This window comes from Pseudomonas sp. NPDC089428, from assembly GCF_044749325.1.
In the GTDB taxonomy this organism is placed as follows: Bacteria; Pseudomonadota; Gammaproteobacteria; order Pseudomonadales; family Pseudomonadaceae; genus Aquipseudomonas.
Window position 1 is genome coordinate 402,051 of record NZ_JBIVHT010000001.1, and the last position, 223,068, is coordinate 625,118.

209 protein-coding genes, 2 pseudogenes and 2 riboswitches (2 of these 213 running past the window's edge) are annotated in these 223,068 nt (G+C 63.8%); of the genes and pseudogenes, 91 read left to right on the forward strand and 120 right to left on the reverse strand.

The features are described 5' to 3' along the window. The 5 genes from ACIPZ5_RS02180 to ACIPZ5_RS02200 form a co-directional block, all read right to left on the reverse strand. On the reverse strand, positions 1–617 hold the 5' portion of the coding sequence (locus tag ACIPZ5_RS02180) for an ABC transporter substrate-binding protein (protein WP_400806359.1). Its footprint begins 448 nt before the window's first position; 617 of the gene's 1,065 nt are visible here — the first part of the coding sequence; the start codon lies at positions 615–617; its stop codon lies off the left edge, out of view. A gap of 19 nt (positions 618–636) precedes the next feature. Next, positions 637–1,785: an LLM class flavin-dependent oxidoreductase gene (locus ACIPZ5_RS02185; RefSeq protein ID WP_261940709.1), complete on the reverse strand. Its 1,149-nt coding sequence runs from the start codon at positions 1,783–1,785 to the stop codon at positions 637–639. Positions 1,786–1,998: 213 nt separating this feature from the next. After that, positions 1,999–3,849: an ABC transporter ATP-binding protein gene (locus ACIPZ5_RS02190; protein WP_400806361.1), complete on the reverse strand. Its 1,851-nt coding sequence runs from the start codon at positions 3,847–3,849 to the stop codon at positions 1,999–2,001. Beyond that, positions 3,842–5,617, reverse strand: a complete 1,776-nt coding sequence (locus tag ACIPZ5_RS02195; protein ID WP_400806364.1) for an ABC transporter ATP-binding protein — start codon at positions 5,615–5,617, stop codon at positions 3,842–3,844. Before ACIPZ5_RS02195 ends, ACIPZ5_RS02190 begins: the two co-directional genes overlap by 8 nt. 93 nt (positions 5,618–5,710) lie before the next feature. Further along, complete coding sequence (locus ACIPZ5_RS02200; RefSeq protein ID WP_400806366.1) at positions 5,711–6,943, reverse strand: acyl-CoA dehydrogenase family protein; 1,233 nt, start codon at positions 6,941–6,943, stop codon at positions 5,711–5,713. 379 nt (positions 6,944–7,322) lie between these two features. Between ACIPZ5_RS02200 and ACIPZ5_RS02205 the strand changes: the two genes are divergently transcribed. Genes ACIPZ5_RS02205 through ACIPZ5_RS02235 form a run of 7 tightly spaced genes read left to right on the forward strand, consistent with a single transcriptional unit; the run spans position 7,323 to position 15,652 of the window. After that, positions 7,323–8,384 carry an ABC transporter substrate-binding protein gene (locus ACIPZ5_RS02205; RefSeq protein ID WP_400806368.1) on the forward strand — a complete coding sequence of 354 codons (1,062 nt, stop codon included), beginning with the start codon at positions 7,323–7,325 and terminating at the stop codon, positions 8,382–8,384. Between the two features lie 18 nt (positions 8,385–8,402). Beyond that, positions 8,403–9,134, forward strand: a complete 732-nt coding sequence (locus ACIPZ5_RS02210; RefSeq protein WP_343594919.1) for a class II aldolase/adducin family protein — start codon at positions 8,403–8,405, stop codon at positions 9,132–9,134. A 51-nt stretch (positions 9,135–9,185) separates the two neighbouring features. Continuing rightward, positions 9,186–10,373, forward strand: coding sequence for an LLM class flavin-dependent oxidoreductase (locus ACIPZ5_RS02215; protein ID WP_400806371.1), 1,188 nt, complete (start codon positions 9,186–9,188; stop codon positions 10,371–10,373). 10 nt (positions 10,374–10,383) lie between these two features. After that, positions 10,384–11,958 carry an ABC transporter substrate-binding protein gene (locus tag ACIPZ5_RS02220; protein ID WP_343594923.1) on the forward strand — a complete coding sequence of 525 codons (1,575 nt, stop codon included), beginning with the start codon at positions 10,384–10,386 and terminating at the stop codon, positions 11,956–11,958. Continuing rightward, positions 11,951–13,027 carry an ABC transporter permease gene (locus tag ACIPZ5_RS02225; protein ID WP_261940703.1) on the forward strand — a complete coding sequence of 359 codons (1,077 nt, stop codon included), beginning with the start codon at positions 11,951–11,953 and terminating at the stop codon, positions 13,025–13,027. Before ACIPZ5_RS02220 ends, ACIPZ5_RS02225 begins: the two co-directional genes overlap by 8 nt. Next, entirely contained in the window at positions 13,020–13,847 is an 828-nt protein-coding gene (locus tag ACIPZ5_RS02230) for an ABC transporter permease (protein ID WP_400806375.1), read from the forward strand. Before ACIPZ5_RS02225 ends, ACIPZ5_RS02230 begins: the two co-directional genes overlap by 8 nt. After that, complete coding sequence (locus ACIPZ5_RS02235) at positions 13,844–15,652, forward strand: dipeptide ABC transporter ATP-binding protein (RefSeq protein ID WP_400806377.1); 1,809 nt, start codon at positions 13,844–13,846, stop codon at positions 15,650–15,652. Before ACIPZ5_RS02230 ends, ACIPZ5_RS02235 begins: the two co-directional genes overlap by 4 nt. 21 nt (positions 15,653–15,673) lie before the next feature. On the opposite strand, the gene ACIPZ5_RS02240 is transcribed toward ACIPZ5_RS02235, so the two are convergent. From ACIPZ5_RS02240 to ACIPZ5_RS02265, 6 genes are all read right to left on the reverse strand, one after another. Then, positions 15,674–16,762, reverse strand: a complete 1,089-nt coding sequence (locus ACIPZ5_RS02240) for an LLM class flavin-dependent oxidoreductase (protein ID WP_261940700.1) — start codon at positions 16,760–16,762, stop codon at positions 15,674–15,676. Positions 16,763–16,789: 27 nt separating this feature from the next. Next, on the reverse strand, positions 16,790–19,366 hold the full coding sequence (locus tag ACIPZ5_RS02245) for a TonB-dependent receptor plug domain-containing protein (protein WP_400806380.1): 2,577 nt from the start codon (positions 19,364–19,366) through the stop codon (positions 16,790–16,792). Between the two features lie 143 nt (positions 19,367–19,509). After that, positions 19,510–21,063, reverse strand: coding sequence for an ABC transporter substrate-binding protein (locus tag ACIPZ5_RS02250; RefSeq protein WP_400806383.1), 1,554 nt, complete (start codon positions 21,061–21,063; stop codon positions 19,510–19,512). Positions 21,064–21,067: 4 nt separating this feature from the next. Then, positions 21,068–22,267, reverse strand: coding sequence for an LLM class flavin-dependent oxidoreductase (locus ACIPZ5_RS02255; protein WP_400806385.1), 1,200 nt, complete (start codon positions 22,265–22,267; stop codon positions 21,068–21,070). 12 nt (positions 22,268–22,279) lie between these two features. Then, positions 22,280–23,503, reverse strand: coding sequence for a lipase family protein (locus tag ACIPZ5_RS02260; RefSeq protein ID WP_400806388.1), 1,224 nt, complete (start codon positions 23,501–23,503; stop codon positions 22,280–22,282). An 11-nt stretch (positions 23,504–23,514) separates the two neighbouring features. After that, entirely contained in the window at positions 23,515–24,588 is a 1,074-nt protein-coding gene (locus ACIPZ5_RS02265) for an ABC transporter substrate-binding protein (protein ID WP_343594937.1), read from the reverse strand. A gap of 293 nt (positions 24,589–24,881) precedes the next feature. Here ACIPZ5_RS02265 and ACIPZ5_RS02270 point away from each other — a divergent pair, with 293 nt between their 5' ends. The 3 genes from ACIPZ5_RS02270 (at position 24,882) to ACIPZ5_RS02280 (ending at position 28,425) form a co-directional block, all read left to right on the forward strand. Then, entirely contained in the window at positions 24,882–25,940 is a 1,059-nt protein-coding gene (locus ACIPZ5_RS02270) for a sigma-54-dependent Fis family transcriptional regulator (RefSeq protein ID WP_261940694.1), read from the forward strand. A gap of 315 nt (positions 25,941–26,255) precedes the next feature. Next, positions 26,256–27,818, forward strand: a complete 1,563-nt coding sequence (locus tag ACIPZ5_RS02275) for a glycosyltransferase family 39 protein (RefSeq protein WP_400806391.1) — start codon at positions 26,256–26,258, stop codon at positions 27,816–27,818. Between the two features lie 97 nt (positions 27,819–27,915). Then, entirely contained in the window at positions 27,916–28,425 is a 510-nt protein-coding gene (locus ACIPZ5_RS02280; protein ID WP_343594942.1) for a hypothetical protein, read from the forward strand. A gap of 18 nt (positions 28,426–28,443) precedes the next feature. Here the strand turns inward: ACIPZ5_RS02280 and ACIPZ5_RS02285 are convergent, their stop codons facing one another. Continuing rightward, on the reverse strand, positions 28,444–28,623 hold the full coding sequence (locus ACIPZ5_RS02285) for a hypothetical protein (protein WP_343594944.1): 180 nt from the start codon (positions 28,621–28,623) through the stop codon (positions 28,444–28,446). Positions 28,624–28,766: 143 nt separating this feature from the next. On the opposite strand from ACIPZ5_RS02285, the gene ACIPZ5_RS02290 reads away from it, so the two are divergent. Further along, positions 28,767–29,645 (forward strand): LysR substrate-binding domain-containing protein, encoded by an 879-nt coding sequence (locus ACIPZ5_RS02290; protein ID WP_261940690.1) that lies wholly within the window; start codon positions 28,767–28,769, stop codon positions 29,643–29,645. 87 nt (positions 29,646–29,732) lie between these two features. Here the strand turns inward: ACIPZ5_RS02290 and ACIPZ5_RS02295 are convergent, their stop codons facing one another. Together ACIPZ5_RS02295 and ACIPZ5_RS02300 are read right to left on the reverse strand one after the other, a co-directional pair. After that, positions 29,733–30,188, reverse strand: coding sequence for an REP-associated tyrosine transposase (locus ACIPZ5_RS02295; RefSeq protein WP_400806395.1), 456 nt, complete (start codon positions 30,186–30,188; stop codon positions 29,733–29,735). A 227-nt stretch (positions 30,189–30,415) separates the two neighbouring features. Next, positions 30,416–31,633: an amidohydrolase family protein gene (locus ACIPZ5_RS02300; protein ID WP_400806396.1), complete on the reverse strand. Its 1,218-nt coding sequence runs from the start codon at positions 31,631–31,633 to the stop codon at positions 30,416–30,418. 280 nt (positions 31,634–31,913) lie between these two features. On the opposite strand from ACIPZ5_RS02300, the gene ACIPZ5_RS02305 reads away from it, so the two are divergent. Beyond that, on the forward strand, positions 31,914–33,068 hold the full coding sequence (locus tag ACIPZ5_RS02305; protein ID WP_400806398.1) for an MFS transporter: 1,155 nt from the start codon (positions 31,914–31,916) through the stop codon (positions 33,066–33,068). 66 nt (positions 33,069–33,134) lie between these two features. On the opposite strand, the gene ACIPZ5_RS02310 is transcribed toward ACIPZ5_RS02305, so the two are convergent. The 3 genes from ACIPZ5_RS02310 to ACIPZ5_RS02320 all read right to left on the reverse strand — a co-directional run bounded on the left by ACIPZ5_RS02310 (position 33,135) and on the right by ACIPZ5_RS02320 (position 35,663). Then, positions 33,135–33,320: a hypothetical protein gene (locus ACIPZ5_RS02310; protein WP_400806400.1), complete on the reverse strand. Its 186-nt coding sequence runs from the start codon at positions 33,318–33,320 to the stop codon at positions 33,135–33,137. A gap of 300 nt (positions 33,321–33,620) precedes the next feature. Continuing rightward, a complete protein-coding gene (locus ACIPZ5_RS02315; protein ID WP_343594962.1) occupies positions 33,621–34,394 on the reverse strand; it encodes a helix-turn-helix transcriptional regulator in 774 nt (257 codons plus the stop codon). A 33-nt stretch (positions 34,395–34,427) separates the two neighbouring features. Further along, complete coding sequence (locus ACIPZ5_RS02320; protein WP_400806402.1) at positions 34,428–35,663, reverse strand: MFS transporter; 1,236 nt, start codon at positions 35,661–35,663, stop codon at positions 34,428–34,430. A gap of 358 nt (positions 35,664–36,021) precedes the next feature. On the opposite strand from ACIPZ5_RS02320, the gene ACIPZ5_RS02325 reads away from it, so the two are divergent. Then, positions 36,022–36,309: a DUF3303 domain-containing protein gene (locus ACIPZ5_RS02325; protein ID WP_085674329.1), complete on the forward strand. Its 288-nt coding sequence runs from the start codon at positions 36,022–36,024 to the stop codon at positions 36,307–36,309. Between the two features lie 9 nt (positions 36,310–36,318). On the opposite strand, the gene ACIPZ5_RS02330 is transcribed toward ACIPZ5_RS02325, so the two are convergent. After that, the gene (locus ACIPZ5_RS02330; RefSeq protein WP_343594969.1) at positions 36,319–36,555 is read right to left on the reverse strand and encodes a hypothetical protein; all 237 of its coding nucleotides are present in this window, start codon (positions 36,553–36,555) and stop codon (positions 36,319–36,321) included. Continuing rightward, entirely contained in the window at positions 36,548–37,327 is a 780-nt protein-coding gene (locus ACIPZ5_RS02335) for a VacJ family lipoprotein (RefSeq protein WP_400806404.1), read from the reverse strand. The genes ACIPZ5_RS02330 and ACIPZ5_RS02335 overlap by 8 nt, the downstream gene beginning before the upstream one ends. Positions 37,328–37,495: 168 nt before the next feature. Here ACIPZ5_RS02335 and ACIPZ5_RS02340 point away from each other — a divergent pair, with 168 nt between their 5' ends. Together ACIPZ5_RS02340 and ACIPZ5_RS02345 are read left to right on the forward strand one after the other, a co-directional pair. Continuing rightward, complete coding sequence (locus ACIPZ5_RS02340; RefSeq protein WP_400806406.1) at positions 37,496–38,206, forward strand: response regulator; 711 nt, start codon at positions 37,496–37,498, stop codon at positions 38,204–38,206. Next, positions 38,203–39,558: an ATP-binding protein gene (locus ACIPZ5_RS02345; RefSeq protein WP_400806408.1), complete on the forward strand. Its 1,356-nt coding sequence runs from the start codon at positions 38,203–38,205 to the stop codon at positions 39,556–39,558. The genes ACIPZ5_RS02340 and ACIPZ5_RS02345 overlap by 4 nt, the downstream gene beginning before the upstream one ends. On the opposite strand, the gene ACIPZ5_RS02350 is transcribed toward ACIPZ5_RS02345, so the two are convergent. The 4 genes from ACIPZ5_RS02350 to ACIPZ5_RS02365 all read right to left on the reverse strand — a co-directional run bounded on the left by ACIPZ5_RS02350 (position 39,559) and on the right by ACIPZ5_RS02365 (position 42,814). Continuing rightward, positions 39,559–40,023 (reverse strand): DUF1348 family protein, encoded by a 465-nt coding sequence (locus ACIPZ5_RS02350; protein WP_400806410.1) that lies wholly within the window; start codon positions 40,021–40,023, stop codon positions 39,559–39,561. A gap of 137 nt (positions 40,024–40,160) precedes the next feature. After that, entirely contained in the window at positions 40,161–40,892 is a 732-nt protein-coding gene (locus tag ACIPZ5_RS02355) for a zeta toxin family protein (RefSeq protein WP_343594976.1), read from the reverse strand. Beyond that, positions 40,889–41,248, reverse strand: coding sequence for a hypothetical protein (locus ACIPZ5_RS02360; RefSeq protein ID WP_400806412.1), 360 nt, complete (start codon positions 41,246–41,248; stop codon positions 40,889–40,891). Before ACIPZ5_RS02360 ends, ACIPZ5_RS02355 begins: the two co-directional genes overlap by 4 nt. 114 nt (positions 41,249–41,362) lie before the next feature. Continuing rightward, positions 41,363–42,814, reverse strand: a complete 1,452-nt coding sequence (locus tag ACIPZ5_RS02365; RefSeq protein ID WP_400806414.1) for an alpha/beta hydrolase — start codon at positions 42,812–42,814, stop codon at positions 41,363–41,365. Between the two features lie 79 nt (positions 42,815–42,893). Between ACIPZ5_RS02365 and ACIPZ5_RS02370 the strand changes: the two genes are divergently transcribed. Next, positions 42,894–43,367, forward strand: a complete 474-nt coding sequence (locus tag ACIPZ5_RS02370) for a sn-glycerol-3-phosphate transporter (RefSeq protein ID WP_400806416.1) — start codon at positions 42,894–42,896, stop codon at positions 43,365–43,367. A 79-nt stretch (positions 43,368–43,446) separates the two neighbouring features. Here the strand turns inward: ACIPZ5_RS02370 and ACIPZ5_RS02375 are convergent, their stop codons facing one another. From ACIPZ5_RS02375 to ACIPZ5_RS02400, 6 genes are all read right to left on the reverse strand, one after another. Then, entirely contained in the window at positions 43,447–44,616 is a 1,170-nt protein-coding gene (locus tag ACIPZ5_RS02375; protein ID WP_261940674.1) for an MFS transporter, read from the reverse strand. Further along, on the reverse strand, positions 44,613–44,957 hold the full coding sequence (locus tag ACIPZ5_RS02380; RefSeq protein ID WP_261940673.1) for a MoaF-related domain-containing protein: 345 nt from the start codon (positions 44,955–44,957) through the stop codon (positions 44,613–44,615). Before ACIPZ5_RS02380 ends, ACIPZ5_RS02375 begins: the two co-directional genes overlap by 4 nt. Further along, on the reverse strand, positions 44,954–45,901 hold the full coding sequence (locus tag ACIPZ5_RS02385) for a TIGR03571 family LLM class oxidoreductase (protein WP_400806418.1): 948 nt from the start codon (positions 45,899–45,901) through the stop codon (positions 44,954–44,956). The genes ACIPZ5_RS02380 and ACIPZ5_RS02385 overlap by 4 nt, the downstream gene beginning before the upstream one ends. 4 nt (positions 45,902–45,905) lie before the next feature. Next, complete coding sequence (gene dkgB, locus ACIPZ5_RS02390; RefSeq protein WP_343594989.1) at positions 45,906–46,709, reverse strand: 2,5-didehydrogluconate reductase DkgB; 804 nt, start codon at positions 46,707–46,709, stop codon at positions 45,906–45,908. 238 nt (positions 46,710–46,947) lie between these two features. Further along, positions 46,948–47,442 (reverse strand): DUF934 domain-containing protein, encoded by a 495-nt coding sequence (locus ACIPZ5_RS02395; protein ID WP_261940670.1) that lies wholly within the window; start codon positions 47,440–47,442, stop codon positions 46,948–46,950. After that, positions 47,426–49,078 carry a nitrite/sulfite reductase gene (locus tag ACIPZ5_RS02400; protein WP_400806422.1) on the reverse strand — a complete coding sequence of 551 codons (1,653 nt, stop codon included), beginning with the start codon at positions 49,076–49,078 and terminating at the stop codon, positions 47,426–47,428. Before ACIPZ5_RS02400 ends, ACIPZ5_RS02395 begins: the two co-directional genes overlap by 17 nt. A 214-nt stretch (positions 49,079–49,292) precedes the next feature. Here ACIPZ5_RS02400 and ACIPZ5_RS02405 point away from each other — a divergent pair, with 214 nt between their 5' ends. Continuing rightward, on the forward strand, positions 49,293–50,369 hold the full coding sequence (locus tag ACIPZ5_RS02405; RefSeq protein ID WP_343594993.1) for an ABC transporter substrate-binding protein: 1,077 nt from the start codon (positions 49,293–49,295) through the stop codon (positions 50,367–50,369). Between the two features lie 276 nt (positions 50,370–50,645). Here the strand turns inward: ACIPZ5_RS02405 and ACIPZ5_RS02410 are convergent, their stop codons facing one another. Then, the gene (locus ACIPZ5_RS02410) at positions 50,646–50,864 is read right to left on the reverse strand and encodes a DUF2970 domain-containing protein (protein WP_343594995.1); all 219 of its coding nucleotides are present in this window, start codon (positions 50,862–50,864) and stop codon (positions 50,646–50,648) included. A 152-nt stretch (positions 50,865–51,016) separates the two neighbouring features. Beyond that, entirely contained in the window at positions 51,017–54,724 is a 3,708-nt protein-coding gene (metH, locus tag ACIPZ5_RS02415; RefSeq protein ID WP_343594997.1) for a methionine synthase, read from the reverse strand. A 181-nt stretch (positions 54,725–54,905) separates the two neighbouring features. Between metH and ACIPZ5_RS02420 the strand changes: the two genes are divergently transcribed. The 5 genes from ACIPZ5_RS02420 (at position 54,906) to ACIPZ5_RS02440 (ending at position 60,411) form a co-directional block, all read left to right on the forward strand. Beyond that, a complete protein-coding gene (locus tag ACIPZ5_RS02420) occupies positions 54,906–57,206 on the forward strand; it encodes a fatty acid cis/trans isomerase (protein WP_400806692.1) in 2,301 nt (766 codons plus the stop codon). A gap of 233 nt (positions 57,207–57,439) precedes the next feature. Next, the gene (locus tag ACIPZ5_RS02425; RefSeq protein ID WP_400806426.1) at positions 57,440–58,474 is read left to right on the forward strand and encodes an acyltransferase family protein; all 1,035 of its coding nucleotides are present in this window, start codon (positions 57,440–57,442) and stop codon (positions 58,472–58,474) included. Positions 58,475–58,532: 58 nt separating this feature from the next. After that, positions 58,533–59,117 carry a Fe-S biogenesis protein NfuA gene (nfuA, locus tag ACIPZ5_RS02430; protein ID WP_016393607.1) on the forward strand — a complete coding sequence of 195 codons (585 nt, stop codon included), beginning with the start codon at positions 58,533–58,535 and terminating at the stop codon, positions 59,115–59,117. Positions 59,118–59,314: 197 nt separating this feature from the next. Further along, positions 59,315–59,923, forward strand: a complete 609-nt coding sequence (locus tag ACIPZ5_RS02435; protein ID WP_060511040.1) for an SCO family protein — start codon at positions 59,315–59,317, stop codon at positions 59,921–59,923. Beyond that, positions 59,923–60,411, forward strand: a complete 489-nt coding sequence (locus ACIPZ5_RS02440; RefSeq protein ID WP_400806428.1) for a copper chaperone PCu(A)C — start codon at positions 59,923–59,925, stop codon at positions 60,409–60,411. Before ACIPZ5_RS02435 ends, ACIPZ5_RS02440 begins: the two co-directional genes overlap by 1 nt. A 48-nt stretch (positions 60,412–60,459) precedes the next feature. Here the strand turns inward: ACIPZ5_RS02440 and ACIPZ5_RS02445 are convergent, their stop codons facing one another. Further along, positions 60,460–60,687 carry a hypothetical protein gene (locus ACIPZ5_RS02445; protein ID WP_400806431.1) on the reverse strand — a complete coding sequence of 76 codons (228 nt, stop codon included), beginning with the start codon at positions 60,685–60,687 and terminating at the stop codon, positions 60,460–60,462. Positions 60,688–61,201: 514 nt separating this feature from the next. Here ACIPZ5_RS02445 and speD point away from each other — a divergent pair. From speD to dinB, 5 genes are read left to right on the forward strand one after another with little or no spacing between them, the layout of a single operon-like run. Continuing rightward, complete coding sequence (gene speD, locus ACIPZ5_RS02450; RefSeq protein WP_400806434.1) at positions 61,202–61,591, forward strand: adenosylmethionine decarboxylase; 390 nt, start codon at positions 61,202–61,204, stop codon at positions 61,589–61,591. After that, positions 61,575–63,014: a coproporphyrinogen-III oxidase family protein gene (locus ACIPZ5_RS02455; protein ID WP_400806437.1), complete on the forward strand. Its 1,440-nt coding sequence runs from the start codon at positions 61,575–61,577 to the stop codon at positions 63,012–63,014. Before speD ends, ACIPZ5_RS02455 begins: the two co-directional genes overlap by 17 nt. Then, positions 62,995–64,212 carry an MFS transporter gene (locus tag ACIPZ5_RS02460; protein WP_400806440.1) on the forward strand — a complete coding sequence of 406 codons (1,218 nt, stop codon included), beginning with the start codon at positions 62,995–62,997 and terminating at the stop codon, positions 64,210–64,212. The genes ACIPZ5_RS02455 and ACIPZ5_RS02460 overlap by 20 nt, the downstream gene beginning before the upstream one ends. Further along, positions 64,190–66,235: an ornithine decarboxylase gene (locus tag ACIPZ5_RS02465; protein ID WP_400806444.1), complete on the forward strand. Its 2,046-nt coding sequence runs from the start codon at positions 64,190–64,192 to the stop codon at positions 66,233–66,235. Before ACIPZ5_RS02460 ends, ACIPZ5_RS02465 begins: the two co-directional genes overlap by 23 nt. After that, on the forward strand, positions 66,228–67,337 hold the full coding sequence (gene dinB / locus ACIPZ5_RS02470) for a DNA polymerase IV (protein ID WP_400806447.1): 1,110 nt from the start codon (positions 66,228–66,230) through the stop codon (positions 67,335–67,337). Before ACIPZ5_RS02465 ends, dinB begins: the two co-directional genes overlap by 8 nt. 12 nt (positions 67,338–67,349) lie before the next feature. Here dinB and ACIPZ5_RS02475 read toward each other — a convergent pair whose 3' ends face one another. From ACIPZ5_RS02475 to ACIPZ5_RS02505, 7 genes and pseudogenes are all read right to left on the reverse strand, one after another. Then, positions 67,350–68,186, reverse strand: coding sequence for an AraC family ligand binding domain-containing protein (locus ACIPZ5_RS02475; protein WP_400806450.1), 837 nt, complete (start codon positions 68,184–68,186; stop codon positions 67,350–67,352). Continuing rightward, entirely contained in the window at positions 68,183–68,497 is a 315-nt protein-coding gene (locus ACIPZ5_RS02480) for an AzlD domain-containing protein (RefSeq protein WP_343595017.1), read from the reverse strand. Before ACIPZ5_RS02480 ends, ACIPZ5_RS02475 begins: the two co-directional genes overlap by 4 nt. Beyond that, complete coding sequence (locus ACIPZ5_RS02485) at positions 68,494–69,195, reverse strand: AzlC family ABC transporter permease (protein WP_400806453.1); 702 nt, start codon at positions 69,193–69,195, stop codon at positions 68,494–68,496. The genes ACIPZ5_RS02480 and ACIPZ5_RS02485 overlap by 4 nt, the downstream gene beginning before the upstream one ends. Positions 69,196–69,370: 175 nt before the next feature. After that, a pseudogene (locus ACIPZ5_RS02490) lies at positions 69,371–70,060 on the reverse strand (sel1 repeat family protein). A 156-nt stretch (positions 70,061–70,216) separates the two neighbouring features. Beyond that, a complete protein-coding gene (locus ACIPZ5_RS02495) occupies positions 70,217–71,311 on the reverse strand; it encodes a hypothetical protein (protein WP_343595023.1) in 1,095 nt (364 codons plus the stop codon). 41 nt (positions 71,312–71,352) lie between these two features. Further along, entirely contained in the window at positions 71,353–71,982 is a 630-nt protein-coding gene (locus ACIPZ5_RS02500; protein ID WP_261940659.1) for a LysE family translocator, read from the reverse strand. Between the two features lie 2 nt (positions 71,983–71,984). Then, positions 71,985–72,767, reverse strand: a complete 783-nt coding sequence (locus ACIPZ5_RS02505) for a YqcI/YcgG family protein (RefSeq protein ID WP_261940658.1) — start codon at positions 72,765–72,767, stop codon at positions 71,985–71,987. Between the two features lie 161 nt (positions 72,768–72,928). Here ACIPZ5_RS02505 and ACIPZ5_RS02510 point away from each other — a divergent pair, with 161 nt between their 5' ends. From ACIPZ5_RS02510 to ACIPZ5_RS02530, 5 genes are all read left to right on the forward strand, one after another. After that, positions 72,929–73,849, forward strand: a complete 921-nt coding sequence (locus ACIPZ5_RS02510; protein WP_261940657.1) for a LysR substrate-binding domain-containing protein — start codon at positions 72,929–72,931, stop codon at positions 73,847–73,849. A 90-nt stretch (positions 73,850–73,939) separates the two neighbouring features. Then, complete coding sequence (locus ACIPZ5_RS02515) at positions 73,940–76,300, forward strand: DNA polymerase II (protein ID WP_400806458.1); 2,361 nt, start codon at positions 73,940–73,942, stop codon at positions 76,298–76,300. A 78-nt stretch (positions 76,301–76,378) separates the two neighbouring features. Further along, on the forward strand, positions 76,379–80,866 hold the full coding sequence (locus tag ACIPZ5_RS02520) for an NEL-type E3 ubiquitin ligase domain-containing protein (protein ID WP_400806459.1): 4,488 nt from the start codon (positions 76,379–76,381) through the stop codon (positions 80,864–80,866). 68 nt (positions 80,867–80,934) lie between these two features. After that, positions 80,935–85,377: an NEL-type E3 ubiquitin ligase domain-containing protein gene (locus ACIPZ5_RS02525; protein WP_400806461.1), complete on the forward strand. Its 4,443-nt coding sequence runs from the start codon at positions 80,935–80,937 to the stop codon at positions 85,375–85,377. Between the two features lie 215 nt (positions 85,378–85,592). Continuing rightward, the gene (locus ACIPZ5_RS02530; RefSeq protein ID WP_343595035.1) at positions 85,593–86,153 is read left to right on the forward strand and encodes a DUF4174 domain-containing protein; all 561 of its coding nucleotides are present in this window, start codon (positions 85,593–85,595) and stop codon (positions 86,151–86,153) included. 58 nt (positions 86,154–86,211) lie between these two features. Here the strand turns inward: ACIPZ5_RS02530 and ACIPZ5_RS02535 are convergent, their stop codons facing one another. The 4 genes from ACIPZ5_RS02535 to ACIPZ5_RS02550 form a co-directional block, all read right to left on the reverse strand. Beyond that, positions 86,212–86,697, reverse strand: coding sequence for a DoxX family protein (locus ACIPZ5_RS02535; RefSeq protein WP_343595037.1), 486 nt, complete (start codon positions 86,695–86,697; stop codon positions 86,212–86,214). A gap of 14 nt (positions 86,698–86,711) precedes the next feature. Continuing rightward, entirely contained in the window at positions 86,712–87,326 is a 615-nt protein-coding gene (locus tag ACIPZ5_RS02540) for a ferric reductase-like transmembrane domain-containing protein (RefSeq protein ID WP_343595039.1), read from the reverse strand. A 131-nt stretch (positions 87,327–87,457) separates the two neighbouring features. Further along, a complete protein-coding gene (locus ACIPZ5_RS02545; RefSeq protein WP_400806465.1) occupies positions 87,458–88,741 on the reverse strand; it encodes a sensor histidine kinase in 1,284 nt (427 codons plus the stop codon). Next, complete coding sequence (locus ACIPZ5_RS02550; protein ID WP_261940647.1) at positions 88,738–89,478, reverse strand: response regulator; 741 nt, start codon at positions 89,476–89,478, stop codon at positions 88,738–88,740. Before ACIPZ5_RS02550 ends, ACIPZ5_RS02545 begins: the two co-directional genes overlap by 4 nt. A 221-nt stretch (positions 89,479–89,699) precedes the next feature. Here ACIPZ5_RS02550 and ACIPZ5_RS02555 point away from each other — a divergent pair, with 221 nt between their 5' ends. Then, positions 89,700–89,975 carry a DUF2790 domain-containing protein gene (locus tag ACIPZ5_RS02555; protein ID WP_400806467.1) on the forward strand — a complete coding sequence of 92 codons (276 nt, stop codon included), beginning with the start codon at positions 89,700–89,702 and terminating at the stop codon, positions 89,973–89,975. Next, complete coding sequence (locus tag ACIPZ5_RS02560; protein WP_343595046.1) at positions 89,965–90,504, forward strand: thioredoxin family protein; 540 nt, start codon at positions 89,965–89,967, stop codon at positions 90,502–90,504. The genes ACIPZ5_RS02555 and ACIPZ5_RS02560 overlap by 11 nt, the downstream gene beginning before the upstream one ends. A gap of 51 nt (positions 90,505–90,555) precedes the next feature. Here the strand turns inward: ACIPZ5_RS02560 and ACIPZ5_RS02565 are convergent, their stop codons facing one another. Then, positions 90,556–91,404, reverse strand: a complete 849-nt coding sequence (locus ACIPZ5_RS02565) for a shikimate dehydrogenase (RefSeq protein WP_261940574.1) — start codon at positions 91,402–91,404, stop codon at positions 90,556–90,558. Further along, positions 91,401–91,850, reverse strand: a complete 450-nt coding sequence (gene aroQ / locus ACIPZ5_RS02570; RefSeq protein WP_343595049.1) for a type II 3-dehydroquinate dehydratase — start codon at positions 91,848–91,850, stop codon at positions 91,401–91,403. Before aroQ ends, ACIPZ5_RS02565 begins: the two co-directional genes overlap by 4 nt. Positions 91,851–92,068: 218 nt before the next feature. Here aroQ and ACIPZ5_RS02575 point away from each other — a divergent pair, with 218 nt between their 5' ends. From ACIPZ5_RS02575 to ACIPZ5_RS02585, 3 genes are read left to right on the forward strand one after another with little or no spacing between them, the layout of a single operon-like run. After that, complete coding sequence (locus ACIPZ5_RS02575) at positions 92,069–93,322, forward strand: TolC family protein (protein ID WP_343595052.1); 1,254 nt, start codon at positions 92,069–92,071, stop codon at positions 93,320–93,322. After that, entirely contained in the window at positions 93,315–94,511 is a 1,197-nt protein-coding gene (locus ACIPZ5_RS02580; protein ID WP_343595054.1) for an efflux RND transporter periplasmic adaptor subunit, read from the forward strand. The genes ACIPZ5_RS02575 and ACIPZ5_RS02580 overlap by 8 nt, the downstream gene beginning before the upstream one ends. A 16-nt stretch (positions 94,512–94,527) precedes the next feature. After that, complete coding sequence (locus tag ACIPZ5_RS02585; RefSeq protein ID WP_400806471.1) at positions 94,528–97,665, forward strand: efflux RND transporter permease subunit; 3,138 nt, start codon at positions 94,528–94,530, stop codon at positions 97,663–97,665. 132 nt (positions 97,666–97,797) lie between these two features. On the opposite strand, the gene ACIPZ5_RS02590 is transcribed toward ACIPZ5_RS02585, so the two are convergent. Further along, a complete protein-coding gene (locus ACIPZ5_RS02590; RefSeq protein WP_261940569.1) occupies positions 97,798–99,132 on the reverse strand; it encodes an MFS transporter in 1,335 nt (444 codons plus the stop codon). A gap of 155 nt (positions 99,133–99,287) precedes the next feature. Then, complete coding sequence (locus ACIPZ5_RS02595) at positions 99,288–99,977, reverse strand: FadR/GntR family transcriptional regulator (protein ID WP_400806474.1); 690 nt, start codon at positions 99,975–99,977, stop codon at positions 99,288–99,290. A 277-nt stretch (positions 99,978–100,254) separates the two neighbouring features. Between ACIPZ5_RS02595 and ACIPZ5_RS02600 the strand changes: the two genes are divergently transcribed. The 4 genes from ACIPZ5_RS02600 to ACIPZ5_RS02615 are packed head-to-tail and all read left to right on the forward strand — an operon-like array spanning position 100,255 to position 103,105. Then, positions 100,255–101,040: a transporter substrate-binding domain-containing protein gene (locus tag ACIPZ5_RS02600; RefSeq protein ID WP_261940567.1), complete on the forward strand. Its 786-nt coding sequence runs from the start codon at positions 100,255–100,257 to the stop codon at positions 101,038–101,040. 22 nt (positions 101,041–101,062) lie between these two features. Next, on the forward strand, positions 101,063–101,728 hold the full coding sequence (locus ACIPZ5_RS02605) for an amino acid ABC transporter permease (RefSeq protein WP_313711840.1): 666 nt from the start codon (positions 101,063–101,065) through the stop codon (positions 101,726–101,728). Beyond that, positions 101,725–102,375, forward strand: a complete 651-nt coding sequence (locus ACIPZ5_RS02610) for an amino acid ABC transporter permease (protein ID WP_261944329.1) — start codon at positions 101,725–101,727, stop codon at positions 102,373–102,375. Before ACIPZ5_RS02605 ends, ACIPZ5_RS02610 begins: the two co-directional genes overlap by 4 nt. Further along, entirely contained in the window at positions 102,362–103,105 is a 744-nt protein-coding gene (locus ACIPZ5_RS02615) for an amino acid ABC transporter ATP-binding protein (RefSeq protein WP_261940565.1), read from the forward strand. Before ACIPZ5_RS02610 ends, ACIPZ5_RS02615 begins: the two co-directional genes overlap by 14 nt. Positions 103,106–103,171: 66 nt before the next feature. Here the strand turns inward: ACIPZ5_RS02615 and ACIPZ5_RS02620 are convergent, their stop codons facing one another. The 4 genes from ACIPZ5_RS02620 to ACIPZ5_RS02635 all read right to left on the reverse strand — a co-directional run bounded on the left by ACIPZ5_RS02620 (position 103,172) and on the right by ACIPZ5_RS02635 (position 107,381). After that, positions 103,172–105,322 carry a TonB-dependent receptor gene (locus tag ACIPZ5_RS02620; RefSeq protein WP_400806478.1) on the reverse strand — a complete coding sequence of 717 codons (2,151 nt, stop codon included), beginning with the start codon at positions 105,320–105,322 and terminating at the stop codon, positions 103,172–103,174. A gap of 67 nt (positions 105,323–105,389) precedes the next feature. After that, on the reverse strand, positions 105,390–105,800 hold the full coding sequence (locus ACIPZ5_RS02625) for a DUF2946 domain-containing protein (protein ID WP_261940563.1): 411 nt from the start codon (positions 105,798–105,800) through the stop codon (positions 105,390–105,392). Between the two features lie 64 nt (positions 105,801–105,864). Further along, on the reverse strand, positions 105,865–106,641 hold the full coding sequence (locus ACIPZ5_RS02630; protein WP_400806481.1) for a ParA family protein: 777 nt from the start codon (positions 106,639–106,641) through the stop codon (positions 105,865–105,867). Between the two features lie 260 nt (positions 106,642–106,901). Then, positions 106,902–107,381, reverse strand: a complete 480-nt coding sequence (locus ACIPZ5_RS02635; RefSeq protein WP_261940561.1) for a hypothetical protein — start codon at positions 107,379–107,381, stop codon at positions 106,902–106,904. A gap of 110 nt (positions 107,382–107,491) precedes the next feature. On the opposite strand from ACIPZ5_RS02635, the gene ACIPZ5_RS02640 reads away from it, so the two are divergent. Then, complete coding sequence (locus ACIPZ5_RS02640) at positions 107,492–108,019, forward strand: GNAT family N-acetyltransferase (RefSeq protein ID WP_400806483.1); 528 nt, start codon at positions 107,492–107,494, stop codon at positions 108,017–108,019. On the opposite strand, the gene ACIPZ5_RS02645 is transcribed toward ACIPZ5_RS02640, so the two are convergent. From ACIPZ5_RS02645 to ACIPZ5_RS02690, 10 genes are all read right to left on the reverse strand, one after another. Beyond that, positions 108,005–109,354: an OprD family porin gene (locus tag ACIPZ5_RS02645; RefSeq protein ID WP_400806486.1), complete on the reverse strand. Its 1,350-nt coding sequence runs from the start codon at positions 109,352–109,354 to the stop codon at positions 108,005–108,007. The two genes, ACIPZ5_RS02640 and ACIPZ5_RS02645, sit on opposite strands and share 15 nt — an antisense overlap. A 17-nt stretch (positions 109,355–109,371) precedes the next feature. Then, positions 109,372–110,160, reverse strand: coding sequence for an ABC transporter ATP-binding protein (locus ACIPZ5_RS02650; RefSeq protein WP_400806489.1), 789 nt, complete (start codon positions 110,158–110,160; stop codon positions 109,372–109,374). Further along, positions 110,157–111,170: a FecCD family ABC transporter permease gene (locus tag ACIPZ5_RS02655; RefSeq protein ID WP_400806491.1), complete on the reverse strand. Its 1,014-nt coding sequence runs from the start codon at positions 111,168–111,170 to the stop codon at positions 110,157–110,159. Before ACIPZ5_RS02655 ends, ACIPZ5_RS02650 begins: the two co-directional genes overlap by 4 nt. After that, positions 111,170–112,180: an ABC transporter substrate-binding protein gene (locus ACIPZ5_RS02660; RefSeq protein WP_400806494.1), complete on the reverse strand. Its 1,011-nt coding sequence runs from the start codon at positions 112,178–112,180 to the stop codon at positions 111,170–111,172. Before ACIPZ5_RS02660 ends, ACIPZ5_RS02655 begins: the two co-directional genes overlap by 1 nt. Before the next feature lie 108 nt (positions 112,181–112,288). Continuing rightward, positions 112,289–112,493, reverse strand: a riboswitch (cobalamin riboswitch). A 28-nt stretch (positions 112,494–112,521) separates the two neighbouring features. Continuing rightward, complete coding sequence (locus ACIPZ5_RS02665; RefSeq protein ID WP_400806496.1) at positions 112,522–113,688, reverse strand: DUF1624 domain-containing protein; 1,167 nt, start codon at positions 113,686–113,688, stop codon at positions 112,522–112,524. Between the two features lie 209 nt (positions 113,689–113,897). Further along, entirely contained in the window at positions 113,898–116,015 is a 2,118-nt protein-coding gene (locus tag ACIPZ5_RS02670) for a TonB-dependent receptor (protein ID WP_400806499.1), read from the reverse strand. A 106-nt stretch (positions 116,016–116,121) separates the two neighbouring features. Then, positions 116,122–116,328, reverse strand: a riboswitch (cobalamin riboswitch). A 34-nt stretch (positions 116,329–116,362) separates the two neighbouring features. Then, entirely contained in the window at positions 116,363–116,932 is a 570-nt protein-coding gene (locus ACIPZ5_RS02675) for an N-acetyltransferase (protein WP_343595086.1), read from the reverse strand. A gap of 78 nt (positions 116,933–117,010) precedes the next feature. Beyond that, on the reverse strand, positions 117,011–117,355 hold the full coding sequence (locus tag ACIPZ5_RS02680; protein ID WP_027919898.1) for a carboxymuconolactone decarboxylase family protein: 345 nt from the start codon (positions 117,353–117,355) through the stop codon (positions 117,011–117,013). Between the two features lie 92 nt (positions 117,356–117,447). Next, positions 117,448–118,347: a lipid A hydroxylase LpxO gene (lpxO, locus tag ACIPZ5_RS02685; protein WP_085674219.1), complete on the reverse strand. Its 900-nt coding sequence runs from the start codon at positions 118,345–118,347 to the stop codon at positions 117,448–117,450. A 155-nt stretch (positions 118,348–118,502) separates the two neighbouring features. After that, a complete protein-coding gene (locus tag ACIPZ5_RS02690) occupies positions 118,503–119,273 on the reverse strand; it encodes a hypothetical protein (protein WP_400806503.1) in 771 nt (256 codons plus the stop codon). A 132-nt stretch (positions 119,274–119,405) separates the two neighbouring features. Between ACIPZ5_RS02690 and thpR the strand changes: the two genes are divergently transcribed. Further along, positions 119,406–119,951 (forward strand): RNA 2',3'-cyclic phosphodiesterase, encoded by a 546-nt coding sequence (gene thpR, locus ACIPZ5_RS02695; RefSeq protein WP_400806504.1) that lies wholly within the window; start codon positions 119,406–119,408, stop codon positions 119,949–119,951. A 147-nt stretch (positions 119,952–120,098) separates the two neighbouring features. On the opposite strand, the gene ACIPZ5_RS02700 is transcribed toward thpR, so the two are convergent. Continuing rightward, a complete protein-coding gene (locus ACIPZ5_RS02700; RefSeq protein WP_400806505.1) occupies positions 120,099–121,004 on the reverse strand; it encodes an AraC family transcriptional regulator N-terminal domain-containing protein in 906 nt (301 codons plus the stop codon). Positions 121,005–121,184: 180 nt separating this feature from the next. Between ACIPZ5_RS02700 and calA the strand changes: the two genes are divergently transcribed. Both calA and ACIPZ5_RS02710 read left to right on the forward strand, forming a co-directional pair. Then, positions 121,185–122,237 carry a vanillin reductase gene (gene calA / locus ACIPZ5_RS02705; RefSeq protein WP_261940542.1) on the forward strand — a complete coding sequence of 351 codons (1,053 nt, stop codon included), beginning with the start codon at positions 121,185–121,187 and terminating at the stop codon, positions 122,235–122,237. A gap of 187 nt (positions 122,238–122,424) precedes the next feature. Next, positions 122,425–123,624: a sugar transporter gene (locus ACIPZ5_RS02710; protein ID WP_343595099.1), complete on the forward strand. Its 1,200-nt coding sequence runs from the start codon at positions 122,425–122,427 to the stop codon at positions 123,622–123,624. A gap of 63 nt (positions 123,625–123,687) precedes the next feature. On the opposite strand, the gene ACIPZ5_RS02715 is transcribed toward ACIPZ5_RS02710, so the two are convergent. Genes ACIPZ5_RS02715 through ACIPZ5_RS02725 form a run of 3 tightly spaced genes read right to left on the reverse strand, consistent with a single transcriptional unit; the run spans position 123,688 to position 126,111 of the window. Further along, a complete protein-coding gene (locus tag ACIPZ5_RS02715) occupies positions 123,688–124,272 on the reverse strand; it encodes a LysE family translocator (protein ID WP_343595101.1) in 585 nt (194 codons plus the stop codon). A gap of 50 nt (positions 124,273–124,322) precedes the next feature. Continuing rightward, a complete protein-coding gene (locus ACIPZ5_RS02720; RefSeq protein ID WP_343595103.1) occupies positions 124,323–125,153 on the reverse strand; it encodes an AraC family transcriptional regulator in 831 nt (276 codons plus the stop codon). Between the two features lie 58 nt (positions 125,154–125,211). After that, on the reverse strand, positions 125,212–126,111 hold the full coding sequence (locus ACIPZ5_RS02725) for a LysR family transcriptional regulator (protein ID WP_343595105.1): 900 nt from the start codon (positions 126,109–126,111) through the stop codon (positions 125,212–125,214). Between the two features lie 94 nt (positions 126,112–126,205). Here ACIPZ5_RS02725 and nfsB point away from each other — a divergent pair, with 94 nt between their 5' ends. Beyond that, a complete protein-coding gene (gene nfsB / locus ACIPZ5_RS02730) occupies positions 126,206–126,859 on the forward strand; it encodes an oxygen-insensitive NAD(P)H nitroreductase (protein ID WP_261940537.1) in 654 nt (217 codons plus the stop codon). 117 nt (positions 126,860–126,976) lie between these two features. Here the strand turns inward: nfsB and ACIPZ5_RS02735 are convergent, their stop codons facing one another. Both ACIPZ5_RS02735 and ACIPZ5_RS02740 read right to left on the reverse strand, forming a co-directional pair. Continuing rightward, the gene (locus tag ACIPZ5_RS02735) at positions 126,977–128,131 is read right to left on the reverse strand and encodes an aminotransferase class V-fold PLP-dependent enzyme (protein ID WP_343595108.1); all 1,155 of its coding nucleotides are present in this window, start codon (positions 128,129–128,131) and stop codon (positions 126,977–126,979) included. 194 nt (positions 128,132–128,325) lie between these two features. Beyond that, entirely contained in the window at positions 128,326–129,252 is a 927-nt protein-coding gene (locus ACIPZ5_RS02740; RefSeq protein ID WP_343595110.1) for a LysR family transcriptional regulator, read from the reverse strand. A gap of 138 nt (positions 129,253–129,390) precedes the next feature. Between ACIPZ5_RS02740 and ACIPZ5_RS02745 the strand changes: the two genes are divergently transcribed. Then, positions 129,391–130,620 (forward strand): acyl-CoA dehydrogenase, encoded by a 1,230-nt coding sequence (locus tag ACIPZ5_RS02745; RefSeq protein ID WP_400806510.1) that lies wholly within the window; start codon positions 129,391–129,393, stop codon positions 130,618–130,620. A gap of 70 nt (positions 130,621–130,690) precedes the next feature. On the opposite strand, the gene ACIPZ5_RS02750 is transcribed toward ACIPZ5_RS02745, so the two are convergent. The 8 genes from ACIPZ5_RS02750 to ribBA all read right to left on the reverse strand — a co-directional run bounded on the left by ACIPZ5_RS02750 (position 130,691) and on the right by ribBA (position 140,297). After that, positions 130,691–132,043 carry an SPFH domain-containing protein gene (locus ACIPZ5_RS02750; protein WP_400806512.1) on the reverse strand — a complete coding sequence of 451 codons (1,353 nt, stop codon included), beginning with the start codon at positions 132,041–132,043 and terminating at the stop codon, positions 130,691–130,693. Positions 132,044–132,278: 235 nt separating this feature from the next. Next, positions 132,279–133,343 (reverse strand): TerC family protein, encoded by a 1,065-nt coding sequence (locus ACIPZ5_RS02755; protein ID WP_343595116.1) that lies wholly within the window; start codon positions 133,341–133,343, stop codon positions 132,279–132,281. A 159-nt stretch (positions 133,344–133,502) separates the two neighbouring features. After that, on the reverse strand, positions 133,503–134,810 hold the full coding sequence (locus tag ACIPZ5_RS02760; RefSeq protein ID WP_400806515.1) for a substrate-binding domain-containing protein: 1,308 nt from the start codon (positions 134,808–134,810) through the stop codon (positions 133,503–133,505). Between the two features lie 89 nt (positions 134,811–134,899). Beyond that, the gene (locus ACIPZ5_RS02765; protein ID WP_343595120.1) at positions 134,900–136,048 is read right to left on the reverse strand and encodes an ABC transporter ATP-binding protein; all 1,149 of its coding nucleotides are present in this window, start codon (positions 136,046–136,048) and stop codon (positions 134,900–134,902) included. A 19-nt stretch (positions 136,049–136,067) separates the two neighbouring features. Beyond that, positions 136,068–136,877 (reverse strand): ABC transporter permease, encoded by an 810-nt coding sequence (locus ACIPZ5_RS02770; RefSeq protein WP_027919924.1) that lies wholly within the window; start codon positions 136,875–136,877, stop codon positions 136,068–136,070. A gap of 6 nt (positions 136,878–136,883) precedes the next feature. Beyond that, positions 136,884–137,801 carry an ABC transporter permease gene (locus ACIPZ5_RS02775; RefSeq protein WP_261940529.1) on the reverse strand — a complete coding sequence of 306 codons (918 nt, stop codon included), beginning with the start codon at positions 137,799–137,801 and terminating at the stop codon, positions 136,884–136,886. After that, positions 137,798–138,823: an ABC transporter substrate-binding protein gene (locus ACIPZ5_RS02780; RefSeq protein WP_261940528.1), complete on the reverse strand. Its 1,026-nt coding sequence runs from the start codon at positions 138,821–138,823 to the stop codon at positions 137,798–137,800. The genes ACIPZ5_RS02775 and ACIPZ5_RS02780 overlap by 4 nt, the downstream gene beginning before the upstream one ends. A gap of 352 nt (positions 138,824–139,175) precedes the next feature. Then, on the reverse strand, positions 139,176–140,297 hold the full coding sequence (gene ribBA / locus ACIPZ5_RS02785) for a bifunctional 3,4-dihydroxy-2-butanone-4-phosphate synthase/GTP cyclohydrolase II (protein ID WP_400806518.1): 1,122 nt from the start codon (positions 140,295–140,297) through the stop codon (positions 139,176–139,178). Between the two features lie 78 nt (positions 140,298–140,375). Here ribBA and ACIPZ5_RS02790 point away from each other — a divergent pair, with 78 nt between their 5' ends. Further along, positions 140,376–140,669, forward strand: coding sequence for a DUF1330 domain-containing protein (locus ACIPZ5_RS02790; protein WP_261940527.1), 294 nt, complete (start codon positions 140,376–140,378; stop codon positions 140,667–140,669). Positions 140,670–140,783: 114 nt separating this feature from the next. On the opposite strand, the gene ACIPZ5_RS02795 is transcribed toward ACIPZ5_RS02790, so the two are convergent. Both ACIPZ5_RS02795 and ACIPZ5_RS02800 read right to left on the reverse strand, forming a co-directional pair. Continuing rightward, positions 140,784–141,506: a pirin family protein gene (locus tag ACIPZ5_RS02795; RefSeq protein ID WP_313713471.1), complete on the reverse strand. Its 723-nt coding sequence runs from the start codon at positions 141,504–141,506 to the stop codon at positions 140,784–140,786. Between the two features lie 55 nt (positions 141,507–141,561). Continuing rightward, positions 141,562–142,581, reverse strand: a complete 1,020-nt coding sequence (locus ACIPZ5_RS02800) for an alpha/beta hydrolase (RefSeq protein ID WP_400806522.1) — start codon at positions 142,579–142,581, stop codon at positions 141,562–141,564. Positions 142,582–142,727: 146 nt separating this feature from the next. On the opposite strand from ACIPZ5_RS02800, the gene ACIPZ5_RS02805 reads away from it, so the two are divergent. Further along, a complete protein-coding gene (locus ACIPZ5_RS02805; protein WP_261940522.1) occupies positions 142,728–143,612 on the forward strand; it encodes a LysR family transcriptional regulator in 885 nt (294 codons plus the stop codon). Positions 143,613–143,739: 127 nt separating this feature from the next. Here the strand turns inward: ACIPZ5_RS02805 and ACIPZ5_RS02810 are convergent, their stop codons facing one another. The 6 genes from ACIPZ5_RS02810 to purU are packed head-to-tail and all read right to left on the reverse strand — an operon-like array spanning position 143,740 to position 150,564. After that, entirely contained in the window at positions 143,740–144,345 is a 606-nt protein-coding gene (locus ACIPZ5_RS02810) for a sarcosine oxidase (protein ID WP_343595139.1), read from the reverse strand. Between the two features lie 3 nt (positions 144,346–144,348). Further along, positions 144,349–147,252, reverse strand: coding sequence for a 2Fe-2S iron-sulfur cluster-binding protein (locus tag ACIPZ5_RS02815; RefSeq protein WP_400806524.1), 2,904 nt, complete (start codon positions 147,250–147,252; stop codon positions 144,349–144,351). Then, a complete protein-coding gene (locus ACIPZ5_RS02820) occupies positions 147,249–147,554 on the reverse strand; it encodes a sarcosine oxidase subunit delta (protein ID WP_400806527.1) in 306 nt (101 codons plus the stop codon). Before ACIPZ5_RS02820 ends, ACIPZ5_RS02815 begins: the two co-directional genes overlap by 4 nt. A gap of 12 nt (positions 147,555–147,566) precedes the next feature. Beyond that, positions 147,567–148,808: an FAD-dependent oxidoreductase gene (locus ACIPZ5_RS02825; protein WP_085674149.1), complete on the reverse strand. Its 1,242-nt coding sequence runs from the start codon at positions 148,806–148,808 to the stop codon at positions 147,567–147,569. Continuing rightward, positions 148,790–149,701, reverse strand: a complete 912-nt coding sequence (folD, locus tag ACIPZ5_RS02830; protein ID WP_400806530.1) for a bifunctional methylenetetrahydrofolate dehydrogenase/methenyltetrahydrofolate cyclohydrolase FolD — start codon at positions 149,699–149,701, stop codon at positions 148,790–148,792. Before folD ends, ACIPZ5_RS02825 begins: the two co-directional genes overlap by 19 nt. Beyond that, on the reverse strand, positions 149,698–150,564 hold the full coding sequence (purU, locus tag ACIPZ5_RS02835) for a formyltetrahydrofolate deformylase (RefSeq protein ID WP_343595148.1): 867 nt from the start codon (positions 150,562–150,564) through the stop codon (positions 149,698–149,700). The genes folD and purU overlap by 4 nt, the downstream gene beginning before the upstream one ends. A 224-nt stretch (positions 150,565–150,788) precedes the next feature. Here purU and ACIPZ5_RS02840 point away from each other — a divergent pair, with 224 nt between their 5' ends. The 7 genes from ACIPZ5_RS02840 (at position 150,789) to ACIPZ5_RS02870 (ending at position 156,421) form a co-directional block, all read left to right on the forward strand. Further along, on the forward strand, positions 150,789–151,190 hold the full coding sequence (locus tag ACIPZ5_RS02840; protein ID WP_400806533.1) for a hypothetical protein: 402 nt from the start codon (positions 150,789–150,791) through the stop codon (positions 151,188–151,190). A 241-nt stretch (positions 151,191–151,431) separates the two neighbouring features. Then, positions 151,432–151,653 carry an MbtH family protein gene (locus ACIPZ5_RS02845; protein WP_054887100.1) on the forward strand — a complete coding sequence of 74 codons (222 nt, stop codon included), beginning with the start codon at positions 151,432–151,434 and terminating at the stop codon, positions 151,651–151,653. Further along, a complete protein-coding gene (locus ACIPZ5_RS02850) occupies positions 151,650–152,390 on the forward strand; it encodes an alpha/beta fold hydrolase (protein ID WP_343595155.1) in 741 nt (246 codons plus the stop codon). Before ACIPZ5_RS02845 ends, ACIPZ5_RS02850 begins: the two co-directional genes overlap by 4 nt. 258 nt (positions 152,391–152,648) lie before the next feature. Then, positions 152,649–153,329 (forward strand): hypothetical protein, encoded by a 681-nt coding sequence (locus tag ACIPZ5_RS02855; protein ID WP_343595158.1) that lies wholly within the window; start codon positions 152,649–152,651, stop codon positions 153,327–153,329. Positions 153,330–153,352: 23 nt separating this feature from the next. Continuing rightward, on the forward strand, positions 153,353–154,687 hold the full coding sequence (locus tag ACIPZ5_RS02860) for an endonuclease/exonuclease/phosphatase family protein (protein WP_343595160.1): 1,335 nt from the start codon (positions 153,353–153,355) through the stop codon (positions 154,685–154,687). A gap of 103 nt (positions 154,688–154,790) precedes the next feature. After that, positions 154,791–155,342, forward strand: a complete 552-nt coding sequence (locus ACIPZ5_RS02865) for a hydrolase (protein ID WP_400806538.1) — start codon at positions 154,791–154,793, stop codon at positions 155,340–155,342. Positions 155,343–155,368: 26 nt separating this feature from the next. Then, positions 155,369–156,421, forward strand: a complete 1,053-nt coding sequence (locus tag ACIPZ5_RS02870; protein WP_400806540.1) for a DUF1615 domain-containing protein — start codon at positions 155,369–155,371, stop codon at positions 156,419–156,421. 404 nt (positions 156,422–156,825) lie between these two features. Here ACIPZ5_RS02870 and ACIPZ5_RS02875 read toward each other — a convergent pair whose 3' ends face one another. The 9 genes from ACIPZ5_RS02875 to ACIPZ5_RS02915 all read right to left on the reverse strand — a co-directional run bounded on the left by ACIPZ5_RS02875 (position 156,826) and on the right by ACIPZ5_RS02915 (position 164,386). Further along, positions 156,826–157,695, reverse strand: coding sequence for a metal ABC transporter solute-binding protein, Zn/Mn family (locus tag ACIPZ5_RS02875; protein WP_400806543.1), 870 nt, complete (start codon positions 157,693–157,695; stop codon positions 156,826–156,828). Then, the gene (locus tag ACIPZ5_RS02880; protein WP_400806545.1) at positions 157,692–158,591 is read right to left on the reverse strand and encodes a metal ABC transporter permease; all 900 of its coding nucleotides are present in this window, start codon (positions 158,589–158,591) and stop codon (positions 157,692–157,694) included. Before ACIPZ5_RS02880 ends, ACIPZ5_RS02875 begins: the two co-directional genes overlap by 4 nt. Further along, positions 158,591–159,337, reverse strand: a complete 747-nt coding sequence (locus tag ACIPZ5_RS02885; protein WP_400806547.1) for a metal ABC transporter ATP-binding protein — start codon at positions 159,335–159,337, stop codon at positions 158,591–158,593. Before ACIPZ5_RS02885 ends, ACIPZ5_RS02880 begins: the two co-directional genes overlap by 1 nt. Further along, a complete protein-coding gene (locus ACIPZ5_RS02890) occupies positions 159,334–160,236 on the reverse strand; it encodes a metal ABC transporter substrate-binding protein (protein WP_400806550.1) in 903 nt (300 codons plus the stop codon). The genes ACIPZ5_RS02885 and ACIPZ5_RS02890 overlap by 4 nt, the downstream gene beginning before the upstream one ends. A 15-nt stretch (positions 160,237–160,251) precedes the next feature. Beyond that, entirely contained in the window at positions 160,252–160,821 is a 570-nt protein-coding gene (locus ACIPZ5_RS02895; protein WP_343595394.1) for a DUF6162 family protein, read from the reverse strand. Positions 160,822–160,832: 11 nt separating this feature from the next. After that, the gene (locus ACIPZ5_RS02900) at positions 160,833–161,153 is read right to left on the reverse strand and encodes a hypothetical protein (RefSeq protein ID WP_261940506.1); all 321 of its coding nucleotides are present in this window, start codon (positions 161,151–161,153) and stop codon (positions 160,833–160,835) included. Then, entirely contained in the window at positions 161,150–161,689 is a 540-nt protein-coding gene (locus ACIPZ5_RS02905; RefSeq protein ID WP_400806553.1) for a thiamine pyrophosphate-binding protein, read from the reverse strand. Before ACIPZ5_RS02905 ends, ACIPZ5_RS02900 begins: the two co-directional genes overlap by 4 nt. Then, positions 161,686–162,879, reverse strand: coding sequence for a PepSY-associated TM helix domain-containing protein (locus tag ACIPZ5_RS02910; protein ID WP_400806555.1), 1,194 nt, complete (start codon positions 162,877–162,879; stop codon positions 161,686–161,688). Before ACIPZ5_RS02910 ends, ACIPZ5_RS02905 begins: the two co-directional genes overlap by 4 nt. Before the next feature lie 172 nt (positions 162,880–163,051). Then, positions 163,052–164,386 carry a SidA/IucD/PvdA family monooxygenase gene (locus ACIPZ5_RS02915; protein WP_343595179.1) on the reverse strand — a complete coding sequence of 445 codons (1,335 nt, stop codon included), beginning with the start codon at positions 164,384–164,386 and terminating at the stop codon, positions 163,052–163,054. Positions 164,387–164,586: 200 nt separating this feature from the next. Between ACIPZ5_RS02915 and ACIPZ5_RS02920 the strand changes: the two genes are divergently transcribed. Further along, complete coding sequence (locus tag ACIPZ5_RS02920) at positions 164,587–165,027, forward strand: hypothetical protein (protein WP_343595181.1); 441 nt, start codon at positions 164,587–164,589, stop codon at positions 165,025–165,027. A 69-nt stretch (positions 165,028–165,096) separates the two neighbouring features. On the opposite strand, the gene pbpG is transcribed toward ACIPZ5_RS02920, so the two are convergent. From pbpG to ACIPZ5_RS02935, 3 genes are all read right to left on the reverse strand, one after another. Further along, complete coding sequence (pbpG, locus tag ACIPZ5_RS02925; RefSeq protein ID WP_261940501.1) at positions 165,097–166,023, reverse strand: D-alanyl-D-alanine endopeptidase; 927 nt, start codon at positions 166,021–166,023, stop codon at positions 165,097–165,099. Positions 166,024–166,265: 242 nt separating this feature from the next. Beyond that, complete coding sequence (locus ACIPZ5_RS02930) at positions 166,266–166,448, reverse strand: hypothetical protein (RefSeq protein WP_313712289.1); 183 nt, start codon at positions 166,446–166,448, stop codon at positions 166,266–166,268. Between the two features lie 94 nt (positions 166,449–166,542). Further along, positions 166,543–166,884 (reverse strand): hypothetical protein, encoded by a 342-nt coding sequence (locus tag ACIPZ5_RS02935; RefSeq protein WP_313712290.1) that lies wholly within the window; start codon positions 166,882–166,884, stop codon positions 166,543–166,545. Positions 166,885–167,045: 161 nt separating this feature from the next. Here ACIPZ5_RS02935 and ACIPZ5_RS02940 point away from each other — a divergent pair, with 161 nt between their 5' ends. Then, complete coding sequence (locus ACIPZ5_RS02940; protein ID WP_343595188.1) at positions 167,046–167,867, forward strand: shikimate 5-dehydrogenase; 822 nt, start codon at positions 167,046–167,048, stop codon at positions 167,865–167,867. Positions 167,868–168,015: 148 nt separating this feature from the next. Here ACIPZ5_RS02940 and ACIPZ5_RS02945 read toward each other — a convergent pair whose 3' ends face one another. The 3 genes from ACIPZ5_RS02945 to ACIPZ5_RS02955 all read right to left on the reverse strand — a co-directional run bounded on the left by ACIPZ5_RS02945 (position 168,016) and on the right by ACIPZ5_RS02955 (position 169,471). Further along, positions 168,016–168,258 (reverse strand): hypothetical protein, encoded by a 243-nt coding sequence (locus tag ACIPZ5_RS02945; RefSeq protein ID WP_261940497.1) that lies wholly within the window; start codon positions 168,256–168,258, stop codon positions 168,016–168,018. A 97-nt stretch (positions 168,259–168,355) separates the two neighbouring features. Continuing rightward, positions 168,356–168,883, reverse strand: a complete 528-nt coding sequence (gloA, locus tag ACIPZ5_RS02950; RefSeq protein ID WP_261940496.1) for a lactoylglutathione lyase — start codon at positions 168,881–168,883, stop codon at positions 168,356–168,358. A 228-nt stretch (positions 168,884–169,111) separates the two neighbouring features. After that, positions 169,112–169,471: a histone-like nucleoid-structuring protein, MvaT/MvaU family gene (locus tag ACIPZ5_RS02955; RefSeq protein WP_261940495.1), complete on the reverse strand. Its 360-nt coding sequence runs from the start codon at positions 169,469–169,471 to the stop codon at positions 169,112–169,114. 359 nt (positions 169,472–169,830) lie between these two features. Here ACIPZ5_RS02955 and ACIPZ5_RS02960 point away from each other — a divergent pair, with 359 nt between their 5' ends. Together ACIPZ5_RS02960 and cobF are read left to right on the forward strand one after the other, a co-directional pair. After that, positions 169,831–171,120, forward strand: coding sequence for an OprD family porin (locus tag ACIPZ5_RS02960; RefSeq protein WP_400806563.1), 1,290 nt, complete (start codon positions 169,831–169,833; stop codon positions 171,118–171,120). 21 nt (positions 171,121–171,141) lie between these two features. Continuing rightward, positions 171,142–171,891, forward strand: a complete 750-nt coding sequence (cobF, locus tag ACIPZ5_RS02965) for a precorrin-6A synthase (deacetylating) (protein WP_343595197.1) — start codon at positions 171,142–171,144, stop codon at positions 171,889–171,891. A 59-nt stretch (positions 171,892–171,950) separates the two neighbouring features. On the opposite strand, the gene ACIPZ5_RS02970 is transcribed toward cobF, so the two are convergent. Next, positions 171,951–172,301, reverse strand: a complete 351-nt coding sequence (locus ACIPZ5_RS02970) for a response regulator (protein WP_343595199.1) — start codon at positions 172,299–172,301, stop codon at positions 171,951–171,953. A 253-nt stretch (positions 172,302–172,554) separates the two neighbouring features. Here ACIPZ5_RS02970 and ACIPZ5_RS02975 point away from each other — a divergent pair, with 253 nt between their 5' ends. Genes ACIPZ5_RS02975 through ACIPZ5_RS02995 form a run of 5 tightly spaced genes read left to right on the forward strand, consistent with a single transcriptional unit; the run spans position 172,555 to position 179,054 of the window. Continuing rightward, complete coding sequence (locus ACIPZ5_RS02975) at positions 172,555–176,022, forward strand: response regulator (RefSeq protein WP_400806567.1); 3,468 nt, start codon at positions 172,555–172,557, stop codon at positions 176,020–176,022. Further along, on the forward strand, positions 176,019–176,840 hold the full coding sequence (locus tag ACIPZ5_RS02980; RefSeq protein ID WP_261940490.1) for a protein-glutamate O-methyltransferase CheR: 822 nt from the start codon (positions 176,019–176,021) through the stop codon (positions 176,838–176,840). Before ACIPZ5_RS02975 ends, ACIPZ5_RS02980 begins: the two co-directional genes overlap by 4 nt. Next, positions 176,837–177,412: a chemotaxis protein CheB gene (locus tag ACIPZ5_RS02985; RefSeq protein WP_261940489.1), complete on the forward strand. Its 576-nt coding sequence runs from the start codon at positions 176,837–176,839 to the stop codon at positions 177,410–177,412. Before ACIPZ5_RS02980 ends, ACIPZ5_RS02985 begins: the two co-directional genes overlap by 4 nt. Further along, complete coding sequence (locus tag ACIPZ5_RS02990) at positions 177,406–178,632, forward strand: hybrid sensor histidine kinase/response regulator (protein WP_343595204.1); 1,227 nt, start codon at positions 177,406–177,408, stop codon at positions 178,630–178,632. Before ACIPZ5_RS02985 ends, ACIPZ5_RS02990 begins: the two co-directional genes overlap by 7 nt. A gap of 44 nt (positions 178,633–178,676) precedes the next feature. Further along, positions 178,677–179,054 (forward strand): response regulator, encoded by a 378-nt coding sequence (locus ACIPZ5_RS02995; protein WP_110632390.1) that lies wholly within the window; start codon positions 178,677–178,679, stop codon positions 179,052–179,054. Between the two features lie 110 nt (positions 179,055–179,164). On the opposite strand, the gene ACIPZ5_RS03000 is transcribed toward ACIPZ5_RS02995, so the two are convergent. Genes ACIPZ5_RS03000 through ACIPZ5_RS03010 form a run of 3 tightly spaced genes read right to left on the reverse strand, consistent with a single transcriptional unit; the run spans position 179,165 to position 181,803 of the window. After that, positions 179,165–179,746, reverse strand: coding sequence for a TetR/AcrR family transcriptional regulator (locus tag ACIPZ5_RS03000; RefSeq protein ID WP_313712300.1), 582 nt, complete (start codon positions 179,744–179,746; stop codon positions 179,165–179,167). Positions 179,747–179,758: 12 nt separating this feature from the next. Next, positions 179,759–180,607 (reverse strand): 3-hydroxybutyryl-CoA dehydrogenase, encoded by an 849-nt coding sequence (locus ACIPZ5_RS03005; protein ID WP_400806570.1) that lies wholly within the window; start codon positions 180,605–180,607, stop codon positions 179,759–179,761. 11 nt (positions 180,608–180,618) lie between these two features. Next, a complete protein-coding gene (locus ACIPZ5_RS03010) occupies positions 180,619–181,803 on the reverse strand; it encodes an acetyl-CoA C-acyltransferase family protein (protein ID WP_261940485.1) in 1,185 nt (394 codons plus the stop codon). A gap of 168 nt (positions 181,804–181,971) precedes the next feature. Here ACIPZ5_RS03010 and ACIPZ5_RS03015 point away from each other — a divergent pair, with 168 nt between their 5' ends. After that, on the forward strand, positions 181,972–182,982 hold the full coding sequence (locus ACIPZ5_RS03015; RefSeq protein ID WP_343595213.1) for an AraC family transcriptional regulator ligand-binding domain-containing protein: 1,011 nt from the start codon (positions 181,972–181,974) through the stop codon (positions 182,980–182,982). Positions 182,983–182,993: 11 nt separating this feature from the next. On the opposite strand, the pseudogene ACIPZ5_RS03020 reads toward ACIPZ5_RS03015, so the two are convergent. The 5 genes and pseudogenes from ACIPZ5_RS03020 to ACIPZ5_RS03040 form a co-directional block, all read right to left on the reverse strand. After that, positions 182,994–183,230: pseudogene (locus tag ACIPZ5_RS03020) on the reverse strand (cyclase family protein); the annotation flags it as partial. 60 nt (positions 183,231–183,290) lie between these two features. Continuing rightward, positions 183,291–183,833: a WYL domain-containing protein gene (locus tag ACIPZ5_RS03025; protein ID WP_343595396.1), complete on the reverse strand. Its 543-nt coding sequence runs from the start codon at positions 183,831–183,833 to the stop codon at positions 183,291–183,293. Between the two features lie 292 nt (positions 183,834–184,125). Beyond that, positions 184,126–184,533, reverse strand: a complete 408-nt coding sequence (locus ACIPZ5_RS03030) for an SRPBCC family protein (protein WP_343595215.1) — start codon at positions 184,531–184,533, stop codon at positions 184,126–184,128. 21 nt (positions 184,534–184,554) lie between these two features. Further along, complete coding sequence (locus ACIPZ5_RS03035; protein ID WP_400806575.1) at positions 184,555–185,352, reverse strand: SDR family NAD(P)-dependent oxidoreductase; 798 nt, start codon at positions 185,350–185,352, stop codon at positions 184,555–184,557. An 86-nt stretch (positions 185,353–185,438) separates the two neighbouring features. After that, positions 185,439–186,362, reverse strand: coding sequence for a LysR substrate-binding domain-containing protein (locus ACIPZ5_RS03040; protein WP_343595219.1), 924 nt, complete (start codon positions 186,360–186,362; stop codon positions 185,439–185,441). A gap of 119 nt (positions 186,363–186,481) precedes the next feature. Here ACIPZ5_RS03040 and ACIPZ5_RS03045 point away from each other — a divergent pair, with 119 nt between their 5' ends. From ACIPZ5_RS03045 to ACIPZ5_RS03055, 3 genes are all read left to right on the forward strand, one after another. Next, positions 186,482–187,492, forward strand: coding sequence for an aldo/keto reductase (locus tag ACIPZ5_RS03045; RefSeq protein ID WP_400806578.1), 1,011 nt, complete (start codon positions 186,482–186,484; stop codon positions 187,490–187,492). Positions 187,493–187,633: 141 nt separating this feature from the next. Then, entirely contained in the window at positions 187,634–187,879 is a 246-nt protein-coding gene (locus ACIPZ5_RS03050; protein ID WP_013972043.1) for a type II toxin-antitoxin system Phd/YefM family antitoxin, read from the forward strand. Further along, positions 187,869–188,150, forward strand: coding sequence for a type II toxin-antitoxin system RelE/ParE family toxin (locus tag ACIPZ5_RS03055; RefSeq protein ID WP_343595224.1), 282 nt, complete (start codon positions 187,869–187,871; stop codon positions 188,148–188,150). The genes ACIPZ5_RS03050 and ACIPZ5_RS03055 overlap by 11 nt, the downstream gene beginning before the upstream one ends. Here the strand turns inward: ACIPZ5_RS03055 and ACIPZ5_RS03060 are convergent. Next, a complete protein-coding gene (locus ACIPZ5_RS03060; protein ID WP_343595225.1) occupies positions 188,147–189,055 on the reverse strand; it encodes a LysR family transcriptional regulator in 909 nt (302 codons plus the stop codon). The two genes, ACIPZ5_RS03055 and ACIPZ5_RS03060, sit on opposite strands and share 4 nt — an antisense overlap. Positions 189,056–189,344: 289 nt before the next feature. Here ACIPZ5_RS03060 and ACIPZ5_RS03065 point away from each other — a divergent pair, with 289 nt between their 5' ends. Genes ACIPZ5_RS03065 through ACIPZ5_RS03075 form a run of 3 tightly spaced genes read left to right on the forward strand, consistent with a single transcriptional unit; the run spans position 189,345 to position 192,943 of the window. Next, positions 189,345–190,649, forward strand: coding sequence for an MFS transporter (locus ACIPZ5_RS03065; RefSeq protein ID WP_343595227.1), 1,305 nt, complete (start codon positions 189,345–189,347; stop codon positions 190,647–190,649). Between the two features lie 30 nt (positions 190,650–190,679). Further along, complete coding sequence (locus ACIPZ5_RS03070) at positions 190,680–191,921, forward strand: Zn-dependent hydrolase (protein ID WP_400806583.1); 1,242 nt, start codon at positions 190,680–190,682, stop codon at positions 191,919–191,921. Further along, on the forward strand, positions 191,921–192,943 hold the full coding sequence (locus ACIPZ5_RS03075; protein WP_400806586.1) for a histone deacetylase family protein: 1,023 nt from the start codon (positions 191,921–191,923) through the stop codon (positions 192,941–192,943). The genes ACIPZ5_RS03070 and ACIPZ5_RS03075 overlap by 1 nt, the downstream gene beginning before the upstream one ends. 147 nt (positions 192,944–193,090) lie before the next feature. On the opposite strand, the gene ACIPZ5_RS03080 is transcribed toward ACIPZ5_RS03075, so the two are convergent. Next, positions 193,091–194,515, reverse strand: coding sequence for a PLP-dependent aminotransferase family protein (locus ACIPZ5_RS03080; protein ID WP_400806589.1), 1,425 nt, complete (start codon positions 194,513–194,515; stop codon positions 193,091–193,093). Between the two features lie 326 nt (positions 194,516–194,841). Between ACIPZ5_RS03080 and ACIPZ5_RS03085 the strand changes: the two genes are divergently transcribed. Beyond that, positions 194,842–196,254, forward strand: a complete 1,413-nt coding sequence (locus tag ACIPZ5_RS03085) for an amino acid permease (protein ID WP_110632428.1) — start codon at positions 194,842–194,844, stop codon at positions 196,252–196,254. A 3-nt stretch (positions 196,255–196,257) separates the two neighbouring features. Here the strand turns inward: ACIPZ5_RS03085 and ACIPZ5_RS03090 are convergent, their stop codons facing one another. Next, entirely contained in the window at positions 196,258–196,437 is a 180-nt protein-coding gene (locus ACIPZ5_RS03090) for a hypothetical protein (RefSeq protein WP_085679126.1), read from the reverse strand. 96 nt (positions 196,438–196,533) lie between these two features. On the opposite strand from ACIPZ5_RS03090, the gene tam reads away from it, so the two are divergent. Next, on the forward strand, positions 196,534–197,310 hold the full coding sequence (gene tam / locus ACIPZ5_RS03095; protein ID WP_261940475.1) for a trans-aconitate 2-methyltransferase: 777 nt from the start codon (positions 196,534–196,536) through the stop codon (positions 197,308–197,310). On the opposite strand, the gene ACIPZ5_RS03100 is transcribed toward tam, so the two are convergent. Together ACIPZ5_RS03100 and ACIPZ5_RS03105 are read right to left on the reverse strand one after the other, a co-directional pair. Next, the gene (locus tag ACIPZ5_RS03100) at positions 197,307–197,672 is read right to left on the reverse strand and encodes a DUF2784 domain-containing protein (protein ID WP_343595240.1); all 366 of its coding nucleotides are present in this window, start codon (positions 197,670–197,672) and stop codon (positions 197,307–197,309) included. The two genes, tam and ACIPZ5_RS03100, sit on opposite strands and share 4 nt — an antisense overlap. Positions 197,673–197,827: 155 nt before the next feature. Beyond that, complete coding sequence (locus ACIPZ5_RS03105) at positions 197,828–198,697, reverse strand: LysR family transcriptional regulator (RefSeq protein ID WP_060513205.1); 870 nt, start codon at positions 198,695–198,697, stop codon at positions 197,828–197,830. Positions 198,698–198,941: 244 nt separating this feature from the next. Here ACIPZ5_RS03105 and ACIPZ5_RS03110 point away from each other — a divergent pair, with 244 nt between their 5' ends. The 4 genes from ACIPZ5_RS03110 to ACIPZ5_RS03125 all read left to right on the forward strand — a co-directional run bounded on the left by ACIPZ5_RS03110 (position 198,942) and on the right by ACIPZ5_RS03125 (position 203,902). Further along, on the forward strand, positions 198,942–200,258 hold the full coding sequence (locus tag ACIPZ5_RS03110) for an MFS transporter (RefSeq protein WP_343595243.1): 1,317 nt from the start codon (positions 198,942–198,944) through the stop codon (positions 200,256–200,258). A gap of 182 nt (positions 200,259–200,440) precedes the next feature. Then, positions 200,441–201,151: a YebC/PmpR family DNA-binding transcriptional regulator gene (locus ACIPZ5_RS03115; protein ID WP_054883200.1), complete on the forward strand. Its 711-nt coding sequence runs from the start codon at positions 200,441–200,443 to the stop codon at positions 201,149–201,151. 191 nt (positions 201,152–201,342) lie between these two features. Then, on the forward strand, positions 201,343–202,287 hold the full coding sequence (locus ACIPZ5_RS03120) for a LysR family transcriptional regulator (protein WP_261940471.1): 945 nt from the start codon (positions 201,343–201,345) through the stop codon (positions 202,285–202,287). Between the two features lie 202 nt (positions 202,288–202,489). Then, complete coding sequence (locus ACIPZ5_RS03125; protein ID WP_400806595.1) at positions 202,490–203,902, forward strand: DOPA decarboxylase; 1,413 nt, start codon at positions 202,490–202,492, stop codon at positions 203,900–203,902. A 135-nt stretch (positions 203,903–204,037) separates the two neighbouring features. Here ACIPZ5_RS03125 and ACIPZ5_RS03130 read toward each other — a convergent pair whose 3' ends face one another. Then, positions 204,038–205,411 carry an MFS transporter gene (locus ACIPZ5_RS03130; protein WP_261940469.1) on the reverse strand — a complete coding sequence of 458 codons (1,374 nt, stop codon included), beginning with the start codon at positions 205,409–205,411 and terminating at the stop codon, positions 204,038–204,040. Positions 205,412–205,890: 479 nt separating this feature from the next. Here ACIPZ5_RS03130 and quiC point away from each other — a divergent pair, with 479 nt between their 5' ends. The 4 genes from quiC to ACIPZ5_RS03150 all read left to right on the forward strand — a co-directional run bounded on the left by quiC (position 205,891) and on the right by ACIPZ5_RS03150 (position 209,243). Further along, on the forward strand, positions 205,891–207,798 hold the full coding sequence (gene quiC, locus ACIPZ5_RS03135; RefSeq protein WP_261940468.1) for a 3-dehydroshikimate dehydratase QuiC: 1,908 nt from the start codon (positions 205,891–205,893) through the stop codon (positions 207,796–207,798). 248 nt (positions 207,799–208,046) lie between these two features. Further along, on the forward strand, positions 208,047–208,538 hold the full coding sequence (locus tag ACIPZ5_RS03140; protein ID WP_261944326.1) for a chalcone isomerase family protein: 492 nt from the start codon (positions 208,047–208,049) through the stop codon (positions 208,536–208,538). Positions 208,539–208,550: 12 nt separating this feature from the next. Further along, entirely contained in the window at positions 208,551–209,084 is a 534-nt protein-coding gene (locus ACIPZ5_RS03145) for a DUF3833 domain-containing protein (RefSeq protein ID WP_343595257.1), read from the forward strand. A gap of 21 nt (positions 209,085–209,105) precedes the next feature. Then, entirely contained in the window at positions 209,106–209,243 is a 138-nt protein-coding gene (locus ACIPZ5_RS03150) for a DUF2256 domain-containing protein (protein WP_400806598.1), read from the forward strand. A gap of 91 nt (positions 209,244–209,334) precedes the next feature. Here the strand turns inward: ACIPZ5_RS03150 and ACIPZ5_RS03155 are convergent, their stop codons facing one another. Beyond that, positions 209,335–209,583 (reverse strand): CsbD family protein, encoded by a 249-nt coding sequence (locus ACIPZ5_RS03155; protein WP_054887296.1) that lies wholly within the window; start codon positions 209,581–209,583, stop codon positions 209,335–209,337. A 190-nt stretch (positions 209,584–209,773) separates the two neighbouring features. Between ACIPZ5_RS03155 and ACIPZ5_RS03160 the strand changes: the two genes are divergently transcribed. Both ACIPZ5_RS03160 and ACIPZ5_RS03165 read left to right on the forward strand, forming a co-directional pair. After that, entirely contained in the window at positions 209,774–210,454 is a 681-nt protein-coding gene (locus tag ACIPZ5_RS03160) for a dihydrofolate reductase family protein (protein ID WP_400806600.1), read from the forward strand. Positions 210,455–210,492: 38 nt separating this feature from the next. Continuing rightward, positions 210,493–211,164 carry a TetR/AcrR family transcriptional regulator gene (locus ACIPZ5_RS03165; RefSeq protein WP_261940464.1) on the forward strand — a complete coding sequence of 224 codons (672 nt, stop codon included), beginning with the start codon at positions 210,493–210,495 and terminating at the stop codon, positions 211,162–211,164. Between the two features lie 6 nt (positions 211,165–211,170). Here the strand turns inward: ACIPZ5_RS03165 and ACIPZ5_RS03170 are convergent, their stop codons facing one another. Then, positions 211,171–212,178 carry a GlxA family transcriptional regulator gene (locus ACIPZ5_RS03170; protein ID WP_261940463.1) on the reverse strand — a complete coding sequence of 336 codons (1,008 nt, stop codon included), beginning with the start codon at positions 212,176–212,178 and terminating at the stop codon, positions 211,171–211,173. Positions 212,179–212,317: 139 nt separating this feature from the next. Between ACIPZ5_RS03170 and ACIPZ5_RS03175 the strand changes: the two genes are divergently transcribed. Beyond that, positions 212,318–212,788 carry an FAD/FMN-containing dehydrogenase gene (locus ACIPZ5_RS03175; protein WP_343595264.1) on the forward strand — a complete coding sequence of 157 codons (471 nt, stop codon included), beginning with the start codon at positions 212,318–212,320 and terminating at the stop codon, positions 212,786–212,788. Between the two features lie 56 nt (positions 212,789–212,844). On the opposite strand, the gene ACIPZ5_RS03180 is transcribed toward ACIPZ5_RS03175, so the two are convergent. Beyond that, complete coding sequence (locus ACIPZ5_RS03180) at positions 212,845–213,663, reverse strand: HDOD domain-containing protein (RefSeq protein ID WP_343595266.1); 819 nt, start codon at positions 213,661–213,663, stop codon at positions 212,845–212,847. Between the two features lie 251 nt (positions 213,664–213,914). Between ACIPZ5_RS03180 and ACIPZ5_RS03185 the strand changes: the two genes are divergently transcribed. Beyond that, positions 213,915–214,127, forward strand: a complete 213-nt coding sequence (locus ACIPZ5_RS03185; protein WP_343595268.1) for a PLDc N-terminal domain-containing protein — start codon at positions 213,915–213,917, stop codon at positions 214,125–214,127. Positions 214,128–214,168: 41 nt separating this feature from the next. Here ACIPZ5_RS03185 and ACIPZ5_RS03190 read toward each other — a convergent pair whose 3' ends face one another. Next, positions 214,169–214,495 carry a hypothetical protein gene (locus ACIPZ5_RS03190; RefSeq protein ID WP_261940459.1) on the reverse strand — a complete coding sequence of 109 codons (327 nt, stop codon included), beginning with the start codon at positions 214,493–214,495 and terminating at the stop codon, positions 214,169–214,171. Positions 214,496–214,697: 202 nt separating this feature from the next. Between ACIPZ5_RS03190 and ACIPZ5_RS03195 the strand changes: the two genes are divergently transcribed. From ACIPZ5_RS03195 to ACIPZ5_RS03205, 3 genes are all read left to right on the forward strand, one after another. After that, a complete protein-coding gene (locus tag ACIPZ5_RS03195) occupies positions 214,698–215,105 on the forward strand; it encodes a RidA family protein (protein WP_400806603.1) in 408 nt (135 codons plus the stop codon). Positions 215,106–215,261: 156 nt separating this feature from the next. Continuing rightward, a complete protein-coding gene (locus tag ACIPZ5_RS03200) occupies positions 215,262–215,756 on the forward strand; it encodes a GNAT family N-acetyltransferase (protein WP_343595272.1) in 495 nt (164 codons plus the stop codon). 139 nt (positions 215,757–215,895) lie between these two features. After that, the gene (locus ACIPZ5_RS03205) at positions 215,896–217,986 is read left to right on the forward strand and encodes an EAL domain-containing protein (protein ID WP_400806605.1); all 2,091 of its coding nucleotides are present in this window, start codon (positions 215,896–215,898) and stop codon (positions 217,984–217,986) included. A 133-nt stretch (positions 217,987–218,119) separates the two neighbouring features. Here the strand turns inward: ACIPZ5_RS03205 and ACIPZ5_RS03210 are convergent, their stop codons facing one another. After that, positions 218,120–218,944, reverse strand: a complete 825-nt coding sequence (locus tag ACIPZ5_RS03210) for an aldo/keto reductase (RefSeq protein ID WP_400806608.1) — start codon at positions 218,942–218,944, stop codon at positions 218,120–218,122. 225 nt (positions 218,945–219,169) lie between these two features. Between ACIPZ5_RS03210 and ACIPZ5_RS03215 the strand changes: the two genes are divergently transcribed. After that, positions 219,170–220,048, forward strand: a complete 879-nt coding sequence (locus tag ACIPZ5_RS03215) for a DMT family transporter (protein ID WP_313712327.1) — start codon at positions 219,170–219,172, stop codon at positions 220,046–220,048. A gap of 83 nt (positions 220,049–220,131) precedes the next feature. Here the strand turns inward: ACIPZ5_RS03215 and ACIPZ5_RS03220 are convergent, their stop codons facing one another. Continuing rightward, positions 220,132–220,662, reverse strand: coding sequence for a GNAT family N-acetyltransferase (locus ACIPZ5_RS03220; RefSeq protein WP_400806611.1), 531 nt, complete (start codon positions 220,660–220,662; stop codon positions 220,132–220,134). A gap of 109 nt (positions 220,663–220,771) precedes the next feature. Between ACIPZ5_RS03220 and ACIPZ5_RS03225 the strand changes: the two genes are divergently transcribed. Continuing rightward, on the forward strand, positions 220,772–221,395 hold the full coding sequence (locus ACIPZ5_RS03225; protein WP_400806614.1) for a glutathione S-transferase family protein: 624 nt from the start codon (positions 220,772–220,774) through the stop codon (positions 221,393–221,395). A 123-nt stretch (positions 221,396–221,518) separates the two neighbouring features. Here ACIPZ5_RS03225 and ACIPZ5_RS03230 read toward each other — a convergent pair whose 3' ends face one another. Beyond that, a protein-coding gene (locus tag ACIPZ5_RS03230; RefSeq protein WP_400806616.1) for a TonB-dependent receptor family protein crosses the window boundary here: on the reverse strand, positions 221,519–223,068 show its 3' portion. 538 nt of this gene lie beyond the right edge of the window; the window shows 1,550 of its 2,088 coding nt (coding positions 539–2,088); its start codon lies beyond the right edge, outside the window; the stop codon is at positions 221,519–221,521.

A 223,068-nucleotide genomic window follows, 5' to 3' on the forward strand; every position in this document is an offset into this window, starting at 1 on the left:
AGTTGCACGGCGCTGGCACCCTTGAGGAAGATGGCGTCCACTTCGCCGCGCAGCAGGCCAGCCAGTTCCAGGTTGCGGCCTTCGCTCTGGGTGCTGGACACCGGTGTGCCGGCCACGTTGCGCACTGGGCGGTCGCTGAAGGTACCGTCGTATCGGTAGTTGACCAGCGCCACGTCGCCCACTTGCAGCCCTTCGAGCTTCAAGGCGTTTTCCAGCCCGCGCAGGGCCTGGGCACGGGTGAAGTCGATCTGCGCGGCGGCCCAGTCAGGCAGGCCGAAGCGCCGGCCCTTTAGGTCTTTCACGCTGTGGATGCCGCTGTCCGGCCGGGTCAGGATCAACTGCGCCTCATCGGCCCACGACAGGCCGATCACGCGGGTTTCGCGGCCCTGGGCGCGGGCCCAGATGGCCGGGATGCTGCCGCCATGGCGTACCGAGTTGAGCAGGCTGTGGTCGAAGTGCGATTCGCGCACCGCCTGCTGGTCGGCTTCGCGCAGCGATTGCACCTGGGTGCCGAGGCTCGCCAGGTCGTCTTGCAGCCAGCCTTGCTGCACGGCAATGCCCAGGCCGGTGGGCACCGGACAGCGGGTGTACCACAGGGTATCGAGGGGTTGGCTCATGTTCGGGCTCCGGTCGGGATCAGGCGCTGGCCTGCAAAGGGGAAGTGGTCGCCTGTTGCACCAGCGGCAGCACTTCCTGGCCGATGCGCAGGGCCTCTTCCAGGTGCGGGTTGGCGGCGAGGATGAAGGTGCTGAAACCGGCATCGCGGTATTCGGCCAGGCGTTCGGCGATGTGCTGGTGGCTGCCCACCAGGCCCACGGTAGGGCCTGGCTTGGCCTTGGCAAAGCCGGCCCACAGGTTGCGCGCCAGGATCAGTTCGTCGAAGCCCTGCAAGCCTTGGTGATAGGCCGCCTGCCGTGCGCCGCCCACAGAGTCCGAACCGGTCACGAAGCCCTTGGCGCTGGCGCTGGCTTTGCCTTCCAGGCGCTCGAACTGCTGGCGCAGCTCGCGCCAGGCCTGTTCTTCGGTTTCGCGGGCGAACAGGTCGACGCGCAGGCCGAAGCGCACCGTGCGGCCTTGCTTGTCGGCCAGTTCGCGCACCCGCTCGATATGCGGCTTGAGCTTGTCGATCGGCTCGGCCCAGTTCAGGTATACGTCGGCATGGCGCGCGGCCACCTCCAGCGCGGCATCGGAAAATCCGGAGAAGTACACGCCCGGTTTGCGTTCGTGCTGCAGGCCTGGCGGCAGGCTGCCGTTCTCCAGGCGGTAGATGTCGCCGTCGTAGGAGAACTTGTCCTGCGCCCACAGGCCCTGGATCACGTCGAGGAATTCGCCGGTGCGCTTGTAGCGCAGGTCATGTTCCAGGAAATCGCCATTGGCGCGTTGGCTGGCCGGGTTACCGCCAGTGATGATGTTCCAGTCCAGCCGTCCACCGCTGAGGTTCTGCAGGATTGCCGCCTGCTGGGCGGCATAGGCGGGCAGGGTCCAGGTGGCCTGGAAAGCGATCAGGAAGCGGATGCGCCGGGTTTCGCGGGCCAGCGCGGCGGCGGCAATCCACGGCTCCGGGCCGGTGGGCAGCAGCGCGCCCTCGAAGCCGGCCAGCTCGGCGGCCTTGGCCACCTGGGCGATGTAGTCGATGTAGGTGAAACCGTCGGCCTGGCCATCGGGCAGGCGGCCGGGGGCGATGTTGCCGGCGCGGTGTACAGGGTTGCCACGGTTGTGGCGGTCGGTGGACAGCTGCGGGCCGTCGGTACCCAAGGGCAGGCGCCAGAAGAATTCGGTGGTCATGGGGACTCCTGAAGAGGCAGGGTGTGCGAGTGGGGGAGGTGGTGCAACGGCTGTGCCATGGATGGCTGAGGCCTGTGGGGCGGGGGCTTGCGGGGGTGGGCTGAGGGATATGTGCTGCTGTAGCAGCAATCAGGCAGCAGTGGATGCTGGGACAGCAGCATGAACAGGTCCGGCCTCTTCGAGGCGTCGAACCGCCGCGAAGAGGCCGGCAAGTCAGACCTCGATTTCTTCGGTTGCAACCTCTCCAGCACTGCGCAAATACGCGTCGTACAGCGCCGTATAAGCCCCACCACGGCCGATCAGTTCAGCATGCGGCCCTTGCTCCACCACCTTCCCATGCCGGACCACTGCAATCCGGTCAGCATCACGAATAGTCGCCAACCGGTGGGCAATGATGATCGCCGTGCGCCCCTGGCACAGCCGGCGCAGGGCACGCTGGATGCGCCGTTCGGTGTGCACGTCCACCGCTGAGGTGGCTTCGTCGAGCACCAGCACCGCCGGGTCGGCGAGGTACGCCCGCACCAGGCACACCAACTGGCGCTGGCCATGACTCAGGTGCGCGCCCAGCGGGCCGACTTCGGTGTGGTAGCGCTGCGGCAGGCGCTCCAGCACTTCGTCGGCGCCCAGCTCGCGGGCCGCGGCAATCAGTTGCGCATCGCTGGCAGCTGGCGAGGCCAGGCGCAGGTTGTCGAGGATGCTGCCGCTGAACAGCACGTTGTCCTGCAGCACCACGCCCACGTTGCGCCGCACGTCATGCTGGGCCAGGGCACGCAGGTCGATGCCATCCAGCTTCACGGCGCCGTCCTGCACTTCGTAGAAGCGCGTCAGCAGCTGTACCAAGGTGCTTTTGCCATGCCCCGAGGGGCCGACGATGGCTATCACTTCACCCGCACGAATATGCAGGTCGAGCCGGTCAATCACTGGCCGTGGGCTGTTTGGCAGATAGGCAAAACCGACCTTTTCGAAGTCCACCTGGCCGTGTGCCCTGGCCAGCGCTTGTGGCGCAGGTGGGTCGAGTACCTGCGGGCGTGTGTCGAGCAACAGGAAGATGCGCTGGGCCGAGGCACTGCCGGTGGCATAGCGCTCGAACAGGTCCGACAACTCCTGCAGCGGGCCGAGGAACAGAAACACGTAGAACAGGCTCTCTGCCACTTGGCCAACGCTGACCTTGCCCTCGGCCAGGCCGTGGGCGCCGACCAGCAACAGCACGGCCATGCCGGCGGTGCTGAGCAACGCGGTGAACGGGGCGAACCAGCCAGCGCGCAGGCTGCCGCGGATCAGCGCCTGGTTGAAGTCTTCCAGCAGCCTCCGGTAGCGGGCCTGGTTGATCTGCGCTTGCCCACATTGCTGGATCAGCCGCACCCCGCTTACGCTTTCAACCAGATGTGCGGTGAAGCGGCTGCGTTGCTCCGCCACCTTGGCCCAGTTGCGCTGCGACACCCGCTTGAAGCGCCAGGTGGCCACGGCCAGCAACGGTACAGTGGCGGCCAGGCTGTAGAAGAAACTGGGCTCTATGCGCCACAGCATCACCGCAGCCAACCCGCAGCGCAGCAGGGCGCCCAGGAGTTCTGGTGGGCCTTGTACCAGCAGTGGCTCCAGTGCATCGACATCACGGTCAACGCGGGAAATGATTCGCCCGGCACGGGTCTGGTCGAAGTAGTTCACCGACAACGCCTGCACATGGGCGAACACCTTGACCCGCAGGTTGTTGAGCACGCCGATCGCCGCGCGCCCGGCAATGAACTGCGATACCCCGGCCAGCAGAAAGCGCCCCAGCCAGCTCGCCGCCAGGCCAAGGCCCAGCCACAGCACCAGGCGTTCATCGAGCAGCCAATGGTCGGCACTGTGTACCAGGCCCTTGTCCAGCAGTTCGCGCACGAACCACGGGCGCAGGAACACGGTAAACACCAGCAGCAGCTCGATGCCGATCACCGCCAGGATCTGCCCACGAATGGGCCGCAACAGCGGCAGCAGGCGGTGGAACATACCCCGGTCCAGTGCCTGGCGGGCCAGACGCTGCTCGATGTCGATATCGCTGGCGGGCGTGTGTTGCACATCAGTCATGGTCGACCCCCAGCAAATCGCGGTAATGGGCATTGTTCGCGCTCAGTTCGGCATGGCTGCCGCTGGCGCTGATACGGCCGTTTTCCAGCATCAGCACGCGGTCGGCCTGCAGCAGGGTGGAGAGTCGGCTGGTGATAAGGAGCAAGGCCGGGCCTTGGCCGTGTGCACTGTGCAGGTGGCGGATGTTGTGCAGCACCTGGCGTTCGCCCAGGGCATCCAGGGCGCTGGTGGCGTCGTCCAGGCAAAGGATGTCGGGCGCACCAAGCAGCGCCCGGGCCAGGCACAGGCGCTGGCGCTGGCCGCCAGACAAGGTAACGCCACGGTCACCCAGCGGCGTATCCAGGCCGTGGGGCAGGCGCGCCAGCACATCCTCGGCAGCGGCCAGGCGCAAGGCTTCGCGCAACTGGGCGTTGCTGGCTTGCGGCGCGGCCAGGCGCAGGTTGGCGGCCAGGCTGTCGGAGAACAGGAAGCTTTCCTGCGGCAGTACGTGAACGCGGCGGCGCAGGTCAGCCAGGTCCAGGTTGCGCACGTCATGCCAACCGCCGGCATCACTGCCGACCTGCACGCTGCCGTGCTCTACGTCGGTAAGGCGCGGCAGCAGGCTGGCCAGCAGGCTCTTGCCGGTACCGGTGGCGCCGACCAGCGCCACTACCTCACCGGGTTGCAGGGTCAGCGAGCAGTCCTGCAACACAGGCCGAGCAGCCTGCGCGGCACTGACCTGCACCTGGTTCAGCTTCAGCCCCAGCGGCCCGGCAGGCAGCGTGGCATGGCTACCGAGGATGGCCGGGCGTTCGTCCAGCAACTGCCAGATGCGTTCGGCGCTGGCGCGGGCATCGGCGAAGGTCTGCATCACCCGGCCGATGCCTTCGATACGGAACACCAGCGTGGTCGCCACCAGCAGCGAGGTGACCAGTTCACCGATGCCCAGGGCACCGGCCGCCACGCGATGGGCGCCGTAGACCAGGATCCACACATGTCCCAGCGCCACCACGGCCTGGGGCAGCGGGATGCGCGAACTGGCGTAGGCGAGGGCAGCGCGGGCGTGATGGGTGAACACCTCGACCTGGCTGGCGAATCGGGCGATACGCTGGCTTTCCAGGCCGAAAGCCTTGATCACCCGCACGCCGCCGATGCCTTCGGCCAGGTCCTGGCTGACCTGGTCATAGGCGGCGCCCACGGCACGGTCCAGGGTTACCAGGCGATCGGTCTGTACCACGAACAGCCACAGCCCGGCGCCGGTCAGTAGCAAGGGCACCAGGCCCAGCAGCGGGTCGTACCAGCTCAACAGGCCGACGGCGGCGATCACCACCAGCGGTGTTTCGATGATCTGCCGCCAGAAGGTGATCAATGCATCGCGCACCTTGTCGGCATCGCGGGTGGTGCGGGTGACCAGTTCACCCATGCCGTGGCGCCAGTGGTAGCCAAGGTGCAGGCGCTGTACCTGGATGAGGATGCGTTCACGCAGGCGCGTGAGCAGGGCCTGGCTGAGCACCAGCGACAGCACGGCGGCGGCGTATTGCAGCAGGCCGCGTCCCAAGGCGATGGCCAGCAGCAGCCACAACCAGTGCCAGGCGATGCTGGCGTCCAGGCTGCCATCAGCCAGGCGCACCACGGCGCGACCGGCGCTGACATCGTCGACCGCGTGGCCGATCAGCCACTGTTGCCAGGCCAGGCCGAGATTGCCGGCCATGTACAAGGCTGTGACCAGGGCGAAGCGCCAAGGCATTTCGCGATAAATGGCCAAGGCCCGAAGTAGAGGGTGGTTCATGTAAATGCTCGATCAGAATGCGACGCCGCCCCCCTGCAGGAGCGGCCTTGTGTCGCGACAGGGGCGCAAGGCCCCCCCCGCCCAAACCTGGTTTCAACGGCGGGTAGCGCCCTGGTTTTCCTTGGCATTGAGCACTGCCGTGTACTCCCCAGGGTCCGCCCCGTTCAGGTAGTAGTTGCCGACGTTGTGCAGCCGCCAACGGATCGGGTCGTGGGTGGTGTGTACCCGCGCATTGCGCCAGAAGCGATCGAGGTTCCACTTGCTCAGCGACGCGCTCGCGCCCAGCAGCGAGAACAGGTCGCTGGAAATCTTCAGTGACGCCGCATCGGAATGCGCACGGGCGGTGGCCACCGAAAGAATCAGCTCATCCTGCAAGGCTTTGTTTTCCGGGTCGCGCTCGTGATCGTCAAACACCCGCGCGGCCTCGCGCAGCACCGACTCGGCACCGCGCAGGGCCACGGCATATTCACCAACCTGGCGGATCACATGGGGCTCGTCACTGGCGCGCTCGACGCCGCTCTCCACCCAGGCGCGGGCATGCTCGCGCAGGTACTCCACGGCTGCCTGCAAGGCGCCAGCGGCGATGCCGGTGTCGATGGCCGCGTGAAGGATCTGCGGGAAGGTCAGGCCGGTGCGCTTCATCGGCCCGCTGCGGCGGGTCAGGTAGCGCTCGTCGAGCACGATATTGTCGAAATTCACCGTACCGCTCACCGAGTTCTGCTGGCCGAAGGCTTGCCAGTCATCGACCAGGGTCAGCCCGGGGGTGTCACGGTGCAGCAACACGCCAACACCGCCGTCTTCGCTGGCGGCGGTGAGCGAGATCCACTCGGCCAGGTATGAGCCTGTGGAGTAGAACTTGCTGCCGTTGAGCACCCACTGGCCATCGGCGTTGCGTTCGACGCGGGTCTTCAGGGCGAACTTGTTCTTGCCGCCGACTTCGGCCAGGGCATTGCCGAAGCGCTTGCCGGCCAGTACATCGGCGATCAGCCGGTCGCGTACTTCATCCGGGTAGCCGGTAAAGATACCGCGCAGCATCACGTTGTGAATCTGCAGCAACTGGCCGACGCCGCCATCGGCGGTGGACACCAGGCGCACGGTTTCGACCACGGTCTGCACCGAGGCACCGAGGCCGCCGAGCTGGCTGGGCACCGCGATGGCGGTCAGGCCGCTGCTGGACAGCAGCTCGGCCTGGCGGCGGGGAAGTTGGCCGTTGTTGCGCGGGTCGGCGGCCAGTTCGGCGATTTGCGCGGCAACCTCGCGGGCGACTTCGATGGCCTCGGTTTCGCTAGTCAGGCGGCGGGCGGGGGAGGGTTCTATGGCGCTCATTGAGGAATCTCGGTTTGTCTGAAGGGGCCAGTGCGCCTGCTTCGCGGGTAAACCCGCTCCCCCAAGGAACCGCGATGCCTGAGCTTTGCGCGGTTCCCTGTGGGAGCGGGTTCACCCGCGAATGGCCACACCGCGGTCCCAAGCCCTTGAGCAATATCTTTGCCACCCCCTCTTCAGGCCCCATCCTTCAAGGCTTCCACGGCATCTTGCTGCTCCAGCAACAGCGCCTTTGCTGATCTGGCAGCACCCCTCCCGCAATCTTGCTCCCAGCCCAGCAAACGGCGCCCATGAGAAACGGCAGACCCCACGTAAATCAAGGCCTCCAGCGGTTGGCACGCTCACTGCAATGGTGCTTCCACGACGCCCAAGGAGCCACCCCATGTCCCTCGTAACCCCCACCGCAAAACGCCTGGCAGACGACCCGTCCGCCCTGGAGCGTATCTGGTTCACCCGCTGCCCCGTGCCCACCGCCTCAGGTATCGCCTACAAGCTGGGCTGGCTGGAGCAGGAATTCGCCGCCGACGGTCTGCCGGTCTCGACCTTGCAGGAGGCTCGCCAGCTGGGCCACCACCACTACGATCACCAGCTGCCCGGGCTGTTCCGCGAAGGCGGCAACGTACCGGCGTTGGCCGCGCGCGCTGTCGGCTCGCCCAGCCGGCTGATCGGCCTGACCTGGATCGAAGAATGGCAAACCATTCTGGTCCGCCCGGACTCCGGCATCCGCAGCGCCGCCGACCTGCGTGGCAAGCGCCTGGCCCTGCCGGCCTGGGGCGACAGCCGCCCCGGCAGCATCGCCCGGGCCATGAGCCTGCACGGCTACAAAGGCGCCCTGGCGTCGGCTGGCCTGCAGCTGGGTGATGTGCAGTTGGTGGAAGTGGCCCTGCTCGACCAGGCCAACGCTGCAACCCCGCAGCTGGGCCTGCAACGGCTGTGGTCGGGGCTGGAGTACCTGGCACGTGGTGAAGTCGATGCGGTGTACGTGAAGGGCGCGGCAGCGGCAGATGCGGCACGTCGGCTGGGCCTGGTGGTCGGCGTCGACCTCGACCTGCTGGCTGACCCGCGCCACCGCATCAACAACGGCACGCCGCGACCGATCACCGTGCACCAGCGCCTGCTCGACGAGCACTTCGATCTGGTGGTGCGCTTCCTCGCCCAGACCTTGCGTGCCGCAGATTGGGCAGCCAACAACCGCGACGCGCTCAACCGCATCCTCGAAGAAGAAACCCGCGCCGGCAGCCAAGGCGTGGCGCAGGCCTACCGGGGTGACTTCCACACCACCCTGGCGCCTGATCTGTCCGAGCAACGCCTGGCCTTCCTTGGCACGCAAAAGGACTTCCTGTACCTGCACGGCTTCCTCGAGGCCGACTTCGCCATCGCCGACTGGGTCGACCCGCGGCCCCTGCAAGCTGCCCATGAACTGCTGGCCCAGCGCCGCGCCTGACCCGACTGGAGATTGAACATGACCGTACTGATCAACGAACGCCCCGTCACTGCCGAACTGCAAGCCTTCATCGACCAGGTGGTGGCTGAAGCCGAAGCGGCCTTCAGCGTATTCCGCGAAACCAACACCATCACGGCCAATGGCACGGTCGGTTTTATCGAACGCGTGCCCGGCGAAGACCTGCTGGTAGCGGTCAACTACGGCGGCCCGTGGAACCACCGCAAGCCGCTGCAGGCCACGGTGACCGACTTTTCCGGCAACGTCATCGTCGGCAAGGGCAAAGGTGGCCTGGGCCGCTACACCAAGCTGTTCCAGACCCACGCCGACATCACCACCGTGTCACACGTGCACAGCCCGTACCTGGGGGCCTGGGCGCAAACCCACCGTACCTTGCCGTTCCACTATGTGCCGGTGCAGCGCTACCAGCTGGCCCGCGAGCTGCCGGTGTACATCGACCGGCGCCAGGCCGAGGTGGACTTCATCCTCGACAAGATCGCCGAAAACCCGTTCAACCTGGCAATCCTGGAAGCCAATGGCGGCGCCACGGTGTGGGGCAAGCAGGGGCTGCGTGCCACGGCGGAGTTCATCCTGTTGCTGGAGGAGGGCGCGCAGATTCAACTGTTGGCCGATGCCTTGGGTGGGTCGCGGCCATATGGACCGGGGGTGCTGACCCAGCAGTGGAAAATGAGCGGGTTGTATGAGCGGGCAACCGAGCTGGGCCTGGTGCCGGGTATCGATCGGCGTAGCTGATGTGAACGCAGGGGCGCTGGGCGCCCCCCTTGCAGAAAAGGACTCACCCCCATGGCAGTAAAAATACTCTGGTACCTCACCACGCCGGACGGCCCGCACCCCTGGGAGCCTGAAGGCCGCTGGCACACCGACTTCGAGCACCTCAAGCAACTGGCCATCGCCGCTGACCGCCTGGGCTTCTACGGCTCGCTGCTCGGTTCCAGCCCCAATGAAAGCCTGGCCGTGTCGGCAGCGCTGATCGACGCGACCAAGCGCCTGCGCTTCCTGGTAGCCCAACACCCGGGCGAGCTGTCACCAGCCGTGTTGGCCAAATGGGCGCTCACCTTCGACCAGTTCTCCAACGGCCGCCTGCTGTTCAACGTGGTCAACGGCAACGACGCTGGCCTGGCCACCTTGGGCGTGCATTACCCGCACGATGAACGCTACGATTTCAGCCTGGAATACTGGCGTGCCTTCCAACGCTTCTATGCGGGCGACACCGCCGGCTACGACGGCCGCTACGTCAAGCTTTCACCACGTTCGCCGGCGGCCGCTTCCCACCCGCTGGGCGGCTGGCACCCACCGAAGCAGAAGCCTGGCATCCCGCTGTGGGGCGCTGGCACTTCGGCACCGGGCGTTGCCCATTCCGTGCAGCTGCTGGATGTCTACCTGAGTTTCGCCGATACCCCGCAAAAGCTCGGTGACAAATTCCGCCGTGTGGCGGCCGAAGCCGCCAAGATCGGCCGCGAGCTGACCTACGGCACCCGCCTGCAGGTGATCGTGCGCGAGACCGAGGAGGAAGCCTGGGCCCATGCCGAGCGCTTGCTGCAGCGCACCTCGCTGGCCACTGCAAGGGCCGCCATCGAACGCCAGTTGCCGCCCGGGCAAACCATCGACAGTTACGTCAGCGACGACCCGCGCATCCAGCGCAACCTCGACAGCATCCGCGCCGGGCGCCTGCCCACGGCCCGTGAGCTGGAAATCTACCCCAACGTCTGGCTGGGCCCCAGCCTGTTCGGTTTCAACATACTTGGCCCGGCGGCCGGCACCTACCTGGTCGGCAGTGCCGAGCAGGTGGCCGAGCGCATCCGCGAATACGAAGCCCAAGGCACATCGGCCTTCATCCTCTCGGGCTTTCCGCTGATCGACGAGGCCCATCGGGTGGCCGACCTGTTGTTCCCGTTGCTGGACCTGGACCATGGCTTCGACGTACCGCGCCTGGGTGCTGCCAGCAAACCCGGCGTGGCGCAACCGGCGTAAGGAGAGGGTGATGAGCGAGCTGTTTTCGCGCCGGGTGTTTCTCGGCAATAGCCTGGCCGTCGGTGGCGGCCTGCTGCTCGGTGGCGGCCTGCTCAGTGGCTGCGACAGCGGCGCGCCGGCAGCCGCCACGGCGCTGCTGCCGGGTACGCCGGTGCGTGGCGGGCGCTTGCGGGTGGGCATTATCGACGGCGACCAGGCCGGTAACCTCGATGCCCACAAGCCGGTGGGCGGCGGCATCATCCGTGGCTGGGCACTGTACGCCAAGTTCTGGGAATGGAACGCCGATGTCAGCACGCGCCTGGCGCTGGCCGAGTTCGCCGAGCCGAATGCCGATGCCAGTGCCTGGACCATCCGCCTCAAGCCGGGGCTGGAGTTCCACCACGGCAAAAGCATCACCGCCGACGACATGTTGTTCTCGATCCTGCGCCTGACCGACCCGCAACTGGCCTCGCCATTCGCCGGGCTGGTCGGCGCTATCGACCGCCAGGCCCTGCGCAAGCTGGACGAACGCACGATAGAGATCCGCTTCAAGCAGGGGCAGAGCTTCTACCCGCTGGACGAAACGCTGATCAGCTTCGGCGGCATCGTGCCCACCGACTACCATCCGGTGACCAACCCGGTGGGCGCGGGGCCGTACCGGCTGAAAAGCTTCATACCAGGCCAGCGCTCGCTCTACACCCGTTTCGAGCACTACTACAAGCCCGACCGCCCCTATGCGGACGAGCTGGAAATCATCGAATTCAAGGACCAGGTGTCGCGCGCCGCAGCCTTGCGCGCCGGGCAGATCGATGTGGCGAGCGGTGTGCAGGCCGAGCACAGTGCGTTGCTCAAGGCCGACCCACGGCTGCGCTTGTATGCCTCGCCAACCACCTCGTTTACCGGTTTCAACCTGAACCTGGCCAAGGCGCCGTTCCAGGATGTGCGCGTGCGCCAGGCGTTTCGCCTGCTGGCCGACCGCCAGGAGCTGGTGGCGCGTGGTTTGAATGGTTTTGGCCGGGTGGCCAACGACCTGTATTCGCCCCACGACCCCACCTACAACCACGCCATTGCCCAGCGCCCCTACGACCTGGACCAGGCCCGTTCGCTGTTGCGTCAGGCGGGGCAGGACGATTTGCGCGTGGAGCTGACCACCACACCAGGGCCTGGCGTCAACGCCGCGCTGGTGTTTGCCCAGCAGGCTTTGAAGGCCGGGGTGCAGGTGAAGGTCAATCAGGTAGACGGGGCAGTCTTCAACGGGCCGCAGCGTGAGCAATGGCAGTTGTCGCCGAGCTCGACCCCGGCGCGCGGCTTTCTTGCTTCAGCACTGCACAACGATGCGCCGCAGGCCATCTACAACCGCAGCAACTTCCACGACCCACGCTTTACCGAACTGTTCCAGCAGGCCTTGGCGCAGCCCGACCTTGCCCTGCGCAAGGCCCTGGTGCACGAAGCCCAGGCCATCCAGCACGAACGTGGCGGCTTGCTGGTCTGGGGCTTTTGCGACGTGCTCGATGCCGCGTCGGCCAAGGTCGGCGGGCTCACCCCGGAACAGACCACCTTCGCCTCCTGGCGCTTCGACGAACTCTGGTTGAACCCCAATGCCTGATACACGACAAACACCCCGCACGCCGGCCTGGCTGGCCTGGTTCATCGGCCGCCTCGGTTACGGGCTGCTGACCGCCTGGGTGATCAGCCTGGTGGTGTTCATTGCCACCCAGGCACTGCCCTCGGACCCGGCGCGGGTCATTCTTGGCCCGGATGCGCCGCTGCAAAGCATCCTCACGCTGCAACGGCAACTGGGGCTCGACCAGCCGATCCTGTTGCAGTACCTGCGCTGGCTGGGCGCGGCGCTACGCGGTGACCTCGGCATTTCGCTGGACTCCCAGGTGCCGGTGGCGCAGCTGTTGTTTGCCCGCTTGGGCCACACCCTGGCGCTGCTGGCCGGGGTGCTGGCGCTGGTGGTGCCGGTGGCCTTGCTGCTGGGCGTGAGCCTGGCATTGCGGCGCGACAGCCGGGTGGACCGCTGGGGCCTTTCAGCGTTGATCCTGCTCAAGGCCACACCGGGTTTTCTGTTGGCTATCGGCCTGGTGCTGTTGTTCTCCATGCCGGGCATGGGCTGGTTGCCGGCGGTGTCGATCCTCGACCCGCAACTGCCGTTGTGGCGACAGTGGCCGTCGCTGGTGCTGCCGGTGCTGGCCCTGAGCCTGACGGCCCTGCCGTACCTGACGCGGATGGTGCGGGCCTCGATGATCGAGGCGCTGGAATCCGACTATGTGATCGCCGCACGCCTGCGCGGCATTCCCGAGCGGCGCATCGTCTGGCGACACACGTTGCCCAACGCCCTGACACCGGCGATCCAGGGGGTGGCGCTGACCTTGCGTACGCTGGTCGGTGGTGCGTTGCTGGCCGAAGTGATCTTCAGTTTCCCGGGCATCGGCACCACGCTCAACGCGGCAATCCAGATGCGTGACCTGCCGATGATCCAGGGCGTGGTGCTGGTCATCACCCTGGCGGTAGTGCTGATCAATTTGCTCGCCGACCTGTTGACGGTATTGCTCACTCCCAAGCTGCGCACCGCGCGCCGGGTGCGGATGATCCGCCGGGTACGGCGTGGCATCCGCCCGTGGTGGCGCCGTGCACGCAGCACCCCTGCCCAGGAGGCGACCCATGACTGATTGCCGTTGGCTGGCCGACGCGCAGGTACGCCGCGGCGCCGTGATCACCTTGCTGATAACGCTGCTGGCAGCGATCGGCCCCTGGCTGGCGCCGCATGCGCCCACGGCCATGGTCGGGCCGGTGTATGGCGCGCCGGCCGCTGGGGCGCCGCTTGGGCACGATTTTCTTGGCCATGACCTGCTGTCGCGGTTGCTCAGTGGTGGCCTGTCGGTGCTGTGGATGTCGGTGGCTGCGGCCACCCTGGCATTGCTGGTCGGCAGCAGCCTGGGCCTGTTGGCCGGGTTTTCGCGCAGGCGCCTGGACCAGGCGATCAGCTGGGCGGCCGATGTGTCGCTGGCGTTTCCGGACCTGATCCTGGTGCTGCTCATCGTGTCCATGCTCGGCCGTGCGCCGTGGCTGATCGTGCTGACCGTAGCCATTGCCTTCACGCCTGGGGTCGTTCGCCTGGCCCGTGGCAGCGCGGTGGCCGTGGCCGGGCAGGAGTTTGTCGAGGCCGCGCAGATGATGGGCTACCCGCGTTGGCGCATCCTCTTCCAGGAAATCCTGCCAAACATCCTCACGCCGCTGCTGGTGCACTTCGGCAACATGCTGACCTGGGCGGTGGGCATGCTTTCGGGCCTGAGCTTCCTCGGTTACGGCGTGGCGCCGCCGGCTGCCGACTGGGGCCTGATGATCAACGAAAACCAGGCCGGCCTGCTGGTGCAGCCCTGGGCCGTGCTGGCACCGGCGGTGCTGATCGGGGTGTTTGCCTATGGCACCAACATCCTGGCCGAAGGCATTGGCCGGGCCAGTGCACGGGTTGCGGAGAAACAGCCATGAACATGCCGCTGAATAGTGCGGGCGAGGTATTGCGGGTCAGTAACCTGCGGGTAGAACTGGCCGGCCAGGTGGAGGTGCTGGCCGAGGTTTCCTTCAGCCTGGCGGCGGGGGAAATCGTGGGCCTGGTGGGCGAGTCCGGTTCGGGCAAGACCACCTTGGCGACGGCCTTGCTGCGCCATGCCCGACAGGGCGCGCGAATTGTCGGCGGGCAAGTGAGGGTAGCCGGGCAATCGCTGCTGGAACTGCAAGGCGAGGCCTTGCGCCTGGCCCGCGGCGGGCTGGTCGGCTACGTGGCCCAGGACCCGGCCACAGCGCTGAACCCGGCGTTGCGCCTGGGGACCTTGCTGCGTGAAACCCTGTTGGCGCACCAGCCCAGGTTGTCGCGTCAGGCGGTGCGCCAGCGCATCGGCGAAACCCTGGTGGAGGTGGGCCTGCCCGCTGACGATGCCTTCCTGCGCTGTTTCCCGCACCAACTGTCGGGTGGGCAGCAACAGCGGATAATGCTGGCGCTGGCGTTTGTCTTGCGGCCCAGGCTGATCGTGCTCGACGAACCCACCACCGCACTGGACGTTACCACCCAGGCCCATGTGTTGCAGACCCTCAAGCGGCTGTGCCGCGAACACGGTGTGGCGGCGTTGTACGTCACCCACGACCTGGCGGTGGTGCGTGAGCTGGTCGACCGGGTCATGGTGATGTACGCCGGGCGGCTGGTGGAGATGGCCGGGCGCGAGGCGCTGTTTGGCATCCCCGCGCACCCTTACACCCGTGCCTTGCTCGCGGCCATCCCTGACGTTGTTCGTCGCCAGCCGTTGCAGGCCATTGCCGGGCATGCGCCAGCACCCGGGCAGCGCCCGCATGGCTGTGCGTTTGCGCCACGCTGCGACAGGCGTCGTGCCGAGTGTTCGGTGATCGAGCCGCCGTTGCTGACGCTGGGTGGCAAGCACCAGGTCGCCTGCCTGTTGCCGCACCAGGAACCGCGGCGCCTTGGGCTGGAGGCTGTCGAGGCGCTATCGGTACCGAGCGAAGCGGTGTTGCTGGAGGTTCGCGGGCTGGATGTCGCTTACGATCGCCAGGTGCTGTTCGATGTCTCATTGTCTGTGGGGCAAGGGGAGTGCCTGGCACTGGTGGGTGAGTCGGGCTCGGGCAAGACCAGCCTGGCCAGGGCCATTGCCGGGCTGGGCGAGAACGTTCAGGGGCATATGCGTTACGCCGGCGAGCCTCTGGCATTTGCGGCGCGCCAACGTGATGCCCGGTTGCGTCACCAGATCCAGTATGTATTTCAGAACCCTTATCGGGCCTTGAACCCCAGGCAGACGATCGCGCAAACCCTCAGCGCGCCGTTGGCGCACTTTTTCGGGGTACGGGGTAGTGACGCGCGCCGTCGGGTCGAGGCGGTGCTGGAGCGGGTGTCGCTGCCGGCACGCGTGGCCGACTTGTTCCCGCATAGCTTGTCGGGTGGGGAACGCCAGCGGGTGGCGATTGCCCGGGCGCTGATCTGCGAGCCGAAGTTGCTGGTGTGTGACGAGATCACTTCCGCGCTGGATGTGTCGGTGCAGGCGTCGATTCTGGCCTTGCTGCAGCGTTTGCAGGGGGAGGGGCTGACTTTGTTGTTCGTCACCCATGACCTTGGGGTGGTGCGGGCGATTGCCGATCGGGTACTGGTGCTGCGTCAGGGGCGAGTGGTGGAGCAGGGCAGTGCCGAGCAGGTACTGGATCGGCCGGCTGATGCCTACACGCAAGAATTGCTGGCGCATTCGCCGAGCCTGGGTGGGGATGGCAGCGGCTTCACCCGCGAACACGGGTGAAGCCTTGCACATGCAGCGCAATTACCCCACAAACCGTGCCTGGCGCCGGCGCACTTCCTCGCGTACCGCCGGGATCACCCAGCGGCCGTAGTCCACCGTGTCATACAACGGGTCATAACCTCGGTTGAGAAAGGTACTCACCCCAAGGTCGACATAATCGAGCAACGCCTGGGCTACAGTCTCCGGCGTGCCCACCAGCGCGGTGGTATCGCCATAGGCACCCACCGCAGTCGCCGTCGGCATCCACAACGCCCGATCGTGCCGGTCGCCGCGGGCGGCGGCGGCGAGCAGGCGTTCGGAACCGGTGCCCTTGATGCGCTTCTGCCAGGGGCTGCCTGCCGCGAACTGCGGGTTGGCCTTGATCTGTGCGAGGATCTGTTCGGCGCGTTGCCAGGCCAGCTCCTCGGTGGCCCCCAGGATCAGCCGCACCGACAAGCTCACCCTTGGCGCCGTCACGCCTGCGGCGTTCGCGGCAGCCTTGAGCTTGCCGATCTGTTCGGCGACGCCGCTCAGCGGCTCACCCCACAAGGCATACAGGTCGGCATGCTTGACCGCGATCTGGTAGGCGATGTCGGACGAGCCACCGAAGGAGATCGGGATATGTGGCTGCTGCAAAGGTTTCACCGGTGAGAAAGCGCCCTTGATGTTGAAGTAGCGGCCCTCGAAGTCGAACGGCTCCTCGGCCGTCCAGGTACGACGGACAATCTCAAGGTATTCGTCAGCACGCCGGTAGCGCTCGGTCTTGTCCAGCAGCGTGTCCCCCTCTTGCGGCTCGGCGGTAATGCCGGTGATCGCATGCAGGCGGATGCGCCCGCCGCCGGTGGTGTGGTCGAGGGTGGCGAATGCCCGTGCAGCCACCGTGGGCGCGGTCAGGGCCGGGCGGTGGGCGATCATGAAACCAAGGCGTTCGGTGTGCGCGGCAGCATAGGCGGCAATCTGCAGGCTGTCGGCGCTGCCAGGGCCGCTGGCGATCAGCACCCGGTCGAACCCGGCATGCTCATGGGCACGGGCGTGGTGACGGATGAACGGCAAGTCGAAGTCCGCTGTTCGGATGCCACGGGTCTCGGACCACTGGCGGGGGAAGATCATGCCGACGAATTCAATGGACATGGCGGGGGCCTTTCAGGTTGAGGGTGATCAGAACTGGTAATCGACCTGGGCCAGCAGCGTGCGGCCCGGCATCGGTTGCAGGAACGTGTTGGTCGAACCGGCCAGGCCACTGACGAAATTCAGCTCGTCGGTGACGTTGAGCATGCGCACCGTCACACCCCACTGCGGCTGGCGGTAGTACACGGCAAGGTCGAGGTTGTATTCGTCCGGCACTTTCACCGTCTTGCTCAGGTTCAGGTACCAGCTGCTGGTCCACCAGCCGGAAAGCTCGGCGCCAAACCCGGAATCGAAGCGGTAGTCGATATAGCCACCGGCGTTGTATTCAGGAATCTGCACGGCATCGAACTTGCCGGACGGGCGCTGGTTGAGGCTGTTGTTGTCGCCGAATACGGTGCCGTTGTCGGGGATGAACCCGGCCGAGGCGAACCCGGCCTGGCTGGTGAACTCGTTGTAGGCGCTGATGCGGCTGAGGTTGAGGCCGCCGCGCAGGTGCTGGTCCTGGTAGCGCAGGGTCGCTTCCCAGCCTTTGACGATCAGCCGGGCAATGTTGTTGTTGCTGTCTGGCGACTGGTCGCGGGCCTGCCGGTAGGCCGCCAGGGTCAGGAACAGCTGGTCGGGTACCGCCTCTACCTTCAAACCTGCCTCATGCAGCACGCTCAGGCTTTCGAAGGCCAGCGGGTTGAGCAGGTTGGCCCCGCTGCCACTGCCCCAGCCCAGGCCGTTGGTGAAGAAGCCGGTGTTCACCGCCAGCGAGCGGTCGAAGGTGTAATACAGGGTGCTGTTTTGCGTGGGTTTGAAGTAGGGGCTGACTTGCACCGAGAACAACCGGTAGTTGTTCGAGTCCTTGCGCGGGTTGCCGCCGGGCAGCACGAAGGGGTTTTCGATGCGCGCGTCGATCCAGCTGCGGCTGGCGCCAACGTTCAGGCCCAGGCGCTCGCCCAGGCGCAGGTTGTGCTGGCTGAACAAGGTCTTGGTGGCCCAGGTGCTGTCGGCGGTGTACGGCGCCACCGATTCGGCATACAGGCCGTGCCCGGCCGGGTACATGGCGGGCAGGTTGAGCCAGCCGTAGTAGCTGGAGAACTGCGGCACGCCAGGTTGGCCGATCCATGCAGCGTTGCCACCGGCGGGGTTGCGGCCGCTCAGGCCGAGCAGGTCGCCGGGGTTCTTCAAGGTCGGGTCGAGGGTCAGGTCGTAGGCGTTGATGGTGCTGCCGAAGCTGTTGTTGGCGGCGATCGACTCGTTGCGCTCGCGGCGGTAGATCAGCCCGCTGTTGCTGTCGTCGATCAGGGTCAGGTCGCCCAGCTGCCATTGGCCGCGGGCGCGGAACTCGAAGCGGTTGTCGAAGATGTCGTCCTTGCCCTGCACCTGGAACGCGCCCACGGCGTCGGTGGTGTCAGTGGAGTGTTGGAAGAACGTACTGTTGGCCAGGGTGATCGAAGAGGTCAGGTCACCTTCGACACGCAATTGCGTGGTGAAGCGCCGCGAGCGGTTTTCATCCTGCGCACGCTGGCCGGTCTGCGATGACAGCGAAGTCAGGCCATTACCGGCAAGCGACGGGTCGTAGACCCAGCCTCGCAGGGAGCCGGGGTTGGCCTGGGTGTTGGGTGACGCGCCGCGGAAGCTGCCGTCGACCACCTGATACTGGCCTTGGGCGTTGCGCTGTCGCTGCACCCAGCCAAGCACCTGAGCGTCTGCAGCGCCGGACGACAGCACGGGTGACCATAATGTGGTGCCGTTCTGAATGATCGGCGTGGCGCGGCCGGCGTAGTACTTGCCGTGGTCGACCAGGTCCTGGGTGGCTCGGTTCCAGCCGTGGGTGATGTTGTAGTCGTAGTAGTCGTCGTAGGCGGCGTTCCAGTCCACCCGCAGGTTGTCATTGCGCCAGGCCAGCGCACCGTAGAAGGCGTCGAAGTTGTTCTCGACGTTGTCGTAGAAGTCATCCTGGCGCTGGCGGGTGATGCTTACCCGGTAGGCCAGGTCTTCGGCCAGCGGGCCGGTGTTGTCGATGCTGAACTTGCTGGCATCGCGTGACTCGCCGTCGGGGATCCAGCTGCCGATCTCACCGCTGAGCTTGGTGCGGTAACGGTTGAAGTCGGGCTTCTTGCTCAGGTAGTTGACGTAGCCGCCGCTGCCGCTGACCGAGCCGTAGGTCACCGACGACGGCCCGGCGACGATGTCGGCGCCCTCGTAGGCGTTGAAGTTGGCAGGGTGGCGAACGCCGTAGGCGCGCTGGCCATCCTGGAATACCTCGGTGTTCTGCCCGCGCATCTGCGGGGCGATGCCGGCGTTCTGACCACCGCCGCGCGTGATGCCGGGGGCGTACTTGACCAGGTCGTCGGAGCTACGGATCGGGTCGTTGGCCAGTTGTTCGGCATTGATCTGGGTGACCGAGCGCGGGGTGTCGAGCACTTTGGCTTCCAGGCCGCCGTAGATCGAGGCAGGCGGACGGGTGGGCAGGGCGTCGTCGTCGCGCTGCTCGGCCTGCACGGTGACGGTTTGCAGCTGAGTGTCTTCGGCGTGGGCCAGCGGCGAGCTGGCGGCCAGGACGGCCAGCGCCAGGGCGCTGGGCTGGAATCTTGGGTGCAGCAAGGTAACGCGGGGCATTGGCTGGGCCTCGTTCAATAGTAGGAATGTGGGAGAAACGAGGGCGCAGCCGCGCCTGCGGTTATGGATTGCCGTGATGTGCTACACGGTCTCTGTGAGGGCGGGCAAACCCGCTCCCACAGGGGGAGGGGGCACGCTGGAGCTCAGGTTTTCAGCCATAGGCTCTCGAACCGCCAGGTACTGAACAGCGACTGCTCTGCCTGCGCGCCACCCACGCGGGTGCTGACGCTGTCGAGCAGGTCGGCAAAGCCCCAGATCAGCATGCCGCCGCGTTCGTACTGAATGCGTTGTGCCCGGTGCACCAGTGCCTTGCGTTGCTCCAGGTCCGGTTGGGCCATGGCGGCAAGGAAGGCCTCGCTGAATTCGCGGTCGTGAAAGTGGGTCTTGTTGGCCACCGCGAACGGCGCATCGGTGTGGATGGCGCTGGCCAGGAACGGCGCACCGATGCTGCCGCCGGTACTCAAGGTCCAGTCATCGCGCTGCGGTCCCTGGAAGGTGGCCAGGTCGACCTGGCGCACGTTGAGTGTCACGCCGATGCGCCGGGCCTGTTCGGCCAGCACCAGGGCCGAAGCCAGGCCCGGTCCAGGGGTGGTCACCAGCTCCACCTGCAACTGTTCATGGCCGGCTTCGCGCAGCAACTGCGCTGCGCGCTGCGGGTCATGGGGGCGCGGGCCGATGCTGTGGTCGAAGGTTGGGTCGAACGGTGCATACAGGTCGTTGGCCACCCGGCCCTGGCCATTCAGCGCACGGCGCACCAGCTCCTCACGGTCGGCCAGCAGGCGGAACGCCTCGCGCACCCGTGGGTCGTCGAACGGCGCCTTGGCGGTGTTCATGTCGAACGACAACCAGTTGCCGCTCACCGACTTCAGCAGGCGCAGCCGTGGGTCGGCTTGCAGGACCTGCAGGTGTTCGGTGGACATGACGTTGGCCATGTCGATCTGCCCGGCGCGCAGCGCCGCCAGGCGGCCGGTCTGGTCCTTGAAGTCGATGATTTCCAATTCATCGGCATACGGTTTGCCAGGCTTGTAGTAATTGTCGAAGCGGGTGAACAGCGAGCGCTGGCCTGGGGTGAAGCTTTTCAGTTTGTACGGCCCGGCGCCGACCGGGTTGGTGACCGGGTGGTAGTCCACCGGCACGATGCCGCCGAAGTTGACCCAGGTTTCCGGCAGTGGCAGGTAGCTGCGCCCCTCGCGAAAGCCCAGGCGCACGGTACGCTCATCCAGCTTGACCAGGTTGTCGCGGTCCACCCAGTGCAGCAGCGCCGCATAGGGCGAGGCCAGCTGCGGGTCGGTGAGGCGGCGGATGGAGAAGATCAAATCGTCGGCGTCGATGGTCTTGCCGTGGTGGAACTCCAGCCCCGGCTTCAGGCGCAAGGTCCAGCTGCTGGCGTTGGCATTGGGCTCGGCGAACTCGGCCAAGGCCAGGCGCGGCTGCATCTGCTCGTCCCATTCCCACAGCTTGCTGTACAGGGCAAAGCCACGCACGATGCCGCTGCCGACAGGCTTGTGGGCGTCGAGGTTGCCGCTCTGGCTGCCGTCGATGATGCCCAGGCGCAGGCGCCCGCCATGGCGTGGCTCGTCGGCCACGCCAGGGTTCGGGTTGTCGGCGGGGCCGCAGCCGGCCAACAGCCCGCCGGCCAGTACGCCGGCGTGGCCGAGAAAGCTGCGCCGGCTCAGTGGGTAACCGTCCCAGGCCATGGCGTCAGGCTCCGTTGCTGGCGTGCAGTGGCACGGGTTCGGCTAGCGGGCGGGCAAGGGCTGCACGCTGCTCACGAAAGTGCGGCAGGATGTGCTCACCGATGCGGTAGGCTTCTTCCAGGTGCGGGTAGCCGGCGAGGAAGAACAGATCGACACCGATGCCGTGGTACTCGCGGATACGCGCCACCACGTTGGCATAGCTGCCCACCAGCGCGCAGCCCGGTGGGATGCCGATGTAGCCGAAGCCGGTCCATACGTTGGGGTGGATGAAGAAGTCGTCGAAGGCCTGTTGTTCGTCCTTGTCGTTGTAGTCATGCTCGTAGCTCAGCTTGCGCGCCGTGCGCAGGCCGGCGTGAGCAGCGCGGGCCTTGACCGTGCCCTTGGCCACCCCCTCGTCGAAGAACCGCTTGGCCTCGGCCAGCGCTGCGTCTTCGGTTTCGCGGGCGATCACGTCGATGGACAGGCCGAAGCGAATATCGGTGCGGCCCCACTTCAGCGCGCGGGCGCGGATATCTGCGATCAGCGCGGCAATCTCGTCCGGGTGTTCAGCGCGCATCAGGTAGAAGTCGGCGTGCTTGGCGGCGAACTCCCGTGCTGCCACCGACGAGCCGGCCGTGCAGATCAGCGGCAGCTCGGCCTTTTTCAGCGGGCCGCGCAGGCCACCGCCTTCGGCGCGGTAGTAAGTGCCTTGGTAATGGAACTGCTCGTGGTGCCAGTAGCCGCGCACCACGTCCATGAACTCGGTGGCGCGGGCGTAGCGCTGGTCATGGTCTTCGAAGTCGCCGACCTGGCGCTGGATGGCATCCGAGCCGCCGTTGATGATGTTCCACACCAGGCGGTTGCCGGTGGCGCGCTGGTAGGTCGCGGCCTGCTGCACGGCCACCCAGGGGGTGTAGTGATAGGGTTGGAACGCGGTGACGAACTTCAGCGTGCGGGTTTCCCGGGCCAGTAGCGAGCACACCGTCCACGGTTCTTCGCCAGTGGGGGCGTTGACCATCAGCGCGCCGCCAAAGCCGTTTATTTCAGCGGCGCGGGCGATTTGGCCGAGGTAGTCGATATAGGTGAAGTGGTCACCCACGGCAAACCCCGACACCGCACCGGTGCTGAGCCCGCCCGCATGCCAGTCGCCGCGGTTGCGGGGGTCGCCGGGGAGAAACTGGGTTTCGCCATGCAGGGGCAGGCGGGTAAAGAATTCGATGCTCATGGGCTGGCCTCCTTACTGGACGCTTGGGCTGCAATTGGGGGTGACCGGCTGGTCGCTGATGACCTGGCGAGCGAACGGGATGGAGTCCTTCAGCGACGCATTCACCGTTTCGCTATGGCCCAGGCCCTTGTACAGGTGGCCCTGCACCACCGAGCCGGCTTTGCAGGCATCCTGCATCAGCGCGACCTGGGTGGCGGCAGCGGGGGTCTTGTCCTCGGCGCCGGTGCCAATGAAGATCGGCTGGGCAAGCTTCAGGGTCGGGTACGACACCTGCGCCAACCATGGCTTGAGCTGGTCGCCCTTGTAGTCTTTCTTGGCGTTGGCCGGGGTCAGGCCGGTGCCGACCACGTCGCTGACCAATGCCGACAGGCAGCTGGTGCGCGCTTGCTCGAACAGCGGCAGGGCCTTGTCGGTGTAGAAGTCGCGCGGGTCGATGCTCGGGTCATACTGCTGCGCGGCCAGCAGGGTGTAGAAGCCATAGGCCAGGGCCGGGTCGACCTTGTCCTGGTCCTGTTCACCAACGTTCTTGGCGCCCACGGTGTAGATCACACCCGTGCCGATACTGCCCTTGACGCCCAGCTTGGGCGCGTAAGTCGCTGCATAGGCCCCGGCGGCAAAGGCCCCGGCACCCCCTTGCGACTGGCCAATGATCAACACCTTGTCGGCCAGCCCCGGCACGCCGGCGACCACGGCCTTGGCCGCATCGAGAATGCCGTAGGCGGCCATGCGGTTGTTCAGCAGCGGGTGGCCGCCCGGCACACCGAGGCCCTGGTAGTCAGTGGCGACAATGGCATAGCCTTCATCGAGCCAGCGATTGAGGTATTGCACGTCGCGGTAGCTGCGGCCAGCCCAGGACGGCGCGCAGATATCCGCCACGCCGACGGTGCCATGGCCCCAGCTGGCGACCGGCCAGCCGCCCGCAGGTGCCTTGCCTTTGGGGATGAACAGCGCACCGGAAACCACGATTGGGGTCTTGCCGTCGATACCATCGAGCGAGGTGTATAGGATGCGTTGCGCGCTGGCCGCATTTGGCAGGCTGATGGCCTGCTCCAGCGGTTCGCTGCGCAGCAGTTTGCCGGGCGTGGCGGGGATTGCCTTGGTCCAGGTGTAGAAGGCCGACACACGGCCATCGCCCTGTTGCGGGTCTGGTTTGGGGGCGTAGGTTTCGGCGGCCATGGCGCCGATTGACAGTGCCAGGGCGCTGAGACCGAAGACGAGCGAAGCAGGCAGTTTCATGGGAAAGTCTCTCAAGGTTGTTGGCTGATCTGGGCGTCGAGGGATGGCCAGTAATGGGTCAGTTGCAGGTCGATCAACGCCTGGCGGGTAAAGCCCGTGGCCAGGTCGCTGGTAATGTCGTAGGGCGTGCGGATCAGCCGGTTGGCCAGGGCGTACTGGCCAAGGGCGTCGTAGTGGGCCTTGAGCTGGGCATCGCTTTTCGGTGCCCAGCGCGCCTTCCAGGCCACCGGGTCGTCCTGGTCGTCACGGCGCAGCACGCTTTCGCTGACGCCGGCGCGCGAGGACAGCGCGTAGTAGGCGTCGCGGTTCTGCTCCTGGGAGATCCACCAGGCCGCTCGCACCCAGGCTGTGGCCACCAATTGCGTCAGGTCGGCGTGCTGCTGCACGAAGCGGTCGGTGCCCCACAGGTCGGATACCAGCCGCCAGTCGTTGGCACCTTGTTTGGTCGACCAGAGGATGCGCGCCACGCCTTTGTCTTCCAGGGCGTAGGCTTCGTTGAGCAGCACGGCGGCATCCACTTTACCGGCAGACACCGCAGCGGCACCGACCTGCGGGTTGAGGTTGGCGATCTTGAAGTCGCTCAGTTGCAGGCCCTGGCTCTGCAGGAAATTGCTGAAGGCGAATTCCCATGGCCGGCCGCGGTGCAGCGCCAGGCGTTTGCCCTTGAGGTCCTGGATGCTGCGTGCCGTGGAATTGCTCGGCACCACCAGGTAGATGTTGTTGCCGCTGCCGCCCGGCACCACCAGCTTGCCCGGTACCTGGCCGGCACCGGCGATGACCGAGGGCAGGTCGCCGCGTACGGCAAAGTCCAGGCTGTCGTTGCTGAAGCCTTCGTTGATCTGCGGCCCGGCGCCGGCATGGGGCAGGGCGGTCCATTGCAGTTTCACGCCGCGAGCGGCCAGTTGCTGTTCCAGCCAGCCTTCTTCGATCACCCGCCCAGGGATGCCGCCAAACACTGGCGCACCGCCCTGGGTGAAGGCGACGATGGCGATGCGCACCGCCGCCGGTGGCTCGGCTGCCAGCGCAGCCAGGCTGAGGAACAGGCCGCCCAGCAGGGCGAGGGCGTGACGCCAGGGATTGTTCATGTGCAGCTCCAGGCAAAGGTTCTACAGGCCAGGAGCGAAATGCATGCCAGCATGCTGTGAAGTGGCTACAGCCCTTTATCTACAGGGCCTCCAGCCATAAGCAAGGGGCCGTGAAGAGCAAGGGCTGCTGATCGGCGGGCAGGGCAGTGCTGGCGGATTGCTGCTGTAGCAGCAGTCGATTGTTGAAAAATCGAATATTTCCAATTCGAATATCTAAATATTAATTAATAATTTTTTGATCTAATTTGTTTCATGCACTATGGGGCTGCGCGTCAACTGCCAGGAATGCCCCCATGTCGCTGATCACCCACCCAAATGCCCGCGAGCTGACCAAGTCGGTACGCGCCACTGTGCTCGTGTTCAAGGACCCGCGCTCCCAGGAGCTGCTCAGCCGTATCGAGCGCCTGGCGCCCAGCGAGGCCAATACCCTGATCATCGGCGAAACCGGCACCGGCAAGGAGCTTGTCGCCCGCCATATCCACCACCTCAGCCGCCGTGGGCGTGAGCCATTCGTGGCGGTGAACTGCGGCGCATTTGCCGAAACCCTGGTGGAGAGCGAGCTGTTCGGCCATGAGAAAGGTGCTTTTACGGGCGCTACCAGTAACAAGGCTGGCTGGTTCGAGGCGGCCAATGGCGGCACGTTGTTCCTCGACGAAATCGGCGACTTGCCGTTGAACATGCAGGTGAAGTTGTTGCGAGTGCTGCAGGAGCGTGAGGTGGTGCGCCTGGGCTCACGTACGCCGATACCGATCAACGTGCGGCTGGTGGCGGCAACCAACGTCAACCTGGCTGATGCGGTGGTGGCAGGGCATTTTCGTGAGGACTTGTTCTACCGGTTGCACGTCGCAACAATACGCCTGCCGCCCTTGCGTGAGCGGCCTGGAGACATTCTGCCGCTGGCGGAATTCTTCATCGAAGAACATTGCCGACGGCTGGGTTACGAACGGGCATCGCTGAGCCCGGATGCCGAGCGCAAGTTGCTGGCACATAGCTGGCCGGGCAACATCCGCGAGCTGGAAAATGCCATTCACCATGCGTTGCTGGTGTGCCGCTATCAGGTGGTGGCACCGGCGGACCTGCACTTGGTCGATATCCGGCCACAGGTGGCGGCGCCTGTTGCTCAGGCTTACCTGCCGGCAGCGAGCGCGGCACCGCCTGAATTGGAAAGCGCTTTGCTGGCGCTATTCGAGCAGAATGTCCCGAACTTGTATGAGCATATCGAGGAGACGGTGTTCAGGGCGGCGTATCGGTACTGCCACGGCAATCAGCTGCAGACCGGGCGCTTGCTGAACATCAGTCGCAATATCGTGCGGGCGCGGCTGGAAAAAATCGGCGAACTCTCTAAAACGTGATGGCTGTCCATATCATTGCCATCTGATAAGACGTGCAGCCCAGGTCAAGCGACCTGGTGTCGGCTGAAGTCATTGTTTTCCCCTCAACGTCTGCGCTGCCTGGGCTGGCCTTCAGCAAGCCAGTTCCCACAGTGGCAGCCTGTTTTTTCGCAACAGGCGACAAGGACGGTAATGATTCTGGCTTTTCAACTCCTTCGTAGCCGTGCGCTGGCTGCAGCTGAGACGTTGGGTCCAGCCTGAACATGTAGCCCCGATGACTGCTAGCCTTATGTCGCGTGAATGCATTCTCAGGGGCTGTGCTGGGTTGGAGGAAGCATGAAGTTTCACGAATTCAAGATCAGTGGGAAAAACCTGACTCCCGCCAAAGCGAAGCCATTCGAGACAATCACGCCATGGGCCGCAAAGCTCTGGCCGCTGCCAATCCTGTTGCTCGCCACGCTGGTCCGGCTGTATGGCTCAACCGCCTCCGCCATATGGTGCGACGAGGGTTCCAGCTTGTTGATGAGCCAGTACTCGCCCTCGCTTATCTGGATCCACAGTGCCCATGATGTACACCCACCGCTTTACTTTCTCCTTTTACACATCTGGATAGGCGCATTTGGGGATAGCCTGTTTTCGATCAGGTTCCTCAGCGTGTTGACAGGTATCGGTACTGTGGGCCTGGGCATGTGGCTGGTCTATCAGGTCGCAACCCGTCACGCTGCAATCGTGGCTGGCGTGTTAATGGCCTTGCTGCCCATTGCAGTGCGTTATAGCCAGGAAGTACGCATGTACTCGCTGATGGGGCTGTGGTTGCTGGGCGCAACCCTTGCACTGGTCTATTGGGTGAGAAAACCTGAGCGGCACCGTTACCTTGTCATTTATGTCCTGTTAATGACGGCAAGTTTCTACACTCATTATTTCACTGGGCTTTGCGCGCTGTCTCACTGGGCCTATCTGACAGTCGTGCGCAGCGAAAAACGCCGACTCGTCACACTGCCAGCATGGTGGGTCGCCAACAGCTTCATCGCCATGTTGTATGCGCCCTGGATACCCGGCCTGATTGACTTGCTGCAGCACCTTGACCAACTCAGGGCGGGTGGCGACATCGGCTGGATTGAGCCCATCACCATGGCTTCACTGCCATCGACCCTCTGGCAGTATCTGACCCTTAGCGATGCCCAGAATCTGAGGTGGCCGCTCTACCTTGCATTGCCACTGGCGCTGGTGCTGGTAACGGGCGCTGTCTGCCTGCGTGATCGAAGCCCGTACAAATTTAATGTTCTACTGGCGATCTATGCGTTTCTTCCGCTGATCGTCGTATTTGTGGTGTCCTGGAAAGTACCGCTGCTGGTCGAGCGCTACCTGATGTTTTCCGCCCTGGGCTTGCCGATGATACTGGCAATTGCGATTGATCAGCTAAGGCGTCACTTTCGTTACGCCGCAGTCGCCATGTTGGTGACGGTGCTGACGGTAGAGCTGGTCGGTTTGCATAATGACTACCAGACCGATGATGAGCAGTTCGACAAGCTGGTCAACTACGTCAATGAAAACTATCAGGCGAATGACCGTATCGTGGTCAGCGATCTTTTCTGGTATTTCAGCTATGTCTACTACAACAAGACCGGCTCGGTGCCGCTGCTCTATACACCGCCACGCGCCGATGGTACCTCCGGACGGCCAGGCGATTACGGGTTTGGCACGTTGGTCAACAGCGACGCCGACAGGGTCTATCTCGACAGCCTTGAAATGCTACCCTTGGGCCAAACGCGCGTGTGGTTGGTCAGCAACAGCGCGCCGCCCGATGATTTCGCCTCCATTCCGGGTAATTGGAACAAGGTAAGCACGCTCAAGGTCGGGGATACCCAAGTGCGTCTTTACACGTTGAGGCGACAGTAGAAACCCTGGATTGCCCGTGGCGATTCATCCGCGTACATATTGCTCTGTCGACACCACAGTCACATAGCCAGACCGCAACGCTGCTATCAGGAACAAAATGAGAAAGTCCATCACCGTAGCCATCGCATTACTGGCACCGCTGGTGCTCGCGGCCTGCTCCACAACCGGCTCAGGAAAACCGCCCAGCGAAACGGCGGTCACAACTGCCAAATACCAGAAAAGTGACTTGTACGGCCTCTGGTACTCCAACGCCGATGACGGTACCTCACAGGCGTTGGCGCTGTTGCTGCTCAAGGCAGATGGTTCAGCAACCGACTTTCTGATCGTCAGTGACAAAAACGCGATGCAAAAAATCGTACAGCAATCGTCATGGTCGTATGACGCTGAACGCAATGTGTTCGAGCAAACCGTCAGCGAAGTCTCCACCCAGAACGGTAAAGCCCCCGCGACAGTCACTCATCCCCATGAAGTCATTCGCGCATCCGTCGAACTGGTCAAGCTGGATAACAAAGTGATGGGCATCAAATTCAAAAGGGAAGATGGCGAGGTCACCGGTTACCTCAAGGGCAGTGCCGCCATGCTCGAAAAGCTCAAGCACATTCGGTAAGCGCCTACCCGTAAAGCCTTAGCGTTGAGTTTTCTGCCGCTGCAAGCGCTGGATACGGTTGACCGCGATCTGCACGCAGGCCGCCACTACGCACAGCAAACCGATTTTCCAGCTGCCTTCAAGACCAAAATGCTCAGCCAGTTTCCCCGCGATGATCACGCTTACGAAAATGGCCACAGGCAGGATCAGTTTGTTCATCAGGACTTCCACGTAGGGGCAAAGAAAGGCCCAAGTCTACTTCACTGGGCTTGCCCGGTGACAACGGACAGCAATAAGCGCTCCTGCGTGGCTCAGCTTCAGGCATCATGCTCCCAGCCCCGTTCGAAAGCCGACCTCTGCCAATGACCGACAGCACCAAACCCAACCGCGCCATCTACGACCTGGACATGCTCCGCGCCGTGGTCATGGTGGCCGACTGTGGCAGCTTCACCACCGCCGCCGCGCGCCTGCACTCCACCCAGTCCACGGTCAGCCAGAAGGTGCGCCGGCTGGAGGAGATGGTCGGCCACCAGTTGCTCGACCGCAGCAACCGCGAGGTGCACCCGACCGACGCTGGCGAGACGCTGTTGCGCTATGCACGGCACCTGCTGGCGGTCAGCAACCAGCTGAGCGAAGCGATGTCGGGCGGGGTCTCGGTCACGGTGCGCATCGGCCTGCCGGACGATTTTGTCGCGGGCAAGACGATGCAGGCGCTGGCCGCGTTCAACCGGCTCAACCCCACCGTCAAGCTGGAGATCACCGGGGGCCTGAGCCGCGACCTGATGAGCACCTATGACCGTGGCGAGCTGGACCTGGTGCTGGTCAAACAGCGGCGCCACAGCCGCGAGGCCAATGCCTGCCAGCCTGAGCGTATCGAGTGGATCGACAGCGCGCAGTATCCGAGCTTCGCCCAGGACCCGATCCCGCTGGTGACCTTTCCGCCGCGTGGCCTGTACCGCGATGACATGATCAGCGCGGTGGAGGCCATGGGGCGCAGTTGGCGCATCGGCTTTACCAGTTCCAGCCTGGCGGGTATCCAGGCGGCGGTGGCCAATGGCTTGGGTGTCAGCCTGTTGCCGTCGCGGGTGGTGACGCCAGGGCATCGGGTGCTGGGGGCGGAGGAGGGGTTCAAGCCGATTCGGGTGTTCGAGGCGGCGATCTTCCATCGGCCCACGGCGGACCCGATGGTCAAGGAACTGGCCGAGATTCTGATCGGCATCTTGCGCGCCGAAGCTGAATAAGGGGGTGCTGCCTTGCAGCCCATTGCCGCGGTTCGTCGCCATGACAAGCGCGGCTCCCACGGGTGTGGAGTAGCCTGCTCGGCATGATCAGAGCCAGATCGCATCCCAATGTGGATAGTCGCCGACGCTCTCGACCAAGCCTGCTCGCTTCGGGTTCATGATGATGTACCGCGCCACTGCCTGGACATCTTCTTCACGGCGTAGCGCCCGGTCATGAAAGCCTTTCTGCCACAGTTGCCCGCTTCGTCCTCTGTGCCGGTTGATCATCAGGGTGCTTCGCGACTTCACGCGCCGCATCAGTTGCCTCAAGCTCATTGGCCCGAGCTCGACCAGCCAGTGGAAATGGTCAGGCATCACCACCCAGGCCAGAGATCGGGCGTCGCCTTCCTCTTGCGCCTGACGGAATTGATTCACCAGCACACGGGCCGAATGAAATTCACTGAAGATATGCGCCCTGCCCAACGTCGTGCTGGTGAGCAGATACAGTCGACTAGTTTCTGAGAACCGGCCAAGTCTCAATTGATCTGAATGGGGACGGTCCATGTTCTCTGCCTCCTGATGATTTACCCATCAGGCTAGCGGCCATGAGTCTATCGATGGCGTGAGAATTGGCACATGGTGTGTCTCTAGGGGGCTGCTTCGCAGCCCATCGCCGGCAAGCGCGGCTCCCACAGGGTTCGTGCAAGTGCTCGGGACGTCCAGCTGGCGCAAATCCTGTGTGGGAGCCGCGCTTGCCGGCGATGGGCCGCAAAGCGGCCCCAGAGAGCGCTCTAGCGACGCAATTCGGCAGCAAATTGCGCAGCCTTCAATTGCAACTGTGCAGGCCCGCCCCAGAACGCGCCATGGCGCACGATCACCCGCTCATGAATGGCCGCTGCCACCGCCGCAGCAGCATTTGGTGCCTTGAACAGCACGAAGCTGGCTTCATTGCCCACCCTCAACCCGTAATCCTGCTTGCCCATTACCCCGGCGCTGGCTACGGTCGCCATCTCCAGCGCTACCCGCAGTTCCTCGTCGGTATTGAAGCCCGAGCGGTAGCTGACCAGCATCGCCCGTTGCAGCATGTCGCCGTTGCCATAGGGCCACCAGGCGTCCTGGATGTTGTCGTTGCCAGTGAACACCCGCACGCCACCAGCACGCAGGCGCAGTACGGGCGGGAAGGCGTGTTCGCCGGGAGCGTTGGTCATGATCGACACGCCGGCACGGGCCAGCACTGCTGCGCTGCGGTCGACTACCGCGTCGCTGACATCGCCCAGGCCATAGGCGTGGCTCACCGCAACCAGGCCTTGCATGCCCAGTGCCTGGGTGCGGGCGGCGATGCGTTCGAGCTGGGCGATGCAGGTGTCGCCGGGTTCATGCAGGTGGATGTCGACCTTCACGCCATGGCGCTCGGCAATGCCGAAAACGATATCAAGCTGGGCTTCGGCGTCGCCGTCCAGGGTGGTCGGGTCGATGCCGCCGACCACCTGCACACCCTCGCGCACGGCAGCTTCCATCACTTCGGCGGTGCCGGGGCAGCTCACCACGCCGGCTTGTGGGAAGGCCACCAGCTCGATGTCGATCAGGTCTTTCCAGGTGTCCCGGGCTTCGAGGATGGCGCGCAGGTTGGCCAGGCCGGTGGTGGCGTCGACGTCGACATGGCAGCGCATGGCCAGGGTGCCGAACGAGGCGGCCTGGCGGATCAGCGCGTCGGCACGCTCGACGATCGGTGGGGCGCTGGCGAGCTCGCGCTTTTCCACGGCCAGCCGCTCGCGCAGGCTGGCGACCGGCTGGTGCGGGCGCCAGCGGTCGCCGACAAAGCTCTTGTCCAGGTGGATGTGGCCGTCGACGAAGCCGGGCAGCACCAGCAGCCCTTCGAGGTCGATGGTTTCATCGGCGGCGATGCTGGCGCGTTGCGGGCCGATGTGGCTGATGCGGCCGTTGCGTACGGCGATGTTCAGGGGCTGGCCATCGGCATCGATGGCATTGATGAACTCACGGTCGTTCATGAGGGGGCCTTTTTTCCGAGGCTTGGGTAGCGCCATACGGTAGGGAGGATCCCGCTCCCTCACAAATTAATTATCAGGATCGACCGCAGTGCATTTCTTGATGCAGGCAGGGCAGCGGGCTGTATTAAAAAGCCCACTGAAGTCGATTCCGATAATTAACTTTCAAAGCCTTCGATCTCGGCCCAGGATGGCCCTCGTGACCAGCCCAACCCCCTGCTACAGGGCTTTCGGGCCGGTTCAACGCCCACAATAAAAACAAATGCCGTGTCGGAGTCCTCCCATGACCAATGATTCCAAGCTGCTGCGTGCCGCCTTGATTTTCATTGCCTGTACATCATTCATCGTCTGCGGTGTGCAACCCATTTTCATGGGCTTGCTCACCGAGCAACTGAGCCTGTCACTCGACCAGCAGGGCTGGGTGGTGTCGGTCGAGATGATCGGCATGACCCTGGGCACCTTGCTGTGCCCGATCCTGATGAAGCGCCACGGCGGGCGCAGTCTGTGCCTGTGCGTCGGTGCGCTGTGCGTGGCCCTGAGCGTGGCCACGGCTTTTGCCACCAGCAACACGATGTTGCTGGTGGTGCGCCTGGCGGCCGGCACCTGTGCGGGGCTGGTGTATGCCTATGCGGTGTCGACGCTGGGCCGTTTGCCCAACCAGGACCGTTCATTTGGCCTGATGTTGCTGTTGCAGACGCCGGAGTACTCGTTGTTCTCCGCAGCGCTGCCGTTGCTTGCCGCGCAGAGTGGGACGGTGACCGCCTTGAGCGCGTTCGGCCTGTGGTACCTGCTGATTTGCGGCGCCAGCCTGGTCTTGCCGCGGCGCCCGGCGCTGTCACTGGCCTGCGGTGAAGGCTCGCCGGCCCAAGTCGGCTCGGCGCGCACGGGGTGCACGGCGCTGCTGGGCATGCTGTTCATGCAGATCGCCATTTATTGCGTGTGGGGCTTCATCGACCAGCTGGCGCGTGACCAAGGCATCGATGGTGTCGATATCGGCTGGGCGTTCGGGCTGTCGGCCATCGGTGGCTTGCCCGGGGCCGGGCTGCCGAGCCTGCTGGGGGCGCGGATCAACCGCCAGCTGATGATCGCGGTGGGGCTGGTGGCGGTGTTCATCTCCATTGCCATGCTCACCGGCCACACCCGCACGCCGATGCAGCTGTTCGTCGCGCTGCTGCTGATCAACTTTGGCTGGGTGCTGTCGTTGTCCTACTACATGGCGTTGATCACCACCAACGACCCGACCGGCAAGCTCACGCCGCTGGTCAGCATTACCTTGATGGGCGCGGCAGCGGTGACCCCGGCGCTGATCGCCCTGCTGGTGGAAGGCTCCAACCAGCAACTGATCTTCCTGCTGGGCACCGGGGCGCTGGTGATTGCCTTTGCCGTGACCTGCCTGGGGGCAGGGACCAAGGCCGTGCACAGCAAGGCGGCTGTCTGAGCGACCGGGCCAAGGCCGCAAGGCCGTGTGCAAACCGCGCCCCGCGCTGACGGGGCGCTTGCCTTGCTACTGCAGCGTCGGCGGTTTGGCCGCCGCAGGCAATGCGGCCACGACTGCTTCTATCCGCGCAATGTCACGCGCCAGTCGCTCTGCATCATTGTGTTTGCCTTCGGCCTTCAAACGGTCCCGCTCCCGTCGCAGGTTGAGCAAGTTTTTCTGCAAGGCCAGGCCAGATTTATTGTATTGATCCATGTTTCTCTCGTGCCATTAGCATCCGTGCCGTTGTAGGAAAAACGGACCGTAGCAGCCCCAAAATCCTCTGGATACTGAGGTTTCATACAGGAAAAAGGCCGTTGCCGCGATTCTGCCTACACTGGGCTGGCGAAACGTCCTACAAATCCCCTCGCTATTTGTTGCAACTCATGTGCAACAAATGCCCGTCGGATGCCCGGATTTGCTGAGGATTGCAGGGTTGGATCTGGTTCACGCGCACGGGCAGCGGAGCCACGTTGATTTCCGCCGCGGCTGAAACGTTATGTAGCAATGTTCAGGTCACTTGAAGAACTGACTGGGGGTGATGCCGAACTGGCGCTTGAACATGCTGGCGAACGCGCTGGGGCTGTCGTAGCCCAGCGTGCCCGCCACATCGATGATGCGCTGGCCCAGGGCGATGCGTTCCAGCGCCTGCATCAGCCGCGCCTGCTGGCGCCACTGGCCGAAGGTCATGCCGGTTTCCTTGCGGAACAGGCGCTGGATGGTCTTCTCGTCGACGCCCAGGTGCGCGCCCCAGTCGGCCACGGTCGAGGTGTCGTGTGGGCGCTCGTGCAGGGCCGAGCAGATGGCCCGCAGGCGCGCGTCGCTGGGGTGCAGCAGCTTCAGCGGCAGGGTCGGCAGCACGCAGATTTCATCGAGGATCAGACGCATGATCCGCGCTTCGCGCGAGTCCTCGACAAACGGCCCCGTGAAGTCGACCGACGCCTTGATCAGCTCACTGAGCAACGGCGAGATGCTGATGGCCTTGCTCTGTTGCGGCATATCGGTTGCTGCATCGGGGCGCACGAACACGCTGCGCATCTTCACGTCACCGACGCAGCGAATCGCATGCGCCTGGCCGCAGGGCATCCAGATGCCGCGGCTGGGTGGCACGGTCCAGCGCTCGGCCTCGGACTCGACCAGCATCAGGCCCTTGATGGCGTAGATCAGCTGGTGCTTGGCATGCGAGTGAGGGGCGATGTACCAGTCCGGCGGGTAGTCGGTTGCCCGGCTGCCCACCTCCCAGGGCCATTCATCGACCTCCATCAGCAATTCGTGCTGGGGTTTGACCATGATGCTCTCGTGCAGTCCGCCAAGCGCCGCATCTTAGCAGCAGCGGGTAGGCTGCGCCTTCGAACGGGTCGCCGGCAGCAGTGCGGTGGCCAGGCCGAGCAGCGGCAGGAACGAAATCACCTGATACACCCACTCGATGCCATGCAGGTCGGCCAGTTCGCCAAGGCCCGCGGCACCGATGCCGCTGATGCCGAACATCAGGCCGAACATCACCCCTGACACCATGCCGACCCGGCCAGGCACTGCCTCTTGGGCGTACACCACCAGCGCTGCGAATGCCGAGGACATCACCAGGCCGATGGCCACCGCCAGCACGGCGGTCCAGGCCAGGTTGGCGTAGGGCAGGGCGAGGGCGAACGGGGCCACGCCAAGGAAGGAGACCCAGATCACCGCCTTGCGCCCGATGCGGTCACCCACTGGCCCACCGGCAAAGGTGCCCAGGGCCACCGCGGCAAGGAACACGAACAGGTACAGCTGGCTTTGCTGCACGCTCAGGCCGAAGTGCTCGATCAGGTAGAAGGTGAAGTAATTGGTGAACGACGCGATGTAGACGAACTTGGCGAACATCAGCACGGCGATCACGCCCACGGCCCGCCACATGGCGCCCTTCGACAGCCCTGGCGCCTGTTGCCCGGCCAGGCCCTTGAGCTGGGTCTGGCCGTGGCGCAGAGTCCAGCCGGTGATGCGCAGCAGCACGAAGATGGCCAGGCCGGCCACCAGCATGAACCAGGCGATGGCCGGCTGGCCGTGGGGGATGACGATGGCGGCGGTCAGCAGCGGGCCGATCGCCGAGCCGGTGTTGCCGCCGACCTGGAAGGTCGACTGCGCGGTGCCGAAGCGCCCGCCGGAGGCCATGCGCGCCACCCGCGAGGCTTCCGGATGGAAGGTCGCCGAACCGATACCGACCACGGCAGCGGCGACCAACAGCATTTCGTAACTGTTGGCGAACGCGAGCAGGGCGATGCCGACCAGGGTGAACAGCATGCCGGTGGGGAGCAGGTATGGCATGGGGCGCTTGTCGGTGTACATGCCGACCCATGGCTGCAGCAGCGAGGCGGTGACCTGGTAGATCAGGGCGATCCAGCCGATCTGGGCGAAACTCAGCGAGAAATCACGCTTGAGCATCGGGTAGATCGACGGCAGCACGGCCTGGATCAGGTCGTTGAGCAGGTGGGCGAATGCAGCGGCGCCGACAATGCGGACCAGGAAGCCCTGGGGTTGGTCGACAGCGGTGGCGGCAGGGGCCAAGGTGGCGGCAGGAGTCGTCATGGGCGAGGCTCTTTTTCGAGTGATGGCAAGGCATTGCCCGAGGGAGGTTATCCAGCCGGGCAATGCCTGTCTCACGCCGAACAGGCACTCACTGTCGCGATTCGGACATTCAATCGGCCAGGCTACAAGGATTGCGCCAGTCTTCGGCGGCTGAGCAAGACAGTTGCTTGCACAGGTACCGTTCGATCCCTGTGGCAGCGGGCTTGCCCGCGAAGAGGCCGGTACAGATTCCGACAATCAGCCGGGCAATGGGCTGCTCATCCTGCTATGCCTAAACATGGCGCATTCACCCGCTCCAGGCCCCGGCGCCCCCGGAGCGCGTGTTTGGCACAGGTGCCGAGCGACTGGGAGGTGCCACATGCTTTTCATCATTCAATGGAGCATTGCCCCGGAAAACCGCAACGCCGTCATGGCCCGCTTCGCCAAGACCGGCGGCCTGCCACCTGCCGAGCTGAAGGTCCATGGCCGTTGGCATGCGGTAGGCGAGCTGCAGGGCTTTGCCGTGGTTGAAAGCAATGACCTGCAGCCGGTGTTGCAGTGGACAATGGACTGGAGCGACCTGGCGCACATGCAGGTCAGCCCGGCGATGACCGATGCCGAACTAGGCCCGATACTGGTGGCCGCCGTGAGCAAGATGACGCATTGAGCACCGTCATCAGGATGGCTGGGGTGTCGTGCCTTCCTTGGCCATCCACTTGAGCAATGCGGCGATCGGTACCCGGCGATGCACTTCGTGACGCTGGGTATCGCCACCACTGCCGTAACGTTCCCGATAGCGGCTGACAATCAGTTCGCGCCCATCCGCCGAGACGCGGGCTTCGAGTTCGTGCAACAGCACCGGCTGCTCGGCCCCGCATTCCACACGGCGGAACAGTGAAACAGCATCACTCACCGGTATTGCCTCCCTGACATTGGTCCGGGCGCTTGCCGGGTGCGCCGAGTTTGCCCTCGGCAACCCGGTTGGCACGCTGCTGCGCGGTGTAGTCGCGCAGGGCCTGGTAGTAGTCCGGCTGAGTGCGCAGTTTGTCGGTCAGCGGTAACGCCTGCGCCCGGCCATCCACCACGCCACCGGCCATGGCCACGGTGCCCAGGGTCTGGACCGTATCGCTGTTGTCGCCGAACGGGTCCAGCGCCAAGCCCAGTACCCGGCCAGTTGCATCGCGCAGGTTGTGCGTGCCCAGCAGCGGCAGCTCGACGATCGGGCCATCGGCGATGTTCCACACGCCGAAGGTCTGGCCGAAGTCCGACTCATGGCGGGCAAGCCCCATCTTGCCGGAGACATCGATCAGGCCGGCCACACCGAGGGTGGTGTTGAAAATGAAGCGGCTCAGGCTGGTCATCGCCCGTTGGCCGTTGCCTTGCAACAGGTCGTTGGCGAATACCTTGGGCTCACCGAAGTTGGCGGCGAAGTTGTGCATGCCTTGCTGGGCGAAGTTCGGCAACGTGGTATAGCCACGGGCGACCGGCGCCAGCAGGTAATCGTCGACGCTGCGGTTGAAGGCGAACACGGCGCGGTTGGCCGGTTCGGCCGGGTCGCTGAGCTGATGGGCAACAGGTCCGCAGGCACTGGCCGGCGGGCGCTGGCTGCAGCCGCTGGCAGCGAGCAGCGACAAGGCAAGGACCGTGTTGCGGGCAGATAGCCAGGTAGCAGAAGGGGTTTGCATAGGCACATTCCTGTGAAGAAGTGGCGCCGATGCTGCAGGGGATTGATTGCCTGGGAATGTCCGAATTATCTCGCGGCTGACACTTTGTTTCCGGATTGAAATATATGACGGCGGCCCGGAGATGGCCTTACAGTACGCCGTAATTGCCTTTGTTCGCGGTACCTTTGTGTGAGCCATTTGCTGATTGTTGACGATGATCTTGAAGTACTCGACCTGCTGCAGAAGTTTCTATGTCAGCACGGCTATGAGGTCGATGTAGCCCGCGACGGCAAAGGGCTTTGGCAAGCCCTGGAACGGCGGGTACCGGACCTGGTGATTCTCGATGTGATGCTGCCGGGCGACAGTGGCCTGGTGCTGTGTCAGCGTTTGCGCGCCGAGCACAAGGTGGCGGTGATCATGCTCACCGCCATGGCCGAGTTGAGCGATCGCGTGGTTGGCCTGGAACTGGGCGCCGATGATTACCTGACCAAGCCCTTTGCCGCCCGCGAGCTGCTGGCGCGGGTGCGTGCTGTGTTGCGCCGGGTCGGTGAAGCGGCGGCAGGCGTGGCCGCCAACCCGTGCACAGTGCTGGAGTTTTCCGGCTGGCAACTGGATGTGCTGCGGCGTGAGTTGCGCTCACCAGAGCAGGTGATGATCCCGCTGTCCAACGGTGAATTCGAACTGTTGCTGGTATTTGCCGAGCATCCGCGGCGGGTGCTCAGTCGCCAGCAATTGCTCGACCTGGCCCGGGGTGAAGCCTACGAGGCCTATGACCGCAGCATCGATGTGCAAGTCAGCCGGCTGCGGCGCAAGCTGGAGGGCGACGCAGGCGCCGAACCGCTGATCCGCACGTTGCGCAATGCCGGCTACCTGTTCACGGCCAGCGTGGTCAGGCGATGAGCGTGTTTGCCAAGCTGTGCAAGGCCCTGCCGCGACCACGGATCACCATCGCCCGCTGGATAGCCCTGACCACCCTGACGGCGATGCTCATCCTGTTGTTGCTCAAAATGCTGTTCAGCCTGTTGCTGAGCGTGTGGGCACAGCCGCCGTTGCTGGAAAGCGGGCTGATCGAGAAGGTCGCCGCCGTGACCCGCATTCTGGATGCCGCACCGGTCACGCAGCGTGCCAACATCGCCAGCGCAGCGGGTGATGGTTCTTATACCGTGCAATGGTTGCGCAGCCATGACGAAGCCGGTGTGCCTGAGCTGGTCGATGCCGAATTTCGCAAGGGCGCAGCCACCCTGCGAGCCTTGCTGAAACGGCCAGACGCGCGGATCCAGACCTTCGAACCGTCCGATCTGCCGGAATATGCACCGGCGCGCGGCTATGCCCTGATGATCGAACTGACTGACAAGAGCTGGGTGCTGTACCGCGCCACGGACCGCAGCTGGGGCCTGGACGAACTGCCGCGCAACCTGATCATCCTCGCCTTGATGCTAGCGTCCAGCCTGCTGGTCGCGCTGTTTGCCGCTCGCTATCTGGCCCGCCCGCTTGAGGCATTCGCCGAGGGCGCGCGGCGTTTCGGCAAGGACTTCAATGCCCCGCCGATCCCGGTGGTCGGCCCCCATGACCTGCGCCAGGCCATTCTTGCCTTCAATGCCACCCAGGCGCAGCTCAGGCACTTCGTGAACGACCGCACACAGATGCTGGCGGCGATTTCCCACGACCTGCGTGCGCCATTGACACGCATGCGCCTGCGTGGCGAGTTCATCGAGGACGGCGACCTGCAGGCCAGGCTGTTCAAGGATGTCGACGAAATGCAGGCCATGGTCGATGCTGCGCTGGAATTCTTTCGCGACGATGCGCGGCTTGAGCAGACCACGGCGTTCGACCTGGCCGAGATGCTGCAGACAGTGGTGGAAGACTTCAAGGACGCGGGCATCAAAGTTGCCCTCGATGCACCGCGGCGCTGCGTTTACGTTGGGCGGCCGGTGGGCATCAAGCGGGTGCTGGTGAACCTGGTCGATAACGCGGTCAAGTATGGCCTGGCGCCTGAAATGCGCTTGGCGGTCACTGCCGAGCACCTGGAAATCAGCGTGCTGGATCGCGGGCCGGGTATCGCGCCGGAATTGCAGGAGCGCGTGTTCGCGCCGTTTTTCCGCATCGAAGGTTCGCGCAATCGCGACACCGGCGGCGTCGGGCTTGGCCTGCCAGCGGTGCGTGCGATCGTGCTGGAGCAGGGTGGCAGCGTGACCCTGGCCAACCGGCCGGGCGGCGGGCTGGAGGTCAAGGTCAGCTTGCCGGTGGGTTGATCAGAGCCCCAGCTCGCTCAGGCCAGGGTGGTCGTCCGGGCGCCGGCCGAGCGGCCAGTGGAACTTGCGCTCGGCTTCAGCGATAGGGTGTTCATTGACGCTGGAAAAGCGGTTCTGCATCAGGCCATCGTCGGCGAATTCCCAGTTCTCGTTGCCATAGGCGCGGAACCATTGGCCGCTGTCGTCGTGGTATTCGTAGGCATAGCGCACGGCGATGCGGTTGCCGGTGAAGGCCCACAGTTCCTTGATCAGGCGGTACTCCAGTTCGTGGTTCCACTTGCGGGTCAGAAACGCCTCGACCTCGGCGCGGCCACGGGGGAATTCGACGCGGTTACGCCAGGCGGTGTCGACGGTGTAGGCCAGTGCCACTTTGGCCGGGTCGCGGCTGTTCCAGCCGTCCTCGGCGAGGCGGACCTTCTGTATGGCGGTTTCGTGGGTGAAGGGAGGCAGTGGTGGACGGGACATCGGGGTGGCTCCTCGGCAGTGGTTGGCAGGGAGTAGCGTAGTACTCGCTGGCGTGGCCGAGAATCCGTGTGTTTGGCATTTCATTATTGCGCAAAGTGGAACAAACGGTCAGCGAGGCACTTGGCACTTACTGAAGTTCAAGCCTCGACTTCGTCGACATAAGCATCGAAGAACCAGTCGGGTATTTCTTCGGCTCGATATTCCAGTTCGCTACCTTCGGTGATTTCCGCCAGCCATACCGCGCGTTCACCTGAGTTGTCGAACACGTAGGCGCGGTTGCTGACGGCGATGGCATCTGGCAGCAAGTCCAAGGCGCGCGCATAACGTGTTCTTACGAGATCTGGCCTGACTGGATGACCACCCTGCTGCACGCGAATGTGCACCCGGTCGATATTGATCTCAGGGTTCTCAGTTGAGACGAAGTAAAGGTATGTGCGGTAGCCACACGCTTGTGCCTGGTGCATGAACTCGATCTTGCTGGGGTGCGACATGACCGTTTCGAAACTGAAGCTGACGCCTTTATCGAGCAAGCGGTGCCGAATGAGGTCAGACAGTACGGAGGCGAAATATGAATTCACCTTGATCTGTCGATAGTCGATTCGAGAGCCGTGCACTCCCAGCATTCTGACTTCATCAGTCAGCTGCTTCTGCTGTACCAGGTAGTGATCGATGTGAAACAAGACCAGTTCAGCCAGGCTAACGTCGATACCGAAGACAGCCAGGTCGACGAAACCAGTGGATCTGGCCTCTTTTTCCAATTCATCAGCATTGACGAAAATTCGCGTCAGGGCTGCCGGCAGGTCAGCTTTGATCGTACTTTTGCCAGAACCGTTGGGGCCAGCGAAAACGCGAAGCCTGGGAGCCTTCACTGGGCCGGATTCTCGCTGACCTTCCTTACGCTGACTTTCTCGCCAATAGTGACCTTTCGTCGGGGTTTGGCCTCGGCCACTACGGTCTTGGAACCGTCGGCAGCCACACGCACGAGATGACCGTCATCCGTACGCAGAACCCCATTGCGGCTCACTTGCAACGCCCGCAGATAAGCGCAATGCGTTGCTTCAGTGGCGCAGTCGGGAATCATCTGTTCGAGTGCGTCGAGCTCAGATTCAGTGGCAGGCTTGGCTTTTGCAGCCATGGGTAGATACCTCCAGACAACCTGAAACAGATTGTATGCATGAGAGGCATCATAGCGTTGGCAGGGTAAAAAGGCATCAATGGATGGCATCCTGGCGTTCCTGATAAGCGGTCGTGGCTGAGTCTGGCACAAAGGTGCTTGGCTGTTTTCGCCACAGCGTGTAGTCCAATTCTGCGTCGTAGCTCTCCGGCACCGCTAGCGGCTTCAACGCAACTGCAACCCCTCATCCACGCCCTCCAGCATGACCCTGAAAAACGGATTCGAAGTCGCCCGCGAAAAGCTCCCCGCATCCACGATCAGCGCCCCACGCTCCCCGCGCATGTTCAAGCTGCCCAGGTTAACCCCGTAATTCTCCTGGCCACCCGGCTGTTGCCCATACAGCGGATCATCGATGGGGAAGGGCAGCGCCACATGGGACAGCGAGATCAGGTTGGCCGGATAGCTCGCGGCGATCAGGTGCTCGTCGGCCTTGCTCGCCTGGGCGGCAAAGCGTGACGACTTGAGCTGCGCATCGCCGGGCCCGCGGGTGGCAACCAAGGTGCGCGCGTAGGCGCGGGCCTGGGGGGTGAACATCCTGTCGCGCAGGGCGGCCACCGACGGCCGGAGCATCTCATCGATACCCAGCGAAGCGTTGGTGTCGAAGATCACCAGCTCGCTGCCATTGGCAGGCAGATGGTCGTACAGATCGGTCTGGATGGCTTCGGTGCTGACCGTGCCATCGACCAGCGATTGGTAGGTGAGGATCGGCGGTAGCAGGCCCAGGCGTTGCGGTTTGCGGGTTTCGGCGAGCAGCTGCTGGCGCACGGCCTCTGTCAGCTCGTACGACTGGCGTGCGGCATTGACCGGAAACGAGTTGTACTTGAACGGATTGAATTCGGGCAGCACGCTCAGCCAGGCGGCCTTGGCGAATGCCGGGAACAGTGCCGGCAGGCCTGCGATGCCGGCAAAGCGGGCAAAGCGGCTGACGCCGATCATGGGAGAGATCAGTACCAGGTGGGCAGGCCTGGCCAGGCGCGGGTCTTCCAGCGCGTCGAGGCTGTATTTGACGGCCAGGGCACCACCGTTGGAGAAACCGACGATGTAAAGCGGCGTGCCTGTCGGCGCGCGGCGGGTGGCTTCGCGCACGGCCAGGCGGGTGGTGGCCATCCAGTCTTCCCAGTGGGCAGCGGTGAGGCCGGCCGGTACTGTGCCATGCCCGGGCAGGCGCGGGGCGACCACCACATAGCCCAGGTCCTGAAAGTGCCGGGCAAAGTGGCGCAAGCTGTACGGCGAGTCGGTCAGGCCATGCAGCAGTACCACCGCGCCCTTGGCGGCCTGCCTGGGTTCGACGACATAGGAGCGGTTCCAGTCATGGCTGAGATTGCCCGGGAATACCCGGCTGCTGGTGGCGAAGCGGTTGTAGGCGGACTGCCCTGCGCTGGGCGGGTGTTCGCGCATCTCCCGATTGAGCGCGTTGAACACGCGCTGCTCCGCCGCGAGGTAATCGCCCCAGCTGGCGCGGTCGATGTCACTCACCGGCATCTCGTCAGGCACATAGGTGTGCCACGGTTCGAGCTGGAAGTCGGCGATCGCGGTAATACGGAAGGCGAACAGTGCAGTGATCAGCAAGGTCAGTACCAGGAGCACCACGGCTGCCAGCAAACGGCGAATTGTCATCATTCCTCCCTGGGTTTTTCTATGGCGCGATCGACCTGACGCGGCTAGTGTCACTGGATCGTCCAGCGAGGCATCGAGCATGAACAGGACGTCAATTGCAGCGATCGGGCTGCTGGCAGTGAGTCTGGCCGCGAATGCCGAAGAAGGCGAGCGAGAAGGGGACTATTGGTACGTGCAGACCAGCGCCTACACCAAACACTGGACCCACGACCCGGATCACAACAACCACCAGGAATTGATCGGTATCGAGCGCATCTACACCGACGGCCTGCTGTGGGGCGCGGCGACTTTCAAGAACTCGTTCTCCCAGCGGTCGTACTACGCCTACCTGGGCAAGGTCTGGGAGCATGAGCGCTATCCCGTGTATGCCAAGCTGAGCGCCGGGTTGATCGAGGGCTACAAGGGCGAGTATGACGACAAGATACCGTTGAACCACTTCGGCATCGCGCCGGTGATCATCCCGTCGTTCGGCGCGCATTGGGGGCCGGTGGGGGCCGAGTTCGTGGTGCTGGGAGGGGCTGCGGGGATGATCAATGTGGGCTTGCGGTTCTGATCTGTATCGTCAGGATCGTCGAGGTCACTGTAAGAGCGGCCTTGCCGGGGCGCCGGACCGGCAAGGCCGCTCCTACAAGTCAGGCGGTGCCCAGGGTTTTTTCGGCGGCCTTGTTGCGCCCACCCAGCCACACCAGCAGCAACCCGGCAGCCGCCAGCACGCCACCGGCCATCGGTACCGCGGCGTAACCGAGGTTCAGGCTGATCACCGCGCCGCCCAGGGCGGCACCCACGGCGTTACCTAGGTTGAACGCACCGACGTTGATCGAAGATGCCAGCCCAGGTGCTTCGATGGCGGCGATCATCACCCGCATCTGTAGCGGCGGCACCACGGCGAAGGTGAACATGCCCCACACCAGCAAGGCGATGGCAGCACCGACATGGCTGCCCAGCACCAGCGGCATCAACAACATGATCACTGCCAGAACGCCGAGGAAGATCCGTGCCGAGCCATCCAGCGACCAGTCAGCCAGGCGGCCACCCAGGCTGTTGCCCAAGGTGAAACCAACCCCGATCAGCACCAGGCCAAGGGTAACGAAACTGTCCGAGGCGCCGGTCAGTTCCGCCAGCACCGGCGCCACGTAGGTGTACAGGGTGAACATGGCGCCAGCCCCCAGCACCGTGGTGGCCATCGCCAGCAGCACGCTGGGGCGGGCGATCACCGCCAGCTCCTTGCGCACATGCGGCACGCTGCCGCGTTCACCCTTGGGCAGTGCGTACCACAGGGCAGCCATGGCCAGCAGCCCGAGCACCGCCGTGCCGGCGAAGGCCATGCGCCAGCCGACCTGTTGGCCAACCCAGGTGGCTGCCGGCACACCGCCGATGTTGGCGATGGTCAGGCCCATGAACATGGTCGCCACGGCACTGGCCTGCTTTTCCTTGGGCACGACACTGGCGGCCACCACGGCGCCAAGGCCAAAGAAGGCGCCATGGTTGAGGCTGGTGACCAGGCGCGAGGCGAGCAGGGTGTAGTAATCCGGTGACAACGCCGAGAGCAGGTTGCCCAGGGTGAAGATCGCCATCAGGGCCATCAGCGCCGCGCGTTTGCCGAAGCGGCTGAACAGCAAGGTCATGATCGGCGCGCCGACCATCACGCCGATGGCATAGGCGGTAATCAGCATGCCAGCGCTGGGGATGCTGACGTCGACGCCCTGGGCGATCACCGGCAGCAGGCCCATCGGGGTGAACTCGGTGGTACCGATACCAAAGGCACCGATGGCCAGGGCGAACAGGACGCGTCCGGCGTTCATAGGGCAGGCTCCTTTGCGTCGAGCTCGGTCAGCGGCCCTTCCATGCGGTGGAAGCTCAGGTCGCTGGCGGTGAAGAAGGCCTGCGAGCGGCCGCTGCCAAAGTCATCGACATGCACCACGGTTGCGCCATCGGTTTCTTGCCAGGAGATCACGTAGACCCCTTTGGCGATCTGCCGCCATTGGCACTCGGCGGCGCCGCTGGCACCGGCATAAGGGCCGCTGATGATGGCATAGCGCACCTGGCGGCCATCGTCGGAGTAGCTGTTGTGTGCGGCCAGGCCGGGGTATTTGACCTGGAAGCTGCGGCCTGCGAAGGCCGGCAAGGGGGAGGCGGTACTCATCGGATTGTCTGCGTCAGTTGGGTTTCATGGAATTGCGGCAGGACGTATTCGGCGATCTCATGCAAGGTTTCGTCCAGCGGGCGCACATTGCGCCGCAGGTGCAGGCCGACATGGTCGACGCCAGCGGCGCGCAGGGCGGCGAGTTCGCTGGCCAGTGCCTTGCGCCCACCATGGAAACCGAAGCGCCAGCGTTGCAGGGGTTCATCGGCGTTTTCCGCCAGGTCCAGGTGTATGAAGCTGCTGTAGGGCTTGCTGCCCGCCACCGCCCGCCAGGCCGCGACGCGGCGCTGGTGGTCGTCCGGTGTGCCGGGGTAGGCCAGGCAGCCGTCCATGTTGGCACCGATCCAGGCCGGGCTCTGTTGTGCCAGGCCGGCCACCAGCAACGGCAGTGGCGCACTGGTCGACGGCAGCACGGCCATGCCTTCGGGCAGGTGGCCGTGGGCACCGTCACGCAGCAGTGCCACGTGTTCGCGGAAGGTGCTGCCACGCCCCTCGAAGTCGCGGCCGAACAACGGGTATTCCACGGGGCGGTCGCCGCTGGCCACACCCAGCAGCAGGCGGTTGCCCGACAGGTGCTGGATACTGGCGGCGGACTTCAAGGTCAGCAGCGGCTCGCGGATCGGCAGCACCACCGCAGCGGTGCCGAGCAGGATGTCGCGGGTCACCCCCGCCAGGTAGCCAAGGTAGCTGAACACCTCGAACACCTGAGCGGCATCGCCGAACGATGGGTCGTACAGCGGCACGTCGCGGATCCACAGGGCTCGGTAGCCCAGGCGGTCGGCCAGCGTGGCGAGTTCGGCGTGCTGACGCAGGTCCGGCTCGCCGAACTGGCGGCCATCGCGGCGCCGGGTCTGGTCGCCGGCAGGCGTCCAGTCGTGGTCCAGCGGTGCTTCCAGGCCAATGCTGAAGCCACCAGCGGTCAGGCGTTCGAGGGGCATGGTCATGGTATCAGTCCCAGATTGGCGCCAGGCCTGCAGGGCTGACTTCGCGGCCATTGCGCTCGAGCGTGGCGATACGCGCCATGTCCTCGTCATCCAGGCGCAGGTCACGGGCGAGCAGGTTGCTGGCCAGGTTCTCGCGCTTGGTCGAAGACGGGATCACGGCATAGCCCAGCTGCATGGCCCAGGCCAGAGCGACCTGGGCGACGGTTGCCTTGTGCTTGTTGGCGATCTCGGCCAGCACCGGATCTTTCAGGACCTTGCCGTAGGCCAGGGTCATGTACGAGGTGACGGTGATGCCCTGTTCCTTGAGGAACGCGGTCAGCTTGCTGTTCTGCAGGTAAGGGCTGAGCTCGATCTGGTTGGTGGCGATCTCGCCTTTGCCGACCACGGCGATGGCCTGGCGGGTCAGTTCGATGTTGAAGTTGGACACGCCTATCTGGCGGGTCAGGCCCAGCTTCTTGGCTTCGGCCAGGGCTTTCATGTATTCGGCCAGCTCGACGCCGTTGCCGGGGGCCGGCCAGTGGATCAGCAGCAGGTCGACGTAGTCGGTGCGCAGTTTCTGCAGGCTGTCGCGCAGGCTGGGGACAAGCTTGTCGGCGGCGTAGTGGTCAACCCAGATCTTGGTGGTGATGAACAGCTCGCTGCGTGGCACGCCGCTCTCGGCGATGGCCAGGCCGACGTCGGCTTCGTTCTTGTAGATCTGGGCGGTGTCGATGACCCGGTAGCCCAGTTCCAGGGCCGACTTGACCGAATCGATGACGGCCTGGCCGGTCAGGCGGAAAGTGCCGAGGCCAAAGGATGGAATGCTCATGGATCTGCTCCTGGTGAGTGAAAGGTGAGCCGGATTGAGACTGGTCGCTCAGGGTCGGCTGATCTTCAAGTGGGAGCAGTGTGCGGGTTTACCTGGGATTGATTAAGACAGGGCGAGGCCAAGGTCATTTGACTGGGAGGCAAGAATAAGTCGTTGTGCCGTGATTCATCTGAGGGAATGAGGCCGGTAAACGAAACGGCCCGCCAAAAGGCGGGCCGTCGGGCGTTGCAGGTGACGATCAGCGGCGGCGGAACAGCGGCAGCGGCTCGTCAGTGGCGGCCTGGTAGGTCACCGAAAAGTCCTTCAGGCTCTGCAGCGCGTCTTCCGGGTCCTTGTCGGCACGGATGGCGAACGCGTCGAAGCCGCAGCGGGCCATGAAGAACAGCTGGTCACGCAGCACGTCGCCGATGGCGCGCAGCTCGCCCTTGAAACCGTAGCGGTCACGCAGCAGGCGCGCATTGGAGTAGCTGCGCCCGTCAGTGAACGCCGGGAAGTTCAAGGCGATGACCTGGAAGTGCTGCACGTCTTCGCCGATTTCCTCTGCTTCCTGGTCGCTGTCCAGCCATACGCCCAGGCCGCCATCGCGGGCCTTGAGCAGGTGGGCATGGTCGCGCCACATCTGCAGCGGGACGATGTAGTCATCGCAATTGGTCAGCTCGTCGATCGATGTTTCCTTGGGCAGCAGATGCCAGGTTTCGTCGACGATCTGGTTGTTCTTAATGATTCGCTGCATAGACGCGTTCCTTGAAGGGGTCGATGCCGATACGCTGGTAGGTGTCGATGAAACGCTCTTCCTCGGTGCGTTGCTCGACGTACACGGCGATCAGTTTCTCGATCACATCGGCCATTTCTTCCTGGGCGAAGGACGGGCCGAGGATCTTGCCCAGGCTCGCATCACGCGCGGCATTGCCGCCCAGCGAAACCTGGTAGAACTCTTCACCCTTCTTGTCCACCCCGAGGATGCCGATGTGGCCGACGTGGTGGTGGCCGCAGGCGTTCATGCAGCCAGAAATGTTCAGGTCGATCTCGCCGATGTCGAACAGGTAGTCCAGGTCGTCGAAGCGGCGCTGGATGGATTCGGCGATCGGGATCGACTTGGCGTTGGCCAGCGAGCAGTAGTCACCGCCCGGGCAGCAGATGATGTCGGTCAGCAGGCCGATGTTCGGCGTGGCGAAGCCGCTTTCGCGCAGTTCCATCCACAGCGCGTGCAGCTGGCGCTGCTCGACATCGGCGAGGATGATGTTCTGCTCGTGGGAGGTCCGCAGGAAGCCGAAGCTGTAGCGCTCGGCGAGGTCGGCGACGGCGTCCAGTTGCTTGTCGGTGAGGTCGCCAGGGGCAACGCCGGTCGGTTTGAGCGACAGGGTCACCGAGACGTAGCCAGGGCGCTTGTGGGCGCGGGTGTTGCGCGAGCGCCAGCGGGCGAAGCCAGGGAACTCGGCGTCCTGGGCGCTATAGTCGACGTTGTCGAGGGCCAGGTAGGCAGGGTCGACGAAGTGGCGCGAGACGCGCTGGACTTCGGCTTCGGTCAGGGTGGTGCTGCCGCCACGCAGGTGGACCATTTCGGCCTCGACCTTCTCGGCGAACACTTCCGGGGTCAGGGCCTTGACCAGGATCTTGATCCGCGCCTTGTACTTGTTGTCACGGCGACCGTAACGGTTGTACACGCGCAGGATGGCGTCGAGGTAGCTGATCAGGTCCTGCCATGGCAGGAACTCGTTGATGAACGAGCCAACTACCGGGGTGCGGCCCAGGCCACCACCGACCAGCACGCGGAAGCCCAGCTCGCCAGCGGCATTACGCACCGGCTCCAGGCCGATGTCGTGCACTTCGATGGCCGCGCGGTCTTCTTTCGAGCCGTTGATGGCAATCTTGAACTTGCGTGGCAGGTAGGCGAATTCCGGGTGGAAGGTGGTCCACTGGCGGACGATCTCGCACCAGGGGCGCGGGTCGACGACTTCATCCGCGGCAACACCGGCGAACTGGTCGGTGGTGGTGTTGCGCAGGCAGTTGCCGCTGGTCTGGATGGCGTGCATCTGCACGGTAGCCAGCTCGGCGAGGATGTCCGGGATGTCTTCCAGCGCCGGCCAGTTGAACTGTACGTTCTGGCGGGTGGAAATGTGGGCGTAGCCCTTGTCGTAGTCGCGGGCGATCTTGGCCAGGGTGCGAACTTGCGTGGCGTTCAGCTGGCCGTACGGCACGGCGACCCGCAGCATCGGCGCGAAACGTTGGATGTAAAGGCCGTTCTGCAGGCGCAGAGGGCGGAATTCTTCTTCGCTCAGCTCACCGGCCAGGTAGCGGCGGGTCTGATCACGGAACTGCTTGACGCGGTCCTCGATGATCCGCTGATCGTACTCGTCGTATACGTACATAAAAGTCCTGTCTCAGGCTGCATGCAGCTATTCGCGCGCACGGCCGCGCACTCCGGTTCGGAGCCGGAGAACGATAGCAGGTTGGGTTTATGCGCTAAAGTGATGTTTTTGCATATGAAAAGAACCAAACGAACTAAGTGAGACTGACTGGCATTTGTTACCCCTGCGTGCGACGGGTTTATACTCGGTGGTTTGTTTCAAAGGGTGTATCCGCATGCTCAAGGCGCTTTGCCAAAGCTTGTGCCTGAGCCTGCCACTGGCAGCTTCCGCTCAGGCCGCCTCGGTGGTCTTTCTCAATCCTGGCCACGCGAACGAGACGTTCTGGACCAGCTACTCGCGTTTCATGCAGGCCGCCGCCGATGAACTGGGCATGACCCTGCGGGTGGAGTACAGCGAGCGTGATGCGGCGCTGGCGATGAGCCAGGCCCGGGCGATCCTCAATGGCCCGCAACGGCCGGACTACCTGGTGCTGGTCAATGAGCAGTACGTGGCACCCGAGATCATCCGCCTGTCCCAGGGCACCGGGGTCAAGCTGTTCATGGTCAACAACGGCCTCACCGCCAGCCAGGCCAGGAGCATCCAGGCTCAACCCGACAAGTACGGGCAGGTGCTCGGTACCTTGACCTCCAACGACCAGCAGGCGGGCTTTCGCATGCTGCACGAGATGGTCGCCTTGCTGCCACGTGACAATGAGCCGATCGACCTGGTGGCCTTTGCCGGGGTCAAGACCACCCCGGCTTCACAGCTGCGCGAGGAGGGCATGCGCCAGGCGCTGGCCGACTTCCCCCAGGTGCGCCTGCGCCAAGTGGTGTATGGCGGCTGGAACCGCGAGCGCGCCTACGAGCAGGCGCAGCAACTGCTGTCGCGCTACCCGAAGACCCGGCTGGTATGGGCAGCCAACGACCAGATGGCCCTCGGCGCCATGCAGGCGTTCGAGGAGGCCGGGCGCAAGCCTGGGCGCGATGTGGTGTTCGGCGCCGTCAACAGTTCGCCTGAAGCCTTGCGCGCCCGTATCGACGGGCGCCTTGGCGTGCTGATGGGCGGGCATGCCACATTGGGCGGCTGGGCCATGGTGCTGCTGCACGACGACGCCCTTGGCCTGGAGGTCAACCGGGATGGCAAGCGTGAGCACATGCTGCCTGTGCTGCAATCGATTGACCAGGCCAAGGCGCGGCGGTGGCTGAAGCTGCTGGAACGGGACGATTACGGTGTCGATTTCCAGCATTACAGCGCCGAAGGGCGCCCGCCGAGCTACCAGTACCCGTTTCTGACGTCACCCGTCGACTATTGAAAGACCTTGCTTGAGAGAAGGGCATTGCTCGTCTTAACTGCTGGTGGTGAAGTGCATTCCCATAACCACTACAAGAGGCAATGCAATGGGAAACTCAACCAAGGTCCGCAAAGCTGACAGCAGTGTCGATGCCTGGGCGATTCTCTGCCTGATCGTCCTGGTGGTGGTCACTGCCGTTTATTGGGTCAGCCACCAGTGACTTGAAACTCAAGACCGTGATGCAGCCAGAACGCCTGCGGGAGGGAATCCCGCAGGCGTTTTCGTTTTACAACGCGATCAGCGGGCCGTGAGGTGCAGCGCCAGTTGCACCAGGCCGATCAGCACGGCGATGAACACCAGGGTGAACAGCGTGCCCAGCACGATGAAATGGCTGGCCTTGCCATGGGTGAAGTCGCGGGCGCGGTTCTTGCCGCTTTGCACGCCGAAGGCGGCGGCGAGGATGCTGTGCAGCATCTGCCAGAAGGTCGGGGGCTTGCCTTGGCTGGGTTCGTCCATGGTGGCTCCTTGGGGAATCGGAGGCAATCAGGGACAGTGTAGGCAATGGGTGAGGGGTTGTCCGTGCCGGCCTCTTCGCGGGCACGCCCGCTCCTACAGGAGGATGCGATCCCTGTGGGAGCGGGCGTGCCCGCGAAGAAGCCAACGCGGTCTTAGCTGTCGTACCCGAGGTTAGGCGCCAGCCAGCGCTCGCTCACGCTGACATCCTGGCCCTTGCGCGCGCTGTAACGCTCGATCTGGTCCTTGTCCACCTTGCCCACGGCAAAGTACTGCGCCTGCGGGTGCGCGAAGTACCAGCCGCTGACCGCCGCCGCCGGGAACATGGCGAAATGCTCGGTAAGGAACACGCCGCTAGGCCCGGTCTCGCCAATCGCGCTGCCATCGAGCAGGCGGAACAGGGTTTCCTTCTCGGTGTGGTCCGGGCACGCCGGGTAGCCCGGGGCAGGGCGGATGCCGCTGTACTGCTCCTTGATCAGCGCCTCGTTGTCCAGATGCTCGTCGCGGGCATAGCCCCAGTGCTCTTTGCGCACCTGCTCGTGCAGCCACTCGGCGCATGCCTCGGCCAGGCGGTCGGCCAGCGCCTTGACCATGATCGAGCTGTAGTCGTCGCCCTTGTCCTGGTACGCCTTGGCCACTTCCTCGGCACCGATGCCAGCGGTGGTGATGAAGCCGCCGACGTAGTCGGTGACGCCGCTGGCCTTCGGCGCGACGAAGTCGGCCAGGGACAGGTTCGGCTTGCCATCGGGCTTGATGGTCTGCTGACGCAGGTGGTGCAGGGTGGCCAGGGGCTGGCCGTCTTCCCCGTAGACTTCGATGTCGTCATCGGCGACCTGGTTGGCCGGCCAGAAGCCGAACACCGCGCGTGCGCTGATCAGCTTCTCGTCGATCAGCTTGTCGAGCATCTCGCGGGCATCCTTGTACAGCGCGGTGGCCGCTTCGCCGACCACTTCGTCGGTGAGGATGCGCGGGAACTTGCCGGCCAGGTCCCAGGAAATGAAGAACGGGGTCCAGTCGATGTACTCGGCCAGGGTGCGCAGGTCGATGTCTTCCAGCACCTTGACGCCCGTGAACGAAGGTACCGCTGGCTGGTAGCCAGCCCAATCGTACTGCGGCTTGGCGGCGATGGCCTGGGCGTAGCTCAGGCGCTCGGTGCGGGCGCTGCGGTTGGCGGTGCGCTCACGCACTTCCACGTAGTCCTGGCGGGTCTTTTCGACGAAGCCCGGCTTGAGTTCCTTGGACAGCAGCTGGGTGGCCACGCCCACGGCACGCGAGGCGTCGGTGACGTAGACCACCGCGTCGTTGCTGTACTTCGGCTCGATCTTGACCGCGGTGTGGGCCTTGGAGGTGGTGGCGCCACCGATCATCAGCGGCAGGTGGAAGTCCTGGCGCTGCATTTCGCGGGCGACGTGGACCATCTCGTCCAGCGACGGGGTGATCAGGCCGGACAGGCCGATGATGTCGCACTGCTGTTCGCGGGCGGTCTGCAGGATCTTCTCGGCGGGCACCATCACGCCAAGGTCGACGATGTCGTAGCCGTTGCAGCCCAGTACCACACCGACGATGTTCTTGCCGATGTCGTGCACGTCGCCCTTGACCGTGGCCATCAGGATCTTGCCTTTGGCTTCTGGCTTGTCGCCTTTCTCGGCTTCGATGAACGGGATCAGGTGCGCCACGGCCTGTTTCATCACGCGGGCCGACTTGACCACCTGTGGCAGGAACATCTTGCCAGCGCCGAACAGGTCGCCGACCACGTTCATGCCGTTCATCAGCGGGCCTTCGATGACTTCGATCGGGCGCGCGCATTGCTGGCGGCATTCTTCGGTGTCTTCGACGATGAAGGCGGTGATGCCCTTGACCAGCGCGTGTTCCAGGCGCTTTTCAACGGGCAGCGAACGCCACTCTTCGTTTTCCACTTCCTTGGTCGCGCCGCCGCCTTTGTAGTCGTCGGCAATCGCCAGCAGGGCGTCGGTGCCGTGCGGGGTGCGGTTGAGCACCACGTCCTCGACCTTCTCGCGCAGCGCGGCCGGGATCTCGTCGTAGATCTCCAGCTGGCCGGCGTTGACGATACCCATGGTCAGGCCGTTCTGGATCGCGTGGTAGAGGAACACCGAGTGGATCGCCTCACGCACCGGGTTGTTGCCGCGGAACGAGAACGACACGTTGGAGACACCGCCCGAGCTCAGCGCGTGTGGCAGGTGATCGCGGATGTAGGCACAGGCCTCGATGAAGTCGACGGCATAGTTGTTGTGCTCTTCGATACCGGTGGCGACGGCGAAGATGTTCGGGTCGAAGATGATGTCTTCCGGCGGGAAGCCAACTTCATTGACCAGGATGTCGTAGCTGCGCTGGCAGATTTCCTTCTTGCGCGCGGCGGTGTCGGCCTGGCCGACCTCGTCGAAGGCCATGACCACCACGGCGGCGCCATAGCGTTTGCACAGGCGGGCGTGGTGCTTGAACTGCTCGACGCCTTCCTTCATGGAGATCGAGTTGACGATGCCCTTGCCCTGGATGCACTTCAGGCCTGCTTCGATCACCTCCCACTTCGACGAGTCGATCATGATCGGCACGCGGGAGATGTCCGGTTCACCGGCGATCAGGTTGAGGAAGCGGACCATGGCGGCCTGGGAGTCGAGCATCCCTTCGTCCATGTTGATGTCGATCACCTGGGCGCCGGCCTCGACCTGCTGCAGGGCGACTTCCAGGGCTTCGGTGTAGTTCTCCTCACGGATCAGCCGGGCGAACTTGGCGGAACCGGTGATGTTGGTGCGCTCGCCGACGTTGACGAACAACGACTGGCGGTCGATGGTGAACGGCTCCAGGCCCGACAGGCGGCAGGCCTTGGCGATTTGCGGAATCTCGCGCGGCTTGTACTTGGCCACGGCCTCGGCGATGGCCTGGATGTGCCCCGGGGTGGTGCCGCAGCAGCCGCCGATGATGTTGAGGAAGCCACTGGCGGCGAATTCCTCGACCACCGCCGCCATTTCGGCCGGGGTTTCGTCATATTCACCGAAGGCGTTCGGCAGGCCGGCGTTGGGGTGGGCGGACACGTGGGTGTCGGCCTTGGTTGCCAGCTCTTCCAGGTACGGGCGCAGGTCCTTGGCACCGAGGGCGCAGTTCAGGCCCACGGAGATCGGCTTGGCATGGCGCACCGAGTTCCAGAACGCTTCGGTGGTCTGGCCCGACAGGGTACGGCCAGAGGCGTCGGTGATGGTGCCGGAGATCATGATCGGCAGTTCGACGTTGTCGTCCTCGAACACCTGCTGCACGGCGAAGATCGCTGCCTTGGCGTTGAGGGTGTCGAAGATGGTCTCGATCAGGATCAGGTCGGCGCCGCCCTCGATCAGGCCACGGGTGGCCTCGATGTAGTTCGCTACCAGTTCGTCGAAAGTGACGTTGCGGTAGCCGGGGTCGTTGACGTCCGGGGAGATCGAGCAGGTACGGCTGGTCGGGCCGAGCACGCCGGCGACGAAGCGTGGCTTGTCCGGGGTCTCCAGGGTCTTGGCATCGGCCACCTGGCGGGCGATTCGCGCACCCTCGACGTTCAGCTCGTACACCAGCGCTTCCATGCCGTAGTCGGCCTGGGAAATCTGCGTGGCGTTGAAGGTGTTGGTTTCGAGGATATCGGCGCCGGCATCCAGGTAGGCTTTCTCGATCGCGGCGATCACGTCCGGGCGGCTGAGCAGCAGCAGGTCGTTGTTGCCTTTCACGTCGCTTGGCCAATCGGCGAAGCGCGTGCCACGATAGTCGTGTTCCTCGAGGCGATAGCTTTGGATCATAGTACCCATGCCGCCGTCGAGGATCAGGATGCGCTCTTTGAGTGCGTTCTGGAGTGCTTGGAGACGAGCGCTGCGGTCGGACATAGGAACTACCTGGTCGGGCAAATATCAGAAGGTGCCGAATCATAACAAAGCTGCGCGGTTTTTAGGCGCACTGCCCATTTGCATGAATTTTGCTCATGTTGGATGGTCATCAGGCAAACAGAGCACCCAAGGACGACCAGGCAAAATCGTGATGGCTTTCAATACCCAGGACTTTCCGCACATGGTGCATCGTATCCTTGTCAGCGTCTTCGCTCTGCTCATCGGCAGCGTGGCGTTCGCACAGGCCCCCCAGTCGAGCCCGGTCATTTCCTACACCCGGGACATCCAGCCGATCTTCACCGAGAAATGCGTGGCTTGCCACGCCTGCAACGACGCCGCCTGCCAGCTCAAGCTGGAAAGCCCCGAAGGCGCCGTGCGCGGTGCCACCAAAGTGCCGGTGTATCAGGGCGAACGCAGCAAGGCCGTGCCTCCCACGCGGTTGTTCTACGATGCCCACGGTGAAGATGAGTGGCGCAAGAAGGGCTTCTATTCGGTGCTCGACAACCAGGGCAGCCAAGCTGCGTTGATGGCGCGCATGCTCGAACTGGGGCACAAGACCCCGCTCACGCCCAACGCCAAGCTGCCCGACGAGATTGTCCTGGGGCTCAACCGTAACAACATGTGCCCGCTGCCCCATGAGTTCGACGCCTACGCTGGCGCCCACCCCAGGGAAGGCATGCCGCTGGCGGTCACCGGGCTGACCGACAAGGAATACGACACGATGCGCCGTTGGCTCGCTGCGGGCGCGCCGGTCGAGTATCAGCCGATCCAGCCAAGCGCGGCCGAGGCCAGGCAGATCGCCGACTGGGAAGAACTGCTCAACCGCCCCGGGTCCACCGAGGCGCTGGTTGCCCGCTGGCTGTATGAGCACCTGTTCCTCGCGCACATCTACTTCGTCGGTGGCGAGCAGGGTCACTTCTTCCAGTGGGTGCGCTCGCGCACGCCAAGCGGCAAGCCGGTCGACATCATCGCCACACGCCGCCCCAATGACCCGCCGGGCACCGACTTCTATTACCGCCTGATCCCGGTGCAAGGCGTGATCGTGCACAAGACCCACATCACCTACCCGATGGGGCCGCAGAAGCTCAAGCGCGTCAAGCAACTGTTCTATGCCGGCGACTGGCACGCCAACGCGCTGCCGGGCTATGGCCCACGCCACCGGGCCAACCCGTTCGAAACCTTCGAGGCGATCCCGGCGGTGGCGCGCTACCAGTTCATGCTGGATAACGCCGAATACTTCGTGCGCACCTTCATCCGTGGCCCGGTGTGCCGCGGGCAGATTGCCACCGACGTGATCCGCGACAACTTCTGGGCGCTGTTCCAGGAGCCGGCCCACGACCGCTACATCACCGATGCCAAGTACCGCGGCGAAGCCACACCGCTGCTGGCCATGCCGGGGCAGATCGACGATGTCGGCAGCGTGCTGAACCTGTGGCATGCCTACCGCGACAAGCGCAACGATTACGAAAAACTGCGCCGCGAGGCTTATGCCGAAATGCCCGCGCCGGGCTGGGCGACCCTGTGGGCCGGCAACGACAACGCGCTGCTGAGCATCTTCCGCCACTTCGACAGTGCCTCGGTGACCAAGGGCCTGATCGGCGATGTGCCGCTGACGGTATGGCTGTTCGACTACCCCTTGTTCGAGCGCACCTATTACCAGCTGGCGGTCAACTTCGATGTGTTCGGCAACGTTTCGCACCAGTTGCAGACGCGCCTGTACTTCGACCTGATCCGCAACGGTGCCGAGGTCAACTTCCTGCGCCTGATGCCCGCCGACCAGCGCGGCAAGATCCTCGGCAGCTGGTACCAGAACAGCGGCAAGGTGAAGATGTGGATGGATTATGAAGACATCGACACCGACACGCCGACGGGCATCAAGCTCGACCCGCGCGACCCCAAGCGTGACTTCGGCCTGAAACTGCTGCAGCGCACCGGTAGCCTGAATGCTGCGCCAGACCCGATCAACCGCTGTACCGGCGCCTATTGCTCACGGCCGCAGATGAGCGAGGAGTTCCGCAACGTCGAGCAGTCGCTCAGCCGCCTGGTGTCGCGCCCGGCTGCCGGTTTGAAGGTGATCAGCCAGCTGCCTGAGGCAACCATGCTGCGCATCGAAGGCGAGGGCGGCCAGCGCCAGGTCTACAGCCTGCTGCGCAACCGCGCGCACAGCAACGTGGCGTTCCTGCTCGGTGAGGCCTACCGCTACCAGCCGGGGCTGGACACCCTGACCCTGTACCCGGGCGTGCTCAGCAGCTACCCGAACTTCATCTTCAACATCCCGGCCAAGGATGTGCCGGAGTTCGTCGAAGACATGGAGTACGCCAAGGATGACGCGGCGAAGTTCGAGCGCATCGTCATGCGCTGGGGCGTACGCCGCAGCAATCCTGAGTTCTGGCGTTACTTCCATGACCTGAACACCTACATCAAGGAGACCGAGCCTGTGGAGGCCGGGGTGCTGGACATGAACCGCTACGAGAACCTCTGATCGGTTGGGCTGACCTTTCCGAATACGCTGCGGTCGGACTTGTTGGGTGGTCCTGATCGATTGCAGGGGGCTGCTTTGCAGCCCTTGGCGGGTAAACCCGCTCCCACAGGTACTGCGCTGGTCTTGAAGTCGGCACGGTCCCTGTGGGAGCGGTTTTACCCGCGAACGAGCGCGCAGCGCTCGCCTGGGCACTCGATGCGGGCCTCAATGCACCGGCAATCGCAGGGTATTCCATGCTGTATTCGCTTCAGGCACTGCGGGCGTTCGCCGCCTGGGTGGTGGTCTGCCACCATTTCATGCAGATCTTCTTCGACTTCCATGCCACCGGCCCCATCGGCCAACTGCTCACCGACCGCGGCGCGGTGGGTGTCGACATCTTCTTCGTCATCAGCGGGCTGGTGATCTACCTGTCGACCCGGGATAAACCCATCGAACCGCGTCAGTTCCTGCTCAACCGCGCCCTGCGCATCGTCCCGGCCTACTGGTTCTACACCGCACTGATGGCTGGGCTGTTGCTGGCGTTCAGCCAGTGGATGCCGCATCAGGCCTTCAACTGGCAGCACCTGCTGCTGTCGCTGCTGTTCATTCCTGCGGAAAACCCCGGTGGTTACGGCTTGTACCCGACCCTGAACGTGGGCTGGACGCTGAACTTCGAGATGTTCTTCTACCTGTTGTTCGGGCTGGCGTTCCTGGTGCGCCAGCGCCACCACCTGCTGCTGGTGACCGCTGCATTGCTGCTGGTCAGCGAGGTGCTGGGCCGCATGGGCGTGCTCAGCCGCTTCTACAACAACGACATCATCTACGAATTCCTGCTGGGCATCGGCCTGGGCGTGATGCATCGCCGCGGCCTGATCCGCGAAGGCCTGTGGCTGCCGCTGGCGGTGCTGGGCGTGGCAGGCTATGCGATCTATCACCTGGACGCTTCGCAACGCCTGCTGCACTGGGGCGTACCGAGTGCCATGATCGTGCTGGCGTTCATCGCCCTGGAGCCGTACTTCAAGGGCAACCACCTGCTCAAGGCGCTGGGCGACTGTTCCTACTCGGTGTACCTGATCCACGTGCTGGTGCTGTACGCCGGCTGGTTCGCCAGCCAGCGCCTGCGCCTTAACCCGTACCTGGTGTTCGCCGTGTGCGTGCCGTCCATTGGACTAATGTCGTGGTTCAGCTATCAGTGGCTGGAGCGCGGCCTGTACCGGCGGATGCAGGCCTGGCTGGCGGCGCCGCGGGAGCAAACGCCGGCATTTGCGCTTTCCCGAGTCAAATACTAGGACTTTGTTCAAAGGCCAGGTTGGCGTACACTTGGCCGCAAGTCTGTGAGGAACTTCCATGAGCGCTATAACCATTACTGACGCCGCCCATGATTACCTGGCCGATCTGCTCTCCAAGCAGAATACGCCTGGCATTGGCATCCGTATTTTCATCACCCAGCCGGGCACCCAGTACGCCGAGACCTGCATCGCCTACTGCAAGCCGGGCGAAGAGAAGCCCGACGACGAACCCGTCGGCCTGAAGAGCTTCACCGCCTACCTCGACGCAGTCAGCGTGCCGTTCCTGGAAGACGCGCTGGTCGACTATGCCACCGATCGCATGGGCGGCCAGCTGACCATCAAGGCGCCGAACGCCAAGGTGCCGATGGTCAACGAAGACAGCCCGATCAACGAGCGTATCAACTACTACCTGCAGACCGAGATCAACCCGGGGCTGGCCAGCCACGGCGGCCAGGTGAGCCTGGTGGACGTGGTCGACGACGGCATTGCCGTGCTGCAGTTCGGTGGCGGCTGCCAGGGTTGCGGCCAGGCCGACGTGACCCTCAAGGAAGGCATCGAGCGCACCTTGCTCGAACGCATTCCGGAGCTCAAGGGCGTGCGTGACGTGACTGACCACAGCCAGAAAGAAAACGCCTACTACTGATCTTTCGAGGTCAAGGCCTAGCAACAAAGTGTTACGGTTTCAACCCCTGCGACAACAGGCCGCAGCCCGTATTCAAAGGGCTGCGGGCCATCACCGCCTTGGTCGGGTAGAAGCCCACCGGGTGTCATGCCAGAATGCCCCGGTTTTTCGGCCGGCCCGTCCCGAGGGTCGGCACCTTCCCTTTAAAGGATGGTTTCATGAATGATCAGTTTACCCGGCGCGCGGTTGTGGCCGGGATGGGCGTTCTCGGGCTCGGCCTGCTGGCAGGCTGCAACCCGGCCCGGGGGCTCGAGTTCAAGTACGGCAAGAACATGAGCAACGAAATCCTTGGGCGCAAGTTCAGCCTCAAGGACCCTCAGGGCAATGTCCGCACCTTGTCGAGCTTCTACGGCAGCATGCCGATGATCTTCTTCGGTTTCACCCAGTGCCCGGCTGTCTGCCCGACCACCCTGGCGCGTGCGGCTCAGATCAAGAAGCTGCTCAGGGGCCGCGACCGAGAGATCTTCCAGGTGGTGTTCATCACCCTGGACCCGGAGCGTGACACCCCGGAAGTGCTCGATGCCTACGTCAAGGCCTTCGACCCGTCGTTCACCGCCCTGACTGGCACCCCGGAAGAAATCGCCGCGGTGGCCAAGGAGTTCAAGGTGTTCTACGAGAAGGTTCCGGCCGGTGACACCTACACCATCTCTCACTCGTCCACCAGCTACGTCTACGATACCCGTGGCACCCTGCGCCTGAGCCTGGGCCATTCGCTGAATGCCAAGGAATGCGCTGAAGACCTGGCAACCCTGATGGAGATTTGCTAATGGCAGTATCACTGCAACCGATCAAGCGCGGCCTGGCCGCCATCGCTTTGCTGGGCCTGGCCCTGCCAGCCCTGGCGCAGACCACCGTGAGCGACGCCTGGGTACGCGCCAGCGTGCCGCACCAGCCGTCCACCGGCGCCTTCATGACCCTTACTGCCAGCAGCGACAGCACGCTGGTCGGCGTGGCTTCGCCGGTGGCCAAGACCGTGCAGGTGCACGAGATGACCATGAACGGCGACGTGATGGGCATGAAGGAAGTCAAGGCCGTGGCACTGCCAGCCGGCAAGCCAGTGAACCTGGACCCCAATGGTTACCACGTGATGCTGATGGGCCTGACCCAGCAGGTGAAGGAGGGCGAGAAGGTCCCGCTGACCCTGACCATCGAAGATGCCAAGGGCACCAAGGAAACCGTCGAGGTGCAGGCAGAAGTGCGCCCGCTCAACGCCGAGGCCGGCGCCGGGCATGATCACATGCACATGAATCACTGACAAACGAAAGGGCCGCATCAGCGGCCCTTTTTCATTGTGCTGCGCGCTTCAGCTACGGAAGCGTGGCAGCGGCCTGTCGAGGGTCAGCGAGGTCAGGGTCTTGCGGACCTGGGCCTCATCGGCCTCCAGCGCCTTGAGGCTGGCGCGGATCTTGCCCGCAGCGGGCACATCGCCCTGGCGGTCGATCCAGTCGGCAATTTCCTTGCAGGCACTGCTCAGGCAGGCTTGGCGCTGGTTCATCAGCGTTATCAGGGTGGTGAGCTCTCTTTCGGACATGGCAGTATCCTCCGTTCAGCTCTGTCAGTGTAGCAGAGGGAATGCAGGGCATTGCCGGCTTTACAAGGGCGTATGTGAGCCTTAGCTAGGGGGCGGATGGTGAGGCTGTATCAAATAATCAGATTCTGATGAGTTTATATGACGCACTGCTTGAGGCTTGGCATTCATTCGGTATGTCAGAGGCGCTCTATTATGAGGTCGTACTATTTTCCCCTCCCATAAAGCTCAGCCAATGTATGTAGGAGATTTCGCTTTTCCTCCCTACTTTTCCTGTTTTTGGCAACATTTGCGTTACAACTTTTGAGTTGTGCTTGGGTGTGGGTGAGTTGTAGGTTGATTTTGCCTTAGCGATGCGAAGGGCAATTTCAAATATCTGAAAGGAGTCCATCTATGAAATCTGCAATCGATCTGTTTAAAACTGATGTGATTGGCGTGACCACTAAAGGCGTTTGTATGTGGTAAGCGTGGGGCGGCCTCGTGCCGCCCTACTTTCTCCTTGATAGGAGTATGATTAATGATTGATCGTGGCTACCACACCATTTGGGATATCACTGGTGTCTGCGCTCACCTGTTGAGCAGTGATAAAACACTTCACAGCTTCTTTCTTGCTGCATTGCAGTCGTCTGGGTTCACTGTCATAAGCGACATGATTCACAAGTTTTCCTCGGGTGGGGAAGGTGTGACCGGGCTTTTTCTTTTGTCAGAATCTCATCTTTCTTATCACACTTACCCTGAGCGTGGTTATATTAGTATAGATGTATACACCTGTGGAAAAAGTAATCATGCGATCAATGACAAGGTTTCATCGTTTTTCGGTTGTGGTGTGCAAGTCAATAGGAGGACGTTGCTGCGCGGGAGCGTAGTGACCGATATTTCGGGGGTGGAACATGCAGTTGCTCGATAGAGGGTTGGTTAAATTTGATTATCAGTTCCCGCTTTATAACTACTTCTTTCCTACTCAGGCGAGCGGTGTCTATCAACCGAATAGGCAGCAATTTTCTGAAATAATGGAGGGCGCCAACCGTCAGGCTCGTTCGCGTGCATTGTATTTCCATATTCCTTTCTGTGAGGCTATCTGTTCGTTCTGTCCGTTCACGCGGGGGCTCTATAAGAATGCCGAGGATATTGATCGCTACACGCAGGCGTTGATCAGTGAAATTGAATATAAGGCAGAAGTTATCGATTTGAAAGCGGTCCCTGTCAGGGCAATATTTTTCGGTGGGGGAACGCCCTCATTGTTGTCGCGGCGAAATATTGAAGATATTGGCGAAGCGCTACATCGTCATTTTGATATGAGCGCTGTAGAAGAGTTCTCATTCGAGTTCAATGTTACCAGCGTCACTGAGGAGCGGGCCCGAGCACTGGCTGCGATCGGAGTTACCCATGCGCGCTTTGGATTGCAGACGACAGATCCTGAATGGCGCAAGCTGTTCAATCTCGATCCTGATCTTGGCAAGGTTGAGCGTGCGGCTGAACGGTTGAATGCCCATTTCGGGCATGTGCTCTGTGACATCCTGTATGGCATGAACGGCAGTGGTGAGCAGCAGACACTTGCCGATATTGACAAGGCGGTAGAGTTAGGCGTTACCAATATTGATATCTATCCCATTAATAACGCTGCTACATCAGTCAAACTGCATAAGCAAATCAAAGCTCGCTTCAATGAGGTTATGCCAGCTATTCGCAAATTGAACATGAAGTTCATGCTGGACGAGCATCTGCGGCAGTATGGCTTTGTTCCCTACAATGGCCACGGTTACGTACGCGGGCCAGGCGCTGATAGTGCGCTTTTCACCGATACGTACTCTTTCATCTACCACGAACATGTATATGGCTACGCAGATCATGATCTGCTCGGTTTCGGTGTGGGCGCCATATCATCTGTGGCGGGGCACGTAATCACCAATGTGTCATTACGTGAGAAATATACCCAGTGTATGACGGCCGGAGAGCACCTGTGTCAGGTAAGCGGACATGACCCACTGCTCGATGTAGTCAAGCCGCTCGTGGTTCGCCTTGCATATCACGGCTCCATGGACAAGCGCTTGGTTGAGCTAGATCAGGTGCCTGAAACGCTGAAGCGTCGACTCGATGCACTGATACGGGCGGGTCTGGTGCTGGAGGATTCTCATTTTTACCGACTAACCCGGCTTGGCTGGCTTTGGTATAGCAACATCATGTTTTTCCTGATGCCGGCAAGTGAGCAGGACATACTCAAAAAGCTGGTTTACGAGCGTCTTAATGTGGCAGGGCGTGAGATAACCGAGCACGAGTTGATTTATACCACAGGTTTAGGAATCAAGCGACATGCAGGCGTTGATTCATAATCGCGGGACCAGAGTTCTAGCGTTGGGGTATTGTTTATCCAAGTGTGGTGAATTTGCATTCGAAGCCGCATTCGCTGTAACAATCGTTTCCATGACTAACGCGGATATGCTGTTGATTGGCATTGCGTACTTTTTTCGCTATTTGCCAACTGTGGTGTTTTCGCCTTTGGGTGGGTGGTTGGCGGATAACGTCGACAAAAGACAAACCCTATTCAGGGTCGAAATATTCAAAAGTGTTTTGGCACTTGCTTTTTTCGTGTTGCTCACCCTGTATGCGCCAGCATTACCTGCTGTGATATGCCTTGCGATGGTCATGACGGCCCTTGAATGCCTTTATGTCCCCACCTTTCGTGCATACTTTCCCGATCTTATCGAAAAAGATCGGCTCGCGTCGGCCAATAGTGGTATTCAGGTTATCGAGGATGCTGCTTCAATTGTGGGTCCACTGGTGTTCGCGGCATGCGTATTGCTGTTGTTTCGTGAGGCAACGTTCTTATTCTTCGCAATTTGCCTGTTAGCCTCGGGTATGTCCATCGCTTTCCTTGAAAAGTCCGGGCGAAGTACCCGTCAGGAACTGGATGGGCTGGCATTGCTTCGGGATGCTGTACATAGCGTAAGCCAGCTCAAGGCTAACAATGCGCCGTTGTTCGCAGTTATTTGCTGTACCACTGTCTGTGCGCTGTTTGCCACCTCCGTAATCCGCTTCATCCTCCCAGCCACAGTGATAGATTATTTCGCCTCTGAAGAGGTGGTTGGGTACGTTTTCTCGCTGCTTGCAGCTGGTACTGTACTGGGGGGAGTGCTCTATACGCACTTCAACAAGCAGACGACAGTACGATTGGTACTGCGGTTTTGGGTTGTCTATGGTGCCCTTTTTTTTGCTGCCGCGGTGGCGCTGAAATTCAGCAGCTGGCTCTTTCTGATGATCCTGTTTATGGTTGGTTTTGTTGGTGCGTTTGTCGATATTGCGATAGTTACCAACATACAATGTTTGTCGAGCGATCATGAGGTTGGAAGAAACTTTTCTCTTTACTATTTTACTGCTGTTGTTGGTGATGCTGCTTCTGGGCTAATTGCCAGTCTGGTTTTTGTATTCGCAGGGTCAGCAACGTTTATCTGGATGGCGCTAATGTTGTTTGTCGCGCCAATGGTCTGGAGCATAAGAGGGCGTAACTATGATTCCGACGGTCGTTTATAGCGCGACGCTGGACGTGGATGCATGGGAGGGTGTGATAACTGCACCTCTTTCAGGGAACTTGACGCTTGCTTCCGTTTTATTGCTGACGCCTCTTGATGCTTTGCAAGCGGATGTTCGTGAGGCAACGGAGCGGTGGAATTTACCGTTTTTTATTGTTGCCAACCCTAACGATGATTCTTCTTGGACAAATCATGAAAGGTGCCTGAAATTGCCGTTGTCGGAGTATGACAAGGGCCGGTTGGTTGCTATCGCGCACGCTTTTGAAATGCAGGTACTGCCCCCCTTTACACGTACAGTTGCGAACTTTGTCGACAAGCGTCGGCCAACCTTTGCATGCCCTGGGCACCAGGGAGGGGATTGCTTGCAACAACACCCCGCCGGAGCCCGTTTCAGACGATTGCTGGGGTCAGGGGTATTCCATGTAGATATACCGCACGCAGCGCCGGAATTGGGGGATGTGCTGTGTCACGAGGGCCCGGTGCTTGAGGCTGAGCAGCTGGCAGCGAGCGTTTTCGGTGCTGACGATACCTGGTTTGTACTTAATGGCACGTCTACTGCCAACAAGGTTGTTGCCAGTGCGCTTTTGGCTGCCGGGGATCTGGTGTTGATGGATCGTAACAACCACAAATCGGTGTTTCTTGGGGCATTGCTCCAGTGCGGCGCATTGCCGGTGTACTTGGACAATGTGCGGGATGAGCGTGGACTGTTGGGGGGCTATCGCGCGGGCTCCTTGGGTGAGGACCATTTGCGAACCAGGGTGGCAGATATTTGTGAGCGGCGGGCTTGCGAACCTAGGCCCTTTCGTTTAGCGGTGATCCAGCAAGCAACGTGCGATGGGGTAGTGGTCAGTGCAGGAGCACTGTTGGCACGCATTGGTCACCTCTGTGACTACATATTGTTCGATGGAGCTTGGGCAGGGTACGAGCCTTTTGTTCCAGCTCTGTCCAGCCTGTCGCCGCTCAACCTCCAACTCACCGAGTCTTCTCCTGGCATTGTCGTGACTCAATCGGTGCACAAACAGATGTCCGGTCTGTCACAGGCGTCGCAGATTCACAAAAAGGACAAACATATTGGCCACTTGCCGAGTTACTGCCCATGGCCCGTCTTCAATTCCGCGTTCATGATGCACGCTTCAACCAGCCCCTCGTACCCCTTATTCATGTCACTGGAGGTGAACGCTGCCATGCTTGCTGATGGTGAAGGCGAGCGCCACTGGCGACGGGCGTTGACCGCTGCGCAGCTATTGCGTGATCAGGTCGTACACCGTTGCAGGTTTATCCAGCCACTTAATTCATCTCTCCCAAACACCCCGCACGAGTATTTGGCACAAGGGGCATTACCAATCGAGCCTGGCTTGCATTATGTAGACCCTTGCAAGGTCATTTTCACCACGCGAGGGGAGTTCGATATCCCTGCGTGTGTTGTTGCTCAGTATCTGCGAGACAGCAACTTTACCCCTGAGAAAACGGATTTCTACACGTTCACACTGCTGATGACACCCTCCAGTGACAGTGCCGAGTTGATCAAACTGGTAGATGCCCTCGAAGCATTTGAAACGCATTTTCTTGCAGGTACAGCGGTACTACAATTATTGCCCTCACTACGTGTGGCCCCTGACCACTATCAGGGGCTGACCCTTGCAGCGCTCAGTAATCACATTAACAGGCTTTATCGCGAACACGAGGTCGAGCACCGGCAAAGTGAAATTTTTAGCTCCATCGGAACTGTGCGAACTAGTTGCTCACCCTATGAAGCCAACCAGCAGTTCATACGAGGTATGGCGCGCCTGAAACCCCTAGAGCAGGTTGTCGGCCGAGTCGCTGCCGAGGGCGTTATCCCGTACCCGCCTGGGATCATGTGCATTGCCCCTGGTGAGCGATGGACAAATGCTTTGGTTGACTATCTGCGGGCTGTCGAAGCGTTGTCCGTGCAGTTTCCCGAATTTGCTCCGCACATTCAGGGAGTGCATGCAGTTCACAAGACGGATGACTCGGTTGCATTTGAGGTATTCGTACTTGATTGAACGCCCCGAATTTTCCGGTTACGGGGTCAAGGAAGTACAAGGTCACGGGCGCAAGTTCATTCATGTTGACATGGACTCCTACTTCGTTGCCGTCGAGTTGCTGGATGCTCCATGGCTACGTGAGCAGCCAGTTGCAGTCGGCGGCAAGGCGATCGACCGCGGCGTGATCAGCACATCTAACTACATTGCCAGAGAGTTTGGTGTCAGAAGCGGCATGGCAACTGCCACTGCACAGCGATTATGCCCGGACTTGGTCTTGTTGCCAGTGCGCTTTGAGCGATATGAGGCAGTGACCCGCCAACTGGACAGCATTTTCCGGCGCTTTACCCCGAGCGTCGAATTTCTCTCTCTGGACGAGGCCACACTGGATGTGACGGGGCAGGTACATTGCAACGGATCCGCGACGCACATGGCGGTCAAGATTCGCGCTGCGATCAAACAAGAGTTGCAATTGACGGCTTCGGCTGGTATCGCGCCATTGAAATACTTGGCAAAAATTGCTTCGGAGGTTAATAAGCCCAATGGTCAGTTTGTTATCGCACCGGATCAGGTACAGTCCTATCTCGCAAATCTTGACATCCGTAAAATTCCTGGCGTAGGCCCCAAGACCTGGGCTGTACTTAAAGCCATGGGGTGCATGAGATGTGCAGATGTCACTGATGAAATGATTCCGGCACTTTTACGTCACCTTGGAGCTCACGGTTTCTACGTTTGGGAGCGTTGCCGAGGTAATGAAGGTAGCGAGGGGAAACCTGGGGTAGTCCAGTCCTTGGGCGTTGAGCATACGTTGCCCAGTGACTGTGATGACCTTGATCGCTGTATCAGAGAACTGGATGCGCTACACGAAGCTTTAGCAATACGACTGGAGGCGCTTGGCGAGAAGCCACCAATTGTCAGGAATCTCGTCAAACTCAAGTTCTCTGATTTTTCAATCGCCAGTGCCGAATTTCCCGCACTGGAGTTACAGCCGCAGATTTTACATGGCTTGCTTAAAATGCTTTGGAATACCAAACGCCAAGGGCGTGCGGTACGTCTAGTCGGTATTGCAGTCAGGGTTCGCCGTAACTCGCGTGATCCCTTGCAATTAGAACTGGCGTTTTGAACAAGTGGTTAGTCAAAGTGATTGAATGCAAGCCTGCCGATACACCCCCGGAGTCACTCCGTAGGCCTGCTTGAACTGCCGGCTCAAGTGGCTCTGATCGGCAAACCCCAGGGTGAACGCCACGTCGGAGGCCGCCAATCCGCTTTTCAGAAACTCCCTTGCCCGCGCCAGGCGCCGTTGCTTGAGCCAGGCGTGCGGTGGCAGGCCGGTGGCCTGGCGGAACACGCGGGCGAAGTGGAAGGGCGACAGGTTGACCGCAGCGGCCAGGGCCTCCAGTGACGGCGGGTCAGCCAACTGGCTTTCCAGCAGTTCCCGCGCACGCGCCACCGCCAGCGGTTCGTTGCCAGGGGCCGTGGGTTCGGGGCAATGGCCGTGGCGCTGCACCAGGGCCAGTACCGCCTGGCGCCAGGCGGTCTGTTGCTCCAAGGCGCTGGCACCGGCTTCCGACAGCTGGTGCAACTGGCTGAAGGCCTGCGCCAGGGCCGGGTCCTGGATCACGCTGTCATTGAAGCGCGGCATGCCGTGGCGGCTCAGCTCGAGCTCGTCCAGCACGCCGGTGACCCGTTCATGCTCCGGATAGAACCCTCGGTAACGCCAGCCGGCTTCGTGGGCGGTGGCGCCGGTGTGCAGCTCGTCCGGGTTGATCAGCACCATGCTGCCGACCGGCGCCAGGTGCTCGCTGCCACGGTGCCAGAAGCGCTGCGCGCCCGACTCGATCACGGTGAACACGTAGCCTTCATGCACATGGGGGGCGAAGCGCTGCTGGATGTAGCGCGCATGCAGCATCTCGACGTCGCCGAGGGCCGGCGCCTGCCAGAGGTGGGTCTGTTCGCGCAGGGGCGTGCTCATGCCAGCCAGCTGCGCAGCAGGAAGAAGATCAACATGCTCACCAGCATGCTCAGCAACACGCTGCGGGTCAACAGCACCAGCGCAACGGCCACCAGCGCGCCAAGCAGGTAAGGGTTGAGCGGGCTCAGGTCGAGCTGGTGGTCGGGCAGGAAGATGATCGGCCCACAGATTGCGGTGAGCATGCCGGGCACGGCGAAGCCGAGGAACTGCCGGGCGTTGGAGCTCAGGCGCAGGGGCAGGCGTGGCTCCAGGAAGGCGTAGCGGTTGAGGAAGACCACGGCGCCCATGGCGAAGATCAGCAGCCAGGTCATGGGCGGCCTCCGGTGAATTTCTGGCAGAAGAAGCCGGCCGCCATGCCCAGCAGGCCGGCGGCGACCAGCGCGGTCTCCCAGTGCCAGTAGCTGAACAGCACTGAGCAGAACAGCGACACGGCCACACACACCACGGTGGCGAGGTTGCGCACCAGTGGCGTGATCAGTGCGACGAAGGTGGCGACGATAGAGAAGTCCAGGCCGAGCTGGTCGAGGTGCGGAATGTTCTGGCCCAGCACGATGCCGGCCAGGGTGAACAGGTTCCAGGCGACGTAGAAGGTCAGGCCAACACCGAGTGCATACCAGCGGTTGAACTGCTGCTGGTCGTAATGGCTGGTGAGGGCGAAAAATTCATCGGTGAGCAGGAAACCCAGGCCCAGCCGCCAACGCAACGGCTGGTTCGACAGCACCGGGCGCATGGACAGGCCATAGAGCAGGTGCTGGGACGTCAGCAGCAGGGTAGTGAGCAGGATCGATAGCAGGTTGGCACCGCCCTTGAGCATGCCGATGGCCACCAGTTGCGCGGCGCCAGCGAAGACGATCGCCGACAGGCCCTGGCCTTGCCAGGCGCTGAGATTGGCCTCGATGGCCATGGAACCGGCGAGCAGGCCCCAGGGGGCGACGGCCAGGGACAGCGGCAGGATGGCGATGGCGCCGTGCAGGAAAGCTTGGCGGGCGATGGAGGGACTGCTGGGCATGATGGCTGCGACACATTTTGCGAGGTAGGGCAGCATGACAGAGCCGTGGGGCGGGTGGCTTGAACGATCTTGCTTGTTTGCTGCCTGCACTGGCCCTTCGCGGCTGAAGCCGCACCTACAGGGAAAGCGTTGACCTGCAGCAGCGGCTTCAGCCGCGAAGGGCCGGTACAGGCAATTATCGCCTGGTCAGCCGCTGCTGCGCCGCCACGCAGCCATTGATGTCCACGGCTTTCTGCAGCAGTGCCTGGCGATGTTGTGGATCCAGCTCACTGAGCAGCCGGTAGACCTCGGCCTGGTAGTCGCGCTGGCGCCCCCACTGCATCTGCAGCCCCTGCGGGTGGCTGCGGCTGCAGGCCAGGCGTGTGGCCGGCTGCGGGTAATAAGGTGCGTACAAGGTGGCCATGCTCGGGATCGCTTCGAGGGCTTCGCGGTAGGCCGGGCTGGTGTTGTAGGGTGCGCACCAGCTGGCAATCACTGTTGCCGGTGGTGCAAAGCCTTGTTTCAGGCTGGCTTCCAGCAGCGGGCAGGCGGCATCGGCGATCTGTGCTGCAGGCAGGTAAGTGGTGTAGTACAGCGCCAGGCGATACTGCGCCACCGGGTGGCCAAGCTCCACCGACTTTTTCAGCAACGCCACTGCCGTCGGCAGGGTCTGTGCCATCGCCCGGCCCTGGCGGTTGAGCTCCGGGTCAACGCCGATGGCGATGCGCAGGGTGCCGTTGTCGTCCTGGTTTTCGGCCTGCTACAGCAGCGGCAGTGCCTGGCGGTAAAGCAGGTCGGCGTGTGGGTCGATGCGAACTTCGAGCGCGTTTGCGGTAACCGGCGACAGCGCGATGAGCAGCGCCGGCGCCAGCGCGGCGCGGCTCACAGGCGTGCCCCGGGCAACGAACGGGGCCAGCAGGCTGCCAGGTCAGGGTGAGCGGCTTGATGATTGATCACAACTGCGCGTACGCCTCGGGCGAATCGGAACGACGGGATATTCTAGCCAAGCGCGGGCTGAAATCGAAACCCCGACGGTCGGCTGTCAGACCAGCTTGATCGGTGTGACCTTGCGCAGTGCGTGTCGTTCCTGGGCCAGCCCCAGTTTGGCAGTGATCACCTTGGCCAGGGCATTGTTGCCCAGGTCGTTCAGGTGCAGGCGGTCGACGAAGAGATCGGCGCCGAATACCGGCGAACTGCTGAGCATGCTGTTCATGTCGTAGCAGGGCACCGGGTCTGCCTGGCTCTTGATGCGGCGGAAGAAGGCTGTATGCAGCTGGCTGTCGAATGTGCCCTCAAGCAGGCGATCGAAATTCGCCGGTTGCTGTTGCAGGGCGGTCAGCATCGCCTGCTCACCCGCCGGCAGGGTTTCTCGGCACCAGGGCAGCAGGGGCTGGAGGATGAAGGTCAGGGAGGCGTGGCTGTCAGCCAGCATGCGGTCCCATTGGCGCAAGGTGCGGCCGATGCTGTCGGCGGCTCGCGCCAGGCGTTTTTCCGGGGCGGACAGCGGCCAGCTGGGGGCCGGTTCGTTGCGCCGCGGTGCCAGTGCCTGGCCCAGGCGTTGCCACAGCGTCGCCCGGCGAGCCGGGCCAACAGGCGGCATGCCCTCGTTGAAACTGTTCAGGTAGGCCTGGAGAGCCTTGGCCTGTTGTGGTCCGTGCGGGCCTGCCAGGACTTCGCCGAGGGCCTCATGGGCCAAGGTGTTCAGGCCGCTGAGCAGCACCACATGGCCGACTTCGCCGAAGCGGTGCTGGTGGGTCAGGAACAACAGCAGTTCCTGGCTGGCGTTGAGCCCACAGCCGGCCAGGCTCAGCCAGACTTCACCGGTCAGCATCGACAGGTGCGAGGCCACCGTATGTTCATCGGAGCTTGCGCCGATACCCAGGGCGGTGGAGCCGCCGACCAGCAGGTTGATGCGCGGTGCACCGCCGCGTTCGGCGGCGGAGAAGCGCTTGCCGGCGCAATGGCTGTAGCGCAGGCCAAGGGCATCGGTGTTGATGGTGCCGGAGCGGTAGCCGCTCTCGTGCACATGCAGGGTGTGCGGTGCGCGGCGGTTGCCCAGCAGCAGAAAACGCTGGTAGTCCTGATGCAGTGGCGAAGTGAGGCCCGGGACGTGCGTGGCGGCTGCGGACGGTGTCATGGGCGCTCCTTCCTGGCTGGCATTGCGGCGGCGCAGGGCGTTCAGCCCGCCAACTCCTTGAGGTTATAGGCCAGGCCACCGGCGGCGATCAGCAGCAGGACGACCCCCGAGGCCAGGGAGATCAGGCGGTTGCTGCGTTGCGAGGTGATCTTGCCGATGGCGAAGATGTACAGGCTGAGCACGGCAAAATCGATCAGTACCCACAACAGCGACAGCACCACCATGCTCTTGCCGAACGATTCGGTGATCTGGATGAACTGCGGGAAGAAGGCGATGAAGAAGATGATGTCCTTCGGGTTGGAAATGCCCACCATGAAGCCTTGCCACAACCCACCGCGCCCGGCTTTGGCCGGTTGTACATCGGCCTCGTCGGCGGCAGGCGCCTGCAGGCACTCGCGCAGGGTGCCCACGGCGATGTAGCCGATGAACAGGCAGCCCAGCAGGCTCATGCCGCTGAGCCAGGCCTTGTCGATGGCGGCACTGGTGAGGATGACCCAGGCGGCGGCGCCGATCAGTACCAGTGAGGCCCAGTTGGTGCCAACGGCGGTAAACATGGCCTTGCGCGAGCCGGAGGCCGCGGCGGTGTTGACGATCAGCGCCACCACCGGGCCAGGGGTGGCGATCAACAGCAGGACGGTGAGTGCGTAAGTCAGTGTCAGTGCGGTATTCACGGTCAGTTCTCGATCAGAGTGTCGGGTGTCGCATGGGCGTGGGCATGAAAGGGGCAGCGCGACGGATTGAGCGAGCCTGCTTCCTGCAGTTGGTACTGCTTCCATTCGAAGTTGTCGTCCTGGCCAAAGAAGCCCAGGGTTTCGGGCATGACCCCGTCGTTGTAGTGGCGCACCCGATCTCGAATGCGGGCACGAATGCGTTGCCCGCTTTCGGTGCTGGCGTTGGCCACTTCGTCGAAGTTCTCCCGCGGGTTGATGACGAAGGTGATATGCGGGCCCAGGTTGCGGCTTTTCATCTGCTGGTGGCCGGGGAAGTTCATGTTGATGAACAGCGGCATGCCGGCATAGCAGAACGACCAGGCGTTGTCGTGCGGGTCGGTGGGGATCGCCTGTGGCCACGGATGCGGGTCACGGGCGTGGACCCCACGCAGTACCTTCCAGGCCAGCGCCTGTTGCTCGGCCAGGCTGGTGTCGATGGCCGTTTCGAGAAACACCACCAGCGGGCTGCCGATGCGCTGTTTGATCGGCACGGGGGTGATGGTGCGCACGTACTCCGCCAGGCCCTGGGCGATATCATCGGCCAGTTGCTCGGCACGGGCGAAGAGGATGTGGCAGGATGCCCCAGCTACTGCTTTGCGGCCGAACAGGCACGGAAAGTCGGGGTTGGCGAGCACGCTGCGAAAATGCTGTATGGTTTGGTGCGTCCAGTGCTGAGTGTTCCGTACATGTTCATCGGCCAGCTCTAGCGCATCCAGGCGATAGCAGTTTCCATAAACCGTAAACATGATTTCCCCAGGAGATTTAAGTAAGAGAGCGTTCCACTCTTATGCAGGCAGGTTGGATACTTATCTTTGTTATTTACCTGCATTTTCTGAGACGCTCTTCACGTTGTAAAACGCGTGGAACTATGACCTACTATTAGTCTCACTCATGCTTCGAGGGCATCATGTCGGAACGGATTCAAGCATTGCACGCCCTGCGTGCCTTCGAGGTGGCCTCGCGCTACGGCTCGTTCACCCGGGCCGCCGAAGAGCTGGCCCTGACCCAGGGCGCGGTCAGCCATCACATCAAGACGCTCGAATCCATGTTCGGCTGCGACCTGTTCGAGCGCCGTGGTCCCAAGTTGAGCCTCACCGAGCATGGGCGGCTGTTGGCCCAAGAACTGAAGGTCGGTTTCAAGATCATCGAGAACGCTTGCGCGCTGCTGCGCCAGGACCGTTATGGGCTGCGTTTGAAAGCCCCTTCGACACTTACCGTGCGCTGGCTGCTGCGGGCGCTGGATGGCTTCAAGAAGCTCGAAGACAACTGCAGCGTGCAGCTGTCGAGCGTGTGGATGGACATCGACTCGGTGGACTTCTACTCCGAGCCCTACGATTGCGCTATCCTCCTGGCCAATGGCCGTTTCCCGGCCGATGTCGAGAGCATCAAGCTGTTCGATGAATGGCTGATCCCGGTGTGCCACCCTGACTACATGACCCAAGCGCAACCGGCGCTGGCCGACCTGCGCCAGTGTGAGTTCCTGCACCCGTCACCCGACCGGCGCGACTGGCGGCGCTGGCTGGCACGCATGGATGCACTGGACATCAGCATCGACCAGGGCCAGGTGTTCGACACCCTTGACCAGGGCATCTCGGCAGCCCAGCAGGGGCTGGGTATTTCGGTGGTCGACCTGGTGCTGGCCAGTGCCGACCTCGGCGCCGGACGCCTGGTGACCCCCTTCAAGCACGCGGTGTCGACCGGTGACGGGTACTACATGACCTGGCTCAAGAGCAGCCCGAAAGCACGGCAGATGCACAAGCTGCGCGATTTTCTGCTCGCCCAGGTGCCGCCGCTGGCCTACAAGGACATCAACTACCTGTACGGCTGAAACCCTGGCCCGGCACATCGGCTTCGTACCGACGGCGCGCTGGCGTAGAATCGTCGCCATCAACCGTGCAGACGAGGCGAGGACCACGCAGTGGAGTTGCAACAGGGCTTTGTCCTGACCCGGCATTGGCATGACACGCCCGAAGGCACCTGCGTGGAGTTCTGGCTGGCAACCGATGCCGGGCCAAGGTTGTTGCGCCTGGCTGCGCAGGAGTCGGTGGCGTTCATCCCCCAGGCGCAGGCCGAGCACGCCCGTGCGCTGTTGGCCAGGGAGCAGGGGGTGCAACTCAAGCCGCTGCGCCTGAAGGACTTCGACCAGCGGCCGATGCTTGGCCTGTACACCCGTCAGCACCGTCAGTTGATGCAGCTGGAGCAGCGCCTGCGTGCAGCCGGGATCGACGTGTTCGAAGCCGATATACGCCCACCCGAGCGCTACCTGATGGAGCGCTTCATCACTGCGCCGGTGCAGTTCACCGGTCAGCCGGATGCCCAGGGCGTGTATTGCGATGCTCAGCTCAAGCCCTCGCCGGGATATCGCCCTGCGCTGCGCCTGGCCTCGCTGGACATCGAGACCAGCGAGCGCGGCGAGCTGTACAGCATCGCCCTGGAAGGCTGTGGCCAGCGCCAGGTATACATGCTCGGGCCGGCCAATGGCGCGGCCGATGAGCTGGATTTCGACCTGCAGTATTGTGCGGACCGCGCCGAGTTGTTGCTGTGCCTGAACCAGTGGATGGCCGAGCACGACCCGGATGCAATCATCGGCTGGAACCTGATCCAGTTCGACCTGCGCCTGCTGCACGAACATGCCAAGGCGCTGCAGGTGCCCCTGGCCCTGGGCCGCAACGCTGCACCGATGACCTTGCGCAGCCAGGCCGGCGGTGGCCACGTGTTCGCCGATGCGCCGGGGCGGCTGTTGATCGACGGCATCGAGGCCCTGCGTTCTGCGACCTGGAGCTTCCCTTCGTTCAGCCTGGAAAGCGTTGCCCAGACCTTGCTTGGCGAAGGCAAGGCCATCGATACGCCGTACCAGCGCATGGACGAAATCAACCGCCGCTTCGCCGAGGACAAGCCGGCCCTGGCGCGCTACAACCTCAAGGACTGTGAGCTGGTCACCCGTATCTTCGCCCATACCCGGCTGCTTGAGTTCCTCCTGGAACGCGCCTCGGTCACCGGCCTTGCCGTGGACCGCAGCGGTGGCTCGGTGGCTGCGTTCTGCCACCTGTACATCCCGCAGATGCACCGCCTGGGCTTCGTCGCGCCCAGCCTCGGTAGCCGCCCGGACGAGGCCAGCCCAGGTGGTTTTGTCATGGACTCGCGCCCTGGCCTGTACGACTCGGTGCTGGTGCTGGACTACAAGAGCCTGTATCCGTCGATCATCCGGACCTTCCTGATCGACCCGGTGGGCCTGGTCGAAGGCTTGCGCCTGCCGGATGACGAGCATTCCGTGGAGGGGTTTCGCGGCGGGCGGTTCTCGCGTACCCGGCACTGCCTGCCGGCCATCGTCGAGCGTGTGTGGCAGGGCCGGGAGGCGGCCAAGCGCGAGGGCAATGCGCCTCTGTCGCAGGCGCTGAAGATCATCATGAATGCCTTCTATGGCGTACTGGGTTCCAGCGGTTGCCGTTTTTTCGACCCGCGCCTGGCCTCGTCGATCACCATGCGCGGCCACCAGATCATGCGCCAGACCCGCGCGCTGATCGAAGCGCAAGGTTATGAGGTGATCTATGGGGACACCGATTCCACGTTCGTCTGGCTCAAGGGCGGCCATGACGAAGAGGCTGCGGCGCGGATTGGCCGTGATCTGGTGGCACAGGTCAACCAGTGGTGGCGCGAACACCTGCGCACGACCCTGAAGCTGGAAAGCGCGCTGGAGTTGCAGTTCGAGGTGCATTACCGGCGTTTCCTGATGCCGACCATCCGCGGTACCGACGAGGGCAGCAAGAAGCGTTATGCCGGCCTGGTGCAGCGCGCCGATGGCAGCGAAAACATGGTCTACAAGGGCCTGGAATCGGTGCGCACCGATTGGTCGCCGCTGGCTCAGCGCTTCCAGCAGGAACTGTACGGGCGGATATTCCGTGGCCAACCCTACCGTGAATATGTCATCGAGTACGTGCGCCAGACGTTGGCGGGCGAGCACGACGCGTTGCTGGTGTACCGCAAGCGCCTGCGCCGGCCGTTGGCCGACTACCAGCGTAATGTCCCGCCGCATGTGCGCGCTGCACGCCTGGCAGATGACTACAACGGCCGCCTGGGCCGCCCTCGGCAATACCAGCGCGGAGGCTGGATCAGCTACCTGATCACCACCGCAGGCCCCGAGCCGCTGGAGAACCTGCAGGCGCCGATCGACTATGAGCACTACCTGAGTCGGCAACTGCAACCGGTGGCCGATGCCATCCTGCCTTTCGTCGGTGATGACTTCAGTGCCCTCACCGATCGCCAGCTGCTGTTGTTCTGAGCCGCGGGGTAGCTATGTAACCCATGCCGGCAAGCCTGGGAATTAGCGTTGCCTCTTCATAAGACGTGAAGGTGCGACATGAAACAAGGTGACGACCCTCTGGATGATCGCCGGCTGGCGATGGAACAAGGCTTTCAGGACGGCATGGTCGCCCGTGGCCTACCAGCCTGGGTTGCCAGGCTCCGGCTGGATTCTGCAGCAAGCGGTAGGCAAGGGCCGGTGCTGACTGCCGGGCAAATGGCGGCGCTGCAGCAGGCACTGAAGGCCAGCCTGGTCTGCCGACAACGGCTGAGCCTGGACCTGGCGCGTATTCAGGGCATCCAGCAGTACTGCAAACCGCTGTTGCAGGAGGCCCTGCGCGAGAGCCTGTATGCCTCGGTCGATTGCGAGTCGCTGTACTACCGACATTTTTATTTTCCCATCTCCGGCAAACCCGAATTCGCCACAGGTCATCTGCCGCAGCGGGAAAAAGCCAGTCATGATTCGCCGCTGCTCGATGCTGCCCTGGCCAACTTCACCGAAGCGCAAGCCAGCGGGCAGGCCCTGCCGCGCAGCGATCGCGTGGTGGAGCGCGATGGCTCGACGCTGCGGCTGATGAGCGCCCAGGCGTTTGCCAGGGGGTGCCGTAAACTGGACCTCGGTCAACGCTACCAGGATCACCTGGCCGCCATTCTCGATGCACCCGCCGCACAGACGGCAAGTGGGCACGCCGTAAGGGCATCATTGAAAGCGCAGCAGGCGGCGACCTGGCTGGTCGATGCTTGCCGGGCCCATGCCGAGGGAGTGCTGACGGTCGCCGAGCTGGAATTGGTGTTTGCCTTGTGCCAGGGCGACCGGCCCGTTTCACTCGCCGGTTATCCGGTGCGGGCTCGCCAGCTGACGGTCTACGAATGCGCGCTTGAACAGATCGTCGTGCTCGAAATGGACGGTGGCACTGGGTTCGGCCCGAACCGGCGAGTATTGGTGCATGTTCCCGCAGACCCGGTTAGCCCATGGAACGCGGCGACAGATCTCGACGCCTTCATTCGTCGCACGCTGGGCAAGCGCCTTGCCGACGAGGCCTATCAGCGCTTTTTCAGCCGCTTCGTCCGGCGCCGTGACCAAGCATCCTTTTTTGCCCGGGTCGGCCTTGAACTGATGGACGTGACTGAAGCCGCTTCGCGGGACATGGACCAGCACATGGTCGATTATCCATTGCCGCTGCTCGATCACCTGGCTCAGGCCCGGATCGAGCAGATCAAGGCTGATGCAGCCTTCATCGCAGTGCCGGTCAAGGTGCTCGATCGCGAGGTTCAGGACGCGCGCCAGGCTCGCTTCATCTCGGCTTTGTGGACGGTGGCGGGGCTGGCGTCGCTGTTCTTGCCGGTCGTCAATGCGGTGGTCCTGGCTGCTGTCGCCTGGGACATGCTCAAGCATGTGTTTCATGCCGTGGAAGCCTGGGACGAGGGCGATGTCCGGGCCGCTCAGGACCACCTGCTGAGCATTCTCGGCAGCGTCATTGCGGGCGGCCTCACTGCAGTGGCGGTGCGCGCGCTGAGCCGGGAGTGGAACCTGGTCGACAACCTGGTCACGGCTCGCCTCGACGATGGCCGCGAGCTGCTCTGGCGGTTCGACATGGCACCTTTGCGCAGTGCCGCCCCCCCGGTTCAGGCGCTGCCCGATGAACAGGGCATCTATCGCCTGGGTGACAAGTGCTGGGTGCGGATGCAAAGCCATTTCTACTCGGTGCGCCTACGTGATGATGGGCAGTGGCAAGTGCTGCCCCGCGAGGGTCACGGTCCCGTACTGCGCCACAACGGCGCGGGCGCCTGGCGAGTCTGGTGCGAATCGCCGTTGGATTGGGACGACTCGCGTGCGCTTTTCCGCCGTCTGGGTAATGCATTCGGGCAGCTGAATGACGAACAGATCGATCAGGTACTGGCTATCCATGGTCTCGACGCCGACCAGTTACGCGGTTTGCACGTCTGTGGCCGTGCGCCGCAAGCCTGCCTGGTCGATACCGTGAGCCGAGTATTGCTGGCCAAGCGCATTCAAGCCTTGGTCAGCCAGCTGCGAAGCGACGCTGTCCTGGACATTGAATTGCTTGAGCGCGTGCAGCGCTGGGAGGGGGGCGAGGGGCTCTCGTCGCAGGCTCTGGCAACACGGGTGTGGAACCGGCGCCGGTCATTTTTGCAACAGCTGTACTACGAAAAATACCCCATCACGACGGATACCCATGAACTGCAGCGCAGCTTCCCCAGCTTGCATCGGCTGGGCGCTGAGGAGCTGTTGAATGGGGCCATCCAGGCGCATCTGGAGCTCTCGGCAGCCGCACTGGCCAGGCGCATTCGCTGCCTGCGGGTGCACGAAGCACTGCTGTTCGACACCCCGCAGGGCCTGGACCTGGCGCGTGTCGTGCTCAGGCTGGCAGAGCAACTGCCGGGGGCCGACAACGGGCCAGCCTGGCAGCTGTTCGACGGTGACGCGCTGGAGCCGTTTGTCCATTCCAATACTGGGCAGCCGGTGTGGCGCCTGCACCATCGAGCTGGCGCGTTCCAGCTCAGCGATGCAAGCGGCACCAATGTGCTGGCGGCCGATGACCTGTTCGAGGTGATGGCCCGTGCTTTCACACCCGAGCAGCGTGCGGCACTGGCGCTGGGTGAGCCATTCGCTGCGCATTTGCGGGCTGCGCTGGCCAGCCGCCTGGTGGGGCAGGAAGATAAACTGGCAGATTGGCTCGGCATCAGGCATGAACCTGGTTTTTTCCGGATGCCACAACGGCTGGGTGATGGCCGCGTCGGCTACCCGCTGAGTCAATGGCGCCGCCGCCTCGGGCTGGAACGGCGGCGCCCCGTCAACCTGCTGGCAGAGTTGCGTGATCTGTACCCGGGGCTGGATGACGAAGCGGTCGCGCGCTGGCTCGATGACATGCGAGCGACGCAACGAAGCCCGGCTGCCGAGCTGCAAGTACTGCGGGAGCAGCTCACGGCCTTGCGCCAGTGCCTCAGGTCCTGGCAGTTTTCCACTGTCCGCACCTGGCGCTGGAAGGCACGCAGGGAGTTCGCCCAAGGGCTGCTCGAATGCTGGCGTTATCAGGTGCCGCGCCAGCTGGGTGCGGCTGCCGAAGACCACGCCTATGTGTTCAGTACCTATGGCAGCGACCTGGACGCGTTACCCGCACTGCCGCCCGAAGTCAGCTTCGCCCACGTGTCGGAAATCGGCTTGCGTACCTTGCAACTGCGCGAAGTGCCGGACAGCTTCCTTCGGGCCTTCCCCTCGCTGAGTTCACTGAGCGTGACCAACTGCCGATTGCGCAGCCTGTCGCTGCCCGAAACCATGGCCGCACGCCTGAAGGTGCTGGACCTGTCGGGCAACCAGTTGCGGATGAACGAACCCTTGCACGGCGTGCTGGCGCATGCCGGCTCACTGGTCTACCTCAATCTGTCGCATAACCCGCTGGGGCGCTCGTTTGCGCTGCAGGGCATGCCTGATCTCAGCACATTGCTGCTGTGCAACACGCAGTTGGTGGAGATGCCCGCGGGCGTCATGCAGGCAGCGCGGCTGACGACCCTTGACCTGGGCGAAAACCGCATTGCTGTGCTGCCATTTGCCTTCTATCGCTCCCGGCTGTGGCTCGGCGCCAGGGTGAGGCTTAGCGGCAATCCACTGGTGTTGGCGGCGGACGCCTGGCATGAAATGGACAACGGCGAAGTGCCGCTCAAGTTGCGCTGGCTCGACCTGGTCACCCGTGAGCAGCGGGACCGGATGGCCGATATCTGGGGCAAGCTCGATGGCAAGCCTGCTTCAAGGGACTTCTTCCACCTGCTGGCGCGGCTGACCACCCTGGCCGACTTCCAGGATGGGTTTCTGGCTCGCTACCTGGCGTTGCGTGTGTTCAGAATGCTGGCCTACATGTACGAGCGACCGACGCTGCAGGCGCAGTTGTATGAGCATGCGTTGACCGAACACTGCCAGGACAACGCAACCCTGCGCTTCAGTGACCTGGAAGTGCGGGTGCGGGTCTGGAAGGCTTTGCACGGCGAATTGTCAGGCGAGCGCGAATGCGCGTTGCTGCACCTGGGGGCGCAGTGCTGGCGGCTTGACACGCTGGATACGGTGGCCGGGATGCATGCCATTGCAGCGGGCCGCCCGGAGGAGTCGATCGAGTTCGCGCTGGCCTATCGATTGGCCTTGGCAGATTCGCTGGATCTGCCCATCGAACATGACGAAATGCTCAACCCCGGGGTGGCCAACCTTGCAACCTACGACCTGGTCAATGCCCAGCGCCTGGTCAGGTCTGCCCAGTCAAGCGATGCATTGGTTGACTACCTGCTTACCCAACACTTCTGGCGCGAGCACCTGACGCAACAGTACCAGGCCCGGCTGCGTGTACCGCAAGCCTTGTACGATGAACTGGAGACACTGCTCTCAAGCGACGCCGGGCAGGTGCAGATCGACCGCCTGCAAGCGCGCATCCAGCAGCGCGAGCGTAACCTGCTGGAAGCGCTTTCTCGCGAAGCCATTTCCCGCAACCTGCCCCTGGTCTTCATAGCGCCGGCTGTACCGCAGGCATCGCTGCGTGAGTAGTAGTTATCTAGCCTGGGCCAGGCACTGAACCGCCTAACCTCGTGCCTTCGAAAACGACGGAGGCATTTATGGGCATACCTGATCGAACTCTCACGGCGGAACAGCATCTGGCCATGGAGCAGGCGTATCAAGACAAGCTGATCGCCGAGCGCCTGCCTGGCTGGTTGGGCAGGCTGGATAGCGTGCAGCTGGATGCTGTCAGCCAGGCGCTCAAGGCCTGCCTTGTGCATCGACATCAGCTTGCTACCCGCCTCGCGGGTCTGCAGCCTGTCGATGCCTTCGTCAAGCGTGCATTGAACCAAGCCTTGGCGGGCCGATACGAGCGCGACGTGGATGTCGACCTGTTGTACCTGCGCCGCTGGTATTACTACTTCACCGAGAAGCCGACATGGGCCACCGGGCGCTGGCCGCAGATGGACCGGGACTATACCGACACGCCGCTGTATCAGGCTGCGTTGAACAACTTCACTGCCCAGGAAGCGGCCGGGGAGGGTGAGCCCAGGCGCAATGGCCTGTTCGATGTGTTGGGCAAGGAGCTGGGGCAACGGTCGGCGGCGGACTTCGCGGGGCTCTGCCGCAAGCTGGACCTGGGCGCGGCTTATCAGCAGCATCTGGATGGCGTGCTGGATGACGCGTTCAGGGCAACCCTGGCGCAGATGCTGCGCCAGGGTTTGCTGGTCGATGCCTACAGGGCAAGAAGCGACGGGGCGCTGGATGACCGTGAACTGGAACTGATCATCACCCTGGCGAAGGAATCGCGCCTGCAGCAGCTGGACGGTTCGGTGGTGCGCTATCGGCAACTGCAGCTCAGTGGCTGCGACGTGCAACAGGTCATTGTGTTGCAGGTGCTTGACGAGGGTTTGTTGCGCAACACCACACGGCGAATCCTCGTGTACATTCCGGGCGATCGCAACGGCGCCTGGAGCGGCCACCCGAGCCTGCAAGGTTTCATTGGCGAAGTGCTGGAGCAGCGCCTCGGGGATCGGCAATACCAGCAGTTTTTCCGCCGCTTCATCAAGCTTCGTGATCAGCAGCGATTCTTCGCCGCCTACACCAGCGGCAGCCTGACGGGTCACCTGCTGAGCGTCAGCGAGGCGCTTTTCGATCATTTGCCAGCAGCGCGTATCGCCCAGATAAAGGACGATGCGGCGATGCTCGTCACGCCAACGGCCCAAGTGGACCGAGCCCTGCAGGCGCAACGCGACCAGCAGTTCAAGCAGCAAGGATGGGTTTTGGGGACCCTGGCAGGGTTGTTCGTACCGGCGCTGGGCGGCGTGATGCTGGCGGTAACCGTCTGGGAGCTGCTGGGCGAGGTATTTCAGGGTATCGACGACTGGCGCGAAGGGGATACCCAAGCAGCGCTGGAACACCTGACCAAGGTCGCCAGGGATGCGGCACTGGTCGCGCTCACCGGGGTTGCCATTGGTCTTGCGCGGCGGGCCTGGACGGGCTCCAGCTTTGTCGATGGCCTGGTGCCGACGCAGCTGGAAGATGGCAGTGAAAAACTATGGGACCAGAACCTGCAGGCATACCGGCGCGCGGCGCCCGGCGCGGATAGCGAGTCGGATGCCTTGGGTATCCATGCCGAAGGTGAGCATGACCTGGTGGAACTGGACGGGCATTGGTACAGCATCGTGCAGCGCAGCGAGGACGAACAATGGCAGATACGACCACAGCAGGGGCACGGCCCCCTGTTACGCCATAACGGCGCTGGCGCCTGGCGCCTATGGTGCGAACGGCCTTCCCATTGGGCTGACCCTCGCTACCTGTTCCGGCGCCTGGGCAGTCCCTTCAGTCAGTTGAGCGACCGACAGGTCGATCAGGTGCTGGCCAATCAGGGGCTGGCGAGTGATGATCTGCGCGCCTTGCACATGTACGGCAGGGCGCCGGAGCCGGCGCTGGTCGATGCCGTGTTGCGCGCGCGCCTGGCCGGGCGCGTGGCACAACTGATCGAACATTTGCGTGCGGGGCGTGTGACCGAGGATTCGGACGCGCTTGCCTATGCCCGGGCCTTGCCCGGCGCAGCAAGCTTGCCTGGACCGGCGCTGGGCGAACTGGCCTGGGCCAGCCGCCAGACGTTATGGCAACAATGGTATGAAGACTTGCAACTGCCCGAGTCTGCGAGCATCGCGACACTGCGCCGGGCGTTCCCCAGTTTGCATGTGCTGGGCGCCGATGCAGTGCTGCGTGCGGCCACCGATGCCGATCGCCAGGCCCTGTTGGACTCTGGCCGCATCACCCCCAGGCTGGCCAGGCTGGCAAGGGCCGGTGCGATACATGCCCGCGTCTCACGTGCAATCGAGGCAATGCAGATAGATACCCCGCAGCACCTGGACCTGGCGCGCGTGGTGCTGCAGCTGTTCGAGCACCTTACCCTGGCCGCCAGTGGCCCGGCTTGGCGGCTGTTCGACGGCCAGGCCCCAGGCCCACTGTTGACCACCCGTGGCACTGGCACACCCCATGACTTGGTCCATCGGCATGGGCGCTTCGCATTGCGCGATGCACAAGGCCTGAGCCTGGGAGAACCCGGTGAGTTGTTCGAGGTCATGTCCCGGGCGCTTGCTGCAGCGCAGTGGCAGGCCCTGGGGCTGGCCGAGCCGGTGTCCGACAGCTTGCGACAGGCCCTTGTCGAGCGCGCGGTCGAGCAACGTGCGCAGTTGCCAGCGATGCTCGGGGTCGCCCGTCAGCCAGCATGGTGGGTGGCGCCGCAAAGGGTGGGCAAGTGCGTCGGGTATCCACTCAGTTGCTGCCCGGGCTGGTTCGATGCCTTCACGTTCCGGCCGCGTTCGTTGGCAGCACGGGTGGCGGAGCTGTACCCGGATTTCGACGACGACGAGCCTCAGATCCGACGTTGGCTGGAGGATGTTCGCGAGTCGGGACGCGACGTGGCGCTACTGATTGGGGAACTCGAGCAGCAGCTGCAGGTGCTGAATCGTCAGCTCAAGGCGTGGGCCCATCGTGCCCCCACTGCCAGACAGCGGCAGGCGCGGCGGGAGTTCAGGCATGGGCTGCTCGACTGCTGGCGCTATATTGTGCCTCAGCAGAGTTACCGCATCCGTTACGAAGAGGGGTACAGCTGGCGCTGGATCGGCCGTGACGTGGACGAGTTGCCGGAGCTGCCTGTCGAGGTGAGCTTGCCGCATGTCAGGGTGCTGCAGTTTGAGCAATCGGGTCTGAAAGTACTGCCAGATGGGTTCCTGCGCGCCTTTCCCAATGTCTGCACCCTGGAATTGATGGGCAACAACTTACAGCGGTTGCCAGCACAGCTGGCGCAGCTCAGCCGCTTGCAGTCGCTGGATCTGTATGACAACCAGATCGAACTGGACCCTTTCCAGTCCACGTTGCTAGCCAGTTGCGAGTCGCTGCTTTACCTGAATCTTTCGAGAAACCCATTGCGTGCCAACTTCTCGGTACAGGCGATGCGGGATCTGGTCGAGTTGAGATTGCGTGACACGGGTATCACGCACTTGCCTTTAGGTGCGCTGGAGCTTCAGGACCTGCAGGTGCTCGATGTGGGCGGCAACCGCATTCGCGAACTGCCCGAAGGTTTCTACGACGCGCCGGTCTGGCGACGAGGCCAAGTCACCCTGGAGGGCAATGAACTGTCGCCGGCCGAGCGTGAGCGGTTGGTCGAGGCCAGGGCCTCCAGGGGCATGGGAACGGTACAGTCAGCACCTGGCAACGTGCCGACCCGGCTGCTCTGGCTGGATCGCCTGGGCCATGAGCAACGCGCACCGTTCGCCGCGCTCTGGTCCAGGGTGGAAGATGAGGACGGATGTGAGCAGTTCTTCAGTCTGCTCAAGGAACTCACGCAGTCCGCCGACTTCAGCGGCGCAAAGAGTAGCGATCTGGCGCGGCGGGTGATGAACATCATGCAGCAGATGGCTGACTTCGCCTCCTTGCGCGAAGAGCTGTTTGCCGCTTCCCAGATCGAGACCTGTGGTGACGGCGCCGCCATTCATTTCAGTGAACTGGAGGTGAGGGCCTTGGTGTGGCACGCCGAGCACGAGGCGGCGGGTGCCAGTCAGGCCCAGGTGCTAGCCAGGCTGGCGAGGCGCCTGTTGCGGCTGGCGCGGCTCAACGCTTATGCATTGCGCGATTTTCGCTCCCGGCAACAACGATCGCCAGAGCTCGAGGAAATCGAGGTGGTGCTGGCCTACAACATTCACTTGCGCGACGAACTCGATCTGCCGATCAACACGCAGATGATGCGTTTTCCTGCTTCCGCCCTGGTCGACGCCCGACGGGCTGCACAAGCTGCGGCCTGGGTGACCGGGCAGGAAACCGACGACGACCTGGCAGAGTGGATGGTGCAGTGCCGTTTCTGGCAGCGCTATCTGGAGAAGGCCCACGCACAGGCCCTGCGTGTTCCTGACCATTACCGCAAACAGCTGGCGGCCCTGCATTCCGAAGCTGAGATCCAGGCCCTGCAGGCCGTGATCGAAGTGGACCAGCATGAGCGCAAGCTGGCGTTGACACGGCAAGCGCTGCAAGGGATGGAGGCACCATGAACCCTGCAGAAGCGAGCGCAGCACAGCGCCGGGTTGGACTATGCTCTGGTCATATGCCTTGGCTGCTGCGCTTGGCTAGGATCAGCCTGGGGCTCCCGGTAATGGCCAGTTACCTTTCGCCTGCCCCAATGCGCGTCAGGTGGTTTAGGCTTTTGTCGGATCTTTCTCCCTGATCCGTAGTCTTTTGGTTTATCGAGAGAAATAAGGAGATTCGCATGCTCGTCCGGTCAATGACCCTCGCCACCTTGCTCGCTGTTGCTGGCCCACTGCTTGCGGCTGACAGTGATGCGCCGCTGGCCAAGGAACTGGGCAAGGCCAGGCCATTGGTCGTCATCGCTCCGAGCAGTGCCGACCCCACCTTGAGGGGGTTGAACGAGGATCTCAAGGATCCTGCCACCCAGGCGGGGTTCAAGGAGCGCAAACTGGTGCTGTTCAGCGTTGCCCAGATGATGGGCAAGCGTGAGGACAAGAACCTCGAACAGCAGACCACCATGGCCCTTATTCGTGAACTCAAGCTGGGCGCCAGCAAGGGCACCAAGGTGATCCTGGTGGGCATGGACGGTGAGCGTCACGTGCTCAAGGATGATGAATCAGGCGGGAAGATCGACCCGCAGGTGATCTTCAAGGCAGTCGATGAGCTAAAGGCCAGCGAAAAGGTCGTGAGCGTGCCGGAGCCTGTGGCGGCGGCACCTGTGCCCGAGGCAAAGGAAAGCAAGCCATCCAAGCCCGCCAAACCCGCCAAGCCAGCTGCCCCCCCTAAACCCCTGGACGATTGATCGGTGTGCGCGGGGGCCGCCAGTGTGACGCGGCGGGCCCTCCACAGCGAGCCAATCGTTACCGTGATCGGGCCTTGAGCCAGTGGTCCAGGCTCATGCGTCCAGAGCCTTTGAGCAGCAGTGGCAGCAGCGCGACCAGATAGATCAGCGGCAACTTGAAGTTGCCATGGCCCTGGTCGGTAATGGCATAGCCTTGCGCCAGTTCGGCCAGGCTGGACCACTGTGCAGGCCAGTGCACGGCGGCAATCGCCACCACGGTCACCACCATCAGCCCCGCCGACGCCAGCCGAGTGCCCAGGCCGAGTATCAGCAGCAGCGGCAGCAGCAGTTCGGCCCACATCGACAATTGCCAGTTCAGCTCAGCCGGCAAGGCGCTGAAGGGGAAGGGGAAACTGCCCTGCAGGTCGCCGAACCAGTTGCTGCCATTGAACTTCTCCAGGCCGGACTCGAAAAACTCCCAGGCCAGGAACAGCCGCAGCGGCAGGTCGGCGGTCCAGTTGCCAAGGCGATCGGCCTGGTTGAGGGTACGGGTCAGTGCATTCATGTGAGTATCTCGCTTCAGGAAAGGGCGTTGGCAGCGCGGCGTGGTGCCAGCTTTGCGGTCAGTTTGAGGGCGATGGCGCTGAACATCAGGGCGAAGGCCAGTGGGTACCAGCTGCCCAGAGGAATACGCTTGTAGAACGACAGGCAGAACACCGCGGCCAAGACCCACATGCCGGTGCTGTGCAGGGCTTTCCAGGCTCGGCCGCCGAGCAGCCGCATCGGGGCCTTGAACGAGGTCAGGGTGAGCAGCAGCAGGAACAGGTAGCCGACGCTGCCGGGCAGGCTCGAGGTGGCCGTGCGCCCGGCCCAGAACAGTTCAGGAAACTGCTGGGCGTAGCGATAGATCAGCAGACCATGCACGGTATGCGAAAAGGCGAAGGCCAGGCCCAGGTAGCGCCGTTCGCGGAGCAGTCGACGGCTGCCGCTGCCGGGCAGCAGCGTGGCTGCCGACGAGGCCAGGAAGGCCAGCAGGAACAACGCGAAGGAACTGCGGGCAGTGGCGCGGATGGCGCTGCGCAGGCTATCTGCGCCTGGCGCGGAGCTGAGCAGTACCACGGCAGTCATCAGCAAGGTCAGGCCCGCAAGGGCGGCGAACAGCTTCCAGCCGGAGGGCAGGGTGAACGTCTTCATGGGTGAGGTCTCCCGGGGTGTCGTTGTGTGACCGGGAGTGTGTGAGGGACGGGTATCTGCAGTGTGTCGGTGAAAGTGGCTTTATGTATCGGACTGTAGGCATGGCGGCTGGCGGGCCGCCGCTTCTGCCGTCACAGCTCGATCTGGGCGCACAAGCCGCCGTTTTTCCGGTTGCTCAAGGTCAGCCTGCCGCCCATGGCCTGGGTCAGTTGCTGGGCGATGGCCAGCCCAAGCCCGGTGCCGCCGGTGCTGCGGTTGCGCGAACTTTCTACCCGGTAGAACGGCTTGAGCACCTCGTCCAGCTCTTCTGCGGGGATCCCAGGGCCTTCATCCAGCACCCGAATCAGGGTCTTTCCGTGCTCGCGGCTGACCTCAAGCTCAGCCTTGCCGGCAAACTTCAGGGCGTTGTCCACAAGGTTCACCAGTACCCGGCGCAGGGCATGCGGGCGGGTTTCCAGCAGGCTGCCGGTATTGCCGTGGCGCTGCACCTGGGCGCCGCTGTCCTGGTAGTCGAACACCACGCTGTCGAGGAAAGCGTCGAGGTTGATCCGGCACGGGGATTCGGTGTTGATGTCCATGCTGCGTGCGTAGGCCACGCCTTCGCGCACCAGATGCTCCATGGCGTCCAGGTCGTGCCAGAGTTTTTCCTTCTCGACCCCTTCATCCATCACCTCGACCCGCAGCTTCATGCGGGTGATCGGCGTCTGCAGGTCGTGGGAAATGGCGGCAAGCAGCTGCATGCGCTCTTTCAGGTAGGCCGCAATCCGTGCCTGCAGTGCATTGAATGCGACGGCAGCGTACTTCACCTCGCGCGGGCCGCTTTCGTCCAGCAGCACGCCGGGTTTGTCTGGATCGAGGTCATCAACCGCCTGCGCCAGGCGAGTGAGTGGCCCGATGGCCAGGCGAACCGCCAGCCAGGTGCAGAACAGAAGGACGGCAAGCTGGATCAGCAACACCAGCGGCAGCCAGCGCGCTACCGGGACGGGGGCCGGGGTGACATCAATGGTCAGCGGTGCGCCATCGGCCAGGCGCAGATGCGCCTGAAAGTGCGCATTAGGGCCGGGAATCTCCTGGAAAGTCAGGCGGTACTGGCTGCCAATGGCCTTAATGATCGACTCGGCGGCCATGGGTGGGTCGCTGCTTGGCATCGCTTGGCCGGCCAGCCCTTCGTCGAGCCGGTAGCGATAGGTGCGTCGCTCCAGGCGCGGCAGCCATGCAGCGCGCTCGGCGGCAGGCAGGCGGTCGAGGATGGCCACCGAGGTGGCAACGTCCAGTTCCAGGTTGCTGAGCATCATCGATCGGCTGCTGATGTAGCGTTCATACGCCTGCAGGCTGAAGGACAGCCCATAGGCCAGTACCAGCCCGGTGAAGAAGATCAGCGCCAGGCGCGAGGCCAGGGTGCGCGGCCACTTCATGACGGTGACTCGAGCAGTTGCACGGCCAGCGAGAACACATAGCCTTCACTGCGAACGGTCTTGATGCAGCTCGGTTCCCGCGCATCGTCGCCCAGGCGCTGCCGCAAGCGGCTGACCAACAGGTCGATGGAGCGGTCGAAGATATCGGCTTCGCGGCCCTGGGTCAGATTCAACAGCTGCTCGCGGCTGAGCACCCGTTGCGGATGGTCGAGGAACACGCGCAACAGGCGGTATTCGGCACCACTGAGCGCCACCAGGGTGCCTTCGCTGTCCAGCAGGTGGCGGGCGGTGGTGTCCAGCCGCCATTGGCCGAAGGCGAGCAGGCGGCTGCTCTCGCTGATGGTCAGGTTCGGCGGCAGCATGCGCGTGCGACGCAGCACGGCATTGATACGGGCCAGCAGTTCGCGGGCGGAGAATGGCTTGGTCAGGTAATCGTCGGCGCCCATTTCCAGGCCGATGATGCGGTCGGTCTCGTCGTTGCGTGCGGTCAGCATCAATACCGGTGTGTTGCGGTGCTTGCCGGCACGCAACTCGCGGCAAAGCAGCAGGCCGTCGTCTCCGGGCATCATGATGTCGAGGACGATGAGGTCGACGCTGTTGGCTTCGAGGAAGGCGCGCATCTGCCGGCCGTCGGCGACGATGCTGGTGCGCAGGCCGTTCTTCTTGAGGTAGTTGCCGACCAGTTCGCGGATCTCACGGTCGTCATCGACGATCAGAATGTGATCGACATGTTCCATTCGCAGCGTTCCTGTTCAAGTGGGAATGGGCGCAGTGTACCGAGCGCGTGGGTGCTTGCCTGCGGGGTTTTGTATTGCAGTGTATCTGGCCCGAGAACAGATACAGGAGGAAGCAGTTCACAGGCCTGGGCGACACACATGAGATACCTGGCGAACGTGTAATGGCTCTCGACCGGGGAGTGCTGATCCCCACCTTCAACGTGTTGCAAAGGAGAGTTGCCATGAACTTCAAGACCCTCGCCAGCGCCAGCCTGTTTGCCGTAGTGGGCTTCGCCGCCGTCGCCGCCAATGCCAGCGCCACATCGATGAACGACGCCAGCGTCATGCAGTACCGCTACGGCGACCATCTGGATGTGAAGCGGGTATTGTCGGTGAAGGACGACCACAGCAATGCTTGTGGCCCGGTCAACACCCGCATGGACTACCTCGACTCCAAAGGCCAGAAGGAGAGCGTTGAATACCGTTCCTACGCAACGAGCGGTTGCCATGACAATTGACCGCAGGCTGCTGTTGAAAGTGGGGGGCGTGGCCTTGGCGCTGGTCGGCCTGGGCCTCGCCGGAGGGCAACTGATGGCCCGCGACAATTATGGCGCCATGCCGTCGCTGTCCGGGGCCAGCGAATGGCTCAACTCGCCGCCGCTGGACGCGCCGACGCTCAAGGGCAAGGTGGTGCTGGTGGACTTCTGGACCTGGGATTGCATCAACTGCCAGCGCAGCCTGCCGTATGTCAACGACTGGGCACGGCGCTATGCCGACCAGGGCCTGGTAGTGGTCGGGGTGCATACGCCGGAGTACGACTACGAGCATGATGTGGCTCAGCTCAAGAGCAAGGTGGCAAGCCTCGGCATCGGTTATCCGGTGGCGGTAGACAACGATTACCAGGTGTGGAATGCCTGGGGTAACCAGTTCTGGCCGGCGCACTATTTTGTCGATCGGCAGGGGCAGGTGCGGCATGTGCACTTCGGTGAGGGTGACTATGCCGGCCAGGAGAAAGTCATACAGGCGTTGCTGGATGAAAAAGGCTGAGTTGCGGGTTTGCCCTCATTGCCAGCAGGCAGCAATGAGGGCGGGACGGGCTCAGGAGAAACTGGCGAAATGTGCCTGCATCCGCTCGGCATCCGCCGGTTTGCCACTGAACAGCTCGAACGCCTTCACCGCCTGGAACACCGCCATGTTGCTGCCATCCAGCGTGCGGCAACCCAGTGCGCGCGCTGCTTTGAGCAGTTCGGTCTCGAGCGGGAAATAGATGATTTCGGCGACCCACAGGCGCGGGTGCAACAGTTCCACCGGCAGCGGAGTACCTGGCAGCTTGGCCATGCCCACCGGCGTGGTGTTGACCAGGCCATCGGCCTCGGCCACTTCGGCCGCCAGATCCGTACCCAGTACCGCCCGGCCCGGGCCGAAATGGCCGTTGAGGTTGTCGACCAGCGCCTGGGCACGCGCCGCATCCACTTCGAACAACACCAGCTGCTCGACCCCTTCGCTGAGCAGCGCATGGGCTACCGCCGAGCCGGCACCGCCTGCGCCCATCTGCACCACGCGCCGGCGCGACACATCCGGCAGGCCACGGCGCAGGCCTTCGGCAAAGCCCAGGCAGTCGGTGTTGTGGCCGACCCGCTTGCCGTCCTTGAGCACCACCGTATTGACCGCGCCAATGCCGCGCGCCTCGTCCGACAGCTCATCGAGCAGCGGCAGGATCGCCTGCTTGAATGGGTAAGTGATGTTGAGCCCGGTAAAACCGGTGTGCTGGGCGGCATCGAGCAGCTGCGCCAGGGCGCTGTCTTCAAGCTTGAGCTGGTCGGCGTCGATCAGCCGATAGAGGTAGCGCAGCTGCTGGGCGTCGCCTTCATGCTCGTGCAGGGCAGGGGTGCGCGACAGCTGGATGCCACGGCCGATCAGGCCGGCAAGGATGGCGGGCTGGCTCATGCGCGCGACTCCTGGAGCATCTCGGCGAAGTGGCTCAGGGCCATGCGATAGCCGTGGCTGCCCAGGCCGCAGATCACCCCGACGGCAATCGACGAAACGAACGACAGGTGGCGGAACGGCTCGCGCTTGTGGACGTTGGACAGGTGTACTTCGATAACCGGGAGCTCGCTGGCCACCAGGGCGTCGCGGATTGCCACCGAGGTGTGGGTCCAGGCGCCAGGGTTGATCACGATACCGGCGCAGCGGCCGCGGGCGGCGTGGATCCAGTCGATCAGTTCGCCTTCGTGGTTGGTCTGGCGGAATTCGATTTCCAGGCCGTGGGCATGGGCAGTGTCGGCGCAACCCTGGGCCAGGTCGGCGAGGGTTTCATGGCCATACTGAGTGGGTTCGCGGGTCCCCAGCATGTTCAGGTTGGGGCCGTTGAGCACGAGAATAAGGGGCTTCATGGCGGGCATCGCTTTTGTTGTTGTTGAATGCCTCTATGTTTGTACTGGGTGGTTAATTTCGTCAATTGGGTCGGCTGCCGCATGGGGGCAAAGTGGGCGATTATCGGACTCATTTACTCAGTCAGCCGGATTACAGAATTGTAATTTTCATGCCACCACCTCGATAACCACCCGTCCTTACAGTTCCTCGCCAATGCACGCCGACGAGGACGCCCGAAGTGCCCACTCCCCGCAAGATCGCCTTGCTCAGCCTGTTACTGGCGACCACCGTCAGCGCCCAGGCCGGGCAAGGCATGAGCCTGCCCGAGGCGCTGAGCGCCGCCTTTGCCAACAACCCTGAATTGGCCGCAGCCGCTCGTGAAATCGGTATCGCCGAGGGCGAACGGCGCCAGGCCGGATTGATCCCCAACCCTGAGCTGGCCTGGGAAGTCGAGGACACCCGCCGCGATTCCAGCACCACTACGGTGACGCTCAGCCAGCCACTGGAACTGGGCGGCAAGCGCGGTGCGCGCATTGCTGTGGCCGGTGCCGGCCAAGCCATTGCACGGCTGGACCTCGAGCGCCAGCGCAATGGCCTGCGCGCCGATGTGGTGCAGGCGTATCACGCCGCCTTGCGCGCGCAGACGGCCGTGGAGTTGGCGCAGCAGTCGCAGGCGCTGACCGAACGTGGCCTGCGTGTGGTGCAGGGCCGGGTCGGCGCAGGCCAGTCGTCGCCGGTAGAAGCCACCCGCGCGCAGGTGCAACTGGCCCAGGCCCAAGCCGAGCAACGCCGTGCCGAAACCCAACGTACCGTGGCCTACCAGGCGCTGGCTCGGTTGACTGGCAGCCCGCTGGCGACCTTCGATCAGTTGCCAGTGAGCCACCTGTCACCCGGCCAGGCCCCTTCAGCCGACACCTTGCTCGGCCAGGTCGAACAAACCGCCGAATGGCGCCTGGCAGATGCCCAGGTCGAGCGCGGTGAAGCCTCATTGGGCTCGGAAAAGGCCCTGCGCATTCCCAACCTCACCGTCAGTGTCGGCAGCCAGTACAGCCGCGAGGACCGTGAACGGGTCAACGTGGTGGGGCTGTCGATGCCCTTGCCGCTGTTCGACCGCAACCAGGGCAATGTGCTGGCGGCCGCGCGCCGTGCCGACCAGGCCCGCGACCTGCGTAACGCGGTCGAGCTGCGCCTGCGCAGCGAAACCCGCAGCGCGGTCGATCAATGGCGCACGGCGATGCAGGAGGTTCAAGCCTACGACCGCACCATCCTGCCCGCGGCGCAGCAGGCGGTGGACACCGCCACCCGCGGCTTCGAAATGGGCAAGTTCGCCTTCCTCGACGTGCTCGATGCCCAGCGCACGCTGATCGACGCACGCGGGCTGTACCTCGAGGCACTGGCCTCGGCGACCGATGCACGGGCACAGGTCGAGCGCATCTATGGCGACCTTGAAAGTTTGAGCAATAAATCGAGCAGCAGGAGCAACAATGACTAACCCCCGCAAACTCGCTCTCCTGGCCGCTGCCATTGCCGTTTTCGGCATGGGTGGCCTGGCCTGGACCAGTAACGACGGCCAGGCCAGCAAAAGCGAGGCCCGCCACGACGAGCATGGTGAAGACAGCCACGGCCACGCTGAAGAGGCCGGCGAACAACATCAGGAAAAGGAAGGCGCGCTGCACCTGTCGATTGCCCAGATCGAGTCGGCCGGCATTCAACTTGCCGCGGCCGCCCCGCGTGAACTGGGCACCGCCATCAGCTTCCCCGGCGAGATCCGTTTCGACGAAGACCGCACTGCCCATGTGGTACCACGGGTGCCGGGGGTGGTCGAGGCGGTGCAGGCCGAACTCGGCCAGGCGGTCAAGCGCGGCCAGGTGCTGGCGGTGATCGCCAGCCAGCAGATTTCCGACCTGCGCAGCGAGCAGCAGGCCGCCCAGCGCCGCCTCGAACTGGCGCGCCTGACTTTCCAGCGCGAGCAGCAACTGTGGCAGGAACGTATCAGCGCCGAGCAGGATTACCTGCAGGCGCGCCAGGCCTTGCAAGAGGCCGAGATCGCCCTGGCCAATGCCCGGCAGAAGGTGGCCGCCATCGGCCCGGCAGGTGCCGGTAACCGCTACGAACTGCGTGCCCCTTTCGATGCCGTGGTGGTGGAAAAGCACCTGACCGTGGGCGAAGTCGTCGACGAGACCAGCAATGCCTTCACGCTGTCCGACCTGAGCCGGGTCTGGGCCACCTTCGCTGTCGCACCGCGCGACCTGGCCCGGGTCACCACGGGGCGCAGCGTGACTGTCAGCGCACCGGACCTCGGTGCCCAGGTCGAGGGCAAGGTCAACTACGTCGGCAGCCTGCTCGGCGAGCAGAACCGCGCCGCCACCGTGCGCGCCACCCTGGCCAACCCCAACGGCGCCTGGCGCCCCGGGCTGTTCGTCAATGTCGCGGTCAATGTCGAGCGCTTCAATGCCGCTGTCGTCGTGCCCGAAAGCGCGTTGCAGAACTGGGAGGAGCAGACCGTGGTGTTCGCCCGCACCGACGAAGGTTTCGAGGCCCGCCCGGTGAAGACTGGCCGCCGCGACGCAGGCCAGGTGGAGATCACCGCAGGCCTGGCAGCCGGCACCCAGGTGGCGGCCGCTGGCAGCTTCGTCCTCAAGTCCGAACTCGGCAAGGCTTCTGCCGAGCACAGCCATTGATCGCGGGGACGCTTGCATGTTCGAACGCCTGATCCAATTCGCCATCGAGCAGCGCCTGGTGGTGATGCTCGCCGTGGTGCTGATGGCCGCCGTGGGTATCCACAGCTACCAGAAGCTGCCGATTGATGCGGTGCCTGATATCACCAACGTCCAGGTGCAGATCAACGCGGCCGCGCCGGGTTATTCGCCACTTGAAACCGAGCAGCGCATCACCTTCGCCATCGAGACGGCCATGGCCGGCCTGCCGGGTCTCAAGCAGACCCGCTCGCTGTCGCGCTCGGGGCTGTCCCAGGTGACGGTGATCTTCGACGATGGCACCGATATCTTCTTCGCCCGGCAACTGGTCAACGAGCGCCTGCAGGTGGCCCGCGAGCAGCTGCCCGAAGGCATCGAGGCCGGCATGGGGCCGATCTCCACGGGGTTGGGGGAAATCTTCCTGTGGACCGTGGAGGCCGAGCAGGGCGCACTGAAGGACGACGGCACGCCCTATACGGCGACCGACCTGCGGGTGATCCAGGACTGGATCATCAAGCCGCAGCTGCGCAACGTGCCCGGTGTCGCCGAGGTCAACAGCATCGGCGGCCACGCCAAGCAGTACCTGATCGCCCCGGAGCCCAAGCGCCTGGCGGCCTACAAGCTCACCCTCAACGATCTGGTCGCAGCGCTTGAACGCAACAACGCCAACGTTGGTGCCGGCTACATCGAGCGCAACGGCGAGCAGTTGCTGATCCGTGCACCGGGGCAGGTGGCTTCGGCCGAAGACATCGCCAACATTGTCATCTCCAGCGTCGATGGCACACCGATCCGCGTCAGCCATGTCGCCCAGGTCGGCCTGGGCGAGGAACTGCGCTCTGGCGCGGCCACCGAGAACGGCCGCGAAGTGGTGCTGGGCACGGTGTTCATGCTGATTGGCGAGAACAGCCGCACGGTGTCCCAGGCCGTGGCGGCCAAGCTCGCCGAGATCAACCGCAACCTGCCCAAGGGCGTGCTCGCGGTGACCGTCTACGACCGCACCAATCTGGTGGAAAAAGCCATAGCCACGGTGAAGAAGAACCTGGTCGAAGGCGCCATCCTGGTGATTGCCGTGCTGTTCCTGTTCCTCGGCAACATTCGCGCCGCGCTGATCACTGCCATGGTCATCCCGCTGTCGATGCTGTTCACCTTCACCGGCATGTTCAGCAACAAGGTCAGCGCCAACCTGATGAGCCTCGGCGCCCTGGACTTCGGCATCATCGTCGATGGCGCGGTGGTGATCGTCGAAAACGCCATCCGCCGCCTGGCCCATGCCCAGCAGCGCCATGGCCGCATGTTGAGCCGTGCCGAACGCTTCCACGAGGTGTTCGCCGCCGCCCGCGAGGCACGCCGGCCGCTGATCTACGGGCAGTTGATCATCATGGTGGTGTACCTGCCGATCTTTGCCCTGACCGGCGTCGAAGGCAAGATGTTCCACCCGATGGCCTTTACTGTGGTGATGGCACTGCTGGGCGCCATGATCCTTTCGGTGACATTCGTGCCGGCGGCCATCGCGCTGTTCGTCACCGGCAAGGTCAAGGAAGAAGAGGGCGTGGTCATGCGCACCGCCCGCCTGCGCTATGCACCGGTGCTCGAGTGGGTGCTGGGGCGGCGCAAGCTGGCGTTTACCGCCGCTGCCGGGCTGGTGCTGCTGTCCGGGGTCATGGCCAGCCGCATGGGCAGCGAGTTCATCCCCAGCCTCAGCGAAGGCGACTTTGCCTTGCAGGCGCTGCGGGTACCCGGCACCAGCCTGTCGCAGTCGGTGGACATGCAACAGCGCCTGGAGCAGGCGATCATCGCACAGGTGCCGGAAGTGGAGCGGGTGTTTGCCCGCACCGGCACCGCCGAGATCGCCTCCGACCCGATGCCGCCGAACATCTCCGACGCCTACGTGATGCTGCGCCCGCGCGACCAGTGGGGTGACCCCGGCAAGCCCCGCGAGGTACTGATTGCCGAGGTCCAGCGCGCCGCTGCCAGCGTGCCGGGCAGCAACTACGAGCTGTCGCAGCCAATCCAGTTGCGTTTCAACGAGCTGATTTCCGGCGTGCGCAGCGATGTGGCGGTGAAGGTGTTCGGTGATGACATGGACGTGCTCAACCGCACCGCCGCGCAGATCGCCAGCAGCCTGCAACAGGTGCCAGGCGCCTCTGAAGTGAAAGTCGAGCAGACCACCGGCCTGCCGGTGCTGACCATCGACATCGACCGCGACAAGGCCGCGCGCCATGGCCTGAATGTGGGCGACGTGCAGGATGCCATCGCCATTGCCGTCGGCGGGCGCACGGCGGGCACCTTGTACGAAGGCGATCGCCGCTTCGACATGGTAGTACGCCTGTCCGAAACCCTGCGTACCGATGTCGATGGCCTGGGCAGCCTGCTGATTCCGGTACCCGCCAGCGCCGCAGCCGGTGCAGCGCAGATCGGCTTCATCCCGTTGTCGCAGGTGGCCACGTTGAACCTGCAGCTTGGGCCGAACCAGGTCAGCCGAGAAGATGGCAAGCGCGTGGTGGTGGTCAGTGCCAACGTGCGTGGGCGTGACCTGGGCTCCTTCGTCGAGCAGGCCGAACAGACCCTGCGCGAGCAGGTGCAGATCCCGCCAGGTTACTGGACCCGTTGGGGCGGCCAGTTCGAGCAGTTGCAGTCGGCGGCCGAGCGCCTGCAGGTGGTGGTGCCGGTGGCGCTGCTGCTGGTGATGGCCTTGCTGCTGATGATGTTCAACAACCTCAAGGACGGCCTGCTGGTGTTCACCGGGATTCCGTTTGCCTTGACCGGCGGGGTGCTGGCGTTGTGGCTACGGGATATCCCGTTGTCGATTTCCGCAGGGGTGGGGTTCATCGCCTTGTCGGGGGTGGCGGTGCTCAATGGCCTGGTGATGATCGCCTTTATCCGTAATCTGCGCGAGGAGGGGCGCGGTTTGCGTGCAGCGGTCGAGGAGGGCGCGTTGACGCGCTTGCGGCCGGTGCTGATGACTGCGTTGGTGGCGTCGTTGGGGTTCATTCCAATGGCCTTGGCGACAGGGACAGGCGCCGAGGTGCAGCGGCCGCTGGCGACGGTGGTGATTGGCGGGATCCTGTCTTCCACGGCGCTGACCTTGCTGGTGTTGCCGGCGCTTTATCAGTGGGCGTACAGACGCGAAGAGGATTGAGATCGCCGGGGCCGCTTTGCGGCCCATCGCCGGCAAGCCAGCTCCCACAGGGATAGCGTCTGCCTCAAGCATGTCGCTGTCCTTGTGGGAGCTGGCTTGCCGGCGATGGGCTGCAAAGCAGCCCCAGGGATCTCAGATCGGAGTACGAACCTGAGGGCTCACATCACTACCAGGTTCATCATGCAGCGAAATCCGCGATGTCTCCGGCAACGCCAACCCACCCACCAACGCCACCAGCGCAATCACCACCAGGTAGAACGCCGGCGCCAGGCTGCTGCCGGTCTGCCCGATCAGCCAGGTCGCCACCAGCGGCGCGGTACCGCCAAACAGGGTGTAGGCCACGTTGTAGGTAATCGCCGAAGCGGTATAGCGGGTACGCGTAGGGAAACTCTCCGACAGCAACGCCGCCGTCACCACGCCACTGCACAGCGCCCCCACCGCCAGCAGGATCACCCCCAGCAGCGCTCCCGACATCGAACCGGAACTGGCCAGCCAGTAGGCGGGGAACACGCAGACCATCACCCACAGGCAGGTGAAGCCAATGGTCTTGCGTCGCCCGACCCGGTCCGAAAAGGCCCCGGCCAGTGGGCAACCGACCGCCGCGAACAGCAACGCCACGGTGGTCACCAGCAGCGACTGGGCGCGGGTCAGGTGACCGACCAGTTGCAGGTAGGTGGCGAAGTAGGTGGTGAACATGTAGAACGACAGCGCCGTCAGCGAGATGAACATGCCCAGGTTGCGGATCGCCCGGCCGTGGTTGCGCAGGGTTTCCTTGAGCGGCGAATGTTCATGTTCCTTGCCTTGGGCGACAGCCTCGCGAAACGCCGGGGTTTCTTCCATGCGCCAGCGCAGGTACAGCCCCACCAGCCCCAGTGGTGCAGCCACCAGGAACGGGATGCGCCAGCCCCAGGCAGTCATGGCCTCGGCCGACAGGCTGGCCTCCAGACCATAGGCGATCACCGCCGCACAGGCAAAGGCGGAAAAGGTCGAGACTGGCACGAAGCTGCCGTAGAACGCTCGCTTGTTCTGTGGCGCATGTTCCATCAGATAGGCACAGGCGCCTGCGTATTCGCCACCGGCAGAAAAGCCCTGCAGGCAGCGCGCCAGGGTCAGCAGCGCGGGTGCGGCAAGGCCGATGCTGGCGTAGGTCGGCAGCAGGCCGATCAAGGTGGTGGAACCGGCCATCAGCAGGATGGTCAGCGACAGGATGCGCTTGCGCCCAAGGCGGTCGCCCAGCGCGCCGAACACGATGCCGCCGAGCGGGCGCAAGGCGAAGGCCACGGCAAACACGGCGAAGGTCTTGAGCAGGGCGACACTGGCATCTTCGCTGGCGAAGAACTGGTTGGCGATCAGGGTGGCGAGGAAGCCATAGACGGCGAAGTCGAACCATTCGACGAAGTTGCCGATGGCCGAGGCGGCGATGACCCTGCGCAGGGTGGCGGGGGATACCTCATGCGATGCAGACATACGGAAGCTCTCCGGTTTCCATAGGCAGCCTGGATGGATGTGGTGGGCTCAAGGCCCGCCATCGTTGTTATCAACTGCCAGTAGACCGATGGACTCGCTCGCCTGCATCGTTCAGGGCGACATCGGGATACCTGTTTCGACCGCACCACCCGGCGTCATACGGAGAACATCACTCCGGTCCGCGAAGCCGCATTGCGAATGTGCTCCTGCATTGCCTTTTGCGCCGCTGCCTGCGAGCGGCGGCTGAGGGCACGGAGGATCTTGCGGTGTTCATGCCAGGTTTCCATGGCCCGTTCCGGGCGGATGAAGGGGAGTTTCTGGCTTTCCAGGAAAATCTCCTGGCTGGCGGTGATCACTTGCAGCATCGCGTGATTGCCGCAGGCCTGCAGCAACTGCTGGTGGAAAATGAAGTCGAGCCGGGCGGCGGCGTCGAAACGGCCGGCACGTAGCTCCAGGCGCATCGCTTCGACATTCTCTTCCAGGCGATCGAGGTGCTCGGCGGTCAGCGTCAATGCAGCCTGGCCGGCGGCGAAACCCTCCAGGGCATAGCGCAACTGGAACGTGTCGCTGGCGGAAACCTGCTCGGCGTATGGCCAGGCAAATGGGGAGGGCGCAGGCGAGGGCGCTTGCACGAATACGCCCTTGCCCGGCTGCACGCTTATCAGGCCCAGGGCGCTGAGCGATGACAACGCTTCACGCAGTGATGCCCGGCTGACCCCCAGTTGCTCGGCAAGGTCACGCTGCGAGGGCAGGGCATCGCCGGGTTGATAGGCGCCCTCATCGATCAGCTTGCGGATGCCTTGCAGGGCCTGTTCGGGGACGGCGCGGGGGAGGGAGTCGAGCATGCTGTTCAGACCGGTCGGAGGGCAATGAACTTGGCTTTTTACGGCTATTGCCCGGCGCTTGCAAGTGTTGCTCCCCGTTGGCGCAGGCTGCAGCCATGGCGCACGAAAGCGGGGCGTAACGGCGCCAGAGCAGGCGAACGGCGGTCAAACTGTTCAGACCAGTAAGACCGTTAAGTTCAAGCCTTTCGGCCATTTGTGCAGGGTGGCGGCCTGTGCTGGCATGCCCCGTGCAATGCCCAGCCGGCCCCCTTTTTGTGAACCTCTGCGAGGCCGTTCGATGAAGACTTTCCGTACCCTGTTCCTGGCCAGCCTGTTCTGTAGCGCCAGCTTTGCGCTGCCCACTGCCCAGGCCGATGCACTGGCCGACATCAGCGCCCGAGGCGTGCTCAAGGTGGCGGTGCCGCAGGACTTTCCGCCCTTCGGCTCGGTGGGCCCGGACCTGAAGCCCCGTGGTCTGGACGTCGACACCGCGCAACTGCTGGCTGACAAGCTTGGCGTGAAGCTGGCACTGACGCCGGTCAACAGCACCAACCGCATTCCGTTCCTCACCACCGGCAAGGTCGACCTGGTGATCTCGAGCCTGGGCAAGAACCCCGAGCGAGCAGCGGTGATCGATTTCTCCCGGCCCTATGCACCGTTCTACCTGGCCGTGTTCGGCCCGGCCGAAGTGGAAATCGCCGGTATCGAGGCGATCGACGGCAAAACCATCAGCGTCACACGTGGCTCGATCGAAGACATGGAACTCAGCGCCGTGGCGCCCAAGGGCGCGGTGATCAAACGCTTCGAAGACAACAACTCCACCATCGCCGCCTATCTTTCCGGGCAGGTCGAGCTGATCGCCAGCGGCAGCGTGGTGATGGCTGCCATCGCCGAGAAGAATCCCGCCAAGGTGCCGGTGGTCAAGGTCAAGCTCAAAGATTCGCCGGTGTACGTTGGCCTGGCCAAGAACCAGCCAGCGTTGCTGGAAAAGGTCAATGCCACGCTGGACGCAGCCAAGGCTGACGGCAGCCTTGACCGCAACGCCGAGAAATGGCTGAAACAGCCGCTGCCGGCCGACCTCTGAGCACAGCCCGGAGCCTGTGACCATGGCCTATGAATTCAATTTCGCCCCTGTGCTTGCCCAGGCTGACCTGCTGCTCAACGGCGCTTTGTTCACGCTCCAGCTGACGGCGATCGGCACGCTGCTTGGCGTGGCCATCGGCGTGCTGGGCGCCGGCGTGCGCGCCTGGCGTGTGCGGCCCTTCGACGCGCTGTTCGGTCTGTATGTGGAGCTGATCCGCAACACGCCGTTCATCGTCCAGCTGTTCTTCATCTTTTTCGGCCTGCCAGCGCTGGGCATTCGCCTGACCGAGTGGCAGGCGGCCGTGCTGGCCATGGTGATCAACCTGGGCGCCTACTCCACGGAGATCATACGTGCGGGTATCCAGGCTATTCCCAAAGGGCAGCTGGAAGCTGCTGCGGCCTTGGCCATGAGCCGCTTCGAAGCGTTTCGCCATGTGGTATTGCAGCCTGCGCTGGCCAAGGTGTGGCCGGCGCTGACGAGTCAGATCGTGATCGTGATGCTGGGGTCGGCGGTGTGTTCGCAGATCGCCACCGAAGAGCTGTCGTTTGCCGCCAATTTCATTCAGTCGCGCAACTTTCGCGCGTTTGAAACCTACCTGCTGACCACTGCACTGTATCTGCTCATGGCCATCGTTGTGCGCCAGGTGCTGGTCTGGCTGGGGCAGCGCCTGCTGATGGGGAGACGCTGATGGACTTCACGTTCTGGGACATCCTGCGCAACCTGCTGATCGGCCTGCAATGGACCTTGTTGCTGTCGCTGGTGGCCTTTGTCTGCGGGGGGCTGGCCGGCTTGCTGATATTGCTGGCCCGGCTGTCCGAGCAACCGATATGGCGGGGCCTGGCACGTGGCTATATCGAGTTGTTTCAGGGCACTCCCTTGTTGATGCAGCTGTTCATGGTGTTTTTCGGGATTGCCTTGTTCGGCCTGGATGTGTCGGCCTGGATGGCGGCCGCCATTGCCCTGACCCTGTTCACCAGTGCCTTCCTTGCCGAAATCTGGCGCGGCTGCGTCGAAGCGATTCCGCGCGGCCAGTGGGAGGCCTCGGGCAGCCTGGCGCTGAACCGCCTGGAGCAATTGCGCCATGTGATCCTGCCGCAGGCGCTGCGTATCGCGGTCGCCCCGACCGTGGGCTTCTCGGTGCAGGTGGTCAAGGGCACGGCGGTGACTTCGATCATCGGCTTCACCGAGCTGACCAAGACTGGCGGCATGCTGGCCAATGCGACGTTCGAGCCGTTCATGGTCTACGGTCTGGTCGCGTTGGGCTATTTCATCCTCTGCTATCCGCTCTCGCTGAGCGCCCGTTATCTGGAAAGGAGGCTGCATGCCCCTGCTTAGAGTGTCTGCTTTACACAAGTACTATGGCGACAACCACGTGCTCAAGGGTGTCGACCTGAGCATCGAAGAGGGTGAAGTGGTGGCCATCATCGGCCGCAGTGGTTCAGGCAAGAGCACGCTGCTGCGTACGCTCAATGGTCTGGAGTCGATCAGCGACGGTGTGATCGAGGTCGACGGTGAATACCTGGACGCCGCGCGTGCCGACTTGCGTGCCTTGCGCCAGAAGGTCGGCATGGTGTTCCAGCAGTTCAACCTGTTCCCGCACCTGAGTGTCGGCGAGAACGTGATGCTGGCCCCGCAGGTGGTGAAGAAGGCCAGCCGTGGTGACGCGCGCCAGCTGGCCGAACAGATGCTGGCTCGGGTCGGGCTGGCGGAAAAATTCGATGCCTACCCAGACCGGCTGTCCGGTGGCCAGCAGCAGCGCGTGGCGATTGCACGGGCCCTGGCCATGTCACCGAAGGTACTGCTGTGCGATGAGATCACGTCGGCCCTCGACCCTGAACTGGTCAATGAAGTGCTGGGTGTGGTGCGACAGCTGGCCAGCGAGGGCATGACCCTGATCATGGTCACCCACGAGATGCGGTTTGCCCGTGAAGTGGGCGACAAGCTGGTGTTCATGCACCAGGGCAAGGTGCATGAAGTGGGCCACCCGCGCGAGGTGTTCGCGGCACCGCGAACGCCCGAGCTGGCCAATTTCATTGGTACGGTGACGTCGGCCCAGGCCTGCTGATTGTCGGGCCATGCAGCGGTTGTCGTAATGTCTGTGCCGGCGTCGAGGCCGGCACAGACATTGGCATCAGAAGCGCATGTCTACCGCCACCTCGAATGTGCGCGGTGCGCCCATGTAGTACTGCAGCCCATAGGCCTGCTTGGCATACACCTCATCGGTCAGGTTGCGCACCCGTCCGGTGATCGTGGTGTGTTCATCCAGCCGATAGCGGGCAAAGGTGCCGAACAAGGTATAGGCCGGCGCCTTGAGGGTGTTGGCGTTGTCGGCATACACCGAGCCGACATAGCGCGCATCCACACCCGCCGACCAGGCCGAGGTGAAGCTGTAGGTCAACCACAGGTTGGCGACATTGGCCGGCACGTTGACCGGGGCGTTGCCCTTGCGTGATACCGATACGCCGTTGACCGCTTCGTTGAACTCATCGTACTGCGCGTCGACGTAGGCATAGTTGCCCTCGGCCAGCAGCTTCGGCGTGACCTGCAGCCGCCCGGACAACTCGACCCCGCGCGAGGTCTGCTGGCCGGCCTGGACCGTCAGGTTGGGGTTGCTCGAATCGCGCACGGCAAAGTCCTTGCGCACGATCTGGTACAGGGCCACGGTCGCCGCGCCGCGTCCGTCGAGGAAGTCGAACTTGCTGCCCACCTCCCATTGCTCGCCCTTGGACAGGTCGAATGTGCCGACGTTGGCGTAGGTGGCCGCCGCCAGCGAGCCGGCCGGCAGGTCGGCAGCAGTGCTGTACTGGGCATAGAGGCTGGCCGACGGCGTCAGTTCGTAGGTCAGGCCGATGCGCCCGGACAGCGGCTCCCAGCGCCGCTCGAAGAATGCCGGTGAAGTTGGCGTCACCGCGCCATAGTTGGTCACCTCCATGTCCAGGTAGTCGTAACGCAGGGCCGTGAGCAAGGCCAGGCGCTCGGTCAGTTGCAGGCGGTTTTCGGCGAACACCGCGCGGTTGCTGGTGACATGCCGGCGCTGCTTGGTCAGCCCGGCATTCACCCCGGGGATGTCGTAGAAGCTGCCTGGGTCGAAGTGGTCCGGGTCGACCACATCGGTCCAGCTTCCGGCCGTCGGGTACACGCTCTGGCGCATGTGCGAGTAGTCCAGGCCCAGCGACCACTGGCTGGCCAGGCCGAACAGCTGATTGTCGTGGCGCAGCTCAATGCGGTCGCCCAGCACGCTCTGTTGGTGGCGCTGCAGGTAGGGGCTGGCGCGCTGGACGTTGCCGCTGCTGGTGTAGCTGTAGCGTTCGACGTTGCGGTAATCGCGCTGGGCGCTGTAGTGGTACAGGGTGTTGTGCACGCTGGTGCTGTCGCTGAGCTGGTAATCGAGCAGCGAGCGCAGCCAGCGCACCCGCTGTTCGTAACGGCCATCGGCGACGTTGTAGTTCTCGAAGCGGCGGCTGTTGTCGATCTTCATGGTGCTGCGCCCTGGCAGGATCGGCGTTCCCCAGTACGGGCTGTCTTCGCGGTCCTCCTGGTATTCCAGCGCCAGGGTGTGGGTCAGGTCGGGCGTCAGGTCGCTGAGCAGGGAAAACGCCAGGCTGTCGGTGTTGCGCTGGTTGCGGTCGATGTAGCCATTGCCCTCGGTGTGGCTGAAGTCCAGGCGCATGAAGTGGCGGGCATCGGCCGGGTTGCTGGCCAGCGCCTGGTTGATGCCGAAGGCCACTTCCGAGTCGTCGTAACTGCCGTAGCGCACGCGGCCATCGATGATTTGCTGGTCGCGGCTGGCGGTCTTGGTGATGTAGTTGATCGAGCCGCCCACGGCACCTGCGCCATGCAGGAAGGAAGACGGCCCGCCGAGCAGTTCGACGCGGTCCAGCACCCAGGCATCCACCGGCCGGGTGGCACTGCTGTAGCCGAGGTTGATGCCGTTGTAGAGCTGGCTGACCTGGTTCTGGGTAAAGCCGCGGTAGCTGACGAAGCCGCCGTAACCCGGGTTGGCCGATGCGTTGACGCCAGTCATGGCGTTGATCACGTCCTGGCTGTCCTTGGCGTCGCGCGCTTCGATGACACGCCGGTCCGAGACGCTGACCGAAGCAGGTGTTTCCCGAGCGCTGAGGCCAAGCCGCGAGCCGGTGCGGATCGGCTCGTCCAGTTGCACGCTGGAGGGTGCATCGCGCTCACCATCGATGGTGGTGGCGCTGAGTTCGACGGCGGCATCGTCCGCCCAGGCGAAGGTGCAGGTGCCCATGAGGAGCACCAGGGAGGTATTGCGGAGCATGTTGTTGGGTCTTCCACGCAAAGGTCATGGCTGACGCGAGTGCGCAGGCAGGCGCACCCGGCTGAAGTCAGGCGATTTGAGTAACGGCTGCGGGGAAGATGGCAGGGGGAGCACGGGGGGTAAGGGCAGGGCGCAGGTAACGGGGTGGCGGTTGCGCCCAGCTGCGCACGACGATGGGCGAGGTGGCAGTGACCTGTGCCGGGCTGAACGACCAGGCACCGCTGCCCAGAGGCACGGCCAAGCCGAACGAGGAGCACACCGGGCAGTCGAGCTGCGCCATGTGCTGGTCGCCACCGGCACCGTCGAGGTCGATGGCCACACCGTGCTCGCTGTTGATCGAGCAGAAACCACCTTCCAGGCCGGCCAGGCGCAGGCCGCCCATCTGGCCGTGGTGCAGGCCGCACAGCAACAGGCTGAACAGGACGCTGGCATAGAGCGTCCAGGCAGTCAGCGTGCGGGTGTGCCGGGTGATTTTCATGGCGGCGAATCTATCACCCGGACGAACGGCAGGGTAGTGCCTGGCCGTGGCAGGTTGTCGCAGTTCAGGCCGCGCGTTCGAGCGCGTCCAGCAGTTCGACGAACTCTTGCGCCAGCTTGTGGCGCGGCGCCATGTGTACCAGCGGTACTGAAACCTGGTGCGATTCGCGCATCTTGATCGAGTTGCTGAGGTACACCGGCAATACCGGCAGGCCTTCGTTGCGCAGCTGCTCGACCAGGGTCTGGTGCAGGGCGGTGCGCCCGGCGAACTGGTTGACCACCACGCCTTCGACCTGCAGCGCCGGGTTGTGGTCCTGGCGCAGTTCCTCGACCTCGGCCATGACGCTGAGCAGTGCCTGGCGCGAGAAGCTGTCGCAGTCGAACGGAATGAGCAGGCGTTCGGCGGCCACCAGGGCGCTGAAGGTATAGAAGTTCAGCGCCGGCGGGGTGTCGATGTAGATCCGCTCGTAGTCCTCGCCCAGCTCCACCAGCAGCTTGCGCAGCTTGTTGATCTTGAACTTGCTCTCCAGCTTGCTCTGCAGGTCGCTGAGGTCGGGGCTGGCGGTCACCAGGTGCAGGTTGTCGTAGCGGGTTTCTGTGATCGCCACGCGGTGTTTCTTGCCGGCGGCGGTAACCGGCGAGAGGGTCTGGCGGAAGAAGTCGGCGATACCGGCGGGGATGGCGTCGTCGGTCAGCCCGGTGAGGTAGTAGGTGGCATTGGCCTGGGGGTCGAGGTCGACCAGCAACGTGCGATAGCCTTCGGCGGCACTGGCCGCGGCGAGGTTGCAGGCGATGCTCGATTTGCCGACGCCACCTTTCTGATTGAAAACCACACGACGCATGAGACGCTCATCCATGAAGAGGGAAATGTCAGGTAGGGGTCAATCCTATGACCGAATCACGACAGTTTTATGACAAGGATTGTTACAGCAATGAAGTTCATCCTTGCTGAACCGCAAGCGCTCTGTTTCGGCCTGTTCACGGCGGTTCGACGCCTCGACAAGCCCGCCCCCAGGGACCGCACATCCGTCAGGTATGGGGTGATCCTGTGACAGCGGGCTTGCCCCGCGAACACCTGCGCAGCCGGTGCCAGGTCAAGGAATCAGGAGCCTGACTTCTCCAGCGCTTTCAGTTCATCCTCCACCTGCTGCATGCGCTGCTCGGCCAACGCCTGGACCTTTTTGTCCTGCGCGGTCTCACGCATCAGGCCGGTAAGCTTGTCGCTCAGGCGCTTGCCTTCTTCGGTCTCTTCCAGCGCCCTGGCCTTGGCCGGGTCGCGGGTGGCGGCGACGATGGTGGCGAATTCGGCGTCGCTGAAATGTTTCTCGCTGTAGAGCTTGAACAGGTCCTGGCGCTGGTCCTCGACGGTGAGGTGCTTGCGCAGGACGTTGCTGATCGTGGCTGCATCCAGCTGCGGGTGGGTGCGGGTCAACAGGGCGGCCATGCGCTCGATGTTGTGGTCGTAGGCTTCCTGCAGCGGCAGGTTGGCCAGGATCTGCTCTTCGCGGGAGGGCTTCTGGTCGCAGGCGGCAAGGGCGGCAATGAACAGCAGGGGTAGCAGCAACTTCTGGATGCAGGGCATGGGGGTGGCCTTGGGGGCGTAGTGCAGAAGGGGGATTATAGCGGTGTCGGGTTGCCAGCCATCAGCCCTTGAGGTAGAAAAACGCTCGCTCAGATCACGTTTTCAAGCTCATGACCCAGTGGATCATCCAACCCCCCAGCCACGGCAGTATCCGTGAAGTCGTGGCGTTCATCGACAGCGCTCGGCGTGGGCTTTTCCCGATGCTGGCCGATTCGCCGATGCCCAAGGACCTCGCCCACTTCGCGCAGACTTACCTGGAAGGCGAAGGCCATTTCCTCGAAGCCCGCGATCAAGGTCGTTTGATCGCCGGCGTCGGCTATCTGCCTTACGACCACCGCTTCGCTCAGCTCGATTACCACGACAAGCGGGTGGTCGAGGTGGTGCGCCTGTTCGTGCTGCCCGAGTACCGCCGTCATGGCCTAGCCGCAGCATTGTTCGCCGCCTTGCGCGAGCACGCCCGTGCCGCTGCAGTCGAATGCCTGTACCTGCATACCCACCCGTTTTTGCCCGGGGCGATCCGCTTCTGGGAGCGGCAGGGCTTTTCGCTGATCGATGTGGAGGACGACCCGGTATGGCGTACGACACATATGGAGCATTGGCTCGCCATAGAGGGCGTGGGCCTGTCAGAAACTGCCTGACAACGGCCACTCCACGGCCAGGCGGATCTGGTCACCATCCAGCTCCGCCTGCGCCGTATTGCCCCGGTGCATGTTGTGCCGCAGCGAGAACGTGGTGCCCTTGGCCTTGCCACTCTGCACCACATAGCGCGCCTCCAGGTCCCGCTCCCAGTGCTTGCCGCCCTTGCCATAACCCAGGTACGCATAGCCGCCGTTGGGGTCGACGTGAGTGCCGTCGATATCGAAGCCGCGTACGTACAAGGCGCTCAGGCTCAGCCCCGGCATGCCGTAGCCGCCCATGTTCAGGTCATAGCGCGCCTGCCATGATTTTTCGTTCGGGGCGTTGAAGTCGGACATCTGCACGGCGTTGGCGAGGTAGATCGCCCCGCGGCTGACGTAGTCGAATGGCGTGTTGCCGTCCACTTGCTGCCAGCCGAGGCTGACGCTGTGTGGGCCTTGGTTGTAGCGCGAGACCAGGCTCCAGGTGGTGTTGTCGATACGCCCGGACAGCGCCTTGCCGGTGTCGGTGGTGCGGTACAGGTTGAGGTCCAGGCTCAGGCTGCGGCGTTCGTCCAGTGCATGGGTGAGGGTGCTGCCGAGGTAGTGCTGGTTCCAGTTGTCTTCGTAGCGCGAGGTGTACAGGCTGGCGCTGAAGGCGGCGCCGGGGTTCCACACCAGGCCGGCGAGGTCGAAACTGTTGCCCTGGCGGCCGTCGGAGTAGTTCACTACGAAGCCCTGGTCGTGGCTGGACGCGTTGCGGTCGGTATTTTCGTTGAAGTGGCCGGCGACCAGCTTGAGGGTGTCGATCTCGTTGCTGGTGAGGAACAATCCGGTGGCCGTTTCGGGCAGCAGGCGGCTGTCGGAAGAACTGAACACGGGCGTCTTCACCCGCTGTTCTCCCCAGGACAGCACGGTATCGGATACCCGCAGCTTCAGCGCTGCACCGCCACGGCTGTATTCGTTCTTTGGATGGCCGTCGTTGTCCACACTCAGCAGGCGCGCCTTGCCGGCACGCCCGCCGCCGCTGTCGAGTTGCACGCCCTGATAGACGTGGGCATCGACGCCAACACCGATCAGGCCTTGGGTGAAGCCGGACTGCAAGGTGCCCATCAGGCCGTAGGCCCATTCTTCAGCCATGCCATTACGTTCGCTGCGCGGCTTGAAGGCATTGCGTGCGCTGCTGTTGCGCCCACCGTGTTTGTAATCGCGCTGGTCGTAGACCGTGCGGTTGAGCAGGCTCCAGCTGCTGTCTTCGAGCAAACCGTGGCTTTGCGATTGCGCCGAGTCCGCCAGGGCGAACGGGGCCAGGCCTGCCAGGGGCAGGGATAACAGCACAGCGGCGGGGCGCAACGACATGGCAGGCACTTCCGGGTTCAGGGGGCGCGAAAACGCAGGATGCGCGCGCCGTCGAAGGGGTCGGTGAGGTAGTGGGCGTGCACGCCGAAACTGCTCAGCAGGCGCTCGGGGGTGAGCACCTCCAGCGGCTTGCCGAGGGCGACCAGGTGGCCTTTGTCGAGCACCGCCACGCGGTCGCAGGTCAGTGCCTGGTTAAGGTCGTGCAGGGCCACCAAGGTGGTCACTGGCAGTGCCTGCACCTGTTGCAGCAGGCTTAGCTGGTGCTGGATGTCCAGGTGGTTGGTCGGCTCGTCGAGCAGCAGTACCTGTGGGCGCTGGGCCAGGGCACGGGCGATGTGCACGCGCTGGCGCTCGCCGCCGGACAACGAACGCCAGATGCGTGCGCGCAGATGCGCGGCATCGAGGTCGGCCAGGGCCTGCTCGACGATGGCGCGGTCTTTCCTGGAAAACGGGGCCAGCGCCGACAGCCACGGCGTGCGGCCCAGGGCTACGGCATCGAACACGCTGATCGCATCGAGGGTGTCGGCTTGTTGCTCGACCAGCGCCAGGGCCTGGGCGATACGCCGGCGCGGCAGGCGTGCCAGCGGCTCGCCAAGCAGCTGCACGCTGCCTGTATCGGGTGTGCGCAAGCCGGCCAGCAGCTTGAGCAGGGACGACTTGCCTGAACCGTTGGGGCCGACGATGGCCAAGGTCTCACCGGTCACCACGCTGAGTTCGACGTTGCTCAGCACGGTGTTGCCCGACAGTTGCAAGCCCAGGCCATGGCACGCGAGTGGCGCCAGTTGCGCGGTGTTCATGGCCGTCATGGGCGCCCCCTCCGGCTGACCAGGATCAGGGCAAATACCGGCGCGCCGAGCAGTGCGGTGACCACGCCCACCGGGATCGCCTGGCCGGGGATCAGCGTGCGCGAGAGGATATCGGCGGCAATCAGGAACAACGCACCCCCCAGGGCGCTGGCCGGCAGCAAGCGGCTATGGCCTGGGCCGAGCAGCAGGCGCAAGGCATGGGGAATGACCAGGCCGACGAAGCCGATAGCGCCGACGATCGAGACCATCACCGCCGTCACCAGCGCCGCGCAACTGATCAGCAGCAACTGGCTGCGGCGTACGGCAATGCCCAGCGACGCCGCCGAGTCGGCGCCGAAGGTAAAGGCATCCAGCGCCCGACGGTGCCACAGGCACACCATCAGCCCGAACACGGCCACCGGCACGGCCAGCCACACCGACGGCCAGCGCACACCACTGAGGTTGCCCAGCAGCCAGAACAGGATGCCCCTGGCCTGCTCGGCGGTGGCTGACTTGGTGATGAGAAAGGCAGTGAGGGCGTTGAACAGCTGCGAGCCGGCGATGCCGGCGAGGATCACCTGGGCATTGTTGCCGCCTGGTCCGGCGGCACGGGCCAGCACCAGCACCAGGGCGAACGCCGCCAGGGCACCGGCGAAGGCGCCGCCGGACATGCTCAGGGCTGCGCTGCCCAGGCCCAGCAGGCCGACCAGCACCGCGCCGGTCGAGGCGCCGGCGGACAGGCCCAGCAGGTAAGGTTCGGCCAGCGGATTGCGCAGCAGCGCCTGCAGGATCACCCCGCAGGTCGCCAGCCCCGCACCGCAGGCGGCGGCGACCAGCGAGCGGGGCAGGCGGTAGTTCCAGACGATGCCGGCGTCGATCGGGTCGACCGGGTAGCCGGCCTGCCACAGGTGGTTGGCCAGCACCTGGCAGACCACGCCCGGCGACAGGTTGGTCTCGCCGATGGCGGTGCCGGCCAGCACGGCTGTGAGCAGGGCCAGCAGGGCCAGAGCGCTGTAGGGCAGGGCTTTCATCACTGCGCCGCTTTGCCGCTGGCGAAGGCCACAGACAGGGTCTGCAGGCCACGGAACAAGCGGATACCGGCCTGCATGGCGTCGGCATCGAGGATGATGATGCGGTTGTTTTTCACCGCGTCCATGTGCTTCGTCACCGGGTCGCTGTGGAGGAATTCGAGCTTCTTCTGATAGTCGTCGGCGGGGTAGCGGCGGCGGTCCATGCGCGCGATGATCAGCCAGGTCGGGTTGGCTTTGGCCAGGGTTTCCCAGCCCACGGTCGGCCACTCCTCGGTGGACTCGACCACGTTGCGCACGCCCAGCGTTCGCAGCATGAAATCGGCCACGCCCTGACGGCCGGCAACGTAGGGAGCGATGCCGAGGTCGGCGCTGGAGAACCAGAACAGGGCCGAGGTGTTGCTCAGGTCCTTGCCGCTCAGTTGCTGTTTCGCGCTGTCCAGGCGAGCCTTGAGGTCGGCATTGAGTGCGGCGCCATGGTCCTGCACATCGAAGATCTCGGCCAGCTGGCTGACGCTCTTGTAGATGCTCTCGATCTGAAACGCCTGCAGGCGGGTGCCGTCGGCGCCGACCAGGTTGTCCTTGCCTTCGCAGTCCGAGGGCAGCAGGTAGGTCGGGATGTTCAGCTCGCTGAACTGTTCACGGGTAGCGACCGCGCCCTGGGCGCCGACCATCCACTCGAACTGCACTGCCACCAGCTGCGGGCGCTTGCCGACCACGGCTTCGAAACTGGGCTCATTGTCGGCCAGGCGCGGCACCTGTGCGTTTTGCGCCTGGTACTCGGGGAGCACGTTGTTGTACCACAGCGAGGTCCCGGCCAGTTTGTCGCCCAGGCCCAGCGCATAGAGCATTTCAGTGCCGGCCTGGCCTATGGTGACCGCACGCTCGGGCGCCTGGGTGAAGGTCTGCGCTGTGCCGCAGTTGTCGAGGGTTAGCGGGTAGTGGGTGGCGGCGGCTTGGGCCAGGCCGGTGAGGCTCAGGCCTGCGAGCAAGATGGCGATACGGGGCAGCATGCTGGGCGATCTCCTATCGGACAGTTCTGGTGAGGAACGCACGGACAGGCATCGCCGATCCCCTGCATGTACAGGGGCAACACGGATGGCCATCCCGGACACCCCGCCGGTTGGTGAATGTTTGCCGGCAGGTCTCCTGACTGGTGCGTCCTCGCCCGGCTCCGGCCTTCCCGGATCTGTTGATCCAGTGGCATCGATGGAGCAGGCTCGGCACCTACAGTTGCGGGGGCAGTTCCGATTGGCACGCCTTGTGGGGCGGGCCCTGGGATTCCCTATTAATTCCGTGGTGGAAACCGGCGGCCCGCATGGTAGACGATCCGGCCGCCGGGTGAAACGCTAAATCAGAAGTACTTCAGCCAGCGGATGTCGCGCCGGCGCGCCTTGAGCCGGGCGAACCCGCGCACCGGCAGGTACAGCGCCACTGCCAGCAGCAGCGCAGCCAGCCACACCGCGCCGATGCCATCGAAGCCGAAGTAGTCGCCGTGGTTGAGGCCGAACAGCGCCACGCAGGCCAGGTACAGCAACTTGAGCACGTACAGGTGCAGCAGGTAGAAGAACATCGGCGCGGCGCCGAACACCGCCAGGGCGCTGATCCAGCGGGCAAGCCCTGCGCGTTCGAAGGCGCGCAGCAACAGCAGGCCACAGCCCAGGGTCAGGGCCAGGAACAGCAGCGAAGGCGGGTACTTGGTGATGTTGAAGAAGCTCATCAGCGTCTGGGTGATGGTCGGATAGCCGCTCCACGGCGCTTCACCGTAGCCGTTGTAGAGGCGCAGCACCATGAAGCCGAGCAGGGCGATGACGCCGGCCATCAGCAGCCGATGCTGGCGCTCGGCGGCGTCGCTGCCACGGGCGAACCACGGGCCCAGGCCATAGCCCAGGGCGATCACGCCAATCCACGGCAGCACCGGGTAGGAGGTGCGCAGGCGCAGGTTCTCCGAGACTTCCAGCCAGCCACGCTCATGCAGGATCGCCCACGGTACATGCATGGCCGACTCCACGCCGAAGTGCAGGCCGTCGAGCAGGTTGTGCCCGGCGATGATCAGCGCGCCCAGGGTGAGCAGGGCAGGGCGTGGCAGCCACACCAGCAGCGACAGGGCGATTATGCTCACGCCGATGGCCCAGATCACCTGCATGTAGATCACGCTCGGCGGCAGCTGGAAGGTCCAGGCGAAGTTGACCAGGGTGAATTCCAGCACCACCAGGAACAGCCCGCGCTTGAACAGGAACGCCGAGACATCGCTGCGGCCCTGGTACTTCTCGCCATACAGCCAGGCGGACAGGCCGGTGAGCAGGACGAACACCGGGGCGCACAGGTGGGCCAGGGTGCGGCTGGCGAACAGCGACGGGTCGGTGGCATCGATGCTCATCGGGTCGCTGACCTGGCGGTGCAGGAAAAAGGTTTCGCGCACGTGGTCGAGGAGCATGAACAGGATCACCAGGCCGCGCAGGGCATCGATGCTCTGCAGGCGCTGGGTAAGCAGGGTGGGGGTGGCTGAGGCGCTGGTCATGGAAAGGGTCGCAGGCAGGAATCAATGTCAAATGAAACGTTATCTTATAACTATTTCATTTGCGGTTGATAGCAGTTTTTGAGTTGCCTGAGCTGGCCTCTTCGCGGGCAAGCCCGCTCCCACAGGTACTGTGCCAGGCCTGAAGCTTTTGCAATCCCTGTGGGAGCGGCGGTTCGGCGCCCCGATTCACCCGCGAAGAGGCCCTCAAATCAGAAGGTGTAATCCACGGTGGCGAAATACGACCGTGGTGCGCCCATCACCCATTGCTCGCCACTGAATATCGACGCCACATACTCCCGGTCGAACAGGTTGTTCACCTGCAACCCCAGCCGCACATCCGGCAGCACCTGCCAGCCGATGTTCGCATCGACCACGGTATACCCCGGTGCATGCTGGTTATTGGCAGTATCCGCATAGCGCTGATCCACATACCGTGCGCCAATCCCGGCTTCCACCTGCTGGCCAAAGCCCTTGCTCAACCACAGGTTGGCCGTGCGCCGCGGTACATTGGCCGGCCGGTTGCCGGCACGGTCCTGGGCCACGCCATCGACCACCTCCTCGAAGTCATCGAACTTCGCCCGCACCAGCGCGGCATTGGCCGACACCTGCCACTGCTGCCCCAGGGCCAGCTCCAGCGACATCTCCAGGCCATCGGAGGTCTGCTGCCCGGCCTGCTGCGCCTCGTGGGTGATCGGGTCATCCACCAGCAGCTTGCGCTTGACGATATGGAACGCCGCCAGCGTCCACTCGACACGGCCCTCCCAGAAGCGTTGCTTGAGGCCCAGTTCGGTCTGCTTAGCCTCGGTCAGGTCGTAGTGCATCTGCGTCGGGCTGAGGCTGACCAGGTTGTCCACGCCGTCCTCGCTGGTGGAGTACTGGCCGTAGAGCGACAGGTCGTCGCTGACCGCGAACACCAACCCGGCGCGCCAGTTGCCGCCTTGCAGGCTGCGGTCGTTGCGGCTGCCGTCGACCAGGTTGTCGCGGTCGATATGGTTCTGGTCGCGGCGCACGCCAGTCACCAGCGACAGGCGTTCGCTGAGTTGCAGGCGGTTCTCGGCGAACAGGGCGAAGGTGTGGGTGCTGGACAGCGTCTGCGGGCGGGTCGGCGAATCGCTGTGGAACCCGCCAGGGCTCGGCTGCCACGGGTCGATGAAGTCGCCGCCCACATCGTTGTAGGGCCGGTTGCTGTCGACGTTGAAGCGCACCTTGTTGTACTCGACACCGACCAGCGTCTTGCTGGCCAGGCCAAGCAGGCTGTGGTCGAAGCTGAAGGTCTGGCGGTCGCCGACCTGCTCCTGGTTGTGCTTGATCTCCAGGTAGCTCTGGCGCTCCAGCTGCTCGCGCCCGGCGTCCCAGCTGTAGTTCTCGGCGTTGCGCCAGTGGCGGCGGCTCTTGATGTAGTAGAGCTGGTTGCTGGCGCTGAGGTGGTCGTTGATCGCCCAGTCGGTGGTGAAACGGCTCCACTCGTCGTGGTAGCGCTGTACGTCGTTCTGGATGTTGTAGTTCTTCTTGCGCAGGCTGCTGCGGTAATGGCCGTCGATCAGCGGCGTGCCGTAGTAGTTGGCGGGCTGGGCGTCGCCGCGCTCGTGAGCCAGGGTGAAACTCAGGTCGTCGCTGGCATCGAAGCGCAGTGCAGCACTCAGGGCCAGGCTACGTGAATCGGTGCGGTCGACCCAGCCGTTGCCGGCCTGCTGGTTGAGGGTCAGGCGATAGCTCAGGCGCTCGCTGAGGCTGCCACCGCTGTCCAGGCCGAGCTGCTGGCGATCCCACGAGCCGTAGCCCAGGCGCAGGCGGTTATGGATGTCGCCGGTGAACGGTTTTTTCGGGATCACGTTGATCACCGCCCCGGTGGCGCCTTCGCCATACAGTACCGAAGCCGGGCCGCGGATCACGTCGATCTGCTCGACCATCCACGGGTCGACCGGGAAGGTCTGGGTGCCGGCCCCGGTGTACAGGCGCGCCCCGTCGAACAGGGTCATCACCGAACCATGGCCGGCGAAGCCGCGTGCCGACAGGCCGGTGCCGCCATCGCCTGGGTTGCCGATGAAGGTGATGCCGGGCGAGCGGGTCACGGCGTCTTGCACGGTGAGGTTGTTGCGCTGCTCGATCTGTTCGGCCGTGATGTTGCTGGTGCTGGCTGGGGTTTCCAGGGCACTGAGGTGCAGCCGTGAGCCGGCTTCGGTCGGCGTGGCCAGGTCGACGCGCTGTGGGTCACGGGTATCGGTGATGGCCGTGGAGGGGAGGTTCAGCACCGGTTCGTCGGCCAGGGCTGGCAGGGTAACGGCCAGGCAGGCCGCCAGGGGATGAAGCTTGATCAATCGGGACATGTCGTTCCACTGCTGCAGGAATGAATGGATCCCGGTGGAAAACACGCAAAGGCGCACCCCGTACGCAGGCGCACGCGGATACCGGCCTGCGCCCGCCCACCGCGGGTTGCCAAGTAGCGCTTCAGGCCGGTCTCCGGGCTTGCGAGGGTCGTGAGGCCTTCACCTTCCCATGCTGGCGCACAGTGGTGTGTCGAAGGCATCGCTCGCTTACCGTTGCGGGGGCAGCGCCGGACTTGTCGTGGACCACGACGCACCGGCTTCCCGTTTCACCCTGCGCACGGCGGCGCAGGACACCTGAAACTGGCGCGCATCTGACCATTGAATGGCCAGTGCGTCAAATGCGTGTGTCAGCGCCCGCGGCGGCGCGACACCCGTGCCTCGATGTTCTTGCGCCCGATCAGCAGCGGCGGCTTTTCCACCACTGGCTCATCGGCCAGCCACTTGTACATCACCAGGCAGTCGACCAAACCCAGGCGGGCATGGCGATAGGCTTTGGGCAGCCGGCCAACGGTCTCGAAGCCCAGCTTGGTCCACAGCGCCACGGCCACTTCGTTGCTCGCCACCACCGAATTGAACTGCAACGCCAGGAAGCCCTCCTGGCGCGCCAGCTTCTGCGAGTGCTCGCACATCAGCCGGGCCACGCCACGGCCACGGGCGGCCTCGCAGACCATGTAGCCGCAATTGCCGACATGTGCGCCCGGGCCGGCGGCGTTGGCCTTGAGGTAGTAGGACCCGAGCAGCTCGCCATCCGCTTCGGCCACCAGCGTGTGCAGGGGCAGTTGCAGCCACAGCTGGCGTGCCTGCTCGAGGTTCAGCTCGGGGTCGAAGGCGTAGGTTTCGCGGGCCTGGACGATGGCCTGGAAGGTCGGCCAGAAACGCTCGAAGTCCTCGGGCGTCATGGGGCGGATGTGGATCATGGCGGTTCCTGCAATGGCTAGGCCGCCAAGTCTGGGTGGCGCGGCGCCGTCGCGCAAGGGCGGCGACGCCGCTTGCCTTCAGCCGTTGGCCTTGCCCACCGCATCCATGGCGCGGGCCGAGTAGACCAGCGCGGCCCCGGCGTTCATCGCCACGGCCACACCCAGAGCCTCGGCGATTTCCTCGCGGGTGGCGCCGTGCTTGACGGCTTGCTGTGAGTGCACGGCGATGCAGCCGTCGCAGCGGGTGGTGACGGCCACGGCCAGGGAGATCAGTTCGCGGGTCTTGGCGTCGAGGTGGTTGGTCTTGGCACCCGCGCCGCTGGCGGTCATGTAGCCGGCCACGGTGTCGGGGGACAATTGCTTGAGATCGCCGATGCCGGCCATCAACTGCTTACGGTAGGCGTCCCAGTCCATCATGCTCATCGTCTTCACCTTGGGGAGGTTGCGGGAGGAGCTTTCAGGCTAGTCGAATTTGCGCCTGTCGCCGGCAGCCGGTGACAGGCGCAAGGGGGCCATCAGATGTAGACGAACACCAGCACCAGGGCTGCGACCACCAGCCACTTCTCCAGGTAGTAGCGCATGCGGTTGCGCTTCTTCAGCGCCTTGCCACGCTCGCGGATCTTGTAGATGCGGGTGAACAGGCGGTTGATGCCGCCGGTCTTGTCGCCGGCATCGTTGGGTGCGGCGGCAGCGGCCATGACGTTACGGCTGAACCAGCGGTTGAACGCGGTGGCCCAGCGATACTTCAGCGGGCGCTCGATGTCGCAGAACAGGATGATGCGGTTGTGCTCGGTGGTGTTGGCTGCATAGTGGATGTAAGTCTCGTCGAAGACCACGCCCTCACCATCGCGCCAGGAGTATTTCTCGCCGTCCACATCGATGTAGCAGCCGTCATCGTTGGGCGTGTCCAGGCCGAGGTGGAAGCGGTACGAGCCGGCATACGGGTCACGGTGACGGACCAGCTTGGCGCCCGGTGGCAGGGTAGCGAACATCGCCGCCTTGACCGTGCCGATGCCTTGCAGCAGTTCGGTGGTGCGTGGGCACAGGGTCATGGCCGACGGGTGGCTTTCGCCGTACCACTTCAGGTAGAAGCGCTTCCAGCCGGTCTTGAAGAACGAATTGAAACCGACGTCGTCATAATTGTCGGACTTCTTGATCTCGCCCACGTGCAGCAGTTGCTGGGCTTCGGCTCGGATCTCCTGCCAGTGGTCCTTGAGCGGCTGCAGCTCGGGGAACGCCTCGACCGGCAGGTAGGGCTTGGCCGGGTGCTTGGAGAACAGGTACAGGAAGCTGTTGACCGGGGCCAGGAAGCTGGAGTGGTCGCCCAGCTGACGGGTCAGCTTGTGGCGTACCCGACCGCGCAGGTGAACATAGGCGATCGAGAGGACGAAGATCAGTACGAGTGCAATTTTCATGGGCGGACACGTGTCAGAAGTGGCCATTTGCGATGGCTAAGCCCGCCAGCATAAACAATCGAAAGGATGCTTTGTAGGAAAAGTTGCACGGTCATGGCAGACCTTGGTACAGCTTGCGCTTGTGCCAGGCCTGCCATGAGAACCATGTCGTGACCTTAGCGGTCAAGGGTTACGCTAAAGGATGTGCTCGCTACGACGTGCTCTTTCCCCTTGTAGACAAATACTCCGTCCTTGAACGAGCCGGAGAGTGTGCCGGCCTGCTCATCCCACACGAAATCGCCCGTGACACCCTGCAGATCGACCAATCCGGAGTCGATGATGAAGAGCGGCCTATAGATAGCTATAGGATCGCTTGGGTAGATGAACATCCTGAGCCCCTGCGCAGAGTTACCTTCCATTTGAGTCGCAGATAGCAGGTAGCCATCGTCATCAATGCACGTGAGGCTGATCTGGTCTGCGATAAGGTTGCCCATTGGTAATGCCGCAGGTGTGATAGTGGCCTCGACGCGACTGCCCAGATTGCCGCTTTCGATAGTGAAGGACACTTCACCGCTTGTGACCTTTACTTCTTCTGCCTCAAAAGAAAACGCCATGTTCAGCATACCGCTGACGGGGTTCCAGCCAACGATTTCCACCTCACCGGAAGTCGCTTTGATAACACCATCAATGGTCTCGAACGAGGCACGGACATTCTTGTCTTCACCAATTTTGAACCGCTGGCCTGACACGGCTTGGTGAGCAGGGAATGACAGACTGATTCTGCTGCCGTCGACTTCGATATTGCCATGTACCCCGGCAAAAGACCGCTGGCCATTCAGATCGAGGCTATCGAGTCGGTCAGCGATGAATTGGCTTTCCGCGCCGCGGAAATGGACTTTCGCGGTCATGAGGTTTGCTGAAATTTGCTGCTCGCGGATGTTGCTCATGGTTGATGTTCCTGCTGTTTGTTTGAGGCGTCAGTTTCAACTGGGCCAACGTCTTGAACTACTCGCAGAGTTACGAGGTGACCGTTGCGCTACCCTGTGATGTCGAGTCGAGTGAGAAGTCAGGGAGTATTTATGCAACGCGAGTCGAAAGGCCGTGATCAACCGTTCAAGCGCCTGTTCTTTGCACTGCCACTGGGTGACGATCAGCGACGCGCTATCGCCCAGTGGCGACGCGGCTTGAACCTGCGCAGCGGCAAGCCGGTGCCCAGTGACAATTTTCATCTGACTTTGCAGTTTCTCGGTGATGTGGATGCGGCTCAGGTGCCTGCCATTTGTGCGGCGGTAGACAACCTGGCGCGGCCGGGTGCGCCATTGCGTTTGCTGCTGGATCAGCTGAAAACCTGGCAGCGCGCCAATGTGCTGGTGCTGGAACCGCAGGAAACGCCCGCCGCCTTGCGCCAACTGGTTTATGGCTTGCAGCAGGCGTTATTGCCCATGGGGTTCGAAGAGCAGGCCCGTGAGTACCGTCCGCACCTCACCTTGTCGCGGGATTTTCGTGGCCAGGCTCCGGAGGCGGGCGTGGCGCCAGAGTTCTTCCTCACTGCCAGGCATTTCACCCTGTACGAGTCGCGCAAAGGGCGATACTGGCCGCTGGCGCAGTGGTCTTTGGCGGATTAGCGCCGGGCGGGTGATCTGGTTGAGGGCCTGTGGGGCGCCTTTGGTTGTTTGTCGCTTGTGAGATCGAGCGCCGCGCGGGCGGCGCTTGATCTCCCAGGCGACAAAACTCCCATGCCAAACCCCGCGCAGCACAAGCCGTGATACCCGTCAGACCGGCAAGCTCTGGTAAGGCAGTTCATCCCCAGGGCTGCGGGCAAACTGGCGCTTGTACTCGCGGCTGAACTGCGAGGTGCTCTGATAGCCCACCCGGTGCGCCGTCTGCGCCACCCCCAACCCTTCCCCGATCAGCATCTGCTGCGCCTTGAGCAGACGCAGGCGCTTGAGGTACTGCATCGGTGCCATATCGGTGCAGCGCTTGAAGTGCTCGTGGAACGTGGACACGCTCATGTTGGCGCGGGTGGCCAGCGCTTCGACGCTTAGCGGCTCGGTGTAATGTTCGCGCAGATGGGCGAGGGCCGCACCGATGCGGGCGAAGTGGCCCTGTTGCTCGACCAGCGCCCGCAACACCCCGGCCTGGGGGCCGCGCAGGGCGGTATACAGCACCTCGCGAATACGCGCCGGGCCCAGCACCTTGGCGTCCACCGGGTCCTGCAGGCAGCGCAGCAGGCGCTCCACTGACTCACGCATCGGTGCATCGAGCGCCGCCGAGGTCATCGACTGTGGCGTCTGCGCCTGTACTGCCGGGTCGGGTGCCAGGTCCATGCTCTGCACCAGCTCGCCCAGCACACCGCGGTCGATGTCCACCGCCACGCCCAGCAGCGGCTCGTCGGGGGTGGCAAAGGTCTCGCACATGAACGGCACCGACAGCGCCTGCACCAGGTAATGCCCGGCACCGTACTCCAGGGTACGCGGCCCCAGGCGCGCCAGTTTGCTGCCCTGGGCCAGGATCATCAGGCTCGGCTCGTAGATCTGCGGGCTGCTGGCCACGTAGTGGTCCCAGCTCAGTACCTGAACCTGGGCCAGGTGCGTGGGCACGAAGCCCGGGCGGGTGGCGAGGATGCGGATCAGCGCACACAGCGGGGCGTTGGCGTCGACGTGGCGGGTCAGTTGCATGATGAACCAGGGCAGAGAATCAGACAGTGTCATCATCGCAGATTGGCCGCTCAGCGCCAGATGCTCGAGATCAAGTCCGGAGGATCAGGCATGGATGCCGGAGAATCAGCCGTGGGCGGGGAGGGCGCTGGCGAGCAGAATGTGTGGCCTGAATCGTTTCACTTCCCTGTGAGGTCCCCCATGTACACTGCCATCGGCTACGCCGCCCAAACCCCGACCAGCCCCTTGGCCCCCATGACCTTCGAGCGCCGCGCACCGCGCCCGGACGACGTCGCCATCGAGATCCTCTACTGCGGCGTGTGCCACTCCGACATCCACCAGGCGCGCAACGAGTGGGGCATCGCCGTGTACCCGCTGATGCCTGGCCACGAGATCATCGGCCGGGTCACCGCCGTGGGCGACAAGGTCACATCGCACAAGGTCGGCGACCTGGTCGGCGTCGGCTGCATGGTCGATTCCTGCCGCCACTGCGAAGCCTGCGCCAAGGACCTGGAGCAATACTGCCTGGAAGGCCCGACCATGACCTATGCCACCCCGGACCGGGTCGATGGCAGCAATACCATGGGCGGCTACTCCAGCAGCATCGTCGTCAGCGAGCACTTCGTGGTGCGTATTCCGGCCGGCATGGACCTGCCCAGCGCGGCGCCGATCCTCTGCGCGGGCATCACCACCTATTCGCCGCTCAAGCACCATGGCGTCGGCCCCGGCCACAAGGTCGGTATCCTCGGCATGGGTGGCCTGGGCCACATGGGCATCAAGCTGGCAAAGGCCCTGGGCGCCGAAGTGACCTTGTTCACCCGCTCCCCGGCCAAGGCCGAGGAAGCTCGCCGTCAGGGCGCCGACCACGTCATCGTGTCCACCGATGACCAGCAGATGCGTGCCGCCGCCGGCCGTTTCGACTTCCTGCTCGACACCATCCCGGTGCAGCACGACCTCAACCCGTACCTGGAAACCCTGAAGTTCGACGGCGTGCACATTCTGGTCGGCCTGATCGAGCCGATCGACCCGGCCGTACATGCGGCCAACCTGGTGCTCAAGCGTCGGGTGCTGGCCGGTTCGCTGATCGGCGGCATCGCTGAAACCCAGGAGGTGCTGGATTTCTGTGCCGCGCATGGCATCCGTTGCGACATCGAGATGCTCGACATCCGCAACATCAACCAGGCCTATGAGCGCATGATCGCCGGCGATGTGAAGTACCGCTTCGTGATCGACATGGCCACCCTGCAGGGCTGATCGCTGCCCTTGCCGGCCTTTTTCGCAGGGCATTCCGGTGCGCGCCGCGGCCATGGTTGTGAGGCCCTGGCGTGACGCGTACCATGCGGGCAATCCTTCCAATAACAAACCCGTGCCTCAGCGCGGCCGATACTTGGCCCCTGACGCACGTCTTTTCGCCATGCCTGCGGAGAACAGCTTCCCACCCATGAACGGACCCATTCCTACCAACCTGCCCCCGACCACGGGGGGCGGCAGCTGGCTGAGCGTGATCGCCCTGGCCCTGGCGGCCTTCATATTCAACACCACCGAGTTCGTCCCGGTGGCGCTGCTCAGTGACATCGGCAGCAGCTTCGACATGACCACCGCGCAGGTCGGCCTGATGCTGACCATCTATGCCTGGGTGGTGGCGCTGGCTTCGCTGCCGATGATGCTGCTTACGCGCAACATCGAGCGCCGGCGCCTGCTGTTGTTCGTGTTCCTGGTGTTCATCCTCAGCCACTTGTTGTCGTGGTTGTCGCAGAGCTTTGCCATGCTGCTGGTCAGCCGCATCGGCATCGCCCTGGCCCATGCCGTGTTCTGGGCGATCACCGCGTCGCTGGCGGTGCGCGTGGCGCCGCCGGGCCAGCAGGCCAAGGCACTGGGGTTGCTGGCGACGGGCACGACCCTGGCAATGGTGCTGGGCATTCCGCTGGGGCGCGTGGTGGGCGAAGCGCTGGGCTGGCGCATTACCTTCCTCAGCATTGCCGGTGTCGCGCTGGTGACCATGCTGTGCCTGATGAAGTCGCTGCCGTTGCTGCCTAGCCAGAACTCTGGCTCGCTGCGCAGCCTGCCGATCCTGTTCAAGCGGCCGGCACTGGTCATCACCTACCTGCTGGTAACCCTGGTAATCACCGCGCAATTCACTGCCTACAGCTACATCGAGCCCTTTGCCCTGCACGTGGCGCAGATCGGTGGCGAGCGCACCACGCTGTTGCTGCTGTTGTTCGGTGGCGCGGGGGTATTCGGCTCGGTGCTGTTCAGCCGTTACAGCGACCGCTTCCCGCATGGTTTCCTGGTGGGGGCGATCGGTATGTTGGCAGCTTGCCTGCTGTTGCTGCTGCCGTTGTCCGGCAACTTCTATGTGTTCGCGGCGCTGAGCATGTTCTGGGGCGTGGCGATCCTCAGTTTCAGCCTGTCGCTGCAGTCCAAGACCCTCAAGCTGGCCTCCGATGCCACCGACGTGGCCATGGCGCTGTTCTCTGGCATCTACAACATCGGCATCGGTGGCGGGGCATTGCTGGGCAGTATCGTCAGTAGCCAGATGGGCGTGGCGGATATCGGCTGGGTTGGAGGCAGCGTGGCGGTGGTCGGTCTGCTGCTGGCCGTGGCCAGTACCCGGCGCTTTCGCGAAGCGCTTGGCCACTGATTTACCTGCATCGGACACTTCGCGGGCTTGCCCGCGATGAGGCCGGTGCAGGCTGGATCAGTTTCAGCTCAACACAGCAGCCCAGGCCGACACCAGCAGCAACCCGGCCAACCCCCGGTTGAACCACAGTAACCGCCCCGGCGCCTGCAACCAGCGCGCACTGCCTGCCCCCAGCAATGCCCACGCCGCCATGCACGGCAACGCAATCAGCAGGAAGACCAACGCCAATTGCCACACCGGCAACGACGGCGCGGCAAACACCCCGATCACCGCCACCGCCATCATCCACACCTTCGGGTTCACCACCTGCAGCGACGCCGCGCTCAAAGGCCCGAACGCGTTGCCCGACGACGCATCCAGCGGTTCACCCGCACCGCGCAACATGCCCAAGGCCAGCCAGCTCAGCCAGATCACCCCCGCCCAGCTCATGGCTTGCTGGGCCAGTGGGTGGCGCATCAGCAATTCACCCAGGCCCAACCCCACCAGCAGCACGACCGCCGCCGCCGAGCCGCAGGCCGCGAGTATCGGTGCCAAGCTGGCGCGCATGCCTTCGCGGGCGCCATGGGCGAGTATCAGCAAGTTGGTCGGCCCAGGGCTGATGCTGGCGACCAGAGCGAAGAGGATGAAGGGCAACAACGATTGCGACATGGTTAACGGCTCCGATTGATTAGAGCCCCATGCTCGCAGCGGGTCCCGCGTCAGTCTGGAAGGTTTGAGCAGCGGCGACGGTAGTCGGCTGGGGTCAGTTGATAAGCGCGCCGGAACCAACGCCCCAGATGGCTCTGGTCGGCAAAGCCCAGGACCATGGCCACCTCGGCGGGGGTCTGGCCTTGGGCGAGCAGGCGCCGGGCGCGGGTCAGGCGCAGCTGGATCAGATAGGCGTGGGGCGCCAGGCCGAAGGCGGCCTTGAAGGCCCGGGTCAGGCGGAAGCGGTCGACCCCGCAGGCCTGTGCCAGCTGCTCCAGGCCGATGTCCTGGTCAAGGTGGGCGTGCAGGTAGTCGCGTGCCCGCTGCGCGGTCAGCGGCAGGCGCGGGTCGGGGTTCAGGCGCTTGCGCCAGTGCAGGTGGCGGGTCAGGCAACTGAGCAGGTCATCGGTGGCGGTTTGCCGCACGATGCGCAGCTCCGGGCCATGCACGGCCTGGAATGCCCGGGCGACGGCGCCGACCAGGCGCGCATCATGGCACAACGGCTCGGCGATGCTGGGCAGGCTGTCGCTCGGTGCCTGTTCGAACAACGTGCGCAGTTCAGCCTCCAGCCAATGGGGCTGCAGGTACAAGGTCGAGTAGGTAAAGCCTTCGGCGGTGGGCGCCTGGCCGTTGTGGATATCGCCAGGCTCGAGCAGGAACACGTGCCCCGGCGTGCTGTTGTGGCGCACCTTTCGGCAATCGAATTGCTGCACGCCCTGCTCGGTGAAACCCACCAGGAAGCTGTCGTGCCAGTGCGGGTCGTAGGCATGGCCGACAAAATGCGCTCGGACCGACTCGATGCCGGTGACGGCGTCTTGCTTGAGGTCGATCCAGTTGCTCATGGCGAGGTGGCCACTGACGGGTAGGGCAGTTCACCTTACCCCAGATGCCCCAGGGGGGTTAGAACAATTGTGCAGGCTGCAGCGCGGTAAAACGCTCGCGCAGCCACAGGTGCAACTGTGTCACCGCAGGCGACAGCTGCTTGCGGTGCGGACACACCAGTGTCAACGGCGAGACTTCGCCCTGATGGTCCGGCAGCAGGACTTCCAGCTCGCCGGCGGCGATGTTGGCGCTGACGTCCAGCCACGACTTGTAGACGATGCCTTCACCCTCCAGCGCCCAGCGCCGCACCACGTCGGCGTCATCGCTGACCAGCGGCCCGCGTACCTGTACGGTGCGGTTGCCAAGCTGCCATTTGTCGAACACGCGGTTGTGTTGCAGGTACAGCAGGCAGTCATGCTGTTGCAGTTCATCGGGCGTGCGGGGGCGGCCGTGGCGGGCCAGGTAGCCGGGCGATGCCACCACCACGCGGCGGTTCCAGGGTGCCAGCGGCAGGGCGATGTAGTTGGCGTCCTGGTTGAGGCCATAGCGGATGGCGATGTCCACCGGGTCGCGGCTGAAATCGGCAATCTGGTCGGAGAGGAAGTAGCGCAGGTTCAGGGCCGGGTGCTCGCGGCGAAACGCGCTGAGCCAAGGCAACAACAGGTTGCGGCCAATGTCGGAAGGCGCCGATACCTGCAATACCCCGCGCAGGGTGCTGTGGCTGCCGTGAAGCTGCTCGTGGCCCTGGCGCAGGGTGTCCAGCACGCGCTGGGCAGTGGGCAGGTACAACTCGCCCTCGGCGGTCAGGCGCAGGCTGCGGGTGGTGCGGGCGAACAGACGTACGTCGAGGTCGCGTTCCAGGCGCTTGATCGCGGCGGCCACTTGCCCGGGCAGCAGGTCGGCTTCATGCGCGGCGGCGGTGAAGCTGCCCAGTGCGCTGCTGCGCACGAACAGTTCGAGGTCGGTGAGACGAAGCATTTTCACTCCATGGGTGAAAGTGTTGCTCCATTTTGCCGGTTTTTCTTATCAGCAGGAAAGATAAGATGCGCGACAAAATCACTGGAGTTGCAGCATGGATACCGTCTCCCTGGCCAAGCGCCGTTACACCACCAAAGCCTACGATGCCGCCCGCAAGATCCCTCAGGCCACGGTCGATGCCTTGCTTGAGCAGTTGCGCCACAGCCCGTCTTCGGTCAACTCGCAGCCCTGGCATTTCATCGTCGCCGACAGCGCCGAAGGCAAGGCTCGCCTGGCCAAAGCCACCGATGGCCGTTTTGCCTACAACTCGCCAAAAATTCTCGATGCATCGCACGTGATCGTGTTCTGCACGCGCACCGAGATGACCGAGGCGCACCTGAATGCGGTACTCGACCAGGAACAGGCCGATGGCCGCTTCCGTGACGAGCAGGCGCGTGCAGCGCAGAACCAGAGCCGTCGCGGTTATGTGGACCTGCATCGTTTCGATCAGAAGGACCTGCAGCACTGGATGGAGAAACAGACCTACCTTGCCTTAGGGACCGCATTGCTGGGTGCCGCGGCGCACGGTCTGGATGCCACGCCGATCGAAGGTTTCGACAGCAAGGTTCTGGATGCCGAGTTGGGGCTGCGTGAGCAGGGCTACAGCAGCGTGGTGGTATTGAGCCTGGGTTATCGCAGCGAGGCGGATTTCAATGCCGGGCTGAACAAGTCGCGTCTGCCGGCTTCGACGGTGTTTACCTTCCTCTGAGAGGGCGGTGGGGCCTGGGGTGGTTGCCGCGGGTCTTGCAGCGCCTGTGAGATCGAGCGCCGCCCGCGCGGCGCTCGATCTCACAGGCGCAGAAGATGTGGCGGCAGGCACCTGACCCTACCAAAGTGCCGCCGAAGCCGCAGTCAAAGCCCGCCCGAACACCGCGATCGCCGTGTCCACCTCGGCCTCGCTGGTAAACCGCCCGATACTCATGCGCACACTCTTGCGCGCCCGCACCTCATCCAGCCCCAGCGCTAACAGCACATGCGAAGCCGCGTTACTCGCCGAGTTGCATGCCGAGGTGGTCGATAGTGCCAGTTCACTGGCCAAGGCCATGCTGTTGAAACCGTTAGCCTCGATGCACAGGTTCAAAGTGTGAGGAATGCGCTGCATGGCGCAGCCATTGAGGCTGACGCCAGGCAATGCCAGCAACCCCTCACGCAAGCGCTTGGCCAATTGCTCGATACGCTGGTGCTCGCTGTCACCCGGCTCACCGGCCAAGGCGAAGGCGCTGCCCATGCCAACGATCTGATGCGTCGGCAAGGTACCCGAGCGCAGCCCTTGCTCATGCCCGCCACCGTGGATCTGCGCCCGCATCAGCTCACGGGCGCGAGGCCCGACATACAGCGCGCCGATGCCTTTTGGCCCATACACCTTGTGCGCCGAGAACGACATCAGGTCCACCGCCATCGCCTGCAGGTCGATCGCCAGCTTGCCGACCGCCTGGGCCGCATCCACATGCAACAAGGCGCCATGGGCGCGGACCCGTTCGCCGATGGCGGCAAAATCGGTAACGGTGCCCAATTCGTTGTTCACGGCCATCAGCGACACCAGGCGGGTATCGGCGCGCAGGGCCGCCTGCACAGCGTAGGGCTGGATCAGGCCGCTGGCGTCCGGCGCCAGACGGGTGATGGCCCAGCCCTGGCGCTCCAGTTCATTGACGGTGTCGAGCACGGCCTTGTGCTCGAGCTGGCTGGTGATCAGGTGGCCCGGCTGGATCATGCCCTGAGCGATGCCCTTGAGCGCCAGGTTGTTGGACTCGGTGGCGCCGGATGTCCAGACGATATCGTCGGCTCGGGCGCCGACCCGCTCGGCCACTTGCCGACGAGCCTGCTCGACCACTTCGCGTGCGGCCTGGCCGTAGACATGGCCACTGGACGCGGGGTTGCCGAAGTTCACTTGGCGACCTAGACAAGTGAGCATGGTTTCGATGACCCGGTCATCGACCGGAGTGGTGGCAGCGTAGTCGAAATAGAGAGGGGCGCTAGGCATGGGGCGGGTCCGTGCAATGTTGCCGTGGTGTCGGCAATCGTTGCAGCAAGCGTACGCGCTAGAGTGAAAATGAATTTATCCTTTATGCTGCCTGATTGCAGTTTCTGGAGAATATTTTTCTCTATTAATAGATCAAGATGGAATAGATTTTCACCTTGTGGGCCCGCAACGAGCCCACACAGCTTCGCGTGGGCTCAGGCAGTCTCCAACGCACGCTCCTCTTCAGCCACCACACGCTCGCACAATTCGATGATCTGTTCGCGCATCCAGCGGTTGGCGGGGTCCTGGTCGGTGCTTTCGTGCCAGTACAGGTGTGTTTCCAGCGGCGGCACCTCCACCGGCAGCGGCTGGAAACGCAGCTGGTGACGGCGGGCGAAGCGCTCGGGCACGGTCATGGCCATGTCGGTCTGCTGCAGTACCTGCGACGCCATCAGGTAATGCTGAGAGCGCAGCGCGACCTTGCGTTGCACGCCCATCTTGCCCAGTGCCAGGTCGACATAACCCAGGCCGTTGCGGCGGCTGGAGATATGGATGTGAGTCATGCCCAGGTAGTTGTCGAGGGTCAGCTTGGCATCCGCCAGCGGGTGGCCCTGGCGCAGGGCGCAGACGTAGCGGTCCTGCATCAGTTTGACATGGCGCACTTGCGGGTCGGTGTTCAGCGGCGCGTCGACGGCGAAGTCCAGGCGCCCGGCGGCCAGTTCCTTGGTGGTTTCGCGGCGCTTGCACAGGAAGCTTTCGATCAGCACCGCCGGGGCCAGGCGCCGCAGGCGCTGGAACAGCGGCGGCAGGATCACCGCCTCGGTGAGGTCGGTCATGCTGATGCGGAAGGTCTTGTTGGCCTGCTGCGGGTTGAAGATGCGGCTTTCCTGCACCGAGGTGCGCAGCAGTGCCAGGGCATTGCGCACCGGGCCGATGATGTTCTGGGCCATGGGTGTGGGCACCATGCCCTGGGCGGTACGTACGAACAGCGGGTCGTTGAAGGTTTCGCGCAGCCGCGACAGGGCATTGGACACCGCCGGCTGGGTGATGCCGACGATCTGCCCGGCGCGGGTCAGGTTGGCTTCGGTGTAGATCGCGTCGAAGACGATGAACAGGTTGAGGTCGACCTTGCTGAGGTTCATGGCGCCGCTCTTTGTTGGAATTATTGGCCGATCATATATCGGTTATGAATGTTTATACACGCGGAAAATAGACTAGGTAGATCGAGGCCGGCTGCTCTAGGCTCTGCCCATGTACTTCGAACCGTGAAGGTAGCCCCGATGGATTTCGCCTATTCGCCCAAGGTCCAGGCACTGCGTGAACGCGTCAGTGCCTTCATGGATGCTTATGTCTATCCCGCTGAGGCGGTGTTCGAGCGCCAGGTCGCCGAGGGCGACCGCTGGCAACCCACCGCGATCATGGAAGAGCTCAAGGCCAAGGCCCGGGCCGAGGGTTTGTGGAACCTGTTCCTGCCGGAGTCGGAATACGGCGCCGGCCTGAGCAACCTGGAATACGCGCCACTGGCCGAGATCATGGGCCGTTCGTTGTTGGGCCCGGAGCCGTTCAACTGCTCGGCGCCGGACACCGGCAACATGGAAGTGCTGGTGCGCTACGGCAGCGAAGCACAGAAGCGCCAGTGGCTGGAGCCGCTGCTGCGCGGCGAGATCCGTTCGGCATTTGCCATGACCGAACCAGACGTGGCGTCTTCGGACGCCACCAACATGGCTGCCACTGCCGTGCGTGACGGTGACGAGTGGGTGATCAACGGCCGCAAATGGTGGACTTCTGGCGCCTGCGACCCACGCTGCAAGGTGATGATCTTCATGGGCCTGTCGAATCCCGATGGTCCACGCCATCAGCAGCACTCGATGGTGCTGGTACCGACCGATGCACCGGGGGTGAAGATCGTTCGGCCATTGCCGGTGTTCGGTTACGACGATGCGCCCCATGGTCATGCCGAAGTGCTGTTCGAGAATGTGCGGGTGCCGTATGAGAACGTGATCCTCGGGGAGGGGCGTGGTTTCGAGATCGCCCAGGGCCGCCTGGGCCCGGGCCGCATTCACCATTGCATGCGTTCGGTCGGCATGGCCGAGCGGGCATTGGAGCTGATGTGCAAGCGCTCGGTCGAGCGCACGGCCTTTGGCCGGCCGTTGGCGCGCCTGGGCGGCAATGTCGACAAGATCGCCGACTCGCGCATGGAGATCGACATGGCGCGCCTGTTGACGCTCAAGGCGGCCTACATGATGGACACCGTCGGCAACAAGGTCGCGCGCAGCGAGATCGCGCAGATCAAGGTCGTGGCGCCGAACGTGGCGTTGAAGGTGATCGACCGGGCGATCCAGATGCACGGCGGGGCCGGGGTGAGTGGTGATTTCCCGCTGGCCTACATGTATGCCATGCAACGTACACTGCGGCTGGCTGATGGGCCGGATGAGGTGCATCGGGCGGCGATCGGCAAGTACGAGATCGGCAAGTATGTGCCGGTGGAGATGCTGCGCGGCGGAAGGTGATGCAAGCCTGCTCGGGCCTCTTCGCGGGTTAAACGGGGCGTCGAACCGCCGCGAAAAGGCCGGTACGGACTCATTGGGTTTTGAGGTCAACCACCAGATCCTTGGCCGCCTTGGTGGCCAGTACCGTCATCAACTTGCTCATTTCATCCTGACGCCCCACGCCAGTGTCTGAACCACCCATCATCACGCTTGGCACGGGCGCCCGTGCTGCTGCTTCGGCCCAGACGCGGTTGATCTGTACCAGCGCGTCCAGCTTGGTCTGCAAGGCCCCGTCCGCCTTGAGCGAGGCCTCGCGGGCATGCGCCTCGGCGTCGGCGGTGATCCGGGTGGCTTCGGCGGTGACCCGGGCCTTGTCGCGCAGCAGCTCGGCGGTCTGCTTGTCGATTTCGGCGCGGCGTTTTTCCCGCTCGGCGTTGATCAGGGTGAGCTGCTTTTCGGTCTCGGCTGCGGTGGTGCGCTCGATCTGCTGGCGCAGGCTTTCCTGGCGCTTGGCTTCGACATCCTTGGCACCACGGGCGGACACCAACTGCTTCTCTTCTTCTTCCTTGAGCCGGTTCTGCCGCGCCACCGCCAGTTCCGCCAGTGCCTGTTGCACCCGCACCATGCGCTGCTGGTATTGGGGGTTCGGGTCGATATGGGTTACCCGGGCATCGGCTACCTCGACACCGAATAGGCGGAATTGCTGCTGTTTGCGTAACTCCTGGCCGTCCTTGTCGAGCTTTTTCTCGATGACGAAACGGGTCGCGCTGTTGTCGCCGAAACTGCCTTGCTCGGTGCCGGACTGCAGGATCGCTGTCTGCGCGGGATAGTTGTCGCGCTGCACGCGGATTTCCTTGCGGCTGGTCAGGTACAGGCCGTTGCGCAATTGATTTTCGAACTCAGCACCAAAGTGGCTGCGATTACCGGCGTAGTAGTCGTCTGCGCTCATCAACGAGGCCGTGGCCTGCAAGGTTTCCTTGACGGCTGGCAGCAAGGCGCGCTGCAGGAAGTTGTCCGGCGTGCGGTACTCCTGGGCGATTTTCAGGAAGGCCTCGCCCGAGGGCAGGCGGAATTGGGTACTGAACTCGGCCTTGGCGTCGACGTTGCCGAGGAACACGATGGGCAGGTTCTCGATGGCTACCGCGGGGTGCCCGCTGCGGTTGTCGTCCTGGCTGTCCACCTGCAACGCCGACTGTACCCCGATGGTGCGCCGCCAGGCGGTACTGCGGCCGAACCACTTGGTGGCGTAGCCCACTTCCTCGACCACCTTTTCCTCGCCGAATATCGTGCGCACGTGGGTCATCTGGCCTGCTTCGTTGTAGAACATCACCGCATTGAACAGGACGGCCAGGACGCCTCCGGTAATCACCAGTATGGCAACTGTGGCAATGAGTTTGCGACTTACGCGTAATTGGGTGAGGTCAGGTATCGGAAGTTTTTGCATGGGGCACTCCTTCAGGGGGAGTGTGCATGCTGGCTAAGTCTGGAATCGATGGACAGTCAGGGAAGCCAACTGATGCTGTAGGAACTTTCCATCAGCCTGATGCGGAAAATTCTTCAGGGCTGGTTGAAAGAACATTCACTCTCACATCGCGATGTCAGCCATCACAAGTAATCCCTGTCTGGAACAGATGAGTCCGGGGCAGCGGGAGACTCTGTGAGTAAGAAATGATTGCAACTCAGACCCGCATCTGCGGGTCTTCCTCTTTCTTCACCGCCTTGTCATTCCCGGGCGCTGCCTGCTCCAGCTCGGTGCTGGCCAGCGTGGTCTGCTCCCCCCGCGTCTTGATCAACGAAACCACCACCCCACCCAGCAACAACCCGAACGTCACCCCCAACGACAGCAATGCCGGCACCTTGCCCACCATGCCGTGGTAGAAGATCTTGCAGCCGATGAAGATCAGCACCAGCGCCAGCGCGTACTTGAGGTAGACGAACCGGTGCATCAGTGCCGACAGGGCAAAGTACAGCGAGCGCAGGCCGAGGATGGCGAAGATGTTCGAGGTGTAGACGATGAACGGGTCCTGGGTGATGGCGAAGATGGCCGGCACGCTGTCGACGGCGAACACCAGGTCGGCCAGCTCGATCAGCACCAGTGCCAGGAACAGCGGTGTGGCGTAACGCAAGGCCTTGCTGGCACCAGGTGGCGTCAGGCGTACGAAGAAGTGCGAGCCGTGGATCTGATCGGTTACACGCATGTGCCTGCGGACGAATTTCAAGATCGGGTTGTTGGCCAGGTCGGGGTGGCTGTCTTCCTTCGACAGGGCCATCTTCACCCCGGTGAACAGCAGGAAGGCGCCGAATACATAGAGCACCCAGGCAAAGTTCTGCACCAGTGCCGCACCCACGCCAATCATGATCGCACGCAGGAACACCACCCCGAGAATGCCCCAGAACAGTACCCGGTGCTGATAGCGGCGGGGGATGGCGAAAAAGCCGAAGATCATCGCCATGACGAACACGTTGTCCATCGACAGCGACTGCTCCACCAGGAAACCTGTGTAGAACTCCAGTGCCGACTGCGCGCCCAGTTCATGCCAGACCCACAGGCCGAACAGCACGCCGACGCTGAAATAGCCCGAGTACAGCAGCAGGCTCTCGCGCATTTCGATCTCGCGGTCCTGGCGGTGCAGCACGCCCAGGTCCAGCACCAGCAAACCGATGACGATGGCCATGAATACCAGCCACAACCAGGTGCTGGTGCCAAGAAATGGGGTGGTGAGGAATGTCTGTAGAGCTGCCATGAGCCCCTCCTTGATAGTCGACGTTGCCATGTGAAGATCGCAACAGTGATCCGACATCACGGCTTGGCAGCCGTCAGAGGGGCCCGGTATCACGTGAGCTTGAGCCTAGACCCGTTTGCCGGTGATGCCGAGTTTTGAGCTGTTACATTTCTTTGCCTTTCAGTAGACCCAGACTTCCACCCGTCGGTTACGCAAGCGGCCTTGTTCGCTGTCATTGCCGGCGATGGGCAACTCATCGCCCATGCCGGTCACCTCCAGCACCTCGACGCCACCGCGTGCCAGTTCGCGGCGTACGGCCTGGGCGCGCAGGCGCGACAGCAGGGCTGCACGGCCAGGCGTTTCCTTGGGGTCGCCAAAACCCACCAGCACCGCCTTGCTTTGCAGCTTGCCGGCCTGGCGCAGGTATTCGGTGACCCGCTGCACATCGCGCAGGGCCTTGTTGTCGAGGCTGGCACTGCCTTCCTGAAAACGGAAGTTGACGCTCAAGCGCTGCGCCTGCTGGGCCAGGCTGCGGTAGCGCGGTGGCATGTCGGCCTGCGTCGGTACCGGTTGTGCGCTGACCTGCTGTGAGACGAAGCCCTGCGCGGCGACGATGGCCTGGCCGGCCGGGCTCTGGGCGAAGTCCGCCAGCGCTCGGGCCTGGGGCTTGGCATTGGCGGGCAGATAGAAGTACAACCGCCGTGACAGCGGGTAGTCTTCACTGGCCACAAGCTGGCGGTCCGGCAACAGGGCTGGCGCATCGCCTTCGGCCACCGCCAGTACCTTGGCCCTGTGCACGGCCGCCAGGCTGCTGAAACCGATGGCCTGGCGATCGCTACCGACCCGTTCGGCCAGTGCTTCGCTGGACTCGAAGCGCTGCGTCTGGCTCGCCAGCTCGCCATGCTGTGGTTCCAGCACCAGCGCCTTGAAGGTCTCATAGGTCCCGGAGCGGTCATCCCGCGCATACAGGTGGATGGCGCCGCCCGCCACGCCAAGTTGCTCCCAGCGCTGGATCTGCCCGGAGAAGATCTGCGCCAGCTGCTGAGTGGTCAGCTGTGGCAACGGGTTGTCGGGGTGGACGATGACTGCCACGCCATCCAGGCCGATGACCTGCTCGGCGCTGGCCGAGCGCAGGTCACCCAGCGCCTCGAGCTGGCGCACCTCGGCGTCGCTGATGGGGCGTGAGGCCGCAGCCAGGTCGGCATTGCCATGGCCCAGTGCGGCGAAACCGGTGCTGGAGCCATGCGCGGCGATGTCGATGCGCAGCGCTTGGCCCTGGGCATCGCGGGCGGTGATTACGGTCTCGTTCGCAACTGCGCCAGGTGACTGTCGTACATCAGTCGCCTTTAGCGCCCATAGTTGCCCCTGCACCAGCGCCGGCAACAGAGCCGCGCCAATGGTGTTGGACCCTTGCACACGCAGGTGGCCCGCCTCGGCCAGGGCTGTCAGCGGGAGCAGGGGAAGCAGCAGGAGCAGCAGGCGGAACATGCCGGGCGACCTTGTGGCATAGCGTTGCCCGGCAGATTACGACGCGGGGGTGACCGAAATGTTACAGCCAAGCCACCCACGCACCGGCCTCAATGCGCCCCAGCCGACTTGCTCAGGTCACTCTCCGCCCACTCGGTATAGATGCAGGCATCCGCGACCGCCCAGCGCACTTTCACTGAATCCCCCGGCTGCATCGGCATGCCGGCGGCCGACAGTGCCTTTACCGTCAACTCGGTACCGCCGGCGGTCACCACATGGCAAGTCTGGCTCTCGCCCAGGAACAGCACCTCACCGACCTTCGCACTGACCTCGTTCCAGCCCGCCGGCAACGGCTCGCGCGCGGCCTGTTCGGCCGTCAGGGCCAGTGCCTTTTCCGGCCGCACCATGATCAGTGCATCCTGCTGTGCAGTGAGGCCTGGGGTCAGGCGGATTGCCACCGGCTGGCCTTCGAAACTGCCCGCGCCATTGCTGCTTGCCTTGATCCGCAGGAAGTTCGAGTTGCCCAGGAACGACGCGACAAACGCATTCGGCGGGTTCTGGTAAAGGTCGTAACCGGTACCCAGGCCAACGATCTTGCCATGGCTGAAGATGGCGATGCGCTGGGACAGGCGCATGGCTTCTTCCTGGTCATGGGTCACGTAGACGATGGTGATGCCCAGCCGGCGGTGCAGCTGGCGCAACTCGTCCTGCAGGTCTTCACGCAGCTTCTTGTCCAGCGCACCGAGCGGTTCATCCATCAGCAGGATGCGTGGTTCGTACACCAGCGCTCGGGCGATCGCCACGCGCTGCTGCTGGCCACCAGACATCTGCGACGGCTTGCGGTGGGCGAACTTCTCCAGCTGCACCAGCTTGAGCATGGCGTCGACGCGTTTGGTGGTCTCGGTCGCGCTGAGCTTGCGGATGGCCAGCGGGAAGCCGATGTTGTCACGCACGTTCAGGTGCGGGAACAGCGAGTAACGCTGGAACACCATGCCGATGTCGCGCTTGTGCGGCGGCACGTTCACCAGCGACTGGCCGTCGACCAGGATCTCGCCGCTGCTCGGCGTTTCGAAGCCGGCCAGCATCGACAGCGTGGTGGACTTGCCCGAGCCGCTGGAACCGAGGAAGGTCAGGAACTCGCCGTCCTGGATCTCCAGGTCGAGGTTGTCCACGGCGGTGAAGTCGCCGTAGTGCTTGTTCAGGCCACGCAGGCTGACCAGGGTCTTGCCGTGCGCGTTGTCTTTGATGACTGCACTCATTGTTGTTTTCTCCGCACGCTCAGGCGTTGACTTCGGTGCGCCGGCGCAAGGCGGCGGCAATGAACATGACAAGCAGCGACAGGCCGATCAGCAGGGTCGAGGCCACGGCGATCACCGGGCTCAGGTCCTGGCGCAGGGTGGTCCACATCTTCACCGGCAGGGTCTGCAGGTCGGGGCTGGCCATCATCACGCTCAGCACCACTTCATCCCACGACACCAGGAAGGCGAACAGACCGCCGGCGATCATGCCCGGGCGAATGGCCGGGAAGGTCACCTTGAAGATCGCCTGCAGTCGCGAGGCGCCGCAGATCACCGCGGCATCCTCGATCGACTGGTCGAACAGCTTCAGCGAGTTGATGATCGAGATGATGGTGAAGGGCAGGGCGACGATCACATGGCTGACCACGAAGGCGAACAGCGTGCCGGTGTAGCCCAGCTTGAGGAACAGCGCGTACACCGCAACGGCGATGATCACCAGTGGCACGATCATCGGCATGGTGAACAGCCCGTAGAGCATTTCCCGGCCAGGGAAGCGGCCACGCACCAGGGCGAAGGCGGTGGGCAGGCCGAGCAGCACGGCAGCGATAGTGGTCAGCACGGCGACCTTGAGGCTGGCCAGGGCGGCGTCCATCCACTCCGGGTTGGAGAAGAACTGGCCATACCACTTGAAGGTCCAGCCCGGCGGCGGGAACACCAGCCATTGGGATGAACCGAACGACAGCAACACGATGAACACCACCGGCAGCAGCAGGAAGGCCGCGATGACCCCGGTGGTCAGGTACAGGCCCGTACGCAGCGGGCGGCCCATGGCATTGGGAGACAGGAGCATGGCGGTTTACCTCGCGTTGCCAACCGGGGATTCCGGCTGCAGCTTCAGGTACAGGTAGAAGAGCACCAGGGTGATCACCACCAGCAGTGCGGCGGCGGCGCTGGCCAGGCCCCAGTTGAGGAACGACTGCACCTGCTGGATGATGAACTCAGGCAGCATCATGTTCTGCGCACCGCCGAGCAGGGCTGGGGTGACGTAGTAACCGAGCGACATCACGAACACCATCAGCGCCCCGGAGAACAACCCCGAGCGGCACAGCGGCAGGAACACCTTCCAGAAGTTGGTCCACGGGCTGGCGCCGCAGATCGAGCCGGCTTGCAGCACCATCGGGTCGATGGCGTGCATGGTCGCCTGCAGCGGCAGCACGATGAACGGGATCATGATGTAGCTCATGCCGATCACCACGCCGGTGAGGTTGTGCACCATTTCCAGCGGGGTATCGATGATACCCATGGCCATCAACGCCTTGTTGATCACCCCCGAGCTCTGCAGCAACACCAGCCACGAGTAGGTGCGCGCCAGCAGGCTGGTCCACATCGACAGCAGCACGATGTTCAGCAGCCAGCGGCCCCAGCCCTTGGGCACCAGGGTGATTGCCCAGGCCAGCGGGAAGCCCAGCAACACGCTGATCAGGGTGACCACGCCGGCTACCGAGAAGGTATTGAACAGCACCCGTGCATAGGCCGAGTTGGCGAACAGCTGCTCGTAGTTGCCCAGCCCTGGCGTTGGTTCCAGCACCCCGCGCAGCAACAGGCCGACCAGGGGGGCGAAGAAGAACAGACCGAGAAACAGCAGGGCCGGCAGCAGGTTGCGGCTGCCTTTCCAGCGCTGGCTCAGGCTGATGCGGCGCGGGGCCGTTCCCGGGGCGCCGGCGCCCGTGGGGGCACCTTGCGCGTTATGCAGGGCGTTGATGGCGACTTTCATTTGACCAACCACTCATTCCAGCGGGCTGCGATGGCCTGGCCGTTCTTCGCCCAGTAGGCGAAGTCCAGGGTGACCTGGTCCTGGGCATAGGCGGTCGGCAGGTTCGGGGCGAGGTCTTTGTCGAGCTTGGCGACGCTGTCGAGGTTCACCGGGGCGTAGGCGGTCTTGTTGGCGAACGCGGCCTGGCCTTCGGCGCTGCTGGCATTGGCCAGGAACTTCATGGCCGCGTCCTTGTTCTTCGAGCCTTTCGGGATGACCAGGAAGTCGGCCATGACCAGGTTCTGCTTCCAGCTCACGCCCACCGGCGCACCGTCTTGCTGCAGGGCATAGACGCGGCCGTTCCAGAACTGGCCGAGGGAGGCTTCACCGGAGGCCAGCAGCTGCTGCGACTGGGCGCCACCGCCCCACCAGACGATGTCCTTCTTGATGGTGTCGAGTTTCTTGAAGGCGCGGTCAAGGTCCAGCGGGTAGAGGTCCTTGGGTGCTACGCCGTCGGCCAGCAGAGCCAGTTCCAGCACGCCGGGGCTGGGCCATTTGTACAGGGCGCGTTTGCCAGGGTAGGTCTTGGTGTCGAACAGCGCGGTCCAGTCGGCGGGCTTGTTGGCACCGAGCTTGCCTTCGTTGTAGCCGAGTACGAAGGAGAAGAAGAACGAGCCGACGCCGTGGTCGGAAACGAAGCGTGGGTCGATCTTGTCGCGCTTGATCTGGGTGAAATCGAGGGGTTCGAGCAGGCCTTCGCTGGCGGCACGCAGGGCAAAGTCGGCTTCGACGTCGACCACGTCCCACTGCACGTTGCCGCTCTCGACCATGGCCTTGAGCTTACCGTAGTCGGTGGGGCCGTCCTGGACGACCTTGATGTCGGTGGATTTGGTGAAGGGTACTGCCCACGCTTCTTTCTGGGCGTCCTGGGTGGTACCGCCCCAGCTGACGAAATTCAGGCTGTCAGCAGCCTGGGCGGCCTGACATGCCAGGGTCAGCAGGCTGGCGGACAGCACTGCGGTTACACGTTTGCTCAACAGCATGGTTACGCCCTCGTTGCTTTTGTTATTCGAGGCGGGGCTTCTGGTGCGCCCGCCAACAGTGTTCGGGGAGCAGCTAAAACAAAGTGTCTTGTGGCCGTTTGTAATTGTAGGTGCCGGCCTGCAGATTTAAGGTCTACGGGATATCATATTATGGTATTCCAAACTTTTGGCAAGAGGTATGAGGCGACCGGCCATCACTCCGCGTCAGGTTTGGTCAGATTGCTTTGTCCAGGATCAGAAAGCTTGCGCGCTCCCTTTGGGAGCAGGCTTGCCCGCGAACGCGGGCGAAGCCCGTGCCATGCCCCGCAGTGGCTGCTTCGCGGGCAAGCCCGCTCCCACAAGGGGCCGTGTTTCAACCCAGCAGGCCAGGCTCGAACGGAATGCTTTGAACCACTTCCAGCTCATAACCCGCCAGGCCTGCATACTTCAGCGGTGGGCCCAGGTGACGTAGCTTGCCGACGCCGAGGTCTTGCAGAATCTGCGCCCCAGTACCCACCTCCGAATACACTTTCGACTGCCCACGCTGGTACGGCCGCACTGGCTGGGTCAGTTGCGGTACGCGCTCGAGCAACGCCTGGGAAGATTCGTGGTTGGCCAGGATTACCACCACCCCGCAACCTTCCTCTGCCACTTTCTGCAGCGCCGCCCACAACGTCCAGTTGGCGGGGCCGGCGTATTCGGCGCCGACCAGGTCACGCAGCGGGTCGATCACGTGCACCCGCACCAAAGTCGGTTGCTCCCGGCGGATGTCGCCCATGACCATGGCCATGTGCACGCCGCCTTCGATGCGGTCCTCGTAGGTCACCAGGCGGAACGTGCCGTGCACGGTCGGCAGTTCGCGCTCGCCGATGCGTTTGATGGTCTGCTCGGTGCTCAGGCGGTAGTGGATCAGGTCGGCGATGGTGCCGATCTTGATGCCATGCTGCGCGGCGAACACTTCCAGGTCGGGGCGCCGGGCCATGGTGCCGTCATCGTTGAGCACTTCGACGATCACCGAGGCCGGGGTAAAACCGGCCAGGCGGGCCAGGTCGCAACCGGCTTCGGTGTGCCCGGCGCGGGTCAGCACGCCGCCTTCGCGGGCGCGCAGGGGGAAGATGTGGCCCGGCTGCACCAGGTCTTCTGGGCGAGCATTGGGGGCCATGGCGGCGGCTACGGTGCGTGCCCGGTCGGCGGCGGAGATGCCGGTGGTAACGCCGCTGGCGGCTTCGATCGACACGGTGAAGGCCGTGCTGAACACGCTGCCGTTGGCCGGTACCATCTGCTCCAGGCCCAGGCGCTGGCAGTGTTCGTCGGTCAGGGTCAGGCAGATCAGGCCGCGCGCTTCGCGGGCCATGAAGTTGATGGCCTGGGCGTCACAGCGCTCGGCGGCGATCAGCAGGTCGCCTTCGTTTTCCCGGTCCTCGTCGTCCACCAGCAGGACCATCTTGCCTTGCCGGTAGTCCTCGAGGAGTTCCTCGATGGTGTTGAAAGCCATGTTGCACGCTCACTGTGGTGGGGTGATTTTTATGGTATACCATCATACACAAATACTGCTAAAACAGGAGAGCAGCGGATGAAGGCCTATTGGATCGCCCACGTCGACGTGACCGACCCCGAGCAATATCAGCAGTACACCCAGCGTGCTCCCGCTGCCTTCAAGGCATTCGGCGGCCGCTTCCTGGCCCGCGGCGGGCGCAGCGAGGCGATGGAGGGGCGGCCCACTCCACAGCGTAGCGTGGTGATCGAGTTCGATTCGTATGAGCAGGCGGTGGCGTGCTACCGGTCGGCGCTGTATCAGGAGGCGTGCAGCCATCGCCAAGGGGCGGCAAAGGCAGAAGTGATCATCGTGGAAGGCTTCGAGCCCTGAGTCTTTGCTGATGGCCTCTTCGCGGGCAAGCCCGCTCCCACAGGTACTGCACAGTCTTGAGAACCTGTGCGGTACCTGTGGGAGCGGGCCTGCCCGCGAAGAGGCCGATCCTGCTTACGGCATGCCAGGCAACTCATGGGGCCGCAGGTCGAACACCAGCACCTCGGCATCCACGCCATTACCCAGCTCCAGCAGCTGTTCCTGGCGTACCCGCACGCCGTCCCCTTCATGCAGCACCTGGCCATTGAGCTCGATGCTGCCGCGCGCCACATGCACATAGGCATGGCGGTTCTCCGGCAAGGCCAGCGTCGCGCGTTCCGCCCCATCGAACAGGCCTGCATACACCCTTGTGTTCTGGCGTACCTGCAATGACCCCTCGGCGCCATCCGGCGAGATGATCAGGCGCAATTTGCCGCGCTTGTCCTCGGCACTGAAGTGCTGCTGCTGATAACGTGGCGTCGCTCCTTTCACATTGGGCACGATCCAGATCTGCAGGAAGTGCACCGGCTGCGCCTGGCTGTGGTTGAACTCGCTGTGGGCCACGCCGTGGCCGGCGCTCATCAGCTGCACATCACCCGGACGGATCACCGAGCCGGTGCCCAGGGTGTCCTTGTGCTCCAGCGCACCTTCGAGCACGTAGGAGAAGATTTCCATGTCGCGGTGCGGGTGCTCGCCAAAGCCTTTGCCAGGGATGACACGGTCATCGTTGATCACCAGCAGGTCGGAGAAGCCCTGCTCGTCGGGGTTGCGGTAATGGCCGAACGAGAAGGTGTGGAAGGATTTCAGCCAGCCATGGTAGGCCAGGCCACGGTCTTGGGCGTTACGGACGCTGAGCATGACGGATCTCCAGTAAGGGCAGGGCACCTGGGCCCTGCCACGTGGTTGGCTGGCGTTATTGCAAATGCACTTTCAGTTCGTTTGCGGCCTGGCGCATCGCCGCTTTCACCGCCGGTACCTGGCTCAGCGGGTTGAGCAGGCCATAGTCATGGATCATCCCGTTGTAGCGCACCGAGGTCACCGTCACACCCGCTGCATTCAACTTACGGGCATACGCCTCACCCTCATCGCGCAGCACATCGAACTCGGCCGTCTGCACCAGCGTCGGCGGCAGGCCCTTGAGTTGTTCGCTGCTAGCCCGCAGCGGCGAGGCGTAGATCTCTGCCCGTGCCTTGGCATCAGTGGTGTAGTTGTCCCAGAACCACTTCATCATCCCGGTGGTGAGGAAGTGCCCCTCGGCGAACTGCTTGTACGACGCCGTCTCGAAGCTGGCATCGGTCACCGGCCACAGCAGCAACTGGAAGCGCAGCGCCGGGGTGCCGGCCTCTTTGGCCTTGAGCGCGACCACCGCCGCCATGTTGCCGCCGACGCTGTTGCCAGCCACGGCCAGGCGCTTGCCGTCGACACCGATTTCCTTGCCATGCGCGGCCACCCACTGGGTCGCGGCATAGGCCTGGTTGATCGCCGTCGGGTAATGCGATTCTGGCGACGGGGTGTAGTCCACATAGACCGCCACCGCACCGGAGCCGACCACCAGGTCGCGGATCAGCCGCTGGTGGGTCGGGAAGTCGCCGAGCACCCAGCCGCCGCCATGGAAGAACATGAACACGGGCAGCTCACCTTTGACATTGGCCGGGCGCACCACCTGCAGCTTGATCGACTGGCCGTTGGCCTGGATCGTGTGTTGCTTGACCTCGATACCGGACAGGTCGACCTTCACCGAAGCCTGGGCACCGGTCAGCACGGCGCGGGCGTCTTTCGGGCTGAGCTGTTCGAGCGGCTTGCCGCCCCCTTGCTCAAGCGCTTCGAGGAAGGCCTGGGTGTGCTGCTCGACGCCTGGGCTGCCAGCGGCGAAAGCGCTGGACACGGACAGGGCGAGAAGGGAGGCGGTGAGGGTCTTGTGGACAATGTTCATGAGCGAATCCTTTTCTGTTCAAGTGTTGGTAATGGGCGTCTTGCCTGGCCTTAAGGGCCATCGCTGCGACCTGTGCGTAGATTAAGAAGGTGCACTCGCGGGAAAAAGCCGCTATAAAGCGTTTGACTGTCACCAAGATCGAGACAATGAACCCCTACGAAGACATGCGCATCTTTGCCCAGGTCATGGAAGCCGGCAGTTTCACCGCCGCCGCCGACCGCCTGGGCATGTCCAAGCAATCGGTCAGCCGCCGCCTGATGCAGCTCGAAGAGCGTCTCGGCGTGCGTCTGCTCAACCGTTCCACCCGGCGCCTGGACGCCACCCCGCTGGGTCAGCACTACTACCAGTCGGCGCTGCGCCTACTGGGCGAGGTGCAACAGGTGGAGCACGACATCAGCGGCCAGGCCCAGGCTCTGCGTGGAACCTTGCGCCTGAGTGCGCCGCTGTCGTTTGCCATGGCGCACCTGGGCTGCCTGCTGACCGAGTTTCTGCAGTTGCATCCGCAGGTGGATGTCGAGGTGGACCTCAGCGATCGCCCGGTGGACCTGATCGGCGAGGGGTATGACCTGGCGCTGCGCATTGGCGCACTGGAGGACTCCAGCCTGATTGCCCGGCGCATTGCCGATGTCGAACGGGTGTACTGCGCAAGCCCGGCGTACCTCGACGCACGTGGCGTGCCGGCCAAGCCTGAGGAACTGGCCGAGCATGATTGCCTGCCCTATGGGCACTCGCGGCAGGTGCAGTGGCAGTTCCGCCAGGGCGGCAAGGCGCAGGCGATTCAGGTGACCGGGCGGATGCGGGCGAACAACGGCGAGTTGCTCAGGGATGCGGCGATTGCCGGGATGGGTGTGACCTATTTGCCGACCTTCATTGTCGGGCAGGCGCTGGCGGACGGGCGGCTGGTGACGGTGCTGGATGAATGGGTGCCGCCGGCGTTGCAGTTGTCGGCGGTGTATCCACAGCACCGGCAGGTGGCGCGGCCGGTGCAGGGCTTCGTGAGCTTCCTGCGTGAGCGGTTGGTACACCTCTGATACCGAGTTGGCTTCTTCGCGGGACAAGTCGGATCGCCGCACCGCCGCTCCCACAGGGTCATCACAAGATTCGGATCCGTGGTGATCCTGTGGGAGCGGGCTTGTCCCGCGAAAAGGCCGGTACAGGTCAAATCATAAGCTGATCCACCCCGACCCACCCGCCATCGAACTCATCCATGGCATCCAGCACCGCCGCCTGGAAATACGCCAGCGACGCCCGGTCGAACAGCAATTGCAGTGCTGGCAGTTCATCGCTCCCGACATTCACCACGATCACATTGATCCGCGCCGCCGACGTCTGCGCCACGGCACCGACCGCAAAGGCCTGCGGACGCAGGTCGACCCCGCACAACTTGGCCATCACCGCACTGCAATGCTCCCCCGACAACTGCAACCAGGCATGGCTGTCCTGACGCGGCAGCAGGTAGTTGCGCCGGGCATCCTGCACCCACGCCTGCTCTTCGGTGGCCACCCGCGCGCCCTGGTCGGTGAAGCTGCCCAGCAACAGATACTCGCTGGCTGACAGGCGCGCCACCCAGCTGCCATCATCCTGGCGCACGGCCTGGTTGGGCAACGCCGGCAAACGGTAGCCACGTTCTTCCAGGTAGGCCGCACTGTCCCCCCCGCGAAACCCGACCCGCGCCAGTTCGGTGAGGTCGGTCAACGCGCAAGTGTGCAACAGCTCGGCCCGCGGGCTGCGTGGAATGAAGGCTTCAGCTTTCAGGCTGGTCATGGTTCAGAGCTCCTGGCGCAGGTTGTCGGGGTCATGGAAGGGCAGTTGCACCACCTTGGCATTGACCATCACGCCGCCTTCCACGCGGATCGGGATGTGCATGCCCGGCGTCGCCTGGTGGGCGCCGGCGTAGGCCAGGCCGATGATCTGCCCCAAGGTCTGCGAGTACTCGCAGGAGGTGACGTTGCCGCTGATGTCCGGGCCGTCCAGCACCAGGTGGCCTTCCAGCGGTTGCGGGCTGCCCTTGGGCAGGGTGAAACCGACCAGCTTGCGTTTGAGCGGCTGCGCTTCAAGGATCTCGATCGAGCGCTTGCCGACGAAGAACGGCTTCTTGCGGCCGATTGCCCATTGCATGTCGATCTCCGCCGGGTGGGTCATGCCGTCGGTGTCCTGGCTGATGATCACGTGGCCTTTTTCCAGGCGCAGCAGGCGCTGGGTCTCGACGCCGAACGGGCGGATGCCCAGCCCGGCACCGGCCTGCATCAGCGCGTCCCACAGGCGTTCGCCGTGGCGCGCCGGCACGTGCACTTCATAACCCAGTTCGCCGACGAAACCGACCCGCAGGATCCGCGCCGGGATACCAGCCACCGTGCCCAGGCGCACACCCAGGTAGGGGAAGGCTGCAGCCGACAGGTCAAGGTCGTCACAGACCTTTGCCAGCACCTGGCGCGACAGCGGCCCGGCCAGGTTGACGGCGGCCAGGGCGGCAGTCACGTTGGTGATGTCCACGTCCAGCCGCCATTGCGCGTTCCACTTGAGCATCTGCTGGTAGATGCGGTCCACGCCGCTGGTGGTGGCGGTGACGTAGAACTGCTGCTCGGCCAGGCGCGCGCAGACGCCGTCGTCGATCACCACGCCGTGCTCGTTGGTCATCAGCGCATAGCGGGTGCGGCCGATGGCCAGCTTGGCAAAACCGAAGGTGTACAGGCGCTCCAGCAGTTCGGCGGCGTCGGGGCCGCGCACGTCCAGGCCGCCGAGGGTGGAAACGTCGATCAGGCCCACCTTCTCGCGCACATGGCGGGCCTCCTCCTGCATGCAGCGCTCACGCTCTTGCGGCTTGCCGTAATAAGCCGGGCGCTGCCAGATGCCGGCGGGCATCATTTTTGCGCCGGCTTGCAGGTGGCGGCGGTGCATCGGCGTCTGCCGGTACGGGTCGAACCCACGGCCGGCGACATGCGCCAGCTTCTCCGCCTGGAACGGCGGGCGGGCGGTGGTCACGCCGGTTTCGCTGATGCTGCGGCCGGTAGCCTGGGCTACCAGGCGCGCGGTGGGCAGCGCCGAGTGGCGGCCCTGGGACGGGCCCATGCCGACGGTGGAGAAACGCTTGACCAGCTGCACGTCGCGGTAGCCGCTGCGGGTGGCATTGACGATATCGCGCACCTGCAGGTCCTCGTCGAAGTCGACGAAATCCTTGCCCTTGGGGTGCGGGAAGATCGGCCAGGGGAAGTTGACTTTGGCCTCGGCAACGTAGGCCGATGGCGTTGCTGCTTGCAGGCCAAGGGCCGTGAGTGCAGCAGCGGCGCCGCGGCTGGCGTCGGTGAGCACGTTGTCCAGGTGGTGGCGGCCGTTCACCGAACCTGCGATATCCAGCCCGGCCGGCAGGTGGCTGATGGCGAACTCGTCGCGGTTGACGTCATAGGCCAGCTTGCCGCCGGCCTGGCACAGCAGTTGATACACCGGCATGTAGCCGGCGGACATGCACAGCAGGTCGCAGGCCACACGCAGGCCGTGCTCGGCAACTTTACCCTGGCCGGTGATCGGGCGAATGTCTGCGCCCGTGACATGGCGCATGCCCGCCTCGTGCAGGGCTTCGTACACGGTACTGCCCAGGTGCAGGGGAATGTCGCGGCGCTTCAGCTCGCTGGCCAGCGCGGCATCGGCAGGCGCGGCGCGCATGTCGACCAGGGCGGCAACGGCCACGCCTTGCTCCTGCAGGTCTAGCGCGGCCAGGTAGCCGTCATCGTGGCCGGTGAGGATCACCGCACGCTGCCCTGGCTTTACGGCGTAGAGCTTCATCAGGCGTTGCGCGGCACTGGTCAGCATCACGCCGGGCAGGTCGTTGTTGCGGAACACCACGGGCTGGTCGAACGAGCCGGCTGCCACCAGGCAGCGGATGGCGCGCACCTTGTACAGGCGTTTGTGCTGGATTACCGGCAGGTAGTTGTCGGTGAACCAGCCGTTGCAGGTGGCTTCGCACAGCACCTGGATGTTCGGGTGCCCCTCGACGGCGGCCAACAGCTCCTGTCGCAGGCTGGCGGCACGGGTGCCGGCGATGTCGAAGCGGGCGTAGGTCAGCGAGCCGCCGAGCACCGGCTGCTGCTCGATCAGCAGCACCTTGGCCCCGCCATTGGCCGCGTCCAGCGCGGCGCGCAGGCCGGCCGGGCCGGCACCGATGACCGCCACATCGACAAACAGATAGGCCTTGTCGTAGTACTGCGGCTTGAAGCCGAGGTCGAGCACGCCGAGGCCGGCCTTCTTGCGGATCAGCGGCTCCCAGACCTTCCACATGCCCTTGGGCTTGTAGAACGAGCGGTAGTAGAAGCCCACCGGCATGAAGCGCGAGAACTTGCCCAGGTAGGCGTCGCGGTCGTGCTCCAGGCTGCCGTTGAAGTTCTGCCCGGTGACCACCAGGCCGTCACGGGCGGCTTCCATGTCGGCCGGCACGTTGGGCTCTTCGGGTAGCTGCACCAGGGTGTTGGCGTCTTGCCCGGCCATGCTCAGCGGGCCGCGCGGGCGGTGGTACTTGAACGAGCGCGACAGCAGCCAACGGCCGTTGCCGAGCAGGGCGCTGGCAAGGGTGTCACCGGCAAAGCCCGGGCATGCCTGGCCGTCGAATTCGAAACGCAGGGGCCGCTCGCGGTCGATCAGCAGGCCCATGGGCGCGGGGAGGCGAGTGAGGCTGTTCATCCGGCGATCTCCGGGGTGGCGGCGGGGGCGAAGTCGACGCGGCGGTCGAACAGTTCTTTCGGGTCGAAGGCGCGCAGCACCTGGTCGCTGACGGTGTGGCGCTCGGCCAGGAACCAGTAGCTCGAGGCGTTGTGCAGCCACCACTCGATCACCACGCCAGCCAGGTTGTCGCTGTTGAACACGTAGTCGGCCCACTCGGCGTCACTGCAGCTGGCCGGGTCGGGCATGTGCTTGAACTCGCCGCCGTAGGTGAACTCGCTGATGTTGCGCGGGCCGTTCAAGGGGCAGGTCAGGATCTTCATCGTCGGGTGCTCCTAGTGGCTGGCCGCGGTGGCGCCCATTTCGTTGACTTGCTGGAAGCGGCTGAAGCGCTCCAGGGCGAACGGCGCGATCATTTCCGGCACCTTGCCGCCGCTGGCGACCAGCTCGGCCATGGTCTTGCCGCAGATCGGCGTCGACTTGAAGCCCCAGGTGCCCCAGCCAGCATCCAGGTAATAGTTCTCGACCGGCGACAGGCCCATGATCGGGCTGTAGTCCGGGGTCATGTCGGTCATCCCGGCCCACTGGCGCATGAGCTTGGCGTTGGCCATGAACGGGAACATTTCGATGGCATGGGCCAGCAGGCTTTCCTTGAGGTCGAGGGTGGAGCGGGTGTTGTACAGCGGGTACGGGTCGGAGCCACCGCCGAAGACAATCTCGCCACGGCTGGTCTGCTGCACGTAGCAGTGCAGTGCCGAGGAGCTCACCAGCGGGTCGAGGAACGGCTTGAACGGCTGGGTGACCATGGCCTGCAGCGGGTAGGTGTGGATCGGCGCACGGATGCCTGCCTTGGCCATCAGCAGCGAACTGGCCCCTGCCACCGCCTGCACCACGCAACCGCACTGCACGGTGCCGCGGTTGGTCTTGACCGCTTCGATGCGGCCGTTGCGGATCAGCAGGTCCTGCACTTCGGTCAGCTGGTGGATCTGCACGCCGCGCTTGGCAGCCTGCTTGGCGTAGCCCCAGGCCACCGCGTCGTGGCGCGCGGTGGCGCCATCGATGTGCCAGAGGCCGGCAAGCACCGGCAAGTGACCAGGGTCCAGGTTCAGGCTCGGCACCAGTTCGCGGATCTGCTGGCGGTCGATCATCTCGGTGCGCCCGCCGAAGTGCTTGTTGACCTCGGCGCGCTGGCGGAAGGCGCGCACGGTGGCGTCGGTGTGCGCCAGGGTCAGCTGGCCACGCTCGGAATACATGATGTTGAAGTCGAACTCGTTGGACAGGTTCTGGAACATCCGCACCGATTCCGCGTAGAAGCGCACGCCCTCGGACGTCAGGTAGTTGGAGCGGATCACTGCGGTGTTGCGCGCCGTGTTGCCGCCACCCAGGTAGGCCTTTTCCAGCACCGCAACGTTGGTTACGCCGTGGTACTTGGCCAGGTAATAGGCGATGGCCAGGCCGTGGCCGCCGCCGCCGATGATCACCACGTCATAGCGCGGCTTGAGTTCGCACGGTGGCGGCAGGTCGACCTCCACCGGGTAGTCGGCGCTCAGGCCGTATTTCAGCAGGGCGAAAGGCATGCGGTGCGCTCCTGGTGGGCGGCCTGTTGCTGCAGGTCGAGGGCGAGCAGGGTGTTTTTCATCAGGTAGGCGATGGTCATCGGGCCGACGCCGCCGGGCACCGGGGTGATGGCGGCGACCTGGGGTAGCGCGGCGGCGAAATCGACGTCACCGACCAGGCGGCTGTGGCCACCTTCATCGATGCGGTTGATGCCCACGTCGATCACCACCGCGCCGGGCTTGAGCCAGTCGGCCCCGATCAAGCGCGGCTTGCCGACCGCCGCGACGACGATATCGGCCTGGCGGCACAGCGCCGGCAGGTCGCGGCTGCGCGAGTGCACCACCGTCACCGTGCAGTCGGCCTGCAACAGCAACGCGGCCATGGGTTTGCCGACGATGTTCGAGCGGCCGACCACCACGGCATGCTTGCCGCGCAGCTCGCCGCAGGCATCGCGCAGCAGGCGCATGCAGCCGCTCGGGGTGCACGGGGTGAGCACGTCGCGGCCTTGGGCCAGGCCGCCGACGTTGGCGCTGTGAAAGCCGTCGACGTCCTTCAGCGGGTCGATGGCCTGGAGAATGCAGTGTTCGTCAACGTGCTTGGGCAGCGGCAGTTGCACGAGAATGCCGTTGACCTCGCTGTCACGGTTGAGCCGGTCGATCAAGGTCAGCAGTTGCGCCTGGGTGGTGTCGACCGGCAGGCGATGTTCCAGCGAACGGATGCCCACTTCCTCGGCGCGCAGCACCTTGTTGCGCACATACACCTGGCTGGCCGCGTCGGCGCCGACCAATACCACGGCCAGGCCCGGCCGCACGCCGCCCTGGCGCAAGGTCTGCACCTGCTCGCGGACCTCGGCCAGTACCCGCGCCGCAGTGGCCTTGCCGTCGATCAGCTTGAGGCTGGGGATGGCGTTCATTTGAAGATCACCGTGCGGTCGTGGTTGAGGAACACCCGGTGCTCGAGGTGGTACTTGACCGCGCGGGACAGGGCGATGGTCTCGGTGTCGCGGCCGATCGCCACCAGGTCGTCGGGGGCGTAGGCGTGGTCCACACGCTGCACTTCCTGTTCGATGATCGGGCCTTCGTCGAGGTCGCTGGTGACGTAGTGGGCGGTGGCGCCGATCAGCTTGACCCCGCGCTGGTAGGCCTGGTGATAAGGCTTGGCACCCTTGAAGCCGGGCAGGAACGAGTGGTGGATGTTGATGGCCCGGCCCGACAGCTGGCGGCACAGGTCATCGGAGAGGATCTGCATGTAGCGCGCCAGCACCACCAGTTCGGTGCCGGTGTCCTCGACGATGCGCATCAGGGCGGCTTCCTGTTCAGCCTTGGTCTCCCTGGTCACCGGCAGGTAGACGAAGCGGATGCCCTGGCGCTCGGCCATCGGCCGCAGGTCGAGGTGGTTGGAAACCACGGCGGTGATCTGCATCTCCAGTTCGCCCTTGGCGTGGCGATAGAGCAGGTCGGCCAGGCAGTGGTCGAACTTGCTGACCATCAGCAATACGCGCAGCGGTCTTGCGCTGCTGTGCAGGCTCCAGTCCATGTCGAAACGCTGGGCCACGTCGGCGAAGCCCGCTTCCAGCTGCGGGGTGTCGCCGCTGACGCCGGTGTTGTAGCGGAACACCGCGCGCATGAAGAAGCGGCCATTGTCCTCGTCGTCGAACTGCGCCATCTCGCTGATGTAGCAACCGTGCTCGGCCAGGTAGGTGGTCACCGCGGCGACGATGCCGGACACGGCCGGGCAGCTGACGCGCAGGATGAAGTGATCGGGAGCGGGGTGCATGTCGGATAGGCCTCGTGATGGAGTGGGGCAGGTCTGGCACAAGGGCAAAAGAGGCTTCGCAGCGGGCGAAGTAATGTTTCTTGTTGGGAATATAAATTTCCCTTGGGGGATTTATAGGCGAAGCAAGGGGCGGCGGTCCAGTGGTTTATGAAATTTTTTATCCTGGTAGGAAAGTTATCGACGGGCATTAACGGCCAACTGGCCGCTGAGGCTATGCTTGCTCCATGAGCAGCCCACCCCCTCTTCGCCAACCGTGCCCCCCTGGTGCCTGTGACTGCGGCCGCGAACACCTGGCCGAGCACCCGCCAGCGGCCCAGCGCATCCTCCTGCTCACCCGCCAGGAGGAGAAGCGCCTGCTCGAACGCCTTGAACACCTCAAGGACCTCGAAGACCTGCAGCGCCTGCAGCTACGGCTGTACGAGAACCTCGGCATTCGCGTGCACATCAGCCCCGGCTTCAACGAGGTCCGCACCATGCGCGGCATCGTCATCGAGCTCGACGACCAGCCCGGCCTGTGTCGCAAGACTCGCCAGTCTATCCCGGCTGCTATTCGCCGGGGCCTGGAGCGCAATCCAGAGGTGGCATTCCGCTTGCTCGACGCGCATGACTTGCTGAGAGACGCGTGAGGCGAATGCTTGGCTTGGGTTGTGTAACGCCTGTGAGATCGAGCGCCGCGCGGGCGGCGCTCGATTTATGCCCAACCTCATAACCCAAGTCAGGCACTTGGTAGCGTCCAATCTATCTCCCGGCGAACATTGCCTATCCTCATTCCCTGAATAACCTAATTTTTCCGATCTTTCCTACGTCTACCTGAGAACTTCCCTGCGCCAGATGCGCAGCGGCATCCATCACTCAAGGAGACAGGCAATGACTTCCGTATTCGACCGCGACGATATCCAGTTCCAGGTAGTGGTCAACCACGAAGAGCAATACTCCATCTGGCCGGACTACAAGGCTATCCCCGAAGGCTGGCGCGCGGTGGGCAAGAGCGGCCTGAAGAAAGACTGCCTGGCCTACATCGACGAAGTCTGGACCGACATGCGCCCCTTGAGCCTGCGCCAGCAGATGGCCGCAGCTGCCGCCCAGTGACCACGCTCAACTTGCTGTGCCTGCCATACTCCGGGGCCAGCGCCATGGTCTACAGCCGCTGGCGGCGCAAGCTGCCGGCCTGGCTGCAGGTGCGCCCGGTCGAGCTGCCCGGGCGAGGTGCGCGCATGGGCGAGCCGCTGCAGACCGATATGCAGGCTCTGGCCCGGCAACTGGCCAGCGAACAGCGGTCAGTTGCCAACAACACCCCGTATGCGTTGCTCGGCCATAGCCTGGGCGCACTGCTGGCCTTCGAGCTGGCCCATGAGCTACTGGCACTGGGTTGCCCGCCACCTGCAGCGTTGTTTGCTTGTGGCACCGCGGCGCCAACCCGGCGCGAGGACTATGACGGCAACAACTGGCGCGCGCCCAAGAGCGATGATGAGCTCAAGCGTGAGCTGCGCGAACTTAACGGCACTCCGCCGCAGGTGCTGGACAACGCCGAGCTGATGAGCCTGACCTTGCCGATCCTGCGCGCCGACTTCCTGCTCTGCGGCCGTTACCTCTACCGCCAGCGGCCGGCTCTGCACTGCCCGCTGCATGTGCTGGGGGGCGAGGATGACCGGGCCAGTGGAGAGCAACTGCAGGCCTGGCGCCAGGAAACTACGGGTGACTTCACACTTGATCTGTTCCCAGGCGCGCACTTTTTCATCCATGAACAAGAAGATCGGGTGCTGGGCCGGCTCGGCGAGTTATTGCACGCTGCCTGTGATCCTTGTCGGCAATCCTCTGCGGTGTGAGCAATCAAAGCCTGTGTGACTGTCGAGGCTGCTGCGCTCTACTGGAGCCTTGTTGATCATCGATAAGGCTCCACCATGCCATTGCACTTCAGCACACAGGTTTCAGGTCTGTTCAGCAAGGTAGAACAGGCCAGATTTTCACCTTCGGCCGGTTGCCACGCCGTAGGCCACAATCACAAGTTCTACTGCGTTTTTCGCCAAGAGGCAGCTGCCACTACGGCTGTGTATGCGCAGATGTCACTTCCAGGTACCTGGAGTGTGGCTCGTTCCCTGTACCTGGAAAGTCCCTACGCCGATCCCACCCTTTTCACCTTCAAGGGTGAGCTCTATGCACTGGTCGCTGGGAACACGGAGCAGGCCCAGTCGGTGCCTGCGCGTTTGACGAACATCAATGTGAATACCCTCGTCACCACAAGCGAGGTATTCACTATCCAGTTTCAAGGCACCCCTGCACTGGTGGAACACCGACAGAAGCTTTACCTGTTCTACCGCCAGCCCGGCACGGGCGAGCTGCGCTGGAGCTGGACCAGCGACCTGGACACCTGGGCGGCGTCCGAGGCCGTGATGTCGGGGGGAGAGGTTCTGACACCGGTCGGCGACCCTGCCTGCTGCGTGTACCAGGGGGTTATTCACCTGTTTCACGGTACCACCTCTGACGTATCCCACATGCGTTTCGATGGCGACTCAGGCTGGAGCCGTTCGCAGACCTTCATAGAGCGCAAGTTCGAGCATCCGCCGGTTGTGGTGGTCCATGATGGCCTGCTCAACCTGTTTTGCGTCAAGCCAGACGGGCGTCCGGTAGACACGGCCATTTACCGCTACCGCTATGACGGAAATGCTGTCGGCCTGGTCGACCTGTGCGAGAACATGTTGGCAACCGACCTTCCCGGCGCAGCGGTTGTCGATGGTCACCTGATCCTTGCCTACCGCTCGATCTGAGCCTCTGTACAAAGGAGGGCCAGATGCCCGTAAGCCGTAGAATCCGCCTGGATGCGGATTACTTTCTTACCCCAAGCGTGAGCCGGACTGCTTTGTATTTCCACCTGAGTGCGTTCATCGACGACATTTTCGACCTGCTTGCCACGGACCCGACCACTGCGGAACATTCAGCAGCATTCTTGAGTTATCACCTTTCAACGCTGTTCGTACGCAATCGCGATTTTGAGCGCCAGATGGAGCTGGCTGAAGACTTGGCAACCCTGCTGGATGTCCACTACAACGAGCCCACAACGTTGGCCACATTGTCGGCTGCCCCACGCGCCCAGGCATACGCAGTGCTGCTGCGTTTCTACAACATCCATCATGCCGTGCTGAGCAATGGGCTGCGTGCCACCGAAGGCCCTTTGCGCCTGGATGCTTTCGCTGCCTTGCGCCTGCTGCGAAGTGTCGTCGGTGCGGCGTGGGGGCCATGGCAGGCGCTTGTGCGCCTATCGGGTGCGATCAGGGATTATTATCACATTCGTGTGGTCAACCCGCCGGGTGGTTCGCTCATCGAGGTAGGCAGGCAGACGTTTCAGGGGTTTGGGGTCGATATACGGGTGGCTTCTTTCAACCTGCAGGGTTTGAATGCGCAGGGGAACAACAAGTACCAGTCGCACATCCTGCCGATGCTGGCGCAACACGATATCGTGGCCGTGCAGGAAGCGGGCGATGCGCCACCCAGTTCCCAGCTTGTGGCACAGTTGACGGTAACCGACCAGTTCGGCGCCCAGCATCTGGTCAATCAGTACATCTGGCAGGCCGGGACCCTCGCGCGGCCGTTGAACTACTACCTCTACGTGCTCGATGTGAATCGATTGAGGGTTCGTCTGGCCATGGTTGTAACGGAACAAGTCCAGGTCGACGAGGTGGTGGTAATTGCCGATGGTGTGCCCAGGATGGCGGGCCTGCAAACGGCAAGGCCAGTGCTGGGATTACGTGTTCGGCTTGGCGGCATGACTGAAGCCGTGGCGATACTGAATTTCCATGCAATTTCCAATGGTGGCGCGAACTGCTCGCGAGTGCTTCGTGAGGTAACCTGGCACGTCGGTGCGCGCTACGCACTGGTCGGAGATTTCAATCGCGATCCACGTCCGCCAAACCGGGCCTTCCCTCGGCGTGGCAACTGGGTGAACCCACCCGGTATTGGCGAAGTGGTCATGGCGCAAGGCCCGACGCACCCAAGCTTTGGGCCCACCCAGATGCTCGATTACGCCGTAACCAATGGTACGCGGGAACCAAGCGAGCTGGGCAGAGTTGGCCCAGTGATGGACTCGGACCATCGTTCGGTGTCCTATACCTTCAGCTTTTCCGGATGAATTGACGGGGCACGGCGACTGGGACAGGCTATACGCGGCGCGGCGCGGCGCGGCGCGGCGCAGTCGTCGGGCCTTTTCCTTCTCGCTGGGTTACGGAGCTGCAATGCTGATTGATCCTCACAAGGCCACCTTGCTGGTCGTAGATATCCAGGAAAAGCTCATTGGTGCCATGAGCGACCCCCAGGGTACCCGCGCCCGGGCTCGCTGGTTGCTGGCTGCCTGCAGCGACCTCGAGTTGCCGGTGGTGATCTCCGAGCAATATCCCAAAGGCCTGGGCCATACCTTGCCTGAGCTGATCGCGGTGGCCCCGGCCGCCGAGGTGGTGGAAAAGACCCATTTCTCCTGCGTGGCCGCCGAGTGCCTGCCTGGCAGCCTGATGGCCCGCGAACAAGTGATCGTCTGCGGCATGGAAACCCACGTCTGCGTGCTGCAGACCGTGCTCGGCCTGCTGGGCCTGGGCAAGCAGGTGTTCGTGGTCGAGGATGCCTGTGACAGCCGCACGCCAGCCAACAAGGCTGCGGGCCTGGCGCGCATGCGCCAGGCCGGGGCGCAGGTGGTGACCCGGGAAATGGTCCTGTTCGAGTTGATGGGCAGCGCCAGCCACCCGCAATTCCGCCATATCAGCAAGACCTACATGGTCGGTGACCAGCCCTGAACGGGCGGCTGTTGGCGGCAGGGCTGATGGCGCTGGCGCTGCTGCAGGGCTGCGCCGGGCGCCGCGAGGAAGAGGCCGAAGCCGACCCGGCCAAGGTGCGCGCGCAACTCATGCGCCTGTTACCGGCCCAGGCCAAGGACCGCGCAGGCTGGGCCAAGGATATCCAGGTGGCGTTCGAGGCCCAGCGCATCACACCGAGCAAAAGCAACCTGTGCGCGGTGCTGGCGGTGACCGAGCAGGAGTCGACCTTCAACGCCGACCCGCAGGTGCCCAACCTCGGGCGCATCGCCCGTGAGGAAATCGACCGCCGTGCGGCGCGCCTGCACATTCCCAAGCTGCTGGTCGACGGCGCACTGAAGACCCCGTCAGGCAATGGCCAGAGCTATCAGCAGCGCCTGCTGGCGGTGCGCAGCGAGAAGCAGCTGAGTGCGCTGTACGACGAGTTCATCGCTCGCCTGCCGTTGGGCAAGACCTTGCTCGACGGCTTGAACCCGGTGCACACCGGTGGGCCGATGCAGGTCAGCATCGAGTTCGCGGAAAAGCACGCCAAGGATTATCCCTACACCTACGACGGCAGCATTCGCCAGGAGGTCTTCCGCCGCCGTGGGGGCATGTATTTCGGTATTGCCCATCTGCTCGGTTACCCGGTGCATTACGAGCGGCAGCTGTACCGCTTCGCCGATTTCAACGCAGGCTGGTACGCCAGCCGCAATGCCGCGTTCCAGGCCGCTTTGAGCAAGGTCACGGGTGTGGACCTGGCGCTGGATGGCGACTTGATTGCCCCCGGCTCGATCATGCCCGGCAGCACCGAGCAGGCGGCGCGCAAGCTGGGGGTGAAGCTTGGGCTGCGCAATCCACAAATCCGCAGCCAGCTGGAGCTGGGCGACAGCCTGGCGTTCGAGGACAGCAAGCTGTACAGCGGGGTGTTCGCCCTGGCCGATGCGGCGGCGGGCAAGCCGGTTGCGCGGGCGGTGTTGCCGGGGATCGAGCTGAAGAGCCCGAAGATCACCCGCAAGCTGACTACCTCCTGGTTTGCTGGGCGGGTGGATGAGCGTTATGAGCGGTGCATGAACCGGTAGGTTTTTCCTGTGCCGGCCCCTTCGTGGCGGTACGCGCGGGGGATGGCGTCAGGGCCACCCTGTGCTCGCCATGACAAGTTCAGCGCCTATCAGATCGAGCGCCGCCCGCGCGGCGCATCGCGGATAAATCCGCTCCTACATTTGTTGCAACGTGGCCATGCCTGTGAGGCCATGGTTGTCAGTCTTGTTGGCCTGACGGGATTAGGAGGTAGGCATTGATGCCGCCTCACCTGACTTGAGTCATGCGCCAAGGCGGGCAACCATGGCCTATCAGGTTCGGCACGTTGCAACAAATGTAGGAGCGGATTTATCCGCGATGCGCCGCGCGGGCGGCGCTCGATCTGATAGGCGCTGAAGATGTTGTGGCAGGCACATGAAAGCCCTGATGCCATTCCCAGGCGACATCACCCTTCGCTCAATGCCCCAACCACCTGCTCGACGCTGGCCTTGAGCCCGGCCACCGCATCCTCGGGGTCACTCTCCACCACCAGCAACTTCGCCCCGGCCGCCTCGATCACCTTGGTCAGCGCCGGGTCCGGCTGACGATGATCCAGTACCAGCGCCACATCCTGCTCCTTGAGGTTCTCTCCCAGTACTTTCAACGCCGCCTCATCCCACTTGCCATCCTCTGGCAACGGCTGCTCCACCACATCCAGGTTCAACCCGCTGGCCAGGTACCCCAGGCGCTCGGACAAGCTGACCACACTCAGGTTGTCGACCTTGGCCAACTGCGTCTGGCTGCTGGCCGTCATCTCCAGCAGCTGGCGCTTGAGCCCCGCCAGGTTGCCCTGGATCTGTTCCTTGTCGGCGGGCGCCAGGCGTTCCAGGTCATTGGCCAGCACATCGGCCATGCGCCCGAGGTTGGTCGGGTTCAGCCAGGGGTAGGTGGCATAGGCTTCATCGCCGTTCACGGCGACGCCCGGCAGCGCGCCATCCACCGGCCGCGCCGCGTCGATCTCGACGATGCGGATGTTGCTGCGCCGCGCCATCGGGTACAGCGGGTCATCACGCCAGATCGAGCGTACGCCGATCACTGCATCGGCCTGTTGTGCGGCGCTGGCCAGTGCAGCGCCGCCACGGCTGCTGAAGTACGACGGTTGGCGGCTGGCCGGCAGGTTGGCCGGCGCGGCGCGCTTGAGTTGCACGGCGGTGCCGGCGAGCAGGGCGCTGGCCAGGCTGTGGGTGACAGGCAGGCTGGTCAGCACTTGCGTGGCCGAGGCGAACGCAGGCAGGCCGGCGAGGGCGACGGCCAGGGTCAGCTGTTTCAGGTTCATGCCGGGTTTCCTTGCAGGCGTGGGACGAGCGCGCGGGCCAGCGCGGCGAGGGCAAAGCAGATACCAGCGACCAGAATGATCGCCGCGCCAGAAGGCACGGGCAGGTCAAGCATGATGGGCAGGAGGATGCCGAGCAGCGTGCTCAGGGTGGCAATCAGCACCGAAACGAAGAAAAACCCCTTCAGCGACTGGCTGACCAGGCGCGCCGCCGCCGCCGGGATCACCAGCAGGGCACCGACCAGAATCGCCCCGATCACCTTCACCGAGGCCACCGTGACCAGGGTCACCAGCACCACGAACAGATAGTCCAGGGTCTTCACCGCCACCCCGCGCACCGCCGCCAGCTGCGGGTTGAAGCTGGCCAGCATGATACGGTTGTACAGCGGCAGGGCCAGTGCCAGCACCAGCACCGCGACGATGCCCAGCACGACCAGGTCCTGGGCGCTGACGGTCAGCACCGAGCCGAACAGCACGTTCTCGAGGATATGCACGTTGATCTTGCCGGCCAGCATCAGCAGCAGGCTGGCGCCGAGGGCCAGCGACACCGAAAGGAACACGCCGATCAGCGTGTCCGGCGACAGCCCGGTACGGTTGCGCAGGAAGTTGAGCAGAATGCCGAACAGCAGGCAGTAGCCGAACAGGCTGCCATAGGGGCCGGTATACGGCTCGCCGAGCAGGATGCCGATGGCGACCCCGGTGAGCGCGGCATGGCCGACCGCTTCGGAGAAGAAGGCAAAGCGCTTGACCACCACCAGGGTGCCGAGGCCACCCAGCACCGGGCCGATAATCAAACCGGCCAGCAAGGCATTGATCACGAAACCGTAGGCCAGCGCCTCCGGCAGGTAGCCAGCGCCGGCCCAGGCCTGGACCAGCTGGCGGAATGTGTCGAAGCTCATCAGGCAAGGCCCTCGCTGCGAGGGTGGACGGAGAACAGGCCGAGCAGGCGTTCCGGGGTCAGGGCCTGGGCGGGCGGGGCGTCGAACAGCACCTGGCGGCTGAGGCCGGTGACCCGGTCGGCCAGGCGCAGCACGGCTGCCAGGTCGTGTTCGATCCACAGCACGGTGGTACCGGCCTGGCGCCAGCCTTGCAGCAGCTGTTCGAACACCTGGATGCCGGCTTCGTCGAGCGCCGACATCGGCTCGTCGAGCACCAGCAGCCGCGGTTCGGGAATCAAGCCTTGGGCCAGCAGCACGCGCTGGCGTTCACCGCCGGACAACGCGCCCATGCGGCGCTTGCGCTTTTCGAGCATGCCGACCCGTGCCAGCGCCGCATCGATCGCTGGCCGTACCCGGCGTGACAGGCCGAGAAACGCCGGGCGCTGCTGGCACATGGCAGCCATGAAGTCGTCCACGGCCATCGGCAGCCCGCGGTCGAACTCAAGGGCCTGCGGCACATAGCCGATCACCTGCTGCGTACCAGGCCAATGCACGGTCAGCTGGCCCTGGTGCGGCATCTGCCCGAGCAGGGTCTTGATCAGCGAACTCTTGCCGCCGCCATTGGGGCCGACGATGGCGTGCACGCTACCTGCGGCAACGCTGAACTGCACCTGTTCGAGGATGCGCGTGCGGCCCAGGGCCAGGTCTATGCCGGCGAACTCGATGCGCGGCCCACAGGGGGCCGTGAGGTGGGCAGCGGCGGTCATGCGCGGTTCTCCTGGATGGCGCGGACCACGGTGTCGAGGTTGCGCTTCATCTCCACTTCGTATTTGTCATTGGTGTATTCGCCGTAGGAAATGTGCGTCAACGGGTACAGACGCACGCCGGACTCACGCTGGATGGTTTCGACATAGGCTGAGGGAAAGTCCATTTCCGAGAAGATCACTTTCACGTCCAGCGCCTTGAGCTGGTCGATGGTCTTTTTCAGCTGCGCCGGGCTCGGTTCGATGCCGTGGGCGGGCTCGACCACGGCCGTCACTTCCAGGCCGAAGTCGCGCACCAGGTAGTCGTAGGCGGCATGGATGGTGGCGACGCGCAAGGTGGTGCTGGGCGCCTCGCTGACCTTGGCCAGGGCCTCGGCACGCAAGGCCCGCAGGCGCTTGGCATAGGCGCGGGCGTTCTGGGTGTAGAGTTTGGCGTTGCCCGGGTCGAGCTTGCCCAGCTCGCGGGCGATGTTGTTGACCTGGGCGATGGTGGTGCTGATCGACAGGAAGGTATGCGGGTTGACCACCTTGCCGGCGCCGCGGGCGGCGATGCCGGTGGCCGCCAGCAAGGGTACGTTCTGGTTGGCTTCGATGGTCTTGATGCCGGGTTTTTCGCTGGCGGCGATCATGCGGTCGGCAAAGTCATCATGACCGACGCCATTGAGCACCACCACATCCAGTGTGCCGATGCGCTTGATGTCCTCGGCGCGGGGTTCGTAGGCATGCGGATTGAAGCCTGCCGGAATCAGCGGCACCACTTCGGCCTTGTCGCCGACGATGTTGCTCACGTAGCTGTAGTAAGGGTGCAAGGTGATGCCGATGCGCAGGGGCTTGCTGGTGTCGGCCAGGGCTAGTGCGGGCAGGGCGCAGGCCAGGAGCAGGGCGAGGGCTTTGCGGAACATGGGAAATCCTTGGGTTCAATGACGGTGTTCGCGGGTGACCCCGGCGTCGTAGTGGCTGACCACCTGCTGCCAGCCGGCGGCAATCAGTGCGGCCTGGCTGAGATCATCAGGGCGCACGGCGGCGCTGTCGCGGCGCAACCAGACGTCGACCTCGGTGCTGCCAGCATGGGGCAGGATCATCAGGAAGCTGCCCGCCACTTGCGGTGCCTGGCTGCGGCCCAGATAGGCACCGCTTGGCAGCCACTGCCACTGGTGGTTGCCACGGCTCTGGCTGCCGGCGTCGGCCACGAACGGTGGCAGGCCTTCCTCTGCCAGGGCTTCGACGCTGGGCGTGGCGGCGTTTTCTGCACGCAGCAGCTGGATCTCGTCGAATGCCACGCGCAGGTCGGTGTAGATGCCTTGTTCGGCTGCGGTCAGGTCGCGGCGGGCGTCGATCTGGTGGGCGGCGATGGCCTGCTCGTCCTCGCGTTCGCCGCGCAGCAGGACCACGCTGGCGGCGAGGGCGATAATCAACAGGCTGGCCAGCAGCACGTAGAGGGTTTCGTGCCCGGCACCGGCAGGGCGCACCACCTGGGTGTGGCGCATGGCTGGGCTGCTCATGGTTGCGCGATGTCGGCGTGGTCGACTTCCACGACATGGCCTGGGCCTGCGTCGAACAGCACGTAGAACTCGCCGTCGGGGCGCTTGAAGGTCAGGCTCGAGTCGTCACCGAGCTTGCCACCGACCAGCACCTGCTCGTCGTAGCCGATCACGTCGAGGGTTACCCCAGGCGCGCCGCTGCCATCGGAAAAACCACCGGTGCATTTCACCTGGCCACCGGCGACTTCCTCGCACTCGCACATGGGGTTGTGGGCCAGTGCCGGGCCTGCGGCCAGCACCAGCAAGGGCAGGGCGAGCCTGCGCATCAGCTGTTTCATGGTTTGCCTCCTTGTTTTTCGAGCCAGGCCACAGTGGCTGGCGAAGCCTTGGCCAAGGGCACGGACGCCTGGTGCAGGCTGCCGTCCCAGCCTTCGAGGGTGATCCATATCTGCGCATCGGCGCGGGTGCGCGGTGGTATCGGCAGGTTGGTGATCATGCGGTACGGCGCGCCGAAGAAAATGCTGCCGGCGGCGCGCAGGCTGCGCGGCTTGCCGATGCGCAGGTAGACCGCCTTGACCTCGTTGACGCAGGCCTTGCACAGCGCGGCGTTGAACAGCTTGAAGTGGCCGGCGGGGCCATCGGCGCGTGGGGCTTCATTGCGCAGCTCGGCGAGGTCGAGGCTGTAGGGGCCGACCTGGATATTGTTGATCGGGTTCGCCCCGAGCCCGGCGTCACCTCGGAACAGCCGGACATCAGCGAAGTATTTGGGCATGAAGCCCAGAGGGATCAGGATCAACAGGATATTCAGGTGGAAGCGCCACTTCAGCCACCACTGCTTGAGTGGGCGGGCGGGCAGGGCTTGGGCCTGGCTCATGGGCGGACCTCCAAGGTGGTGTCGTGGCGTGCGCTGCGGGGCGCGCGTTCGCCGCGTTTTAGCGCCGTTGCGGTGGCCTGGGCGGTGCGTTTGGTCCAGATCAGCAGGCCACTGAACACCATCAGGGTCAGGATCAGGCCAAAGAAGAACCACACCAGCTTGATCGGCAGGCCGCCGAAGTCGCCGGTGTGCAGCGGGCGCATGGACTCGGTGACGAACTCCAGGGCCGAGCGGTCGCTGAGCAGGAACTGGCTGTCGACCTGGCGGGTATAAGGGTTGACCGAAGCGCTCTGAAACATCAGCGGGTACCAGCCACGCCCGCCCATTTCGATGTGGCTGTAGGCGGTGGCCGGCAGCGAGATGGAGGTGATGTCCAGGCTGGGGATGGCCAGGCCGGCGATGCGCGCGGCTTCGTCCAGGTCGATGCGTGGCGCCGGGCTGCCATCGACTGACTGTGGCACCTGCTCGCGGGCGATCACCGGCACGATCGGCTCGCTGGAAATGGTGATGTGGTTGTCGGACAGGATCGCCCGGATCAGGAACCAGATGCTGGTAATGGAAATGACCGCGATGAACCAGATCGACCAGACCCCGGCCAGGCGGTGCAGGTCGCCCCAGAAGATGCGCGCACCATGGCCGGTGCGTACCGGCTTGAAGAAGCCTTTCCAGAACTTCTTGTACACCACCAGCCCGGTCACCAGCGACGCCAGCATCGGCAGCCCGAGCAGCGACACCATGTACCAGCCCCAGCTGAAACCATGGGTGAAAGGCACCAGCCACCAGCCATGCAGGGCGCGGGTGAAGGCTTCGAAGTTGAAGTCCGGCATCTTGCCCTGGATCGCCCCGGTGTAAGGGTTGACGTAGAGCATCGGGCTGGAGCCATCGGCGTAGGTGACCCGTGCCGTGAGCGCGAAGTGCGAGCCGTCCGGCTGGCTGAGCGAGTTGACTACCATGTCCGGTTCGGCCTTGCGCAGGGCATCGAGTACTTGCTGGAAGCTCAAGCGTTCGGCGCTGTCGTCGGGTTTGCTGGCACGCACGTCGGGGTTGGCCAGCCAGACGATCTCCTGGCTGACCACGGCCAGCATGCCGGTGAAGCAGACGATCAGCACGAAGAACCAGATCGGCAGGGCGAGCCAGCTGTGGACCAGGAACCACAGCTTGGACTTGGATTTTTTCGGTGATTTGGCCATCGGTCAGTCTTCTGAAAAAAGTGGCGAACACAGGCCCAACCAAAAAGGGCTGTTCTTCAAAAGACGAATGAGAATGAAAATCCTGCTGAATTAAATGCAAGAAAATGTTTCAGTGAGGCATAAATGCCGACAGGGCGCACTTGGCACCCTGTCGCTCTGATTGCTTCGTGAATCAGGCGCTGGTCAGGGCCACGGCGGGTTGTGCCTTGCCTTGCTGGCGAGCCAGGTCGTGGTACAGCGCCTGTCCGATTTCTGCGGCACGGGAGGGCAGTACCGACAGCAAGGTGTCACTGAGGCCGTGGCTGTTTTCACAGAACCCTTGCAGGTACACCGATGCCTGCAGGTCCGGGCTGGCCAGGACCCGGTAGTTGCGGTCGACGCTGAAGTCTTCCACATACTCCGCCAGCGGTGCGAGCAGGTCGCGGTGCGAGCGGCGTTCGTAGCCTGTGGCGAGAATCACCGCGTCGTAGCGGTGAGTCTGCTGTTGGCCGGTGGCCAGGTCGCGCAGGGTCAGTTCGATGCCGTCGCGGGTGGCGACCACCGCTTCCACCTGCCGCCGGCACAGCACGTTGTGGCGGAACTGGTGGGCGACCTTCTGCCGGTAGAGAATGCCGTAGATGCGCTCGATCAGGTCGAGGTCGACCACCGAATAGTTGGTGTTGTGGTACTCACCGAGCAACTTGGCGCGCTGGTCGGCCGGCTCGTTGTAGACCAGGTCGGTGTAGTCTGGCGAGAAGATCTCGTTGACGAACGGGCTGTCGTCGGCCGGCTTGAGGGCGGAGCCGCGCAGCACCATGTCGACCTTGACCGACGGGTAGCTGTCGTTGAGGTCGATGAAGGCCTCGGCGGCGCTCTGGCCCGAGCCGATCACCGCGATGCGCATCGGCTTGCCGGCCGTGCACGGCAGTTTGTTCAGGCTACTCAGGTACTGGGAGTGGTGGAAGACCCGTGGGTCGTCCTTGAACGCGCCGAACTTTTCCGGAATCTTCGGTGTGCCGCCGCTGCCGACCACCACCGAGCGTGTGCGCCGGCTGAATTCCCGGCCTTGCGCATCGCGCGAGACCAGGCGCAGGTGCTCGACGCGCCCAGCCTTCAGTTCAGGCTCGATGCGCAGCACTTCTTCGCCATACACGGCTTGGCTGGCGAAATGCTCGGCGGCCCAGCGCAGGTAGTCGTTGTACTCCAGGCGGCAGGGGTAGAAGGTGCCGAGGTTGATGAAGTCGGCCAGGCGCTGCTTCTGGTGCAGGTAGTTGACGAAACTGTACGGGCTGGTCGGGTTGCGCAGCGAGACCAGGTCCTTGAGGAACGAGATCTGCAGTTCGCTCTGGGTGGCCAGGGTCTCGCCGTGCCAGCGGTATTCCTTCTGCTTGTCGATGAACAGCGCATCCAGAGCATGGCCCTGGCTTTGGGCAAGTTCTTCCAGGGCGATGGCCAGGGCCAGGTTGGACGGGCCGAAGCCCACGCCGATCAGGTCCTTGATAGTTTCCGGGTGTGCAGACTGGCTCATGGCTGCGATTCCATAATGGGGCGAATGTGGGCGCATGCCGGGGCTCCGGCGCCTGCGCTTGTACATTGGGTGGAACGAGCCAGTGGAATGGGAATTTACTGCCCGGCCGCGTGCCTGCGGCCAGTCGAGCCTAAAGGTCTGCGACTGTCGGCCGATACGCAGGTCAACTCAAGGACCCATTGCAAGGCAGGGAGAATGACATGGTAAGTATTGCGGCAGTCAGCATCAGCAACACTTCGGCCCAGGCGGCCAGCACCCTTCAGGCCAATGACAGCGAAAAGGCCGAGGCCGGCAGTACGACACTCCAGGTCGACACGTCGAAAATTCGCGGCGACGGGCAGGCCCAGGCGGCAGCAGGGGCGGCTCAGGGCAGCAGTGAAAGTGATGAACCTGCGCACATCAAGCAGTTGCGCGAGATGATCAAGAACCTGCAGAAGCAGATGGCGCAAGAGCAGCAGCAGCTGGCCCGCCTGATGGCGCAGAAGGGCGATGACAGCAGCAAACTGGCGGCGATCACTGCCAAGCAGGCCAGCATCGCCACCCTCAGTGGCCAGATCATGACGGCGACCGCGCAGTTGCTCGAAGCACTTCAGGAAAGCGGTGGCAGCAGTGCTGGCGGCGTGGTCGACACCCAGGCCTGATCCGAACCGGCCGACTGTCAGCGACTGCCAGGTGTGCGCGGCTCCCACACGTCATGTGTTGGCCTCAGATTACTCCGACGCCAGGCGCCCCTTGTTGTGCTTGTCCGACTTGTACTGCATGGCCACCGCCGGAGCCGGCTTGGCTGCGCCGGTCTCCAGCCACTGGCGCAGGCGGGTGGCGTCGGCGAAGTGGGTGTACTTGCCAAAGGCGTCGAGGATCACCATGGCCACCGGGCGGTTGTCCATCTTGGTCAGCAGCACCAGGCAGTGGCCGGCCTCGTTGGTGAAACCGGTCTTGGTCAGCGTGATGTCCCAGTTGCTCTTGTTCACCAGGTGATCGGTGTTGCGGAAGCCCAGGCTGTAGTTCGGCTTGCGGAAGGCCACGGTCTTTTCACGGGTGGTCGACAGCTCGCTCAGCATCGGGTACTTGCGCGATGCCATCAGCAACTTGGCGAGATCGTGGGCGGTGGATACGTTCTGCGTCGACAAGCCGGTCGGCTCGACATAGCGGGTGTGCGCCATGCCCAGGCTGCGGGCCTTGGCGTTCATCGCCTTGATGAAGGCCGGGTAGCCGCCTGGGTAATGGTTGGCCAGGGTGGTGGCGGCGCGGTTTTCCGACGACATCAGGGTGATCAGCAGGGTTTCCCGACGGTTCAGCTCGCTGCCCAGGCGTACGCGCGAATACACGCCTTTCATGTCCGGGTTGTTGGCGATGGTCATGGTGAGCATCTCATCCATGGGCAGCTTGGCATCCAGCACCACCATCGCCGTCATCAGTTTGGTCACCGAGGCAATGGGCACCACGCGGTCGGCGCGGCTCGAATACAGTTCCTGGTTGGTATTCAGGTCGATCAGCAGGGCGCTGCCAGACGCCAGGTGCAGCTTGGACGGGTCGCGTTGGACCTGGGCCGGGGGTTGTGCAGCAGCGGTCGACGGAAGGGTCGCGGTACCTGTGAGCAACAGCAGCAGACTGAGGATGGACAGGGATGTTTTCACGTTGAGGCTCACTAAAAGTTGGTATGTCGTTGGCTGTGCAAGGGTTTTCCCCCAAAAAACCGATGCATTTTGGAGTATGGCTGAACGCCTGTCGATTGCTCGTTGAGTCGGCTGACAGAAATGAAAAAAGCTTCATGCTGTATCGGTTTTCCTGCCTCCGTTCGTCGGTTCGTCCAGGCAAAAAAAGACCCGCCAGACGGCGGGTCAGAAGAGGCGTAGGGAGCAACGCACAACAAATTCGGTCAAGCGATCAGGCAATTGGCCTGAAGCTGTTCAGCCAGGGCTTGGGCCGAGGCGCGGGTCGCCAGCGGGCCGCTGACGGCTTCGCCATTGCTTACCAGGTACCAGCAGGCCAGTAGGCCTTGCTCGCGCAGGGTGACGGGGACAGCAGTGCCGACGACGGACATGATCTGAATAGTGGCCATGGGGACCTCCTGTGAAACATGGCCCTACCTTACGCAGCAGCCGACACGGTTTGAAATCAACTCGCTCAATAGTGCTCATCAGTTTTATCAACGGTCACCAGCGTGGCGGGCCGTAATACACCGGTGGCGGGCCATAGTAGGGGCGGTACGCCGGCGGCGGCGGTGCCGGCACGTAGTACGGCTGGTAGTACACCGGCTGCGGCGGGGCCTGCACATACACGGGCGGTGGCCCATAGTAGGCAGGCTGGCGTTCCACATAGACCGTGCGGTCGTGGCCGCCATACACCGTCGCCCCGACCACGGCCCCGACTACGGCGGCGCCGAGCAGTGGGCCTGGTCCATACCAGCCATGTCCGCCGCCACCATGGGCAGAGGCTTGCCCGCTGATGGCCAGGGCACCGACCAGCAGGGCGATTCCGGGGAGATGACGGTTCATGAGACTTCCTCGCAAGGTAACCCCGCGCTCGGGGCCTTATTACTATGACTCCGGTCTCTGTAAGCCGCGCGCAGGGAAACGGTAAAGGTTGTGTAAGGGACGACCAGTGGTTGTGTCTGGTACGCTGCACAAACGTTTCAGTTATGAAAAAGGAGCAGGTTATGGCGACAACTCCCAGCAGAGACACCGTGCTGTGCATTTCCCTGGCCGGTCGGCCTGGCACCTTTGGCGTGCGTTTTCATAACCACCTCTACCAGCAGCTCGGCCTGGACTATTACTACAAGGCCATGAGCACCGATGACCTCCCGGCAGCAATCGCAGGCATCCGCGCGCTGGGCATTCGCGGCTGTGGCGTGTCGATGCCGTACAAGGAGGCCTGCATGGCGCTGGTCGATGAAATCGACCCGTCGGCGGCGGCGATCGAGTCGGTCAATACCCTGGTCAACAACGCTGGCCGTCTGAAGGCCTACAACACCGATTACCTGGCCGTGCGGCAACTGCTCGAGGCGCACCAGGTCGACCCTGCCACCGCGTTCGCCCTGCGCGGCAGTGGCGGTATGGCCAAGGCTGTGGCCAGTGCGCTGCGCGATGCCGGATTCCGCGAAGGCATCATCGTCGCCCGCAACGAGCAGGCCGGGCGGCAGTTGGCGGATGTCTGCGGCTATCGCTGGGTGGCTGAAATGGGCGACCTGTGCCCGCCGATGCTGGTGAACGTGACGCCGATCGGCATGGAGGGTGGGCCGCAGGCCCAGGTGATGGCCTTCAGCGAAAACGCCATCGCGGCGGCCGAGCGGGTGTTCGACGTGGTGGCGATGCCAGCGCGCACGCCGCTGATCCAGCGGGCCGAGGCGCTGGGCAAACCGGTGATTACCGGGCTGGACGTGATCGCCTTGCAGGCGTTGGAGCAGTTCGTTCTGTACACCGGGGTACGGCCCAGCCGCGAACAGGTTGAAGCGGCGGTAGCCTTTGCGCGCGATATCTGATGCACGCCGATCTCCTGTAGGAGCGGCCTTGTGTCGCGAGAGGGCTGCAAAGCAGCCCCAGCGATTTATGCATCAAGGCTGATATCTTTGGGCTGCTTTGCAGCCCTCTCGCGACACAAGGCCGCTCCTACAGCTCCCGCGCAGGTCTTCAGAAGGCTTTGTGCCCCTTGTCCAATTGCTCATCCACCAATGCCCGGCCATGGGCCAACGACACATGCTGAGCGTTCTCGAGGTCCGAGAAGAACTTCATCGGCATCGACATCCGCTTGCTGGTGTGCCCCTGTGGATCGGTGATCAGGCAGCCGGCGGCGTAGGGCAGGGGGGAGTCGGGGTGGGGCATCACGCTGGCGGTGATGGTGTGGTTGCGGTATTCACAGTGAAGAGATTGCATCGTCCTTTACCTCGCTGTGGCATGTGAAGCGGTTACCTTCATATACCACAGCAAGGGGCCAGGAGTTCCCGGCCCGACGAGCGCGAGCGGATGGCGGTCAGCCCTTCAGCTCGGTTGGCTGGATCACCTCAACCCAGTAGCCGTCCGGGTCCTTGACGAAGGCCAGGTGGTTCATGCGGCCATCCTGCAGGCGCTTCTGGAACGGCACGTCGAGTGCCTCGAAACGGGCGCAGGCCTCACGCACGTCCGGCACCGAAATGCAGATGTGGCCAAAGCCGCGTGGGTCGGTGTTGCCGTTGTGATAGGCGAAATCCGGGTCGTTTTCGGTGCCGTAGTTGTGGGTCAGCTCCAGCACGCCCGGGATCGACTTCATCCACTGGTGGCGCTCGGCGTCGTCGGCAGGGATCTGCGCCGGGTCGACCAGGGCCAGGAAGTACAGGCTGAAGGCAGCTTCGGGGAAGTCACGCTTGTCGACCAGGCGGAAGCCCAGCACGCGGGTGTAGAAGTCCAGCGACTTCTCGATGTCCTTGACCCGCAGCATGGTGTGGTTGAAGACGAACTGTGCGGTGGCGGTGTCTGGCTGTGCGGTGACACCAGGCAGGGTTTGCAGATCGTGCAGGCTCATGGGTACTCCAGAGACGGGGCCGGCAACCAGGTGCCAGCGAAACAGACAGGGGGCCATGATACGGCAGTGAAGCGTTTGCGCAAATGAAAGCGCCCTGCTCGGGGGGAGCAGGGCGCCGGAATTAGAGGCCCGCATGTGCGGGCGCGTGATGGGGTCGCTAGTCCTTTAGCTGTCTCGATACTGCTGCAGCCGTTGTGAAAAAAGTGTGAAGTGGGTGTTGACGTTTCATCAGCGAACCCAGCTTTCCACGGTAGCGGCCCCGTACTGTTCTTTCCACGCCTTGAGGCCGCGGTGGTTGCCGCCTTTGGTCTCGATCAACTCGCCGGTGTGCGGGTTTTCGTAGACTTTGACCACGCGCGGGCGGCGCTGCTGTTTCGGTGCACTGACAGCGCCACGGGCAACCGCCTTGGGGTCGAGGATGGCGATGATATCGCGCAGACTTTTGTCATAGCTTTTCATCAGGCCGACTAGTTTCTGCTCGAATTCGATTTCGCGTTTGAGGCCGGCATCCTTTTTCAGCGCCTCCAGTTGCGCCATCTGTTCCTGGAGCGCTTTTTCGGCAGCACGAAACTCTGCAAGTCTGGACACTGTAATCACTCCTGTACGTCTTTCGTGGCAGGGCGTGACGAACATTGACAAGGACTAAACGCCAGCCACGCGGGTGGGTGAAACTGTTCGCTGACATCGAGTGTAGACACTTGCAGGAGTTCGGTAAACCGCAAACTTTTTATAAGTAGGGCGGGAACTTTCCAAGTTTTCCGAGCGGTAATGCAGGCGCTTTTTCGAGCCGACTGCCCGGTATTCTAGACCATGGTCCAATGGCCCGGAACAGAGCGGTTGGGCGATCATTTCAGATGATGGTCGGCTGATGTTCGGCCGCGACGCATTCGCGTGACGCAGGTGCGTCACGATTTGTTTTTTCGCCTTTCTTGTGGATGTTTCCTCGCATGTTTTCCCCTCTTCCTCTCGCCCCCGGGCGCCGTGTTGCCGGCCTGTTCATTGTGTGTGCCGGCACGCATGCCCAGGCCGCCGGTTTTCTTGAAGACACTAGTGCCAAGGTCGAAGCGCGCACGGTCTATTTCAACCGGGATTTCCGTGACGGCCACAGCAGTTCCAGCCAGGGCGCGTCAAAACGTGAAGAGTGGGCGCAAGGCTTCATTCTCAATGTGCAGTCGGGTTATACCCAGGGCCCGGTCGGCTTTGGCGTGGACGCACTGGGCATGTTAGGGATCAAGCTCGACTCCAGCCCGGCCGACAGTAACAGTGGTTTGCTGCCATCTTCCGGCCACGACCCTCGGCACTCCGCCGACCAATACGCGAAGATGGGCCTGGCGGCCAAGGTCAAGGTTTCCAACACGGTGCTGAAGTACGGCTCGATGATGCCGGACCTAGCGCTGTTGAAATACAACGATGGTCGCCTGCTGCCGACCATGTTCCATGGCGCGATGCTGACCTCCGAAGAAGTGCGCGACCTGAAGTTCACCGTGGCCCGCCTGAACAAGTACACCGCACGTGACTCCACCGATCGTCAGGATATTCGCGTGCATTGCAAGAACAAGCGCTATGCCTGCAATATCGAAGCCGACCACTTTGACCTGGCTGGCCTGGACTACCGTTTCAATGACCGGCTCAGCGCTCAGTATCAGGTCGCCAAGCTGGAAAACATCTACCGCCAGCATTTTCTGGGCCTGGTCGCCAGCCAGCCGCTCGCCGTTGGCAGCCTGTCGGCAGACCTGCGGCTGATCAAGAGCGATGACATCGGCAACGCCCGCGCCGGCGAGATCGACCACCGTGCCTTCAGCGGCATGCTCGGCTACAGCCTGGGCGGGCACAAGATCAGCGCCGGCTGGCAGCGCATGTACGGCGAAAGTGCCATGCCGTACCTCGATGGCAGCAATCCGTACCTGGTCAACTACGCCCAGGTCAACGACTTCGCCGCCGCCCAGGAGCGCTCCTGGCAGCTGCGTTACGACTACGACTTCAAGGCCCTGGGCGTGCCTGGCCTGAGCTTCTTCACCCGCTACATCAACGGTGACCACATCAAGGTCCCGGGCAGCAATGCACAAGGCAAGGAGTGGGAGCGCGACACTGAGCTCAGGTACCAGGTGCAGAGTGGCACCTTCAAGGATGTCAGCGTGCGCCTGCGTAACTCGACGTACCGCAGTAATTACGAGAAGTGGGCACGGGACATGGACGAGACGCGGGTCATCGTCAGCTATAACTTCTCTATCTTCTGAGTCGTGATGTCGGGCGCTGCCATGAAAGACCTTCTGTTGATCGGCATCGGTCCGGGCGATCCGCGGCAGATCACCGTCGAGGCAGTCGAGGCACTGCGCCGCGCCAGTGTGTTCTTCGTGCTCGACAAAGGCGCCGGCAAGGATGAGCTGGTGCGACTGCGCAAGGCAATGCTTGAGCGCTACCGGCCCGAGGGTGGCTACCGTCTGGTGCAGGTAGCGGACCCGCGGCGCGATGCCGAGGCGCACGACTACACAGGTGCGGTGCACGACTGGCACCGCCAACGTGCCGCGCTGTATGCCCGGTTGCTCAGCGAAGAGATGGGCGCCGAGGATGTCGGCGCCTTTTTGCTATGGGGTGAGCCGGGGCTCTACGACAGCACCTTGCGCATTCTCGACCTGGTCCGCGAGCGCGGGGTGGCACTGCGCCTGCAGGTGATCCCTGGCATCAGCAGCGTGCAGGCCCTGGCGGCGCGGCATCAGATCCCGCTCAATCGCATTGGCGAGCCGCTGACCGTGCTGCCGGGGCGGCGCCTGGCCGAGCAGGGGCAGGTGGACAATGTGGTGGTGATGCTCGACGGGCAGTGCGCGTTTGCCGCGCTGGAGGATCCGGCGCTGGTGATCTACTGGGGTGCTTATCTGGGTACCGACGATGAAGTGCTGATCGCCGGGCCTTTGCAGGCAGTGAAGGCCAGGATTCTTGAAGTGCGCGCGCGGGAACGGTTGCGCAGGGGGTGGATCATGGATACCTACCTCCTGCGGCGGGAGCTGTAAGGTGGGTTGCCTTTTCCGGCCTCTTCGCGGCTAAAGCCGCGAAGCAGGCGCCACCGATCTCAAGGTGTACCCAATATTTCCACCACCTTGTCGCGCAACTGGTCGATGCTGAACGGCTTGCCGATCAGGTGCATGCCCTCGGGCACATCAAAGCTCTCGGCATAACCGCTGGCGAACAGCACCGGCAGCAAAGGCCGCACTTCACGGGCCCTGGCCGCCAGCGCTTCGCCGCGCATGTCCGGCAGGCCCACGTCGGTCATCAGCAGGGCCAGTGGCTGGCTGGCGTCCTCGATCACCTTCAGCGCCGCCGTGGCATTTTCCGCTTCAAGGGTGCTGTAGCCCAACTCGTCGAGCACTTCGACCATCAGCATACGTACGATGTCGTCGTCTTCGACTACCAGAAGGTGCATGGTGGGTTTCCTGTTGTAAAAAGCATGTCTCTACTCTGTGCGCCAGGCAGTGATAGAAGTTCCCGAGGATACCGACTGTGGCACATCGATGGAACGATTCTCACGCGCGGCATTCAAATACTGGCTAAATGCCCTGCCGAACCCGCTCAAGCGGGTTAAACTCGCTGATTGACCGGTGAGCGCAGCGGCAGGCACTGACAGGCTTCAGCCGCCACTCTTTTTCAATGGACTTTTTTTGCGCGGGCGTTATCAGATGATTCAAGCAGCCTCGATGGACCAGCAAAGCTTCCGCAAGCTGTTGAGCCGAAATATCGGCTTGCCCCTGGCAGTGGGCCTGCTCGGCGCCGTGGCTTTCGTCGCGGTGATCAACTACTTGCTATCGGCCATGCAGTGGGTCGAGCACACTGATCGGGTGATCGGCAATGCCAACGAAGCGGTCAAGTTGTCGATCGACATGGAAACCGGCATGCGCGGTTTTCTGATCACCGGTGACGAGCGCTTCCTCGACCCCTACGAGGTAGCCAAGCCGCGTATCCTTGGCAGCTTGCAGAGCCTGCGCAGCATGGTCGAGGACAACCCCCAGCAAGTCGACCGTATCGACCGGCTGATTGCCTTGCAAAACGCCTGGAACGCGTTCGGCGGCGAGATGATCAGCCAGCGCCGCAGCGGTGGCGACTACCGTGCTTCGGTCGGCAATGGCCGCGGCAAGCGCATCACCGACGAGATTCGCAAGGAGTTCGACGGCCTGATCGGCACCGAGCAGCAGCTGCGCATGGCGCGTACCGAGAAGGTGAGCACGGTTACCGTGACCGCCATTTCGATCTTTGTGCTGTTCATCATCGGCCTCAGCGCATTGCTCGCCTACCTTGGCCGCCGTGATCTGCTGGCCCTGTCGGGCAGCTACAGCGAGAACCTGCAGGCTCAGCAGCGCGCCGCCGAGCGCCTGGAGCACCAGGCCTGGCTGCGCAATGGCCAGACCCAGCTGGCCGAGCAGGTGTTGGGCCAGCTGACCCTGCCGATGCTTGGCGACAACATCTTGCGCTTCTTCGCCAGCTACCTGGGCAGCGTGGTCGGTGCGCTCTACGTGCGCGACGAACATGGCCGCCTGGTGCGGGTGGCCAGCTATGGCCTGAGCAGCGAAGAGCAGGCCCGCCAGCAGGTACTGGGTGATCACCATGGCCTGTTGGCGCAAGCCGTGCGCGATGGGCGCCTGCTGCGCCTGGACGACCTGCCGCAGGACTACTACCGGCTCAGCTCGGGCCTTGGCGACGGCCTGCCGCGGGGCGCCTTGCTGATGCCAGCGCGTAACGACGGGCAAATCAACGGTGTGATCGAACTCGGTTTTCTGCGCCCGCTGCAGGCGCGTGATGACGAGTTCATGGAGCGGGTCGGTGAAAACCTGGGCATCTCCATCGAAAGCGCACGCTACCGCCAGCGCCTTCAAGAAGTGCTGGCCGAAACCCAACAGCTCAACGAAGAACTGCAAGTCCAGCAGGAGGAGCTCAAGACTGCCAACGAAGAGCTCGAAGAGCAATCGCGCGTGCTCAAGGAGTCCCAGGCCCACCTGGAAACCCAGCAGGCGGAGCTTGAGCAGACCAACGAGCAGCTGTCCGAACGTACCGATGCCCTGAACCGCAAGAACGACGAACTCAGCCAGGCCCAGGAAGAACTCCAGGCCCGTGCCGAAGACCTGCAACGCTCGAGCAAGTACAAGTCCGAATTCCTCGCCAACATGTCCCACGAGCTGCGCACGCCGCTCAACAGCTCACTGATCCTGGCCAAGCTGCTGGCCGAGAACGGCGAGGGCAACCTCAGCGCCGAGCAGGTCAAGTTCGCCGAGTCCATCTATTCCGCCGGCAACGACCTGCTGAACCTGATCAACGACATCCTCGACATCGCCAAGGTCGAGGCCGGCAAGCTCGAAGTGCGCCCAGAGAACACCCAGCTCGAGCGCCTGGTCGAAGGCCTGCGCGGCATGTTCCAGCCACTTGCCGAGCACAAGGGCCTGGGCTTTGAGGTCACGGTCGAAGCGCAAGTGCCGGCCACCCTGTTCACCGACCGCCAGCGCCTGGAGCAGATTCTCAAGAACCTGTTGTCCAACGCCATCAAGTTCACCGAGCGCGGCCAGGTCAGCCTGAACATCGGCTATCAGGCCGGCAATGGCATCGTCTTCTCGGTGCGTGACAGCGGCATCGGCATTGCCGCCGACCAGCAACAGGCAATCTTTGGCGCCTTCCACCAGGTCGACGGCACCAGCAACCGTCGCTACGGTGGCACCGGCCTGGGGCTGTCGATCTCGCGCGACCTGGCGCATCTTCTTGGCGGGCAGATCAGCGTCGACAGCAGCCTCGGGCAGGGCAGTGTGTTCAACCTGCTCATGCCGGAACGTTATGAATCGCAGGGTGAGGAGATCGAGGCACAGAGCTTGCGGCCGGCCGTCGATAGCTTGCCGCCGGCGCCGCCGATTGCCGCGCCTGCAGTGTCCAAGCGCCCGGCCCCGGCCTTCAGCGATGATCGCGAGCGCGCACCGTTTGGCAATCGCTGCATCCTGGTGGTGGAAGACGAGCCCAATTTCGCCCGCATTCTCTTCGACCTGGCGCACGAACTGGGTTACAGCTGCCTGGTGGCGCAAAGCGCCGATGAGGGTTTCGAGCTGGCCGAACAGTACGTTCCCGACGCCATCCTGCTGGACATGCGCCTGCCGGATCATTCCGGGCTGACCGTGCTGCAGCGCCTCAAGGAGCAGGCCACCACCCGGCACATCCCGGTGCACATCATCTCGGTGGAAGACCGTGTAGAGGCCGCCATGCACATGGGCGCGGTGGGTTATGCAGTCAAACCGACCAGCCGCGAAGAGCTCAAGGAAGTGTTCGCCCGCCTGGAAGCCAAGCTGACCCAGAAGCTCAAGCACATCCTGCTGGTGGAAGACGACGACCTGCAGCGCGAGAGCATCGCCCGCCTGATCGGCGACGACGATATCGAGATCACCGCCGTGGCCATGGCCCAGGACGCCCTGGCGCTGCTGCGCGACAATATCTACGACTGCATGATCATCGACCTGAAACTGCCCGACATGCTCGGCAACGAGCTGCTCAAGCGCATGACCGCCGAGGATATCCGCGCGTTCCCGCCGGTGATCGTCTACACCGGGCGCAACCTCACCCGCGAAGAAGAGGCCGACCTGCTCAAGTATTCGCGCTCGATCATCATCAAGGGCGCGCGCTCGCCAGAGCGCCTGCTCGACGAAGTGACGCTGTTCCTGCACAAAGTCGAATCGCAGTTGTCCCATGAACGCCAACGCATGCTCAAGACCGCGCGCAGCCGCGACAAGGTCTTCGAGGGCCGCAAGGTGCTGCTGGTGGACGACGATGTGCGTAACATCTTTGCCCTGACCAGTGCCCTGGAGCACAAGGGCGCCATCGTCGAGATCGGCCGCAACGGGCGTGAAGCCATCGAGCGCCTGGAGCAGCACGATGACATCGACCTGGTGCTGATGGACGTGATGATGCCGGAGATGGACGGCTTCGAGGCTACCCGCCTGATCCGCCAACAGCCGCGCTGGCGCAAGCTGCCGATCATCGCCGTTACCGCCAAGGCGATGAAGGACGACCAGCAGCGTTGCCTGCAGGCCGGCGCCAATGATTACCTGGCCAAACCGATCGACCTGGACCGCCTGTTCTCGTTGATCCGCGTGTGGCTGCCGCAACTGGAGCGAATTTGACTAGCGAGCGCAACACCGACATTGAGATCCGGCTGCTGATCGAGGCGATCTACCTCAAGTACAGCTACGATTTTCGCAATTATTCCGGCGCTTCGATCAAGCGCCGGGTCCTGCATGCTCTGCGCCAGTTCGACTGCCTCACGGTGTCGGCGCTGCAGGAGCGGGTGCTGCATGACCCGGGCATGTTCATGCAGCTGCTGCAGTACCTGACGATCCCCGTCAGCGAGATGTTCCGCGACCCCAGCCATTTCCTCGCGCTGCGCCAGGAAGTGGTGCCGCTGCTGCGCACCTGGCCTTCGATCAAGGTGTGGATTGCCGGCTGCAGCACGGGTGAAGAGGTGTACTCGATGGCCATCCTGCTGCGCGAAGAGGGCCTGCTCGACCGCACCATCATCTATGCCACCGATATCAACCCGCATTCACTGGACCGCGCCAAGCAGGGCATCTACTCGATGCAGAGCATGCGCGAGTATGCAGAAAACTACCGCCTGGCCGGTGGCCGCCGCGACTTTACCGAGTACTACACCGCGGCCTACGGCAACGCCATCATGGACAGCAGCCTGCGCGAGAATGTGACCTTCGCCGACCACAGCCTGGCCACCGACAGTGTGTTTTCCGAAACCCAGTTGGTGTCCTGCCGCAACGTGCTGATCTACTTCAACAAGGCCCTGCAGGACCGCGCCCTCGGCCTGTTCCACGAGTCGTTGTGCCACCGCGGCTTCCTGGTGCTGGGCAGCAAGGAGTCGGTGGACTTCTCGGCCTACAGTGACCGTTTCGAGCCGTTGGTCAAGCCCGAACGGATCTACCGCAAATCATGAACGGCGTGGACGCGGTGGTCATCGGCGCCTCGGCAGGCGGCGTCACGGCATTGTTCACGGTGCTGGGGGCGTTGCCTGCCAGTTTTGCCATTCCCGTGCTGTGTGTGCTGCACCTGCCGGACGACCGCCACAGCCAGCTGGCCGAGGTGCTGCAACGGCGCTTGCAGCGGCCGGTACGCCAGGCCTGTGACAAGGAAGCCATTGCCCCAGGGCAGATCTACGTGGCCGGGCCGGGCTATCACCTGTCGGTGGAAGCCGACTTCAGCCTGTCGCTGAGCCAGGAGGAGCCGGTGCATTTCTCGCGCCCGGCCATCGATTTTCTCTTCACCTCGGCGGCCGATGCCTTTGGCCCCGGGCTGCTCGGCGTGCTGCTCACCGGGGCCAACGAAGATGGCGCCCAAGGGCTTGCCTACATCAAGAACAGCGGCGGCCGGACCGTGGTCCAGGATCCCCGCGACGCACAGGTGGCGCTGATGCCGGAGGCCGCCCTGGCCCTGCACGCGCCCGACCTTATTCTTTCTCTGAGCGGTATCGGGCAGTTGCTCGCGACCCTGGAACCCAGCGCATGCTAAGCCACACCACTGCCAAACTGCTGATCGTCGACGACCTGCCGGAAAACCTGCTGGCCCTGGCCGCCCTGATCCAGGGCGAGGACCGCGAGGTGCATCAGGCGCAATCGGCGGAAGCGGCCCTGTCGCTGTTGCTCGAGCACGAGTTCGCCCTGGCCATTCTCGACGTGCAGATGCCGGGCATGAACGGCTTCGAGCTGGCCGAGCTGATGCGCGGCACGGAAAAGACCCGCAACATCCCGATTGTCTTCGTCACCGCGGCCGGGCGTGAAATGAACTACGCCTTCAAGGGCTACGAGAGCGGCGCCGTGGACTTTCTGCACAAGCCGCTCGACACCCTGGCGGTGAAGAGCAAGGTGTCGGTGTTCGTCGACCTGTACCGCCAGCGCAAGGTGCTCGACCGGCAGTTGCAGGCGCTCGAGTGCAGTCGCCAGGAACAGGAGCAGCTGCTGGCCCAGTTGCAGGTGGCCCGTGGCGAGCTGGAGCATGCGGTGCGCATGCGCGACGACTTCATGTCGATCGTTGCCCACGAGGTGCGCACGCCGCTCAACGGCCTGATCCTGGAAGCCCAGTTGCGCAAGATGCACCTGGCGCGCGGCAACCTCGACGCCTTCAGCCCCGACAAGCTGCAGGCCATGGTCGAGCGTGACGAGCGGCAGATCAATAGCTTGATCCGCCTGATCGAGGACATGCTCGACGTGTCGCGCATTCGCACCGGCAAATTGTCGCTGCGGCCCAGGGCGTTCGACCTGAGCCAGCTGGTTCGCGGCCTGGTGGAAAATTTCGCGGCCCAGGCCACGGCGTTGGAGACGCACATCGAGTTGCAGCGTTGCGAACCGTTGCAGGGCGAGTGGGACGAGTTTCGCATTGAGCAAGTGCTGGCCAATCTGTTGTCCAATGCCTTGCGCTATGGCGAACGTCAGCCGGTGCAGGTGCGGGTGTTCGAGCAGGACGGCATGGCCTGGGTGCAGGTGCAGGACCATGGGATCGGCATCAGCGCCGTCCACCAGCAACGGATCTTCCAGCAGTTCGAGCGCGTGGCCACCCAGCAGGCCAGCGCTGGGTTGGGGCTGGGGTTGTATATTTCCGAGCAGATCGTCCACGCCCATGGCGGACGCATTCAGGTGCAAAGCGAGGAGGGCAAAGGTGCCACGTTCAGCTTGCTGTTGCCGCTGGCGGGGGCAACCGAACAAAACGACCAGCTGCGGGCAACCTCCGCATAAGCCTGGGGTCAGATGGCCAACTGTATGAATTTCAAGGCGTTGTCATGAGTGAAGATGCACAAGATGTGGTGCTGGTAGTCGAGGATGAACCAGCGATTCGGATGATCCTGCGCGATTACCTGGCGGGTGAGGGCTACCACGTGCTGGTGGCCGAAGACGGTGAGGAGGCGTTCGCCATCCTGGCGAGCAAGCCGCACCTGGACCTGATGGTGACCGACTTCCGCCTGCCGGGTGGCATTTCCGGGGTGGAGATCGCCGAGCCTGCGGTGAAGCTGCGGCCGGACCTCAAGGTGATCTTCATCAGCGGTTACCCGGCGGAGATCCTCGAGTCCGGCAGCCCGATCGCCCGCAAGGCGCCAATCCTGGCCAAGCCGTTCGACCTCGACACCCTGCACGAGCAGATCCAGGCCCTGCTGCGTTAGCCTGTCCCGGCCTCTTCGCGGGCAAGCCCGCTCCCACAGGTACTGCACCGCGATTGAAAGCGGTGAAAAACCTGTGGGAGCGGGCTTGCCCGCGAAGAGGCCGGTGCAGGCTAGCGCAGGGTCCGCTCGATCCCGCCAGCCAACAGGCTCTCCATCAACCCGAGCCCTTGTTGCTCAGGCAATCCCTTGAGCATCCCCGGCAATTGGTTGAGCAAGGTCGCCACGACATGCGCCGTCGCCGCCAATGCTTCGCCCTGCAACGTCGCCCGTGGCGCAATCAGGCGCAGCAAGCCCGCCTCATAGCGCTTGCGCAGCAACCCCAGGCGCGCCTGCTGTTCCTCGCTCAGGCAGCACAAGTCGCGTTCGGCCAAACGAAACTGCAGGGGCCGCTCGGCATGCAACTGCCAGTGCGCAGCAATCAGGCAAGCCATTGCCGAAGCCCCTCGGGCCATGGCCCGGCGCCCCTGTTCGAGGGTCGCCTGCAGCTCCTCGTACAACTCCTCGATCAGGTCGAACAGCAGATCCTGCTTGCTGGGAAAATGGTGATACAGCGAGCCGGCAGTCAGGCCGACGTGGGCTGCCAGCTCGCGCATGCTGACCTGGCCAAAGCCCTTTTCGGCGAACAGTGCCATGGCCCGGTCGCGTCGCTCTTCGAAGTTGGCACAGCGCATGGCGGCATTGACCGGGGGCATGGCGTGCGCTCCTCAGTAGGTGAAGAAGCCGCGGCCGCTCTTGCGGCCCAGCCATCCGGCCGCGACCATTTCCTTGAGCAGCGGGGCAGGGCGGTACTTGCTGTCGTTGAAACCTTCGTGGAAGGCCTCCATGATCGCCAGCAGGGTATCCAGGCCGATCAGGTCGGCCAGGGCCAGCGGGCCGATCGGCTGGTTGCAGCCCAGGCGCATGCCGGTGTCGATGTCCTCGGCACTGGCCAGGCCTTCCTGGCGCACGAAGATGGCTTCGTTGATCATCGGCACCAGGATGCGGTTGACCACGAAGCCCGGGCGGTTGCCGGCGGTGATCGGGGTCTTGCCCAGCTTCTCGGTGACCACCAGCGCCTGGGCATAGGTGCTGTCGCTGGTCTGCAGGCCGCGGATGATCTCGACCAGGGCCATCATCGGCACCGGGTTGAAGAAGTGCACACCGATGAAGCGCTGTGGGTGCTCGATGCTGGCGGCCAGTTGGGTCACCGACAGCGATGAGGTGTTGGTGGCGATCAGGCAGTCGGCCGCCACGTTGGCCGCCACCTGCTGAAGGATGCGCTGCTTGAGCTGCAGGTTCTCGGTGGCCGCCTCGATCACCAGCTGCGCACTGCTCAGCTGGGCATAGTCGGTGCTGGTGCGGATGCGGGTTTTCGCAGCCTCGGCGCGCTCGGCGTCGAGCGTACCCTTGCTCACCTGGCGCTCCAGGTTCTTGCTCAAGGTGGCCACCCCCCGCTCCAGCGCGGCGTCGGAAACGTCCACCAGCAGTACCTGGTAGCCGGCCACCGCGCACACCTGGGCGATACCGTTGCCCATGGTGCCGGCGCCGATCACGGCAATCTGTTCAATCGTCATGGTTCAGCCCCTCAGACGCGCTCGAAGACCACGGCGATACCCTGGCCGCCGCCGATGCACATGGTTGCCAGTGCGTAGCGGCCCTGGATGCGTTGCAGTTCGTGGATGGCCTTGGTGGCGATGATCGCCCCGGTGGCACCGACCGGGTGGCCGAGGGAGATACCCGAGCCGTTCGGGTTGACCTTCTCCGGGTCGAAGCCGAGCTCGCGGGCCACGGCGCAGGCCTGGGCGGCGAAAGCTTCGTTGGACTCGATCACGTCCAGGTCGCTGACACTCAGGCCGGCCTTTTCCAGCACCTTGCGGGTTGCCGGGATCGGGCCCAGGCCCATCAGTTCCGGCTCGACGCCGGCGTGGGCGTAGGCCACCAGGCGCGCCAGCGGCTTAAGGCCCAGGCGGCGCACGGCGTCGCCGGTGGCCAGTACCAGGCCGGCGGCGCCATCGTTGATGCCGCTGGCGTTGCCGGCGGTAACGGTGCCGTCCTTCTTGAACACGGTCTTCATGCCGGCCAGTTGCTCGGCCGTCACATCGGCGCGCACATGTTCGTCGACGGCGAACTGCACGGTGCCTTTACGGGTTTTCAGCTCCAGCGGCACGATCTGGCTGTCGAAGCGGCCTTCGGCCTGGGCGCGGGCGGCGCGGCGCTGGCTGGTCAGGGCCAGTTCGTCCTGCATCTCACGGCTGATGCCCTGCTTGGCGGCGACGTTTTCCGCGGTGATGCCCATGTGGAAGTGTTCGAACGGGTCGTGCAAGACGCCAACGGTGTAGTCGATGCCCTGCAGGTCCCCCATGCGCGCGCCCCAGCGAGCCTGCGGCAGCAGGTACGGGCCACGGCTCATGGATTCGGCACCGGCGGCCAGGGCCACATCGGCGTCACCCAGCAGCAGGCACTGGGCGGCCGAGACGATGGCCTGCAGGCCCGAACCGCACAGGCGGTTGACGTTGAAGGCGGGGGTTTCCTTGGGGATGCCGGCGTTCATTGCCGCCACTCGCGACAGGTAGGCGTCGCGTGCTTCGGTAGGGATGACGTTGGCCATCACCACATGGCCGATCTGCTCGGCGGCCACGCCCGAACGCTCGATGGCAGCGCGGGTCACGGCGGTGGCCAAGTCGGCCAGGGGCAGGTCCTTGAGGGCCCCACCGAAACCACCGATGGCGGTACGGACGGCACTGACGATGTAGATTTCTGCGCTGCTCATAGAGGCTCCGATTGCGTAGGCATGGCGGGAGCGGGCCAGGCTCTGCGAGAATGGCCGGCGATCCCGGATGGGGTCCGAGTCTAGGCAAAGGCTCTGTTGCAGCCTATGCCGGATCTGTTCAGTCAACCTGGCATTTTTTGCCACTCAGCATAGACAGTGAATTCCGCCATGCGCGATAGCGATTCGGTCGCGGTGTACTTTCTCAATGCCATGCTGCATGCCTTGCGCGAGCAGCCCGAGGTGCTCGAGGCACGGCTGCGTGGGGTGGGCATCGACCCGGCCGTGCTCGGCCAGCCCCAGGCGCGGGTGCCGGCCAAGGCCTTTGCCCGCTTGTGGCTGGAGCTGATCGAACTGCTGGACGATGAGTTCTTTCGCCTCGACAGCCATGGCATGCCGCTGGGCAGCTTTGCCCTGATCTGCCGTGGCTTGATCCAGGAACCGAACCTGGAAAAGGCCCTGCGCCAGTGCATGAGCAGTTTCGCCCTGTTTCTGCGCGACCTGCGCGGCAGCCTCACCCTGCGTGGAGGGCGTGCGGTAATCAGCGTGCAGTCGACGATCGCCGACCCGCTGACCCGGGTGTACGCCGAGGAAACCTACCTGGTGCTGATGATCGGCCTGCTGTGCTGGCTGGCAGGGCGGCGCATCGCCATCGACCGCACGGAACTGGCGGTGGCGCGCCCGGCCCAGGATGACGACCCGCTGCTGTGGGGGCCGGACCTGCGCCTGGGCAGCGGGCGCACCGAGGTCGAGTTCGACAGTGCCTGGTTGCGTTTGCCGGTGGTGCAGGACCTGGCGGGCCTGAAGACCTTCCTGCGTAGCGCGCCGCAGGGCCTGGTGATCCGCTTTCGCAATCAGAATGGCCTGGTTGCCGAGGTCTATCGCCATTTGCGCGCACGCCGCTATGGGCAATGGCCGACCCTGGCGGCCATGGCCGGGCAGCAAGGGGTCAGCGCCAGTACCTTCCGCCGCCAGCTGGAGCGCGAGGGGCGTTCGTATCAGCAGATCAAGGATGAAGTACGCCGGGCAATGGCCTTCGAGCGCTTGCGCGAAGGCACGCTGAGCATCGCCGAGATTGCCGAGCAGGCCGGCTTCCAGGAGCCCAGTGCCTTTCACCGGGCGTTCAAGAAGTGGACCGGGCAGAGCCCAGGCAGCTATCGGGCGCGGCTGGCCGGGCGTTAACCGTCAACCTATCAGTGGATAGCCACCGGGTTGATGTTGACCTGGGTCGAACCCTTGTACAGCGGCTGCCCCAGCACGAACAGGAACTCGAAGGCCTTGTCCTTCACCAGCGCGCGGGTGTCGATCAGCTCCAGGTTGTAGATGCCGCGCTTGGCCAGCATGAACTGGTTGACCGGGAACTCTTCACCGGTCGGGTTCGGGTAAACCTCCGAAGCCCAGGTATCCCCGCCAAAGGCGACGATGCCCTTGCCGTAGTGGGCCGTCATGTCCAGCACTACGCCGCGGGACCAATGAATTCTGCCTGCCGGTCAATAACCGTCGTCGTTCAGGGCCAGGCTCTGGCGCAGCTGTTCGACCATCGACATGCGCAGCGTTTCTGGCGCCTTGACTCGGATCGAGCCAGCCTGGGACAGCAGCCAGCCCATCAGTGCACGGCTGTCTTCGACCGTAGCGGCGAGCATCGCCCCGCCATTGTCGTGGGGGGCCAGGCGCATGTCTTCGGACAGCGGCTGGTGCTCCAGGCGCCGGGCGAGGCCATCGTCGACCCAGGCGTGCAGTTCGATCTGCTGCGAAGGGGTGAGTACATCAGGTTGCAACTGCTGGGCCGCATCCAGGCTCAGGCCCGGCTGCCAGTACCAGCCATAGGGCATGCCTTTGTTGTTGCAGTGCAGCGGGAACAGCGTTGCCAACTCATTGAGGTCGCGCTCGACGGTGCGCTTGCTGGTCTTGTGGCCGGCGCTGGCGAGTGCGGCCTGCAACTGTGTGGAGCTCATCCCGGGGTGGCGGTCGGGCAGCAGTTTCAGGAGCTGCCATTGTCGGGCGATGGTGTGGCGGGTCGGGTGGCTGGGCACGGGAGCTTCATCCTTGAAGGCCAGGTACGGGGCATACCTGAGTGATGGCATATGGCTATTGCGATAGCATACTCCTTCGGTGGATGGGATCCAAGTTTGGTGGGGCGGTGGTGGCATTTCTGCCGAGGACCGCATTAGGGCCGCCAGGTGCATGCCTTGACATCTTCGGCGCCTGTGAGATCGAGCGCCGCCCGCGATGCGCCGCGCGGGCGGCGCTCGATCTCACAGGCGCCAGAGAACTCAAGGCAGGCACCTCCCAAAGCCACTCAATTCAGGCAGTAACTCCTTGCCTCTATCCCAAGGTTTTCGCCAAGGCTTGCAGGCCACCTTCATAGATACCCTTGAACAGCGCCTGCGCCTCGGCATCGCTGACTCCGGTCGGGGTGAATTCGCCGAACCATTCGATCAGGCTGCCCTGGCCATCGGCCTTGACCCGCAGGGTCGACAGATAGCCAGTCACCGGGAACGGGCTGGTAAGAATCGCGTAGCTGTAGCTGCGTTCCTTTTCATCGAAGGCCATCAGGCGCTCGACGATGCTGTTGCCGTCCGGGTCTTTCAGCGAGCGCACGCGGCCGCCTTCGCTGGACAGGCTTTCAGGGATGAACGGCAGCCAGTCGGGCAGGCTGTCGAAGCCGCCGATCAGGGCCCAGACGTGGTCAGGGCTGTGTTGGGTGTGCAGGGAAGCGTAGGCAGTTGCCATGGTGTAAATCTCCAGTTGAATTCAGATAGCGAGGCTGTCGACCACGCCGCCGTCGACCCGCAGGGCCGCGCCGGTGGTGGCGGAGGAATAAGGGGAGGCCAGGTACACCGCCAGGTGGGCGACCTCGTCGACCTCGGCGGCACGCTGGATGATCGAGCTCGGCCGTGCGCTGCGCACGAAGTGGTCGGCTTCTTCACGAACGCTGCGCCCGGAGGCCTTGGCGGCATCGGCCACCAGCGCGGCGACGCCATCGGTCAGGGTCGGGCCGGGCAGCACGGCATTGACCGTTACCCCGGTGCCGGCCAGGCGCTTGGCCAGGCCATGGGACACGGCCAGGTTGGCGGCCTTGGTGACGCCGTAGTTGATCATGTCGGCAGGGATGGCGACGCCCGATTCGGAAGAGATGAACAGGATCCGCCCCCAACCCTTGGCGACCATGCTCGGGGCATAGTGGCGGGCCAGGTGCACGCCGGACAGCACGTTGACGTCGTAGAAGCGTTCCCATTCGCTGTCGGGCACGGCAAAGAAGTCGACATCGTCGTAGATGCCCAGGTTGTTGACCAGAATGTCGACCTGCGGTTGGGCGGCGAACAGTGTTTCGGCACCTTCGGCAGTGCCCAGGTCGGCCACCACGCCATGCACCTGGCCACGCCCACCCTGGCCGCGCAGTTCCGCCAGGGCGGCGTCCAGCGACTTCTGGCTGCGGCCGGCGATGACCACGTCGGCATGGGCGCGGGCCAGGCCGCGGGCGATGGCCAGACCAATACCGCCGGTCGAGCCGCTGATGATGGCGGTGCGTCCGCCGAGGTCGATGTTCATGGAATGGCTCCTGTGGGTGAGTTGCATCGATGGGAGCCATCCTAGTGATGCAGGGTCAGACTGTAAAAGACGCAATTCGACTGAGTTCAGACCTTTATCGACTCATCAGGTTCTTTATCGGCAAGGGCCAGCACCCGCTCGCGGAAGATGCCCACGATCGGCCGCAGATCTACCTGGTGCCAGGCCGCCCACAGCTGCACGCAAGGCTGGAACCAGTCCAGCTGGCGCAGTACCACGCTTGGTCCGACGCTGCCCGACAGGCTGCTCTGCACCATGGCCAGGCCCAGCCCGGCAGACACCAGGCCGAGTACGCTCAGCGGGTCGGTGGCCTCCAGTGACAGGCGCGGAGTAAAGCCGGCATCGCCGCAGCGGGCGATGAAATCGTCGCGCTTGTTGGCCTGGTCGGGTTGGCCGCCGGTGATGATCCATTCCTGTTCATGCAGGTCGGCCGGCGTCAGTTCGGCCTTGCTGGCCAATGGATGCACCGCCGGGATGGCCAACAGCATCGGGTCGTCGAGCACAGGCTGGCTGCGTAGGTCGGGGTCGTGCTTCGGTGGCGGCTCGCAGACCAGGGCGATGTCCAGGCTGCGCTGGCGCAAACCTTCGAACTGCTCGCCCGGGGTCATGTTGTACAGGGCAATGTGAATGTTCGGGCGCTCGCCGCGAATCGCCCGCACCGCGCCGGGCAGCACGCCGGCATGGATGGCGTGGTTAACGTAGCCGATGCACAGGCCACCTTCTTCGCCACGGCCCAGGCGCTTGCCCAGCGACTCCAGGCGCTCGGCATGCTTGAGCAGGCCGCGCGCTTCCGCCAGGAAGGTACGCCCGTCGTTGGTCAGGTAGAGGCGCTGGTTGCGCCGTTCGAACAGCGCCAGGCCCAGGTTGTCCTCGAGCTGGGCGATCTGCCGGCTCAGGGGGGATTGAGAGATATGCAGCTGCTCGGCGGCCCGGCCGACGTTCTCGCATTCGGCGACGGCCACGAAGTAGCGCAACTGACGTAGATCCTGCATGAGACCTCCAGGGACTTAACTTTGACTAATTATGACTTGGACGGTCTGGTGCTGGCCAGCCTAGGATGCGCTCACGTCGTCGGCTGACGACCTTCCACACCTCTACTGGAGAAGATTCCATGAACCTTAACGACCTCATCGCCAACCCGCTGGGCTTCGGCACCGCGCCACTGGGCAACATGTTCCGCAACGTGCCGCAAGAGGAAGTACAAGCCTCGGTGGACGCTGCCTGGAACAATGGCGTGCGCTACTTCGACACCGCACCGTTCTACGGTGCCGGCCTCTCGGAAATCCGCCTGGGCGAGGCCCTGGCCAAGCGCCCTCGCAATGAATACGTACTGAGCAGCAAGGTCGGCCGCGTCATCCTCGACGAACTGGAAGACCCCGCTGCCCGTGAGTTGGGCGAGAAGAGCGGCCTGTTCGAGCATGGCAACCGTAACCGCATCGTCAATGACTACAGCGCCGATGCCACCCTGCGCTCGATCGAAGACACGCTCAAGCGCATGGGCACCGATTATCTGGACATCGTCTGGATTCACGACATCGCCCAGGACTTCTACGGTGACGAGTGGCTGAGCCAGTTCGAAATCGCCCGCACCGGTGCCTTCCGCGCGCTGAGCCGCCTACGTGAAGAGGGCGTGATCAAGGCCTGGGGCCTGGGCGTTAACCGTGTCGAGCCGATCGAGCTGACCCTGGACCTTGAACAAGCCCGCCCGGACGGCTTCCTGCTGGCCGGCCGCTACAGCCTGCTGGATCACGAGCGTGCGTTGCAGCGGGTGATGCCGGGCGCGCTGGCCCAAGGCCTGGGTATTGTCGTCGGCGGCCCGTACAACTCGGGTGTGATTGCCGGTGGTGACCACTACGAGTACCAGAAGGCCAGCTCGCAAATCCGTGCCCGTGTACAGCGCCTGAACGAAGTGGCGGCGCGCCATGGCGTGGATATCAAGGCCGCAGCGCTGCAGTTCTCGCTGGCGCACCCGGCGGTGGCGGCGGTGATTCCCGGGGCGACCCGGCCGCAGCATGCCGACCAGGACCTCGCGGCGTTCAAGGCGGTAATTCCGGCCGCGTTCTGGGCAGAGCTGCGTGAGTTGGGGATGATTGCCCAGCATGCGCCAGTGCCCAAGGCCTGAGTCTGCTAGGGGAGGGCTTTGCCCTCCTCGCGCCGCGGTTTGTCACTATGACCAGCCGCGGCGATGAGCGCTGAGCTGATGCGACTTGTTTGTGCTCTATATATGGGCCAAAATATGGCCCTCTATTGAGGGTTAAAAAACATGCAGAACATCTTTGCTGACGTGGCCGTAAGCGTGTCGGAGCTGAAAAAGAACCCATCAGCCGTGATGACCGGGGCTGCGGGCATGCCGGTCGCTGTGCTCAATCACAACCGCGTGATGGGTTACATGGTGCCGGCCGAGTTGTACGAAGCCATGATGGAGCGCCTTGAAGATCTTGAACTGAGCGAGCTGGCCAAGTCGAGGCTGGGTGAAAAGGGCGTACCGGTATCTCTGGATGACCTATAAGCTCGAGTTTCTGCCGTCCGCGCTGAAAGAGTGGAGCAAGATCGGCCACACCGTGCGTGAGCAGATCAAGAAGAAACTTGGCGAACGCTTGCAGTCACCCAAGGTTCAAGCCGATGCGCTGCGCGACATGCCGAACCACTACAAGATCAAACTCAAGTCTTCAGGGTATCGCCTGGTCTATCGAGTAGAGGAAGCGCGTATCGTTGTAGTGGTTGTATCAGTGGGCAAGCGTGAGCGCGGTGAGGTCTATCGTGCGGCTCAAAGGCGTTAGATCAGGCTCTGCTGCAGCGCTTCGATAAACACCTCCTCAGCCCGGCTCAACCGCTGTTCCCTGTTCCACAACAGGTGAATATCCACATCGGCGATCCCATCTTCAGGCGGCAGCTTCCACAGCAACCCCGCCGCCACGTCCGGCGCCACCACATGCTCGGGCAGGCAGCCGATGCCGAACCCGGCAATCACCAGCCGGCGCACCTCTTCAAGGCTTGGCGATGACGCCACGATCCGCCCGGAAAACCCCTGCTGGTCACGGAAGATGGTCAGCGGCGACAACATGCCGCCAATCTGGTCGCTGGTGAAGCTGACGAAATTCTCCCGCTGCAGATCGCCCTCGGCCTGGCCGAACAAGGCGTGGTGCTTGCCGCAGAAAAATGCATAGCGCTGGCGCAGGAACAGGCGCTGCTCCAGCCGTGGCTGCGGCCTGCGGTTGAGGCTCAGGCCTGCCGTGGCAGTCTTTTCCTGCAAGGCGGCCACGATATCTGAGCTGCGCATCACGTCGATTTCCAGGTCCACCCGTGGGTGTTGGCGATGGAAGTCCGCCAGCAGGTCATCGAACCGCTCGCTGACGATGCGGCTGATCATCAGCAAGCGCACCTTGCCTACCAGTTCATCCGCCGGCTGCTCCAGCAGACCGCCGATCTGTGACATCTGCCCATACACCTCTCCGGCCAGCTGGAACAGCTGCTCGCCCATGTCGGTGAGCACGAAGCGCGGCCCGCGGCGGGCGATCAGCTGGCGGCCGAGCTGCTCCTCCAGGCGCTTGAGCGCCTGGCTCACGGCCGGTTGGGTCAGGTGCAGGCGCGCGGCGGCGCGGCTGATGGACAACTCCTGGCCGATCACCCGGAAGGTGCGCAGCAGGTTCCAGTCGAGGCGGTCGTTGAGCAGGCGGTCGGACATGGCAGGCTCGATGATAAGCAGGGCTAATAGTGCGAATAATAAATAGAAAATTGACTAATCATAGCCCCGAGACGATAAATCGCAGTTATCGAAGCCTGTGACAACGGTGCTGGCTTCTTCGCGGGTAAACCCGCTCCCACAGGTACTGCACCGCATGCAGGCCTTGTGAAGTCTCTGTGGGAGCGGGCTTGCCCGCGAAGCATCCAACACCGGCCACAAGGCCAAGCGCCTCCAGAGCGCCACCGTGACCCCGTCAACTCCTGCCAGAAAAACAAGCAAAGGAGCCCCCATGAAGCCCACCGCTTCGCCCCAGCCGCGCCGTGCCGCCGCCGCCGCGTTCATCGGCACCATGATCGAGTGGTACGACTTCTACATTTACGCCACCGCCGCCGCCCTGGTGTTCGGTGCCTTGTTCTTCCCCTCCGACGACAGCCTGTTCAGCACCATGGCCGCGTTCGGCACCTTCGCCGTGGGCTTCTTCGCCCGGCCGCTGGGTGGCATTGTCTTTGGCCACGTGGGCGACCGCATCGGCCGCAAGAAGTCGCTGGTCATCACCCTGCTGATGATGGGCATCGTCACCGTGTGCATCGGCCTACTGCCGACCTACGCGCAGATCGGCGCCGCCGCGCCGGTGCTGCTGATCATCTTGCGGGTGATCCAGGGCATCGCCGTGGGCGGCGAGTGGGGCGGGGCGGTGCTGATGGCCGGCGAACATGCGCCCAAGGGCCGCCGCAACTTCTTCGCTTCGTTCGCCCAGTTGGGCAGCCCGGCGGGCCTGATCCTGTCGCTGCTGGCCTTTGGTGCGGTGACCCGCCTGCCGGAAGAAGACCTGATGAGCTGGGGCTGGCGTGTGCCGTTCCTGGCCAGTGCGTTGTTGCTGCTGGTGGGCCTGGCGATTCGCCTGGGGGTCAACGAGTCACCCGAGTTCATCGCCAGCCGCGAGCAGGCAGCCAGGGCCCAGCGCAAGGAACAGGCGCCGGTACTGGAAGTGCTGCGCACCGCCTGGCGCCCATTGCTGCTGTGCATCGGCGCCAACACCCTGGGTATCGCCGGGGTCTATTTCACCAACACCTTCATGATCAGCTACACCACCCAGCAACTGCACCTGGAGCGCTCGCTGATCCTCGAATGCCTGTTCTTCGTGGCGGTCATCCAGTTCTGCGTGCAGCCGCTGGCCGCCTGGCTTTCTGAAAAGCTCGGCGCCACCCGCTTCCTGGCCCTGGTCGCGTTGCTGGCGATGGCCTCGCCGTACCCGATGTTCGTGCTGGTCAGCTCCGGCGAAGGCCCGCTGATCGTGCTCGGCATCGCCCTGGCGGCGGCGTGCATGGCGTCGTTCTACGCGGTGATCGCGGGCTATGTCAGCGGCATGTTCGAAACCCGTGTGCGCTACACCGCGATTTCCCTGGCTTACCAGGTGTGCGGCGCCATCGCGGGCGGCCTGACCCCGCTGATCGGTACCTGGCTGGCCCACACCTTTACTGGCCAATGGTGGCCGATGGCAGTGTTCTACACCCTGATCGCCACCCTTTCGCTGGTTTGCGTGCTCGCCCTGGCGCGCCAGTACGCCCGTAGCCAGCGCCTGGAACTGGCCTGATCGATCCACCTGATTCTGGAGTACCCGCACATGTTGAAAAGCAATGGCGAACGCCTGTGGGCGAGCCTGATGGCCATGGCTGAAATCGGCGCCACTGCCCGCGGTGGCAGCTGCCGCCTGGCCCTGAGCGACGATGACAAGGCCGGCCGCGAACTGTTCAGCCACTGGTGCCGCGAGGCGGGCCTGACGCTGTCGGTGGATGCCATCGGTAATCTGTTCGCTCGCCGCGCTGGCAGCGACCCGGGCGCCGCGCCGGTGATCATGGGCAGCCACCTCGACACCCAGCCCGAAGGGGGCCGTTTCGATGGCGTCTATGGCGTGCTGGCTGGCCTTGAGGTGGTGCGCCGCCTCAACGACCTTGGCATCCACACCCGCAAGCCGCTGGAAATCGCGGTGTGGACGAACGAGGAGGGTGCGCGCTTCACCCCGGCCATGTTCGGCTCGGCGGTGTTCACCGGCACTCTAGCGCTGGACCAGGCCCTGGCCATCCGCGATGCCGATGGCATCAGCGTCGCTGACGAACTGCAGCGCACCGGCTACGCCGGCCAGCGCCCGTTGGGCGGCCAGGTCGATGCCTATTTCGAGGCGCACATCGAGCAAGGCCCGATCCTTGAAGACAACGCCAAGGCCATCGGTGTGGTCAGCGGTGGCCAGGCCATCCGCTGGCTGGACGTGACCGTCGAAGGCATGGCCGCCCACGCCGGCACCACGCCGATGCCGCTGCGCAAGGATGCCCTGTACGGCGCCGCGCGGATGATCCAGGCGGTCGAGCAACTGGCGGCAGACTTTGCGCCAGAAGGCCTGACCACCGTGGGTGAACTGTCGATTGCCAAGTCCTCGCGCAACACAATCCCCGGCGTGCTGCGCTTCACCGTCGACCTGCGCCACCACCGCGACGAAGCCATCGAGGCCATGGAACGCGAACTCACCCTGAAGCTGCAGGCCATCGCCAACCAGCGCGGTCTGCAGGTCCGTATCGAACGCCACTGGGTCAGCCCGGCGACGCCGTTCGACGCCGACTGTGTAGCCGCTGTGCAGCAGGCGGTGGACGGGCTTGGTTATGCCCAGCAGACCATCGTCAGCGGCGCCGGCCACGACGCCATCCTGCTGGCCCGCTACTGCCCGACGGCGATGGTGTTCATCCCCTGCGTCGGCGGCCTGAGCCACAACGAAGCCGAAGACGTACTGCCCGAGGATGCCCGCCAGGGCGTCGATGTTCTGCTCAATGCCGTGCTGGCCCGCGCCGGCCAGGTCGAACAAGGAGAAGCCTGATGCGTTGCTACTTCCACCCCGAACAACTGCTGCACCATCCGTGCAGCTACTACTCGCGTGGCGCCATGCGCACCCCACAGGAAGTCCCCGAGCGTGCCCGGCGCCTGCTGCAGGCCGCCAAGGACCTGGGCTTCGACATCCGCCAGCCCGACGATGCCGGCCTCGATCCGCTGAAGGCCGTGCACGGCGAGGCCTACCTGGCGTTCCTCGAAGAAGCCCATGCGCGCTGGAAGGAAGTGCCTGAGGACTGGGGCGACGAGGTCATGTCGAACATCTTCGTGCGCGAGCCCAACGCCCTGCGCGGCATCCTCGCCCAGGCCGCGCGCTACCTGGCTGACGGCAGCTGCCCGGTGGGTGAAAACACCTGGCGTTCGGCCTACTGGTCGGCGCAGAGCGCGGTGGCCGCTGCCAAGGCCATTCTCGATGGTGAGCCGGCGGCCTATGCGCTGTGCCGGCCACCGGGGCACCATGCGCGGTTCGATGCGGCGGGTGGGTTCTGCTACCTCAACAATGCTGCCGTGGCGGCCCAGGCCCTGCGCAGCCGTTACAGCCGCGTGGCGATTCTGGATACCGACATGCACCACGGGCAGGGGATTCAAGAGATCTTCTACGAACGTAACGATGTGCTGTACGTGTCGACCCATGGTGATCCGACCAACTTCTATCCGGGGGTGGCCGGGTTCGAGGACGAGCGCGGCAGTGGTGCGGGGGAGGGGTATAACCTCAACCTGCCGATGGCCCATGGGGCCAGCGAGGCGGACTTCATGGGGCAGCTGGAGATCGCGCTGGCTGCGGTGCAGGACTTTGGGGCCGAGGTGCTGGTGTTGTCGCTTGGGTTCGATATCTATGAACTGGATCCGCAGAGCAAGGTGGCGGTGACGACGGAAGGGTTTGCGGCGTTGGGCGAGCGGATTCGGGCGTTGCGGTTGCCTTGTGTGATTGTGCAGGAGGGGGGGTATCACCTGGAGAGCCTGGAGGCGAATGCGCAGGCGTTTTTTGCCGACAAGGTGGAATGGCGGTAGCAGAGGTAGGGCGAGGGATCGAGTCAGGGCTGGCAGGTGCTAGCCATGGCATTTTCGGCGCCTGTGAGATCGAGCGCCGCGCGGGCGGCGCTCGATCTCACAGGCGCTGAAAATGCCAAGGCGAACCCCCCGGCCACACCACAATCCCTAAATCCCACCCCGCCGCACATGCTTCACCAGCACCTTCTCCAACAACTCCCACATCGCCGGATCCGTACTGAACGCCACATTGAACCGCATCCACCCGGTAGCCTTGGCATCGACCATGAACAACTGCCCAGGCCCGAGCATGATGCCTTTCTCCAGCGCATCGTCCAGCAACGCCGCACTGTCCGGAATCGCCGGGTGCCGGGTCCAGATATACATCCCTTCATCCGATTCGATGAACAGTTCAAAGCCCAATCGATGCAGATGCCGGCCAACTTCCTGATGGGCTTCGGCCAACCGCTGGCGCAGGCGCTTGAGGTGCTTGCGCCAGCGCCCGTCGATGATCGCGGCATACACCACGCGCTCCATCACCTGCGAGGTGGTCAGCCCCGAGCGCATCTTCAGGTGCAGCAGCTTCTGCGACAGCTCCGGGTTGGCCAGCAGGTAGCCGACTCGCACGTTGGGCGAGATGCTCTTCGAGTAGCTGCCCACGTACACCACCTGCTGCAGGTGGTCGAGGCTGGCCAGGCACGGTTGCGGCTCGGCGACCATGTCGGCGTACAGGTTGTTTTCCACCAGGCGGAAGCCGTGCTGGCTGGCCAGTTGCAGCAGGCGGTGCAGCTGCGGCAGCGGGGTGCGTGAGCAGGTCGGGCTGTGCAGGTGTGGCTGGGTGAAGAACGCGGTAGGGCGGTGATGCGCCAGCAGCTGTTCAAGGTGATTGAGGTCATAACCGTTCGGCGTGCGTGGCACGCCGATCAACGTCGCGCCCTGAGTGCGCAGGATACTCATCAGGTTGGGGTAGCCAGGGTCGTCCACCAACACCACGTCACCCGGGCGGACCAAGGTCCGCACGGCCAGGTCCAGCGCCTGGCTGGCACCGTGGGTCAGCATCAGCTGTGCCGGGTTGCAGACGATCGACAGCTCCTGCTGCAGGTTCTGCGCGGTCAGCGCGCGCAACTCCGGCAGGCCCATCGGATCGCCGTAGCCAGACAATTCCAGCGGGCTGCCGGCCACCTGGCGCAGGCCCCGGCGCAGGCCCTCCTCGTACATCCAGTCGTTGGGCAACCAACCGCAGCCGGGCTTGAACGGCAGCTGACGGATTTCGAAGATCTGCTGCAGGTACCACTCGGAATTGAACGTCGGGCGGCCGGCTTCAGTCTCGCTGTTCTGGCTTTCCAGCAGCTCGTTCGCCGCACGATTGACGAAGAACCCCGCATTGCCCTTGCTCACCAGCAAACCCTGGGCGACCAGGCGGTCATACGCCTCGACCACGGTGAAGGTGCTCACCGAATAGGTCGCGGCGAAGGCGCGAATCGACGGCACCTTGGCGCCGGGCTTGAGGGTCTGGTTGTCGATCAGCTCGCGCAGGCCGTCGATGATCTGGTTGACCAACGGCGTGGAGGAGTCTGGATGTAGTTCGAACATTCGGGGCCTTCAAGAGTGCGTAACGCCAGGCGCCAGCGGGGTGTATTGCATCGGCGGCCTGTACAGTGCAGTGCGAGATTCATGCCACTGTGCATGGCTCTCTACGTCGGACATTTTTACATTAGGTGTCAGATATCGCCACATAAAGCATGTTCAGTTCGCCCCAGGTGCCAACCCTGGGGCGCGTCAGCAGGCCGCCACGGAAGGCCTGCGTGTGTTTGCGCACACCACCCTGCCCGCATTAGCACTGATGTACAGGTGAAACCGAGAGCCATCGGGGTTTCACAGTTTTCCTTGGATAAAAAGAAGCACGGGGTACACAACTGATGGACGCAACATCCACAACCACCACCGCGAAAAGCGGGCACGAGAGCAAGCTCAGTGCCTCGCTCAAGTCGCGCCACCTGACGATGATGTCGATCGCCGGGGTTATCGGCGGCGCCTTGTTCGTCGGTTCCGGCAGCGTGATCCACAGCGCCGGCCCGGCCGCAGTACTGGCCTACCTGGCCGGCGGCATCCTGGTGGTGCTGATCATGCGCATGCTCGGTGAAATGGCGACGTCGTCGCCCGACACCGGCTCGTTCTCCACCTACGCCGACCGCGCGATCGGCCGCTGGGCCGGTTTCACCATCGGCTGGCTGTACTGGTGGTACTGGGTCATCCTGATGGCCTGGGAAGCCTATGTGGCGGGCAAGATCCTGCATGGCTTCTTCCCCGACGTGAGCGTCAATGTGTTCGTGCTGGCCACGACGCTGCTGCTGATCACCGTCAACTTCTTCAACGTCAAGCACTACGGCGAGTTCGAATTCTGGTTCGCGCTGATCAAGGTGGTGGCGATCGTCTGCTTCCTGGTGGTGTGCACCGCCGCAGTGATGAACATCTGGCAGTTCGGTGAAGTGCGTGGCATGACCCACCTGACCGCCGAAGGCTTCATGCCCAACGGCATCACCACGGTGATCGGGGCGTTGCTCGGGGTGATGTTCGCCTTCCTCGGCGCCGAAATCGTCACCATCGCCGCTTCCGAAGCCAAGGACCCGGCCACCCAGATCGTCAAGGCCACCAACTCGGTGGTATGGCGTGTGTGCCTGTTCTACGTCGGCTCGATCTTCCTGATCGTCTGCCTGGTCCCGTGGAACGACCCGCAACTGGGCGTTTCCGGCTATGGCGCCTACCGCCGTACCCTGGAGCTGCTGGGCGTGCCGCACGCCGAGCTGCTGATGAACTTCGTGGTGCTGACCTCGGTGAGCAGCTGCCTGATCTCGGGCCACTACACCGCTTCGCGCATGCTGTTCTCCCTGGCCCAGCGTGGCGACGCGCCGTCGTTCTTCAAGATCACCCGCGCCGGCACCGGTGTACCGGTGTACGCGATCATTGGCTCCTGCGCCGTGGCCGTGGTCTGCGCGCTGATCAACTTCAGCGAGACCCTGCGCCCGAAAGACGTGCTGGAAACCCTGATGAACACCACCGGCATGATCGCCCTGCTGGTGTACCTGGTGATCGCCTTCTCGCAGCTGCGCATGCGCCGCAAGCTGATCGCCGAAGGCAAGGAAGTGCGCCTGCAGATGTGGCTGTTCCCTTGGCTGACCTACCTGGTAATCGGCTTCATCATCGCCGCGCTGGTGACCATGGCCTTCATGCCTGACTACCAGATCCTGGTGATCTCCACCGGCATCGCCGCGGCCGTCGTGGTGGCCATGGGTGTGGTCCACCAGATCCGCTCTGGCAAGCAGCAACACTAAGCGTCACTTGCTGTTGGAAACGGCCGGCTCCCTTGGGGACCCGGCCGTTTCGCGTTTCTGGGCCTGGTGTTTTTCCGCGGGCATGTGAAACCGCTGGTTCATCCAGGGTGAACCGAGCAGGGCGGCGGCGGCGATCAGCGCCAGGATGGCCAGGGCCAGGGACAGTTTCATGGGCATGCGCATAAAAGGGATGACTTCAAGCATAGGTGGACAGTTCAGGCGCATGTGCGCCGTTACATGGCTTATGCTCACAGCATCGCCCGCCCAAAGGAGCCGCCCATGGCTTGGTCCGCCACCCAGTATTCCCTGTTTGAAGACGAACGCACGCGCGCTGTGCGTGATCTGCTGGCCGCAGTACCACCGCGGCCGGTGCGCCATGCCACCGACCTTGGCTGTGGCCCCGGCAACTCGACCGAAGTGCTCCTGCAGCGCTGCCCGGATGCCCAGGTGACGGCGCTGGACAACGACAAGGACATGATCGACAAGGCCCGCGAGCGCAAGCGCCTGCACATTCCGCGGGTGCGCTGCGAGATCGCCGATATCAGCGCCTGGTCCGCCCCCGAGCCGCAGGACCTGATCCTGGCCAATGCCTCGCTGCAATGGGTGCCCGACCACGGTTCGCTGTACCCGCACCTGGTGCGCCAGCTGAGCGAGGGCGGCAGCCTTGCCGTGCAGACCCCGGACAACCTCGACGAGCCTGCGCACCGCCAGCTTCGCGAGATCGCCGGCCGTGGCCCCTGGGCCGACAAGTTCGCCGAATTCAGCCTGCCACCGCGGCATAACGCGGCGTTCTACTACGACCTGCTCAGCCCGCTGTGTACACGGGTGGATGTGTGGCGCACCACCTACCACCACCCGCTTGCCGGCGGCGCTGAGGCGGTGGTGGAGTGGTTCAAGGGGTCAGCCCTGCGGCCCTACCTGGCGAAGCTGGATGACGACGAGCAGGCGGATTTCCTGCAGATGTATCTGCAGGCCATGCAGCATGACTACCCGCCTGCCACCGATGGCAAGGTGCTGCTGCCGTTCCCGCGGTTGTTTGTCGTCGCGACCCGTTAAGGCCGACGCCAGCGCCGGATCAAGTAGCCGTAGATAGCCAGGTTGAGCAGCAGCACGACGCCGCCCAGCAGCAACTGGATCTGCGGCGTCAGGCCGGCAGGGTAGATCAGCGGCCAGAGGTAATGTTCGACGAAGCCGCCATGGTACCCCGCGTCGCCGGCCGCCAGGCGCATGCGGTTTTCCCAGTCGGTGAGCGGGCATTCCAGGTGCAAACCTTCCACCGCCAGGCCCCAGGCCAGGGCAGGGAGATGCAGGAGCAGAGCGGGGCGCCACTTGAGCACCAGCAGGCCGCCGAACAGGACCACCAGGATGAAGGCCAGGTGCAGCAGGACCAGAGCGTCGGCGGCTATTCGGTAGAGCATGGTGGATGAGACTGCAATTGAGGTATTCCCAGCATAGTCGGGTCGTCTGTACCGGCCTCTTCGCGGGCAAGCCCGCTCCCACAGGATCACCACAATCTTCGAATCTGTGGTGATCCTGTGGGAGCGGGCTTGCCCGCGAAGAGGCCGGTAAGGTCCTACAACGCTTCCTGAACCATCTGCAGGAAGGTCGCCACCACCCGCCGCGAACGCTGCTCGCTCAGGCATACCAGGGTCTCGGTCAGGTGCCGCTGGCAATCGACGATGGGCAACGCACACACCCGCGCATCCGCACCAAACTCGGCCGCCGACACCACCCCCACGCCAATCCCCACCACCACGGCCTCGCGCGCCGCCTCACGCCCCTCTACCTGAATCGCCGGGCGAATCCGCAAGCCTGCGCGCTGCATCTCTTCCTCCAGCGTCTGCCGCGTCACCGACCCCGGCTCGCGCAGCACCAGCGGTGTGTCGTCCAGGTCCGCCAGGTTGATCGAGCCGCGGCTGGCCCACGGGTGGTTGTGCGAGACGAACGCCACCATCGGGTCACGGCGCAACGGTACGCAATACAGCCGCTCGTCATCGACATCCCGGCCAAGCAACGCCAGATCGGCCTGGTAGCTGAACAGCCGTGACAGCGACTCATCGGTGTTGCCGGTCTCGACCTTGACCTGGATGCCCGGGTAGCGCTGACAGAAGCGCGCAATCTGCGGCAGCACGTGCACGGGCGCATCCACTGCCAGCACCAGGCTGCCGGTGTGCAGGGCACGTGAGTCCTGCAGCAGGTCATGGGCTTCGGCCTCGCAGGCGAACAGGCGCTGGCTGATGCCCAGCAAGCGCTCGCCCAGGTCGGTCAGCTGCACCGAGCGCTTGTTGCGGTGAAACAGCAGCACGCCGAAGCGCTCTTCGAGCTTGCGCACCTGGTCGGACACCGCCGGCTGGGTCAGAAACAGCTTTTCTGCCGCGCGGGTGAAGCTGCCGTGCACGGCCACGGCATGGAAAGCCTTGAGTTGAGCGTGGGATACCGACATGCCGACTCCAGTAACAAGCTGAGCTTATGTGTGAAATACGATAAATCGATTTTCTTTATCAGTCAGCAACTGTTTCCATACGTTTCAACCCGAGGCTGTCGCCACAAGCAGCGGCCGGGCCATGGCCCGCACACCGGCGCCATCTGACCAGATGACGAGCCTTCGTCATGCAGTGCGCAACACAACAACAAGACAGGCGTTTTTTAACAATCTGCCGGCACACTTGAGCAAGAGGTCAGAGTCAATGAATCAATCACTAGCCGCGTTGAAACGCTGGCGCATGCAGATTTTCGCGATCACCTGGCTGGCCTACGCCGCCTTCTACTTCACCCGCAAAGCCTTCTCGGTGGCCAAGCTCGGCATCGGTGAAGACCCGACGTTCATGCTCGACAAGGCCGCCATGGCCAACCTCGACGCCATCTACCTGGCCGCCTACGCCGTGGGCCAGTTCACCTGGGGCATGCTCGCCGACCGTTTCGGCCCGCGCGTGGTGGTGCTGGGCGGCTTGCTGATTTCGGCGGTGGCCGCGGTGGTGATGGGCAGTTACGCGACCTTCCCGATCTTCGCCACCTGCATGCTGATCCAGGGCCTTGCGCAATCCACTGGCTGGGCCGGGCTGTGCAAGAACATCGGCAGCTTTTTCCCGGCCTCGCAGCGCGGGCGGGTGCTGGGGCTGTGGAGTTCGTGCTACGCCTTCGGTGGCCTGGTCGCTTCGCCGTTCGCCGGCTGGTGGGCCTATACCCTGGTCGGCACCTGGCATGCGGCGTTCTTCTCCAGTGCCGCGGTGGTGGCTGGCGTGGCCGTGCTGTTCTTCTTCCTGCAGCGCAACAAGCCGGAAGACGTCGGCCTGCCGGCGGTCGAACCCGAGCCGCAGAGCATGGCCCCGGCCGGCAACCTGTGCAGCGTCTGGGCGCCGCTGCGCGAGATCCTGCGCAACCGCACGGTGCTGACCCTGGGCTTGGCGTACTTCCTGTTGAAGCCGGCGCGTTACGCCATCCTGCTGTGGGGCCCGGTGATCGTTTTCGAGCAGATGCCATCGGTCGGCAAGGTTGGCGCGGCGATCATCCCCACCGCCTTCGAACTGGCCGGGTTGCTGGGCCCGATCATCATCGGCCTGGCTTCGGACAAACTGTTCGGCGCCCGACGCATGCCGGCCTGCGTGATCAGCCTGGTGCTGTTGACCGTGACCCTGGCAGCGTTCATGGCGGCCATGCACAGCGGCAGCATCGTGATGGTGGTGGCCTTGCTGTTCGTCATGGGCCTGACCCTGTACGGGCCGGACTCGATGATCAGCGGTGCGGCGGCAATCGACTTCGGCACGGCCAAGGCTGGCGCCACCGCGGCGGGCTTCGTCAACGGCTGCGGCTCGGTGGGCGCGGTGCTCGGCGGCCTGCTGCCGGGCTACTTCGACAGCGTCACGGTGTTCATCGTGTTCGCCGGTTGCGCGCTGTTCTCGGCCCTGGTGCTGCTGCCGCACTGGAACAGCCGCCCGGCCGGCTCAGCCCAGGCCAATGACGTGGCACCCAACACCAGCATGGCGATCAAGCCACTGCGTACCTGAAGGAACGCAAGCGGTTCGGCGCGGGCCTGGAGCCCGGGTTCGCGCCAGATGCTCGCTGCGGTAGCCGGCAAGGCCGACAAAGCGTGAGATTACTTGTCGATCCACTGCCCGAGGGCGTATAAACTGCACCCACTTTTGGCCGGTCGCTTCCTGAACCGGCCGCTGAAACAAAGAGAGTCGACATGGGCGCACAGTGGAAAGCCAAACATAGAGAAACAGCTGCCAATGCCAAGGGCAAGATCATGGGCAAGCTGGCCAAGGAAATCCAGATCGCTGCCAAGTCTGGCGCTGACCCGGACATGAACCCGCGCCTGCGCCTGGCCATCGCCCAGGCCAAGAAAGCCTCGATGACCCGTGAGACCCTTGAGCGTGCGATCAAGAAAGGCGCTGGCCTGGACGGCGACGCGGTGCAGTACCATGCCGTCAGCTACGAAGGCTTCGCGCCGCATCAGGTGCCACTGATCGTCGAGTGCCTGACCGACAACGTCAACCGTACCGTGGCGCAGATCCGCGTGCTGTTCCGCAAGGGCCAGCTGGGCGCCAGCGGCTCGGTGACCTGGGACTTCAACCACGTCGGCCTGATCGAAGCCACCCCGGAAGGCGATGCCGACCCGGAAATGGCCGCCATCGAAGCCGGTGCCCAGGACTTCGAGGAAGGTGAAGAAGAGGGTTCGACCCTGTTCATCACCGACACCACCGACCTGGACGCCGTACAGAAGGCGCTGCCGGAGCATGGCTTCACTGTCACTTCGGCGAAGATCGGCTACACCCCGAAGAACCCGGTGAGCGCGGCCAGCCTGAGTGCCGAAGCACTGGCCGAGGTTGAAGCGTTCCTCGAAGCGATCGACGAGAACGATGACGTGCAGAACGTCTACGTCGGCCTGACCGCCTGATCGTCGGGGCCGCCTTGCGGCCATTCGCGGGCAAGCCCGCTCCCACAGGGACATCACAAGCCATGGCATTGTGGAGTACCTGTGGGAGCAACTGAGCAACTGTCTTGCTCAATTTCTAGAATCTGGCGCGATCCCTGTGGGAGCGGGCTTGCCCGCGAATGGGCCGGTGATGTTCATAGAGGGGAGCCTGCATGAACCCGACTTTCGCCTCCCTCAGCCTCGCCCACCTGCGCACCCTCGACTGCCTCCTGCAGCTCAAGAACCTCAGCCACGCCGCTGACCGCCTGGGTGTCAGCCAATCGGCTCTGAGCCGCCAACTGGCCCACCTGCGCGAAGCCTTTGACGACCCGTTGCTGGTACGCCAGGGCCGCGGCTATGTGCTCAGCGAACACGCCGAAGCCCTGGTCGAACCCCTGCGCCAGGTGCTCGAAGAACTCCAGGCCCTGCGCCAACCCGCCACTTTTGACCCGGCCCGCTGCGAGCGGCGCTTCTGCCTGGCCGCCTCAGACTACGTGGCCGAGCACATGTTGCCGCTGCTGGTGGCCGCGCTGGAGCAGGAGGCCCCTGGCGTGTCCATCGATTACCGTACCTGGCAGGCCGGGCAGTACGCCTTGCTCGCCAGCGGCGAGATCGACCTGGCCACCACCTTGTTCGACGAATCACCGCCCAACCTGCATGGCCGGCTGCTCGGTGAAGACCGCGCGGTGTGCCTGATGCGCCGGGATCACCCGCTGACCACCCTGGCGGTGCTTGGGCAGGACGACTACCTGGCCTGCAAGCATGTGCGCATTTCCGGGGGTGGCGACAAGGACAGCTTCATCGACCGCCACCTGCGTGCCCAAGGGTTGCAGCGGCGGATCAGCCTGGAGGTGCCGTTCTTTTCGGCCACCGTGCAGGTGATCGGCAACAGCCAGGCGCTGGCCACCGTGCCCGAGCACATCGCCCGGCAGCTGTGCCGCCTGCATGGCCTGGCGTGGCGGCCGTTGGGGTTTGTCGAGCATACCCAGCGCTATTGGGTGGTGTGGCACCAGCGCTTGCAGGCCTCGGCCGAGCACCGCTGGTTGCGTAACCGGGTGTTCGAGCTGTGGCGGCAGTCGCAGTTCGGCGTGCAGGGCGGGGTTGCGGGTTTGCCATAGCAGGTATGCGCGAAGCGGGGTTATTCGCCTGGGCGTGGGCGCCTAGACTTGGGGGCATTGTGTTGTCTGCACCGGCCTCTTCGCGGGTAAACCCGCTCCCACAGGATCACCACAGGCCTTGAGGGCAGTGGTGTACCTGTGGGAGCGGGTTTACCCGCGAAGAGGCCGGCGCAGACACAAGATAAACCACAGGAGAGCGCGCGTGACCCCAGAACAATTCCGCCAGTACGGCCATCAGCTGATCGACCTGATCGCCGACTACCGCCAATCCGTCGGCGAGCGCCCGGTCATGGCCCAGGTCGAGCCCGGCTACCTCAAGGCCCAGCTGCCACAAGGCGCTCCGCAGCAAGGCGAGCCGTTCGAAGCCATCCTCGACGACGTCAACCAACTGGTCATGCCTGGCCTGTCGCACTGGCAGCACCCGGATTTCTACGGCTACTTCCCGTCCAACGGCACGCTGTCGTCGGTGCTCGGCGACTTCCTCAGCACCGGCTTCGGCGTGCTGGGCCTGTCGTGGCAATCCAGCCCGGCGCTGAGCGAGCTGGAAGAAACCACCCTCGACTGGCTGCGCCAGCTGCTTGGCCTGTCGGCCCAGTGGAGCGGGGTTATTCAGGACACCGCATCCACCAGCACCCTGGTGGCGCTGATCAGCGCCCGTGAGCGAGCCACTGACTATGCCCTGATACGTGGCGGCCTGCAGGCCGAGGCCAAGCCGCTGATCGTCTATGTCAGCGCCCATGCCCACAGCTCGGTGGACAAGGCCGCGCTGCTGGCCGGCTTCGGTCGCGCCAACATCCGCCTGATCGCCACCGACGCGCAGTTCGCCATGCGCCCGGAGGCGCTGCGGGCTGCCATCGAGCAGGACCTGGCCGCTGGCAACCAGCCCTGTGCCGTGGTTGCCACCACGGGCACCACGACCACCACCGCCCTCGACCCGCTGCGCCCGATCGGCGAAATCGCCCAGGCCAACGGGCTGTGGCTGCATGTCGACTCGGCCATGGCCGGCTCGGCGATGATCCTGCCGGAGTGCCGCTGGATGTGGGACGGCATCGAGCTGGCCGACTCGGTGGTGGTCAACGCGCACAAGTGGCTGGGGGTGGCGTTCGATTGCTCGATCTATTACGTGCGCGATCCGCAGCACCTGATCCGGGTGATGAGCACCAACCCGAGCTACCTGCAGTCGGCGGTGGATGGGGAGGTGAAGAACCTGCGTGATTGGGGGATTCCACTGGGCCGCCGGTTCCGTGCCTTGAAACTGTGGTTCATGTTGCGCAGCGAAGGCGTGGAGGCGTTGCAGCAGCGCCTGCGGCGGGACCTTGGGAATGCGCGCTGGCTGGCGGAGCAGGTGAATGCAGCGGCGCAGTGGGAAGTGCTGGCGCCGGTGCAGCTGCAGACCTTGTGCATTCGCCATCGGCCTGCCGGGCTGGAGGGGGAGGCGCTGGATGCGCATACCAAGGCGTGGGCTGAGCGGCTGAATGCGTCAGGGGTGGCGTATGTGACGCCGGCGACGCTGGAAGGGCGGTGGATGGTGCGGGTTTCGGTGGGGGCCTTGCCGACCGAGCGGGAGCATGTGGAAAAGCTTTGGCTGAACCTGCAAGAAGTGGTTAAAGGCTGATATCGATGGGGCTGCCTTGCAGCCTATTCGCGGGCAAGCCCGCTCCCGAAGGCCACCACAAAGCCAAGGCTTGTGACATCCCTGTGGTAGCGGGCTTGCCCGCGAATGGGCCGCAAAGCGGCCCCTTGCGATTTATCAGTGGCTCACCGCCTGAAAGCTGCCTTTACGGCTGGCCTCGAAGGCTTCCTTCTCCATCGGCTTGGCCTCTGGGTTACCCAGGTCTTCCATCGCCAGACGGTGGGTCTCAGGCGCAATGTAGGCCGCCAGTGCACACACGCAAGTGATGAAGAACGCCAGGCCACCGATCACCAGCGGAATGTTGTCCGAACCCGGTGGCGCCACCAGGGCGAACAGTGCCGGCAGCATGGCAGTCAGCATGGTGCCGATGTTTTGCGCGATGGCCATGGCCGAGACGCGGTAGCGGGTGTGGAACAGCTCCGGGTAGAAGCTTGGGAATACCGCGTTGTAGCCCTGGTAGACCATGCCCCACATGACGATCGAGGTGGCGAAGGCCAGTGGCACGTTCTGGATGCTGATCGCATACAGGTAGACGAAGGCCAGCAGGCCCGAACCCAGGCAGCCGGCGATCATGGTCGGGCGGCGGCCGATCTTGTCGGACAGGTTGCCCACGAACGGGATCACCAGCACCGCGACAATGTTGCCCACCACCGGAATCCACAGGTACACGCTCTTGTCGAAGCCGATGCCGTAGGCCGGTTGTACCGCGTAGGCAGCGCCGAAGATGGTGGCGACCACCGGAATCACGTTCATCAGGGCCATGAACATCACCAGCACCATGTGCTTCCAGCTGTGGCGGAAGGCTTCGCTGATCGGCGACTTGGCAACCTTGTCCTGCTTCTCTTCCTTCACGAACGCTGGGGTTTCGTGCACTTCCTTGCGGATGATGAAGCCTGCGATCAGGACGAAGGCGCTCATCAGGAACGGAATGCGCCAGCCCCAGTCATTGAAGGCTTCGCTCGGCATGAAGTAGGCCAGTGGCAGGAACACTGCCGCCGCCAGTACCTGGCCGGCCTGCACGCCCTGCAAGGTGAAGCTGGCGTAGTACCCGCGCCGGCCGAACGGGGCGTGCTCCATGATCATCGAGCTGGCACCGGAGATCTCACCGGCCACGGCAAAGCCCTGGACCAGGCGCAGCAGTACCAGCAAGGCCGGGGCGAGCAGGCCGATGTCGTGGTAGGTCGGCAGCAGGCCGACGGCCATGGTCGACAGGCCCATCAGGAACATGCACAGCAGCAGAACGTTCTTGCGCCCACGGGTGTCACCCCAGTGGCCCAGCACGAAAGCGCCGACCGGGCGCGCCAGGTAGCCCACGCCGTAGGTGGCCAGCGAGGCGATGATGGCCATTTTCGGGTCGGTGTTGGGGAAGAAGATCTGCGGGAAGATCAGCGCCGCAGCCTGGGCATAGATGAAGAAATCGTAGTATTCGAGTGCCGAGCCAATCCATCCGCTGGCGGTCGCTTTCTTGGCTTGAGAGCTTGAGTGAGCCATCGTTGTCTCCGTTGTTCTTGTAGGTCGCCGCACGGCTGGCGTCGCCCAGGGGCGGCCAGAGGGAGTGCGATCGCTTGTCGGGAGTAGGGCGTGCGTTATGGCGCGATTGATCGCAGGCGTTGTCTGCAAAGGGAGGACGAACGAGCAGGTGCGGATCGCAGGGCGATGGAGGTGTGCATAGGTCGGTACCCGGTTTATTGAACTTATTATGTGGTGACGCTGGGCTTGTCTGCGCAGGTTGTGCCGAGCGACCGTCAGGGCAGAAGAGGGCGGTCGGTGTGTCTGCGTCTGGGTTCATGGTTGCCTAGGGTTGGCGGTGAATCAATTCGTCAAAATCGGTTTTGTGCGGTAATCGAACGCAAAACTAACCATTTCGTACAAACAGATTGCCGGGCCGACTTTACCTGCGAATAATCAATAGTGCCAAGAACCCACGAGGTTCTGGTTCGTCGTCCGTCCAATAACAAGGAACTCCCCCCATGCAGCGTTCGATAGCCACCGTGTCCTTGAGCGGCACTCTGCCGGAAAAGCTCGAAGCCATCGCCGCCGCCGGTTTCGACGGCGTCGAGATCTTCGAGAACGACCTGTTGTACTACGCCGGTAGCCCGCGTGAAGTCCGGCAGATGTGCGCCGACCTCGGCATTGCCATCACCCTGTTCCAGCCGTTCCGTGATTTTGAAGGTTGCCGCCGCGACCGCCTGCAGAAGAACCTCGACCGCGCCGAGCGCAAGTTCGACCTGATGCAGGAGCTGGGCACCGACTTGGTGCTGGTGTGCAGCAACGTCCAGGCCGACGCCCTGGGGGATGAACAGATCCTGGTGGACGACCTGCGCCTGCTCGCCGAGCACGCCGGCAAGCGCGGCTTGCGCATCGGTTACGAAGCACTGGCCTGGGGCCGTCACGTCAATACCTACCAGCAAGTGTGGAACCTGGTACGCCAGGCCGACCACCCGGCGCTGGGGGTGATCCTCGACAGCTTCCACACCCTGTCGCTCAAAGGGGACCCGGCGGCGATCCGCGACATCCCCGGCGACAAGATCTTCTTCGTGCAGATGGCCGACGCGCCGATCCTGAACATGGACGTGCTGGAGTGGAGCCGCCACTTCCGCAACTTCCCGGGGCAGGGCGAAATGGACCTGGCCGGCTTCCTCGCGCCGATCCTGGCCACTGGCTACCGTGGCCCGCTGTCGCTGGAAATCTTCAACGATGGCTTCCGCGCCGCGCCGACTCGGCAGAACGCCGCCGACGGCCTGCGCTCGCTGCTGTACCTCGAAGAGCAGACCCGCCTGCGCCTGGAGCAGGAAGGCACCGCCATCGAACCGGGTGTGTTGTTCACCCCGCCGGCCGCCAGTGTCTATGACGGCGTGGAGTTCCTCGAATTTGCCGTCGACGAAGCAGTCGGCGCGCGCCTGGGCGGTTGGCTCAAGCGCCTGGGCTTTGCCGAAGCCGGCAAGCACCGCAGCAAGGACGTGCGCCTGCTGCGTCAGAATGACATCAACATCGTGCTCAATGCCGAGCCATACTCCTTCGGCCACAACTTCTTCGAAGCCCACGGCCCGTCGCTGTGTGCCACCGCCTTGCGGGTGAAGGACGAGCACGCCGCGCTGCAGCGCGCCACCGACTTCCGCGGCCAGCCATTCCGCGGCCTGGTAGGCCCCAACGAATGTGAAGTGCCGGCCGTGCGGGCGCCGGACGGCAGCCTGATCTACCTGGTGGAGCAGGGCAAGGAAGGGCCGTCGCTGTATGACACCGACTTCCGCCTGGACCCGGCCGCCGATGCCAGCGGTGGTTTGCAGCGCATCGACCATATGGCCCTGGCGTTGCCGGCCGAGTCGCTGGACAGCTGGGTGCTGTTCTACAAGAGCCTGTTCGATTTTGCTGCCGACGATGAAGTGGTGCTGCCCGACCCGTACGGCCTGGTCAAGAGCCGCGCCTTGCGCAGCCAGTGCGGCAGCCTGCGTTTGCCGTTGAACATCTCGGAAAACCGCAACACCGCAATCGCCCATGCGCTGTCCAGCTATCGCGGTTCGGGCGTGCATCACATCGCCTTCGATTGCGCGGACATCTTCAAGGAAGTTGCCCGGGCCAAGGAGTCTGGCGTGCCGTTGCTGGAAATTCCGCTGAACTACTACGACGACCTCGCGGCGCGCTTCGATTTCAACGACGAGTTCCTCAGCGAACTGGCGTACTACAACGTGCTGTACGACCGTGATGCCCAGGGTGGCGAGCTGTTCCACGTGTACACCGAACCGTTCGAAGAGCGCTTCTTCTTCGAGATCATCCAGCGCAAAGGTGGCTATGCCGGGTATGGTGCCGCGAACGTCGCGGTACGCCTGGCAGCGATGGCCAAGCGGCGTAGCGGGGCGGCGCGCAAGCCGGTCTTGTGATCATCGGTTGAGAGCTTGCCTGATCCACATCTTGTGGGAGCGGGCTTGCCCGCGAATAAGGCGACTCGGTGCATGGCACCGGCTTTGCCGATGTTCGCGGGCAAGCCTGCTCCCACTGGTACAGTGGAGGCTTCAGAAATAACCTCAAAAATCTATACAAAATACTACTCTTGTATAGAAATCCCTCCGGTGCACCGCCCGTGGTACTCAAACCTTCGGCCCTCAGCGCACTCACCCTGGTCACTGTGATGATCCTGAGCCAGTCCGCATCCGCTGACTGGCAGTCCTCCCTGCCCAGCGCGAAACTCTCGGGCAGCGGCGATTTCACCTGGTTCGGCCTGCGTCTCTACACCGCCCGCCTTTGGCGCGCCGGTACCGCCTGGTCCTGGGCCGAGCCGTTCGCCCTCGAACTGACCTACCACCGGGCGCTTTCCCGGAACACCTTGGTGCAGGCCAGCATCGAAGAAATGCAACGGCTGGCGAAGCCGCCATTGGCCAGCGATACCATCGAGCAGTGGTCCGCCACCCTGTCTGAAGCCTTCGTGGATGTGCGCCCCGGCATGCGCATCACCGGGTTGTACCTTCCCGGCCATGGTTGCCGCTTCTATGTCGATGGCCAGCTCAGCCTGGAAGTGACCGACCCGGCCTTGGCCCGTGCGTTCTTTGCCATCTGGCTGGACCCCCGGTCCCGCGATGCGCAGCTGCGCGAACGTCTGCTGGGGGTTGCTGCAAACGACTGAGGAGGCTTAAGCATGTACAAGGCGTTGCTGGTGATCGCCTGCCTGCTACTGGGCAGTTGCAAGGTGGGTGTCGAGCATTATGCCCAGGAGCAGCCGCGCCTGGACCTGGCGGCGTTCTTTTCGCAGCCGGTGCAGGCCTGGGGCCTGTTCCAGAAGCCCTCGGGCGAAGTGGTCAAGCGCTTCAAGGTGCGCATCGACAGTCGCCGTGAAGGCGAGCGACTGATCCTCGACGAGCACTTCGTGTACAGCGATGGCACGCGCCAACAGCGCATCTGGACGTTGACCCCCGACGGCCCGAACCGTTGGCGCGGCACGGCCGGTGATGTGGTTGGCGTGGCCGAGGGCGAGGTGGCGGGTAACGCGCTGCACTGGCGCTACCGCCTGGACTTGCCGGTCGATGGCCGGCACTGGACCATGGACATGGACGACTGGATGTACCTGATGGACGAGAATACCCTGATCAACCGCACCCGTATGAGCAAGCTGGGCATCGAAGTCGGGCAGATCAGCCTGTTCTTCCGTCGCGTGCCGTCAGGCACTCCGTGACCCGCGGATAGGCGCAAGCCGTTGCCGAGCAAGGTCTGCTCCGCCTGTGGCCTGCCGTTCAGCTGGCGCAAGCGTTGGGCGCGATGCTGGGACCAGGTGCGCTACTGTTGCGAACGCTGCCGCCGATCAGCGAAACGGCAGCCCAGCCGCGCCTGCTAATGCCCATGAGCCCGGGCCGCCAGATGGTGCTCGGTCTCATGGGCGCCGCAAGCCTTTCTATGTCTGATGGCCGAACGCTTTGCGCTGCAAATCAGCGCCGCAACAGTCGACTGACAACCAGCGCAAGCCCTGCTGCCACAGCCAGCGCCGTCAGCGGCTTCTCCCTTACAAATGTGGAAACGTTATCCAGTGCATCACCATAGCTTTTGGTGAGCTGGCCCGATGCCTGGCGCGCATTTCCCTCCGCTTCCAGGGCCGGATCTTCCAGCCACTTGCCGGCTGCGCTCTGCGCCTTGCCGGCCACCTTTTCTGCAACACCTTCGATCTGTTCACGTTTCATTGATCAAACCTTCCTGTGAATGGCATTGGGCTTATCGCACAGGGTTAGGGGGCAGCAACGGTGGCTTAGTTCCAACGGCGCAACGGCAGGGTTGGCATTCATGCTCCGCCGGGGACCACATCCTGGTCATCTACACTTGTGTGGCTCTTCTGTTCAGTGGGCGTGAACCATCCGCAGCGAGAGGCAGTTCATGAGCAAAGTATTCGTCAACATCGGCCTGAGCCTTGACGGCTATATGGCCCCGGAAGGCATGGACATCGCGCACTGGGAAAACCCCGGCTACAAGCAGTGGGGCGCCAGGTGGGGTGAGCTGATGGGCTGGATCCTCAAGCAGCAGTACTTTCGCGAGAACCTAATGTTCGCCTCGGGCGGCGAGACAGGACCGGTCAACGACATGCTCCGCCACACCCTGGAGCGCACCGGCGCGGCCATCATGGGCAAGCGCATGTTCGACCAGGGCGAGCGCAGCTGGCCAGAGCAAGCACCTTTCCATTGCCTGGTGTACGTGCTCACCCACGAAAAGCGCGAACCTTGGGTGCGGCCGGGCGGCACGACGTTCCACTTCTGCAACGATGGGCCAGTGCAAGCCCTCCAGAAGGCCAGGGCGGTTGCAGGTGGGCGCGACATTCGCATTTCGGGTGGCGCGGACGTGATACAGCAGTACCTGCGCATGGATGCCATCGACGAACTGGAAATCGCCTTGGCCCCGGTGCTTTTGGGCAGTGGCAGACGCCTCTTCGAAAACCTGCAGGAGCCGGTGGCGAAGTTCCGGATCGACAAGGTATTGCATACCCCAGACGCCACACACCTGCGCTACCTGCGAGCCTTCGACCAACAGCCCGCTTCCCTGCATCCCCCCACTCACGGATAATCCCTCTCCAATTCCAATAATCACCCCCGTGAGCCCCCATGACCGACCCCGTAGCCCCCCTCAGCCCGCCTGAACCCTCGGCTACGCGCCAACCGCGCAAGAACAACCCCGAGAAAACCCGCGAGGACATCCTCCAGGCTGCCATCAACGAGTTCGTCCAGCAGGGCCTGGCCGGCGCGCGCGTGGACGCCATCGCCGAACGCACGGCCACTTCCAAGCGCATGATCTACTACTACTTCGGCAGCAAGGAGCAGCTGTACGTCGAGTGCCTGGTCAAGCTCTATGGCGACATCCGCAAGACCGAGCAGAGCCTGGACCTGGAGAAGCTGCCGGCCGAGCAGGCGATCCGCCGGCTGGCCGAGTTCACCTTCGACCACCACGACCGCAACGTCGATTTCGTGCGCATGGTCTGCACCGAGAACATCCACTACGGCGAATACGTCAAGAAGTCCCCGGCCATCCGCGAGATGAGCAGCCTCGTGCTGCAGGCATTGGGCAGCACCCTGGAGCGTGGCGTGCAGGAGGGCGTGTTCCGCCCAGGCATCGAGGTCATCGACCTGCACATGCTGATGAGTTCGTTCTGTTTCTACCGGGTGTCCAACCGCCACACCTTCGGCGACATCTTCCAGATCGACCTGGGTGAAGAGCAGGTCAAGCAGCGCCACCGGCAGATGATCTGCGACGTGGTGCTCAACTACATCCGCGCATGAACCCGCTTACTCGCCCAGCCGTTGTTCACGTGACGGTGGGTAGCCGAAGTAGGCGGCGTAGCACTTGCTGAAGTGCGACACCGAGACAAAGCCGCAGGCCACTGCCACTTCCATCACCGACAGGTCGGAGTACTGCAGCAGGCGGCGGCTCTTGGTGATGCGCAGTTCCATGTAGTAGCGCCGCGGCGAGGTGCCGAGCTGGGCCTGGAACAGGCGGTCGATCTGCCGGCGCGAGCGGCCGCTGTAGGCAGCCAGCTGGTCGAGGCTGAGGGTCTCCTCGAGGTTGTTTTCCATCAGCTCGACGATGGTGCGCAGGTGCAGGCTCATGGACTTTTTCGCCCCGGGGCCGACCTGGCGGTAGCGGGCACCAGAGAACGACAGGATTTCCTCCACGCCCTCGGCCAGGCCGTCGCCGTACAGGCGGCGCACCAGGCCGAGCATCAGCTCCATGGCGCCGTTGGGGCTGGCGGCGCTGAGGCGGTCGCGGTCGAGGGTGAAACTGGCCGGGGTGATGCGGGTTTGCGGGCTGCGCTCGGACAGGCTGGCGCGCTGTTCGGGGTGGATGCTGCAGCCATAGTCATTGAGCACGCCAGCACGGCCGAGGAACCAGGCACCGTTCCACAGCCCGCCCAGGGCCATGCCATGGGCGGCACAGTCGTCCAGCAGGCGGTCGAGCTCGGGGTATTTCAGCGGCGTGCGCAGGCCGCCGCAGACGATCAGCAGGTCGAGTTCCTTGAGTTCGTTGGCGGACAGCTCGCTGGCGACCAGTTCCAGGCCCAGGTCGCTCAGCACCCGGTCACCCTTGAGCGACAGCGGGGTGAAGCGGAAGCTGTCGGCGCGCAGCAGGTTGGCGGTGACCAGCACGTCCATGGCCACGGTGAAGCTGGCCATCGAGAAGTGCTCGAGCAGGATGAAGTCGACGCGGTAGGGGGCTTCGGGGCTGCCGGCGCTGGCCTTGAGCCGCAGCATGTTGCTGGTGCTGGTCTTCTTGCTGAACTGGCGTGGTGTGGGCACTCTGGACTCCGCTTCCTGGCTGGCCGGCAGAGTGTGGCGGGAGCGTGCGGGAAAGACAATCGCCGGCGGGCCTGTGTCGTATTGCAGGTCGTGTTGAGGCAAGTGGGCTATGCTGGCGCCTCTGTTCTGGAGAGCCTCGATGAGATACGCCATTGCATTACTGATCGGTTTGCTGCCATTGCTGGCCAGTGCTCTGGAGACCGGCGAGCGGTTGGCGCCGTGGACGCTGCTTGACCAGTACGACCAGCCTTACAGCCTGAATGCCGATACCCACATTCTGCTGGTGGCGCGCGACATGGATGGCGCCAAGCTGGTCAAGGCCGCCCTTGCCGATACGCCCAAGGGCTATCTGGAGGCGCGCGATGCGGTGTTCGTCGCCGATATCCAGCGGATGCCGGCGCTGGTCAGCAAGCTGTTCGCCATACCGGCGATGCGCGATTACAGCTACCGGGTGATGCTCGACCGCGAAGGCCGTGTTGCCAGCCGCTATCCGGGGCAGGCAGGGCAGGTGTTGTGGCTGCAGGTGAACGATGGGGTGTTGGTGAGCCAACAGGCATTTGCCGATGCCCAGGCGTTGAAAGTTGCCTTGGCGCACGTGCCGGGCCGTTGAGTTGACCTGCAGCGGCCTGTTCGCGGCGTCGAACCGCCGCGAACAGGCCCGTGCAGTCAGGCCAGGTAGTCGGTGAAGGCCTTGTCCTGCTCCAGCAGGAACGGCAGCTTTTCAAACAGCAAGTCAAGGTCGACCTCCTCGAACAGCGGGCCGCCCAGGGCATCGCGTGCTTCGTCGGTCGGCCCACCATGCTGCTCCAGCGCATCGAACACCTCCATCGCCTGGGCGATGACCCTTGCATAGGGCTGGCCATCGGGCGCCAGGTGTGGTTGCGCCTGGTAACGGATGGCCGCCTGCAAGGTCTGCGGCAGGTTCCAGCGCTTGGCAAGCTCGGCGCCGACTTCCGGGTAGCCGAAGCCCAGTTGCTGGGTTTCGCTGGCAGCGCGGCCGGTGGTGCCACTGGCCCCTTTGATGCGTGCGGCGTATTCCGGCGCGCCGGTCTGGATCAACAGCTCGCCGATGTCGTGCATGACCCCGCAGGTGAATGCCACTTCACCGTCAAGCCCGGCCTGGCGGGCCAGCAGGCGGCTGATGCTGGCAACCTGGAAGCTACGCCCCCAGAACACCTTGAGGTTGAAGCCAGGCGCCGACTTGAAAGCCCCGGTCACGGCCGACGCCAGCACCAGCGTGCGCAGCACGTTGAAGCCCAGGCGCATCGCCGCATCCTCGATGCTGGCGGACTCACGGGCACCCTTGAAGCGCGCCGAGTTGGCCAGGCGCAACACCTTGGCGGCGATCACCGGGTCGCGCTCGATGCTGCGCGCGACCTTCTCGAGGCTTTCGTGGGGGTTGTCGAATTGCTGGACCAGCTCCAGGGCCACCTGGGGAATGCTGGGGAGGGTGTGCAACTGCGCAAACAGCGTATTGATATCCATGGCAAGACGCTCTTCGTCCGGTGGGACTTTAAACGATAGGCAAGATTTCGCCGTCTGCATGCCGCTGGTCCGGCTTATGCACGATGTCGTAGGCCACTGGGGTGATCGGTTTGCGCAATAGCTACCGCCTGTATGACGAGGACGCGGTATTCGTCAACGCGGTATCCCAAGCCCTGCACCGATAGCAAATCCGAATGAACCCTCACCGCTGGCAGCAACCCAACCCCTTACATGCCAACGGGAGAGTGCTTATGGAAATCGGAACGATCTGGATCATGGTCGCGGCCTTGGTCATCCTGCTGGAGATCTTCGCCATCTGGCACATCATCGGTAGCGAACGGCGTGCAGAGCGCAAGATGCTGTGGATCGTGTTCGTGGTCTATGCGCCGTTCCCGGGGTTGCTGTTCTGGGCCTGGCGCGGGCCGCGGGCGGTGAAGGGCAGGGCGGTGCTGCAGGAAAAATGACGGCGGCGGTATCAGGCGCGGGGCGCCTGATACCGGGTGCCTCAGTCGGGGGTAATGCCGATCTTGATGGCCGGGTCAAGGCCGCTGACCATCAGGCTGCCGGCAAAGCTGACCGTGTTCTCCACCTCCAGTGCCTTGAACTGGGCACGGATGAGGGTACGCATCGACTTGCCGGCTTCTCGGCGTTTTTCATCAGCCGTACCTGGAGACAGGACCAGCTCACCGTGTAGCGTGGTTTCGACTTTGCCGACGGTCTTCCAGCCCATCTTTTCACGCAGGTGGGCACGCGCTACAGCGGCGTCACCTTCGTGTTCATTGTTCACAGGGCTGATGGTGTAGGCGAGTTGAAACGCGTAGGGCTTGCTCATGGCTTTTCCTTCAGTGAAGCGGCGCTGCGCCGCGGCTCTGGCCTCCGTGCCGGGAACTGCAATCTAGCGAACTGCGCGGCGCAATCCTACATACGCGGTGTTGAGCTTCTGTACAGTAATAAAGAAATTTCCTACGGCATCTTGACCTCTACCTAACTCGAGCCAACAGACTCGGACGCTCATTCACACGAAGGAGCGTTCCATGACCCGCGCATTTCAACTGTCCAATCCACAAGGCCTGTACGACCCCAGTGCCAATGCCTATTCCCACGTGGCCGAGGTCAGCGCCGGCAGCCGGCTGCTGTTTATCGCCGGGCAGGGCGGGGAGGATGCCGCTGGGCAGCTTTCCCCCGAATTCGCTGAACAGGCCCGCCAGGCGTTGGCCAATCTGCAGACTGCACTGGCCTCGAAGGGGGCAGAGTTGGCACAGGTGTTCAAGCTGACGTTGCTCATTGTCGATCACAGCGAGGCGCGGTTGGCGCAATGGGTGGCCGAGGCGGATCGGGCTTGGGGAGGGTGCATGAAACCGACGTGCACGCTGATACCGGTGCCGCGCCTGGCGCTGGATGGCATGCTGGTGGAGATCGAGGCTGTGGCGGCAGTGGCATAAGCCTGTGACGGCCAATTCGCCGGTAAACCCGCTCCCACAGGTACTGTGCAGAACTTAGCCCAATGACGAACCTGTGGGAGCGGGTTTACCCGCGAATTGGCCGTCACAGGTAAAACAAAAGCCTTAGAATGGCCTTTTCCCTGAGCCCTCCGCGCCATGCCGCCCATCGAACTGCTGCCCACCACCCCCGACCAGGCCGAACTGATCCGTAACCTCTATCAGTTCTACGCCTATGAGTCCTCCGACTGGGAGCAGGAGGATGTCGAGGTGGACGGCCGTTTCTACATCCACGAAGAGCACCTGCAGCGCTACTGGCAGTCCCCGGGCTGGAGCGCCAGCCTGGTGCTGGTGGACGGTTTCATCGCCGGTTTCGTGCTGGTCGAGCGCAGCGAGTTACCCGGCATCGAGGCGCTGGAACTGGCCGACCTGTTCATCCTCAAGCGCTATCGGCGCCAGGGCATCGGCCGCGCGGTGGCCAACCAGTTGCTCTCCAGCCCCGGCGACTGGCTGCTGCGGTGCTACGCCCTGGACCCGATTGCAGTGGCATTCTGCAAGGCCGTGGTGGCTCAGTTGCAACGGCCGGTGCAGCAGATTTTCCCCGACGACGAGCCGGACCTGCTCACCTACCAGGTGTCTTCCGTCCTCCACTGACGGCGGGCTGATGCGGCAAAATTATGTGACCCACTTCACAAAATCGACTCGCAAGGCATAATGCCAGCACGGCTTTTCAAGACCCGGCCCCTCTGGCCCGGGGCTCCTTTCGTGCACGTCGCAGGTTCAGGTAAATTTCATGTCGCTAGTCTCAAGCCCCGACATCATGTACCGGCTGTTGATCCAGAGCGTGGTGGACTATGCCATCTACCTGCTCACCCCTGACGGTATTGTCGCCAACTGGAACCCCGGCGCCCAGCGGGCCAAAGGCTACCGCGCCGAAGAAATCGTCGGTCAGCATTACTCGCTGTTCTACAGCGAAACCGAGCGCGCCGCCGGCTTGCCGCAGCAGAACCTGGAGCAGGCCCGTAGCACCGGCCGCTTTGAAGAGATCGGTGCGCGCTTGCGCAAGGACGGCACGGCCTTTCACGCCCATGTGGTGATCGAGGCGGTTCGTGACGATAACGGCCAGCTGGTCGGCTTCGCCAAGGTGACCCGCGACATTTCCGAACGTCGCCAGCAGGAGCTGGAGCTGCTGCAGGCCAAGGAGCTGGCCGAGCAATACAGCCAGGAAATGGCCAACCTGTCGCAGTTCCTCGACTCGGTGATCGCCAACATCCCCGCCAGCGTCATCGTCCAGGACCTTGAAAGCCAGCGCATTCTGCTCGCCAACCAGCAAGCCGAGCGCCTGTTCGGTGGCGGTGGCAAGCCGATGATCGGCCACACGCCCGGTGAGTGCCTGGCGCCGGCCGCGGCGGACTACCTGGAAACCCAGCTCAGCCGCGGTGCACGCAGCAGCAAAGGCTTTGCCGCCGAAACCCGGGTCGATACCGCCTGTGGCCCGCGCACCCTGCGCAGCCGCGCCTTGCTCAGCCAGAAATGCGAGGGCCAGGCCGATTACGTGCTGTTCGTCGCCGAAGACGCCACCGAAGAGCTGGCCGCCCACGCGCAGATCCACCACATGGCCCACCACGACGCGCTCACCGGGCTGCCCAACCGCACCTTGTTCCATGAGCGCCTCAAGCAGGCCCTGGTGCGCGGCCAGGAGAACGAAAAGCTCACCGCTGCGCTGTGCCTGGACCTGGACAACTTCAAGAACATCAACGACTCCCTCGGCCATGCCTTCGGTGACAAGCTGCTGCGCGCGCTGGGCAAGCGCCTGCGCCGCGAGCTGCGCGAGCACGACACCCTGGCCCGGCTGGGCGGTGACGAATTCGCCGTGGTGCTGACTCACCTGGACAGCCGCGAAGCCGCCTGCAGCACCGCCAAGCGTCTGATCGAGGCGATCTGCCCGCCGTTCCAGATCGAGGGCCACCAGTTCTCGGTGGGTGTCAGCATCGGTATCGCCATTGCCCCCGAGGATAACGACCAGGCCGAACAACTGCTCGGTTACGCCGACATGGCCTTGTACGAGGCCAAGCGCAACGGCCGCAACCGCTACGAATGCTTCCACCTCGAACTGGATGTCGCCGCCCGCCAGCGCCGCCTGGTGGAAACCGACCTGCGCACCGCCCTGCACCTGGGGCAGTTGCACCTGCACTACCAGCCGGTGGTGGATCAGCAGACCAGCAGCGTGACCGGCTACGAAGCGCTGCTGCGCTGGGAGCACCCGACCCGGGGCATGGTCATGCCCATGGACTTCATCCCCATCGCCGAGGAAACCGGGCTGATCCACGAACTTGGCACCCGGGCACTGAACCTGGCCTGCCAGGAGGCGGCCAGCTGGGGGACCGAGCAGACCGTGTCGGTGAACCTGTCGCCGGTGCAGTTCAAGAACGCCAACCTGGTGCACACCGTGACCCTGGCCCTGGCCGACTCGGGGCTGGCGCCGCAGCGCCTGGAGCTGGAGATCACCGAGTCGGTGCTGCTGGGCAATAGCGAGGAAAACGTGCGTACCCTGCGCGCGCTGAAGGACCTGGGCGTGTCGATTTCGCTGGATGACTTCGGCACCGGTTATTCGTCGCTGGGGTATCTGCGTTCGTTCCCGTTCGACCGGATCAAGATCGACAAGTCGTTCGTGCATGACATGTGCGACAGCCGCGAGGCGATGTCGATCATTCGCGCGATTACCGAGCTGTCCAACAGCCTGATGATCAAGACCACGGCCGAAGGGGTGGAGTCGGAGGAACAGATGCAGCGGCTGCGGGCGGAAGGGTGTTCGCACTTCCAGGGCTACCTGTATGGGCGCCCGGCGCCAGCCAGCGAGCGGTTGAAGCAGGTCTCTGTGTAGTCGTTCGTGGGCCTTGGGGGGGTGCTTTGCAGCCCTTCGCGGGCACGCCCGCTCCCACAGGGGCACCACGGTCTGTAAGGCTTGTGCAGTACTTGTGGGAGCGGGCTTGCCCGCGAAGGGGCCGCAACAGGACTCAGCTATTCCAGTCCGGCGCAAAGTCCGGGCTGACCACCCGCTGATTCTTCGGCAACCCGGCAATCAGTGCCCGGTCGGCATCATCCAGCCGCACCTGCAGCGCCGCCAGGTTGGCCAGCTGGTTCTCCCGGCTGCTGGCCTTGGGAATCACCGCCACGCCATCCTGGTCCAGCAACCACTTCAACGCCACCTGGCTCGGCAGCACGCCATGCTTGCGCGCGATCTCGCGGATCACCGCCTGCTCCGCCGCACGGCCACGGGCCAGCGGGGTATAGGCGGTCAGCAGCAGGTCATGTTGGCGGGCGTAGTCGAGCAGCGGTTGCTGGTTGAGCAACACGTGGTATTCGACCTGGATCGCCGACAGCGGCGCGCCCAGCTCCTCGACCACCTTGCGCAGCAGGCCGAGCGGGAAATTGGCCACGCCGATGCTGCGCGCCTTGCCTTCATCGCGCAGGGCCACCAGGGTTTCGATGCTGCGGGCCAGGTCCCAGTCCTTGCCGGGCCAGTGAATGTGGAACAGGTCGACCTGCTCGGTGCCCAGCGCGCGCAGGCTGTCTTCCAGCGACTGGCGCATGGCTTTTGGCTCCAGGCGGTCCCACCAGACCTTGGTGGTCAGGTGGATCTGCTCGCGCGGCACGCTGCTGTCGCGCAGGGCCTGGCCGACGGCAGCCTCATTGTTGTAGGCGGTGGCCGTGTCGACGTGCCGGTAACCCAGCTCCAGCGCCTGGTGCACGGCACGGGTGCATTCGTCGCCAGTCATCGGCCAGGTGCCCAGGCCGATGCAGGGCAGGTCGAGGCCGTTGCGGGTGGTGAGCCGTTGCATGAAAACTCCTTGTTCGTGGTCGAGGGTCCGTCATCGATGGTGCGCGTTTTGCCGGGCACGGACCATGCAGCGGGGGTGGAAAGTGGTCGATCAGCGAACGGAATGGCATAGGTCCCATGCAAAGCGTGGAAATGATCTTCCTCAAGTCGTCGTATCTCTTCTAGAATCCGTGCTGTCGCACCTTCCCCTGGCGCAGCATGCAGCCGCGCCACCGTCGAGAACGCCATGAGTTCCAGCACACCGCTGTCCGGAGTCAACCAACCCCTGCGCGGCATCGCCCTGGTGGTGGTGGCGACGTTCCTGTTCGCCAGCCACGATGCCTTGTCCAAGTTCCTCGGTGGCCTGTACCCGATCGTCATGGTGGTGTGGGCCCGTTATGTGGTGCACACGCTGTTGATGGCCGGGATCTTCCTGCCCAAGTCGGGCCTCAATGTGCTGCGCACCCGTCGCCCGGTGCTGCAGACCTTGCGCGCGCTGAGCCTGCTGAGCACCAGCCTGCTGTTCACCACCGGCCTGCAGTACCTGCCGCTGGCCGAGGCGACCTCGGTCAACTTCCTCGCGCCGGTGCTGGTCACTGCGCTGTCGGCGCCGTTGCTCAAGGAGCGGGTGACAGCTGGGCAGTGGGTGGCGGTGGTACTGGGCTTCATCGGTGTGCTGGTGGTGGTGCACCCCGGTGGCGCGATGTTCACACCGGCCATCCTGTACCCGTTCGGTTCGGCGCTGGGCTTCTGCTTCTACCAGTTGCTCACGCGCATCCTGGCAGCTTACGACAGCCCGACCACCAGCAACTTCTACGCCGGGCTGTGCAACACCTTGGTGATGAGTGCGCTGGTGCCGTTCTTCTGGGAAGTACCGCGCTGGGACCATGCGCTGCTGATGCTGGCCCTGGGCGGATTCGGCATGAGTGCGCACCTGCTGCTGACCCAGGCCTTCCGCCATGCCGCGCCCGCGCTGCTGGCACCGTTCAGCTACTGCCAGATCGTGTTTGCCGGGTTGCTGGGGCTGCTGATCTATGGACAGGTGCCCGACAGCGCGAGCTTGCTGGGCATTGCCATCATCTGCCTGAGTGGCCTGGGCGCAGCCTGGATGCAGCGCAAGAAGTGAATGGCATCTGCCTGGCTTGAACGTGCTGGCGCTGCCTGACGGCGTAACGCTCTATCCCTTGTCGTTCGCTTATGTAGTCGGGCTCAGCTGCGTCCAGCGGGGTTGCGGCGGTACAGCGGCCGTGGGGTACTTGGGTCGATTTCGGTCAGCAGGCTGCCGGCCGCCACGAACCCGGCACGTTCGGCCAGGCGCTGGCTGGCGTGGTTGTCGATGTCGGTGGTCAGCCACACCGGGGCATCCACGGCATCCAGCAGGCAGGTCAGCGCTTCGCGCATCAGGCCCTGGCCACTGCTGGCGCGGTTCGCCCAATAGCCCACTTCATACTCGTCATTGCCAGGGCGCAGGCCGATGCAGCCGATCACCTCGCCGCTGTCTGCGGCCAGCACGAAATAGCGCTTTTCCTTGGCCGGGTCGAGGAATTCCTCGGCGCTCAGTTGCAGGCTGTCGCGCACTTCATTCAAGGTCCAGTCAGGCTTGGCCCAGGCCAGGAATGGTTGGTGCAGGGGGTAGCTGTCGATCAGGGCCTGTTGCAGCTGCTGGGCAAAGGCCGGCGCAGGGCGGACCAGCAACGTGCGCGGGGTGGACAAGGTACGGGGCAACGTGGGGTAGGGCATTGCGGGCCTTCCTGGCGGGTTGATCGGCGCATCTAAGCATACTTTTGTGTAGTCTGTGTTAGCCCCGCGTGGGCCTGTCGATCATTCAAAGGAAACTGAAGGTCACCTCATGTCCGAATACACGCTGCATTGCTTCGCTGAATCCGGCAACGCCTACAAGGCTGCGCTGATGCTCGAACTCACTGGCCAGGACTGGCAACCGGTGTTCGTCGATTTCTTCAACGGCCAGACCCGCGACCCGCAATGGCGAAACGAGGTCAACGAGCAGGGTGAAGTGCCGGTGCTGGAGCACGCTGGGCAGCGGCTGACTCAGTCGGCGCTGATTCTCGAATACCTTGCCGAGCGCACCGGCCAGTTCGGCCCGCGCGACGACAACGAGAAGCGCGAGATCTGGCGCTGGATGCTGTTCGACAACCACAAGTTCACCAGCTATTACGCGGCGCTGCGCTTCCTGCTGTGCCTGAAGCAGACGGCCGAGACCGAAGTCACCGGCTTCCTGCGCGAGCGCGCCACGGCGGCGTACCGGGTTGTCGACGCGCACCTGGCGAAGACGCCGTTCATGGTCGGCGAGCGGCTGACCATCGCCGACCTGTCGCTGGCGGGGTATGTGTTCATGCCAGAGGATACCGGCATCGTGCTGACCGAGTTCAGCCATATCGAGGCGTGGAAACAGCGGATCCAGGCATTGCCGGGGTGGAAGCATCCCTATGATCTGATGCCTCGGAAGGCGTAAGCCAGTACCAGCCTCTTCGCGGGTCAAGCCCGCTCCCACAGGTACATCACAGCATTGAATACTGTGGTCATCCTGTGGGAGCGGGCTTGCCCCGCGAAGAGGCCGGCCCTGCAAAAGCAGCTATCAGTACCTCACCTCAACCCCCACATAAGCCCCGATCCCGTCACCCGGCCAGAACGATGCGGTATCCAGCCCGCGCGCGTTGTACACCGGTGTCACCGCCGTCACGTACGCCTTGTTCGCCAGGTTCTTCAGGTCCAGCGAGACCTTCCAGTTGCCCTTCGGCGCCTCATACCCCAGGTTCGCCCCCCAGATCGTGTACGACGGCGCATATAGGCTGTTGGCGTAGTCCACCGCCGTGCGCGACGCTGACTGGACATTGACCCCGGTGTACCAGCCGCTGTGGTCCTGGTACTGCAACTCGCCCTGGTAGATGTGCTTGGGCACGCCCGGCAGCTGGTTGTCGCCGAAGGTGTCGTCATGCCGGTAGTAGAAATCGTTGTAGGTATACGACTGGCGCCAGCGCACCAGGTCGCCCTGGGGGTTGTCCCACAGGCGCGTGTTGAGCCCGGCCTCGACGCCCTGGTGAATGGTCGGTGAGGCGTTGAATGCACCGGTCACCGCCGCCGAGGTAGAGGTGGCAGGGATGATCTGCACGTTCAGCAGCTCGTCGTGGATCCATGAGCGGTACAGCGCCAGGCTGCCGTCGAAGATGCCGTGCGAACCCTTGATGCCGACCTCGAAGGTGTTGGCCTTCTGTTCCACCAGCGGGCGGATGTACGGCAGTGTCGGACCGGAGCCGGAGTATTCCCATGAGGCGGGCGGGTCGATGCTGCGGCTGAAGTTGGTGAACACCTGCAGTTCGGGGCTGATCTCGTAGCGCAGGCCGATACGCGGGGCGACGCTCCAGTTGTCGTAGTCGACATGCTGCGGGAAGGTGGTGGTGTTGGGGTTCACCGCGTAGTCGATGTTGACTTTGCGCCGCACGTTGATGAACGACACGCCACTGGTGAGCCACAGGTTGTCGACCAGGTTGATGTCGTTGCCCAGGGCGATCACCCGGTCGAAAGAATCCTTGTAGTTGACCTGCTTGAGCGACACCTTGTTGCCGTTGGCCGAATTCACCCCACCGCGCAGGTGCTGGGTCGAGGTGAAGGCGATGTTGCTGCGGCTCTCGTGGCCGAACAGGTAGTCGACGCGGTCATAGCCCAGCAGCAGGCCGAGGTCGTGCCAGTCCCAGTAGCTGGGGTTGCTCGGGCTGCGCGGGCTGTTGGTGTGGCGGTAGTCGTGGTACGACAGGCCGAAGGTCAGCCGCGCATCGTCGTCGAAGGTGTAGGTGGTCTTGCTGCCGACCCAGATGCTGCCTGGGCGGCGCGCACCAGCGCCGCTGCTTTCGGCGGTGGCGCTGGCCCGGCGCGGGTGGTGCAGGGCATTGTCGAGGGTAGTGGCGCTGGGGTCGTTGTGGGTTTCGTCGCGGTAGCGCAGCAACAGGCGGGTTTCCAGCTTCGGGTTGAAGCGGTAGCCGGCGTTGGCGACGATGCCGGAGCTTTTCGACAGGCTGTAGTCGCGGTAACCGTCGTTGCGGTAGTTGTCGGCTTGCAGGTAGTAGTCCAGGCCGCCCTCGACGCCGCCGTAGCTGATGCTCTGTTTCTGGTAGTGGTAGCTGCCGGCCT

Coding starts and splice junctions, on each gene's coding strand:
- ACIPZ5_RS02185 (WP_261940709.1), bottom strand. CDS start 1,785: ATGACCACCGAATTCTTCTGGCGCCTGCCCTTGGGTACCGACGGCCCG.
- ACIPZ5_RS02190 (WP_400806361.1), bottom strand. CDS start 3,849: ATGACTGATGTGCAACACACGCCCGCCAGCGATATCGACATCGAGCAG.
- ACIPZ5_RS02195 (WP_400806364.1), bottom strand. CDS start 5,617: ATGAACCACCCTCTACTTCGGGCCTTGGCCATTTATCGCGAAATGCCT.
- ACIPZ5_RS02200 (WP_400806366.1), bottom strand. CDS start 6,943: ATGAGCGCCATAGAACCCTCCCCCGCCCGCCGCCTGACTAGCGAAACC.
- ACIPZ5_RS02205 (WP_400806368.1), top strand. CDS start 7,323: ATGTCCCTCGTAACCCCCACCGCAAAACGCCTGGCAGACGACCCGTCC.
- ACIPZ5_RS02210 (WP_343594919.1), top strand. CDS start 8,403: ATGACCGTACTGATCAACGAACGCCCCGTCACTGCCGAACTGCAAGCC.
- ACIPZ5_RS02215 (WP_400806371.1), top strand. CDS start 9,186: ATGGCAGTAAAAATACTCTGGTACCTCACCACGCCGGACGGCCCGCAC.
- ACIPZ5_RS02220 (WP_343594923.1), top strand. CDS start 10,384: ATGAGCGAGCTGTTTTCGCGCCGGGTGTTTCTCGGCAATAGCCTGGCC.
- ACIPZ5_RS02225 (WP_261940703.1), top strand. CDS start 11,951: ATGCCTGATACACGACAAACACCCCGCACGCCGGCCTGGCTGGCCTGG.
- ACIPZ5_RS02230 (WP_400806375.1), top strand. CDS start 13,020: ATGACTGATTGCCGTTGGCTGGCCGACGCGCAGGTACGCCGCGGCGCC.
- ACIPZ5_RS02235 (WP_400806377.1), top strand. CDS start 13,844: ATGAACATGCCGCTGAATAGTGCGGGCGAGGTATTGCGGGTCAGTAAC.
- ACIPZ5_RS02240 (WP_261940700.1), bottom strand. CDS start 16,762: ATGTCCATTGAATTCGTCGGCATGATCTTCCCCCGCCAGTGGTCCGAG.
- ACIPZ5_RS02245 (WP_400806380.1), bottom strand. CDS start 19,366: ATGCCCCGCGTTACCTTGCTGCACCCAAGATTCCAGCCCAGCGCCCTG.
- ACIPZ5_RS02250 (WP_400806383.1), bottom strand. CDS start 21,063: ATGGCCTGGGACGGTTACCCACTGAGCCGGCGCAGCTTTCTCGGCCAC.
- ACIPZ5_RS02255 (WP_400806385.1), bottom strand. CDS start 22,267: ATGAGCATCGAATTCTTTACCCGCCTGCCCCTGCATGGCGAAACCCAG.
- ACIPZ5_RS02260 (WP_400806388.1), bottom strand. CDS start 23,503: ATGAAACTGCCTGCTTCGCTCGTCTTCGGTCTCAGCGCCCTGGCACTG.
- ACIPZ5_RS02265 (WP_343594937.1), bottom strand. CDS start 24,588: ATGAACAATCCCTGGCGTCACGCCCTCGCCCTGCTGGGCGGCCTGTTC.
- ACIPZ5_RS02270 (WP_261940694.1), top strand. CDS start 24,882: ATGTCGCTGATCACCCACCCAAATGCCCGCGAGCTGACCAAGTCGGTA.
- ACIPZ5_RS02275 (WP_400806391.1), top strand. CDS start 26,256: ATGAAGTTTCACGAATTCAAGATCAGTGGGAAAAACCTGACTCCCGCC.
- ACIPZ5_RS02280 (WP_343594942.1), top strand. CDS start 27,916: ATGAGAAAGTCCATCACCGTAGCCATCGCATTACTGGCACCGCTGGTG.
- ACIPZ5_RS02285 (WP_343594944.1), bottom strand. CDS start 28,623: ATGAACAAACTGATCCTGCCTGTGGCCATTTTCGTAAGCGTGATCATC.
- ACIPZ5_RS02290 (WP_261940690.1), top strand. CDS start 28,767: ATGACCGACAGCACCAAACCCAACCGCGCCATCTACGACCTGGACATG.
- ACIPZ5_RS02295 (WP_400806395.1), bottom strand. CDS start 30,188: ATGGACCGTCCCCATTCAGATCAATTGAGACTTGGCCGGTTCTCAGAA.
- ACIPZ5_RS02300 (WP_400806396.1), bottom strand. CDS start 31,633: ATGAACGACCGTGAGTTCATCAATGCCATCGATGCCGATGGCCAGCCC.
- ACIPZ5_RS02305 (WP_400806398.1), top strand. CDS start 31,914: ATGACCAATGATTCCAAGCTGCTGCGTGCCGCCTTGATTTTCATTGCC.
- ACIPZ5_RS02310 (WP_400806400.1), bottom strand. CDS start 33,320: ATGGATCAATACAATAAATCTGGCCTGGCCTTGCAGAAAAACTTGCTC.
- ACIPZ5_RS02315 (WP_343594962.1), bottom strand. CDS start 34,394: ATGGTCAAACCCCAGCACGAATTGCTGATGGAGGTCGATGAATGGCCC.
- ACIPZ5_RS02320 (WP_400806402.1), bottom strand. CDS start 35,663: ATGACGACTCCTGCCGCCACCTTGGCCCCTGCCGCCACCGCTGTCGAC.
- ACIPZ5_RS02325 (WP_085674329.1), top strand. CDS start 36,022: ATGCTTTTCATCATTCAATGGAGCATTGCCCCGGAAAACCGCAACGCC.
- ACIPZ5_RS02335 (WP_400806404.1), bottom strand. CDS start 37,327: ATGCAAACCCCTTCTGCTACCTGGCTATCTGCCCGCAACACGGTCCTT.
- ACIPZ5_RS02345 (WP_400806408.1), top strand. CDS start 38,203: ATGAGCGTGTTTGCCAAGCTGTGCAAGGCCCTGCCGCGACCACGGATC.
- ACIPZ5_RS02350 (WP_400806410.1), bottom strand. CDS start 40,023: ATGTCCCGTCCACCACTGCCTCCCTTCACCCACGAAACCGCCATACAG.
- ACIPZ5_RS02360 (WP_400806412.1), bottom strand. CDS start 41,248: ATGCCATCCATTGATGCCTTTTTACCCTGCCAACGCTATGATGCCTCT.
- ACIPZ5_RS02365 (WP_400806414.1), bottom strand. CDS start 42,814: ATGACAATTCGCCGTTTGCTGGCAGCCGTGGTGCTCCTGGTACTGACC.
- ACIPZ5_RS02370 (WP_400806416.1), top strand. CDS start 42,894: ATGAACAGGACGTCAATTGCAGCGATCGGGCTGCTGGCAGTGAGTCTG.
- ACIPZ5_RS02375 (WP_261940674.1), bottom strand. CDS start 44,616: ATGAACGCCGGACGCGTCCTGTTCGCCCTGGCCATCGGTGCCTTTGGT.
- ACIPZ5_RS02380 (WP_261940673.1), bottom strand. CDS start 44,957: ATGAGTACCGCCTCCCCCTTGCCGGCCTTCGCAGGCCGCAGCTTCCAG.
- ACIPZ5_RS02385 (WP_400806418.1), bottom strand. CDS start 45,901: ATGACCATGCCCCTCGAACGCCTGACCGCTGGTGGCTTCAGCATTGGC.
- dkgB (WP_343594989.1), bottom strand. CDS start 46,709: ATGAGCATTCCATCCTTTGGCCTCGGCACTTTCCGCCTGACCGGCCAG.
- ACIPZ5_RS02395 (WP_261940670.1), bottom strand. CDS start 47,442: ATGCAGCGAATCATTAAGAACAACCAGATCGTCGACGAAACCTGGCAT.
- ACIPZ5_RS02400 (WP_400806422.1), bottom strand. CDS start 49,078: ATGTACGTATACGACGAGTACGATCAGCGGATCATCGAGGACCGCGTC.
- ACIPZ5_RS02405 (WP_343594993.1), top strand. CDS start 49,293: ATGCTCAAGGCGCTTTGCCAAAGCTTGTGCCTGAGCCTGCCACTGGCA.
- ACIPZ5_RS02410 (WP_343594995.1), bottom strand. CDS start 50,864: ATGGACGAACCCAGCCAAGGCAAGCCCCCGACCTTCTGGCAGATGCTG.
- metH (WP_343594997.1), bottom strand. CDS start 54,724: ATGTCCGACCGCAGCGCTCGTCTCCAAGCACTCCAGAACGCACTCAAA.
- ACIPZ5_RS02420 (WP_400806692.1), top strand. CDS start 54,906: ATGGTGCATCGTATCCTTGTCAGCGTCTTCGCTCTGCTCATCGGCAGC.
- ACIPZ5_RS02425 (WP_400806426.1), top strand. CDS start 57,440: ATGCTGTATTCGCTTCAGGCACTGCGGGCGTTCGCCGCCTGGGTGGTG.
- nfuA (WP_016393607.1), top strand. CDS start 58,533: ATGAGCGCTATAACCATTACTGACGCCGCCCATGATTACCTGGCCGAT.
- ACIPZ5_RS02435 (WP_060511040.1), top strand. CDS start 59,315: ATGAATGATCAGTTTACCCGGCGCGCGGTTGTGGCCGGGATGGGCGTT.
- ACIPZ5_RS02440 (WP_400806428.1), top strand. CDS start 59,923: ATGGCAGTATCACTGCAACCGATCAAGCGCGGCCTGGCCGCCATCGCT.
- ACIPZ5_RS02445 (WP_400806431.1), bottom strand. CDS start 60,687: ATGTCCGAAAGAGAGCTCACCACCCTGATAACGCTGATGAACCAGCGC.
- speD (WP_400806434.1), top strand. CDS start 61,202: ATGATTGATCGTGGCTACCACACCATTTGGGATATCACTGGTGTCTGC.
- ACIPZ5_RS02455 (WP_400806437.1), top strand. CDS start 61,575: ATGCAGTTGCTCGATAGAGGGTTGGTTAAATTTGATTATCAGTTCCCG.
- ACIPZ5_RS02460 (WP_400806440.1), top strand. CDS start 62,995: ATGCAGGCGTTGATTCATAATCGCGGGACCAGAGTTCTAGCGTTGGGG.
- ACIPZ5_RS02465 (WP_400806444.1), top strand. CDS start 64,190: ATGATTCCGACGGTCGTTTATAGCGCGACGCTGGACGTGGATGCATGG.
- ACIPZ5_RS02475 (WP_400806450.1), bottom strand. CDS start 68,186: ATGAGCACGCCCCTGCGCGAACAGACCCACCTCTGGCAGGCGCCGGCC.
- ACIPZ5_RS02480 (WP_343595017.1), bottom strand. CDS start 68,497: ATGACCTGGCTGCTGATCTTCGCCATGGGCGCCGTGGTCTTCCTCAAC.
- ACIPZ5_RS02485 (WP_400806453.1), bottom strand. CDS start 69,195: ATGCCCAGCAGTCCCTCCATCGCCCGCCAAGCTTTCCTGCACGGCGCC.
- ACIPZ5_RS02495 (WP_343595023.1), bottom strand. CDS start 71,311: ATGACACCGTCCGCAGCCGCCACGCACGTCCCGGGCCTCACTTCGCCA.
- ACIPZ5_RS02505 (WP_261940658.1), bottom strand. CDS start 72,767: ATGTTTACGGTTTATGGAAACTGCTATCGCCTGGATGCGCTAGAGCTG.
- ACIPZ5_RS02510 (WP_261940657.1), top strand. CDS start 72,929: ATGTCGGAACGGATTCAAGCATTGCACGCCCTGCGTGCCTTCGAGGTG.
- ACIPZ5_RS02520 (WP_400806459.1), top strand. CDS start 76,379: ATGAAACAAGGTGACGACCCTCTGGATGATCGCCGGCTGGCGATGGAA.
- ACIPZ5_RS02525 (WP_400806461.1), top strand. CDS start 80,935: ATGGGCATACCTGATCGAACTCTCACGGCGGAACAGCATCTGGCCATG.
- ACIPZ5_RS02530 (WP_343595035.1), top strand. CDS start 85,593: ATGCTCGTCCGGTCAATGACCCTCGCCACCTTGCTCGCTGTTGCTGGC.
- ACIPZ5_RS02535 (WP_343595037.1), bottom strand. CDS start 86,697: ATGAATGCACTGACCCGTACCCTCAACCAGGCCGATCGCCTTGGCAAC.
- ACIPZ5_RS02540 (WP_343595039.1), bottom strand. CDS start 87,326: ATGAAGACGTTCACCCTGCCCTCCGGCTGGAAGCTGTTCGCCGCCCTT.
- ACIPZ5_RS02545 (WP_400806465.1), bottom strand. CDS start 88,741: ATGAAGTGGCCGCGCACCCTGGCCTCGCGCCTGGCGCTGATCTTCTTC.
- ACIPZ5_RS02550 (WP_261940647.1), bottom strand. CDS start 89,478: ATGGAACATGTCGATCACATTCTGATCGTCGATGACGACCGTGAGATC.
- ACIPZ5_RS02555 (WP_400806467.1), top strand. CDS start 89,700: ATGAACTTCAAGACCCTCGCCAGCGCCAGCCTGTTTGCCGTAGTGGGC.
- ACIPZ5_RS02560 (WP_343595046.1), top strand. CDS start 89,965: ATGACAATTGACCGCAGGCTGCTGTTGAAAGTGGGGGGCGTGGCCTTG.
- ACIPZ5_RS02565 (WP_261940574.1), bottom strand. CDS start 91,404: ATGAGCCAGCCCGCCATCCTTGCCGGCCTGATCGGCCGTGGCATCCAG.
- aroQ (WP_343595049.1), bottom strand. CDS start 91,850: ATGAAGCCCCTTATTCTCGTGCTCAACGGCCCCAACCTGAACATGCTG.
- ACIPZ5_RS02580 (WP_343595054.1), top strand. CDS start 93,315: ATGACTAACCCCCGCAAACTCGCTCTCCTGGCCGCTGCCATTGCCGTT.
- ACIPZ5_RS02585 (WP_400806471.1), top strand. CDS start 94,528: ATGTTCGAACGCCTGATCCAATTCGCCATCGAGCAGCGCCTGGTGGTG.
- ACIPZ5_RS02590 (WP_261940569.1), bottom strand. CDS start 99,132: ATGTCTGCATCGCATGAGGTATCCCCCGCCACCCTGCGCAGGGTCATC.
- ACIPZ5_RS02595 (WP_400806474.1), bottom strand. CDS start 99,977: ATGCTCGACTCCCTCCCCCGCGCCGTCCCCGAACAGGCCCTGCAAGGC.
- ACIPZ5_RS02600 (WP_261940567.1), top strand. CDS start 100,255: ATGAAGACTTTCCGTACCCTGTTCCTGGCCAGCCTGTTCTGTAGCGCC.
- ACIPZ5_RS02605 (WP_313711840.1), top strand. CDS start 101,063: ATGGCCTATGAATTCAATTTCGCCCCTGTGCTTGCCCAGGCTGACCTG.
- ACIPZ5_RS02615 (WP_261940565.1), top strand. CDS start 102,362: ATGCCCCTGCTTAGAGTGTCTGCTTTACACAAGTACTATGGCGACAAC.
- ACIPZ5_RS02620 (WP_400806478.1), bottom strand. CDS start 105,322: ATGCTCCGCAATACCTCCCTGGTGCTCCTCATGGGCACCTGCACCTTC.
- ACIPZ5_RS02625 (WP_261940563.1), bottom strand. CDS start 105,800: ATGAAAATCACCCGGCACACCCGCACGCTGACTGCCTGGACGCTCTAT.
- ACIPZ5_RS02630 (WP_400806481.1), bottom strand. CDS start 106,641: ATGCGTCGTGTGGTTTTCAATCAGAAAGGTGGCGTCGGCAAATCGAGC.
- ACIPZ5_RS02635 (WP_261940561.1), bottom strand. CDS start 107,381: ATGCCCTGCATCCAGAAGTTGCTGCTACCCCTGCTGTTCATTGCCGCC.
- ACIPZ5_RS02640 (WP_400806483.1), top strand. CDS start 107,492: ATGACCCAGTGGATCATCCAACCCCCCAGCCACGGCAGTATCCGTGAA.
- ACIPZ5_RS02645 (WP_400806486.1), bottom strand. CDS start 109,354: ATGTCGTTGCGCCCCGCCGCTGTGCTGTTATCCCTGCCCCTGGCAGGC.
- ACIPZ5_RS02650 (WP_400806489.1), bottom strand. CDS start 110,160: ATGACGGCCATGAACACCGCGCAACTGGCGCCACTCGCGTGCCATGGC.
- ACIPZ5_RS02655 (WP_400806491.1), bottom strand. CDS start 111,170: ATGAAAGCCCTGCCCTACAGCGCTCTGGCCCTGCTGGCCCTGCTCACA.
- ACIPZ5_RS02660 (WP_400806494.1), bottom strand. CDS start 112,180: ATGCTGCCCCGTATCGCCATCTTGCTCGCAGGCCTGAGCCTCACCGGC.
- ACIPZ5_RS02665 (WP_400806496.1), bottom strand. CDS start 113,688: ATGACCAGCGCCTCAGCCACCCCCACCCTGCTTACCCAGCGCCTGCAG.
- ACIPZ5_RS02670 (WP_400806499.1), bottom strand. CDS start 116,015: ATGTCCCGATTGATCAAGCTTCATCCCCTGGCGGCCTGCCTGGCCGTT.
- ACIPZ5_RS02675 (WP_343595086.1), bottom strand. CDS start 116,932: ATGATCCACATCCGCCCCATGACGCCCGAGGACTTCGAGCGTTTCTGG.
- ACIPZ5_RS02680 (WP_027919898.1), bottom strand. CDS start 117,355: ATGAGCATGATGGACTGGGACGCCTACCGTAAGCAGTTGATGGCCGGC.
- lpxO (WP_085674219.1), bottom strand. CDS start 118,347: ATGAAAATTGCACTCGTACTGATCTTCGTCCTCTCGATCGCCTATGTT.
- ACIPZ5_RS02690 (WP_400806503.1), bottom strand. CDS start 119,273: ATGAGCAACATCCGCGAGCAGCAAATTTCAGCAAACCTCATGACCGCG.
- thpR (WP_400806504.1), top strand. CDS start 119,406: ATGCAACGCGAGTCGAAAGGCCGTGATCAACCGTTCAAGCGCCTGTTC.
- ACIPZ5_RS02700 (WP_400806505.1), bottom strand. CDS start 121,004: ATGCAACTGACCCGCCACGTCGACGCCAACGCCCCGCTGTGTGCGCTG.
- calA (WP_261940542.1), top strand. CDS start 121,185: ATGTACACTGCCATCGGCTACGCCGCCCAAACCCCGACCAGCCCCTTG.
- ACIPZ5_RS02710 (WP_343595099.1), top strand. CDS start 122,425: ATGAACGGACCCATTCCTACCAACCTGCCCCCGACCACGGGGGGCGGC.
- ACIPZ5_RS02715 (WP_343595101.1), bottom strand. CDS start 124,272: ATGTCGCAATCGTTGTTGCCCTTCATCCTCTTCGCTCTGGTCGCCAGC.
- ACIPZ5_RS02720 (WP_343595103.1), bottom strand. CDS start 125,153: ATGAGCAACTGGATCGACCTCAAGCAAGACGCCGTCACCGGCATCGAG.
- ACIPZ5_RS02725 (WP_343595105.1), bottom strand. CDS start 126,111: ATGCTTCGTCTCACCGACCTCGAACTGTTCGTGCGCAGCAGCGCACTG.
- nfsB (WP_261940537.1), top strand. CDS start 126,206: ATGGATACCGTCTCCCTGGCCAAGCGCCGTTACACCACCAAAGCCTAC.
- ACIPZ5_RS02735 (WP_343595108.1), bottom strand. CDS start 128,131: ATGCCTAGCGCCCCTCTCTATTTCGACTACGCTGCCACCACTCCGGTC.
- ACIPZ5_RS02740 (WP_343595110.1), bottom strand. CDS start 129,252: ATGAACCTCAGCAAGGTCGACCTCAACCTGTTCATCGTCTTCGACGCG.
- ACIPZ5_RS02745 (WP_400806510.1), top strand. CDS start 129,391: ATGGATTTCGCCTATTCGCCCAAGGTCCAGGCACTGCGTGAACGCGTC.
- ACIPZ5_RS02750 (WP_400806512.1), bottom strand. CDS start 132,043: ATGCAAAAACTTCCGATACCTGACCTCACCCAATTACGCGTAAGTCGC.
- ACIPZ5_RS02755 (WP_343595116.1), bottom strand. CDS start 133,343: ATGGCAGCTCTACAGACATTCCTCACCACCCCATTTCTTGGCACCAGC.
- ACIPZ5_RS02760 (WP_400806515.1), bottom strand. CDS start 134,810: ATGTTCCGCCTGCTGCTCCTGCTGCTTCCCCTGCTCCCGCTGACAGCC.
- ACIPZ5_RS02765 (WP_343595120.1), bottom strand. CDS start 136,048: ATGAGTGCAGTCATCAAAGACAACGCGCACGGCAAGACCCTGGTCAGC.
- ACIPZ5_RS02770 (WP_027919924.1), bottom strand. CDS start 136,877: ATGCTCCTGTCTCCCAATGCCATGGGCCGCCCGCTGCGTACGGGCCTG.
- ACIPZ5_RS02775 (WP_261940529.1), bottom strand. CDS start 137,801: ATGAAAGTCGCCATCAACGCCCTGCATAACGCGCAAGGTGCCCCCACG.
- ACIPZ5_RS02780 (WP_261940528.1), bottom strand. CDS start 138,823: ATGCTGTTGAGCAAACGTGTAACCGCAGTGCTGTCCGCCAGCCTGCTG.
- ribBA (WP_400806518.1), bottom strand. CDS start 140,297: ATGGCTTTCAACACCATCGAGGAACTCCTCGAGGACTACCGGCAAGGC.
- ACIPZ5_RS02790 (WP_261940527.1), top strand. CDS start 140,376: ATGAAGGCCTATTGGATCGCCCACGTCGACGTGACCGACCCCGAGCAA.
- ACIPZ5_RS02795 (WP_313713471.1), bottom strand. CDS start 141,506: ATGCTCAGCGTCCGTAACGCCCAAGACCGTGGCCTGGCCTACCATGGC.
- ACIPZ5_RS02800 (WP_400806522.1), bottom strand. CDS start 142,581: ATGAACATTGTCCACAAGACCCTCACCGCCTCCCTTCTCGCCCTGTCC.
- ACIPZ5_RS02805 (WP_261940522.1), top strand. CDS start 142,728: ATGAACCCCTACGAAGACATGCGCATCTTTGCCCAGGTCATGGAAGCC.
- ACIPZ5_RS02810 (WP_343595139.1), bottom strand. CDS start 144,345: ATGACCAGCCTGAAAGCTGAAGCCTTCATTCCACGCAGCCCGCGGGCC.
- ACIPZ5_RS02815 (WP_400806524.1), bottom strand. CDS start 147,252: ATGAACAGCCTCACTCGCCTCCCCGCGCCCATGGGCCTGCTGATCGAC.
- ACIPZ5_RS02820 (WP_400806527.1), bottom strand. CDS start 147,554: ATGAAGATCCTGACCTGCCCCTTGAACGGCCCGCGCAACATCAGCGAG.
- ACIPZ5_RS02825 (WP_085674149.1), bottom strand. CDS start 148,808: ATGCCTTTCGCCCTGCTGAAATACGGCCTGAGCGCCGACTACCCGGTG.
- folD (WP_400806530.1), bottom strand. CDS start 149,701: ATGAACGCCATCCCCAGCCTCAAGCTGATCGACGGCAAGGCCACTGCG.
- purU (WP_343595148.1), bottom strand. CDS start 150,564: ATGCACCCCGCTCCCGATCACTTCATCCTGCGCGTCAGCTGCCCGGCC.
- ACIPZ5_RS02840 (WP_400806533.1), top strand. CDS start 150,789: ATGAGCAGCCCACCCCCTCTTCGCCAACCGTGCCCCCCTGGTGCCTGT.
- ACIPZ5_RS02845 (WP_054887100.1), top strand. CDS start 151,432: ATGACTTCCGTATTCGACCGCGACGATATCCAGTTCCAGGTAGTGGTC.
- ACIPZ5_RS02860 (WP_343595160.1), top strand. CDS start 153,353: ATGCCCGTAAGCCGTAGAATCCGCCTGGATGCGGATTACTTTCTTACC.
- ACIPZ5_RS02865 (WP_400806538.1), top strand. CDS start 154,791: ATGCTGATTGATCCTCACAAGGCCACCTTGCTGGTCGTAGATATCCAG.
- ACIPZ5_RS02870 (WP_400806540.1), top strand. CDS start 155,369: ATGGCGCTGGCGCTGCTGCAGGGCTGCGCCGGGCGCCGCGAGGAAGAG.
- ACIPZ5_RS02875 (WP_400806543.1), bottom strand. CDS start 157,695: ATGAACCTGAAACAGCTGACCCTGGCCGTCGCCCTCGCCGGCCTGCCT.
- ACIPZ5_RS02880 (WP_400806545.1), bottom strand. CDS start 158,591: ATGAGCTTCGACACATTCCGCCAGCTGGTCCAGGCCTGGGCCGGCGCT.
- ACIPZ5_RS02885 (WP_400806547.1), bottom strand. CDS start 159,337: ATGACCGCCGCTGCCCACCTCACGGCCCCCTGTGGGCCGCGCATCGAG.
- ACIPZ5_RS02890 (WP_400806550.1), bottom strand. CDS start 160,236: ATGTTCCGCAAAGCCCTCGCCCTGCTCCTGGCCTGCGCCCTGCCCGCA.
- ACIPZ5_RS02895 (WP_343595394.1), bottom strand. CDS start 160,821: ATGCGCCACACCCAGGTGGTGCGCCCTGCCGGTGCCGGGCACGAAACC.
- ACIPZ5_RS02900 (WP_261940506.1), bottom strand. CDS start 161,153: ATGAAACAGCTGATGCGCAGGCTCGCCCTGCCCTTGCTGGTGCTGGCC.
- ACIPZ5_RS02905 (WP_400806553.1), bottom strand. CDS start 161,689: ATGAGCCAGGCCCAAGCCCTGCCCGCCCGCCCACTCAAGCAGTGGTGG.
- ACIPZ5_RS02910 (WP_400806555.1), bottom strand. CDS start 162,879: ATGGCCAAATCACCGAAAAAATCCAAGTCCAAGCTGTGGTTCCTGGTC.
- ACIPZ5_RS02915 (WP_343595179.1), bottom strand. CDS start 164,386: ATGAGCCAGTCTGCACACCCGGAAACTATCAAGGACCTGATCGGCGTG.
- ACIPZ5_RS02920 (WP_343595181.1), top strand. CDS start 164,587: ATGGTAAGTATTGCGGCAGTCAGCATCAGCAACACTTCGGCCCAGGCG.
- ACIPZ5_RS02930 (WP_313712289.1), bottom strand. CDS start 166,448: ATGGCCACTATTCAGATCATGTCCGTCGTCGGCACTGCTGTCCCCGTC.
- ACIPZ5_RS02935 (WP_313712290.1), bottom strand. CDS start 166,884: ATGAACCGTCATCTCCCCGGAATCGCCCTGCTGGTCGGTGCCCTGGCC.
- ACIPZ5_RS02940 (WP_343595188.1), top strand. CDS start 167,046: ATGGCGACAACTCCCAGCAGAGACACCGTGCTGTGCATTTCCCTGGCC.
- ACIPZ5_RS02945 (WP_261940497.1), bottom strand. CDS start 168,258: ATGCAATCTCTTCACTGTGAATACCGCAACCACACCATCACCGCCAGC.
- gloA (WP_261940496.1), bottom strand. CDS start 168,883: ATGAGCCTGCACGATCTGCAAACCCTGCCTGGTGTCACCGCACAGCCA.
- ACIPZ5_RS02960 (WP_400806563.1), top strand. CDS start 169,831: ATGTTTTCCCCTCTTCCTCTCGCCCCCGGGCGCCGTGTTGCCGGCCTG.
- cobF (WP_343595197.1), top strand. CDS start 171,142: ATGAAAGACCTTCTGTTGATCGGCATCGGTCCGGGCGATCCGCGGCAG.
- ACIPZ5_RS02970 (WP_343595199.1), bottom strand. CDS start 172,301: ATGCACCTTCTGGTAGTCGAAGACGACGACATCGTACGTATGCTGATG.
- ACIPZ5_RS02975 (WP_400806567.1), top strand. CDS start 172,555: ATGATTCAAGCAGCCTCGATGGACCAGCAAAGCTTCCGCAAGCTGTTG.
- ACIPZ5_RS02985 (WP_261940489.1), top strand. CDS start 176,837: ATGAACGGCGTGGACGCGGTGGTCATCGGCGCCTCGGCAGGCGGCGTC.
- ACIPZ5_RS02990 (WP_343595204.1), top strand. CDS start 177,406: ATGCTAAGCCACACCACTGCCAAACTGCTGATCGTCGACGACCTGCCG.
- ACIPZ5_RS02995 (WP_110632390.1), top strand. CDS start 178,677: ATGAGTGAAGATGCACAAGATGTGGTGCTGGTAGTCGAGGATGAACCA.
- ACIPZ5_RS03000 (WP_313712300.1), bottom strand. CDS start 179,746: ATGCCCCCGGTCAATGCCGCCATGCGCTGTGCCAACTTCGAAGAGCGA.
- ACIPZ5_RS03005 (WP_400806570.1), bottom strand. CDS start 180,607: ATGACGATTGAACAGATTGCCGTGATCGGCGCCGGCACCATGGGCAAC.
- ACIPZ5_RS03010 (WP_261940485.1), bottom strand. CDS start 181,803: ATGAGCAGCGCAGAAATCTACATCGTCAGTGCCGTCCGTACCGCCATC.
- ACIPZ5_RS03015 (WP_343595213.1), top strand. CDS start 181,972: ATGCGCGATAGCGATTCGGTCGCGGTGTACTTTCTCAATGCCATGCTG.
- ACIPZ5_RS03030 (WP_343595215.1), bottom strand. CDS start 184,533: ATGGCAACTGCCTACGCTTCCCTGCACACCCAACACAGCCCTGACCAC.
- ACIPZ5_RS03035 (WP_400806575.1), bottom strand. CDS start 185,352: ATGAACATCGACCTCGGCGGACGCACCGCCATCATCAGCGGCTCGACC.
- ACIPZ5_RS03040 (WP_343595219.1), bottom strand. CDS start 186,362: ATGCAGGATCTACGTCAGTTGCGCTACTTCGTGGCCGTCGCCGAATGC.
- ACIPZ5_RS03045 (WP_400806578.1), top strand. CDS start 186,482: ATGAACCTTAACGACCTCATCGCCAACCCGCTGGGCTTCGGCACCGCG.
- ACIPZ5_RS03050 (WP_013972043.1), top strand. CDS start 187,634: ATGCAGAACATCTTTGCTGACGTGGCCGTAAGCGTGTCGGAGCTGAAA.
- ACIPZ5_RS03055 (WP_343595224.1), top strand. CDS start 187,869: ATGACCTATAAGCTCGAGTTTCTGCCGTCCGCGCTGAAAGAGTGGAGC.
- ACIPZ5_RS03060 (WP_343595225.1), bottom strand. CDS start 189,055: ATGTCCGACCGCCTGCTCAACGACCGCCTCGACTGGAACCTGCTGCGC.
- ACIPZ5_RS03065 (WP_343595227.1), top strand. CDS start 189,345: ATGAAGCCCACCGCTTCGCCCCAGCCGCGCCGTGCCGCCGCCGCCGCG.
- ACIPZ5_RS03070 (WP_400806583.1), top strand. CDS start 190,680: ATGTTGAAAAGCAATGGCGAACGCCTGTGGGCGAGCCTGATGGCCATG.
- ACIPZ5_RS03075 (WP_400806586.1), top strand. CDS start 191,921: ATGCGTTGCTACTTCCACCCCGAACAACTGCTGCACCATCCGTGCAGC.
- ACIPZ5_RS03080 (WP_400806589.1), bottom strand. CDS start 194,515: ATGTTCGAACTACATCCAGACTCCTCCACGCCGTTGGTCAACCAGATC.
- ACIPZ5_RS03085 (WP_110632428.1), top strand. CDS start 194,842: ATGGACGCAACATCCACAACCACCACCGCGAAAAGCGGGCACGAGAGC.
- ACIPZ5_RS03090 (WP_085679126.1), bottom strand. CDS start 196,437: ATGCGCATGCCCATGAAACTGTCCCTGGCCCTGGCCATCCTGGCGCTG.
- tam (WP_261940475.1), top strand. CDS start 196,534: ATGGCTTGGTCCGCCACCCAGTATTCCCTGTTTGAAGACGAACGCACG.
- ACIPZ5_RS03100 (WP_343595240.1), bottom strand. CDS start 197,672: ATGCTCTACCGAATAGCCGCCGACGCTCTGGTCCTGCTGCACCTGGCC.
- ACIPZ5_RS03105 (WP_060513205.1), bottom strand. CDS start 198,697: ATGTCGGTATCCCACGCTCAACTCAAGGCTTTCCATGCCGTGGCCGTG.
- ACIPZ5_RS03110 (WP_343595243.1), top strand. CDS start 198,942: ATGAATCAATCACTAGCCGCGTTGAAACGCTGGCGCATGCAGATTTTC.
- ACIPZ5_RS03115 (WP_054883200.1), top strand. CDS start 200,441: ATGGGCGCACAGTGGAAAGCCAAACATAGAGAAACAGCTGCCAATGCC.
- ACIPZ5_RS03120 (WP_261940471.1), top strand. CDS start 201,343: ATGAACCCGACTTTCGCCTCCCTCAGCCTCGCCCACCTGCGCACCCTC.
- ACIPZ5_RS03130 (WP_261940469.1), bottom strand. CDS start 205,411: ATGGCTCACTCAAGCTCTCAAGCCAAGAAAGCGACCGCCAGCGGATGG.
- quiC (WP_261940468.1), top strand. CDS start 205,891: ATGCAGCGTTCGATAGCCACCGTGTCCTTGAGCGGCACTCTGCCGGAA.
- ACIPZ5_RS03140 (WP_261944326.1), top strand. CDS start 208,047: ATGATCCTGAGCCAGTCCGCATCCGCTGACTGGCAGTCCTCCCTGCCC.
- ACIPZ5_RS03145 (WP_343595257.1), top strand. CDS start 208,551: ATGTACAAGGCGTTGCTGGTGATCGCCTGCCTGCTACTGGGCAGTTGC.
- ACIPZ5_RS03155 (WP_054887296.1), bottom strand. CDS start 209,583: ATGAAACGTGAACAGATCGAAGGTGTTGCAGAAAAGGTGGCCGGCAAG.
- ACIPZ5_RS03160 (WP_400806600.1), top strand. CDS start 209,774: ATGAGCAAAGTATTCGTCAACATCGGCCTGAGCCTTGACGGCTATATG.
- ACIPZ5_RS03165 (WP_261940464.1), top strand. CDS start 210,493: ATGACCGACCCCGTAGCCCCCCTCAGCCCGCCTGAACCCTCGGCTACG.
- ACIPZ5_RS03175 (WP_343595264.1), top strand. CDS start 212,318: ATGAGATACGCCATTGCATTACTGATCGGTTTGCTGCCATTGCTGGCC.
- ACIPZ5_RS03180 (WP_343595266.1), bottom strand. CDS start 213,663: ATGGATATCAATACGCTGTTTGCGCAGTTGCACACCCTCCCCAGCATT.
- ACIPZ5_RS03185 (WP_343595268.1), top strand. CDS start 213,915: ATGGAAATCGGAACGATCTGGATCATGGTCGCGGCCTTGGTCATCCTG.
- ACIPZ5_RS03190 (WP_261940459.1), bottom strand. CDS start 214,495: ATGAGCAAGCCCTACGCGTTTCAACTCGCCTACACCATCAGCCCTGTG.
- ACIPZ5_RS03195 (WP_400806603.1), top strand. CDS start 214,698: ATGACCCGCGCATTTCAACTGTCCAATCCACAAGGCCTGTACGACCCC.
- ACIPZ5_RS03200 (WP_343595272.1), top strand. CDS start 215,262: ATGCCGCCCATCGAACTGCTGCCCACCACCCCCGACCAGGCCGAACTG.
- ACIPZ5_RS03205 (WP_400806605.1), top strand. CDS start 215,896: ATGTCGCTAGTCTCAAGCCCCGACATCATGTACCGGCTGTTGATCCAG.
- ACIPZ5_RS03210 (WP_400806608.1), bottom strand. CDS start 218,944: ATGCAACGGCTCACCACCCGCAACGGCCTCGACCTGCCCTGCATCGGC.
- ACIPZ5_RS03215 (WP_313712327.1), top strand. CDS start 219,170: ATGAGTTCCAGCACACCGCTGTCCGGAGTCAACCAACCCCTGCGCGGC.
- ACIPZ5_RS03220 (WP_400806611.1), bottom strand. CDS start 220,662: ATGCCCTACCCCACGTTGCCCCGTACCTTGTCCACCCCGCGCACGTTG.
- ACIPZ5_RS03225 (WP_400806614.1), top strand. CDS start 220,772: ATGTCCGAATACACGCTGCATTGCTTCGCTGAATCCGGCAACGCCTAC.